201 protein-coding genes, 1 pseudogene and 2 riboswitches are annotated in these 230,102 nt (G+C 60.3%); of the genes and pseudogenes, 114 read left to right on the top strand and 88 right to left on the bottom strand.

Annotation, left to right across the window (positions count from 1 at the left end; translation table 11 throughout):
• Positions 1-123 precede the first annotated feature (123 nt).
• The 4 genes from ACIQY3_RS04205 (at position 124) to ACIQY3_RS04190 (ending at position 5,307) form a co-directional block, all read left to right on the top strand.
• On the top strand, positions 124-303 hold the full coding sequence (locus ACIQY3_RS04205; protein WP_054614859.1) for a DUF6026 family protein: 180 nt from the start codon (positions 124-126) through the stop codon (positions 301-303).
• 294 nt (positions 304-597) lie between these two features.
• Positions 598-2,346 carry a phosphoethanolamine transferase CptA gene (locus ACIQY3_RS04200; RefSeq protein ID WP_403017544.1) on the top strand — a complete coding sequence of 583 codons (1,749 nt, stop codon included), beginning with the start codon at positions 598-600 and terminating at the stop codon, positions 2,344-2,346.
• A gap of 228 nt (positions 2,347-2,574) precedes the next feature.
• Positions 2,575-4,815 (top strand): TonB-dependent siderophore receptor, encoded by a 2,241-nt coding sequence (locus ACIQY3_RS04195; protein WP_403017542.1) that lies wholly within the window; start codon positions 2,575-2,577, stop codon positions 4,813-4,815.
• 285 nt (positions 4,816-5,100) lie between these two features.
• Positions 5,101-5,307 carry a hypothetical protein gene (locus ACIQY3_RS04190; protein ID WP_403017539.1) on the top strand — a complete coding sequence of 69 codons (207 nt, stop codon included), beginning with the start codon at positions 5,101-5,103 and terminating at the stop codon, positions 5,305-5,307.
• An 86-nt stretch (positions 5,308-5,393) separates the two neighbouring features.
• Here the strand turns inward: ACIQY3_RS04190 and ACIQY3_RS04185 are convergent, their stop codons facing one another.
• From ACIQY3_RS04185 to cobW, 7 genes are all read right to left on the bottom strand, one after another.
• Positions 5,394-5,885, bottom strand: coding sequence for a GNAT family N-acetyltransferase (locus ACIQY3_RS04185; protein WP_403017537.1), 492 nt, complete (start codon positions 5,883-5,885; stop codon positions 5,394-5,396).
• Positions 5,886-6,029: 144 nt separating this feature from the next.
• Positions 6,030-6,611: a DinB family protein gene (locus ACIQY3_RS04180; RefSeq protein ID WP_403017534.1), complete on the bottom strand. Its 582-nt coding sequence runs from the start codon at positions 6,609-6,611 to the stop codon at positions 6,030-6,032.
• Positions 6,612-6,629: 18 nt separating this feature from the next.
• The gene (gene zapE / locus ACIQY3_RS04175; RefSeq protein ID WP_403017532.1) at positions 6,630-7,748 is read right to left on the bottom strand and encodes a cell division protein ZapE; all 1,119 of its coding nucleotides are present in this window, start codon (positions 7,746-7,748) and stop codon (positions 6,630-6,632) included.
• 121 nt (positions 7,749-7,869) lie between these two features.
• Complete coding sequence (locus ACIQY3_RS04170) at positions 7,870-8,481, bottom strand: VWA domain-containing protein (RefSeq protein ID WP_403017658.1); 612 nt, start codon at positions 8,479-8,481, stop codon at positions 7,870-7,872.
• A gap of 53 nt (positions 8,482-8,534) precedes the next feature.
• Positions 8,535-9,536 (bottom strand): ATP-binding protein, encoded by a 1,002-nt coding sequence (locus tag ACIQY3_RS04165; RefSeq protein WP_403017530.1) that lies wholly within the window; start codon positions 9,534-9,536, stop codon positions 8,535-8,537.
• A 261-nt stretch (positions 9,537-9,797) separates the two neighbouring features.
• Complete coding sequence (cobN, locus tag ACIQY3_RS04160) at positions 9,798-13,652, bottom strand: cobaltochelatase subunit CobN (RefSeq protein WP_403017528.1); 3,855 nt, start codon at positions 13,650-13,652, stop codon at positions 9,798-9,800.
• 3 nt (positions 13,653-13,655) lie between these two features.
• Positions 13,656-14,717: a cobalamin biosynthesis protein CobW gene (gene cobW, locus ACIQY3_RS04155; RefSeq protein ID WP_403017524.1), complete on the bottom strand. Its 1,062-nt coding sequence runs from the start codon at positions 14,715-14,717 to the stop codon at positions 13,656-13,658.
• Positions 14,718-14,812: 95 nt separating this feature from the next.
• Positions 14,813-15,027: riboswitch (cobalamin riboswitch) on the bottom strand.
• 202 nt (positions 15,028-15,229) lie between these two features.
• Positions 15,230-15,458: riboswitch (cobalamin riboswitch) on the top strand.
• A gap of 117 nt (positions 15,459-15,575) precedes the next feature.
• Here cobW and ACIQY3_RS04150 point away from each other — a divergent pair.
• The 4 genes from ACIQY3_RS04150 to cobM all read left to right on the top strand — a co-directional run bounded on the left by ACIQY3_RS04150 (position 15,576) and on the right by cobM (position 17,725).
• Positions 15,576-15,767 carry a CbtB domain-containing protein gene (locus ACIQY3_RS04150; RefSeq protein ID WP_403017521.1) on the top strand — a complete coding sequence of 64 codons (192 nt, stop codon included), beginning with the start codon at positions 15,576-15,578 and terminating at the stop codon, positions 15,765-15,767.
• Positions 15,768-15,778: 11 nt separating this feature from the next.
• The gene (locus ACIQY3_RS04145; protein ID WP_403017519.1) at positions 15,779-16,486 is read left to right on the top strand and encodes a CbtA family protein; all 708 of its coding nucleotides are present in this window, start codon (positions 15,779-15,781) and stop codon (positions 16,484-16,486) included.
• Positions 16,483-16,896 carry a cobalamin biosynthesis protein gene (locus tag ACIQY3_RS04140; RefSeq protein WP_403017517.1) on the top strand — a complete coding sequence of 138 codons (414 nt, stop codon included), beginning with the start codon at positions 16,483-16,485 and terminating at the stop codon, positions 16,894-16,896. Before ACIQY3_RS04145 ends, ACIQY3_RS04140 begins: the two co-directional genes overlap by 4 nt.
• 82 nt (positions 16,897-16,978) lie before the next feature.
• The gene (gene cobM, locus ACIQY3_RS04135; RefSeq protein WP_403017515.1) at positions 16,979-17,725 is read left to right on the top strand and encodes a precorrin-4 C(11)-methyltransferase; all 747 of its coding nucleotides are present in this window, start codon (positions 16,979-16,981) and stop codon (positions 17,723-17,725) included.
• A 170-nt stretch (positions 17,726-17,895) separates the two neighbouring features.
• Here cobM and nfuA read toward each other — a convergent pair whose 3' ends face one another.
• The 3 genes from nfuA to ACIQY3_RS04120 form a co-directional block, all read right to left on the bottom strand.
• Complete coding sequence (gene nfuA, locus ACIQY3_RS04130) at positions 17,896-18,480, bottom strand: Fe-S biogenesis protein NfuA (protein ID WP_054050953.1); 585 nt, start codon at positions 18,478-18,480, stop codon at positions 17,896-17,898.
• 57 nt (positions 18,481-18,537) lie between these two features.
• Positions 18,538-19,572 (bottom strand): acyltransferase family protein, encoded by a 1,035-nt coding sequence (locus tag ACIQY3_RS04125; RefSeq protein ID WP_403017513.1) that lies wholly within the window; start codon positions 19,570-19,572, stop codon positions 18,538-18,540.
• A 188-nt stretch (positions 19,573-19,760) separates the two neighbouring features.
• Positions 19,761-22,043, bottom strand: coding sequence for a fatty acid cis/trans isomerase (locus tag ACIQY3_RS04120; RefSeq protein ID WP_403017511.1), 2,283 nt, complete (start codon positions 22,041-22,043; stop codon positions 19,761-19,763).
• A 155-nt stretch (positions 22,044-22,198) separates the two neighbouring features.
• Between ACIQY3_RS04120 and metH the strand changes: the two genes are divergently transcribed.
• Positions 22,199-25,909: a methionine synthase gene (metH, locus tag ACIQY3_RS04115; protein ID WP_403017509.1), complete on the top strand. Its 3,711-nt coding sequence runs from the start codon at positions 22,199-22,201 to the stop codon at positions 25,907-25,909.
• 288 nt (positions 25,910-26,197) lie between these two features.
• Positions 26,198-26,416, top strand: coding sequence for a DUF2970 domain-containing protein (locus tag ACIQY3_RS04110; RefSeq protein WP_403017507.1), 219 nt, complete (start codon positions 26,198-26,200; stop codon positions 26,414-26,416).
• 7 nt (positions 26,417-26,423) lie between these two features.
• Here ACIQY3_RS04110 and ACIQY3_RS04105 read toward each other — a convergent pair whose 3' ends face one another.
• Positions 26,424-27,497 (bottom strand): ABC transporter substrate-binding protein, encoded by a 1,074-nt coding sequence (locus tag ACIQY3_RS04105; protein ID WP_403017505.1) that lies wholly within the window; start codon positions 27,495-27,497, stop codon positions 26,424-26,426.
• 521 nt (positions 27,498-28,018) lie between these two features.
• Between ACIQY3_RS04105 and ACIQY3_RS04100 the strand changes: the two genes are divergently transcribed.
• Positions 28,019-29,677 (top strand): nitrite/sulfite reductase, encoded by a 1,659-nt coding sequence (locus ACIQY3_RS04100; RefSeq protein WP_403017503.1) that lies wholly within the window; start codon positions 28,019-28,021, stop codon positions 29,675-29,677.
• The gene (locus tag ACIQY3_RS04095; RefSeq protein ID WP_403017501.1) at positions 29,661-30,155 is read left to right on the top strand and encodes a DUF934 domain-containing protein; all 495 of its coding nucleotides are present in this window, start codon (positions 29,661-29,663) and stop codon (positions 30,153-30,155) included. The genes ACIQY3_RS04100 and ACIQY3_RS04095 overlap by 17 nt, the downstream gene beginning before the upstream one ends.
• A 66-nt stretch (positions 30,156-30,221) precedes the next feature.
• Here ACIQY3_RS04095 and ACIQY3_RS04090 read toward each other — a convergent pair whose 3' ends face one another.
• The 4 genes from ACIQY3_RS04090 to sohB form a co-directional block, all read right to left on the bottom strand.
• Positions 30,222-33,971 (bottom strand): dermonecrotic toxin domain-containing protein, encoded by a 3,750-nt coding sequence (locus tag ACIQY3_RS04090; protein ID WP_403017499.1) that lies wholly within the window; start codon positions 33,969-33,971, stop codon positions 30,222-30,224.
• A 48-nt stretch (positions 33,972-34,019) separates the two neighbouring features.
• A complete protein-coding gene (locus ACIQY3_RS04085) occupies positions 34,020-37,226 on the bottom strand; it encodes an NEL-type E3 ubiquitin ligase domain-containing protein (RefSeq protein ID WP_403017497.1) in 3,207 nt (1,068 codons plus the stop codon).
• Positions 37,227-37,304: 78 nt separating this feature from the next.
• Positions 37,305-38,699, bottom strand: a complete 1,395-nt coding sequence (locus tag ACIQY3_RS04080) for a dermonecrotic toxin domain-containing protein (protein WP_403017656.1) — start codon at positions 38,697-38,699, stop codon at positions 37,305-37,307.
• Between the two features lie 397 nt (positions 38,700-39,096).
• On the bottom strand, positions 39,097-40,119 hold the full coding sequence (sohB, locus tag ACIQY3_RS04075) for a protease SohB (RefSeq protein WP_403017495.1): 1,023 nt from the start codon (positions 40,117-40,119) through the stop codon (positions 39,097-39,099).
• A 207-nt stretch (positions 40,120-40,326) separates the two neighbouring features.
• Here sohB and ACIQY3_RS04070 point away from each other — a divergent pair, with 207 nt between their 5' ends.
• Complete coding sequence (locus ACIQY3_RS04070; protein ID WP_054055118.1) at positions 40,327-41,037, top strand: histidine phosphatase family protein; 711 nt, start codon at positions 40,327-40,329, stop codon at positions 41,035-41,037.
• A 92-nt stretch (positions 41,038-41,129) separates the two neighbouring features.
• Positions 41,130-41,444, top strand: coding sequence for an SCP2 sterol-binding domain-containing protein (locus ACIQY3_RS04065; protein WP_019690779.1), 315 nt, complete (start codon positions 41,130-41,132; stop codon positions 41,442-41,444).
• 80 nt (positions 41,445-41,524) lie between these two features.
• Here the strand turns inward: ACIQY3_RS04065 and ACIQY3_RS04060 are convergent, their stop codons facing one another.
• Entirely contained in the window at positions 41,525-42,121 is a 597-nt protein-coding gene (locus ACIQY3_RS04060; RefSeq protein ID WP_403017492.1) for a hypothetical protein, read from the bottom strand.
• Positions 42,122-42,384: 263 nt separating this feature from the next.
• Between ACIQY3_RS04060 and ACIQY3_RS04055 the strand changes: the two genes are divergently transcribed.
• On the top strand, positions 42,385-44,232 hold the full coding sequence (locus ACIQY3_RS04055) for an amidohydrolase (protein WP_403017654.1): 1,848 nt from the start codon (positions 42,385-42,387) through the stop codon (positions 44,230-44,232).
• Positions 44,233-44,499: 267 nt separating this feature from the next.
• Positions 44,500-46,218 (top strand): hydrogenase maturation protein, encoded by a 1,719-nt coding sequence (locus tag ACIQY3_RS04050; RefSeq protein ID WP_403017490.1) that lies wholly within the window; start codon positions 44,500-44,502, stop codon positions 46,216-46,218.
• A 114-nt stretch (positions 46,219-46,332) separates the two neighbouring features.
• On the opposite strand, the gene ACIQY3_RS04045 is transcribed toward ACIQY3_RS04050, so the two are convergent.
• The gene (locus ACIQY3_RS04045) at positions 46,333-48,963 is read right to left on the bottom strand and encodes an MGH1-like glycoside hydrolase domain-containing protein (protein ID WP_403017488.1); all 2,631 of its coding nucleotides are present in this window, start codon (positions 48,961-48,963) and stop codon (positions 46,333-46,335) included.
• 303 nt (positions 48,964-49,266) lie between these two features.
• Between ACIQY3_RS04045 and ACIQY3_RS04040 the strand changes: the two genes are divergently transcribed.
• The 3 genes from ACIQY3_RS04040 (at position 49,267) to ACIQY3_RS04030 (ending at position 52,469) form a co-directional block, all read left to right on the top strand.
• Positions 49,267-50,130 (top strand): LysR family transcriptional regulator, encoded by an 864-nt coding sequence (locus ACIQY3_RS04040; RefSeq protein ID WP_403017486.1) that lies wholly within the window; start codon positions 49,267-49,269, stop codon positions 50,128-50,130.
• 117 nt (positions 50,131-50,247) lie between these two features.
• Complete coding sequence (locus ACIQY3_RS04035) at positions 50,248-51,393, top strand: SRPBCC family protein (protein ID WP_403017484.1); 1,146 nt, start codon at positions 50,248-50,250, stop codon at positions 51,391-51,393.
• A gap of 59 nt (positions 51,394-51,452) precedes the next feature.
• A complete protein-coding gene (locus ACIQY3_RS04030) occupies positions 51,453-52,469 on the top strand; it encodes an SMP-30/gluconolactonase/LRE family protein (RefSeq protein WP_403017652.1) in 1,017 nt (338 codons plus the stop codon).
• 30 nt (positions 52,470-52,499) lie between these two features.
• Here ACIQY3_RS04030 and ACIQY3_RS04025 read toward each other — a convergent pair whose 3' ends face one another.
• Both ACIQY3_RS04025 and ACIQY3_RS04020 read right to left on the bottom strand, forming a co-directional pair.
• Positions 52,500-52,673: a hypothetical protein gene (locus ACIQY3_RS04025; RefSeq protein WP_403017482.1), complete on the bottom strand. Its 174-nt coding sequence runs from the start codon at positions 52,671-52,673 to the stop codon at positions 52,500-52,502.
• A 102-nt stretch (positions 52,674-52,775) separates the two neighbouring features.
• A complete protein-coding gene (locus ACIQY3_RS04020) occupies positions 52,776-53,018 on the bottom strand; it encodes a DUF465 domain-containing protein (protein WP_213938125.1) in 243 nt (80 codons plus the stop codon).
• 217 nt (positions 53,019-53,235) lie between these two features.
• On the opposite strand from ACIQY3_RS04020, the gene ACIQY3_RS04015 reads away from it, so the two are divergent.
• Positions 53,236-53,757 carry a DUF4142 domain-containing protein gene (locus ACIQY3_RS04015; protein WP_403017480.1) on the top strand — a complete coding sequence of 174 codons (522 nt, stop codon included), beginning with the start codon at positions 53,236-53,238 and terminating at the stop codon, positions 53,755-53,757.
• Positions 53,758-53,877: 120 nt separating this feature from the next.
• On the opposite strand, the gene ACIQY3_RS04010 is transcribed toward ACIQY3_RS04015, so the two are convergent.
• Positions 53,878-54,126, bottom strand: coding sequence for a hypothetical protein (locus ACIQY3_RS04010; protein ID WP_403017478.1), 249 nt, complete (start codon positions 54,124-54,126; stop codon positions 53,878-53,880).
• A 324-nt stretch (positions 54,127-54,450) separates the two neighbouring features.
• On the opposite strand from ACIQY3_RS04010, the gene ACIQY3_RS04005 reads away from it, so the two are divergent.
• Genes ACIQY3_RS04005 through ACIQY3_RS03980 form a run of 6 tightly spaced genes read left to right on the top strand, consistent with a single transcriptional unit; the run spans position 54,451 to position 59,872 of the window.
• The gene (locus ACIQY3_RS04005) at positions 54,451-55,302 is read left to right on the top strand and encodes an STAS domain-containing protein (RefSeq protein WP_403017476.1); all 852 of its coding nucleotides are present in this window, start codon (positions 54,451-54,453) and stop codon (positions 55,300-55,302) included.
• A 4-nt stretch (positions 55,303-55,306) separates the two neighbouring features.
• Entirely contained in the window at positions 55,307-55,669 is a 363-nt protein-coding gene (locus tag ACIQY3_RS04000) for an STAS domain-containing protein (RefSeq protein ID WP_054055098.1), read from the top strand.
• Positions 55,666-56,070: an anti-sigma regulatory factor gene (locus ACIQY3_RS03995; protein ID WP_403017473.1), complete on the top strand. Its 405-nt coding sequence runs from the start codon at positions 55,666-55,668 to the stop codon at positions 56,068-56,070. Before ACIQY3_RS04000 ends, ACIQY3_RS03995 begins: the two co-directional genes overlap by 4 nt.
• A complete protein-coding gene (locus tag ACIQY3_RS03990; protein ID WP_403017650.1) occupies positions 56,067-57,071 on the top strand; it encodes an ATP-binding protein in 1,005 nt (334 codons plus the stop codon). Before ACIQY3_RS03995 ends, ACIQY3_RS03990 begins: the two co-directional genes overlap by 4 nt.
• On the top strand, positions 57,064-57,939 hold the full coding sequence (locus ACIQY3_RS03985) for a sensor histidine kinase (RefSeq protein ID WP_403017471.1): 876 nt from the start codon (positions 57,064-57,066) through the stop codon (positions 57,937-57,939). The genes ACIQY3_RS03990 and ACIQY3_RS03985 overlap by 8 nt, the downstream gene beginning before the upstream one ends.
• Positions 57,929-59,872 carry a response regulator gene (locus tag ACIQY3_RS03980; RefSeq protein ID WP_403017469.1) on the top strand — a complete coding sequence of 648 codons (1,944 nt, stop codon included), beginning with the start codon at positions 57,929-57,931 and terminating at the stop codon, positions 59,870-59,872. Before ACIQY3_RS03985 ends, ACIQY3_RS03980 begins: the two co-directional genes overlap by 11 nt.
• A gap of 231 nt (positions 59,873-60,103) precedes the next feature.
• On the opposite strand, the gene ACIQY3_RS03975 is transcribed toward ACIQY3_RS03980, so the two are convergent.
• The 7 genes from ACIQY3_RS03975 to ACIQY3_RS03945 form a co-directional block, all read right to left on the bottom strand.
• The gene (locus ACIQY3_RS03975) at positions 60,104-62,734 is read right to left on the bottom strand and encodes an excinuclease ABC subunit A (RefSeq protein ID WP_403017467.1); all 2,631 of its coding nucleotides are present in this window, start codon (positions 62,732-62,734) and stop codon (positions 60,104-60,106) included.
• Between the two features lie 144 nt (positions 62,735-62,878).
• Entirely contained in the window at positions 62,879-64,990 is a 2,112-nt protein-coding gene (locus tag ACIQY3_RS03970) for an ATP-binding protein (RefSeq protein WP_403017465.1), read from the bottom strand.
• 185 nt (positions 64,991-65,175) lie between these two features.
• Complete coding sequence (locus ACIQY3_RS03965) at positions 65,176-68,253, bottom strand: error-prone DNA polymerase (protein WP_403017463.1); 3,078 nt, start codon at positions 68,251-68,253, stop codon at positions 65,176-65,178.
• Positions 68,250-69,665 carry a Y-family DNA polymerase gene (locus ACIQY3_RS03960; RefSeq protein ID WP_403017461.1) on the bottom strand — a complete coding sequence of 472 codons (1,416 nt, stop codon included), beginning with the start codon at positions 69,663-69,665 and terminating at the stop codon, positions 68,250-68,252. Before ACIQY3_RS03960 ends, ACIQY3_RS03965 begins: the two co-directional genes overlap by 4 nt.
• A gap of 7 nt (positions 69,666-69,672) precedes the next feature.
• Positions 69,673-70,290 (bottom strand): translesion DNA synthesis-associated protein ImuA, encoded by a 618-nt coding sequence (gene imuA / locus ACIQY3_RS03955; RefSeq protein WP_403017459.1) that lies wholly within the window; start codon positions 70,288-70,290, stop codon positions 69,673-69,675.
• Positions 70,290-70,907: a transcriptional repressor LexA gene (gene lexA / locus ACIQY3_RS03950; protein WP_403017457.1), complete on the bottom strand. Its 618-nt coding sequence runs from the start codon at positions 70,905-70,907 to the stop codon at positions 70,290-70,292. Before lexA ends, imuA begins: the two co-directional genes overlap by 1 nt.
• Before the next feature lie 100 nt (positions 70,908-71,007).
• On the bottom strand, positions 71,008-71,943 hold the full coding sequence (locus ACIQY3_RS03945; protein ID WP_403017454.1) for a LysR substrate-binding domain-containing protein: 936 nt from the start codon (positions 71,941-71,943) through the stop codon (positions 71,008-71,010).
• Positions 71,944-72,046: 103 nt separating this feature from the next.
• Between ACIQY3_RS03945 and ACIQY3_RS03940 the strand changes: the two genes are divergently transcribed.
• The 3 genes from ACIQY3_RS03940 (at position 72,047) to ACIQY3_RS03930 (ending at position 76,500) form a co-directional block, all read left to right on the top strand.
• Entirely contained in the window at positions 72,047-73,789 is a 1,743-nt protein-coding gene (locus ACIQY3_RS03940; protein ID WP_403017452.1) for an amidohydrolase, read from the top strand.
• A 97-nt stretch (positions 73,790-73,886) separates the two neighbouring features.
• Positions 73,887-74,624 carry a TorF family putative porin gene (locus ACIQY3_RS03935; protein ID WP_403017450.1) on the top strand — a complete coding sequence of 246 codons (738 nt, stop codon included), beginning with the start codon at positions 73,887-73,889 and terminating at the stop codon, positions 74,622-74,624.
• A gap of 217 nt (positions 74,625-74,841) precedes the next feature.
• Complete coding sequence (locus ACIQY3_RS03930) at positions 74,842-76,500, top strand: phosphoethanolamine transferase (protein ID WP_403017448.1); 1,659 nt, start codon at positions 74,842-74,844, stop codon at positions 76,498-76,500.
• A gap of 207 nt (positions 76,501-76,707) precedes the next feature.
• On the opposite strand, the gene ACIQY3_RS03925 is transcribed toward ACIQY3_RS03930, so the two are convergent.
• From ACIQY3_RS03925 to ACIQY3_RS03875, 11 genes are all read right to left on the bottom strand, one after another.
• Positions 76,708-76,992, bottom strand: a complete 285-nt coding sequence (locus ACIQY3_RS03925) for a DUF971 domain-containing protein (RefSeq protein ID WP_403017446.1) — start codon at positions 76,990-76,992, stop codon at positions 76,708-76,710.
• Positions 76,989-77,951, bottom strand: a complete 963-nt coding sequence (locus ACIQY3_RS03920) for a HEAT repeat domain-containing protein (protein WP_403017444.1) — start codon at positions 77,949-77,951, stop codon at positions 76,989-76,991. Before ACIQY3_RS03920 ends, ACIQY3_RS03925 begins: the two co-directional genes overlap by 4 nt.
• Complete coding sequence (locus ACIQY3_RS03915; protein ID WP_403017442.1) at positions 77,948-78,796, bottom strand: ABC transporter ATP-binding protein; 849 nt, start codon at positions 78,794-78,796, stop codon at positions 77,948-77,950. Before ACIQY3_RS03915 ends, ACIQY3_RS03920 begins: the two co-directional genes overlap by 4 nt.
• Positions 78,796-79,569: an ABC transporter permease gene (locus ACIQY3_RS03910; protein ID WP_403017440.1), complete on the bottom strand. Its 774-nt coding sequence runs from the start codon at positions 79,567-79,569 to the stop codon at positions 78,796-78,798. The genes ACIQY3_RS03915 and ACIQY3_RS03910 overlap by 1 nt, the downstream gene beginning before the upstream one ends.
• Before the next feature lie 194 nt (positions 79,570-79,763).
• The gene (locus ACIQY3_RS03905; RefSeq protein WP_403017437.1) at positions 79,764-81,170 is read right to left on the bottom strand and encodes an ABC transporter substrate-binding protein; all 1,407 of its coding nucleotides are present in this window, start codon (positions 81,168-81,170) and stop codon (positions 79,764-79,766) included.
• 168 nt (positions 81,171-81,338) lie between these two features.
• The gene (locus ACIQY3_RS03900; protein ID WP_007946457.1) at positions 81,339-81,584 is read right to left on the bottom strand and encodes a ferredoxin family protein; all 246 of its coding nucleotides are present in this window, start codon (positions 81,582-81,584) and stop codon (positions 81,339-81,341) included.
• Between the two features lie 24 nt (positions 81,585-81,608).
• Complete coding sequence (locus ACIQY3_RS03895) at positions 81,609-83,339, bottom strand: fumarate reductase/succinate dehydrogenase flavoprotein subunit (protein WP_403017434.1); 1,731 nt, start codon at positions 83,337-83,339, stop codon at positions 81,609-81,611.
• A complete protein-coding gene (locus ACIQY3_RS03890; RefSeq protein ID WP_403017432.1) occupies positions 83,336-84,088 on the bottom strand; it encodes a GntR family transcriptional regulator in 753 nt (250 codons plus the stop codon). Before ACIQY3_RS03890 ends, ACIQY3_RS03895 begins: the two co-directional genes overlap by 4 nt.
• A gap of 255 nt (positions 84,089-84,343) precedes the next feature.
• Positions 84,344-85,312 carry a Gfo/Idh/MocA family protein gene (locus ACIQY3_RS03885; protein ID WP_403017430.1) on the bottom strand — a complete coding sequence of 323 codons (969 nt, stop codon included), beginning with the start codon at positions 85,310-85,312 and terminating at the stop codon, positions 84,344-84,346.
• A gap of 16 nt (positions 85,313-85,328) precedes the next feature.
• The gene (locus ACIQY3_RS03880) at positions 85,329-86,216 is read right to left on the bottom strand and encodes a Dyp-type peroxidase (protein WP_403017427.1); all 888 of its coding nucleotides are present in this window, start codon (positions 86,214-86,216) and stop codon (positions 85,329-85,331) included.
• A 187-nt stretch (positions 86,217-86,403) separates the two neighbouring features.
• Positions 86,404-87,432, bottom strand: a complete 1,029-nt coding sequence (locus tag ACIQY3_RS03875; protein WP_403017424.1) for an AraC family transcriptional regulator — start codon at positions 87,430-87,432, stop codon at positions 86,404-86,406.
• A 196-nt stretch (positions 87,433-87,628) separates the two neighbouring features.
• Between ACIQY3_RS03875 and ACIQY3_RS03870 the strand changes: the two genes are divergently transcribed.
• On the top strand, positions 87,629-88,579 hold the full coding sequence (locus ACIQY3_RS03870; RefSeq protein WP_403017422.1) for a transporter: 951 nt from the start codon (positions 87,629-87,631) through the stop codon (positions 88,577-88,579).
• A 293-nt stretch (positions 88,580-88,872) separates the two neighbouring features.
• Here the strand turns inward: ACIQY3_RS03870 and ACIQY3_RS03865 are convergent, their stop codons facing one another.
• A complete protein-coding gene (locus tag ACIQY3_RS03865) occupies positions 88,873-89,313 on the bottom strand; it encodes a carboxymuconolactone decarboxylase family protein (RefSeq protein ID WP_403017420.1) in 441 nt (146 codons plus the stop codon).
• Between the two features lie 206 nt (positions 89,314-89,519).
• Here ACIQY3_RS03865 and ACIQY3_RS03860 point away from each other — a divergent pair, with 206 nt between their 5' ends.
• From ACIQY3_RS03860 to ACIQY3_RS03845, 4 genes are all read left to right on the top strand, one after another.
• Positions 89,520-90,953 carry a PLP-dependent aminotransferase family protein gene (locus ACIQY3_RS03860; RefSeq protein ID WP_403017417.1) on the top strand — a complete coding sequence of 478 codons (1,434 nt, stop codon included), beginning with the start codon at positions 89,520-89,522 and terminating at the stop codon, positions 90,951-90,953.
• Between the two features lie 122 nt (positions 90,954-91,075).
• The gene (locus ACIQY3_RS03855; RefSeq protein ID WP_403017415.1) at positions 91,076-91,369 is read left to right on the top strand and encodes a putative quinol monooxygenase; all 294 of its coding nucleotides are present in this window, start codon (positions 91,076-91,078) and stop codon (positions 91,367-91,369) included.
• Positions 91,370-91,692: 323 nt separating this feature from the next.
• Entirely contained in the window at positions 91,693-92,091 is a 399-nt protein-coding gene (locus ACIQY3_RS03850) for a cupin domain-containing protein (protein WP_403017413.1), read from the top strand.
• 230 nt (positions 92,092-92,321) lie between these two features.
• On the top strand, positions 92,322-93,029 hold the full coding sequence (locus ACIQY3_RS03845) for an ATPase (RefSeq protein ID WP_403017411.1): 708 nt from the start codon (positions 92,322-92,324) through the stop codon (positions 93,027-93,029).
• Between the two features lie 170 nt (positions 93,030-93,199).
• Here the strand turns inward: ACIQY3_RS03845 and ACIQY3_RS03840 are convergent, their stop codons facing one another.
• Positions 93,200-98,095: an NAD-glutamate dehydrogenase gene (locus tag ACIQY3_RS03840; RefSeq protein ID WP_403017409.1), complete on the bottom strand. Its 4,896-nt coding sequence runs from the start codon at positions 98,093-98,095 to the stop codon at positions 93,200-93,202.
• A 504-nt stretch (positions 98,096-98,599) separates the two neighbouring features.
• On the opposite strand from ACIQY3_RS03840, the gene ACIQY3_RS03835 reads away from it, so the two are divergent.
• From ACIQY3_RS03835 to ACIQY3_RS03760, 16 genes are all read left to right on the top strand, one after another.
• The gene (locus ACIQY3_RS03835) at positions 98,600-98,953 is read left to right on the top strand and encodes a hypothetical protein (RefSeq protein ID WP_403017407.1); all 354 of its coding nucleotides are present in this window, start codon (positions 98,600-98,602) and stop codon (positions 98,951-98,953) included.
• A gap of 296 nt (positions 98,954-99,249) precedes the next feature.
• Positions 99,250-100,209 (top strand): MoxR family ATPase, encoded by a 960-nt coding sequence (locus ACIQY3_RS03830; protein ID WP_003218556.1) that lies wholly within the window; start codon positions 99,250-99,252, stop codon positions 100,207-100,209.
• A gap of 5 nt (positions 100,210-100,214) precedes the next feature.
• The gene (locus ACIQY3_RS03825; protein WP_403017405.1) at positions 100,215-101,159 is read left to right on the top strand and encodes a DUF58 domain-containing protein; all 945 of its coding nucleotides are present in this window, start codon (positions 100,215-100,217) and stop codon (positions 101,157-101,159) included.
• Positions 101,156-101,650: a DUF4381 domain-containing protein gene (locus tag ACIQY3_RS03820; RefSeq protein ID WP_123514395.1), complete on the top strand. Its 495-nt coding sequence runs from the start codon at positions 101,156-101,158 to the stop codon at positions 101,648-101,650. The genes ACIQY3_RS03825 and ACIQY3_RS03820 overlap by 4 nt, the downstream gene beginning before the upstream one ends.
• Positions 101,643-102,722, top strand: coding sequence for a vWA domain-containing protein (locus tag ACIQY3_RS03815; protein WP_403017402.1), 1,080 nt, complete (start codon positions 101,643-101,645; stop codon positions 102,720-102,722). The genes ACIQY3_RS03820 and ACIQY3_RS03815 overlap by 8 nt, the downstream gene beginning before the upstream one ends.
• On the top strand, positions 102,719-104,458 hold the full coding sequence (locus ACIQY3_RS03810; protein ID WP_403017400.1) for a tetratricopeptide repeat protein: 1,740 nt from the start codon (positions 102,719-102,721) through the stop codon (positions 104,456-104,458). Before ACIQY3_RS03815 ends, ACIQY3_RS03810 begins: the two co-directional genes overlap by 4 nt.
• On the top strand, positions 104,455-106,095 hold the full coding sequence (locus tag ACIQY3_RS03805) for a BatD family protein (RefSeq protein WP_403017397.1): 1,641 nt from the start codon (positions 104,455-104,457) through the stop codon (positions 106,093-106,095). The genes ACIQY3_RS03810 and ACIQY3_RS03805 overlap by 4 nt, the downstream gene beginning before the upstream one ends.
• Positions 106,096-106,232: 137 nt before the next feature.
• Entirely contained in the window at positions 106,233-108,236 is a 2,004-nt protein-coding gene (locus ACIQY3_RS03800) for a type VI secretion system tip protein VgrG (protein ID WP_403017395.1), read from the top strand.
• Positions 108,233-109,099, top strand: a complete 867-nt coding sequence (locus ACIQY3_RS03795) for a DUF4123 domain-containing protein (RefSeq protein ID WP_403017393.1) — start codon at positions 108,233-108,235, stop codon at positions 109,097-109,099. Before ACIQY3_RS03800 ends, ACIQY3_RS03795 begins: the two co-directional genes overlap by 4 nt.
• Positions 109,096-112,728 (top strand): toxin VasX, encoded by a 3,633-nt coding sequence (locus tag ACIQY3_RS03790; protein WP_403017391.1) that lies wholly within the window; start codon positions 109,096-109,098, stop codon positions 112,726-112,728. Before ACIQY3_RS03795 ends, ACIQY3_RS03790 begins: the two co-directional genes overlap by 4 nt.
• A complete protein-coding gene (locus ACIQY3_RS03785; protein WP_403017389.1) occupies positions 112,712-113,842 on the top strand; it encodes a hypothetical protein in 1,131 nt (376 codons plus the stop codon). Before ACIQY3_RS03790 ends, ACIQY3_RS03785 begins: the two co-directional genes overlap by 17 nt.
• A 117-nt stretch (positions 113,843-113,959) precedes the next feature.
• The gene (locus ACIQY3_RS03780) at positions 113,960-114,271 is read left to right on the top strand and encodes a hypothetical protein (protein ID WP_403017387.1); all 312 of its coding nucleotides are present in this window, start codon (positions 113,960-113,962) and stop codon (positions 114,269-114,271) included.
• On the top strand, positions 114,252-115,382 hold the full coding sequence (locus ACIQY3_RS03775) for a hypothetical protein (protein WP_403017385.1): 1,131 nt from the start codon (positions 114,252-114,254) through the stop codon (positions 115,380-115,382). Before ACIQY3_RS03780 ends, ACIQY3_RS03775 begins: the two co-directional genes overlap by 20 nt.
• 265 nt (positions 115,383-115,647) lie before the next feature.
• The gene (locus ACIQY3_RS03770; RefSeq protein WP_403017383.1) at positions 115,648-116,892 is read left to right on the top strand and encodes an exonuclease SbcCD subunit D C-terminal domain-containing protein; all 1,245 of its coding nucleotides are present in this window, start codon (positions 115,648-115,650) and stop codon (positions 116,890-116,892) included.
• Entirely contained in the window at positions 116,889-120,530 is a 3,642-nt protein-coding gene (locus ACIQY3_RS03765) for an AAA family ATPase (protein ID WP_403017381.1), read from the top strand. Before ACIQY3_RS03770 ends, ACIQY3_RS03765 begins: the two co-directional genes overlap by 4 nt.
• Positions 120,527-121,123, top strand: coding sequence for a glutathione S-transferase (locus tag ACIQY3_RS03760; protein WP_403017379.1), 597 nt, complete (start codon positions 120,527-120,529; stop codon positions 121,121-121,123). The genes ACIQY3_RS03765 and ACIQY3_RS03760 overlap by 4 nt, the downstream gene beginning before the upstream one ends.
• A gap of 118 nt (positions 121,124-121,241) precedes the next feature.
• Here ACIQY3_RS03760 and ACIQY3_RS03755 read toward each other — a convergent pair whose 3' ends face one another.
• The 8 genes from ACIQY3_RS03755 to ACIQY3_RS03720 all read right to left on the bottom strand — a co-directional run bounded on the left by ACIQY3_RS03755 (position 121,242) and on the right by ACIQY3_RS03720 (position 128,148).
• Positions 121,242-121,499, bottom strand: a complete 258-nt coding sequence (locus ACIQY3_RS03755; protein WP_403017377.1) for a hypothetical protein — start codon at positions 121,497-121,499, stop codon at positions 121,242-121,244.
• Entirely contained in the window at positions 121,496-121,708 is a 213-nt protein-coding gene (locus tag ACIQY3_RS03750) for a hypothetical protein (RefSeq protein WP_054047591.1), read from the bottom strand. Before ACIQY3_RS03750 ends, ACIQY3_RS03755 begins: the two co-directional genes overlap by 4 nt.
• Positions 121,709-121,961: 253 nt before the next feature.
• Positions 121,962-122,141 (bottom strand): hypothetical protein, encoded by a 180-nt coding sequence (locus ACIQY3_RS03745; RefSeq protein ID WP_054047590.1) that lies wholly within the window; start codon positions 122,139-122,141, stop codon positions 121,962-121,964.
• Between the two features lie 167 nt (positions 122,142-122,308).
• The gene (locus tag ACIQY3_RS03740) at positions 122,309-123,484 is read right to left on the bottom strand and encodes a lactonase family protein (protein WP_403017374.1); all 1,176 of its coding nucleotides are present in this window, start codon (positions 123,482-123,484) and stop codon (positions 122,309-122,311) included.
• Positions 123,471-123,770, bottom strand: a complete 300-nt coding sequence (locus tag ACIQY3_RS03735) for a DUF5629 family protein (protein ID WP_403017372.1) — start codon at positions 123,768-123,770, stop codon at positions 123,471-123,473. The genes ACIQY3_RS03740 and ACIQY3_RS03735 overlap by 14 nt, the downstream gene beginning before the upstream one ends.
• Before the next feature lie 321 nt (positions 123,771-124,091).
• Positions 124,092-125,672: an aldehyde dehydrogenase (NADP(+)) gene (locus ACIQY3_RS03730; protein ID WP_403017370.1), complete on the bottom strand. Its 1,581-nt coding sequence runs from the start codon at positions 125,670-125,672 to the stop codon at positions 124,092-124,094.
• 10 nt (positions 125,673-125,682) lie between these two features.
• Positions 125,683-126,675: an AraD1 family protein gene (gene araD1 / locus ACIQY3_RS03725; RefSeq protein WP_403017369.1), complete on the bottom strand. Its 993-nt coding sequence runs from the start codon at positions 126,673-126,675 to the stop codon at positions 125,683-125,685.
• A gap of 150 nt (positions 126,676-126,825) precedes the next feature.
• On the bottom strand, positions 126,826-128,148 hold the full coding sequence (locus ACIQY3_RS03720) for an MFS transporter (protein ID WP_403017367.1): 1,323 nt from the start codon (positions 128,146-128,148) through the stop codon (positions 126,826-126,828).
• A gap of 194 nt (positions 128,149-128,342) precedes the next feature.
• On the opposite strand from ACIQY3_RS03720, the gene ACIQY3_RS03715 reads away from it, so the two are divergent.
• From ACIQY3_RS03715 to ACIQY3_RS03705, 3 genes are all read left to right on the top strand, one after another.
• Positions 128,343-130,079 (top strand): IlvD/Edd family dehydratase, encoded by a 1,737-nt coding sequence (locus ACIQY3_RS03715; RefSeq protein WP_403017364.1) that lies wholly within the window; start codon positions 128,343-128,345, stop codon positions 130,077-130,079.
• Positions 130,080-130,267: 188 nt separating this feature from the next.
• Positions 130,268-130,996 (top strand): FadR/GntR family transcriptional regulator, encoded by a 729-nt coding sequence (locus ACIQY3_RS03710; RefSeq protein ID WP_403017362.1) that lies wholly within the window; start codon positions 130,268-130,270, stop codon positions 130,994-130,996.
• 265 nt (positions 130,997-131,261) lie between these two features.
• A complete protein-coding gene (locus tag ACIQY3_RS03705; protein WP_403017359.1) occupies positions 131,262-135,995 on the top strand; it encodes a dermonecrotic toxin domain-containing protein in 4,734 nt (1,577 codons plus the stop codon).
• Between the two features lie 166 nt (positions 135,996-136,161).
• On the opposite strand, the gene ACIQY3_RS03700 is transcribed toward ACIQY3_RS03705, so the two are convergent.
• From ACIQY3_RS03700 to ACIQY3_RS03665, 8 genes are all read right to left on the bottom strand, one after another.
• Positions 136,162-138,546 carry an RND family transporter gene (locus ACIQY3_RS03700; RefSeq protein ID WP_403017357.1) on the bottom strand — a complete coding sequence of 795 codons (2,385 nt, stop codon included), beginning with the start codon at positions 138,544-138,546 and terminating at the stop codon, positions 136,162-136,164.
• A 29-nt stretch (positions 138,547-138,575) separates the two neighbouring features.
• Positions 138,576-139,628, bottom strand: a complete 1,053-nt coding sequence (locus ACIQY3_RS03695; protein WP_403017355.1) for a WD40/YVTN/BNR-like repeat-containing protein — start codon at positions 139,626-139,628, stop codon at positions 138,576-138,578.
• 1,290 nt (positions 139,629-140,918) lie between these two features.
• Entirely contained in the window at positions 140,919-143,576 is a 2,658-nt protein-coding gene (gene pepN, locus ACIQY3_RS03690) for an aminopeptidase N (protein ID WP_403017354.1), read from the bottom strand.
• Positions 143,577-143,586: 10 nt separating this feature from the next.
• Complete coding sequence (locus ACIQY3_RS03685; protein WP_403017352.1) at positions 143,587-144,417, bottom strand: DUF2797 domain-containing protein; 831 nt, start codon at positions 144,415-144,417, stop codon at positions 143,587-143,589.
• Positions 144,414-144,674, bottom strand: coding sequence for a YeaC family protein (locus tag ACIQY3_RS03680; protein ID WP_133836178.1), 261 nt, complete (start codon positions 144,672-144,674; stop codon positions 144,414-144,416). Before ACIQY3_RS03680 ends, ACIQY3_RS03685 begins: the two co-directional genes overlap by 4 nt.
• 33 nt (positions 144,675-144,707) lie before the next feature.
• A complete protein-coding gene (locus tag ACIQY3_RS03675) occupies positions 144,708-145,577 on the bottom strand; it encodes a rhomboid family intramembrane serine protease (protein ID WP_403017349.1) in 870 nt (289 codons plus the stop codon).
• On the bottom strand, positions 145,574-146,548 hold the full coding sequence (locus ACIQY3_RS03670) for a metallophosphoesterase (protein WP_403017648.1): 975 nt from the start codon (positions 146,546-146,548) through the stop codon (positions 145,574-145,576). Before ACIQY3_RS03670 ends, ACIQY3_RS03675 begins: the two co-directional genes overlap by 4 nt.
• Positions 146,545-147,435, bottom strand: a complete 891-nt coding sequence (locus ACIQY3_RS03665) for an NAD(+) kinase (RefSeq protein ID WP_010459816.1) — start codon at positions 147,433-147,435, stop codon at positions 146,545-146,547. Before ACIQY3_RS03665 ends, ACIQY3_RS03670 begins: the two co-directional genes overlap by 4 nt.
• Positions 147,436-147,531: 96 nt before the next feature.
• On the opposite strand from ACIQY3_RS03665, the gene ACIQY3_RS03660 reads away from it, so the two are divergent.
• Positions 147,532-148,482, top strand: coding sequence for a DUF1853 family protein (locus ACIQY3_RS03660; RefSeq protein ID WP_403017345.1), 951 nt, complete (start codon positions 147,532-147,534; stop codon positions 148,480-148,482).
• A gap of 105 nt (positions 148,483-148,587) precedes the next feature.
• Here ACIQY3_RS03660 and ACIQY3_RS03655 read toward each other — a convergent pair whose 3' ends face one another.
• Together ACIQY3_RS03655 and ACIQY3_RS03650 are read right to left on the bottom strand one after the other, a co-directional pair.
• The gene (locus tag ACIQY3_RS03655) at positions 148,588-149,871 is read right to left on the bottom strand and encodes an arsenic transporter (RefSeq protein WP_403017343.1); all 1,284 of its coding nucleotides are present in this window, start codon (positions 149,869-149,871) and stop codon (positions 148,588-148,590) included.
• A 216-nt stretch (positions 149,872-150,087) separates the two neighbouring features.
• Complete coding sequence (locus ACIQY3_RS03650) at positions 150,088-150,648, bottom strand: NADPH-dependent FMN reductase (RefSeq protein ID WP_403017341.1); 561 nt, start codon at positions 150,646-150,648, stop codon at positions 150,088-150,090.
• Between the two features lie 176 nt (positions 150,649-150,824).
• Between ACIQY3_RS03650 and ACIQY3_RS03645 the strand changes: the two genes are divergently transcribed.
• Positions 150,825-151,085: a hypothetical protein gene (locus ACIQY3_RS03645; protein ID WP_123408897.1), complete on the top strand. Its 261-nt coding sequence runs from the start codon at positions 150,825-150,827 to the stop codon at positions 151,083-151,085.
• A gap of 88 nt (positions 151,086-151,173) precedes the next feature.
• Positions 151,174-152,067, top strand: a complete 894-nt coding sequence (locus tag ACIQY3_RS03640; protein WP_403017338.1) for a LysR substrate-binding domain-containing protein — start codon at positions 151,174-151,176, stop codon at positions 152,065-152,067.
• On the opposite strand, the gene ACIQY3_RS03635 is transcribed toward ACIQY3_RS03640, so the two are convergent.
• From ACIQY3_RS03635 to ACIQY3_RS03615, 5 genes are all read right to left on the bottom strand, one after another.
• The gene (locus ACIQY3_RS03635) at positions 152,033-152,647 is read right to left on the bottom strand and encodes a GNAT family N-acetyltransferase (protein ID WP_403017336.1); all 615 of its coding nucleotides are present in this window, start codon (positions 152,645-152,647) and stop codon (positions 152,033-152,035) included. The genes ACIQY3_RS03640 and ACIQY3_RS03635 overlap by 35 nt on opposite strands.
• 14 nt (positions 152,648-152,661) lie before the next feature.
• On the bottom strand, positions 152,662-154,917 hold the full coding sequence (locus tag ACIQY3_RS03630; protein WP_403017334.1) for an Orn/Lys/Arg decarboxylase N-terminal domain-containing protein: 2,256 nt from the start codon (positions 154,915-154,917) through the stop codon (positions 152,662-152,664).
• A 322-nt stretch (positions 154,918-155,239) separates the two neighbouring features.
• Positions 155,240-155,998: a DNA polymerase III subunit epsilon gene (gene dnaQ / locus ACIQY3_RS03625; protein WP_403017332.1), complete on the bottom strand. Its 759-nt coding sequence runs from the start codon at positions 155,996-155,998 to the stop codon at positions 155,240-155,242.
• 200 nt (positions 155,999-156,198) lie between these two features.
• On the bottom strand, positions 156,199-156,651 hold the full coding sequence (gene rnhA, locus ACIQY3_RS03620) for a ribonuclease HI (protein WP_054047533.1): 453 nt from the start codon (positions 156,649-156,651) through the stop codon (positions 156,199-156,201).
• A 90-nt stretch (positions 156,652-156,741) separates the two neighbouring features.
• A complete protein-coding gene (locus ACIQY3_RS03615) occupies positions 156,742-157,500 on the bottom strand; it encodes a class I SAM-dependent methyltransferase (RefSeq protein WP_403017329.1) in 759 nt (252 codons plus the stop codon).
• A 65-nt stretch (positions 157,501-157,565) separates the two neighbouring features.
• Here ACIQY3_RS03615 and gloB point away from each other — a divergent pair, with 65 nt between their 5' ends.
• From gloB to fabI, 8 genes are all read left to right on the top strand, one after another.
• Positions 157,566-158,333 (top strand): hydroxyacylglutathione hydrolase, encoded by a 768-nt coding sequence (gene gloB / locus ACIQY3_RS03610; RefSeq protein WP_403017326.1) that lies wholly within the window; start codon positions 157,566-157,568, stop codon positions 158,331-158,333.
• Positions 158,334-158,432: 99 nt separating this feature from the next.
• Positions 158,433-159,896 (top strand): transglycosylase SLT domain-containing protein, encoded by a 1,464-nt coding sequence (locus ACIQY3_RS03605; protein ID WP_403017324.1) that lies wholly within the window; start codon positions 158,433-158,435, stop codon positions 159,894-159,896.
• Between the two features lie 306 nt (positions 159,897-160,202).
• Entirely contained in the window at positions 160,203-162,011 is a 1,809-nt protein-coding gene (locus ACIQY3_RS03600; RefSeq protein ID WP_403017645.1) for an extracellular solute-binding protein, read from the top strand.
• Entirely contained in the window at positions 162,008-163,849 is a 1,842-nt protein-coding gene (locus ACIQY3_RS03595) for an extracellular solute-binding protein (RefSeq protein ID WP_403017322.1), read from the top strand. Before ACIQY3_RS03600 ends, ACIQY3_RS03595 begins: the two co-directional genes overlap by 4 nt.
• 3 nt (positions 163,850-163,852) lie before the next feature.
• On the top strand, positions 163,853-164,926 hold the full coding sequence (locus tag ACIQY3_RS03590; RefSeq protein ID WP_054047527.1) for a microcin C ABC transporter permease YejB: 1,074 nt from the start codon (positions 163,853-163,855) through the stop codon (positions 164,924-164,926).
• Between the two features lies 1 nt (position 164,927).
• Positions 164,928-165,947: an ABC transporter permease gene (locus ACIQY3_RS03585; protein ID WP_123514451.1), complete on the top strand. Its 1,020-nt coding sequence runs from the start codon at positions 164,928-164,930 to the stop codon at positions 165,945-165,947.
• Position 165,948: 1 nt separating this feature from the next.
• Positions 165,949-167,559 carry an ABC transporter ATP-binding protein gene (locus ACIQY3_RS03580; RefSeq protein ID WP_403017319.1) on the top strand — a complete coding sequence of 537 codons (1,611 nt, stop codon included), beginning with the start codon at positions 165,949-165,951 and terminating at the stop codon, positions 167,557-167,559.
• A gap of 21 nt (positions 167,560-167,580) precedes the next feature.
• Positions 167,581-168,375 carry an enoyl-ACP reductase FabI gene (gene fabI / locus ACIQY3_RS03575; RefSeq protein WP_169369080.1) on the top strand — a complete coding sequence of 265 codons (795 nt, stop codon included), beginning with the start codon at positions 167,581-167,583 and terminating at the stop codon, positions 168,373-168,375.
• Between the two features lie 175 nt (positions 168,376-168,550).
• On the opposite strand, the gene ACIQY3_RS03570 is transcribed toward fabI, so the two are convergent.
• Positions 168,551-169,414, bottom strand: coding sequence for a LysR family transcriptional regulator (locus ACIQY3_RS03570; RefSeq protein WP_403017315.1), 864 nt, complete (start codon positions 169,412-169,414; stop codon positions 168,551-168,553).
• Between the two features lie 112 nt (positions 169,415-169,526).
• On the opposite strand from ACIQY3_RS03570, the gene ACIQY3_RS03565 reads away from it, so the two are divergent.
• Together ACIQY3_RS03565 and ACIQY3_RS03560 are read left to right on the top strand one after the other, a co-directional pair.
• Positions 169,527-169,952, top strand: coding sequence for a VOC family protein (locus ACIQY3_RS03565; protein WP_403017313.1), 426 nt, complete (start codon positions 169,527-169,529; stop codon positions 169,950-169,952).
• Positions 169,949-171,235, top strand: a complete 1,287-nt coding sequence (locus tag ACIQY3_RS03560; RefSeq protein ID WP_403017311.1) for an amidase — start codon at positions 169,949-169,951, stop codon at positions 171,233-171,235. Before ACIQY3_RS03565 ends, ACIQY3_RS03560 begins: the two co-directional genes overlap by 4 nt.
• Here ACIQY3_RS03560 and ACIQY3_RS03555 read toward each other — a convergent pair.
• The 5 genes from ACIQY3_RS03555 to ACIQY3_RS03535 all read right to left on the bottom strand — a co-directional run bounded on the left by ACIQY3_RS03555 (position 171,182) and on the right by ACIQY3_RS03535 (position 176,195).
• Positions 171,182-171,790, bottom strand: coding sequence for a GGDEF domain-containing protein (locus tag ACIQY3_RS03555; RefSeq protein WP_403017309.1), 609 nt, complete (start codon positions 171,788-171,790; stop codon positions 171,182-171,184). The two genes, ACIQY3_RS03560 and ACIQY3_RS03555, sit on opposite strands and share 54 nt — an antisense overlap.
• A gap of 74 nt (positions 171,791-171,864) precedes the next feature.
• The gene (locus tag ACIQY3_RS03550; protein ID WP_403017307.1) at positions 171,865-172,446 is read right to left on the bottom strand and encodes a hypothetical protein; all 582 of its coding nucleotides are present in this window, start codon (positions 172,444-172,446) and stop codon (positions 171,865-171,867) included.
• A 1-nt stretch (position 172,447) separates the two neighbouring features.
• Positions 172,448-174,619 (bottom strand): molybdopterin cofactor-binding domain-containing protein, encoded by a 2,172-nt coding sequence (locus ACIQY3_RS03545; RefSeq protein WP_403017305.1) that lies wholly within the window; start codon positions 174,617-174,619, stop codon positions 172,448-172,450.
• A gap of 10 nt (positions 174,620-174,629) precedes the next feature.
• A complete protein-coding gene (locus ACIQY3_RS03540) occupies positions 174,630-175,085 on the bottom strand; it encodes a (2Fe-2S)-binding protein (protein WP_027923374.1) in 456 nt (151 codons plus the stop codon).
• Between the two features lie 264 nt (positions 175,086-175,349).
• Positions 175,350-176,195 (bottom strand): oxidoreductase, encoded by an 846-nt coding sequence (locus ACIQY3_RS03535; RefSeq protein WP_403017302.1) that lies wholly within the window; start codon positions 176,193-176,195, stop codon positions 175,350-175,352.
• 112 nt (positions 176,196-176,307) lie between these two features.
• On the opposite strand from ACIQY3_RS03535, the gene ACIQY3_RS03530 reads away from it, so the two are divergent.
• Positions 176,308-177,237 carry a LysR family transcriptional regulator gene (locus tag ACIQY3_RS03530; RefSeq protein ID WP_403017300.1) on the top strand — a complete coding sequence of 310 codons (930 nt, stop codon included), beginning with the start codon at positions 176,308-176,310 and terminating at the stop codon, positions 177,235-177,237.
• On the opposite strand, the gene ACIQY3_RS03525 is transcribed toward ACIQY3_RS03530, so the two are convergent.
• Both ACIQY3_RS03525 and ACIQY3_RS03520 read right to left on the bottom strand, forming a co-directional pair.
• A complete protein-coding gene (locus ACIQY3_RS03525; RefSeq protein ID WP_403017643.1) occupies positions 177,221-178,384 on the bottom strand; it encodes an NnrS family protein in 1,164 nt (387 codons plus the stop codon). The two genes, ACIQY3_RS03530 and ACIQY3_RS03525, sit on opposite strands and share 17 nt — an antisense overlap.
• 86 nt (positions 178,385-178,470) lie before the next feature.
• Positions 178,471-178,719, bottom strand: coding sequence for a transmembrane sensor/regulator PpyR (locus ACIQY3_RS03520; RefSeq protein ID WP_403017298.1), 249 nt, complete (start codon positions 178,717-178,719; stop codon positions 178,471-178,473).
• Positions 178,720-179,012: 293 nt separating this feature from the next.
• On the opposite strand from ACIQY3_RS03520, the gene ACIQY3_RS03515 reads away from it, so the two are divergent.
• The 6 genes from ACIQY3_RS03515 to ACIQY3_RS03490 all read left to right on the top strand — a co-directional run bounded on the left by ACIQY3_RS03515 (position 179,013) and on the right by ACIQY3_RS03490 (position 188,253).
• Positions 179,013-179,537 carry a sigma-70 family RNA polymerase sigma factor gene (locus tag ACIQY3_RS03515; protein WP_403017296.1) on the top strand — a complete coding sequence of 175 codons (525 nt, stop codon included), beginning with the start codon at positions 179,013-179,015 and terminating at the stop codon, positions 179,535-179,537.
• Positions 179,538-179,540: 3 nt separating this feature from the next.
• Complete coding sequence (locus tag ACIQY3_RS03510) at positions 179,541-180,524, top strand: FecR domain-containing protein (RefSeq protein ID WP_403017294.1); 984 nt, start codon at positions 179,541-179,543, stop codon at positions 180,522-180,524.
• A gap of 35 nt (positions 180,525-180,559) precedes the next feature.
• Positions 180,560-182,947: a TonB-dependent siderophore receptor gene (locus tag ACIQY3_RS03505; protein WP_403017292.1), complete on the top strand. Its 2,388-nt coding sequence runs from the start codon at positions 180,560-180,562 to the stop codon at positions 182,945-182,947.
• Positions 182,948-183,037: 90 nt separating this feature from the next.
• Complete coding sequence (locus tag ACIQY3_RS03500) at positions 183,038-183,535, top strand: VOC family protein (protein WP_403017290.1); 498 nt, start codon at positions 183,038-183,040, stop codon at positions 183,533-183,535.
• Between the two features lie 34 nt (positions 183,536-183,569).
• Entirely contained in the window at positions 183,570-184,403 is an 834-nt protein-coding gene (locus tag ACIQY3_RS03495; RefSeq protein ID WP_403017288.1) for a helix-turn-helix domain-containing protein, read from the top strand.
• A 208-nt stretch (positions 184,404-184,611) separates the two neighbouring features.
• A complete protein-coding gene (locus ACIQY3_RS03490; protein ID WP_403017285.1) occupies positions 184,612-188,253 on the top strand; it encodes a hypothetical protein in 3,642 nt (1,213 codons plus the stop codon).
• A gap of 10 nt (positions 188,254-188,263) precedes the next feature.
• Here the strand turns inward: ACIQY3_RS03490 and ACIQY3_RS03485 are convergent, their stop codons facing one another.
• The 4 genes from ACIQY3_RS03485 to ACIQY3_RS03470 all read right to left on the bottom strand — a co-directional run bounded on the left by ACIQY3_RS03485 (position 188,264) and on the right by ACIQY3_RS03470 (position 191,919).
• Positions 188,264-188,851 carry a LysE family translocator gene (locus ACIQY3_RS03485; RefSeq protein ID WP_403017283.1) on the bottom strand — a complete coding sequence of 196 codons (588 nt, stop codon included), beginning with the start codon at positions 188,849-188,851 and terminating at the stop codon, positions 188,264-188,266.
• An 82-nt stretch (positions 188,852-188,933) separates the two neighbouring features.
• Complete coding sequence (locus ACIQY3_RS03480) at positions 188,934-190,442, bottom strand: tripartite tricarboxylate transporter permease (protein ID WP_403017281.1); 1,509 nt, start codon at positions 190,440-190,442, stop codon at positions 188,934-188,936.
• Between the two features lie 24 nt (positions 190,443-190,466).
• Complete coding sequence (locus tag ACIQY3_RS03475; RefSeq protein ID WP_403017279.1) at positions 190,467-190,961, bottom strand: tripartite tricarboxylate transporter TctB family protein; 495 nt, start codon at positions 190,959-190,961, stop codon at positions 190,467-190,469.
• Between the two features lies 1 nt (position 190,962).
• Entirely contained in the window at positions 190,963-191,919 is a 957-nt protein-coding gene (locus ACIQY3_RS03470; protein WP_403017277.1) for a Bug family tripartite tricarboxylate transporter substrate binding protein, read from the bottom strand.
• 464 nt (positions 191,920-192,383) lie between these two features.
• On the opposite strand from ACIQY3_RS03470, the gene ACIQY3_RS03465 reads away from it, so the two are divergent.
• The 3 genes and pseudogenes from ACIQY3_RS03465 to ACIQY3_RS03455 all read left to right on the top strand — a co-directional run.
• On the top strand, positions 192,384-193,007 hold the full coding sequence (locus tag ACIQY3_RS03465; protein WP_403017275.1) for a TetR/AcrR family transcriptional regulator: 624 nt from the start codon (positions 192,384-192,386) through the stop codon (positions 193,005-193,007).
• Positions 193,008-193,182: 175 nt separating this feature from the next.
• On the top strand, positions 193,183-193,776 hold the full coding sequence (locus ACIQY3_RS03460; protein ID WP_403017273.1) for an SRPBCC family protein: 594 nt from the start codon (positions 193,183-193,185) through the stop codon (positions 193,774-193,776).
• 15 nt (positions 193,777-193,791) lie between these two features.
• A pseudogene (locus tag ACIQY3_RS03455) lies at positions 193,792-193,932 on the top strand (hypothetical protein); the annotation flags it as partial.
• Between the two features lie 376 nt (positions 193,933-194,308).
• Here the strand turns inward: ACIQY3_RS03455 and ACIQY3_RS03450 are convergent.
• Genes ACIQY3_RS03450 through ACIQY3_RS03400 form a run of 11 tightly spaced genes read right to left on the bottom strand, consistent with a single transcriptional unit; the run spans position 194,309 to position 201,791 of the window.
• The gene (locus tag ACIQY3_RS03450; RefSeq protein ID WP_403017271.1) at positions 194,309-194,671 is read right to left on the bottom strand and encodes a Mor transcription activator family protein; all 363 of its coding nucleotides are present in this window, start codon (positions 194,669-194,671) and stop codon (positions 194,309-194,311) included.
• Entirely contained in the window at positions 194,668-195,123 is a 456-nt protein-coding gene (locus ACIQY3_RS03445; RefSeq protein ID WP_403017269.1) for a gp16 family protein, read from the bottom strand. The genes ACIQY3_RS03450 and ACIQY3_RS03445 overlap by 4 nt, the downstream gene beginning before the upstream one ends.
• 1 nt (position 195,124) lies before the next feature.
• The gene (locus ACIQY3_RS03440) at positions 195,125-195,820 is read right to left on the bottom strand and encodes a DUF2786 domain-containing protein (RefSeq protein WP_403017267.1); all 696 of its coding nucleotides are present in this window, start codon (positions 195,818-195,820) and stop codon (positions 195,125-195,127) included.
• Between the two features lies 1 nt (position 195,821).
• Positions 195,822-196,448, bottom strand: a complete 627-nt coding sequence (locus ACIQY3_RS03435; protein ID WP_403017265.1) for a DUF3164 family protein — start codon at positions 196,446-196,448, stop codon at positions 195,822-195,824.
• The gene (locus ACIQY3_RS03430) at positions 196,441-196,794 is read right to left on the bottom strand and encodes a hypothetical protein (RefSeq protein WP_403017263.1); all 354 of its coding nucleotides are present in this window, start codon (positions 196,792-196,794) and stop codon (positions 196,441-196,443) included. The genes ACIQY3_RS03435 and ACIQY3_RS03430 overlap by 8 nt, the downstream gene beginning before the upstream one ends.
• Entirely contained in the window at positions 196,791-197,108 is a 318-nt protein-coding gene (locus tag ACIQY3_RS03425) for a hypothetical protein (RefSeq protein ID WP_403017261.1), read from the bottom strand. Before ACIQY3_RS03425 ends, ACIQY3_RS03430 begins: the two co-directional genes overlap by 4 nt.
• Position 197,109: 1 nt before the next feature.
• Positions 197,110-198,291, bottom strand: coding sequence for an ExeA family protein (locus ACIQY3_RS03420; protein ID WP_403017258.1), 1,182 nt, complete (start codon positions 198,289-198,291; stop codon positions 197,110-197,112).
• Entirely contained in the window at positions 198,291-200,066 is a 1,776-nt protein-coding gene (locus ACIQY3_RS03415; RefSeq protein WP_403017256.1) for an integrase, read from the bottom strand. The genes ACIQY3_RS03420 and ACIQY3_RS03415 overlap by 1 nt, the downstream gene beginning before the upstream one ends.
• Positions 200,067-200,069: 3 nt before the next feature.
• Positions 200,070-201,002 (bottom strand): hypothetical protein, encoded by a 933-nt coding sequence (locus ACIQY3_RS03410; protein WP_403017254.1) that lies wholly within the window; start codon positions 201,000-201,002, stop codon positions 200,070-200,072.
• A 10-nt stretch (positions 201,003-201,012) separates the two neighbouring features.
• Positions 201,013-201,315 (bottom strand): helix-turn-helix domain-containing protein, encoded by a 303-nt coding sequence (locus tag ACIQY3_RS03405; RefSeq protein ID WP_403017252.1) that lies wholly within the window; start codon positions 201,313-201,315, stop codon positions 201,013-201,015.
• The gene (locus ACIQY3_RS03400) at positions 201,312-201,791 is read right to left on the bottom strand and encodes a hypothetical protein (protein ID WP_403017250.1); all 480 of its coding nucleotides are present in this window, start codon (positions 201,789-201,791) and stop codon (positions 201,312-201,314) included. The genes ACIQY3_RS03405 and ACIQY3_RS03400 overlap by 4 nt, the downstream gene beginning before the upstream one ends.
• 111 nt (positions 201,792-201,902) lie before the next feature.
• On the opposite strand from ACIQY3_RS03400, the gene ACIQY3_RS03395 reads away from it, so the two are divergent.
• Positions 201,903-202,145, top strand: coding sequence for a hypothetical protein (locus tag ACIQY3_RS03395; protein ID WP_403017248.1), 243 nt, complete (start codon positions 201,903-201,905; stop codon positions 202,143-202,145).
• A 36-nt stretch (positions 202,146-202,181) separates the two neighbouring features.
• On the opposite strand, the gene ACIQY3_RS03390 is transcribed toward ACIQY3_RS03395, so the two are convergent.
• Positions 202,182-202,394: a DNA-binding protein gene (locus ACIQY3_RS03390; protein WP_403017246.1), complete on the bottom strand. Its 213-nt coding sequence runs from the start codon at positions 202,392-202,394 to the stop codon at positions 202,182-202,184.
• Between the two features lie 93 nt (positions 202,395-202,487).
• Here ACIQY3_RS03390 and ACIQY3_RS03385 point away from each other — a divergent pair, with 93 nt between their 5' ends.
• The 29 genes from ACIQY3_RS03385 to ACIQY3_RS03245 all read left to right on the top strand — a co-directional run bounded on the left by ACIQY3_RS03385 (position 202,488) and on the right by ACIQY3_RS03245 (position 223,708).
• On the top strand, positions 202,488-202,910 hold the full coding sequence (locus tag ACIQY3_RS03385; RefSeq protein WP_403017244.1) for a helix-turn-helix domain-containing protein: 423 nt from the start codon (positions 202,488-202,490) through the stop codon (positions 202,908-202,910).
• A 3-nt stretch (positions 202,911-202,913) separates the two neighbouring features.
• Positions 202,914-203,504 (top strand): hypothetical protein, encoded by a 591-nt coding sequence (locus ACIQY3_RS03380; protein WP_403017241.1) that lies wholly within the window; start codon positions 202,914-202,916, stop codon positions 203,502-203,504.
• Between the two features lie 66 nt (positions 203,505-203,570).
• Positions 203,571-203,987 carry a hypothetical protein gene (locus tag ACIQY3_RS03375; RefSeq protein ID WP_403017239.1) on the top strand — a complete coding sequence of 139 codons (417 nt, stop codon included), beginning with the start codon at positions 203,571-203,573 and terminating at the stop codon, positions 203,985-203,987.
• Between the two features lie 134 nt (positions 203,988-204,121).
• Complete coding sequence (locus tag ACIQY3_RS03370) at positions 204,122-204,616, top strand: structural protein (RefSeq protein WP_403017237.1); 495 nt, start codon at positions 204,122-204,124, stop codon at positions 204,614-204,616.
• A complete protein-coding gene (locus tag ACIQY3_RS03365) occupies positions 204,613-204,831 on the top strand; it encodes a hypothetical protein (RefSeq protein WP_403017234.1) in 219 nt (72 codons plus the stop codon). The genes ACIQY3_RS03370 and ACIQY3_RS03365 overlap by 4 nt, the downstream gene beginning before the upstream one ends.
• Before the next feature lie 159 nt (positions 204,832-204,990).
• Positions 204,991-205,629, top strand: a complete 639-nt coding sequence (locus ACIQY3_RS03360) for a lysis protein (RefSeq protein WP_403017231.1) — start codon at positions 204,991-204,993, stop codon at positions 205,627-205,629.
• A 6-nt stretch (positions 205,630-205,635) separates the two neighbouring features.
• Entirely contained in the window at positions 205,636-205,857 is a 222-nt protein-coding gene (locus ACIQY3_RS03355) for a TraR/DksA C4-type zinc finger protein (protein ID WP_403017229.1), read from the top strand.
• Positions 205,854-206,159, top strand: a complete 306-nt coding sequence (locus ACIQY3_RS03350) for a DUF2730 domain-containing protein (protein WP_403017227.1) — start codon at positions 205,854-205,856, stop codon at positions 206,157-206,159. The genes ACIQY3_RS03355 and ACIQY3_RS03350 overlap by 4 nt, the downstream gene beginning before the upstream one ends.
• Complete coding sequence (locus ACIQY3_RS03345) at positions 206,156-206,449, top strand: ArsR family transcriptional regulator (protein WP_403017225.1); 294 nt, start codon at positions 206,156-206,158, stop codon at positions 206,447-206,449. Before ACIQY3_RS03350 ends, ACIQY3_RS03345 begins: the two co-directional genes overlap by 4 nt.
• A gap of 2 nt (positions 206,450-206,451) precedes the next feature.
• Positions 206,452-207,003 carry a phage protein Gp27 family protein gene (locus ACIQY3_RS03340; protein WP_403017223.1) on the top strand — a complete coding sequence of 184 codons (552 nt, stop codon included), beginning with the start codon at positions 206,452-206,454 and terminating at the stop codon, positions 207,001-207,003.
• Entirely contained in the window at positions 207,000-208,604 is a 1,605-nt protein-coding gene (locus ACIQY3_RS03335) for a hypothetical protein (RefSeq protein WP_403017221.1), read from the top strand. The genes ACIQY3_RS03340 and ACIQY3_RS03335 overlap by 4 nt, the downstream gene beginning before the upstream one ends.
• A complete protein-coding gene (locus ACIQY3_RS03330; protein WP_403017219.1) occupies positions 208,601-210,094 on the top strand; it encodes a DUF935 family protein in 1,494 nt (497 codons plus the stop codon). The genes ACIQY3_RS03335 and ACIQY3_RS03330 overlap by 4 nt, the downstream gene beginning before the upstream one ends.
• Positions 210,094-210,924, top strand: a complete 831-nt coding sequence (locus tag ACIQY3_RS03325; protein ID WP_403017217.1) for a phage minor head protein — start codon at positions 210,094-210,096, stop codon at positions 210,922-210,924. The genes ACIQY3_RS03330 and ACIQY3_RS03325 overlap by 1 nt, the downstream gene beginning before the upstream one ends.
• Before the next feature lie 10 nt (positions 210,925-210,934).
• Complete coding sequence (locus ACIQY3_RS03320) at positions 210,935-211,411, top strand: phage virion morphogenesis protein (RefSeq protein WP_403017215.1); 477 nt, start codon at positions 210,935-210,937, stop codon at positions 211,409-211,411.
• A 202-nt stretch (positions 211,412-211,613) separates the two neighbouring features.
• Positions 211,614-212,753, top strand: coding sequence for a peptidase (locus tag ACIQY3_RS03315; RefSeq protein ID WP_403017213.1), 1,140 nt, complete (start codon positions 211,614-211,616; stop codon positions 212,751-212,753).
• A gap of 12 nt (positions 212,754-212,765) precedes the next feature.
• Positions 212,766-213,689 carry a hypothetical protein gene (locus ACIQY3_RS03310; RefSeq protein ID WP_403017211.1) on the top strand — a complete coding sequence of 308 codons (924 nt, stop codon included), beginning with the start codon at positions 212,766-212,768 and terminating at the stop codon, positions 213,687-213,689.
• Positions 213,690-213,696: 7 nt separating this feature from the next.
• Positions 213,697-214,089, top strand: a complete 393-nt coding sequence (locus ACIQY3_RS03305) for a hypothetical protein (protein WP_403017209.1) — start codon at positions 213,697-213,699, stop codon at positions 214,087-214,089.
• Positions 214,086-214,418, top strand: coding sequence for a capsid cement protein (locus tag ACIQY3_RS03300; RefSeq protein ID WP_403017207.1), 333 nt, complete (start codon positions 214,086-214,088; stop codon positions 214,416-214,418). The genes ACIQY3_RS03305 and ACIQY3_RS03300 overlap by 4 nt, the downstream gene beginning before the upstream one ends.
• A gap of 8 nt (positions 214,419-214,426) precedes the next feature.
• Positions 214,427-214,858: a gp436 family protein gene (locus tag ACIQY3_RS03295; RefSeq protein ID WP_403017205.1), complete on the top strand. Its 432-nt coding sequence runs from the start codon at positions 214,427-214,429 to the stop codon at positions 214,856-214,858.
• Positions 214,858-215,346, top strand: coding sequence for a Gp37 family protein (locus tag ACIQY3_RS03290; RefSeq protein ID WP_403017203.1), 489 nt, complete (start codon positions 214,858-214,860; stop codon positions 215,344-215,346). The genes ACIQY3_RS03295 and ACIQY3_RS03290 overlap by 1 nt, the downstream gene beginning before the upstream one ends.
• The gene (locus ACIQY3_RS03285) at positions 215,343-215,576 is read left to right on the top strand and encodes a hypothetical protein (RefSeq protein ID WP_403017200.1); all 234 of its coding nucleotides are present in this window, start codon (positions 215,343-215,345) and stop codon (positions 215,574-215,576) included. The genes ACIQY3_RS03290 and ACIQY3_RS03285 overlap by 4 nt, the downstream gene beginning before the upstream one ends.
• Before the next feature lie 6 nt (positions 215,577-215,582).
• Positions 215,583-217,007 (top strand): phage tail sheath subtilisin-like domain-containing protein, encoded by a 1,425-nt coding sequence (locus tag ACIQY3_RS03280; protein WP_403017197.1) that lies wholly within the window; start codon positions 215,583-215,585, stop codon positions 217,005-217,007.
• Positions 217,008-217,532, top strand: a complete 525-nt coding sequence (locus tag ACIQY3_RS03275) for a phage major tail tube protein (protein WP_403017195.1) — start codon at positions 217,008-217,010, stop codon at positions 217,530-217,532.
• Between the two features lie 192 nt (positions 217,533-217,724).
• The gene (locus tag ACIQY3_RS03270; protein WP_403017193.1) at positions 217,725-218,039 is read left to right on the top strand and encodes a phage tail assembly protein; all 315 of its coding nucleotides are present in this window, start codon (positions 217,725-217,727) and stop codon (positions 218,037-218,039) included.
• A gap of 181 nt (positions 218,040-218,220) precedes the next feature.
• Positions 218,221-220,956: a phage tail tape measure protein gene (locus ACIQY3_RS03265; protein WP_403017191.1), complete on the top strand. Its 2,736-nt coding sequence runs from the start codon at positions 218,221-218,223 to the stop codon at positions 220,954-220,956.
• Complete coding sequence (locus tag ACIQY3_RS03260; RefSeq protein WP_403017189.1) at positions 220,956-221,837, top strand: phage tail protein; 882 nt, start codon at positions 220,956-220,958, stop codon at positions 221,835-221,837. Before ACIQY3_RS03265 ends, ACIQY3_RS03260 begins: the two co-directional genes overlap by 1 nt.
• On the top strand, positions 221,837-222,043 hold the full coding sequence (locus ACIQY3_RS03255) for a tail protein X (RefSeq protein WP_403017187.1): 207 nt from the start codon (positions 221,837-221,839) through the stop codon (positions 222,041-222,043). Before ACIQY3_RS03260 ends, ACIQY3_RS03255 begins: the two co-directional genes overlap by 1 nt.
• Positions 222,031-223,140 carry a phage late control D family protein gene (locus ACIQY3_RS03250; protein ID WP_403017185.1) on the top strand — a complete coding sequence of 370 codons (1,110 nt, stop codon included), beginning with the start codon at positions 222,031-222,033 and terminating at the stop codon, positions 223,138-223,140. The genes ACIQY3_RS03255 and ACIQY3_RS03250 overlap by 13 nt, the downstream gene beginning before the upstream one ends.
• 16 nt (positions 223,141-223,156) lie before the next feature.
• Entirely contained in the window at positions 223,157-223,708 is a 552-nt protein-coding gene (locus ACIQY3_RS03245; RefSeq protein WP_403017183.1) for a phage baseplate assembly protein V, read from the top strand.
• Here ACIQY3_RS03245 and ACIQY3_RS03240 read toward each other — a convergent pair.
• Positions 223,705-224,016: a hypothetical protein gene (locus tag ACIQY3_RS03240; RefSeq protein ID WP_403017181.1), complete on the bottom strand. Its 312-nt coding sequence runs from the start codon at positions 224,014-224,016 to the stop codon at positions 223,705-223,707. The two genes, ACIQY3_RS03245 and ACIQY3_RS03240, sit on opposite strands and share 4 nt — an antisense overlap.
• 74 nt (positions 224,017-224,090) lie before the next feature.
• Here ACIQY3_RS03240 and ACIQY3_RS03235 point away from each other — a divergent pair, with 74 nt between their 5' ends.
• The 8 genes from ACIQY3_RS03235 to ACIQY3_RS03200 all read left to right on the top strand — a co-directional run bounded on the left by ACIQY3_RS03235 (position 224,091) and on the right by ACIQY3_RS03200 (position 230,064).
• The gene (locus ACIQY3_RS03235) at positions 224,091-224,468 is read left to right on the top strand and encodes a GPW/gp25 family protein (protein WP_403017179.1); all 378 of its coding nucleotides are present in this window, start codon (positions 224,091-224,093) and stop codon (positions 224,466-224,468) included.
• The gene (locus ACIQY3_RS03230; protein ID WP_403017177.1) at positions 224,452-225,573 is read left to right on the top strand and encodes a baseplate J/gp47 family protein; all 1,122 of its coding nucleotides are present in this window, start codon (positions 224,452-224,454) and stop codon (positions 225,571-225,573) included. The genes ACIQY3_RS03235 and ACIQY3_RS03230 overlap by 17 nt, the downstream gene beginning before the upstream one ends.
• On the top strand, positions 225,566-226,147 hold the full coding sequence (locus tag ACIQY3_RS03225; protein WP_403017175.1) for a phage tail protein: 582 nt from the start codon (positions 225,566-225,568) through the stop codon (positions 226,145-226,147). Before ACIQY3_RS03230 ends, ACIQY3_RS03225 begins: the two co-directional genes overlap by 8 nt.
• Entirely contained in the window at positions 226,147-226,905 is a 759-nt protein-coding gene (locus ACIQY3_RS03220) for a hypothetical protein (RefSeq protein ID WP_403017173.1), read from the top strand. Before ACIQY3_RS03225 ends, ACIQY3_RS03220 begins: the two co-directional genes overlap by 1 nt.
• Before the next feature lie 2 nt (positions 226,906-226,907).
• Positions 226,908-227,363 (top strand): tail fiber assembly protein, encoded by a 456-nt coding sequence (locus ACIQY3_RS03215; protein WP_403017171.1) that lies wholly within the window; start codon positions 226,908-226,910, stop codon positions 227,361-227,363.
• Between the two features lie 128 nt (positions 227,364-227,491).
• A complete protein-coding gene (locus ACIQY3_RS03210) occupies positions 227,492-228,574 on the top strand; it encodes a bifunctional transcriptional activator/DNA repair enzyme AdaA (RefSeq protein WP_403017169.1) in 1,083 nt (360 codons plus the stop codon).
• Between the two features lie 24 nt (positions 228,575-228,598).
• Positions 228,599-229,402: an isocitrate lyase/phosphoenolpyruvate mutase family protein gene (locus tag ACIQY3_RS03205; RefSeq protein ID WP_403017167.1), complete on the top strand. Its 804-nt coding sequence runs from the start codon at positions 228,599-228,601 to the stop codon at positions 229,400-229,402.
• Positions 229,403-229,407: 5 nt separating this feature from the next.
• A complete protein-coding gene (locus tag ACIQY3_RS03200) occupies positions 229,408-230,064 on the top strand; it encodes a DNA-3-methyladenine glycosylase family protein (protein WP_403017165.1) in 657 nt (218 codons plus the stop codon).
• The last annotated feature ends 38 nt before the right edge of the window (positions 230,065-230,102 follow it).

Raw genomic sequence — 230,102 nt, 5'->3', positions numbered from 1 at the left:
ACCATGAAAAATAAAAAAGTTCCATTCATGGGCAAAAGAAATCAAAATCGGTGCCGATAGTGTTTATGTCGCTCGCAAGAACGACACAATCACAGTTGATGCAGGCCATTTGCGAGGTGAGCAATGGACACAATCGTTACCGCACGTCCCCCACAAACTCTCTACGTCACGATCCGTCGTGATGAACTGCGCCAATTGAAAGACGAGCGTGACACCTTGAAGACCCAGGTGGCCCAGCTCAGGCAATTGTTGCAGCAACAGGCTCAATTGTCCGGGCAGCCGATGCCCTCGCTGAGCGCCTGATCCCCCTTTCAGTACCCCACCATCCCCTGTGGGAGCGGGCTTGCTCGCGAAGGCGTCCTGTCAGTCAGCCTCTGTGTAACTGACACACCGCTTTCGCGAGCAAGCCCGCTCCCACATGAAAAGCCATTGGCGCTGCCCCTTCCTGTCGCATTCCTGAACGAAACTCACAAAGTTTTCACATTCGTCTAGCGATACTCCCGATCCTTGTGGCTGTCCGGTTCTCGTGCAGCGGTTTCTCGTAGGTTCGTTTTATGACGCCGGCGACTCCATGACGCCGGTGGGAGTACGTACTTAATGGCATTGCTCAAACGCAGCAAAACGTCTGCGACAGGTTTCGATTGGGCCGGGTTCATCTGGCTGTTTGTCTTCTTCTGGTACTTCTCCGGCATTACCCAACTGCTGATCCAGCTGACCGGCACGTCCGGTTTCACCGGGTTTCGCCAGGCGTTTGTGATGAGTGCCGTGTGGCTGGCGCCGATGCTGCTGTTCCCCAAGCGCACCCGCCTGATGGCCGCGCTGATCGGCGTGGTGCTATGGGCTTGCTCGATGGCCAGCCTGGGCTACTTCTTCATCTATCAGCAGGAGTTTTCCCAGAGCGTCATCTTCATCATGTTCGAGTCGAACATCTCTGAAGCCGGCGAGTACATGACCCAGTACTTTGCCTGGTGGATGGTGCTGGCGTTCCTCGCGCACACCGCGTTCGCCTATTTCCTGTGGACCCGCTTGCGCCCGGTGTACATGCCCCGTGGACGCGCGCTGGTGGCGGCGACTGCGATCCTGGTGGCGGTGGTCGGTTATCCGCTGATCAAGCAAACCGCGCGCACCGGCAGCCTGGCCGGCGGTTTCGAGAAGTTCGAAACCCGCATCGAGCCGGCGGTGCCATGGCAGATGGCCGTGGCGTATCACCGTTACCTCGACACCCTGGCCGGCATGCAAGACATGCTCGACAGTGCGAGCAAGATCGCACCGCTGAAAAACCTCAAGAACACCATGGCCGACCAACCTTCGACCCTGGTGCTGGTGATTGGCGAGTCTACCAACCGCCAGCGCATGAGCCTGTACGGATACAACCGCGAAACCACGCCGGAACTGGACAAGCTCAAGGATCAATTGGCGATCTTCAATAACGTCATCACCCCGCGCCCCTACACCATCGAGGCGCTGCAACAGGTACTGACCTTCGCCGACGAAGAGAACCCGGACCTGTACCTGACGACGCCGTCGCTGGTCAGCATGATGAAACAGGCAGGCTACAAGACCTTCTGGATCACCAACCAGCAGACCATGACCAAGCGCAACACCATGCTCACCACGTTCTCCGAACAGGCCGACGAGCAGGTGTACCTGAACAACAACCGCAACCAGAACGCCGCCCAGTACGATGGCGACGTGATCGAGCCGTTCAACAAGGCCCTGAGTGACCCGGCGGCGCACAAGTTGATCGTCGTCCACCTGCTCGGTACGCACATGAGCTACCAGTACCGTTACCCGCCGACGTTCGACAAGTTCAAGGACCGCACCGGGGTTCCGGCCGGCGTAAAAGACGCCGAAGTGCCGACTTACAACAGCTACGACAACGCGGTGCTGTACAACGATTTCGTGGTGTCGAGCCTGATCAAGGATTACGCCAAGGTCGATCCCAACGGCTTCCTGCTGTACCTCTCCGACCACGGCGAAGACGTCTTCGACTCCCCGGGCCACAACACCCTGGGGCGAAACGAGAACAAACCGACGGCACCGATGTACACGATTCCATTCATGGCCTGGGCTTCGCCGAAATGGCGTGACACCCACGACTGGAACTTTGCCGCCGACCTGAGCCGCCCTTACAGCAGCTCGCAGTTGATCCACACCTGGGCCGACCTGGCCGGCCTGAGTTTCGATGAACTGGACCGCAGCAAGAGCCTGGTCAGCGACAGCTTCAAGCCGCGACCGTTGATGATCGGCAACCCGTACGAACGCCAGCAACGTCCGCTGATCGACTTCAGCCTGATGAAACCCAAGGCTGCAGTGACGGAAGTCCCATCGGTGGTCAAGCAGTAACACCGCAATACCCCCATGTGGGAGCGGGCTTGCTCGCGAAGGCGTCGTATCAGTCGATATCAATATTGACTGACCCACTGCTTTCGCGAGCAAGCCCGCTCCCACATTTTTTTTGCGCGTTGAAACATCCAGAGATGACAATTATTCTCGTTTAACGCTAAATCCCTCCGCTCCCCTTCGTCTTTGAGCAAACGGAATTTTTCCCTCGAAGACAAGGAGTCGGCTGCGATGTTTGCGCCTATCACCCGTTCCATGACCTTGACCCTTGGGCTGTGCAGTGCAGCCCTGAGCCCGGATTTGCTGGCCGAAACCGATCCTGACAAGACCCCGGCCGCCAGCGCCCTGGAACTCGCCAGCACCAATGTCACCGCCGAAGGATTGGGCAGCACCACCGAACACACCGAGTCCTACACCACCGGCGCCATGAGCACCGCCACGCGGCTGAACCTGTCGATCAAGGAAACGCCACAATCGGTGTCCGTGGTCACTCGCCAGCAAATGGACGACTTCAAGCTCGGCACCCTCTCCGAAGCCATGAGCCAGACCACCGGCGTGGTGGTCCAGCACAACGACTCTGACCGGGTGAGCTATTCGTCTCGCGGCTACGAGATCAACAACTTCCAGATTGACGGGATGCTCAATACCTTCGGGCGCATGAAGTCCGACTCCGACACCATCATCTACGGCTGCATCGAAGTGGTTCGCGGCGCCACCGGGTTGACCACCGGTGCCGGCGACCCGTCGGCCACCATCAACATGGTGCGCAAGCGACCGACCGCGCAATGGCAGGCCCAGACCGGTGTCAGCGGCGGCAGTTATGACGATTACTACAGCTACGTGGATGTCGGCGGCCCGCTGGCGTTCGACGGGCGTTTGCGCGGGCGCAGCGTGCTGGCCTATCGCGACAGCCAGTCGTTTCGCGATCATTACAAGATGCAGCGGGAAGTCGGTTATGGCGTGCTGGAAGCCGATCTCACCGACGACACGCTGCTGGCGGTGGGTTATGACTATCAGGACAAACAGGTCCAGGGCACGTCCTGGGGCACGGTGCCTTATTGGAATTCGTCCGGCGGCAAGGCCAACCTCGGGCGCTCCACCCACATGGCGACGTCGTGGAGTTCCTGGCCGCTGAAGGACAAGACCGCCTTCGCCAACCTCGACCAGCAATTGGGCGGCGGTTGGCACCTGAAGGCGGCCTATACCCACCGGGATAGCGATACGGATGGCAAGGTCTACTACGGCGGCGGTGGTTTCCCGAATGACGATCGCAGCGGCATGAGCGCCTACCGTGGCCACATGCTCGGCACGCAGAAAATGAATACCTATGACATCAACGTCGCCGGTCCTTATGCGTTGTTCGGGCGCGAGCATGAACTGATGTTTGGTTATGGCGAAGCCGAACGCAGCTCGGAATCGCCCTACACCGTGGGCGGCGCCGTTCCTGCGGGCTACGGCAACATTCCCGACTGGAAATACATGGGCGACATCGCCAAGTTTCCCGACACCGTCACCGGCCTCACCGGCGACTCGGACAGCACCCGCCAGAAGGCCGGCTACCTGGCCACGCGCCTGAGCCTGACCGACCGCTTTCATGCGGTACTCGGCAGCCGCTATGGCAGCTGGAAAACCTCGAAAAAGAACTACAGCTACGATAAAAGCCTGCAACTGACCGGCGTCGAAACCACTCCCCAGCAACAAAGCGATATCTGGACGCCGTACGCCGGATTGCTCTACGACCTCACGCACGAGTACACCGTCTACGTCAGCTACACCGACATCTTCAAACCCCAGAATAATCGCGACGCCAACCACAAATACCTGGAACCGGTGGTCGGCAGCAACTATGAACTGGGCCTCAAGGGCAGCTTGCTGGAAGAGCGCCTGAACGTCGCAACAGCGGTGTTCTGGAGCAAGCAGGATAACGTCGCCGAGCTGGACGACTCGGTGCCGCAAGACCCGCTGACCGGTGAGCAGTTCTATAAGTCCGGGGGCAAGGGACAAAAGGTCCAGGGCTTCGAAGTCGAAGTCTCCGGCGAAGTCATGACCGACTGGAACATGACCGCCGGTTACACCTACACCCACGCGGCCAACGGCGATAAGCAGCGTGCGAACACCAGTGAACCGCTGAACATGTTGCGGCTGTCCACGGCCTATCGCCTGCCCGGCGACTGGCATGCGCTGACCGTGGGCGGCGCGGTGAACTGGCAGAGTGATATCTGGGGCAATTCCAATCGCCCGATCGGACGGGACGCCCAGGGTGATCTGATCACCGAAAACGCGAAGATCCGCCAAGGGGCCTACACCGTGGTCAAGTTGATGTCGCGTTATGCGTTCGACAAGCACCTGTCCGCCTCGCTGAACGTGGATAACCTGTTCGACAAGAAGTATTACGACAACGTTGGCTTCTACAACGGTGTGTTCTGGGGTGACCCACGCACGGTGACGTTGAGCCTTGACTGGAAACTCTGAGCCACAGCCGCGATCTACCAAGGGAGTGAGCTTGCTCACTCTCACAGGGATCTGCGCCGAACGCAGTACTGACTTACAACAAAGATCCCCTGTGGGAGCGGGCTTGCTCGCGAAAGCGATAGAACATTCAACATTGATGTTGCCTGACACTCCGCCTTCGCGAGCAAGCCCGCTCCCACAGGTTGATCCCGGTTAACCCCGGCTTAATGAGCTCTGCCGATACTGCGCCCACGCCCTTGAATCACGGATGAAAGGCACCCCGTCATTCTTAGTGGGAGATACATCATGAAACGAGTCAACTTGGTCTTCGCCGGCCTGCTGCTTGTCGGTTCCGCCAGCGCGTTTGCCGAAGGCGGCGCGGAGCGGATGAAGTATCACTGGGACAACTTTCCGGTCCACACGGCGCAAAGCCAGACCGACCAGCGTCCAAGCGGTGAACTCCGGGTTCCGGACGATCAAACCGCGCAAGTGACTGAATCCTACAGACCCTGAACCCATGGACCTCTGGCGGCCCCTGCTCCGTCGTCAGAGCTGACACTTCGGGCGTCCTGATGGACGCCCTTTTTTATGCCCGGGATTTACAGCGCCTTGGTCCAGAACAGCATGCGCCCATGGGCGGGATCAAACCTGCCGGCGGCAAAACCGAACTTGGCATAGGACGCCTGGGCGACATCGTTGCCTTCCAGGACTTCGAGGGTGATCTTGCAGCAACCGCGCTGGCGGGCAATGTCTTCGACCTTTTGCAGCATCTTCTGGCTCAGCCCCAGGCCGCGAAACGTTGGCACCACCGAGACATCGTGCACGTTGACCAGCGTTCGGCAGGCGAAGGTCGAAAAGCCTTCAAAGCAATTGACCAGCCCCGCCGGTTCGCCGCCGACGAAAGCCAACACGCTGAACGCAAAGGAGCGCTTGGCCAGTTCCGCCGGCAGTTGCCGCAACACCTCGGCATCCAGCGGTTCGCCGCCACCCATCGGGTCTTCGGCGTACTGGTTCAGCACCAGGCAAATGGCCTCTGCATGCACCGGGTTGGTGTAGCTGGCTTGAAGCACAAGTATTTCCGCGGATTCCATTTCCACCCTCGATCACACATCAAATTGGCCACGGACATTAGCGTGATGGTGATGTGGGGACAACTGGGGCAAGATCAAAAGATCGCAGCCTTCGGTAGCTCCTACGCGCCTGTGGACGTCGCCGAAGGCTGCGATCCTTTGATCTTAATGCCCCCACACCAACTCTTCAGTCCAGCCCAACTCGGCAAAATCCGTCGCCCGCAAACCCGCCTCCCCGGCGCAGAAAAACTCGTCCAGCTGCGGCGGTTTGACCGAAGTGCCACTGAGCATGCCGTGAACCTGGCCGCGGTGATGGATCTGGTGTTCGAACAGATGGGAGAGCATGCGCAACCGGCTGTCGTGTTGCGGCGTGTCCCGGGCGATGGTCACGATCTGCCCGAGGTCGGCGTCACGCAATTGTTCGCAATAGGCGATCAGCCGCCGGTCCACGCTGGCCTGCTCGTGCTTGAGGGCATCGGCATCAGTGAAGGGTTGTTCATCCTTGAAAAACACGTAGCAATCGGGATGCGCCACATCACCGCGCAACTCCCGCTCCAGGGCGTCCACGTAGAACCAGTCACAGGTCAGAATGTGGTTGAGGGTCGCACAGATGCTCGGGAAAAAACTGACCCGCAGCGCCGTCAGTTCCGACGCGCTCAATTGACCCCAGGCCTTGGCCAGTCGGTGGTTGGCCCAGGCATTCTGGTAGGCCATGGTCAGCAAATGGTGAGACAGAGGCTGATTCATCGTCGCTCCTCCTGGTGCTCAAGCGTCGGCAAAGCGTTGCAATTGCATTTCCTGCAAACGACTGAGGGTGCGGCGGAACGGGAATTCCAGGTAACCCTCGGTGTACAAGGCGTCCATTGGCACACGGGCTTCGAGGTACAGCGGCACCTTGCGGTCGTAGCACTCGTCCACCAGCGCAATGAAGCGCCGCACGCCATCGTCATGCACCGACAACTGCGGCAGCTCGCGGTCGCCGGCCACCACCCGTTCCACCCCGTCTTCCGTGCCCCGGGCAATCCGCCCGTCGCGTTTTTGCGCGCTGAGGTTGGGCACTTCACTCATCAGGATAGCGCTGAAGGTGTCGCACAGGGCCATGAAGTCCATGGCGGCGAAAGGTTGTTCGCACAGGTCGGCGTAGCGACACCAGAGCACCGTGGCGCTGGCCTGCACCACGTGGACGCTGCGGTAGCCGACCTGGATCGGGTCAGCGGACACCGACTGGCCAGCGGTCAGGGCCTTGAACGCTTCGGCCAGGCCGCTGGGCTGATCGAGTGCTTCCACCCAATACCGTTGCAACGCCGTGCCGGGATGCAGGCGATGATCCTCCCCGCCATCCACCGCGATCACCTGCATATGCTGCTCGATCGCCTCAATGGCCGGCGTAAACCGGTCGCGGTTGAAGCCATCGGCATACAGCTGATCCGGCGGCTGGTTGGAGGTGCTGACCACCACCACGCCTTCCTCGAACATCACCTGGAACAGCCGGCCGAGAATGATCGCATCGCCAATGTCGTTGACGAACAGTTCGTCGAAACACAACACCCGGACTTCCTGGCTCAATTCGCGGGCCAGGGCTTTCAACGGGTCGGCGGTACCGGTCAGTTGAAACGAACGCTGATGCACCCAGCCCATGAAATGGTGGAAATGCTGACGCCGGGCCGGCACCCGCAGGCTTTCGTAGAATTGATCCATCAACCACGTCTTGCCGCGACCCACCGGGCCCCAAAGGTAAACGCCCGTGATCGACTGGTGCCCTTCGTGCAAGGCTTCGTGGCACTTTTGCAGGGCCCAGACGGCATGTTCCTGGGCTTCGTCCTGGACGAAACCCTTCTGTTCAACGGCATATTGCCAAGCGCTTAACGGGGAATCGAAAGTCATAGGGGCTGCGCTTCAGGTCTGAAGCCATGCAGTATGCCAGCCGCCCAATTATTTGAAACACCGCAAATCCCTTGTGGGAGTGGGCTTGCTCGCGAAGAGGCCAGCCCGGCCAACACAACCCTCAGCCTGAAATCAGATCGTCGATATGCCGATACTCTGCCTGCAACTCACCCGCCAACACCCTGGCCCGTCCAAGCCGAATCGGCCCGCGCTCGATATCAATCAACACACCCGGACATCCCAACACCGGCAACCCCGGCCATGCCTTCAACCGCCCATCGGTCACCAGTAACAAACGCTGCTGTTCCGCCGGAAAACGCTTCTGCCGAGCGGACAGCCACTGCCCCGCCTCATGCAGCGCCGCCAACATCGGCGTACCGCCCCCAGCGCCCAGGCCATCCAGCCAGGCGCGCAAACCGCTGGACGCCTTCAAGCCTTGCACCTGCCACTTTGGCGCATTGCCGCTGGCGGTCAACAAGGCCAGGCGCGCCCGTTGCCGATAAGCATCATCGAACAATTGTGCCAATAAACCCTTGGCATCGCTCAACGCCTGATGCCGTCGGGTCGAGGCCGAAGCGTCGACGATCACCAGCCACAGCTCGTGGGCTGAACGGGTGCGCAGATGAAACAGCAGGTCTTCATGCAATCGCGGACGCCCGCTGAGCAAAGTGCCGGGCCAGTTGATCGAGCCTTGCGGGGCCGCACGGCGTTTGCCTTGCCGACCATGGTCCAGCTGTCCGGCCCGGGGCCTGGCATTCGCCCCCGCGTCAGATCGAGGGCGAATGCCTAGGGCTTTTTTGGCCAGCTCGGCACTTCACGTCGGGCGCCGACCGGCAGGGCCTGGGCGGGCATTTCGCCCCACTGACCCTGGCCTTCGCTCGGGTTGGAATTATCGGTGGTCGGTGACTGTGGCGTTTGTTGCGGTGGCGCGTGAGGATGTTCGCGACGCCGATGGCGCAAGGCAAACTCGGCGACCGCATCGATATCTTCCTCGCCAATCGCGCTTGCCCCGCGCCAGGCCGCATGGGCACGGGCGGCGCGCAGCCAGACCAGGTCGGCACGCAAACCATCGACCCCGGCGGCAAAACAGCGCTCGGTGATGTGCGCGAGTGCGGCGTCATCCAGGGGAATACTCGCCAACGTACTGCGTGCCTGCTGGCAACGCTCGCGCAAGGCGTGTTGCTGGCTTTCCCATTCGGCGCAGAAGCCGTGGGGATCGCTGTCGAAATCCAGTCGGCGCCGAATGATCTGACCACGCTCGACGGGTGCGGTGTGGCCGCTGAGGGCGACGTTCAGGCCGAAGCGGTCGAGCAGTTGTGGGCGCAGTTCGCCCTCTTCCGGGTTCATGGTGCCGATCAGCACGAACTTCGCCGAATGCCGGTGGGAAATACCGTCGCGCTCGATCAGGTTGGTGCCGCTGGCGGCCACGTCGAGCAACAGGTCAACGAGGTGATCGGGCAGCAAGTTGACCTCATCGACATACAGCACGCCGCCGTCCGCCTTGGCCAGCACGCCGGGGGAAAACTGCGCGCGACCGTCGCTCAGGGCGGCGTCGAGGTCGAGGGTGCCGACCAGGCGTTCTTCGGTGGCGCCCAAGGGCAAGGTGACGAACTGGCCGCTGGCGAGCAGGTCCGCCAAGCCACGGGCCAGGGTCGATTTGGCCATGCCGCGCGGGCCTTCGATCAGCACGCCGCCGATTTTCGGGTCGATGGCGGTGAGGTACAGAGCAAGCTTCAAGTCATCGGCGCCGACCACGGCGGAGAGCGGGAAATGGGGGGTGTCGGTCATCGGGATTGTCTCGGTTCGTGGTCTTGGGGTTTTCGGTGTTATTGATGATTGTGGCGTGTCAGGTCGAATCACCCCTCACCCTAACCCTTTCCCCAGAGGGTAGAGGGGACTGACCGAGGTGTTTTGCGAGCTACATCGACCTGAAACATCGAGTCGAACTCCGGATTTTAAAAGCATGAAGATCGGCTCCCTTTCCCCCTCTCCCCCTTGGGGCGGTCCGACGATTCGGGAGGGCTGGGGTGAGGGGTGGCTCTTAAGCGCTCAACTGTTTTCTTCTATATCCAGCAACAGGTTTTCCAGCGCCTCGCGATACTCACCGGGCTCCTTCCACATCCCCCGCTGCTGCGCTTCAAGCATCCGCTCAGTCATATCGCGCAAGGCATGGGGATTGTGCTCCCGGACAAACTCCCGGGTCGCCGGGTCGAGCAAATACGCGTCCGCCAACAACGCATACTGGTGATCGTCAATCAACTGCGTGGTCGCATCAAACGCAAACAGGTTATCAACCGTCGCCGCCAGCTCAAACGCGCCTTTATAGCCGTGGCGCTTCACGCCGTCGATCCACTTCGGATTGGCTGCCCGGGAACGAATCACCCGGTTCAGTTCTTCCTTCAACGTGCGGATCTTCGGCAAGTCCGGCTGGCTGTGATCGCCGTGATAACTCGCCGCCGCTTCGCCGCTGAGGCTTTCCACGGCAGCCAGCATACCGCCCTGGAATTGGTAGTAGTCGTTGGAATCGAGCAAGTCATGCTCGCGGTTGTCCTGATTCTGCAGCACCGCTTGCACCTGGCTCAGGCGTTGGGCGAATTGTTCCCTCGCCGCCGTTCCTTCATCGGAGCCGCCATAAGCGTAACCACCCCAGTTCAGATACACCTCGGCCAAGTCCTCGCGGCTTTGCCACAAACGTCCGTCGATGGCGCCCTGCACGCCGGCACCGTAAGCACCGGGCTTGGCCCCGAAAATCCGCCAACCGGCCTGACGTCGTGCGGCGTCTTCATCCAGACCGCTGGCTAGCAAGGCTGCACGCTCGGCACGCACCTTGGCTGCCAGTGGATTGAGATCGTCCGGTTCGTCCAGTTCGGCGACCGCTTGTACCGCCGCATCAAACAGACGAATCAGATTGGCAAACGCATCGCGGAAGAACCCGGACACGCGCAAGGTCACGTCCACGCGCGGACGGTCGAGCAAGCTGATCGGCAGGATTTCGAAATCATCGACCCGCTGACTGCCGGTGGCCCACACCGGGCGCACGCCCATCAACGCCATGGCCTGGGCGATGTCGTCGCCGCCGGTGCGCATGGTCGCCGTGCCCCAGACCGACAGGCCGAGCTGGCGCAAGTGGTCGCCGTGGTCCTGCAAGTGCCGCTCGAGAATCAGGTTGGCGGACTGGAAACCGATGCGCCACGCGGTGGTGGTCGGCAGGTTACGCACGTCCACCGAATAGAAATTGCGCCCGGTGGGCAGCACATCGAGGCGACCACGACTGGGTGCGCCGCTCGGGCCGGCCGGGACGAAACGGCCGCTGAGGGCGTCGAGCAAGCCACGCATTTCTGCCGGGCCGCAGGCGTCGAGTCTTGGAGCGACCACCTCACACAGATTGTCGAGGATCGCATTCACTTCCGCCCAGCCGGGATCCTGTGGGAGCGGGCTTGCTCGCGAAAGCGGTGGGTCAGTCAGCATTGATGTTGAGTGATCGATCGATTCGCGAGCAGGCTCGCTCCCACAGGGATCGGGGTTGCCTAAGGCCCGCGTGATCAGTTGTGTGGCAAACAACTCCAGGCGTTCGCGGGTATCGCCTGCGGTGCGCCACGCTTCTTCGCTGATCGCTTGCAATTCATCAGGACGCGCACCGGCCCACGGCTCGGCCAACTCACAATCCAGCGGATCAAACCCCAACGCGAACGCCTTGGCCAACGCCCGCAGCAAACTCGATTGAGCGCCCCGCCCGTCCCCACGCGGAATCCGCAGCAACGCCAGTAACGTATCAATGCGCAAGCGCCCGGTCGGCGATTCGCCAAAGATGTGCAGGCCATCGCGAATCTGCGATTCCTTCAAATCACACAGGTACGTGTCCAGGCGCGGCAGCCAGATCGCCGCATCCGCATCGCTGTCGAGTTTCTCGTCCAGTTGCAATTCGCGGTCGATGTGGGTGTCGCGCACCAGTTGCAGGATGTCGCGCTGCAACTCCCGGGCGCGGCGCGGATCGAGCAGTTGTGCTTCGTAATACTCGTCCGCCAGCAACTCAAGATTACGCAGCGGGCCGTAGGTTTCGGCACGGGTCAGCGGCGGCATCAGGTGATCGATGATCACCGCTTGGGTGCGGCGCTTGGCCTGGGCGCCCTCGCCCGGATCGTTGACGATAAACGGATAGATGTTCGGCAGCGGTCCGAGCAGTGCGTCCGGCCAGCAGTTTTCCGACAACCCCACGCCTTTGCCCGGCAGCCATTCTAGGTTGCCGTGCTTGCCGACGTGGATCAAGCCGTGGGCGCGGTAGGTGTTGCGCAGCCAGAAGTAGAACGCCAGGTAGCCATGGGGCGGCACCAGATCGGGATCGTGATACACCGCGCTCGGATCGACCTGATAACCCCGGGCCGGCTGAATGCCGACGAAGGTCAGGCCGAAACGCAGCCCCGCAATCATCATCCGACCGCCGCGGAACATCGGATCGTTTTGCGGCGGGCCCCAGCGTTCCTGCACCGCTTGGCGATTGGCTTCGGGTAGCGCGTCGAACATCAGCAAATAGTCGTCCAGCGCCAGGCTTTGCATGCACGGACGCTGGTCAAGGGTGTCGAGGTCATTGCTGACGCCGCCGAGCAACTGCTGGATCAACGCGGTGCCGCTCTCCGGCAATTCGGCGGGCAGCGGATAACCTTCTTGATACAACGCACGCAGGATGTTCAGCGCCGCTGCCGGGGTGTCTAGGCCGACACCGTTGCCGATGCGACCATCCCGCGTTGGGTAGTTGGCGAGGATCAGCGCGATGCGTTTTTCGCCATTGGGCACCCGCGCCAATTCGATCCAGCGCCGCGCCAGTTCGGCGACGAAGTCCATGCGTTCCGGTTGTGGCCGGTAACAGACAACGTCGGACTGACTGCGCTCACTGCGCCAGGCCAGATCCTTGAAGCTGATCGGTCGGCTGATGATCCGCCCGTCGAGTTCCGGCAACGCGATGTGCATCGCCAAGTCGCGAGGGCCGAGGCCCTGTTCGCTGGCGCGCCAGCCGGGCTCGTTGTCCTGGGCGCAAATCGCCTGGATCACCGGGATATTGCGGCGAAACGGTCGCAGGTGCGGCGCTTCGGGGCTGGATTGGGCGAAACCGGTGGTGTTGAGAATCACCGCCGCTTCGACCCCATCCAGCAAATCCTCGACCACCGTCAGGCAGTCGGGTTCTTTCAAACTGGCCAACGCAATCGGTAACGGGTTGAGCCCCGCCGCCTGCAAACGCTGGCAGAAAACATCAATGAAAGCGGTGTTCGCCGCCTGCAAATGCGAGCGGTAAAACAGCACCGCCGCCACCGGTTGATCGGCCTGCCAATCGGCTTGCCAATCGCTCAGTTCAGCGGGGCTTTTGTGCGGGTGATAGATCGCAGTGCGTGGCAGGGTTTGCGGCTCGGCCCAGGCGTAGTCGCGATCCAGCCACTGACTGGCCAGACAGCGGAAGAAATCCAGGGCATTGCCCATGCCGCCCTGACGCAAAAACTGCCAGAGCCGGTCGCGGTCTTCCGCGCCCACGGTACTGAGATCGCTGAGTTCCGGGTCCGGGCGGTCATCGCCGGGCACCAGAATCAATTGCACACCGCGCTCGGACAGTTCGACCAAGCGCTCGACGCCGTAACGCCAATAGGCGATGCCGCCGTGCAGCGAAATCAGAATCACCTTGGCGTGGCGCAGCACTTCGTCGACGTACAAGTCCACCGAGGCGTGGTTTTGCACCTGCATCGGGTTTGCCAGACGCACGCTAGGGTAGTCGTCGGGCAGTTGCTGTGCGGCTTCGGCGAGCAGCGCCAGGCTGGAATCGCCGCTGCACAGGATCACCAGTTCGGCGGGGGTTTGTCCAAGGTCGGCAATGTTGTCATCCGACACGAAACCGCCGGGCTGGGTCCTGAGCAGGTGCATGGCTTAAACGCTGAGCGCGGCGCGCAATTGCGCTTCGAGTTGAGCGGCGTCGAGTTCCTGGCCGATCAGCACCAGGCGCGTGGTGCGCGCCTCATCGGCGCCCCACTGACGGTCGAAATGCTTGTCGAAGCGCGTGCCCACGCCCTGGATCAGCAGGCGCATCGGCTTGTTCGGGATCGCCGCGAAACCCTTGACCCGCAGGATGCCGTGCTTGACCACCAGTTGGGTCAGCGCGTCCATCAGCAGGCTTTCGTCGGCTTGTGGCAGTTCGATGGAGATCGAATCGAAAGCGTCGTGATCGTGATCGTCTTCACCTTCGTGGTGATGATCGTGATGGCTGTGACGGCTGTCGATGTGTTCTTCGGAACCGGCGCCGAGGCCGATTAGCACGTCCAGTGGCACGCGACCGCTGCTGGCTTCAATGACTTTTACCGCGGGCGGCAGTTCTTCGGCGACTTCCAGACGCACGCGGGCCAGGTCTTCAGGGCTGATCAGGTCGGCCTTGTTGAGGATGACGAGGTCGGCGCTGGCCAGTTGGTCGGCGAACAATTCGTGCAGTGGCGATTCGTGGTCCAGGTTCGGGTCGAGTTTGCGCTGGGCGTCGACTTGATCCGGGAACGCGGCGAAGGTGCCGGCGGCCACGGCCGGGCTGTCGACTACGGTGATGACCGCGTCAACCGTGCAGGCGCTGCGGATTTCCGGCCACTGGAAGGCTTGAACCAAAGGTTTTGGCAGGGCCAGGCCCGAGGTTTCAATCAGGATGTGGTCGAGGTCGCCGCGACGGGCCACCAGTTCGCGCATCACCGGGAAGAACTCTTCCTGGACCGTGCAGCACAGGCAGCCGTTGGCCAGTTCGTAGACGCGGCCGTTGGCTTCTTCTTCGGTGCAGCCGATGGAGCACTGCTTGAGGATTTCGCCGTCAATGCCCAGCTCGCCGAATTCGTTGACGATCACCGCGATGCGGCGCCCCTGGGAGTTATCGAGCATGTGCCGCAGCAAGGTGGTTTTGCCCGAGCCGAGGAAGCCGGTAACGATGGTGACGGGGAGTTTGGCCAGTGTTTTCATCGGATGCCCTTTGGCAAGGTGGCGGGCATACGGGACGACGACCGCAACGCCATGCGCGCGGAAGATTTCGCCACCGGATCACCCCGCCCGGTTGTAGTGAGAATTCGTTTCGAGGCAGGTCTCCTGGCTTTCAGTGCGCCGGCCTTGCGGGCCTGGCGTTCGCTGCGCCTTCCCGCGAACCCTTTGGAGGGGCTTGCAGTGGCGTGGCAGCGAACATCACCGTTCACAGTTGCGGGGGCAGCCGCGGCATCGACCGCGTTCCCTTCTTAGCTTCGGCAAACGCCGAAGAACCTCGAAAGCGCAAGGCTACGCATGGTGTGGGGGCGGGTCAATGTTCTGCTTGGATCAGTGGTGACTGTGAGGGCGCCTTCGCGAGCAAGCCCGCTCCCACACAAGCCTGCTCCCACATGGGAATGCGGTCACCTGTGGGAGCGGGCTTGCTCGCGAAGGGCGCGACTCGGTTTCCAACTGAGAACCCATGCCAATTGACTCCCCAGCCCCGCCCATGCTCTCCTACACGCCTTGTTACGGGTGCCCTTCACAGGGTGAAACGGGAAACCGGTGAATCATGTGCTTTACTCTAAAGTCATGTCAGTCCGGTGCTGCCCCCGCAACGGTAAGCGAGCGAAGAATCAGATCCACTGTGCCAGCAACCCGGCATGGGAAGGTGATTCTTGCTGGTCCGGCGCAAGCCTTGACCCCTCGCGAGCCCGGAGACCGGCCCGCAACACAAAGTGACCAGTACGATCACTGAATAACAAACCCGCGGTGGGCGGGCGCTGTTTGAACCTCTGCGCGCACGCTCGCAGGGGTTTGCATGCGCTCGATTCACCCGCTGACAGACCAGAGGGAAGCGCCATGTCGATCATCAGCAGCACCGACCACAGCAACGCCAGCACCACGACCACCCTGAGCCAACGCCTGACCGCCGCCGTTTGTGCGTCGATCCTGGGCGCATGCCTGGTGTACTTCGCCGGTTTCTCGCACATCGAAGCGGTGCACAACGCCGCCCACGATACCCGTCACAGCTCCGCGTTCCCGTGCCATTGAGACCTGCCGACATGATCAAGCGTATCGCGCAAACTGCAGGTTTCACCGGGCTGCTGGCCGCCCTGTTGCTGACTCTGCTGCAAAGTTTCTGGGTCGCCCCGCTGATTCTCCAGGCGGAAACCTATGAAAAATCCGAGCCTGCTACAGTAGTGGCTCACGAGCACGCCGATGGCGCCATGGCCGCTCACACCCACGACGCCGAAGCCTGGGAACCGGAAGACGGCTGGCAGCGCGTGCTGTCCACCACGGGCGGTAACCTGGTGGTCGCCGTCGGTTTTGCACTGATGCTCGCCGGTCTCTATACCTTGCGCGCACCGACCAAAACCGCTCAGGGCCTGCTTTGGGGCCTGGCGGGTTACGCAACCTTCGTGCTGGCGCCGACCCTCGGCCTGCCGCCTGAATTGCCGGGCACCGCCGCTGCGGATCTGGCGCAACGGCAGATCTGGTGGATCGGCACTGCGGCGTCCACCGCTGTCGGCATCGCGCTGATCGTGTTCAGCCGTCACTGGCTGATGAAGATCCTCGGCGTGGCGATTCTGGCGGTGCCGCACGTGATTGGCGCCCCACAACCGGAAGTCCACTCGATGTTGGCGCCGGAAGCCCTGGAATCCCAGTTCAAAATCGCTTCGCAGTTGACCAACGTGGTGTTCTGGCTGGCCCTGGGCCTGATCAGCGCCTGGTTGTTCCGCCGCAAAAGCGATGGTCAATACCACGCATGACCGACACAGGCACAGCGCCGACTTTAGTGGTCGGCCTGGGCTGCCAACGCGGCTGCCCCGCCAGCACGTTGCGGGCGCTGCTTGATCAGGCACTGCAAGCGCATCACATCGAACTTCGCCAGATAAAGGCCTTGGCCAGCATCGACCAGAAGCGCGATGAGCCGGGCCTGATCGAATTGGCCGCGCAGTTGGGGCTGGAGCTGATGTATTTCAGCAGTGAGCAATTGGCCGGCTATCAACCGCAACTCAGCCACCAGTCGCAGATCGCGTTTGAACGCACCGGCTGCTACGGCGTCGCGGAAAGTGCCGCCCTGGCCCTGGCCGAGCATCTGGCTCAGGCACCGGCGAAGCTGCTGATTTCCCGACAAAAATACGCCCAGGCTACTCTCGCATTGGCCAGCGCTGCGTAAAAACCCCGATAATCCCCGCCTCGATCATGAGCAATCTTCATCTGAAGCCTTGCCCAAGCCTCTTTTCACACAGGAATTGACGATGACCGTCTACTTCATTGGCGCAGGTCCCGGCGACCCGGAACTGATCACCGTCAAGGGCCAGCGCCTGATCCGCAGTTGCCCGGTGATTATCTACGCCGGCTCCCTGGTGCCGGCTGCCGTGCTGGAAGGCCATCAGGCGGAAACGGTGGTCAATAGCGCCGAGTTGCACTTGGAACAGATCATCGAACTGATCAAGAACGCCCACGCCAATGGGCAAGATGTGGCGCGGGTGCACTCGGGCGATCCGGGTTTGTACGGCGCGATTGGCGAGCAGATTCGCTATCTGCGTGAGTTGGGTATTCCTTTTGAAATCGTGCCTGGCGTCACGGCGACGGCGGCCTGCGCAGCGCTGCTGGGAGCAGAACTGACGTTACCGGATATCTCGCAAAGCGTGATTCTGACCCGCTATGCCGACAAGACCGCGATGCCGGCGGGCGAAGAACTGGGCAGCCTGGCGCAGCATGGGGCGACCATGGCGATTCATCTGGGGGTCAATCATCTGGAGAAGATCCTGGCGGAGTTGCTGCCGCATTACGGCGCGGATTGTCCGATTGCGGTGATTCACCGGGCGACGTGGCCGGATCAGGATTGGGTGGTCGGGACGCTGGAGGACATTGCCGCGAAGGTTGAAGCCAAGGGGTTTCGGCGCACGGCGTTGATTCTGGTGGGCAGGGTGTTGGGGAGCGATCACTTTAGTGAGTCGTCGCTATACCGTGCCGGGCATGCGCATTTGTATCGTCCCTGAAATGATCGTTCCCACGCTCTGCGTGGGAATGCCTCAATGGACGCTCTGCGTCCGCTGTTGGGACGCAGAGCGTCCCGGGCTGCATTCCCACGCGGAGCGTGGGAACGATCACACATAAAAAAACGGCGCTCACGGGGCGCCGTTTTTTATGTTTGCAGCGAACACCTTACTCAGTAGTAGGCGTTTTCTTTCTGCGTGTGGTCGGTCACGTCGCGCACGCCCTTGAGCTCGGGAACGCGCTCGAGCAAGGTGCGCTCGATGCCTTCGCGCAAGGTCACGTCTGCCTGGCCACAGCCTTGGCAACCGCCGCCGAACTTGAGCACGGCGATGCCGTCTTCGACCACATCGATCAGGCTGACCTGACCGCCGTGGCTCGCGAGCCCCGGGTTGATCTCGGTTTGCAGGTAGTAGTTGATGCGCTCGTTGACCGGGCTGTCGGCGTTGACCATCGGGACTTTGGCGTTTGGCGCCTTGATGGTCAGCTGGCCGCCCATGCGGTCGGTGGCGTAGTCGACGACCGCGTCGTCCAGGAAAGCTTCGCTGAACGAATCGATGTACGCGGTGAAGCTTTTGAGCCCCAACGCGGTGTCTTCAGGTTTTTCTTCGCCCGGCTTGCAGTAGGCAATGCAGGTTTCGGCGTACTGGGTGCCAGGCTGGGTGATGAAGACGCGGATGCCGATGCCTGGGGTGTTCTGCTTGGAGAGCAGATCAGCCAGATAATCGTGGGCGGCGTCAGTGATGGTAATAGCGGTCATGGAAACTCCTCGCAGGCTTGGGCGCAGTTTACGCCAATCATCGCGCCGTACAAAGTCCTAGTATTTTTGTCGGGAAAGCGCCAGTGCTGGCTGAGCAACCATTTCGCCGTCAATCCTGGCTTTAAGCCACCGATAGCTGCGTTTTTCCACCCATTCATAGCTTGCCCAGGACGCCAGACCGATAGTCGCCGCGCAAACACCGAACATCACGTAGGGATTCACGCCATACCGCTGTGCGACAAATCCCCCGGCAGACAGCACCAGCACATGCATCAGGTACACCGAGTAGGAACAATTACCGAGCAGTTCGAACACCCGGTTGTTCTCGAAATAACGCTCCAGCGCGATGCACGCTATCACCAGCACCGCGCTCGGCAAGCCCCAAGTCAGGAAACGCGGCGCCGGCGCCCAGTGATAAATCGCCAGCAATGCACCGACAATCCCCAGCAACGGCAGCCACAACCCCGGTTTGATCCAGCCCCGTCGGTACAGCATGCCGATGGCGATCCCCAGCAAGAACTCATAAACGATGTCCGAACGGTAGAACTCGCTGACCCAGCCATACCCGGTCCAGGTCTGACACACCGCGAACAGCAACGCCGCGACGATCACCAGCCTGAAGTGCAAACGGAACAGCAGCGCCCAGCCGAACAGCAGGTAGAAGAGCATTTCGTAGTTGAGGGTCCAGCCGACGTTGAGGGTCGGATAAATCCCATAGCCGCCGGGATTTTCCGTAGGAATAAACAACAGCGACAGCAGGAAATGCGACCAGTCGACGCTTTGATCCGGCAATACCGGCCGGGCAAACACCACCACCAGCGCCATCAGTGCCGTGTACAACCAGTACGCCGGGACGATGCGAAACAGCCGATACAACAGGAATCGCGCGGGCGGCAGGGATTTGCCTTGGGTCGAGAGGAAAATCACCAGGCCACTGATGACGAAGAAGATATCGACGCCCACGGCACCCTTGTCGATGAACGCCTGCCCTACCGGGCCACGGGCCTGGAAGTCGAAGAAAATCTGCATGAAATGGTGGCAGACCACCGCCCAGGCGGCGATGGCGCGCAGGGCTTGTACTGAAATCAACATCAATCGCCCTCCCGAACACAAATCCACCAATCACCACAGATCCCTGTGGGAGCGAGCCTGCTCGCGAATGCAGTGTGTCAGGCAATATTTATGTCGATTGACACACCGCCTTCGCGAGCAGGCTCGCTCCCACAATTGGAATCTGTGGGGTCTCTGGATTGGGACAGCAACTGCGATTCAAAAGTCGATCAAAGATTCTCGTACCGATTCATGTCCAGCACGCCCTCTTCCACCGGGTCGGTTTCGTGGACGTAGGTGCTCAGGTCATGGAAGTAAAACCAGAACTGCGGATGGCTACGGCGAATCCCCCAGCGCTCGACGATTTTCTCGAAGCGATGGGCGTCCTTGGCGTTTTCCATGGCGTCCACAAACGCCGGCACCTCCTGCGCCGGGATGTTGAACATGAAGTTCGGATAGCTGCTGAGCACACCCGGATAAATGGTCAGCGTGTCGAGCCCTGGCTGGTAGCGTAGGGACTCACCGAGCAGGAACGCCACGTTGCTGTGGGCGCGGTTGCGCAGCAGGCTGTAGATCTCGCGTTTGCCGCTGGCAGTTTCGATGCGCAGCATGGTCGCTTCGGGCAACTGGTCGATCACCTTCAAACCCGCCGCCGGCCGCGATGTCAGGCGACTCAAAGCCTGTTCGGCATTCTGCAACGCCGGATCGATGTTCGGCCGCGAGCAATAGGCGCCGTCGCAACGGTTGATCGGGTCAGGCTTGGCGTTGAGGTCGCCGTAACGGGCCAGCAACTGCATGGCGAAATCCCGTTTCGGGTCTTTTTCGTCGAGTTTCAGCGCGGTTGGCTTGTCGTTGTCGATGGCTTCGTAATCCAGCCACATCTTGAACTTGCCGCTGCTCTGGTACCAATCGTCGAGGTAATCGTCCCGGGAATCGGCAGGCATCAGGCGCAGGAAGTTCTGCTCGGCGCCGTTGCGGATCAGGTCGAAATACAGGCGCGTCTGGGCCTGATGAGAGACGTTGCCGAACACGTCGAAATTGACCGCCAACTGGTAATAAGTGCGCTCCAGCAACGGGAAATCGAACAGCCACATGGTTTGTGGCACGTCGCCGATCAGGCCTTTGTTGACCGAGGCGCTGTCGAAGTGACGGAAGATCGAAAGCAGCGCGTTGTCATTTCCGGCCCACAAGGTCGACCAACTTGGCGCCGGCGCATCGGCATAGCTGTCCCGGCGCAGGGCTTCGTATTCATTGCGCTTGTCGCGGTAGTTGTGCCATAGGCTCAGCACGCTGCCGACATCGTCGTTCTGCCCCGGCATCGCCAGCAGCGGCGTGGCCTGGCCGCGATAGTTCGGGTCGGTGATGTACAGGTCATGTTCCGGGGCCTGGAACAGCGCCCAGAAGTTGTCGCGAATCACGTCAGTGGCGATCTGCCCGCGACACACCGGGCCGCGAATAAAGGTGCGCACGAAGTACTCGGCGTTATCGAGCATGAACTGATAGCGCGCCTGGGCCGGGATCGCTTCGAAGGTGGTGAACGGATTGGCCCGGCGCTCCGGGCCGTAACCTGGCAACGCGTTGACCTGCCAGTTGCCACTGAAAAACAGGCTTTTGACCCGCGCCAGTTTCGCCGCGCTGAGCGGATAGGTGATGTGGGTCTTCTGCACGATCACGCCCTGCACCGGCCACAGCCGGTAATAAACCTGGGTGCCCGGATCGTCGTTTGGCCGGCGCGTGTTGATCAGGTCGATTGGCTGGCCGGTCGGCGTGCGCGATCGTACCCACTGGAAGAAATGCCCCGGCTCGCCATCCTTGAAGTAGATGTGCGCGAGGAACCAGTGTTCAAACAACCAACGCCCTACAAGGCTGCCGCGAGAACCGTTGGTGTTGAGCAAGTTTTCCCATTGCACCACCTCCAACGCTTCCTTCGCGGAAGGCACCAGACCTTGTTCATCAATCGGCGCCCCGGACGCCAGCCAGCGCTGCAACGTCTGGTATTGCTGATCGGTCAGCCCGGTGACCGCCAGCGGCATGCCTTCTTTCGGGTGGGCACCGGCGTAACCGTCGAACTCCGCCGGAATGGCGCACATGTTTTCCCGGTTCAGGCCCAGCACGATGTCTTCCGGCAGCTTGGCGTTGGGGGTCAGCGGGGTTTTGTGGCCGAGTTCCAGCATCCGCGCCATCAGCGCGGCCTGGCTGCCCTGGGCATCGAGCACCGAATAGAAGTCCTTGTGTTGCCAGGCGCGTTTGCCGAAGGCGTCATAGAACAGTCGAGTCGGCGCGGCGGCCACGCTGCGTTCGCCGTCGTAGACTGGCGTTTTGGTCGCGCCACGGGCCGCGCCTTCGCCACTGCCCAGATTAAGCTGACAAGCGGAGTCGTAGCAGGCGTGGCAGGCGACGCACTTTTCGGTGAAGATCGGTTGAATGTCACGGGTATAGGAAATGGCCGGTTCCTGCGCAACGGCGCCCCAGCTTAGAAACAGCAAAATAATGCTGACGACGCGATACGACATGTCCCTGGTCCCGATCATGAAAAAACGCGGCGATTCTACCGGTCCGCCATCGCCACCAACATGAGCGATATTCATGCAAAACCTTGGCATGCTCTAAAAGCGCACAGGTTTGCTATTATCCCGGCCCTTCGTCATGGTCTTTCCGAGTAGTCCAAATGTCCGATCGCAGTGTTCGCCTTCAAGCTCTCAAGCACGCCCTCAAAGAGCGCATCCTGATTCTCGACGGCGGCATGGGCACGATGATCCAGAGCTACAAGCTCGAAGAGCAGGATTACCGTGGCAAACGCTTCGCCGACTGGCCGAGCGATGTGAAAGGCAACAACGACCTGCTGATACTGACCCGTCCGGACGTGATTGGCGGCATCGAGAAAGCCTACCTGGATGCCGGCGCCGACATTCTGGAAACCAACACCTTCAACGCCACCCGGATTTCCATGGCCGACTACGGCATGGAAGAACTGGCCTACGAACTGAACGTAGAAGGCGCTCGCCTGGCGCGCAAGGTTGCCGATGCGAAAACCCTCGAGAACCCGGACAAGCCGCGCTTCGTCGCCGGCGTGCTCGGCCCGACCAGCCGCACCTGCTCGCTGTCGCCGGACGTAAACAACCCCGGCTACCGCAACGTGACCTTCGATGAACTGGTGGAAAACTACACCGAGGCCACCAAAGGCCTGATCGAGGGCGGCGCCGACCTGATCCTGATCGAAACCATCTTCGACACTTTGAACGCCAAAGCCGCGATCTTCGCCGTGCAAGGGGTGTTCGAGGAATTGGGCGTCGAGTTGCCGATCATGATCTCCGGCACTATCACCGACGCCTCCGGCCGTACCCTGTCGGGCCAGACTACCGAAGCGTTCTGGAACTCCGTGGCCCACGCCAAGCCGATCTCGGTCGGCCTGAACTGCGCCCTCGGCGCCAGCGAGTTGCGTCCGTACCTGGAAGAGCTGTCGAACAAGGCCAGCACCCACGTTTCCGCGCACCCGAACGCCGGCCTGCCGAACGAATTCGGCGAATACGACGAACTGCCGGCGGAAACTGCCAAGGTCATCGAAGAATTCGCCCAGAGCGGTTTCCTCAACATCGTCGGCGGTTGCTGCGGCACCACGCCGGGGCACATCGAAGCCATCGCCAAAGCCGTGGCCGGTTATGCGCCGCGTGAGATTCCGGAAATTCCGAAGGCGTGCCGCCTGTCTGGCCTGGAACCGTTCACCATTGATCGCAGTTCGTTGTTCGTCAACGTCGGCGAGCGCACCAACATCACCGGTTCGGCCAAGTTCGCCCGTCTGATTCGCGAAGACAACTACACCGAAGCCCTGGAAGTCGCCCTGCAGCAAGTTGAAGCCGGCGCCCAGATCATCGACATCAACATGGACGAGGGGATGCTCGATTCGAAGAAGGCCATGGTGACCTTCCTCAATCTGATTGCCGGTGAACCGGACATCTCCCGCGTACCGATCATGATCGACTCCTCTAAGTGGGAAGTGATCGAAGCCGGCCTGAAGTGCATCCAGGGCAAGGGCATCGTCAACTCGATCAGCATGAAAGAAGGCGTCGAGCAGTTCATTCACCACGCCAAACTGTGCAAGCGCTACGGCGCCGCCGTCGTGGTGATGGCGTTCGACGAAGCCGGCCAGGCCGACACCGAAGCGCGCAAGAAAGAAATCTGCCAACGCTCCCACGACATTCTGGTCAGCGGGGTCGGCTTCCCGCCGGACGACCTCATCTTCGACCCGAACATCTTCGCCGTGGCCACCGGTATCGAAGAACACAACAACTATGCTGTGGACTTCATCAATGCCTGTGCCTACATCCGCGACGAGCTGCCGTATGCCCTGACCTCCGGCGGCGTGTCCAACGTGTCGTTCTCGTTCCGTGGCAACAACCCGGTGCGTGAGGCGATTCACTCGGTGTTCCTGCTGTATGCGATCCGCAACGGCCTGACCATGGGCATCGTCAACGCCGGTCAACTGGAGATCTACGACCAGATCCCGGCCGAGTTGCGTGACGCCGTGGAAGACGTGGTGCTCAACCGCACTCCGGAAGGCACCGACGCCCTCCTCGCCATCGCCGACAAATACAAGGGCGACGGCAGTGTCAAGGAAGCCGAGACCGAAGAGTGGCGCGGCTGGCCGGTCAACAAGCGTCTGGAGCATGCGCTGGTCAAGGGCATCACCACGCACATTGTCGAAGATACCGAGGAGTCCCGTCAGTCCTTTGCTCGCCCGATCGAGGTGATCGAAGGCCCGCTGATGTCCGGGATGAACATCGTTGGCGACCTGTTCGGCGCCGGCAAAATGTTCCTGCCCCAGGTGGTGAAATCCGCCCGCGTGATGAAGCAGGCCGTGGCCCACTTGATCCCGTTCATCGAACTGGAAAAAGGCGACAAGCCAGAAGCCAAGGGCAAGATCCTGATGGCCACCGTGAAAGGCGACGTGCACGACATCGGCAAGAACATCGTCGGCGTGGTACTGGGCTGTAACGGCTATGACATCGTCGATCTCGGCGTGATGGTACCGGCGGAGAAAATCCTGCAAGTGGCCAAGGAGCAGAAGTGCGACATCATCGGCCTGTCCGGTTTGATCACGCCTTCGCTGGATGAAATGGTCCACGTCGCTCGCGAGATGCAGCGCCAGGACTTCCACCTGCCGTTGATGATCGGTGGCGCAACCACCTCGAAAGCCCACACAGCGGTGAAGATCGAGCCGAAATACAGCAATGATGCGGTGATCTACGTCACCGACGCCTCCCGCGCCGTGGGCGTGGCGACGCAGTTGCTGTCCAAGGAATTGAAGCCGGCGTTCATCGAGAAGACGCGCCTGGAGTACATCGAAGTCCGCGAGCGCACCGCCAACCGCAGCGCCCGCACCGAACGCCTGAGCTACCCGGCGTCCATCGCCAAGAAGCCGCAGTTTGACTGGAGCACGTATGAGCCGGTCAAGCCGACGTTCACCGGTTCTCGCGTGCTGGATAACATCGATCTGAAGGTGCTGGCCGAATACATCGACTGGACGCCGTTCTTTATCTCCTGGGACCTGGCTGGCAAGTTCCCGCGCATCCTCGAAGATGAAGTGGTCGGTGAAGCGGCTACTGCTTTGTACGCCGATGCCAAGGAAATGCTCGCCAAGCTGATCGACGAGAAACTGATCAGCGCCCGTGCGGTGTTCGGCTTCTGGCCGGCCAATCAGGTGCGCGAGGACGACATCGAAGTCTATGGCGACGACGGCAAGCCGATTGCCAAGTTGCATCACTTGCGCCAGCAGATCATCAAGACCGACGGCAAGCCGAACTTCTCCCTCGCCGACTTCGTCGCGCCGAAGGACAGCGAAATCACCGACTACGTGGGTGGCTTCATCACCACCGCCGGCATCGGCGCCGAAGAAGTGGCCAAGGCTTATCAAGACGCGGGCGACGATTACAACTCGATCATGGTCAAGGCCCTGGCCGACCGTCTGGCCGAGGCTTGCGCCGAATGGCTGCACCAGCAGGTGCGTAAAGAGCACTGGGGTTATGCCAAGGACGAGACGCTGGATAACGAGGCGCTGATCAAAGAGCAATACACCGGCATCCGCCCTGCCCCCGGCTACCCGGCCTGCCCGGACCACACCGAGAAAGGCACGCTGTTCGCCCTGCTCGACCCGGAAGCTAGCGAAATGAAGGCCGGCCGCAGCGGCGTGTTCCTCACCGAACACTATGCGATGTTCCCGGCGGCAGCGGTCAGCGGCTGGTACTTCGCCCACCCGCAGGCGCAATACTTCGCCGTGGGCAAGATCGACAAGGACCAGGTGCAGAGCTACACCTCGCGTAAGGGCCAGGAACTGAGCGTCACCGAACGCTGGCTGGCGCCGAACCTGGGTTACGACAACTAAGACCCACCCAAGATCGTTCCCACGCTCTGCGTGGGAATGCAGCCCGGGACGCTCTGCGTCCCAAGAGCGGACGCGGAGCGTCCATTGAGGCATTCCCACGCAGAGCGTGGGAACGATCAATACCCGATACAACCCTGATCCATTGTGGGAGCGAGCCTGCTCGCGAAAGCGGCGTGACAGTCAACGATGATGTTGAATGTGACAGCCCATTCGCGAGCAGGCTCGCTCCCACAGGAACCCCGTGGATTGTCTATGCTTGCCTGACACACAAACATGACGAGGGGATTTATGGACGATCCAGTCGACAACAAGCCACCGACTTTGTGGCAGATGCTGCACAGCGTGGTCGCGGCGGCGTTCGGGGTGCAGAGCGGGAAGAATCGCGCTCGCGACTTCACCCACGGCAAGCCGAGTCATTTCGTGATTTTGGGGGTTTTGTTCACGGCGGTTTTTGCGCTGTCGCTGTTCGGTATCGTGAAGCTTGTACTTCTCTTGGCAGGGGTTTGAAGCGAATTCAGTGCATCAACGTTTGCAGACTGAATGGATAGCGATAGGACGTTGGTCGCCCCTTGGCCGACAAGTGCCGGAAGTTCACGCCGAAGTCCGGCGAATCGCCCATGGCCAGCATCCGCTTGGCCTGGGCCTTGTCGATCAGCTGCAATAACGGAATCTGCCGGTCACGGCCACCGTACTGGTTCAGCTCCACACCCTGATCGATGTCATGTAACTCCACCAGTGCCCAGCCACCCAAGGTGAAATGCCCGCCCAACAACACGCTCAAGCGTCCGTCAACGATGGCCTTCAGCGCAGCGGGCGAGGTATTGAAAGCGCTGAACAACGCATCCACTCCAGGCTTGCCGCCGGCTTCGGTAAACGCCTGCATGGCACCAAAAGCCATCTCGTCATTGGCTGACCACACCAGCGACACCTCCGGGTAACGCCGGAACAGCATTCTCGCCTGCTCGTAAGCGCGATCACGGGTCCAGCCGCTGTAGACCAGTTGCCGCAAGCGCACTTCCGGGTGTTCAGCCAGGGCGCGCAACATGCCTTTTTCACGCAGTTGCGCCGATGGGGTGATCTTCAGGCCGGAAAACGCCAGTAAGTCGATGGATTGGCCTGGCGCCACCGGTGGATGCTGGCGGATCAGTTCCTTGAGCATCAGGTAGCCGCCCTCCTCGTCGTTGGGCACCAGGCTGCCCAAGCGGTCCGGGCGATCCCCCAGCAGGCTCAATTGATTGTCGGTCAGGGACGCGTTGACCATGAACAGTTTGACGCCGCTGCCCTGGGCCAGGCGCAGGATCTGCGGGGCGACGTATTGTTCGTTGGCGAACACCAGATAGTCCGGGCGATCAGGCCCCTGCAACGCCGTGCGGGCCTGGGCAATGGTCAGTTCGGGCATGCGCTGGGAATAGAGAATCCGCAGGTCCATGCCCAGATCCTTGGCCGCGGCCTGCATGAATTGCCCATAGCTGACCCAGAACGCTTCCGTGTTACTTCCCGGACTCAGGAACAGCACCGATGCCGCCTGGGCGCAGGGTCCAAGGACCGAGCCAAGCGTCAGCAATACACCACACAGAAACTTCAACATTAATGTCCGAGCCCCGGAAATTCGCCGCGCATTATAGCCAGCGAACGCCCGAAAAACGGGGTTTATTCCGGTTTTTGTCTGACAATCCGTCGGAACCGGGCCCGGACGGGTCGCTATTGGTGACTGACCCAGAAAACGGCGGTTCCTACGACCAGGATAATCAGGAACAAAATCGCCCAAGCGTCAACGGTACTGTCGCTCTTCCTTGCTTTAGTCGGGTTGCTCATTGCATCGCCTCTTGTCGGTTTTATCGGTGATTGCATAAAGACTCGACCACAGTAAAGACGACGATTGCCCGCACCACAAATGTGGGTTTAGTAATAACGGTTCTCGTTAGGCGTTTTGGTTCTTTACATATACTCAAACATCACTTTTGCGCATAACTGCAAACTGGTATCTTGCCCCGGCTCCGTAGGGAGTGCGCGGCCGTGCGCGCAGAATTGCCGAGGCAGTATCGGAGACTTCAGCAAGCGAAAAACGCAACTGGAACCGACCGGCCCAAGCCTGAGAACAGGACTTATATGTACGTATACGACGAGTACGATCAGCGGATCATCGAGGACCGCGTCAAGCAGTTCCGTGATCAGACCCGACGCTATCTGGCAGGCGAGCTGAGCGAAGAAGAATTCCGCCCCCTGCGCCTGCAAAATGGCCTTTATATCCAGCGTTTCGCCCCGATGTTGCGGGTGGCAGTGCCTTACGGCCAACTGACTTCGCGCCAGACGCGAATGATGGCCAGGATTGCCCGTGACTACGACAAGGGCTATGCCCACATCAGTACCCGGCAGAACGTGCAGTTCAACTGGCCGGCACTGGAAGACATTCCGGACATTCTCGCCGAACTGGCCACCGTGCAGATGCACGCGATCCAGACCAGCGGCAACTGCCTGCGCAACGTCACCACCGACCAGTTCGCCGGTGTTGCTGCCGACGAGTTGATCGACCCGCGACCATGGTGCGAAATCGTCCGTCAGTGGACCACCTTCCACCCGGAATTCGCCTACCTGCCGCGCAAATTCAAGATTGCCATCAACGGTTCGACTTCCGACCGTGCGGCCATCGAAGTCCACGACATCGGCCTAGAGCCGGTGCACAACGCCGCCGGCGAACTGGGTTTCCGTGTGCTGGTCGGTGGCGGCCTGGGCCGTACGCCTGTTGTTGGCGCGTTCATCAATGAGTTCCTGCCGTGGCAGGACCTGTTGAGCTACCTCGACGCCATCCTGCGGGTCTACAACCGCTATGGCCGTCGCGACAACAAGTACAAAGCGCGGATCAAGATCCTGGTCAAAGCCTTGACCCCTGAAGTCTTCGCGCAAAAAGTCGACGCGGAAATGGAACACCTTCGCGGTGGCCAGACCACGCTGACCGAAGCCGAAGTGCATCGCGTCGCCAAACACTTCGTCGATCCGGACTACAAGGCCCTGGACAACCAGGCCGCCGCCCTGGCCGATCTCGACAAGGAACACCCGGGTTTCGCCCGCTGGCGCACCCGCAACACCCTGGCCCACAAGAAGCCGGGTTATGTGGCCGTGACCCTGTCCCTGAAGCCGACCGGTGTTGCACCGGGCGACATCACCGACAAGCAGCTCGACGCCGTGGCCGACCTGGCCGAGCGTTACAGCTTCGGTCAACTGCGCACCTCCCACGAGCAGAACATCATCCTGGCCGACGTTGAACAGTCCCAACTGTTCGCGATGTGGGGCGAATTGCGCGAGCAAGGTTTCGCCACGCCGAACATCGGCTTGCTGACCGACATCATCTGCTGCCCGGGTGGTGACTTCTGCTCCCTGGCTAACGCCAAGTCGATCCCGATCGCCGAATCGATCCAGCGTCGTTTCGACAACCTGGACTACCTGTTCGACATCGGCGAACTGGACCTGAACATCTCCGGTTGCATGAACGCTTGCGGTCACCACCACGTCGGCCATATCGGCATCCTCGGGGTGGACAAGAAAGGCGAAGAGTTCTACCAGGTGTCCCTGGGTGGCAGCGCCAGTCGTGACGCCAGCCTGGGCAAGATCCTCGGCCCGTCCTTCGCCCAGGAAGCCATGCCTGATGTGATCGAGAAGCTGATCAACGTGTACATCGAACAACGTCACGAAGACGAGCGCTTCATCGACACCTATCAGCGTATTGGTATCGACCTCTTCAAGGAGCGCGTCTATGCAGCGAATCATTAAGAACAACGCAGTCGTCGACGAAACCTGGCACCTGTTGCCCAAGGATTTCAACATCGACGAGATCAGCAACTGCGACGACCTGATCGTCCCGCTGTCGCTGTGGCGCGAACACGGCCGTATGCTCAAGGCCCGCGACGGCGGCCTGGGTGTATGGCTGGACGCCGATGAAGAAGCCGAAGAAATCGGTGACGACGTGGAAAACTTCCAGGTCATCGCCCTGAACTTCCCGGCCTTCACCGATGGCCGCAACTACTCCAACGCCCGCCTGCTGCGTGACCGCTATGGTTTCAAAGGCGAGCTGCGGGCGATTGGCGATGTACTGCGCGACCAGTTGTTCTACATGCACCGCTGCGGGTTCGACGCCTTTGCGATTCGCGCCGATAAAGACCCGTACGAAGCCCTCGAAGGCCTCAAGGACTTCTCGGTGACGTACCAGGCTGCCACCGACGAACCGCTGCCGCTGTTCCGTCGCCGCTGATGGCTAAAAAGCCTTGGGCCCTGGCATTGCGCCGGGGCCCAAGGTTTTTTTTCGCCTGTCAGAAAGTTATTGGCCAGACGCCTGGTAAGTCGTGACGCGTTCTTCGAGCCCGATCAGCCCGGCAAATGGGTTGTTGGCGTTGATCGCCGGCCACCGCACCTCACGGAACAGATGCTGGCAAAGCGACGGTGACGCCTCCACCGCCTCGACCACCTGCCATACCCGTTGTTGCAAAGGCGCGTAATCCACCTGGAAATCCGCCGTGCGCCGCAGCACCTCCAGGGTTTCAAAAAACCGCGCGCTCCCCGCCTCCTCCACCAGCCGTTGCCAGCGCTGAGCCTGCAAGGCTGCTTGTTCCGGCGAGAGCCCGACCAGCCAGGCCTCGGGCCGGAGCACGTCCGCGTTCGGCAGTCCCATCCACACGTTGATACCGGTTTGCTGACGATGGGTCACGACCCAGCGCAGGGTGTCTTCATCGGATAGCGGGTTGCCCGTCAGCAGCAGATTATCCGTACTCACGGACTGCATCCTGACCGCTTCAGGAATCCGCGTGATCAGGTTGGCGCGCAGATCCAGACGTTGCAGATACGGGCGATCAAGCACACCCACCGGGCACAGGCTGATACCCGTGGCGCGCAGGTTCAAGCGCCGTAGAGCCGTCATCTGCAACACCACCGGCGGCACACCCAACGGGTTGTCGCTCAGGTCGAGTGCTTCCAGGCGGGTCAGTCCGCTCAGTTTGCCGGCGGTTTGCTCCGTCAGCATCAACCCGGTACCCTTGAGATTGAGGCGGGTGAGCTGCGTCAATTGGCTGATCGCCTCAGGCAGGCTCGCACGAAACCCGACGCCAGCCACCGCGATACGCAGGTCCGTGCTCCCCAGATCCAGCGTGCGCAGATTGGGCAGGCTCTCCAGAAACCCTGACAGGCTCTCGGTCTGTGTCAGCGTGAGATTCGAGGCCGACAGCATCACCACATCCGGCAACTTGACGTTCAGGCGCGGCAAGCAGTGCAGCTGTTCGAAGTCCAGATCCAGCTGAAAGCCCACGAACTGACCATCGAAATACACCTGACTGGCCGCATCGCCGCGCCGCTGCCACAGGGCTTCCAATTCGCTGGCCAGTTCAATTCGGGTGCGGCGTTCATACTCGATGGCCTCGTTGATGCGCTCGTCATTTTCTTCTTCAACCTCCTCGGGGCTCAGTCCCTGGGCGTCCTCATCACCCGCTTCGAGCAACTCGATGTCCATGTCTTCGGCATCGGCTTCGACCTGCTCGATCCAGTCCACTAGATCGACGCGCAGCTGCTGCAACTGATCAGTCAGGTTCGCCAGCTGCGCCTGGACACTGAGGCCCGCGTCATCAATCCATGCCTCCATCTCTTGCGCCGACATCTGCGGATAAATTTCCCGGACCTGTAATTTCACGATATTCCTGGACAGCACCTCACCTTGCGCAGTCGTCGGGAAACCGCCGCCCCACAGACCGAGGCTATCGAACGGCAGGCCCGCGTCCATTCGGCGCAACCCGAGTTCCAGTTCCGCCCGGGGTAACGCAGCCTCCCGCAGTTTTATCGTCAAGTCCTGCAAGGCGCTGTCCGGGCTCAACCCCAATGCCGCGCGTTGTTCAGCGGGTAGCGTCGCCAGCAGCGCGGTAGGGAAATCGACGGTCTGGCCCGTGACGGGAGGGTTGGCTTGATAGCGCGAACCTTGCTTGATCAGTTGCCGATATTGGCCGCCGCCCCGAGGGCCGATGCTGTCCAGCACTCGGGCATTCGCCGAAGCTCCGTCGATGATCTCGATGCGGGTCTGCGGTGACCATCCCGGCAGACGCCGCAGGGAATGCAGGGCCAGCACGTCGCTGTCGGCCTGCTCGACCGAACGCAAGTACAGGCCTTCATAGGCGCGGGTCAGCCGCACATGAAACGCATACTGCTGGGCCTTGGCGCTCAGCTGACTTGATACGCGTATGGCGTCAGCCGGGGTATGCGGTGCCGTGATGTCCACGCCAGAGCGGTCGAGTATCTGTTCGATGGCGTTTTTCGGCAGACCGGGATAACGCTGCTGAAACAGATTCACCCAGGCATGTTCCGAGTGTTGCAGCGCGGCGTAACGTTGCTTGAATAGCTCGGCTGCGTTTGATTCCTGCTGCACTTCCTGGTCAATGCGAAACCGCGCGAGGGTGTCCGCGACGATGGGTGTCGGCGGGCGAAGACCAGCCTGCATCCGGGCCAGCAGATCATCGTCGATATCGCAGACATGGCCAATCTGGCTCAACACTTCATCGCTGAAGGACTCGGTGCCTTCGGTGGCGATGGCGGGCATTGGTGCATCGATCACCTCCGGTTCGCGGAGCATGCCCGCCACCGCGTGCTCTTCGGTCCTCGCCACCACGCCGGCCATGGCTACCGGCAAGGCATTGAGCAAACCAAATACCGTGCGAGTGACCCCGGTCGAACGTTCATCCGCTGTCTGGCCATCCACCGCTTGCGCCAGTCCATAACCGGCATCGATCAACCCGGCCAGGGCCAGCAAGCCCTCGGCGCCGGGCACGAACAAGGCCAGCGGACCGAACTTTTCGACCCATTGCGCGACCGGTTCGACCACCGCGCTCAGGTTGTCCCGATTGACCTGGGCATCGTCACGAATGCTTTCGATGCTGGCCTGGGCCGCTTGCTTCATGCCCAGCACCCACTGGGCGAAAGGGTCAGTGGTTGCATCGGGTACTTGCAGATGAATGTAATCCGCCGCCGGCCAGTAACCATCGTTGTTGAAAAAGCCATGGCCCTTTTTCAACTGGTATTGGCGCGGGTACGTGGCCATGCCTTCCAGGGCCGTGAACACGCCGGCATGAAAGGTGCCGTCCTCTCGATCATCCTCGGCAAAATGTGCCGCCAACGCCTGGCGTTTGCTGGCATCGCGACCCATTTCGACTAACCATTCGCGCAAGGACTGGAGGTCGGCAAACTCGTGGAACGGTGAAGAGTTTCCCGGCACGTACAGCACAATCCGCCCACTGGCCCGGTCCTTGAAACTCCAGATATCGCGGGAGGTGTAGCGATAGATCACCAGGCGTGCCGCTTCGACTGACGGCGGAATCGGCGCTTGAGCCTGCATCTGCTCGACCGTCAGTTGCGCCCATGGTTGCCGAGGGTCAAGTCCGGCAGCGCGAAGTGCCAGGCTGAGCCCCGCCCCGCTCAAGCTGTTTTCCTGATGTTGAAGCCAGGCTGCCATGACAAAAGCGGTCTTGACCCCGGTGCGCAACGGATAGCCCCCCGGGGCCAGGATCGTCTTGTCTTCCGGCCAGGCATCGCGGACATAAGCGGCGTACAAATCCTTGAATTCGAGCTGCCATACCCACGCCTTGAACTCGGCCGGTTGCAAGGCCAATTGAGTGTCCGGACCGTAGCGTTGCGGCGTGGTTTGTCGATAGATGCCTTCGTAATCGCGAAAGCCGCCGCCAGGATTGATCGATTCGTCAATATCGACGATGCGCACCTGCGGCCCCACCACCGGCGGCGTGTAAAGGCCAAAAGCCGTCTCGCCAAACCGGCCGGCGCCCACGGTCTGGTAGTTGTTCAGCAGAACCTGAACCAGACTTTGCGAGGTCCGGGCCTTGCCCAAATGAGTGTCGCCAACGGCCGGGTAGCCGTAAAAATCGTAATTGAGGTCCACCAGCAGCGCCTCCGAGGGCGCTTCGCCCCAGCGTTGCCGGATCAGTTTTGCCGCGTATTGCGCGGCAGTCAGAGGCAGGACTGCCTCCAGCCCGAGGCTGGATATCGCCCCGGCAGTCTTGCCTGGTTGTTCGAAAGCGTTCATGTGCAATCCTTGCAGTGATCAGGTCCCGTGTGTTTGTTCGCGACGGTCTCAGCCCGCCGCCATGACCGGCAGCTCAAGTTCGGGATGGCGCGCCAGGGCTTGCGACGTCAACTGCCTGAACAGCGTCGTGCGTTGATTGGCGTAGTTGTTGACGATGCCATCCATGCTCTGATTGAACTGCTCCCGGGTGTAATGGTGTTGGCCATCGAGTCGGGCGAAGGCCGTCGCGGTGTTGATGACGAGCTCGTCAAATTGCTCGATATGGATACTTTCCAGGTATTCGGTCCAGAATTCCTGGGACGAGATCCAGTCCACCAACTGCGTCGAGTGCTCTGCCTCGACCACTTTGCTGTAGACCCAATCGAGGGTGGGCGGAATCACGTCGACACTCAGGCGATTGTTGATCTCCCGGGGCTGGGCGGGCAGGTTCAGGCGATCCGCCAGGCCCACTCGAAACGCCAGGCTGATTTCCATGGCCTGTTCGTCAGTCAACGGACCGGTGCTGCGGCGCGAGAGGATGTTGTTGAGGGCCAGCCGCTCGACTTCCTGCAACCGGAACAAACCACGCAACAGCAAGGCCAGTTGACCTTCCAGGGCGTTGACCCCGGTTCTGGCGGCGCTCATGGCCCGGTAACACAACACCCGGACGTGCAGGTCGCTGAACAACAGGGAAATCCCGTCGGCACTGCTGCGGCCGGTGCTGGCCATGCGAAACAGCACGCGCCTCAGGGCATCGTCTTCAGCCGCCGCCGAAACCACGTCCCAGACCCGCAGCCTCAACGAGCGATAGACCATCCGAAAATCAGCGGTATAGCGCAATCGCATCAACAGCGAAAAAAACGCCTGCCCGTCCGGATAGGCCAACAGCGAGCCCCACGTGATGCGTTTTTGTACGGCCTCCTGGCTGGCGATGCCTGTCAGCCATGTCGCGCTCATGCTCATGTCCGCCACGGCCTCAGCCAACCCTTGCCAATGCCCTGACAACACCAGCCCCAGGCTGATTTCAGCGGTGAGCTGGTAAGCCGCGACTCGCCGTTGCGTCTCGGGAGTCAAGGGATTCCCGCTGATATCAGTGCCCCGGTTCAACCGGCCAGAAGCCGCAAAGACGTCCTCGGGAATATGACTGATGCGGTTGTTACGCAGGTCCAGCACTTGCAATCCCGCCAACCCCGTGGAGCCCGCCGGCCACTCGTTGATGCCTGTGTTGCCTAGCTCCAGCCGCTCGAGCCGGGTCAGCCGCGCGACATTGGGGCTCAGGTTCAGGGTCGGGTTATTACTCAGGTTCAGGGTCTTGAGATCAGTCAATCCCCCCAGCACTTCGACTGTGGCGCTCGTCAGCCGAACCTGGTTTTCGCTCAGGTTCAGGGTTTCAAGCCGAGACATGTCACCGACGGCCAGGGCCACCCTTGTCAGCTCATTGCCGACCATGGACAAGTGGCGCAGCTGCTTGAAGTTGTACAAAAAACTGTTCAACCCGATGCTGGCACCGATGCGATCCATGACCAGACTGCCGACATGGCTGAAGTCGCCGGTAATGATCGGCAGATCCCCCACCTGCAACGGCGGTAACGTCAGCTCATAGAGCCTTCCGTCGAGAGTGAGCCGGCTGGGGGTTTCCTTGCGCCAGCAACGGATGATTTCCCGGGAGACCCTGGATTTGGCCAGCGTTGACACTTTGAGCCGCGGCCCGTCCGGCAGTTGGTACCAGGTATCGCGACGGATCCAGCCCTGCAACACCTCGACGATCTTCAGGTATTCGAGCCTGAGACTTTCCAGCTTCCTGGCGACCAGCACCTCGACCGAGCCCAACCCCGTCAGAAATAGATTGATCTGCTCCGGAGAATGGCTGGGATACAGCTCTTTGGCGCGATGGATCAATGCGGAAGACTTGACCGATGACGTCAGTGGTTCAGACAGGTGCACTTCGGGGGCCGCCCCCAGCAACGGATCGGCCAGGCGCATGGGTGACACATACCCCGCGCGGCGGAAGGCTATGCCCAACGTCTGACCGGCCATCCCGTGGCGCTCCAGTGCCAGCGCGGTGATCTTTTCCCTCAGCCTCAATGCGCCATCAGCTCCGGCCACGCCCAATGCTTCGCGACGGGACGGCGTCAGCCCTTCCCACAGGGCCTGGAAGTAATGTGCACGGGTGCGGCCCGGCAGATTGCTGCGCAGCGCGTAATTCTCGTCCAGTGCGTCATATCGATCAGGATGAGCGCTGATCAACACTTTCTGCGAGGCGTTTTCGGAGCCCAGGCTGGCGTACTCGTCGGTGTAGAACGACCACTCCAATACGCGAAGATAGATGTCACCTTTCCAGCCCGGCAGATTTTTCAGGGTGTTGAACACCAATCGGTCAGTGTCGATCCCGCCGGCCGCGTTCAGGTATAGCCCTTCGTAAGCACGACTGATGCGCACCACCTGTTGAAAACGCCGAGCCTCTTCGGCGAGCCGCAACGGGACGTTGCCCTCATCCAGTTGAGCCCATTCATTATCCTCGGCGTAATGCACCAATTCATCGAGCACGCTGATCGGCAGGTCGGGGAATTTGTTGCGCAAGGGGTTGGTGCGGCTTTCCTGGACAGGGCCATCCCGCCGGTAAATCCAGGTAAACAGTTCCAGGCGCTTGCGATCCGCGTGTTCCGCCAACACGTTCACCAGCGCCGCAATCTGTTCGGCGGGCACCTTGGTTGACGAGCCCAGCAGACTTTCCTTTTCCGTGGTGCCGAGGCCGGCCAGCAGGCTGGTGTAGAACTGTCCCGCCTTGACCTGCGCCTGGGTCAGACTGATGGTTTTCGCCGGTACCTTGGCATCAGGATGGGCGAATTCCTCAAGCGCATGACCTTCAACATCGACGACCTTGAGCCGCGTCTGTACGGGCCATTTCTTCAGCGTCACCACTAACCGCAACTGCAGATCGGCATCGGCCAGGGGTTCAGCGGTGGCACCCTGCATCTGCTCGATAAACTGGCTGACGGATTGGTCGGTGGCGAAACGTCGAACGGTATCGATCAACAACGCTGGCGGGTTCATGCGGTCAATCAGCGCCCGGCGCAAAATGCCTTCATCAACGGAACTGACCGCCAGGATCTGCAGCGCCCTGGCGTTCGGAATGTCCTCCTCCGAATAGCCCAGTCGCCGGAACAGTCGCAGCCGATCCCATTCCTGGGGCAACTCGGAATCGTGGCGCCAGGCCCCTGCGTCGTTGGTTTCGAGTCGCGGATGATAGGTTTCCCGGATCGCCGGCTTCTGCACCTCCCACACCCCGCTGTCCGCCCGCTGGCGAACGGCATAGACCTGTTTTTCGACGGTCAGGTAGGCCTGATCGTTAATTCAGCGCAGCCCTCGTTCATCGGGCTTGAGCCAGGCCGGCAGCGCCATGTCTTGGCGGTAAGGCACCAAGCTCGGCTTCCACAGGCGTTCCTCGTCGCCGGACAACCTGACCTGACGCAGACTTTCGACAAAGCTCGAACCCCTGACTTTCAGGAAAGTGGCTTTCACCGCCGCTCCGCCGGCGGCCAGCGCCGCCATGATGATGAGGTTCTCCAAGGTGTCGAAGAAATAATCCGTGGCTTGCTCCTGCTCCCCGGCAGCCCAACTCTCGACACCGTGGTACACCCCCAGCAACAGTTGGGCTGCGGCCACCGCCATCAAGACCTCGCCCACCACCGGAATGAATGAAGCCGCGAGCAACGCAATATCGAGCCCCAGCTCCTTGTAGCCTTCCAACCGGGCCACGCGGGTTTTCTCGTCTTCGTCGCCGGTCGGCACCACCAGTTGCCGCGCATCGGCCATCACCCGCACCACACGCTGACGATAAAGCTCGGCGAAAAAATCGCCGCTGACCCCGATCGCCGTGACCGGTATAAAAGCCGTATGGGAGGGCAGCATCCAGCCTGCTGTCGCCCCGAGCAGACGCAGCTTGAGCATCTCTTCAAAGCCAACCCGATCCGCAAGCGTCACCAGCCCCTTGGCAAAAGGCACGAAATCCTCGCTCCGCAATCGCGCACTCAAGTCGAGTTCAAATCGCCGGAAGGTCGAGTACTCCTTTAAAGGTTGGGTCGGGTCACCGGGTAAATACAGCACGCAAGGGTTATCAGAATACGCACCGTCACTGACGGCAACGAACAGCATGGCGCCGTGCAGTGCATGGTCCATCAACTCCAGGCGTTGGAAAGCGATGGTGTGCTGGTCGAGTTTGATCGGCGACTGGTTGCCCAGGAGTTGCCCGAGCATCTGAAAAACCTTGTCGCCAATGTGTTTCTGCATGAGCGCCGTGTGCCGATCAACGTCGAGTTGGCGCCGGGCGTGGGCCGAGCATTTTTTCTGCACCTCGCTGGTGCTGCCATAAGGCTGGAGAACACGGTCGAGGTGCGTTTGGTATTGCTTGCCCAGGTCCAGCGTGCGACACAGTTGCGCGAACTCGTGGGGCTGGATATCCAGTACTTTATTAGCTCTTCCGTTGATACGTTCCGGCTGATAGATCACGGATTTTTCATGATAATGACTGGACAGTGTTTCACTCTCTTCAAAGTTCTCACAGGCGGCAGCTAACAAGTCCCTGTCGATGGGCAGTATCAGTTTCTTATTAAGCCCCAGAAAACTTGAAGTGGAACGAACATGTTGGAAAACAATACCGGTTACATCCAGAGGCTCGCCCAACTTGTCGGACATGGCCTTGGCCAGTAACGGGGCGCAGAATTTTTCCGGGCTTTTCAACCCGGCCATCACCGTGATGGTTTCAGCCCGGGAGTAATGACTGGCGACGAGAGCAGCGTGCAGGGCTTTGCGCCTTTGGGGGGTGGCTTCCAATAGCCATGAAGGGAGTGCTTTACGCTTGAAGAAATCGAAGAAAACACCCTGTTCTTCAGGCGTCATGCCTTGGGGTGTTTTGTTAATGGGCGTTGAAGACATATCCGGCGATCCTTGCGACTGATAAGAGTCATCAGTCTATCGCCCGGCATTTCGATTAAAAGCGCGAATAGCCGATTAGAACTTGCGCGAACAAATCAACAACTCGAATTTAAACAATACATATATACCACCTGCCCTCTTTTTATTTATGCGGTAAAACCATCGCCCATAAAAAAGCCCGGCCACCGAAGTGGCCGGGCTCATATACGTGTTACCAGAAGCGTTGTTGGGTCAGGCGACTCCACCAGCTCAGCAATACGCGATCGATGGAACCGCTGGCGGCGAGGCCGACGCGTTCCTGCAGGCTTTTGCGTTCGGCGTAGTGCAGGTGGTACAGCTCGGCACCCTTGGCACGCTCGGAGAGGTATTCGTCACTGGTCTTGAGTTCGTCCACCAGTTGTTTGTCCAGCGCCGCCACACCAAGCCAGACTTCGCCGGTGGCCACTTCATTGATCGCCAGTTGCGGGCGATAGCGGGCGACGAAGTTCTTGAACAGCGCGTGGGTGATGTCCAGGTCTTCCTGGAATTTCTCGCGGCCCTTCTCGGTGTTTTCGCCAAACACGGTCAGGGTGCGTTTGTACTCGCCGGCGGTCAGCACTTCGAAGTCGATGTCATGCTTTTTCAGCAGGCGGTTGACGTTCGGCAACTGCGCCACCACGCCAATGGAACCGAGGATGGCGAACGGCGCGCTGATAATCTTCTCGCCGATGCACGCCATCATGTAGCCGCCGCTGGCGGCGACCTTGTCGATGCACACAGTCAGCGGCACGCCGGCGTCACGGATGCGCGCCAGTTGCGACGACGCCAGGCCATAGCTGTGGACCATGCCGCCGCCGCTTTCCAGGCGCAGGACCACTTCGTCCTTGGGCGTGGCGAGGGTCAGCAGCGCGGTGATCTCGTGGCGCAGGCTTTCAGTGGCCGACGCCTTGATGTCACCATCGAAATCCAGCACGAACACCCGGGCCTTGGCTTCGGGTTTCTTCTTCTGTTTCTTATCGGTTTTAGCCTGGGACTTGCGCAGGGCCTTGAGCTGATCCTTGTCGAGCAGGGATTGCTCCAGGCGTTCGCGCAGCCCTTTGTAGAAATCATTGAGTTTGCTGACCTGCAACTGACCGGCCGACTTGCGCCGACCTTTGCTGCGCAATGCCGCGAAACTGGCCAGGACCACCAGAATGGCGATCACCAGTGTCACGGTCTTGGCCAGGAAACTGGCGTACTCGGCAAAAAACTCCACACAGGACTCCTCTAATACTGATGCGCCGCTGAAACACTCGCGCGGGATGGCTCCAGCATACCCATGCCCCGCCTTTGGGGCCAGCCATGAAACCTTTGGCAACAGGCCTGTAACGGGCATTTCAAACAAGCGTATGTTTTTTCATTGACAGCTCACGGTCATCCTCATAACCTCGCCAAACCTTCAACGTACCGGGATGACGCGGACGTGGGCAGCATCTACTTGATTCGACATGGCCAGGCCTCCTTTGGTGCAGACGACTACGACGTCCTGTCGCCGACCGGTGTACGCCAGGCAGAAATCCTCGGCCAGCACCTGGCCGGGCTGGGTGTCAGCTTCGATCGCTGCCTGTCGGGAGACTTGCGCCGCCAGCAACATACGGCCAACAGCGCGCTGGAACAGTACGCCGCCGTGGGCCTGCCGGTGCCGACCCTGGAAATCGATTCCGCCTTCAACGAATTCGATGCCGACGCGGTGATCCGCGCCCTGCTCCCGGCCATGCTGGAAGACGAGCCGGAAGCCCTCGACATCCTGCGCAACGCTGCGCAAAACCGCGCCGAATTCCAGCGCATCTTCGCCCTGATCATCGAGCGCTGGCTGGCCGGCACCTACGACACGCCGGGGCTGGAAAGCTGGCTGGGCTTTGTCGAACGTGTTCAGGCCGGTCTGCATCGCATCCTGGAACAGGCCGACAACACTCAGAAAATCGCCGTGTTCACCTCCGGCGGCACCATCACCGCCCTGCTCCACCTCATTACGCAAATGCCTGCGCGGCAGGCCTTTGAGCTCAACTGGCAAATCGTCAACACCTCGCTCAACCAACTGAAGTTCCGTGGTCGCGAGGTGGCTCTGGCTTCCTTCAACAGTCATGCACACCTGCAACTGCTGAAGGCCCCGGAACTCATTACGTTTCGCTGAGTCCGGACTATTGTGACCCTGGCTGTAATCACCCAGCTGTATTACCCAGCTGTAATTCCCCAGCTCTTATTTAACCAAGAAAGGATCGAACCATGACCTCCGTAGCTGATGCCGTACAAGCAATGAAAGCCAAGTTCAACCCAGCCGCCGCTGCCGGTCTGGACCTGGTATTCGGTTTCCGCATCGACGACACCAAGAACTTCTCGCTGATCGTCAAAGACAGCACCTGCGAGCTGAAAGAAGGCGAAAACCCGGACGCCCAGGTCACTCTGGTGATGGACGGCGAAACCCTGGAAGGCATCGTTGACGGTTCGACCGACGGCATGCAAGCGTTCATGGGCGGCAAACTGCGCGCTGAAGGCGACATGATGCTGGCGATGAAACTGTCCGAGCTGTTCCCTTCGTAAGATGACGGCTCCCTGCTTCGGGGAGCCTCTCTGGTAGCACACGAATCCAGCCACTTTGGCGGGATTCGTCGTTTCTGGCCTCAACGCGTTCCGGCGTCATCCATTTCTTCGAAGATCGTGGTGTGTTCTTCTTCCAGCGCATCGACGCTGTTGACCTCGGTCACGTCATCGTCAAAGTGCAGTTCCCCTTCATCGCCTTCGAGCCTGAGGCTGATGACAAACCGGCGATAACTCACTTGCAGATACAGGTTGTAAAGATCCGCCGGCTTATCCGGGGCCAGGAAAACGCTGGACTCGTAACGCACGCGCCGGGTCAGCACCGGCCATGTATCCCAGATGAGTTGAGTATTCACTTCGGGCTGAACATCTTTCAGCGCCTCAAGGGCTTCCTGAACCAGGAATACGTTGTCCTTGGCCTTGAAAACAAACGGCTCGCGGCGCGTCATGATGTAGGGATTGATCCCGCCGTCGAGTTCCTGCGTCACGTACATGCCACTTCGAAACCATTTCGTGGCATCGAACCTCGGCCCGACAGGGCCGGTCGCGCGCGAGGTCATCATCACCGTGTCGGGAACAGGGGGGCTGTTGCTCTGCCCGGCATACAGGTAAGTCCCGGCCAGACCGACGGCGATCAGCGCCGCGATCAAGATACCTTTCGGCTGACTGAGTTTAATCATCGTCTACATCCTTGTTTGGCGGGCGGGGAATCTAACCGATCTGCCGGGCAGTTAAAACAGGCCGCCCAGGGTTTTGCGGTCTATATTCCTTCTGGCCGCATGCGTCAGACATCGGCTGTTCTTTGATGCGCCACCGAGCGGAGAACATTGCCATGAGCCCACCTGACGACCACGACGGATTCAACCGCCGTCGTGTACTGCAAGGCCTTTCGGCAGGCGCCGTCGGTGCCTGGGTCAGCCCACTTTTCGCAGGGAGTAAAACCATGCTCGATGCCCCGGCCGATCTGATTCTGTACAACGGACGCTTGCACACCGTTGACCGCAAGAAGCCCCAGGCCAGTGCGGTGGCGATCAAGGATGGCCGCTTCGTGGTGGTCGGCAGCGATGCCCAGGCCATGGCGTTGCAAGGCCCCGGCACGCAGATCATCGACCTGCACGGCCGCACGGTGATCCCCGGCCTCAACGACTCGCACCTGCACCTGATTCGCGGCGGCCTGAATTACAACCTCGAACTGCGCTGGGAAGGCGTGCCGTCACTGGTCGATGCCTTGCGCATGCTCAAGGATCAGGCTGACCGCACGCCCACGCCACAATGGGTCCGGGTAGTAGGTGGCTGGAACGAATTCCAGTTCGCCGAAAAACGTCTGCCCACGATTGAAGAATTGAACAAAGCGGCACCGGATACACCGGTATTTGTCCTGCACCTCTACGACCGTGCCCTGCTCAACCGCGCCGCGCTGAAAGTGGTTGGCTACACCCGCGATACGCCGAACCCGCCGGGTGGCGAGATCGTTCGCGACGCGAATGGCGACCCGACCGGCATGCTGATTGCGCGCCCGAACGCGATGATTCTCTACTCGACGTTGGCCAAAGGGCCGAAGTTGCCGCTGGAATATCAGGTCAACTCGACCCGCCAATTCATGCGCGAACTCAATCGCCTCGGCCTGACCAGCGCCATCGATGCCGGCGGCGGCTATCAGAATTACCCGGACGACTACCAAGTCATCCAGCAACTGGCCAAAGACCAGCAACTCACGGTGCGCATCGCCTACAACCTGTTCACCCAAAAACCGAAGGAAGAGCTGACCGATTTCAAGAACTGGACCAACACCTCCCACTACGGCCAGGGCGACGACTTCCTGCGGCATAACGGTGCCGGGGAAATGCTGGTGTTTTCGGCGGCGGACTTCGAAGACTTCCTCGAACCACGCCCGGACTTGCCGCAAACCATGGAGCAGGAACTGGAACCGGTGGTGCGTCACCTCGTCGAACAACGTTGGCCGTTCCGTTTGCACGCGACCTACAACGAATCCATCAGCCGCATGCTCGACGTGTTCGAGAAGGTCAATCGCGACATTCCATTCGATGGCCTGCCGTGGTTTTTCGACCACGCCGAAACCATCACCCCGCAGAACATCGAACGGGTCAAAGCCTTGGGCGGCGGCATTGCGATTCAGGATCGCATGGCGTTCCAGGGTGAATACTTCGTCGATCGCTACGGCGCCAAAGCCGCCGAACATACGCCACCGATCGCGCGCATGCTGGCCGAAGGCATCCCGGTCGGTGCCGGCACCGATGCCACGCGGGTGTCCAGTTATAACCCGTGGACCTCGATGTACTGGCTGGTCAGCGGCCGCACCGTTGGCGGCCTGGAGCTGTACCCGCAAGGCCTGAGTCGCGACACGGCGCTGGAACTGTTCACCCACGGCAGCGCCTGGTTCTCGTCAGAGCAAGGCAAGAAAGGCCAGATCAAGGTCGGGCAACTGGCGGATTTGATTGCGCTGTCGGCGGATTACTTTCACATCGAGGACGAAGCGATCAAGTGGATCGAATCGGTGCTGACCATCGTCGATGGCAAGATTGTCTATGGCAGCGTCGAGTTCGAAAAACTCTCACCGCCGCCGATCCCGGTCGTACCTGAATGGTCGCCCGTGACCAAGGTGCCGGGGCACTGGCAACCGTTGGCGCCGCTGACGGCGCAGGTTCACCAGTGTGTCGGGGCGTGTGCGGTGCATGCCCACAGCCACCAACGGGCGCGAATGTCCTCGGCGCCGGTCAGTGACTTCCAGGGATTCTGGGGCGCGTTTGGCTGCTCCTGTTTCGCGTTCTAACCAACACAGACAATCCCCCCCTGTGGGAGCGGGCTTGCTCGCGAAAGCGGTGTATCAGTCGACATTGACGTTGACTGACACGACGCCTTCGCGAGCAAGCCCGCGCCCACACAAGCCCGCTCCCACATTGGGGTCGTGGTGTTTGCCACAAGCTTGATCCCCGTCACTAGCCCACCTTTCCGTAGTGACTACCATCGCGCTTCCATCGAAAGCCAGGGACGGCTCATTGGGAGCCCGCGGCTGACCATTCTCAAGGAAGAGGCACTCATGCGTTCACTCAAGATCATTCTGCTGTCATCCGCCTTCAACGGCCTGACCCAACGGGCCTGGCTGGCATTGCGCGAGGCCGGGCACTCACCCAGCGTGGTGCTGTTTACCGACGAAGACGCCGTGCGCGAACAGATCGAACACTCCGGCGCCGACCTGGTGATTTGCCCGTTCCTCAAGGACCGGGTGCCGCAACAACTGTGGAGCAATCCCCGGCTACCAGTGGTGATCATCCATCCGGGCATCGTCGGCGATCGCGGCGCCAGCGCCCTGGACTGGGCGATCACCCATGAGCGGGAGCGTTGGGGCGTCACCGCGTTGCAAGCGGTGGAGGAAATGGACGCCGGTCCGGTCTGGGCCACCTGCGAATTCAACCTGCCCCAGGGCCTGCGCAAATCCGAGCTGTACAACGGGCGGGTCAGCGATGCGGCGATTCGTTGCATCCGCGAAGTGGTGGAAAAATTCATCGCCGGTTTCGTGCCGGTGCCGGTGGATTACCGCCAACATCAGGTGCTGGGACGCTTGCAGCCGAACATGAAACAGATCGACCGCGCGTTCAGCTGGCACGACTGCTCGCGCTTTATCAAACGCAGCATCGACGCGGCCGACGGTCAGCCGGGGGTGTTGGCCAGCCTGTCGGGCGGTCAGTACTACGTGTATGACGCCCATCTGGACGCGCGCAGCGGTACGCCGGGGGAGATTCTGGCGGTACACGACGACGCGGTGTTGGTGGCGACCGGGGATCACAGTGTGTGGATCGGTTCGCTGCGGCGCAAACCGTTGCCCGGCGAAGAAACCTTCAAGCGTCCGGCGCGACATGTGCTCGCCCAACAGTTGCGCGAAGTGCCGACCCTCGATTGGTCGATCGCCTCGAACCCGTTCAACACCGAAGCCTATCAACCCATCCGTTATCGCGAATCCGGGCAGGTCGGCGAGTTGACGTTCGAGTTCTACAACGGCGCCATGAGCACCGAGCAGTGCCAGCGACTGGTGGAAGCTCTGCGCTGGGCCAAGGCGCGGGACACGAAGGTGCTGTTGATCAAGGGCGGACGCGGCAGTTTTTCCAATGGCGTACACCTGAATGTGATTCAAGCCGCCGAGATGCCGGGGCTGGAAGCCTGGGCGAATATTCAAGCCATCGATGACGTCTGCGAAGAACTGCTCACTGCTCGACAACTGGTGATCAGCGGCTTGACCGGCAGCGCCGGGGCTGGCGGTGTGATGCTGGCGCTGGCCGCCGACATCGTCTTCGCCCGTGCCGAAATCGTCCTTAACCCACACTACAAAACCATGGGCCTGTACGGCTCCGAATACTGGACCTACAGCCTGCCCCGCGCGGTGGGCCAGGCCATGGCGGAAAAACTCACGGAAGAATGCCTGCCGGTCAGCGCGACCCAGGCGTTGCAACTGGGCATGGTCCAGGAGATTGGTCCGCGTTGCCCGGATGAGTTTGGTTTGTGGTTGTTGCAGCGGGCCAACGGCGCGTTGAGTGACCCGGCGTATGCGGCAATTCGGGAGCGCAAGGGGCGTTGCGATACGCAACTGATGCAGCATTGCCGGAATGCAGAATTGGAGGAGATGCATCTGGACATGGTGCAGAACCGCAAACAGTTTGCGCAGAAGTGCCGGAATTTTGTGTTGAAGCGCAAGGCGTGTGGGACGCCGGAGCGGTTGGTGGCGGTGTGGGCGCGGGTTCGGGAGGTTGATTTGGCGGGGTGATTTTCGCTGCCCTTTAGGGCCTCTTCGCGAGCAAGCCCGCTCCCACAGGGGACTGTTGAACGCCGCAGATCCAATGTGGGAGCGGGCTTGCTCGCGAAGAACGATAACGCGGTCTCAAGGCTGCAACAAAAGCGCTACTAAAGCCGTCCACCCGGTCTGATGACTCGCTCCCAACCCACGCCCGGTCTCGCCATGAAAGTACTCATGGAACAGCACCAGATCCCGACTCGCCGGGTCGGCCTGCAACTGCGCATAGCCCGCCATCGATGGCCGATTACCCTCTTCATCCCGCAAAAACAGCTTGGTCAGGCGCTGGCTCAAGCTGTCCGCGACCTCTTCCAGTGACGCCAGAAACCCCGAGCCCGTCGGGTATTCCACCGAGAAGTTCTGATCGTAATACCGGTGAAACTCGCGCAAGGATTCAATCAGCATGTAGTTGATCGGCATCCACACCGGCCCGCGCCAGTTGGAGTTGCCGCCGTACAGCCGCGACTCGGATTCCGCCGGTTCGTAATGGGCGCACAGGCTGTCGCCGTTGATGCGGATGCCGAAGGGTTGTTCGGCGAAGGCCTTGGACAAGGAGCGAATGCCGAAGGTTGACAGAAACTCGCTCTCATCGAGCATGCGCTTGAGCAAGTCCTTGGTGCGTTCGCCCCGCAACAACGCCAGCAACATGCGATTGCCTTCGCCGGGTTCGGTCCAGCGCGACACCAGGCTGGCCAGGTCCGGGCGATGGCGCATAAACCCGAGCAAACGCTCGCGCAAACCGGGCAGGCCTTCGTGCTCGTGCTGCTCCAACACCTGCACCGCAAACAGCGGCATCAGCCCGACAATCGAGCGCAAACGCAGGGGTTCGTTGACGCCGTCGGGACGGTGCAGCACGTCGTAGAAAAACTGATCCTGCTCGTCCCACAAGCCTTCGGCGTCGGAGTCGATTTTATTGATCGCCCCGGCGATGTAGAGGAAGTGTTCGAAGAACTTCACCGCGATATCGACATACACGCTGTTGCGTTTGGCCAGTTCCAGGGCGATGCGCATCAGGTCCAAGGCATACGCGGCGACCCACGCCGTGCCGTCGGCCTGATCCAGTTGATAGCCGGGCGGCAACAACGCCGAGCGGTCGAACAGGGCGATGTTGTCCAGCCCGAGAAAACCGCCCTGGAACAGGTTGCGGCCCTCGGCGTCCTTGCGGTTGACCCACCAGGAAAAGTTCAGCAGCAGTTTGTGGAAAATCCGTTCGAGGAAGTCCATGTCCCCTGCCCCGGTCAGCACCTTGTCCTGCTGATACACGCGCCAACAGGCCCAGGCATGCACCGGCGGGTTGGCATCGTCGAAACGCCATTCGTAGGCCGGCAACTGGCCGTTGGGGTGCATGAAGCGGTCTTTGACCAGCAGCAACAATTGGTGCTTGGCGAACCCCGGATCGATCAGCGCATACGCCACCGCTTGAAAGCCCAGATCCCACGAGGCGTACCACGGGTATTCCCAGGTGTCGGGCATGGAGACGATGTCGAAATTCGACAGGTGCCGCCAATGGGTATTGCGAATGTGCGTGCGCTCGGGGGGCGGCGCGGGTTGTGCCGGATCGCCGTCGAGCCACTGATTGACGTCGAAATAGTAGAGCTGTTTCGACCAGAGCAACCCGGCCAGGGCCTGGCGCTGAACATTGCGCGCATCGGCGTCTTTGATGTCGGCTTGCAGCGCTGCGTAGAAACCATCGGCTTCGGCCCGGCGACGTTCGAACAACGTCCGGGCGTTGACCTGCGGCGAACCGGCCGGGGCAAAGCGCAGGAACACGCTGCGGGTTTGGCCGGGGTCGAAGGTCAGTACGAACTGCGCGGCGACCTTGGTTCCGTGGTCGTGGCGTATCGCGTCGGTAGCGCCATTGACCACGTAATCATTGATCCCGTCCTTGAACGGCCCCTGCGTCGGCACACCGTCGAGCTTGGGGAAGTTGCTCTGATTTTCGCAGAACAGCCATTCGCAATCGGCTTCGCCCCACGCAGTGGCTTGTCGATCCGTCAGTTGCGGATGACGGGCCAGGACTTGATGGTCGTCGAGTGTCAGGCTTGGCTTTTCCGCGTCGGCGACCCAGCTCCAGGTGTTGCGCGCCCACAGGTGCGGCAACACGCGCAGGCGCGCGGGTTGATCGGCGCGGTTGTGCACGGTGACGCGCATGAAGATATCGTCAGCGGTGTGCTTGGCGTATTCCACCGTCACATCGAAATAGCGGTTGTCGTCGAACACGCCGGTGTCGAGGATTTCGTATTCGGTCTCCGCCAGGCCGCGGCGGGCATTTTCGCGCACCAGATCGGTGTAAGGGAATTCGCCCTGCGGGTATTTGTAGAGCATGCGCATATAGGCATGGCTCGGTACGCCATCGACGAAGAAATACAGTTCCTTGACGTCTTCGCCGTGATTGCCTTCGCTGTTGTTCAGGCCGAACAGGCGCTCCTTGAGAATCGGGTCGCGCTCGTTCCACAAACCCAGGCCCAGGCACCAGTGCTGGGCCTTGTCGGAAAACCCGGCGAGGCCATCCTCGCCCCAGCGATAGGCGCGGCTGCGCGCATGTTCATGGGGGAAATAGCGCCAGGCATCGCCGTCGCGGCTGTAATCCTCGCGCACCGTGCCCCACTGGCGCTCGCTCAAGTAAGGCCCCCACTCGCGCCAGTCCTGGGCCTCGCTGCCGACCAACCGCTGGCCTTCAGGGGTGTCGAGGATGTTGCCTGTGGGTTTTGCCGGCATGGGGTGGTCCGTTGGGGCGGGAGACGGTTGCAGTGTAGTGCGCACGGTCCGGGAAGAATGTGAAAACTCTGACACCTTGAACCGTGCGCGAGGACTTACTCTGACTGATTGACCACCACTGCCCCCCCCTGTGGGAGCGAGCCTGCTCGCGAAAGCAATTTCACATTCAACATTATTGCTGACTGACCCACCGCATTCGCGAGCAGGCTCGCTCCCACAGGGATTTGCAGTGCTGCATAAGCCCCTCTCGCCACAAGGGATAGCGGCTCTTACAATGCGGGCACCTCCAGCCTCGGCCACCCCATGGACATCGACCTCGCCCGCACCTTCCTGGAAATCGTCCGCCACGGCAGCCTCGCCGCCGCTGCGGAAAAACTCCACGTAACCCAAACCGCGATCACCGCCCGGGTGCAGAAACTCGAAAGCCAGTTGGGCAGCACGTTGTTCGTGCGCAACCGCGCCGGCGCGCGCCTGACGCCGAACGGCGAGGCCTTTGTGGTCTACGCCAATCAACTGGTGCAAACCTGGGAAGCCGCGCGCCGCGACTTGCCGCTGCCCGAAGGCTATCGCGACGTGTTGCACATCGGCGGCGAAGTCAGCCTGTGCAATCCACTGATGCTCAGTTGGGCCGCCGAGCTGCGGGAGAAGATCCCCAGCCACGCCCTGCGCATGGAAATCCGCGACGGCGAAAACCTGCTGCGCCAATTGGAGCTGGGCGTGCTCGACGCCGCGCTGGTCTACCAGCCCGAATACTGGCCGCGCCTGCAAGTCGAGCAAGTGCTGGAAGAAAAACTGATCCTCGTACGCCTGGCCGGCCAGCCCGACCCATACGTGTACATCGACTGGGGCCCGGACTTCCGCCGCCAGCACGACGCGGCCCTGCCGGAAAAAGCCAAGGCTGCCCTGAGTTTCAACCTCGGCCCACTAGCGTTGCAGTACCTGCTGGAGCACGGCGGCAGCGGTTACTTCCGCACGCGGGTGGTGCAGAGTTATCTCGAAAGCGGGGTGCTCGAAGCCGTGCCCAAAGCCCCGGAATTCAGCTACCCGACCTACCTGGTTTACTCCCGCGACCGTGATTCGGCGACCCTGCAACAGGCGTTCGACCTGCTGCGCGAAGTGATCAAGACCGACGATGACTGGTCCCAGCGCTGGAACCCGCTGGGCTGAGCGCATCGAAAGGCAACTTTTACACCGGAGCATGGCGTTTGTGCCCTCAAGCTTCGTCGAGCCTGATCGGCGGGATCGGCTAATCTGCTGTGATAACAATAATCACAGGTGATTGCAGTGAGGCAGACCACCCAGGCATTTCGCACCCGTTACCGTGCCGACATCCATCGGCTCTACAACCCGTGGCTGCACGGCGCGTTTGTGCTGCTGTTCGGCATTGTCGCCATCGGCGGCTTCTGGCGCACCGTGCAGCAAGTCCAGCCGCTGGAATGGCTGGCGGTGCCGCTGACGCTGTTGTTCTTCAACTTCGGCGTGTACGTAGTGCATCGGCATCTCGGGCATCACAAAAAGAGCTTCGCGCGGATGTTCTACGCCCGGCATGCCGGCGACCATCACAGCTTTTTTGCCCCCGGCCACATGACCTACGACAGCGCCCGGGACTGGCGGGTGATTCTGTTTCCGGCCTGGCTGATTGTGCTGCACACCGTGGTCATCACCCTGCCCCTCTGGTGGCTGTTTTCCCAGGTCAACGCCAACGTCGCCGGGCTGTTCGGTGGCTGCATGGTCCTGGGTTACCTGACCTATGAAGTGTTTCACGCCTGCGAGCACTTGCCGCCACGCAACCCGATTACCCGCTTGCCGTGGATCCGTCAGATGCGGCACCTGCATGAGCTGCATCACCGCCGCGAGCTGATGCAGGAGCGCAACTTCAACATCGTGTTTCCACTGATGGATTACCTGTTCGGCACCCTCTATTGGGAACCGGAGCAAGCCAACCCGCACCCGACGAGAACGCCCATGACCCGCATGCAACACCAGATCGAGATTGCCGGAAACCCGATTGCCGTGCTCGCGTACGCCAGCACCGTGACCCGTTGGCCGGAGTGGCATCCGTCGTCGCTCAAGGTCGATGGCCAGGCGGGCCCGTTGCATGCCGGGTCGCGTTTTGAGGAAGACATTCGCGCGGGCGGGCGTGAAGGTCATTTGAGCTGGGAGGTCGAGGAGTATTTGCCGGGGCGGCGCTGGAGCGCCCAGGCCCGAGGCGATCATGGTTTGTCGCTGGTGGTGACTTACGAATGCGAGGCATCCGGAGACGGCACGCGGTTTGTCCGCACCCTGGACTATCAGTTCAACGGCGTGGGCATGCGCATCGCCAATCTACTGTTGCTCAAACGACGGATCGAACACGAATCGGCGGCGTCGATGCTCGCATTGCGCGACATGGCGCAACAGCACCTCGCCCCCGCAGGAGTAAGCGCGTGAGAGCAGTCTTCAGGATTCTGTTGCTGCTGATCATCGTAATAGCTGCCTTTTTGCTGCTGATGCCGAACAAGGTGCAACCGGTGGCCTGGACACCCCCAGCGGCGCCGTCCCTGACCAGCGGCGTGTATGCCGAGAATCAACGGCTCAAGGACGTGGGGCGTATCGGTTCTTCGGACATCGACGGGCCCGAAGCGTTGCTGTTGGAAAACGATATGTTGATCACCGGCCTGCATGACGGTCGGGTGATTCGTAGCAGCCTCGACGGCAACGTCAGGACCGTGCTGACCGATACGGGTGGCCGGCCTTTGGGGATGGCCCGGCATCCCAACGGGTTGCTGGTGATCGCAGACGGGCTCAAGGGCTTGCTGTCCCTCGATGCCCAGGGTCGCGTCATTCCATTGACCACGGAGGCGAATGGCGTGCCGTTCGGGTTTACCGATGACGTGGTCATCGACAAGCCCGGGCACTATGCGTACTTCAGCGATGCATCGAGTCGCTGGGGCTACGGCAAGGATGGCGAGGCGATTATCGAGCACGGGGGCGACGGTCGTTTGCTGCGTTATGACTTCCAGACCGGCAAGACTGCCCTGTTGCTGGACAAACTGGAGTTCGCCAACGGTGTGACCCTGGGGCCGGACGACGCGTTTGTGCTGGTCAATGAAACCGGGGCCTACCGCATCAGCCGCTATTGGCTGACCGGGCCGAAAGCCGGGACCCACGACATCTTCATCGATAACTTGCCGGGGCTGCCGGACAACCTGGCGTTCAATGGCCGCGACCGATTCTGGGTGGCGCTGTACTCGCCGCGCAACGCATTGCTTGATGCCACGGCGCAGCATCCGTTCGTACGCAAAATGATCGTGCGGGCGCTGAGCGTACTGCCCAAACCCGTGGAGAAACGGGCGTTCGCGCTGGGCCTGGATCTGGACGGCAAGGTGATTGCCAACCTGCAGGATGCCAGCAGCGGAAATTACTCGCCCATCACCACCGTGCGCGAGTATGGGGACTGGTTGTATTTCGGCTCGCTGAAAGAGCAGCACATGGTGCGCCTGCCGCTCACCAAAGCCCTGCACTAAACCTGCACTAAGCCCGCTCCCACAGGGGATTTATGTGTTTTGGCTGTCGGGGTTTGCAGGTTTTACGTTGTCTTCCGGCAATTCATTGATACCCGGCTTGGTCTTCGGGCGCTCGGTAATGTGCTGCGGGCTCAAGGGCTCGGGACGCGTCGGGATCGGGTCATACCCGCCCTGCTCTTCGCTTGGAAATTTCGGATCTGTCATGGAAGGCACCTCTCAGCGAGTCATGGGTTGTTGAGACTCTGTACTTTCGAGGTGCCGGTCGTTGTCGCCGTTCCAATTAATCAGTCACCGGTCGTCGGTGACTCAGGAAGACGCCTGGAGTTGTTTGACGATCTTGTCCTTGACCAGCAGTCGCTGTTCCTTGAGCTTTTTCAGGGCGTCATCGCTGGGGGCATCCGTCTTGGCGGTTTCAGCCTTGACCACCTCGGCATCCGCTTGCGAATACTTGTTGATCAGTGAATCCAGTAATGGATCCTTGGTGCGTTTTTGCTGGATATCTTCCTTTGATACTTTCAGGTCCTGATAAAGGTCGTGTGGCACCGGCATGGAACACCTCCGTTTGTTGATCGGCAGCAAACGCGATCAATTGCGTTCACCAACTATCAGAATGGCCTCGGTTACCCGGTTCTGTCGACCTCCTGTCAGACCAGCGGTGTCCGTTCGTCGTCGTTTTGCATTTGCGATCAAACCTTTGGTCAAGCGCCGGCCTCCATTGAATAACGATCACCTCGATCGCTTATAAAACCCGTGTGGAGAATAACCAATGGACGGATTCACCCTGCGCCACCTCGCCCTCGCCGTAGCCTTGAGCACCAGCCTGGGCACCGCGTTTGCGGCCACTTCCAATGACTTTGTCGACAAAGCAGCCGCTGGCGGCATCGCTGAAGTCGAAACCAGCAAACTGGCCGTGGAAAAAAGCTCATCGGCGGACATTAAATCCTTCGCCAACATGATGATCACCGACCACACCAAGGCCAACGATGAACTGGCGGCACTGGCGAAAAAGCATGACATCGAGGTGCCGGACAGTACGAGCCTGGTAAATCAGGCCAAGGCGAAAATCCTCGACCTGCGCGATGAATCCTTCGATGCGGCCTATGCCAACAATCAGGTCAAGGCCCACGAAGACACCATCGCCCTGTTCAAAAAAGAAGCCGACACGGTGACCGACGACAAAAAACCCGGCGCCACCGAGCTGAAAGGCTTTGCACAGAAAATGCTGCCGGCGCTGCAAAAGCACCTGGAAGCGGCGAAAGAACTGCAAGCGAAGCACCCAAGCAAATAGCCTGCACCACCAATCCCCTGTGGGAGCGAGCCTGCTCGCGAAAGCGGTATGTCAGCCACATTCATGTCGAATGTGCCGCCGTATTCGCGAGCAGGCTCGCTCCCACAGTTGTTTTAGGTACTAGCCCCCATCTGTATCGATATCAGCGTCCGTTTCATCGCTGGGCGCGGGCCGGTCAGGGTGCGGTTTAAAACCGGGGCTGAACTCGTTGTCATTATCAGTGTGGACATTTTTCTGGTCGACAGCAGTATTGGCGCTGTCCGGTTCAGGAGTCTGACTGTCGCCTTCTCCCGGCGTCTGCGGGTCGATCGCCGGGTCATTGCGATTGACTGCCTGGTCCTGCTGCTGGCTCATTGAGTCGTCTTTCATAAACACCTCATTCGTCACTGTTCAAGCGCGGCTGAAACAGTCGGGCCTTGAAGATTCGAAGCCATCCCCGCCCCAACGTTCAATCCCATGAAACGTAGGCGCTGCCGAAGGCTGCGATCTTTTGATCTTCGGCGACGGATAAATCGTTGAGGATCAAGATCAAGGTCAAAAGATCGCAGCCTTCGGCAGCGCCTACTAGAGTTGTGCCCTAAGGATGAAAATATCCTGCCGTCAGCGAACAACTATTTCGCACGGCAAATGTCACTGATTTGCGCCGATCAATTTTCACGGTATCGGCCTATCACTTTCAGGGAGTCAAGGCACATGGCGGCACTGCAACGCAACACACTCGATGCGATCAAAAATAACCAGACGCAACTGCTCGCCGGATGGACGAACAGCCTCGAGGCCAGTGGTGCTACGCGTAACATCAAGGAACTCGACCTCAAGCAACAGACGTCGGATTTCCTTCACCTGATCATTTCCGGGCTGGAACAAGGCAACAGCCAGAACATCGCCGCACCGGGCTGGGACGAAATTCGCCAGTTCCTTGAAAAGCTGTCCCAAAGCCGTGCTCAACTGGGCCAGGACTCGCAGCAAACCGCCAGTTTCATCTTCGCCCTGAAAGGCCCGGTATTTACCCTGCTGCAGGCGCACTACCGCGACGATCCTGCGCAATTGGCCGAACAACTCTGGGAAATCTCCGAGCTGCTCGACGCCCTGGGCATGCACACCATCCGCACGTTCCAGAAGTCCCGCGAAGCGGTGATCAAGCGCCAGCAGGAAGAACTGCTGGAACTGTCGACCCCGGTGGTCAAGCTCTGGGATGGTGTGCTGGCGCTGCCGATGATCGGCACCCTCGACTCGCAACGCACCCAAGTGGTGATGGAATCGCTGCTGCAACGGATCGTCGACACTGGTTCCGAAATCGCCATTATCGACATCACCGGCGTGCCGACCGTCGATACCCTGGTGGCGCAACACTTGCTCAAAACCGTGACGGCGATTCGCCTGATGGGCGCCGATTGCATCATCAGCGGCGTGCGTCCGCAGATCGCCCAGACCATCGTGCACTTGGGCCTGGACCTGCAAGGCGTGGTCACCAAGGCCAACCTGGCCGATGCCCTGAAACTGGCCCTGACCCGCTTGGGAATCAGCGTCAACAAGGCGGTATAAGCCGATGGAGCGTATTCCGATTCTGAAAATGGGCGACTTCCTGCTGGTGACCATCCAGGTCGACATGCATGACCAGCTCGCCCTCACGCTGCAAGACGACCTGTCCGAGCGCATCAGCAACACCTCCGCCCGGGGTGTGCTGATCGATATCTCGGCGCTGGACATGGTCGACTCATTCATCGGCCGGATGATCGGGACCATCTCCGGCCTGTCGAGCATCATGGATGCCCAGACTGTATTGGTCGGCATGCAACCGGCCGTGGCGATTACCCTGGTGGAACTGGGCCTGACCCTGCCCGGCGTCAGCACGGCGTTGAACGTCGAGCGTGGGATGAAACTGCTGCAGGACCGAGTACGCGAACAATGACCGTGCTCAGCAGTGGCAGCCAACCGATTCAAATCGAACAGGACGTGGTACTGGCCCGCCAGACCGCGCGCAAACTCGCGCAGGAATGCGGCATGCGCCTGATCGACCTGACCAAACTGGTGACTGCCGTCAGCGAGCTGGCGCGCAACACCATGGTCTATGGCGGTGGCGGCGACATGGACTGGCAGATTCTCGACGAAAACGCGCGCACTGGCCTGCGCCTGACCTTTCGTGATGAGGGGCCGGGCATCCCCGACATCAAGTTGGCGATGACCGACGGCTGGACCTCCGGCAGCGGCTTGGGCCTGGGCCTGACCGGGGCCAAGCGCCTAGTCGAAGAATTCGAGCTTGAAACCGAGCCCGGCAAAGGCACTCGCATAACGATCACAAGATGGACATGAACATTGGCGGCACCCTGACGCTCGTCTTGCCGATCGAGGACAGCAGTCAGATCGGGCATGCCCGGCGCACCGCGCAACAACTGGCGGAGAAACACGGCTTCGACGCCACCGATGCCGGTCGCGTGGCACTGGTGGTCACGGAACTGGCGAGCAATGTGCTCAAGCATGCGAAACGCGGCGAATTGCATATCCGGAGCTTGCCTCGCCCGACAGGCTTCGGGATCGAAATTCTCGCGGTGGACCGTGCCGGCGGCTTTGATTTGCAGGCGTGCCTGGCGGATGGCTTTTCGACTCGCGGCACCCAGGGCATCGGGCTGGGCGCGGTGTCGCGCCAGACCGAAGTGTTCGACGTGTACGCCGATCACCGTGGCGCGGTGCTGCTGACCCGTTTGTACCCGCGCAGCGACAAGGCGCCGGATCGACGCATCGGCGTCAGCCAGCACTCGTTGCACCACGACCCGGCGTGCGGTGATGTCTGGCACCTGGCTTTCGACGGGGCCTGCATCAGCGCTCTGGTGATCGATGGCCTCGGCCATGGCGAAGACGCCGAGCGCGCCGCCCGTGCCGGGGAGAAAGTCTTTGCCCTGGCGCCGTTCGCTTCACCGACGCTGTTGCTCGAGGACATGCACCACGCCATGATCGGCACCCGGGGCGGCGCCGCAGCCTTCGCGCAATTCAACGGCGACGCCTTGAAGTTCGTCGGGATCGGCAACATTGGCGCCAGCCTGATCGGCCCGGATAAATCCCGTGGCCTGGCCTCCCACCCCGGCATCGTCGGCGGCCAATACCGGCGCGCGCAACCCTTTGACTATGCTCAAGTGAACGGACACCTATTGATCATGTACAGCGACGGCCTGCAGTCCCGTTGGAACCTGCAAGATTACCCCGGCCTGGTGCACCGTCATCCCGCCGTAATTGCCGCCGTCCTGCACCGCGATTTCTGTCGCGGGCGGGACGATTTAACGGTATTGGTCGTTGCCCTGGAGGCCGCCCATGGCTGAGTCACCTAACCTGACGCCCGACGAACAGTCGATGCTGATCGCGAAATTGCAGAGCGAAGCCACGGCGTTGCGCGACGAACTCGACGAAACCAACCAGGGTGTATTGGCGTTGTACGCCGAACTCGACGAGCAGGCCGAGCAACTGCGCCAGGCCTCGGACCTGAAAAGCCGTTTCCTGTCGTACATGAGCCATGAATTCCGCACGCCACTGGGCTCGATCCTGAGCATCACCGGCCTGCTGACCGATGAGCTCGACGGCCCCCTGAGCCCCGAGCAACACAAACAAGTGGCATTTGTCAGCGGTGCCGCCCGGGAATTGAGCGACATGGTCGACGATCTGCTGGACCTGGCGAAGATCGAGGCCGGGCGCATCAGCATTTCCCCGGCCTGGTTCGACATGCTCGACCTGTTCGCCGCCCTGCGCGGTATGTTCCGGCCGATAGTCGATGGCAGCGCCGTGGACCTGATCTTTGAAGAGCCCGTCGGCCTGCCACGGCTGTACACCGACGACAAGAAACTCGCACAGATCCTGCGCAACTTCATTTCCAACTCGCTGAAGTTCACTACTCGCGGTGAAGTGCGAGTTTCGGCGCGACTGGAAAACGCTGATCACGTGCGTTTCGCCGTCAGCGACACCGGAATAGGTATCGCCCCGGAGCTACATGGCGCATTGTTCGAGGACTTTTCACAGGTAGACTCGCCCTTGCAAAAACGCCTGCGCGGCACCGGCCTCGGTCTATCGTTGTGCAAACGCTTCGCCGAGTTGCTGGGGGGCGAAGTGGGGGTGCAGAGTACGCCGGGCGCCGGCTCGACCTTTTTCGTGATCATCCCGCTGGCCATCGCCGTGGAGCCTGCCGATGAAACGTGACATCCGTTTGTTGATCGTCGATGACAACGTCGCCACCCGCTACGCCCTGCGCCGGCGCCTGGAACGCCACGGCTACGAGATCCTCGAGGCCGGCACCGGCAGCGACGGCCTGGCGTTGATCGACAGTGAACTGATCGATGCACTGATCCTCGACGTCAACCTGCCGGACATGAGCGGCTTCGACATCGTGCGCAAACTGCGCGCCGAAGCGGCCACCGCCCTGCTCCCGGTGATTCATGTGTCGGCGGCCTCGATCCAGACCGGCGACATCATCACCGGCCTCGACGCGGGCGCCGACGCCTACCTGATTCACCCCGTGGACCCGGACGTGCTGCTGGCGACTTTGCGCACGCTGCTGCGGGTGCGCGACACTGAGAACGCCTTGCGCGAAAGCGAGGCACGCTTCCGCGAGATCTTCACCAACGTTTCGGCGCCCATCGCTGTAATGGACGCGACGTTGAAAGTCCACGAATGCAATCACGCTTTCGCCCAGTTGATTCAGGACAACCTCGACCCGGACAGCCTGCGCGAATGCTTTGCCGACGATCAGGGCGCGGTGATTGATGAGCTGCGCCTGCGCCTGGCCTACGGCGAGCGCTGGAAAGGCACGCTGAACATGCGGGTCGAAGGCCAGGTACGGGAAACCGAGTGGCAGATTTCGCCGTATCGCACCCCGGAATTGAGCCTGGTGTTCGTCGAGGATGTCACCGAACACCGCCATCGCGAACGCTCGCACCTGGCGCGGCTCGACGACGCCACCACGCAACTGGCCAAGGAAGTCGCCGAGCGGGTGCGCACCGAAGCGCAGTTGCTGCAAGTGCAGAAAATGGATGCCCTGGGCAAGCTCACCGGGGGCATCGCCCATGACTTCAATAACTTGCTGACCGGCATCATTACCAGCCTGGAGCTGATCCAGAAACGGGTCGCCGATGGGCGCACCGACAAGGTTCAGTTCTACGCCGAAGCGGCGCTGAACTCGGCCATGAGCGCCGCGTCCCTGACCCATCGCCTGCTGGCCTTCGCCCGCCAGCAACCGCTGGACACCCGGCCGGTGGACATCAACGAGAACATCCGCTCCCTTGAAGAACTGCTGGTGCGCACCATCGGCGAGCGCATCGCGCTGAAACTGGAGCTGACCACCAAACCCTCCATTGCCCTGGTCGATCCGATCCAGCTGGAAAGTGCCGTGCTCAATCTGGTGATCAACGCCCGGGATGCGCTGCCACAGGGCGGCAATATCTGGGTCAGCACTTACGCCGCTTATTCCCACGGCGACCCGAATCTCGCGGACGGCGCCTATATCGCACTGGCGGTGCGCGATGACGGCACCGGCATTGAACACAGCGTGATCGACAAGGTGTTCGACCCGTTTTTCACCACCAAACCCCTAGGCCAGGGCACCGGGTTGGGGCTGTCGACCATTTACGGCTTCGCCCGCCAGTCCGGCGGCGACGCGCATATTCGCAGCGTGGCCCGGCGCGGCACCGAAGTGACCATCATGTTGCCGGCCAGCACCGACCCTTTGACGGCCGAAGAGCAAACGGTGGTTTCCGACTCCCAGGGCTCGGGCGAACATGTACTGATTGTCGAAGACATGCCCTCGGTGCGCATGTTTGTCGCTGAGGTGCTGGTGGACGCCGGTTATCGCTGCACCCAGGTGGAAGACATCGAAACTGCCCTGGAACGGTTGCAGAACGATCCGTCGATTGACCTGATGCTGACCGACGTCGGCCTGCCACGCATGAGCGGGCGCGAGCTCGCGGATGTCGCCCGGGGCTGGCGCGAAGGGTTGCCGATCCTGTTCATGACCGGCTACGCGGAAAACGCCCTCAACCGCCAGGTATTCCTCGGCGAAGGCATGGACATGCTGGTCAAGCCGTTTCAGATCAGCGAACTGCTGGACAAGGTCAGGCGCTCACTCGACGGCGCCTGAAAACCCGTTTTCGCGAGCAGGCTCGCCCCCACATTTGGAATGCATTTCCCTGTGGGAGCGAGCTTGCTCGCGAAAGCGGTCTGTCTGAAACATTGATGTTGAGGCTGATGGCCCTTTCGCGAGCAAGCCCGCTCCCACAGGGGCTCTCTGTGAACACACTGGTTGTGTACACCCGGGATCCAGTGTGGGAGCGGGCTTGCTCGCGAAGAGGCCCGCACTGACACCGCTATCTCAAGCCAGCACCCTGGCCAAAAACGGCGCCGTCCGGCTCTTCTTGTTTTTGGCAACTTGCTGCGGCGTGCCCGCCACCACAATCCTCCCGCCCTGATCCCCGGCCCCCGGCCCGATGTCGATCACCCAGTCACTCTGGGCCACCACGCGCATTTCATGTTCGACCACAATCACCGTGTGCCCCGCCGTCACCAGGGTGTTCAACTGCTCCAGCAAGCGATCCACATCCCGCGGATGCAGCCCGGTGGTGGGCTCGTCGAGCACGTACAGGGTCGCGCCGCGCTGGTTGCGTTGCAGTTCGGTGGCGAGTTTGATCCGCTGGGCTTCGCCGCCGGACAGTTCGGTCGCCGGTTGACCCAGTCGCAGGTAACCCAGGCCAATATCCCGCAGCACTTCCAGCGAACGACGGATCCCCGGTTGCTCGGCAAACACCGCGACCGCGTCGTCCACCGTCAGCTGCAACACTTGGGCGATGCTCAGGCCCTGCCAGGTGATGGACAGGGTCTGCGGGTTGTAGCGCGCTCCGTGGCAGGTCGGGCACGGCGCGTAGACGCTGGGCATGAACAGCAATTCGACACTGACAAAGCCCTCGCCTTCGCAGGTCGGGCAACGGCCCTTGGCAACGTTGAAGGAAAACTGCCCCGCGTCGTAACCCTCGGCTTGTGCCTCAGGCGTGGCGGCGAACAGTTTGCGCACGTTGTCGAACAGCCCGGTGTAGGTCGCGAGGTTCGAGCGCGGCGTGCGGCCGATGGGTTTTTGATCGACTTGCACCAGGCGCTTGATTGACTCCAGCCCCGCCGTGACCTGACCGCCGCTGACTTGCGGCGCGTCATCTTCAAGGCTCAATTCTTCCGGCTCGGCGGCCGCCGTTGGTTTGCCCAAATGCGCGCCCACCAATTCCAACAACGCCTGGCTGACCAGACTCGACTTGCCGGAACCCGACACGCCAGTCACCGCCGTAAAACAGCCCAACGGAAACTCGGCGCTGAGGTTGTTCAGGTTATTGCGGGTGATGCCTTCCAGACGCAGCCAATCCTTCGCCTTGCGAACAGTGCGTTTGGCGCTGACCTGCTCGGCGAACAGGTAGGCGCGGGTCTGGGAGTCGGTGATGTGCTCCAGCCCTGAAGGATGTCCGCTGTAGAGAATGTGCCCGCCATGCTCACCGGCCGCCGGCCCCACATCGATCAACCAGTCGGCGCGGCGCATGGTTTCCAGATCGTGCTCGACCACAAACAAGGTATTGCCCGCCGCTTTCAGGCGTTGCAGGGCTTCGAACAATGCCTCGCCATCCGCCGGGTGCAGGCCCGCCGAAGGTTCATCCAACACATAGATCACACCAAACAGTTGCGAGCCCAATTGCGTCGCCAGGCGCAGGCGCTGCAATTCGCCGGAGGACAGGGTTGGCGTGCTGCGATCCAGAGCCAGGTAACCGAGGCCCAGATCGGTCAGGGTGCTGACCCGCTCCAGCAAATCCTGGGCGATGCGTTGCGCCGCCAGGCGTTTTTCCACCGAGAGGTTCGGCGTATGGCGTACATCCGGCGCGTTGGCGTGACCGCTGGCACCGTGGGCGACGCGCTGTTCGCGGGCCTCGCGGGTCTGCGCATGGGTCAGCACTTCGCCGGGTTGATCCGGTTGTTCAAGGTAACTGTGAGCCGCGACAGGCCGCAGCACTTCGGCCACTTGCAGCAACGGCATCTGCGACAACTCGCCGATGTCGTACCCGGCAAAGGTCACCGACAGCGCTTCACGCTTGAGCCGCTTGCCGTCGCACAACGGACACGGGCTACCGAGCATGAATTGCGAAACACGCTTCTTCATCAACGCGCTTTGGGATTGGCTGAAAGTGTGCAGGATGTAGCGCCGGGCGCCGGTGAAAGTGCCCTGGTAGCTCGGTTCCATTTTGCGCTGGAGGGCGACTCGGGTTTCTTCCGGGGTGAGCCCGGCGTACACCGGCACGGTGGGGGTTTCTTCGGTGAAGAGAATCCAGTCGCGCTGCTTTTTCGGCAGCTTTTTCCAGGGGATGTCCACGTCGATGCCCATGGTCACCAGGATGTCCCGCAGGTTCTGCCCCTGCCAGGCCAGCGGCCACGAAGCGACAGCACGTTGGCGGATGGTCAGGCTCGGGTCCGGGACCATCAGCGCTTCGGTGACTTCATAGACCCGTCCGAGGCCGTGGCACTCGGCGCACGCCCCTTGCGGCGTGTTCGGCGAAAAGTCCTCGGCATACAACATCGCCTGCCCCGGCGGATAACTCCCGGCGCGGGAATAGAGCATGCGGATCAGGCTCGACAGCGTGGTCACGCTGCCCACCGAAGAACGGGTACTCGGCGTGCCTCGCTGCTGTTGCAAAGCCACGGCAGGCGGCAGGCCTTCGATGGAATCCACATCCGGCACCCCGACCTGATCAATCAGGCGCCGCGCGTACGGCGCCACGGATTCGAAATAGCGTCGTTGTGCTTCGGCGTAAAGGGTTGAAAACGCCAGCGAAGACTTACCCGAACCGGACACGCCGGTGAACACCACCAGGGCATCCCGGGGAATGTCCACGTCAATGTTCTTGAGGTTGTGTTCCCGGGCGCCGCGCACCCTGACCATGCCGGAGGGAGGGTTGGAGGTGCGCTTTGAAGTCATGAAATAACCTTAAATAAATAACTGAAAAAACACCGAACCCCTGTAGGAGCGGGCTTGCTCGCGAAAGCGGTGTGTCAGACGACATCAATGTTGAATGTCAGACCGCATTCGCGAGCAAGCCCGCTCCCACATTTCTGATCGGGGTTAACCATTGAGGACCATGCGCACCATTTGGGTCAGCGCCTCTGGCCCATACGGTTTGCTGAGCAAATGCGTATCGGGGCTCAACTGGTGATTGCGCGAAATAATGTCCCGGGTGTGCCCCGAGGTAAACAGCACCGCCACCGGTGGGTTCTGCACTTTGGCCCAGGCCGCGAGGTCCGAGCTTTTGATCAGGCCGGGCATGACCACGTCGGTGAAAATCATGTCCACGGCCACGCCCTCCAGCAACATCTGCATCGCCGTGTCGCCATTGGCGGCGGTCAGCACTTGGTAGCCTTCTTCGCGCAGCAACTCCACCGCCGAGACGCGCACCGCTTCGTTATCCTCGACCACCAGAATGCTTTCATGCCCGCCCCGTTGCTGCGGCCCCGGCAGTGGTGTTTCGTTGGGCAACGGTCGCAGGCTGCGCGGAAAATACAGCTGCACCCGCGTGCCTTCGCCGACCACGCTGGACATCTCGATATGTCCGCCACTCTGCTTGACGAAGCCGAACACCATGCTCAAGCCCAGCCCGGTGCCATGGCCGTCGGCCTTGGTGGTAAAAAACGGTTCGAACGCCTGGGCCAGCACCTCCGGCGCCATGCCCACACCAGCGTCAGTCACCGTGACGCGAAGGTAGTCCCCGGCGACGATGTCCTTGCCGGCACAAAACCGCTGGTCCAGGACGATGTTCTCGGCGCTCAGGCCAATGGTGCCTTCGCCTTTCATGGCGTCGCGGGCATTGATCGCCAGGTTGAGAATGGCGTTTTCCAGTTGATTGCGATCCACATGAATCCGCCAGGCATCATCGGCCACAGCCACGTTGATCTGGATGGTTTCCCCCAGCGCCCGTTGCAGCAATTCCCCGAGGCCATCGAAGATCTGCCGGGGTTCGCAAACGTCCGGCGACAGTGGCTGACGCCGGGCGAACGCGAGCAGTTGCGATGACAGCTTGGCCCCGCGCTCGACGGCGGCAATCGAGGCGCTGACCCGGCGCTGCACATTGAGGTTGTCCGGTTCATGCCGCGCCAGCAAATGCAGATTGCCGGCGATCACTTGCAGCAGGTTGTTGAAGTCATGGGCCACGCCGCCAGTGAGGCCGCCGATGGCTTCGAGCTTCTGCGCCTGACGCAATTGCTCTTCCGCCGCCAGCCGTGCATCGACTTCATCGGCGACGCGCTGTTCCAGATTGCGGGTGAACTTGAGCAGGGATTCTTCGGCGATTTTGCGTTCGTGAATGTCGATCAACACGCCGGGAAAACGAAACGGCTTGCCCTGTTCATTGAACTCGCAACAACCGCTGGCCAGCACCCACAGGTACGTGCCGTCGGGTCGCAAGACTCGGTATTCGGCGTTGTAGAGCGCGCCGGTTTCAACCGATTGATTGACCTGTTCCTGGACCCAGGCGAAGTCGTCGGGATGAATCCGCGATTCAGCGATGTCGGTGGACAGGTCGGCCAGGTCCCGGTTCGCCGGATAGGAAAAGGTGCGGGCGAAACGCTCGTCCCCGGACAGCACATTGGACTCGATGTCCCAGACGAACGAGCCGAGCAACGCCCCGGCATTCAGCGCCAGGCGCACCCGTTCGTTGTCGGCGCGGTAGGCGTTCTCGGCTTCCTGGCGGCGACGTTCGGAAATGACGTGGTCGGTGGTTTCGACCACCATCGCCATGACCCCGGACGGGCGCCCGTCATCATCGGCGACCGGGCTGTAATAAAGGTCCAGCCAGACATCTTCCGGCACGCCATCGCGCAGCAGTACCAGTTCTTTATTGCGATAGGACAATGTGCCGCCGGCCAGGCAGGTATCGACCACATGGCGATTGAAGTCGGCGACTTCCGGCCAGCCCAGTTCCACCGGGGAACCCAGCAGATAAGGATGGCGTCCTCCGGCGAACACCGAGTAGGCGTCGTTGTAAATCATGTAGCCCGCCCGCCCCCAGAGCATCACCATCGGCAGCGGCGACGCGAGCATCAGCTGCACCGTACTGCTCAGGCTGCGGGGCCAGTCATCGATGTTGCCGAGCTCGGTCCCGCTCCAGTCGAACGCACGAATGCGCCCGGCCATTTCGCCAGTCCAGCCGGCACATCCGTGGCTATCTGATAGAAACTGCATTGACTGACTCTGTGTCCTGTAAGGGCGCCCGTTTGTTTCGAGCACCGCGGATGCCAATGGTTTCATAGAGGTATAGCTGATTCTAGCTTTCGTCTGTAGGAGCGGGCTTGCTTGCGAAGGCGCTGTGTCAGTCGACATCAATAGTGACTGACCGGGCAAGCCTGTTTCCACAAGGATGGCGGGGGTCAACGGAAGTCCCGGCTGCGTACGCTGATGCCGTCGAGCAGCGGGCTCAGATCGCTCAAGCGTCCGGCAATCAGGTGCCGCACCTCGCCCTCCCGTTCCCAGCGCCCGTCGACCTTGAGCAATTGCGAGCCGACCAAGACCTGACGCTGCCGTTCGGCCAGGTCGCGCCAGACCACCACGTTGACGTTGCCGAACTCGTCTTCGAGGGTGACGAAGGTCACGCCGCTGGCGGTGCCAGGGCGTTGGCGGCCAGTCACCAGCCCGGCGACACTGACGGGCCGCCCGTGCTCGACGTCGAGCAACTCCTTCGAACTGCGGCAACGCCGGGCCTTCAATTCGGCGCGCAGCAGCGCCAACGGATGCGGGCCGAGGGTGGTGCCGACGGTCGCGTAATCGGCTTGCAGATCTTCGCCCACGCTGGGTTTGGGCAAGGACACCTCAGGCTCTTCCTGACGCGGCAATCCGGCGAACAACCCGAGCTGTTTCTGCACCCCCGCCACTTCCCAGCGCGCCCGATGACGATCGCCGGCCAGACCGCGCAAGGCCCCGGCATCGGCCAGTTGCTCCTGGGCGCGAGCGTCGAGTTGCGCCCGCTCGCCAAGGTCGGCAATGTCGGCAAATGCGCCCCGCGAACGTGCGGCTTCGATGCGCCGGGCATCGTCCTCGCGAAAGCCCTTGATCATCCGCAGACCCATGCGAATCGCCGGTTGCGCCCCGGTGATCGGCTCCAGGCTGCAATCCCAGTCGCTGGCGCGCACATCCACCGGGCGAATCTGCAAATGATGCCGGCGCGCGTCCTGCAGAATCTGGTCCGGGCTGTAGAAGCCCATGGGCCAGCTGTTGATCAGCGCACAGGCGAAGGCCGCCGGCTCGTGGCATTTGAGCCAGCAACTGGCGTAGGTCAGCAAGGCGAAACTGGCGGCGTGGGACTCGGGGAAACCGTAGCTGCCGAAGCCTTTGATCTGTTCGAAGATTTGGGCGGCGAACTCTGCTGTGTAGCCGTTTTTCTTCATGCCGGCAGCAAGGCGATCCTTGTGCGGCTCAAGCCCGCCGTGGCGTTTCCAGGCGGCCATGGAACGGCGCAACTGATCGGCCTCGCCGGGGCTGTAATCGGCGGCGACAATGGCAATCTGCATCACCTGCTCCTGAAACAGCGGCACGCCCAGGGTGCGCTTGAGCACGGTTTCCAGTGCCGGGGACGGATAGACCTCGGGTTCTTGCTTGTTTCGCCGGCGCAGGTACGGATGCACCATGCCGCCCTGAATCGGCCCCGGACGGACAATCGCCACCTCGATCACCAGGTCGTAGAAGTTCACCGGTTTGAGCCGGGGCAGCATCGACATTTGCGCCCGGGATTCAATCTGGAACACGCCAATGGTGTCGGCACGACCAATCATTTCGTAAGTAGGTTTGTCTTCAGACGGGATCGTCGCCAGGCTCAAGTCCAGATTTCGGTGGCGGCGCAGCAGATCGAAACAGCGGCGAATCGCACTGAGCATGCCCAGCGCGAGGATATCGACCTTGAGCAACCCGACCGCGTCGAGGTCGTCCTTGTCCCACTGGATGATCGTGCGCTCGGCCATGGCCGCGTTTTCCACCGGAACGAGGGTGTCCAGCGGCTGCTCGGAAATCACAAAGCCACCGGGGTGCTGGGACAAATGCCGGGGAAAACCGATCAGTTGCCCGGTCAGGCTCAAGACCCGGTGCAACACCGGGCTCTCGGGGTCGAACCCACCTTCCAGCAGGCGCTCGACCGGCGGGGTCTTGTCGCTCCAGTGACCACAACAATCGGCCAGGGCATTGACCTGATCCGGCGGCAGGCCCAAGGCCTTGGCCACATCACGCACCGCGCCAGCCGCATGGTACGTGCTGACCACCGCCGTCAATGCGGCACGGGTGCGGCCATAACGCTGGAACACGTACTGCAAGACTTCTTCACGACGTTCGTGCTCGAAATCCACGTCGATGTCCGGCGGTTCGTTGCGTTCCTTGGAGAGGAAACGTTCGAACAGCAATGTGGTGCGATCCGGATCGATTTCGGTGATGCCCAAGGCATAACACACCGCCGAGTTGGCCGCCGAACCGCGCCCCTGACAGAGGATTTTTTGCTCGCGGGCGAAACGCACAATGTCGTGGACCGTGAGGAAATAGCTTTCGTAGCCCAGTTCGGCGATCAGCTCCAACTCTGCGGAAATTTGCGTCAGCACTTCAGGTTTCGGCGCTATTTTCCAGCGCCACCGGATGCCCTCTTCGGTCAAATGACGCAGCCAGGACGTGGCCGAATGACCTTCCGGCACCAACTCCCGAGGATACTGATAACGCAACTGCCCCAGATCGAAGGTGCAGCGCCGGGCAATGACCAACGTTTCATCAAGCAACGCTCGCGGATAGATTTCCCCCACCACATCGAGGCAACGCAAATGCCGCTCGCCGTTGGGATGCAAACGCAACCCGGCCGCAGCCACCGGCAGGTGATGGCGGATCGCGGTCATGGTGTCCTGCAAGGCACGCCGGCCACGGGCGTGCATGTGCACATCGCCGCTGGCCACTGCCGGGATTCGCAGTTCCCTGGTCAGCGTCAGCAATGCGTTTAATCGCCGGGTGTCGTCCTGCCCACGGTGCAACTGGACCGCCAGCCACAGGCGTTCGGCAAAGGCCTGCTTGAGCCAGTGGCCGTTGTGAAAATCATCGGCCGTGTCCGGCACCCACAACGCCAATAACCCCGGCAGCGGCTCGCTGAAATCCTCCCGCAACACTTGATACTGGCCTTTCTGTGCGCGCCGTCGAGCGCGGGTGATCAACCGGCACAGCGCCTGATAGCCCTCAAGGTTTTCCACCAGCAGCACCAGTTTCGGCCCGTCCTCGATGCGAATTTCACTGCCGATGATCAGCGGCAGCTCCACAGACTTGGCCGCTTGCCAGGCGCGGACAATCCCGGCCAGGGAGCATTCATCGGTAATCGCCAAGGCCTGATAACCCTGGTGTTTCGCCCGTTGAAACAGCTCCAGCGCACTGGAAGCCCCGCGCTGGAAACTGAAGTTCGACAGGCAATGCAGCTCGGCATATTCGACGCTCATGCGAACCAGCCTTGCAGCCACAACGGGCCATCTTCACCCACCGCCCGATAGGCCCAGCCCTGTTGGCCGGCGCGGGTCTGGATCAGGTAGTAATCCCGGCGCACATCGGCGCCATCCCACCAGCCGGATTCGATGCGCTCCGGCCCCATGAGAATCCGCGTGGACGCTTCGTGCACCGCCAGCGGTTCGGTCAGCAGCCAGCCCGGCCGTTGCACCCCCGGCAATCCGCTACAGAACTGGCTGTCAACACGGGTCTGCCAGGCACACTCGGGGCGGTGATCGGCCTGAAAACGCAGGCCCTGCACCGCCTCGTCCCCCAGTCGGGCGCGCAGGCGTTCGCGCAGTTGCTCCCAGGGCAACGACTGTTGCGGGCGGTCGTCGAACAGTTCCTGGCGTTGGGGCACGAAGCTCGGCAGGTCTTCGGCGCGCAGGCGAAAACCGCGCACCGGAGCCTCGACCTGCACCTGCTCCAGCCGCCCCCGGGCCAGTTCGAAGAGCATCGCCGAATCGCGCTCGGCGCTGAGCAGTCCGACCTTGATCACAGTGTCCGGCAACCCGGCGTGTTCCAAGTGCAGGTCGAAGCGCTGCACGCCGCTGTCCCGGCCACAGAGGAACGCCGACAGATCACCGGTCAATCGACGCAATGGAAACAGCAGCGCCTGATGGGATTGCACGTCGAAGTTGAGCTCGATGCGCACATCGAAGCGGTCCGGCGGCAGGTAGAACGCCAGGGCCAGGTGACGCAAACCGAGCAAGGCGTCCAGATGCTTGAGCACCTGGGCCTCGAAGCGCCGGGCCAGGGTATGCCGGGGCAGCGCCTGCACCTGGCTCAAGGTGCGCAGGCCCATGCGCGTCAGCGCCGTGGACACTGAGGTTTCGAGGGCGATACGGTCGATGGGTAACTGGCCCAGGTGATAGTGCAAAGCCTGATCGTCCGGCACCACCAGACCGTCATAAACATTGGCCAGCACCCGCGCCGCCACCGGGTTGGGCGCGGCGACGATCCGGTGGCGAAAACCCAGCCCGGTGAGTTCGCTGCGCAACCGCGCTTCGAACTGCGGCCAGGGGCCGAACAGGCCCAGGCTCGATTCGATTTCAAACACCACCGCGCGCGGGTAATGCACGCTGACCTGGGAGCTGAAGCCATAGGCCCAGGCCGCGAGAAACTGCTGCCAGTGCTCGATTTCGGCGGCGTCGTATTCAGCCGTGACAAAACCTTTGCTCAAGGCCTGGGCCGCGGTCATGGACTGGCCGGGCCGCAAGCCAAGCGCTCGCGCCGAACCGTTGACTGCTTGCAACACCCGGCGTTGGGCCGGGCCAGTCAGCAGCGCCAACGGCTCGTCGGGGTCGGGACGCTGACGCAGTACCGCGTCCAGCGCCAATTGCGGGAACAGAATGCATACCCAGCGCATGGCAACCTCAATGTCCCATGGCAAAGGCAATCGGCGCCGTACGCGCCAACCCGCCTCGGCACTTCAAGACCCGCAACTGTGCAGGCTTGGCATCGATGGCAATGCGCAGGGCCGCCGGCGAAGGGTTGACCGCTTCGGCCAGCGAGCGATAGGCAAACGCCAGGGTCGAGCCGGTTTCCGCCGCCACCTGCAAGCGCCGCAGCGCCCGGTCATCGGCCTTGTGCGGCCAACACAGCACCGCGCCACAACTGCCCGAACGCAGGCATTGTTCCGCCACCCACAAGGCATCGCGCTCGCTGGCCTGGATGATCGACAACTGGCGCAGATCAACCCCGGCGTTCTGCCAGGCCTGGGGATATGGCACGTACGGCGGCGCGATCAGCACGATGCGCTCGCCCGCCGCCGACAGCCGCGCCAGGGCCGGCCACACCAGTTGCAACTCACCGACGCCCTGCCCGGCCAGGAGGATTTCGGTCAGCGCCGCTTCCGGCCAGCCACCGCTGGGCAACGCCGCATCCAGCGCGGCATGCCCGGTGGGTTGCGGGCTGACGGTCGGTGGCGCAGGCCGGCCCTTCCAGACCTGGCCGCCATTGAACAGCGTATCCAACGCAACGACGGCGCCCATCACCCTTGCCTCACCAGACCGCAGAATACCCCTTCGATGGCCAGGTCCTGATCGGCCTCAACGACAATCGGCTTATAGGCCGGGTTGCGCGGCAGCAGCCGCACGGTGTCGCCGACCCGTTCGAAACGCTTGATGGTGACTTCGCCGTCGAGCCGCGCCACCACAATCTGGCCGTTGAGCGCTTCGGGGTTGCGGTGCACGCCCACCAGGTCGCCGTCGAGAATGCCGTCCTCGATCATCGAGTCACCCTGGACCCGCAGCAGGTAGTCCGGCACCCGGGAGAAGATCGACGGGTCGAACAGCAAACGGCTGTGCACCTCGGCATCGGCGCCAATCGGCGCACCGGCCGCGACCCGCCCCAGCACCGGGATGTCCAGCAACTCGGGCCGCGCCGGTTGCCCGAGCAAGCGAATGCCCCGGGCCTGATGCGGGTTGACCTCGATAAAACCGGCTTCGGTCAGCGCCAGCACATGCTTGCGCGCCACGCTACGGGAGGCGAAACCAAACGCCTCGCTGATTTCAGCGAGGCTCGGGGACTGACCGTGCTCCGCGATTCGATCACGGATAAAGGTCAGGATGGCGGTACGGCGGGGAGTGAGAGTCGTCATGGAGTACATTTGTACTCTTTTGGCATTTTCCTGGCAACAACCGTCAATCCGGTAGGAGCTGTGTAGCAGCTGCCTCGCGCTGCTCGACAGCTGCTACAGGGGAACCATGTCAGTGACGAGCGCAGTCATCACCCAAACCACGGGCCGCCAGAAACTCTGCGATGTAATCGATAAACGCCACCACCTTGGCCGTCGCCCGCCGATGGCTCGGGTACACCGCCAGAATGTGCGCGCCGAAGCTGTCCGGGTCGATGTCGTAGTCGGCCATCAGCCGCACCAGCCGCCCGTCGGCGATGTACGGCGCGGCGCTCCACAACGGTGTGTGCAGCAAACCGCGTCCGGCCAGGGCATTCGCCAGCAACAAATCGTAATTGTCGCTGCGCAGCCGTGGCGACCGGGGCTGCGGCAGGCTCAGGCGCTGGCCGTCGCGCTCGGCCCACCAGAATTCGCGGCTGAGCAACGGATGGCGATACAACAGCCATTCGTGCTCATCGAGGGTCTGCGGCGTCACCGGTACCCCCTTGCGCGCCAGATAGGCCGGGCTGCCGCACAGCGCCAGGCGATTGCTGCCGACCACCCGGGCGATCAGCCCCGGCAAGTCGTCATGCCCCTCGCGCAGGGCCAGGTCGTAGCCACTTTCCAGCAGGTTGACGAACTCGTCGCACAGGTCCACTTGCAGATTGATCTGCGGGTATTGCTCCAGAAAGCCACCGCACACCTGATCCAGAAACGCCTGCCCATACGCCAGCGGCGCGGTGATTTTCAGGCTGCCGCGCAGGCCATGCTGCATCTGCTCGACCTCCTCGCCTGCCTCCTCCAGCCGCTGCAACACCTGGCGCGCCGTTTCCAGATAAAGCCGCCCGACTTCCGTCAGCAGAATCCGCCGGGTGCTGCGCTCAAACAAGCGGGCGCCAAGCTCGGCTTCCAGGTGATTGACCGCTTTGGTCAGGGCCGACGGGGTCTTGCCCAGTTGCTCGGCGGCGCGACTGAAACTGCCCAGTTGCGCGGTGACCACGAACATTTTCAATGCACCCAACTTGTCCATGCTTTTTCCATTCAGGCAAAAACGTTTTTCGTGAGGCAGGCGTTCTGCTGAGCGCGGGCAGTCACTAATCTGGCCATCAGACGCAATAACAAGGAAACATTCAATGAAAAGATTCATCCCGAATCTATTGATGGCCGCTATCAGTTTTGCCTCGATGGAAGCCATGGCCGCCACCGATCTGGTGCTGCTCAATGGCAAGATTTTCACCGCCGACCGCGCCCAACCGAAGGTGCAGGCCCTGGCGGTAGAAAACGGCAAGGTGCTGAAAGTCGGCACGGATGCACAGATCAAAGCCTTGATCGACTCAAACACCAAAGTCGTCGACCTCGGCGGCAAAACCCTGATGCCCGGCCTGATCGACAGCCATTCCCACGCGATTTTCGGCGGTCTGGAAATGGTCTCGGCCAATATGGAAGACGAGGTGGTCAGCCTCGACGAACTGGAAAAACGCCTGCGCGGCTGGCGTGACGACGGCAAGGCGAAACATGGCGATGTGCTGAGCGTGGCCGGCATGAGTTCGGCGTATTGGGCGCAGGCCGAAGCCTTTGGCAAAACATTCAACAGCGGCGAATGGGCTCAGGTACCCGTGGTGTTTACCGGCAGCGACCACCACACCGCGTGGGCCAATAACGTGATGCTGGAACGCGCGGGCATTGATGCCGCGCTGCTGAAAAACCTGCCGGACGCGGAGAAAGACACAATCGGTAAACGCGCCGATGGCACGCCGAATGGTTTTCTGGTGGACGCCGGCTGGGACCGCGTTGCTTCGAAAATGCCGGCGCCGAGCGCCGCCGACATGCTCAAAGCCGCGCAATCCGCCGTGCGCTACAACAACAGCCTCGGCATCACAGCATGGATGGACCCCGCCGCCAACGCCGCGCCGGGAGAACCGGTGTTCGCGCTAACATCCACGGAGAAAACCGTCGGCGTGCTACCGGCCTATAAAGCCCTGTCCGAATCCGGCGGCATGAGCGTCCACGTCGCCGCGCTGCTGGTGGCCAACCCGAAAAGCGTGCCGGCCGATCTCGATGTGCTGGACAAAGTGCGCCGGCAATTCCAGGGTATTCCCAACCTGACGCTGCCCGGCATCAAGATCTTCGCCGACGGCGTGATCGAATACCCGGCCCAGAGCGCGGCGATGATCGATCCGTACAGCAACTCGCACAAACAGGGCGAATTGCTGATCGATCCGAAGCATTTCGGCGAACTGGTCAGCGCCATCGATAAGCGCGGCTGGCTAGTGCACATCCACGCCATCGGCGACCGCGCGGTGCGCGAATCCCTGAACGGCATCGAGCAGGCGCGCAAGGATCGCCAGAGCGGCGTAACCCACTCCATCACGCACTTGCAAATGGTCAATCCGAAGGAGTTTGCGCGGTTTAAACCGCTGAACGTGATCGCCTCGATGCAGTTGCTGTGGGCGACTGCCGACGATTACACGTTGGACATGATCAAGCCCTACGTCAGCGCCCTCGCCTTCCGTTATCAATACCCGGCGCACTCGTTGCTCAAACAAGGCGCGACCATTGCCGGCGCCAGCGACTGGCCGGTGTCTTCGCCAAACCCCTTCAATGCCATGGCCCAGGCCATCACCCGCGTCGGCCCGCTGGGCGTGCTGAATGGCGATGAACGCCTGGACCGGGAAACCATGTTCTACGCCTACACCGTCAACGCCGCGCGCACCATCGGGCTGGAGAAGCAGATCGGTTCGCTGACCGCTGGCAAACAAGCCGATTTCATCGTGCTGGATCGCGATGTGTTCACGGTCGATAACAAAGCCTTGCACGACACCCAAGTGCTGCAAACCTGGTTCGCCGGCCGCGAAGTCTACGCACCGACCCTCTAAGAAAACCTCTTGCTGCCCGCCCCTGCGCCTGTCGTCGGGGTATGGCGCAGCCTTGCCCGCTATCTGCCCAAAAACAATCAAAACAAAGGCACTGACCATGAAAGCTTTCACCCTGTTCGCCCTGGGATCCTTGAGCCTGCTGCCCCTGAGCAGCCAGGCCATTGCGTTGAATGACGACTTCAACGTGCTGGTGGATCTGACCCTGGCCAGCGATTACCGCACTCGTGGTATCTCGCAAACCCAGAACGACCCTGCCGTGCAGGCCGGCGTCACCTTGGCCCACAGCAGCGGCTTGTACGCGGGGGCCTGGAGTTCGAACGTTGATTTCGGCGGTGGCCTGAAAACCCGCCAGGAGATCGACTACTACGCCGGTTGGCTGTGGCAGGCGACCGATGCCGTGAGCCTGGACCTCGGCTACCTGAAATACGCCTACCCCAAGGAAGGTCAGTTCAATCAGAGCGAGACCTACGGGATTCTCAGCCTGTACGGAGTGAAACTCGCGGCCTATTACTCGGCGGATGCGCCGGGAATCGAGAGCAAGCAGAGTTCGCTCTACACCTACGTCGGTTACGAAACGGAATTGCCCTATGGGCTGGGCCTGAAACTGCGCTACGGCGAAATGGACTTCAAGGACCCGCACCTGTACGCGTCCAACGGCCACGCCGATGACGCGTACCACGAATGGGAAGTGAAACTGAGCCATGAACTGGCCGGGGTGATGCTGGGGTTGAGCTACATCGACACTGATCTTTCGCAAAGCCAATGCGAGAGCAATTGGGGTTTCAAGGATGTGTGCACGGCAACGGTAGTGGCCAGCATCAGCAAATCCTTCTGACCACCACAAATCTCCTTGTGGAAGCGGGCTTGCCCGCGGAGAGGCCTGCACATTCAATATCTTTGTTGAATGACACAACGCCTTCGCGAGCAAGCCCGCTCCCAAGTTAATCTGTGGTGAATCAGATCTATCTGTTACAGGATGTTTACGGAATTTTTACCAATGTTCTTCTACAGTTACGCGCGTCACCCCGTATTTGAGTAGAGGAATGTTTGAAATGGCTTTGGGCAAAGGACTGCGTTTACCGTCCATCACACCGACCCGACTGGTGCTGCTGTTTTCCCTGGCACTGGTGGCGCTGTACAACCTGGCGACCTGGAAGGCGCTGGGGACACTGATCACCCTGCAAGGTGCGCACAAGCTGGGGTTTTTCGCCTCTTTCGGGCTGTTTTTGTGGGCCGCCATCACCCTGCTTTTGACCCTGGTTTCGTTTCGCTGGACGTTGAAACCAGCGCTGACCCTCGTCGCCCTGCTCTCGTCCTGCGCCGCGTATTTCATGAACGAATACGGGATCACCATCGATACGGTGATGATCCAGAACGTGTTCGAAACCAATCCGGCGGAAGCCACCGCGTTGTTCAACGGCAAGCTGCTGGCTTATGTGTTGCTGCTCGGCGTGCTGCCGGCGGCGCTGGTCTGGCGCTGGCCGGTGAGCTATCGACCGTTCTTTCGCGGACTGTTGAACAAAGTCCTGGTGATCGTCGCCTGTGTGCTGGTGATCGGTGCCTCGGTGGGCACGTTTTATTCGACCTATGCGCCGATCTTTCGCGAGGAAGACAAGCTCACCCACTTCATCAACCCGACCAACTACATCTACGCGATCAGCAAATACGCCAAGCAGCGGTTGGGGATCAAAAAGCATTTCGTGGTGCAGGCCATCGGCGAAGATGCTGTGATGAGCGCCAAGGCCGCCAGCCGCGAGAAGAAATCGCTGATGGTGTTCGTGGTCGGCGAAACCGCCCGGGCCGACCATTTCTCGCTCAATGGGTATGAGCGCGAGACCAACCCCGAGTTGAGCCAGCTGGATATCTTGAACTTCACTCAGGTGCATTCCTGCGGCACCTCCACGGCGGTCTCGGTGCCGTGCATGTTCTCGATGTTTCCCCGCGAGGACTACAGCGACAAGAAAGGCAAAACCTACGAAGGCCTGCTGGATATCGTGCAACGGGCCGGCGTGCAGGTGCTGTGGCTGGACAACAACAGTGACTGCAAAGGCACTTGCCTGCGGGTGCCGCACCGGGACATCGCGAAGAACCAGCCGGGGCCGTTCTGCGACGGCAACAACTGCCTCGACGAAGCGCTGCTGGCGGACCTGCAAGGCTACATCGACAGCCTCAAGGGCAACGCGATCATCGTCCTGCACGCCGACGGCAGCCATGGCCCGGAGTACTACGAGCGCTACCCGAAAGAACTGGAGCGCTTCAAACCGATTTGTCACACCAATCAGCTGGGCAGTTGCAGCCGCGAAGAACTGGTCAACGTGTACGACAACACTATCCTCTACACCGACCACTTCCTCGCCAAAGTGATTGAATTGCTCAAGCGCAACCAGGACACCCTCGATACCTCGATGCTCTACGTGTCCGACCATGGCGAATCCCTGGGTGAAAACGGCCTGTATCTGCACGCTGCGCCTTATGCCCTGGCCCCGGAAGCGCAAACCCATGTGCCGATGGTCATGTGGTTCGGCAACAACACCCTGGCCCAACTGGGGATTGACCGTGGTTGCCTGCAAGGCAAGAGCGCCCAGCCGGACCTGAGCCATGACAACCTGTTCCACTCGATGCTCGGCTTGTTTGAGGTCCAGACCTCGCTGTATCAACCGGGGCTGGACATCTTCCGAGGCTGCCGACCGCCGATGACGGCCGGCAAATAACCCTGTAGGAGCGAGGCTTGCCCGCGAAGAGGCCGTCACATTCAACATCTTCGTTGGCTGACCCACCGCTTTCGCGAGCAGGCTCGCTCCCACATTGGGTCTCGGGTGGCCACAAATCCTGTGCCCGACGCAAATCCCCTGTGGGAGCGAGGCTTGCCCGCGAAGGCGGTGTGTCAGGTATGCCGCTTTCGCGGGCAAGCCTCGCTCCTACAGGGTTGGGGATAATCCGGAGAGGTAGGGCCAGGGGTAGATGCCGCGTTCGTGGCCGTCGCTGAACACCAGTTGCAGGCCATAACCCTGGGCATTGAGTTCGACCACGCGAATCCGCGCATCCACCTTCACCGTCAGCCCTTGCAGCCGAAACGCCCGGCATTGTGAGCAGGGGCATTGGCGGCGCAATTCGGCGTGATCAAGCAGTTGCTCGCGACCGTCCGGCCAGTTCAGCCGCAGTTGCTGTTTGCTCTGTGAATTTCCCACCGCCAGGGGGTTCATTGCAGTTGACTCAAGGCGATGCGCACGGCTTTGCGCACTTCCGGGTCGCCGTCGTCTTGCGCGGCTTGCAGGGCTGCAACCGCGCCTCGGTCGTTCAATTCGCCAAGGGCCAGGGCGGCTTCCTTGCGCAGGTTGCTGATGCGGTGGCCGAGGGTTTCGATCAGCGCTTCAAGCGCCGGGGCATAGCGCAGGCGGCCGAGGCTGCGGGTGGCGCGCAGGCGCACTTGCCAGTAATCGTCGCCCAGGGCTTCGATCAGCGCCGGGCCGGCATCGGTGTGACCGACCTTGCCCAGGGTGGTGGCGGCTTCTTCGCGTACTTGCCAGGCGTGGTCCTGCAAGGCCTGGCGCAGCGCCGGCAGCACTTGAATATCGGACGCCAAACCGAGGGCACCGGTGGCGGCGCGGCGCACTTCGGTGTCCGGGTCGTCGCTGGCCAATCGCGCTAAAGCAGGTAACGCATCGAGCTGCTTGAGCCAGCCGAGTACGCCGACGGCTTCGCGGCGCACGCTGGCGTCTTCATCCTTCAGCGCGACCAACGCAGCAGATGCGGCATCGGGGAAACGCAGCTCGCGCAAAGCCCTGAACGCCGCTACCCGCACACTGATATCGGCATGCCCGGTCCACGGCAGAATCACCCGGCCCGCCGCCTCGCTTTTCAACAGGCTCAAACTTTGCGCGGCCGCAGCCTGCACGGCAGGCGATGGATCGGTCAGCGCCTGGCACAACGCCTCGACCACCGGCTCATCCTCCCAGGCTTCCAGCAGTCGCGCGGCTTCGGCACGAACTTCTTCGGTCGGGTCTTCAGCCAGGCGATCGACCAGCCACAGCAGACCTTCCGGTTCTTCGAGGTCAGCCAGTTCGATCAGGGCAATGCGGCGTACGCCGGGGTCTTCGTCGGTCAGGCGCGGTTGCAGGGCCAGGATGTCGTCGTTATCGGTTGTTTCGAATAGAGAGGTCATAGGGCAAATCGCGGTAGTTTGTTTTCTGGGGGAAGTCCGAGGGGGTTCAGGCGCGGCAGTTGCCGACCGTCCTCGTGACGCAGCAACTCGAGGCAGTGACGCTTCAAGCGTGAAAATTCGTGGCTGGTGACCAACTCGGTGGTACGCGGCCGGGGGAAGTCCAGGCGCAGGTCTTCGATGATCCGACCGGGGCGCGAGCTCATCACCAACAAGCGATCAGCGAGGAACAGCGCTTCGTCGATGTCGTGAGTGACGAACACCACGGTGGTGCGAATCCGCGTCCAGATGTCCAGCAGCAGTTCCTGCATGTTCAATCGGGTCAGGGCGTCGAGGGCGCCGAACGGTTCGTCCATCAGCAACAGGCGTGGACGGTTGATCAGCACCCGGGCGATTTCCACCCGTTGTTGCATGCCGCCGGAGAGCTGGTCCGGCCAGCGCTCGGCGAAGCCTTCCAGCCCCACCAACGCAAGGATTTCATCGGCGGCTTTATGGCGTTCAGACTTGCCGATGCCGCGCATCTTCAGGCCGAACGCCACGTTGTCCCGCACCGTGCGCCAGGGGAACAGCGTGTGATGCTGGAACACCATGCCCCGTTGCGGCGACGGGCCGGAGATCGGCGCGCCATCGACGTTCAGGGTGCCGATGCGCGGTTGCAGATGCCCGGCCAAGGCCCCGAGCAAGGTGGATTTGCCGCAGCCGGACGGCCCGAGAATGCACACGAACTGCCCCGGTTCGATCTGGCAATCCAGGCCTTGGACGGCTTCAAACGCGGCGCTGCCCTCCCCCAGGCTGATGGACAAACCGCGAATATCGATGTGCCCTTCCGGGTGTTGAAAAACGCTCATCAGGCTTTTCCTTTAGGACGATGCCACGGCGTGAACAGCCCGCCCAGGCGTTTGATCAGCAGGCTGCTGCCCATCCCGAGGACACCGATCAGCAACATGCCGACGACGATGTCGGCGTAGTTCTGGATGGTGTAGGACTCCCAGGTGTAATAGCCGATGCCGAACTGGCCGGAGATCATTTCGGCGGTGACCAGACAGAACCACGACGTGCCCATGCCGATGGCCAGGCCGGTGATGATGCTCGGCGCGGCGCCGGGCAGGATCACTTCCAGCAGAATCGCCCGGCGTCCTGCGCCGAGGCTTCGGGCGGAGGCGATCAGGCGTGGGTCGACGCCTTCGACGCCGTGGATGGTGTTGAGCAGGATCGGGAACAGCGCGCCGGTGAAAGTGATGAAGACCATCGACAATTCCGAGGACGGGAACATCAGGATGGCCAACGGAATCCATGCCACCGCCGGGATGGGTCGCAGGACTTCCAGAGGCGGCAGCAACAAGTCTTCGGCCCATTTCGAACGGCCGATGGCCAGGCCCAACGCGATGCCGATGACCAGCGCCGCGAGGTAACCGGCGAAGACGCGGCTGAGGCTGCTGCTCAGGTGCTGGGCGAGCTTGCCGGAGTCGCCGAGGCCCAAGGCAGCCTGGATCACCGCCAGCGGGGTCGGGACGTTGGCGAAGGTCACCAGGCCGAGGTTCCAGTGACCACTCGCGGCGAGTTGCCAGAACAGGAGGCAGAGCAGCAGTGAGGCGGCTCTTGGGATCCAGCGTGAAAACATGTGTCCTCTCCAAAAACGGAACGCGGAGCGTCCCTGGCGGCATTCCCACGCAGAGCGTAGGAACGATCAATTGCAAAACTTGCAGACGACTCAGATCCCTGTGGGAGCGGGCTTGCTCGCGAAGGCATCGGCACATTCAACATTGATGTCGATTGACACACCGCTTTCGCGAGCAAGCCCGCTCCCACAGGGATTCAGCGAACAGCTACCGCCTGCGTGGTGGCATCGGTAAAGTCGAACACCTTGCCGCCCTGGGCCGTAGCAAACTGCTGGGCTTGGCCTTTGAGCAGAAACGCGCTGAGCCGCCCTTTCGCATCACTGGCAAACCACGCCTGATCCGCCAGCAACTTGATCCCGCTGTCGCTCGCCTGGGCATACACCGCGCGGATGTTTTTGCCTTCCGCCTTCAACCCGGCCAACGCCGTGAACGCTGCTTCCGCCGAGGCGTACTGGCGGACTTTCGGTTCGCCGCGCACCCAGATTTCCGCCACATGGCTGACATCGGTAATGGCTTTGCCGCTGACCGCATCCACCGCCTTGAGCGGCGTCTGCGCGTAGTTGGTCAGTTGCGCGGTGTAATCCAGGTTTGAGGCCTTGAACGCGGCGCGGATGTATTGGTCGTCGATGAAGGTATTGAGGTCGAGGCCACGATCAGCCTTTTTTAACAACTTCAGCGTATCGATGGCGGTGCCGACAGCCTGGCGGTATTCCGGTTTCCAGCTCAGGTCGCGGGTTTGCACGCCCAGCGGACCGTGGAACAGGTAATTCACCTCGGCATCGACGCCGGTGACTTTGGCGATCAGCTCGCTGTATTTCTCCGGTTCCGCCGCCAGCAGTTGATTGGCCTCGATGCTCGCCCGCAGGTAAGCCACAACGATTTCCGGGTACTTCTTCGCATAGGCCTGATCCACCAGCGCGCCATGGAAGGTCGGCGCGTTGGCCTGGGCGCCGTCATAGATCTTGCGAGCGAAACCCCGGCTCGGGAACAGTTCGGCGAACGGTACGAAGTCGGCATGGGCGTCGATCTTCCCTGCCTGCAACGCCGAACCGGCGACTTCCGGCGGCTGGGCGATGATGTTCACATCCTTGAGCGGGTCCCAACCTTGAGCCGCCACGGCGCGCAGCAACATGCCGTGGGCGGTGGAAGCGAATGGCACGGAAATGGTCTTGCCCTTGAGCTCCGCCAACGACTGCACGCCCGACGCGCTCGGCACCACGATGCCGTTGCCGCTGCCCTTGATGCTGCCCGAGAGCACGCTGATAAACAGGCTGTGCTTGCCGGCGGTTTCGAACGCCACGCCATTGAACGCGCCGGGGAAATCGGCCATGGCGCCGAAGTCGAGTTTGCCGGCGACCATCTCGTTGGTCAGGGGCGCGCCGCTGGTGAAGTTTTTCCACTCCACGTCATATTTGGCGTCTTTGTATTGCCCGTCGTGGGGCAGGTATTTGTCCAGCAGACCGAGTTCACGGATCAACAGGCCGCCGGCGGCGCAGTTGATGGTGGTGTCCTGGGTGCCGATGGCAATGCGGATGGTTTCGGCCGAGGCCGACAAGGTGAATGACGCCAGTACCAGACCGGCCAGTGTTGCGCGCAAGAACATGGTGAATCCCCTCGAATCATTTATTGGATATTCGTCTCCGCCACGATCAGGGCGTGGTGGGAAACGAGGGGTGTTTTAAATCAGGCGTCCGGTGGTTGCCGGATGGCTTTTTTGTTGTCTGGGCCGGCCTCTTCGCGAGCAAGCCCGCTCCCACATTGGGACGGTGTTTCAGCGCAACAGGTACGGGATTTCGACTTTCACCGCGCCAGTCGGGCAGTCCTTTTCACACGGCATGCAGTACCAGCATTCATCGAACGCCATGTAGGCCTTTTGTGTGGCCGGGTTGATCGCCAGCAGATCCATCGGGCAGACGTCGACGCACACGGTGCAGCCTTTGTGGGCGATGCAAAGGTCCTCGTCGACCGTGACCGGCGCGTTGGAGCGGAAGAAGATTTCCTGGGGTTGATAGGCCATTTCACGGTTCTCTCTTTTTAAGACTCAGGCTGCAAACACGCCGACCCGGAGCCGGTCGTAGGCCTGCATTTCTTCGGCATCGAGCGGGATGATGTAAGGCTCGACGGCTTTCTTGAAACTGGTCATCTGGCCGTCGTCGCCCTTCTTCAGGTGGCAGTGGCAGAACCAGTCGCTGTCGTTGCGTTGCGGGTGATCGACCCGATAGTGGTAAAGCCCCCAGCGACTTTCAGCGCGGAACAACGAAGCCCGGGCGGCCATTTCGGCGCAGTCGCGGATCATGCTGACTTCCATGGCGCGCATCAGTTCGTGAGGGTTGTGGGCCTTGATCTGATCCAAATCGCGCTGAATATCGCTGAAACGTTGCAGGCCGATTTGCATCTTCTTGGTCACTTTCGGCGGTTGCAGGTAGTCATTCACAAAACGTCGCAGCTTGTATTCGACTTGCGCCGGCGGCAGACCGTGTTCGCGATCCAGTGGCGCGTAGACCCGAGCCTTCTCGGTTTCGACTTGCTGGGCATTCACCGCCGAAAACTCGCGCCCGGCGACAAAATCCGCCGCGTTGGTGCCGGCAAACCAGCCATACGTGAACGCGCCGAGCATGTAGTTGTGCGGCACTGCGGCCATGTCGCCCGCCGAATACAAACCCTTCACGGATGTCTCGGCCCGTTCATTGACCCACACCCCTGACGCCGAATGCCCGCTGCAAAAACCGATTTCCGAGATGTGCATCTCGACCATTTGCGTGCGGTAGTCCGTGCCGCGATTGGCGTGGAACTGGCCGCGACTCGGGCGTTCGTTGCTGTGCAGGATCTCTTCGATGTTCTGGATGGTTTCCTCGGCCAGGTGATCGAGCTTGAGGAACACCGGCCCGTTGCCGCTTTCGAGTTCCTGGTGGAACTCCCACATCATCTGGCCGCTCCAGTAGTCGCACTCGATAAAGCGCTCGCCCTTGTTGTTGGCGGTGTAGCCGCCCAGCGGACCGGTGACGTAGGCGCACGCCGGGCCGTTGTAATCCTTGATCAGCGGGTTGATCTGGAAGCATTCGAGGTTCGCCAGTTCCGCCCCGGCGTGATACGCCATCGCATAACCGTCGCCCGCATTGGTCGGGTTTTCGTAGGTGCCCATCAGGTAACCCGAGGACGGCAGCCCCAGACGCCCGGCGGCGCCACAGGCGAGAATCACCGCCTTGGCCTTGATCACATGGAAATCGGCGGTGCGGCAGTCGAAGCCCATCAGGCCGTTGACCGCGCCCTCTTCGTCCGTCAGCAAACGCGTGCACACCACGCGATTGGTGATGCTGACCTGCGCACGCTTCAACTGGCGATACAGGACTTTCTTGATGTCGTGCCCTTCCGGCATCGGCAGCACGTAGGCGCCCATGTGGTGGACCTTTTTCACCGCGTAGTCGCCGGTTTCATCCTTCTCGAACTTCACGCCCCAGCGGTCGAGTTGCTCGATGGTTTCGAAACTGTGGGTGGCGTAGGCGTACACAGCTGCCTGGTTGACGATGCCGTCATTGGCGATGGTGATTTCCTTGGTGTACTGCTCTGGCGTCGAGTGGCCGGGAATGATCGCGTTGTTCAGGCCATCCATGCCCATGCTGATAGCGCCGCTGCGCTTGACGTTGGCCTTGTCGATCAGCAACACACGCAAATCGCGGTTGCGTTCCTTGGCCTTGATCGCCGCCATCGGGCCAGCGGTGCCGCCGCCGATCACGACGATGTCGTATTCCTGTTCGAGGGTGTTGCGACTCATACCTGCGCCCCTTTTTGCCGGTCGATCCGCAAGCGGTACTGGAAGGCATCGCCACGGTAGTAAAGGTGTTCGAAGTCCACGGGAACGCCGGTGGCATCGTGGGTCAGGCGCTCGATGCGCATGATCGGCGAGCCGGCTTCGACGTTCAGCGCCTGGGTCAGGTCGCTGTCGGCCAGCACTGCGTCGATGGCCAGGTCGGCGTGGCCGAGGGCCAGGCCACAGTCGTTTTCCAGGATCAGGAAGATGTCGCGAGTGACCAGGTCAGCCTTCTCCAACCGCTCGCCAATGGCTTTGGGCAGGTAGGTGATTTCCAGGGAGATTGGTTCGCGGTTGATCAGGCGGACGCGTTTAATCTGTGCAACGGTTTCGCCTTCGGCAACTTGCAAGCGCTCGGCGACCAATTTGTCGGCGGCGATGAATTTGAAGCTGCGCAGGCGGTTGATCACCTCATAGCCGCGACCGGTCATGGACTCGGCCAGGCCTTGCAGGGTGCTGACGTTCTGGAAGGTTTTCGGCTTGGCGACGAAGGTGCCCTTGCCGTGAATTTTGAAGATCAGCCCTTCTTTTTGCAGGTCACCCAACGCCTGACGCACGGTGATGCGGCTGACTTTGAACAGCGCGCCGAGTTCGCTTTCGGAAGGCATCTGGCTGTCTTGCGGGTATTCACCGTCGAGGATTCGCGCACGCAACACGTCGCGGAGCTGGGTGTGCAGGGGAACGCTGCTGAGGGATAGAACGTTATCGGTCATCTGAGATCACTTGTTATAACGAGTTATGACGTGATCTTAGAGAGGTGATGCGGGGGTTGAGAAATATTGTTTAAGCATAAGGTTAGATTCGTCGCTCCCACAGGGGATCTGGGTTGGGCGCAGTATTTGTGTCTGGCAGCGATCCAGTGTGGAAGCGGGCTTGCTCGCGAAGGCGGTGTATCAATCAACATTGATTTCGACTGACACAACGCCTTCGCGAGCAAGTCGAATCGTCGCACCGCCGCTCCCACAGGTTCAGGTGCGCTTGAGAACCTGGTCCATCACCCAATCGGTCTTCACCGCTTCCCCGGCCAGCGCCGGATGCTGCGCTTCACCACGGATATGCGCGTTCATCCTCAGCACATGGTGCCACTGGATGTGCTCGTGATGATCGATATGCAGGCTGAGGGTTTCTTCGGCTTCCAGCACCACCGGATGCTCATCGAACACCGAAAAACTGATCCGCCCTTTGCTGCCAATCACCTCGACCCGATCCTCGCGCCGGTCCGCCACGAAGTTCCAGCAGCCCATGCCCGTGGCGCCGGATGCAAAGCGCCAACTGGCGGTGACGGCATCTTCGGCGGCATACAACCCGGCCTGTCGTGCGGTGAAACCGGCGACTTCATTGATGTCGCCAAGCAGGTACTGGAACAGATCAAAACCATGGCTGGCCAGGTCGGCAAAGTAACCACCGCCCGCAATCGCCGGGTCAGTACGCCAGTTATCGGTGCCGCCCAGGTCCGCCGGTGAAGGCGCCTTGGTCAGGGTCCAGGTCAGGTGCCGGACGTCGCCGATCCGCCCTTGCGCCAGCCATTGCCGCACTTGTTGGAAGCGCGGCAGCGAACGTCGGTAGTAGGAAACGAACAGGTGCAGCCCGGCATCGGCGAAGACTTTTTGCATCTCTCGGCTTTGCCCGGCATTCAGCGACATCGGTTTTTCGACGCAACAATGTTTGCCGGCGGCGGCCACCAACAAGGCGTAAGCATGATGACTGTCGGGTGGCGTGGCGATGTACACCGCGTCCACCTCGGGATCGTTGATCAACGACTCGGCATCGGTGTAGACCCGGGCGATGCCGTGGCGCGCGGCGTAGTCGGTCACCGCTTCCAGCCGTCGTCCCATCACCGCCACCAGCGCCGAGCCCGGCGCCTTGTAGAAGGCCGGCCCGCTCTTGCGTTCAGCGACGCTGCCGCAACCAATCATGCCCCAACGCACCACGTTCATATTCACTCCTTGAGGTTTAACCAATGCGCAATGCGCGCAGGTCCAGATGACCGTCCTTGAGTGGCGGGCACCAGTAGTAGCCGCCGGTAATCGGCCGGCTCATGCGATACAAACCATCGGTGATGCCGTCTTCCAGGCCGCTCATGCGCCGCAATTGCGCTTCGAACGCATCGAGGGAAAACCCGAACGCGAGGAACATCAGACCGGCGCGGTGTCCTTCGATCCACGGCATCGAGCGGCGTACCACGAAGGCTTCGGGGGCGAAGCTTTCCTGGGCGGTGCGCTTGACGTGGGCGGAGATCGGCGCGTCGTCGAGCTCTTCGTTGTCGCTCAAGCGACGGCCCATGATGTTGTCCTTTTCATGGGACGGCATCGCGTTGAAGCCTTTCAAATCATGCTGCCATTGCTGGATCGCGGCGAAGCTGCCACCGACCGTGCCGTCAGCGCCGTTACTCACCAGCGCAGCGGCCACAGCGGCTTCGTCGTGGGGGTTTTCGGTGCCGTCTTCGTAGCCGGTCAGGTCGTGGCCGGTGAGGTGGCGGAAGGTTTCGTTCATCTGCACCAGGCGAAACGCCGGGGCCAGCGCGGCTTCGATGGCGGTGCTGCGGTTGAGTAGTTCACCGCGATCGACGCCATGCAACCAGCACCACAGCGCGTGTTGGGTCGACGGGTTATCGACGCCGACGCCGGCCATGGCCGGGAATGCGCGCAGGCCTTCGACTTGACCATGCAGGGCCTTCACCAGGGATTCACCGAAACCGACCACCGCCGATGCGCCGTCCACCAGTTGCATCAACTTGTCGAGCGCGGCCGGCAGTGCAGCGGCGGATTCGAGGGCGAAGAACATATGACGGGCTTGAGGCGGAACAGGGGTGGCGAGAATGCCCGGCTGGTAGTAACTCATATGAACTCCTTAGGAAAGAAGCGCGGAGTTTAACCGTTGAGGGGCCGTGAGCGGTAACGAAAGGCAGAACACCCCCCCTGTGGGAGCGGGCTTGCTCGCGAAGGCGGTGTATCAGTCGAAATCAATGTTGGATGACACACCGCCTTCGCGAGCAAGCCCGCTCCCACAAGGAGGGCTGGCGCTCACGCTAGGAGCTGACCCGAAACGCCGTCGGGCTCATCCCCGTCCAGCGCTTGAACGCCCGGCGAAAGCTGCGCACATCGCTGTAGCCGACTTCTTCGGTGATGCGCTCGATCGACATCTCGGGATTGGCCAGCAGGCTCAACGTCCGCGCCTGGCGCACTTGCTCCAGCAAGGTTTCGAAGGTCAGGGAATGTTCGGTCAGGCGCCGGCGTAAGGTACGGCTGCTCATGTTCAAATCGCCGGCAATCTTTTCGATATGACTGCCACGGGTCAAATCCCGTGCAATCGCCCGCTCCACCGCTTGAATCAGGTCAATTTTCTGGTGCACCTGCGCCGCTTCCAGCTCCAGCAACTTCACCGCCTGACGCAAGGCCAGCGAATGGTGATTCGGAAGGCGCACGTCCAGCCAATGCGCAGCGATGACCATGCGGTTTTGCAGGCAACCAAAACGCACATCCGGCCCCAGCAAACGCGCGTATTCGGCGACGTAATCCGGCGCGGCGTGGACGAATTCCACCGCCATCGGCTTGAAATCCGCCCCGACCAGCGCCCGGCCATACACCAACAGGCTGGCGAAAAACTCCTCTACCCCGAACAGCTGCACGTCGGCAAACGGCAGGCGACATTCGATATCGACAAACACCCGATCCCCCGCCTCCTCCACGCTCGACACCACGATGCCACCCGAGGTGTGCTGATGGCGGATGCCCAGCTCAAAGGCATCGCGCAGGGTCTTGCACAGCGACAGCACATGCCCGAGCAAACCGAGGGTACCGAGCACGTTCTGCGCGCCGACCCACAAACCGAGCCCGCGATTGGGCAAGACCTTGAGCGCGCGCTGAATCATTGCCACGGCTTGTCGATAGGAAATCCGCTGCGCCGGGTCCTGCAGATCTTCCAGGGTAAAGCCCAGGCCGCGGCAAAGACTTTCGGGGTTGACCCCGTTGAGTTCGGCGACTTCGGCCAGCGTTTGCAGGAGGAATGGCGAGACGAGCGCCAGTTCGTAGGTTGGATCGACGACTTTCATTTGCATGGGGCAGGACATCCCGGATCAAGCTGAATTCTTATTTTTGTTACCGGTTATGTCAAAAGAAGTTAGCACAGGGTTTGGCGGCTGTCCGCAGAAGTCCCCCTATGTGGCCGCCAATACCCTGCCCGGCCAGGCCCGAACCGCTTATTTCTATGCAACGGCCGGCGGTTGGCCCCTAACAATAATAATGAGCACACATATGAACCCGACCCGCACACAATTTTGCTTGCGACTGGCCGTCAGCCTGGCCGGCGTTTGCGCCATTCATTTACCGGCCCTGGCCACCGAAACCGGCGTGGACAATATCGGCACCGGCACCGATGGTTTCTTCATGCTGCCGCTGGAGGTCGACAGCCTTCCGGACAACATGGTGGCGTTCAACATTTACTACAACCATTACAAAGCCACCAAATTCAACATCAGCTCCCTCGGCGGCAAGGTGCCGAATGTCGAAATCGAATCCACCGCCGTGATCCCGCGCCTGGATTACCTGAGTCCCTTGCGCATTTTCGGCGGGCGGCTGGCCGGCTACATCGCGCAACCCTGGCTCAAGCAGGAAGTCTCGGTGTTCGGCTTGCAGGACACCCGCGAAGGCATGGGCGACACCACCATCGCGCCGATCATCCTGTGGGACATGGGCAAGAACCTGACCCTCGGCGCCGCCGTGGAAATCACCGTGCCCACCGGCGAATACAGCACCGATCGCCTGGCCAACACCAGCAACAATTTCTACACCTACAAGCCGCTGTTCTCCTTCACCTGGCTGCCGACAGAGCGCACCGAGGTGTCGATGAAAACCACGTACAGCTTCAACGAGAAAAACAAGGACACCGACTACAAGTCGGGGCAGATTTTCCACTTCGATTATTCCGCCAGCTACAAGATCACCGACGACCTGATGCTCGGCCTCAACGGCTACTACCTCAAGCAAACCACCGACGACAAACAGTTCGGCCGCACCGTGCAATTCGCCGGCGAAGACGTCAACGACGGCGTGCGCGGCCAAGTGTTCGCCATCGGCCCGGCGCTGCACTGGACCTTCCTCAAATACGCCAGCGCCGAAATCCGCTGGGCCAAGGAGTTTGATGTGGAAAACCGCCCGGAAGGCGAAATGCTCTGGGCGAAGGTCAGCATTCCGTATGCGTTTTGATGGCGGGTTTTAACTGGATAACTGTGGATCTACACAATATTCATGTGGGAGCGAGCCTGCTCGCGAACGCGGTGGGTCATTCAGTATTGATGTGACTGACAGTCCGTATTCGCGAGCAAGCTCGCTCCCACAAGGGATCTGCGGTGAACATACATTTGTGTCCCGCAGTGATCTCGGCCTCTTTGGGAGCGGGCTTGCTCGCGAAAGAGGCACGCCAGTCAATGATGATGGTGGCTGATCCACCGCCTTCGCGAGCAAGCCCGCTCCACAGGGTTTTCACCAGGCTCAAGGTTTCAATCGCTGGAGGTTTGGCGGAAGCTCACGGCCAGGCGATTCCAACTGTTGATAGTGGTGACGGCAATGGTCAAATCCACCAACTCACCTTCACTGAACTGCTCCCGCGCCAGCGCGTAGACGTCATCCGGCACATGGCTTTCGGAGAGCAATGTCACCGCTTCGGTCCAGGCCAGCGCGGCCCGTTCCCGAGGGTTGAAGAAGCCACTGTCGCGCCAGACCACGATGGAATACAGGCGTCGGTCGGTTTCGCCGAGGCGCCGGGCATCCACCGAGTGCATGTCGGTGCAGAACGCGCAGCCGTTGAGTTGCGAGGCGCGGATTTTGATCAGGTGCAGCAACGCCGCTTCGATGCTCAGGTTGCTGGTCAGCGCTTCCATGGCGATCATGGCTTTCATCGCTTTGGGCGAGGCGCTGTAGTAGTCCAGGCGGGGATTCATGGCGGGACCTCGAAGCGCGAAATATGTATTTCCAAGGTAGGCGCTGATGCAGCCGCGTTACAGATCCAATTCCACGAAAAACCCGTGGACCATCCGGAAGCAGACCAATATGGCGCTTTTTACCCACGCAACTTCTATGCAGCAGCGCAATAGGGGTAATCTGGCGCGACCCACAGTCGCCTCACTGCCCCAGGAGCCCCGCCGGTATGGAACTTCATGTTGTCATCAACGGCCGCAAGGACCTGGCAGGCCAGTTGTATCAGCAACTGCGCAGTGCCATCGAAACCGGTCGCCTGGCAGCCGGCACGCAACTGCCGCCCAGCCGTTTGCTGGCGGAACAGTTGGGCATTTCCCGCAAGACCATTTCCGACACCTACTCGCAACTGACCTACGAAAACTTCCTCACCGGGGTCACCGGCAAAGGCACCTACGTCAATGCGCGGCCAGCGAAAATCCAGCGCAAACAGAGCCATTCGGAGCTGGCCAGCGGCGAGGTCATTGAGTCGTGGCGCAACCTGCCGGTGTTCCTGCGCCACCCGACGCTTGAGGGGTCGCTGCGCTACGACTTTATCGGCGGTGCCACCAGCAAAGGGCAATTTCCTCAGGACGATTGGCGGCGTTGCACCTCCCACGCGTTGCGGCAGATTGCCGCCTCAAAGGGGTTCTATAGCTTGCCCGAAGGCTTGCCGGCGCTGCGCAATGCGATTGCCCGGCACATCGCGTTTTCCCGTGGGGTCAATTGCCAGGACGAGGACGTGGTGGTGTGCAATGGCGCCCAACAAGCCCTGGACCTGATTGGCCGGGTGCTGCTGCGGCCCGGCAGCCTGGTGGCGATGGAAGATCCTGGTTATCCGCCGGCACGCCTGTTGTTCGGCAGCCACGGGGCCACGGTGGTCGGGGTTCCGGTAGACGCCGAAGGCATTCAGGTCGAGTTGATTCCCGATGGCACGCGGCTGATTTATGTCACGCCATCGCACCAATTCCCGCTGGGCATGCCGATGAGTCAAGCACGCCGTGAAGCCCTGCTGGCGCGGGCCCACGAGCTGGGCGCGATCATTATCGAGGACGATTACGACAGCGAATTCCGCTACGAAGGCCGGCCTACCGATTCGCTGCAAAGCATGGACGAGCGCGGCATCGTCGCCTACGTCGGCACTTTCTCGAAAACCCTGCTGCCGGAGCTGCGGCTGGGCTACACCATCCTGCCGCCGGCGATCCTCGAAGCGGTGATCCGCGCCAAGCAGCTCACTGACCTGCACACCTCCACAATGCCGCAATGGGCGCTGGCCAAGTTCATCGCCGAAGGCTGCCTGCTCAAGCACATTCGCCGCTGCCACACCATTTACGCCGGGCGTCGTGAGCGGATCCTGGCGCGCATGGCCGGTGACCTTTCACCGTGGCTGGAAGCCGTGCCGACCACCGCCGGGTTTCACATGGTGGTGCTGTGCAAGGTGCCGATCGACATCCCGTTGGTGATCGAACTGGCGAAAAAGGTCGAAGTCGGGCTGTATGCCATCGACAGCTTTTTCTATCAGCAAGCTCCACGGGCCGGGCTTTTCCTGGGTTTTGGCGCGATTGAAACCCTGGACATCGACACCGCGCTGGACCGCGTGCGGGACATTTTGCAGCAGGTGGCCTGACGATTGGCCTGTGGGTTTATCCGGCGATTGGCTATTGGCGGTCCCACAATGCAGGACTATTGTGCAGGGGCGTTATCCCTCAATGAGCAGGATTCGTCCGGCCTGATTCAGGAGTGTGAGTAATGTCCAACGAAGTGATCAATACCGTCAGGGTGCAGGCCGCCGCCGGCCGCTCGGAAGAACTGGGCAAGCAACTGCAAAAGATTGTCGACACCCTGCGCGAACTTCCGGGCTGCGATTCCTACATGGTCGACCGTTGCCCCGAGGACAGCAACCGCTGGAACGTCAGCGCCCGCTGGCAATCGGAAGCGGCCATGCAATCGCATTTCAACCGCCCGGAAGTGCAGGGTTTTATTGGCTTGATTGATAGCCGATTGGCTAATGCCGTGGACTTCAATAGCTTTCCTATCGTGTAAATCGTTCCGACGCCTTCGCGAGCAAGCCCCCTCCCACATTTGATCGCATTCCTCAGTAGGAACTCGGTCACCTGTGGGAGCGGGCTTGCTCGCGAAGGCGTCAGTATTGATCGTTCCCACGCTCCGCGTGGGAATGCAGCCCGGGACGCTCCGCGTCCCACAAGCGGACGCAGAGCGTCCATTGAGGCATTCCCACGCAGAGCATGGGAACGATCGGCGCGAAGAGATTGGTCCCCTCACCTTCCCGAATATTGGCCGTTTTATTGCTCCAACCCGAGGCTTACTGTGGTCCCTGACGACTAACAACCCCCAGGTGATCAACCATGAAAGCTTTGCGTTTACTGGCCGCCCTGGCCCTGACCGTTTCTGCCTCGGCCTTCGCCCACGACCCGTCGGAAAAGGTCACGGTGCTGCAAGATGAACTGCTGCAAAACGTGCCCGGCAAAAAAGCCATGATGATCGAGGTCGACTACAAACCCGGCCAATCCTCCATCGCCCACAAACATGACGGCACGGCCATGGCTTACGTGCTGCAAGGCCAGGTCACTTCCCAGGTCAAGGGCCAGAAGGCGATCACCTACAAGACCGGGGAATTCTGGTACGAGCCGGCCGGGTCCGAGCATCTGGTGTCGAAAAACGCCAGCGCCACCAAACCCGCCAAGTTGCTGGTGTTCATGGTGTTGTCGCCGGACGAGAAAGTATTGATCCCCTTGAAAAACTGATCGCTAGTGCATCAGCCATAAATAAAAAGGCTCGAATCGATGATTTGGGCCTTTTTATTACCCGGCGCACTTAGATGAAAACTTTTACATCAAACAAAACTATGGATCAGTCTATAAGTGTATTTATGGACGATTTCATCCGACCCATAGAGGTTTAGTCTGGAGCCACTGCCGGACACTACCGGCAACTATCAACTTTTCGACTCAAGTTGTTTCACTGGAGAAACACCATGAAACTTGCGCTTGTCAGTACGTTGACGATTGCCGCGCTGTTAGCCGGTTGCTCGGTCCCCACCGCCCCCAAAGCCGTGTCGTCCCTGGACACGATGTTCAGCGCACCGGTCGGCCGATCCGGCGCCACCCGCGTTGCCAATGGAGGCAATGTCTCTCTGGGCATCGTCTACAGCCCGACCACCCAGGCTAACCGCGAATACCTGCGCCACTACCAGGCCAACGCCGGCACCGGTTTCGGCCAGAGCCTGCTGGTACAACCGATCCACGATGCCTACGTGGCAACGTCCAACCCGGACTTTGCCGTGGACGGGGTCAAGGCGTCGCTACAACGTCAGTTCGGTTCGGTGACGGTCTACCCAGACCTGCAAAGCCTGCGCGCCGCCCGGCCGGATGTGGTGGCCATCGTCGACACCCACAGCCAGTTAATGACCTCGCGCAGTTCGGATATCAAGACCGATATCAGTGCGGACTTCTATGATTCCAAGTTCAACTACATCGGCACTGCGCAAGGGCATGATGCCAAGGCCCTGAGTCCTGTTTGGGCCGACTTTAAACGCAGTGAAGAGATTGTCGCGGATATTAATCAGCAACAGGATGTGCAAGTTCGGGCACTGCAAAAGTTTGACCAGTCGCTCAGTAATTTATTGACCAGACCGGCAAGTAATGTGTCGATGATCGATAATAAAACGGATAAGAAGTTGTAGTGAGGCGGATGGCCCTTTCGCGAGCAAGCTCGCTCCCACAGTTGGAATGCATTCCAAATGTGGGAGCGGGCTTGCTCGCGAAGAGGCCGGATCAGCCACCGCAAAACCCACAGGCATAAAAAAAACCCCGCATCTCTCGATACAGGGGTTTTTTCATTCAGCGCCTAAAATCAGGCCGCCGGTTCCAGCTCCAGCGCAGGAGCAGCAGGCACGACTGCCTGACCACTCAACGCCAGGTCCAGCAGTTCACGGTTGGCTACTGCGTACATGGCGTAGTCCGTGCCGCTGGCGGCACGGATTTCCACCAGCATGGCGCGCCAGCGTTCGATCATGCCTTCGTGCTCTTCCATCCACAGCGCCAGGCGGGTTTCCACGTCCTGGGTGCCGTCGCCCTGTTGCAGGACGGAGATGGTGATCGCACGTTGCTGCCAGTCCACATCATCGCGGAACGCTTCACGGGCCAGGGCCTGCCAGTTGTTTTCAACCGGCAGAGCGCTGATCTGTTGCAGGTACCAGGTGATGTCCAGCGCGCTGCCCACGGCGAAGTACGCCTTGGCCACGTCTGCCGGGTTTTGACCGGTTACATCGGCGGCTTCGATGATCGGCAGCAAGGTGTACAGGTGAGTCGTGCCTGCGACCATGCGCGCCAGCAACTCAGGCACGCCAGCAGCGACGTAAGCCTGGTAGCGGGTCTGCCAGCCTTCGCGAGTCGGGCCTTCCAGCAGTTCGTCGAGCTTGAGGCCCAGCGCTGCCAGGTGTGGACCGAAATGCGCGACGTCACGGGCAGCGTTCTGCTCGTTACGACGGCTGCGCAGGAACCAGCGGGTAGCGCGGCGGCCCAGACGCATCAGCTCGTCCATCAGCTCCAGTTGCACGTCGGCGGAAACCTGGTAATCCAGGGCTTCGATCTGACGGAACCAGTGCGGGAGATGGAAAATGTCACGCACGATCACGTAGGCGCCAGCCACGTTCGCCGGGCTCATGCCGGTCGACTCTTTGAGTCGCTGAACGAAGGTGATGCCCATGTGGTTCACCAGATCGTTGGCGATCTGGGTGCTGACGATTTCGCGCTTCAGACGGTGACGGCGCATGGCTTCGGAGAACTTGCTCACCAGCGATGGCGGGAAAGCGGTTTCCATGTCGCGGGTCAGGTAATCGTCGTCCGGCACCAGGGAATTGAGCAGCGCTTCCTTGAGGTCGATCTTGCTGTACGAGATCAGCACCGACAGCTCGGCACGGGTCAGGCCATGGCCCGCCGCGACACGTTCAGCCAGCACTTCTTCGTTCGGCAGGAACTCGATGGCGCGATCCAGCTTGCCGCGGCCTTCCAGATCGTTCATCAGGCGCTTGTATTCGGCAATCCGCACGAAAGCACGGCGGGCCGCCAGGGACAGGGCCTGAGTCTGCTTGTAGTTGTTGCCCAAAACCAGGTTGCCGACTTCGTCGGTCATGCTCGCCAGCAACTGGTTGCGTTGCTTGTCGGTCATGTCACCGGCCTGAACCACTTCGTTCAGCAGGATCTTGATGTTCACTTCGTGGTCGGAGCAGTCCACGCCACCGGCGTTGTCGATGAAGTCGGTGTTGGAACCGCCGCCATTGAAACCGAATTCGACACGACCCAGTTGGGTCATCCCGAGGTTACCGCCCTCGCCCACGACTTTGCAGCGCAGTTCGTTGCCGTTCACGCGCAGCGCATCGTTGGCCTTGTCGCCGACATCGGCGTGGCTTTCGGTGCTGGCCTTGACGTACGTGCCGATACCGCCGTTCCACAACAGGTCTACCGGTGCCTTGAGCAAGGCATTCAGCAGTTCGGTCGGGGTCAGCTTGTCAGCCTGGATGTCGAAGCGCTCTTTCATCTGCGGGGAAATCGCGATGCTTTTCGCGCTGCGGGAGAAGATCCCGCCGCCTTCGGACATGATGCTGGTGTCGTAATCCGTCCAGGCCGAACGTGGCAGGTCGAACAAACGCTGACGCTCGACGAAGCTGTTGGCCGGTTGTGGATTCGGATCGATGAAGATGTGCAGGTGGTTGAAGGCTGCTACCAGTTGCAGCTTGTCGGACATCAACAAACCGTTACCGAACACGTCACCGGCCATGTCGCCGACGCCGACTACCGTGATGCTGTCTTCCTGGACATTGATGCCGCGCTCGCGGAAGTGACGTTGTACGCCAACCCACGCGCCTTTGGCGGTGATGCCCATTTTCTTGTGGTCGTAACCGGCGGAACCACCGGAAGCGAACGCGTCACCCAGCCAGAAACCGTAGTCGATGGCGATGCCGTTGGCGATGTCGGAGAAGGTCGCAGTGCCCTTGTCCGCGGCAACGACGAGGTACGGGTCATCGTCGTCATGACGCACGACGTTGGCCGGCGGCACCAGCGCGCCGTCTTTCAGGTTGTCGGTGATGTCCAACAGGCCCGAGATGAAGATGCGGTAGCAGGCGATGCCTTCTGCCGCGATCTCGTCGCGACCGCCGCCCAATGGCAAGCGACGCGGCAGGAAGCCGCCCTTCGCGCCCACCGGCACGATCACCGAGTTCTTCACTTGCTGGGCTTTTACCAGGCCCAGCACTTCGGTGCGGTAGTCTTCTTCACGGTCGGACCAGCGCAGACCGCCACGAGCAACGTTGCCAAAGCGCAGGTGCACGCCTTCGACGCGAGGCGAGTAAACGAAGATTTCGAACTTCGGTACAGGCTTCGGCAGCTCAGGGATCTGGTGCGGATTGAACTTGAAGCTGAAGTAGGACTTGTTATGGCCGTGCGCATCGGTCTGGTAGAAGTTGGTGCGCAGGGTGGCCTTGATCAGGTCCAGATAGCGACGCAGGATGCGGTCTTCGTTCAGCACCTGGACGTCGTCCAGTGCGGTAACGATGGCTTGTTCCAAGCGTTGCTGCTTGTCTTCCAGATCATCGCTGGACAGCTTGCGCGCCAGGTAGAAACGGGTCTTGAACAACCGGGTCAACTCGCGTGCGATGTCGGTGTGGTTGGTCAGGGTGGTGGCGATGTAGCCCAGGTCGAAGCCCAGACGAATCTGCTTCATGTAGCGCGCGTAGGCACGCAGCAGCGCCACGTCGCGCCAAGGCAGGCCGGCGGTCAGCACCAGACGGTTGAACGCATCGTTCTCGGCATCGCCACGCACGATGTGGACGAAAGCGTCCTGCAGCGTGTCGTTGAGTTGCTGGATGTCGAGTTCCAGGCCTTCGGCGGCGGTGAACGCAAAGTCGTGAATCCAGAACTCGCGACCGTTGTTGTGACGCAGGCGATACGGGAACTCACCCAGCACGCGCAGGCCGAGGTTTTCCAGGATCGGCAACACGTCGGACAAGGCCAGCGGGGTATCGGCGTGATACAGCTTGCAATGCAGTTCGCGTTGACCGGAGACCTGGCCCAGCGGCTGATAGAAGCTCATCACCAGCGGATTTTTTTCGGTCAGGCTCAGCAGGTGCTGCATGTCGACCACGGCCGAATGCGCCGCGAAACGCTCGCGGTAACCAGCCGGGAAGCCTTTCGGGAAGTCAGCCAGCACGTTGGTGCCGTGGGCTTCGCCGAAGGTTTCGACGGTCAGGGCCGAGTAGTCGTCCTGCCAGCTGCGGCAGGCCTGGATTACTTCGTTTTCCAGCTGCTGCGGGTCGATGTCCAGGCGATTCTTCGGATCGACGCGCAGAATCAGTTGCACGCGAGCCAGCACGGACTCGGAGAAGAAGGTCCAGAACTCGCAATCCGAGGCTTTCAGGCGATCCATCAGCACTTGCTGGATCTTCTGGCGCACTTCGGTGGAGTAGATGTCACGCGGCACGTAGGCCAGGCAGTAGCAGAAACGGCCGTATGGGTCTTTGCGCAGGAACACGCGGATCTTGTTGCGTTCCTGGATCTGCACGATCGACATCACGGTGCTGAACAGCTCGTCCACCGGGGTCTGGAACAGATCGTCGCGAGGCAGCACTTCGACCACCTGCGCCAGTTCCTTGCCCAGGTGAGCCTTGGCCTGGAAGCCGGAGCGGCGTTCGATTTCTTCGACCTTGCGGCGGATGTACGGAATAACCCGCACGCTCTCGCCATACACCGACGAGGTGTACAGGCCCATGAAGCGGCATTCCTTGATGACCTTGCCGTCGGCGTCGATTTCACGGATCGACACGTAGTCAGGGTAAGCCGGACGGTGCACACGGCTTGGGTGCGCAGCCTTGGCGAACGACAGCAGGGTCGGTTCGCGCAGGTAGTTCACGGCGTAGTCTTCGATGCGCAGGTCTTCGTAGGTCAGGCCGGTGCGCAGCAGTTTGGTCAAGCCCAGGAAGGAACTCTGGTCGTACTCGATGTGGCCGCCATCGGCCTGGTCGCTGACCACGAATTCTTCGTAGCCCAGGAACGTGAAGTGGTTGCCCACCAGCCATTCCAGGAAGCTTTTGATTTCGGCTTTTTCTTCTGGATCGACCTTGAACTGGCTATTGTCCAGACCGGTCAGGATTTCCTGGACCTTGTCTTTCATCGGCTCGAAATCGGCGACCGCGACGCGGACTTCACCGAGAACCTGCTCCAGTTCCTTGCTCAGTACATTCAATTCGGCCGCGTTGGCGCAACGGTCGATTTCCAGGTACATCAGCGATTCTTGCAGGATGCCTTCGCCCTGGGTGCCTTTGGGCAGGATTTCCAGCAGCTCGCCCTTGCTGCCGCGACGCACGCTCAGCACAGTGGTTTGCAAGGTGTGGATGCTGTAGCCGCGACGGTTCAGCTCGGTACGTACCGAGTCCACGAGGAATGGCAGGTCGTGGTGCAGCACTTCGACTGCGGTATGGGTCGACTGCCAGCCGTGGCGTTCGTAATCAGGGTTGTAGACGCGCACTTGCGGTTGCGCGTGATCGAAGCGCTCAAGCAGGCGCCACGCAGAAAGGGTACAGCCAGCGAGGTCTGACAGCCGACGCTGGGTCAGCTCGTCGAGGGAAATGATGCCGAAAAATTGTTCAGCAAACAGCGCCACTTGTGGCAGTGCCTGTTCACTGATGTGCTGCGCCAGTGCCGCTTGCAGTTGGTGCTGGAAGTCGGCTTTGCTGGCTGCGGTGAAGAACGCCATCTGTGGTACTCCGCTTGGGCTTGTTATTGATGGAAGCGTCGCGTGCAAAACCCCTTTCGGGGCGATCCGTCACCCTGTTCCTGATTCTCGGGCAGAGGAAACAGGATGACAGGTGGGTGAAGCTGGACGAGACACTCGGGTCACATTCACCTTCCAAGAATGGGTATCGGCAAAAGCGACTGTACGATGAATTGCACAATGCTTTTACGGGTATCCATTCGATGCGCAGCTTAACGAGTGCGACAACGTGCCTGCTTGCGGCGCTGCGACATATTCGGTCATCGGCACGCAGCTTGCGCCTTGTGCATCGAACAACACTAGCAGCCGCACGGCGAAACGGCAGGTTTCAGCCCGGTTTTGCGGCACATCCGTACCAGAAATGACCAGTAACACCCCGGATGTTCACGACACATCCTCTGACACTCAGGCGAGCAGAAATTCCCGCCGACTGGCAGAATCGCCCTTTGTTTGTCTTCACGATGCTCGTCGAGCCAGGAATTACCCATGCAAATCACCACTGAACTGCTGATCGTCAACCCGTGCGATGACGAAGAAGACAACCTGGCCATGCTCTGCTGCACCAGCGACGATGGCGAACTGTTCCTGATGAGCCGTTTCCCGGACGAAGACGAGCTGGAAATCATCTTCCAGGACAAGCCTTCGGCACTGGACGGCGTGAAAGTCACCCTCAGCCCTACCCGCCTGCTGATCGAAATCGCGGCAACCGACGCTGATGCGCTGAATGGCGAAGATTCCCTGGAAATCATCCACAGCACCGATGCCAGTGACTTGCCGGAAGTGGAAGAAACATTGCAGAACATTCTTGACGGGATCGGGACGTATATCAGCGAGCTGTGATTTTCGCTGCCTGTGCCGACGCATTCGCGAGCAGGCTCGCTCCCACAGTGGAATGGTGCTGGATGCAAAATTTGTGTCCGCTGGAGATCCCTTGTGGGAGCGAGCCTGCTCGCGAAGGGGCCCTAGAATTCACCACCCTACCCCCGCCCTACAAATTTCCAACAATTTCACCAACCATTTACCAGCCTTTAAGCAAAATGCCGTTAGTCGCCACCCCCCGCGATGCATTAAAGTAACGCCCCCAGCCCTGGCGTTATTCGAACGTCTTCGGTCACCCTTTCCAGGAACAGTCATCGATGGAACATCGTGAAGCGCTGCTAGCGCTGCGAACCTTTCTTTCAACGCAGATTCTCGGCCAGGAAAAACTCATCGAGCGCTTGCTCATCGCCTTGCTCGCCGACGGCCACATGCTGGTCGAGGGCGCCCCGGGGCTGGCCAAGACCAAGGCTATCAAAGAGCTCGCCGAAGGCATCGAAGCGCAGTTCCATCGCATCCAGTTCACCCCCGACCTGTTGCCTGCCGACATCACCGGCACCGAGATCTATCGCCCGGAAACCGGCAGTTTCGTGTTCCAGCAAGGCCCGATCTTCCACAACCTGGTGCTGGCGGACGAAATCAACCGTGCCCCGGCCAAGGTGCAATCGGCGCTGCTCGAAGCCATGGCCGAACGTCAGGTCAGTGTCGGGCGCAGCACTTACGAGTTGTCGCCGCTGTTTCTGGTGATGGCCACGCAAAACCCGATCGAGCAGGAAGGCACCTATCCGCTGCCCGAAGCCCAGCTCGACCGCTTCCTGATGCACGTAAAAATCGGTTTCCCGGACGCCGCCGTCGAACGGCGGATCCTGCAACAGGCTCGCGGCGAAGCACTCAACGGTGAAACCAAGCCTGAGCGCCGGGTCAGCCAGCAGGCGATCTTCGCCGCGCGCAAGGAAATCCTCGGGTTGTACATGGCCGATGCCGTGGAGGAATACCTGGTGCAACTGGTCATGGCCACCCGCACGCCGGCCAAGTTCGACCCGGAAATGGCCGAGTGGATTGCCTACGGCGCCAGCCCGCGCGGTTCGATTGCCCTGGACCGTTGCGCCCGGGCTCACGCCTGGCTCGCCGGTCGCGACTTCGTCAGCCCGGAAGACATCCAGGCCGTGCTGTTCGACGTATTGCGTCACCGCATCATCCTGTCCTTTGAAGCCGAAGCTGCTGGCATCGACCAGGACCGGGTGGTCCAGCGGATTCTCGACGTCGTAGCCGTCGCTTGACCCCGATGAACGCCATCCTGCCGCCCGAGCCGGGCATCCGTGTCAGCCTCGCCGAGCTGATCGAGATGCGCCATCGGGTGCGCGAAGTGCAATTGTTCTCCACACCGAGCCAGCGCAGCCCGCTGATCGGCCTGCACCACTCCAAGCTGCGTGGCCGTGGCGTCGATTTCGATCAGGTGCGGGTCTATCAGGCCGGCGACGACGTGCGCACCATCGACTGGCGCGTGACCGCCCGCACCCAGGAGCCGCACACCAAGCTCTTTCACGAAGAACGCGAGCGACCGATTTTCATTATGGTCGAGCAAAGCCGTCGGCTGTTTTTTGGTTCGGGGCTGATGTTCAAGTCAGTGCTGGCCGCCCAAGCCGCGAGCCTGATCGGTTGGGCAGCGCTCGGACATAACGATCGGGTTGGCGGACTGGTGTTCGGCGACAACGAGCACTACGAAATAAAACCCCGGCGCAGCAAACAAAGCCTGTTGCAATTGCTCAACCGCTTGGTGCGGGTCAACCAGTCGCTGCACACCGAAAGCGAGCAGAACCGCGATTCACTGAACCTGGCCCTGCGCCGCGCCCGGGAAGTATTGCGGCCTGGCAGTCTGGTGATTGTGATCTGTGATGAGCGCGCCTTGACCGAAGGTTCCGAGCAACAACTGAGCCTGTTGTCGCGCCATTGCGACCTGTTGCTGCTGCCGCTGTCCGATCCGCTGGACCACGCCCTGCCCGCCGCCGGTCTTCTGCGCTTTGCCGAGCGTGGCGCGCAACTGGAACTCGACACGCTGAATTTCGACCTGCGCCAGACCTACCGCGCCCAGGCCGAAGAACGCATCGCGCGCTGGGAATTGCTCGCGCAGAAACTGCGGGTCCTGTTGATGCCCCTGAGCACCCAGAGCGAGATGGTCGAGCAACTGCGCGAATACCTGAACCCCCAGAAACCGGGGAAAGGTCGATGAGTAGCCTCGAACAATTGCAACCGCTGATGACCCCGCCCCCCATCGGTTTCTGGCCGCCGGCGCCGGGTTGGTGGCTTTTGCTTTTATTACTGCCGCTGATCGGTTTCGGTCTGTGGCAGTTGCGCCGTTTCATTCCAAACAAACGTCCCATCGTGCGCGCCGAACAACCGCTGGACCCGGTGCGTCTCGCCGCCCTGGCCGAACTGGCGCAAATGCCCAAACCCTACGACGGCGCGCCGGCGGGTGCCTGGTTGCAGCAGCTCAACGGCTTGCTCAAACGCCTGTGCCGCAACCATTACCCCTACAGCCAGAGCCACACGTTGAATGGCCGCAAATGGCTGGCGTTCCTCGACAACCGCTGCCCGGCCGCCGGCCTGACACGCTGGATGGTGCTGGTGGAAGGCGCCTACAAACCCGAATGCAAACTCGACGACAAGGCCATCGCCGGCCTGACCCAAGCCGTCGACACGTGGATTCGCAAACATGTTTGAGTTCGCCTGGCCGTGGATTTTCGCCCTGCTGCCGCTGCCGTGGCTGATGCGCCTGGTGCTGCCGGTGGCGGACAGTGGCGAACCGGCGCTCAAAGTCAGTTTTCTCAGCGACCTCGAAGGCCTGACCCGCCGCCGTGCCCGCGCCAACCTGCCGGCCTGGCGCCAGCAGGCCCCATTCATTCTGTTGTGGCTGTTGCTGCTGATGGCCGCCGCACGTCCGCAATGGCTCGGCGAGCCGCTGCCGATTGCCGCCAGTGGCCGCGATTTGCTGGTGGCGGTGGACGTGTCCGGCTCGATGGATTTCCCAGACATGCAGTGGCAGGACGAAGACGTCAGCCGCTTGTCGCTGGTCCAGCATTTGCTCGGGGACTTTCTGGAAAGCCGCGAAGGCGACCGGGTCGGCCTGATCCTGTTCGGCAGCCAGGCGTATCTGCAAGCGCCGCTGACCTTCGACCGCCGCACCGTACGGGTCTGGCTCGATGAAGCGCGAATCGGCATCGCCGGCAAGAACACCGCCATCGGTGACGCCATCGGCCTGGCCCTCAAGCGCCTCCGGATGCGCCCGGCGCAAAGCCGTGTGCTGATTCTGGTCACTGACGGCGCTAACAACGGTGGCGAAATCGACCCGCTGACCGCCGCGCGTCTGGCCGCCAGCGAAGGCGTGAAAATCTACCCGATCGGCATCGGCGCCGACCCGGAGCAAAGCGGTACCCTGGGTTTTCTCGGCGTCAATCCAAGCCTGGACCTCGATGAACCGGCGCTGAAGGCCATCGCCCAAGCCACCGGCGGCCAGTACTTCCGCGCCCACGACGGCAAAGAGTTGCAGGCGATCAAGGACACCCTCGACAAACTCGAGCCGGTGACCCAGCAACCGACCCAGGCCCGCCCCGCCCAGGCGTTGTATCACTGGCCACTGGCGATGGCGCTGGTGTTGAGCATGCTGTTGGTGGCGCGCGAGCGCTGGCCGGACAATCCGCTGCAACGTTTCCTGAGCAAGGACCTGTTTCTGCAAAGCCAACTGCCGGACTGGCGCCAACGGCTGAAACGCCTGCGCCTGCGGAGGCGCCGATGAGCGCGCTCTGGCCGTTCTGGTTCCGCCCGTGGTGGCTGCTGCTGTTGCCGGCGCTCGGCTGGTTGCTCTGGCAACTCTGGCATCGACAGAAACGCGCCGGGCGCTGGCAGATGATTCTGCCGCCCGCCTTCCACGCCGCGCTGCTCAGCGGCGGCAAAGGCAGTGACAGCAAATTGCCGTGGGTGGTGCTGGGCCTGGCCTGGGTGCTGACCATTGGCGCGCTGCTCGGGCCGAGTTGGCAACGGGTCGAACAGACCAGCCAGAAACCCGCCGATCCGCTGGTGGTGTTGCTGGAGCTGACCCCGGAGATGCTCGCCACCGACAGCCCGCCGACCCGACTGGAACAGGCACGGCGCAAGCTGTTCGACCTGCTGCAAAGCCGCAGCGATGCGCAGACCGCGATCGTCGTCTACGCCGGCAGCGCCCACACGCTGGTGCCGCTGTCGGATGACCTGTCCACCAGCCGCAATCTGCTGGACGCGCTCAAGCCGTCGCTGATGCCCGAGGCCGGCCATCGCGCCGATCTGGCGGTGGTCAAGGCCCTGAACCTGCTGGATCAGGGCGCCCTCGGCCAGGGGCGGATCCTGCTGATCGGTTCGTCCCTGACCGAACAGGAACGCTTCGGCATCGAGCGCGCGCTGAACGGCAAATCCACGGAGTTCCTGATGCTCGGCGTCGGCACGCCCGAGGGTGCGCCGGTGGCTCAGGAGGATGGCAGTTTCCTCAAGGACGCCCAGGGCGCGATTCTGGTGCCGCACCTGGACAATCCGGGCCTCAAAGCCTTCGCCAGCGACTTGGGTGGCCGCTATCACGCGGCACGCCTGGACGATGCCGACCTGGGCGCCCTCGGCCTGCTCGACGGTCCGCGCAACCTGCGCAACGACGGCCAGACCCTGCGCCTCGACACCTGGGCCGATCAGGGTTATTGGCTGTTATTGCCGCTGTTGCTGCTGGCCTCCTTTGCCGGACGCCGGGGCTGGTTGTTCTGCCTGCCGCTGTTGTTCCTGCTGCCGCAACCGAGTTACGCCTTCGACTTCGAAGACCTGTGGCTGCGTCCCGATCAACGGGGCCTGCACTTGCTCAATCAAGAGCATCCGGCCGAGGCCGCGCAACATTTCGAAGACCCGCAATGGCAAGGCGTGGCGCTGTATGAGGCCGGCGACTACAGCGGCGCCGCCCAGCGCTTCGCCCAAGGCAACGATGCGCGGGCGCACTACAATCGGGGGAACGCCCTGGCCAAGAGCGGTGAGCTGGAAGCGGCACTCGATGCCTACGATCAAGCCCTGGAACGGCAGCCGGATTTGCGTCCGGCGCTGACCAACAAGGCGCTGGTGGAAAGCCTGATCAAGCAGAAAGCCACACCGCCGGCGGTTGAGCCGGACAAGTCCGAAGGTGATGAACCGGGAACCGCCAGCGACAGCCCGGCCCCCGGCGCCGCGACCCAGCCGTCGAACAGCGGCGAGGCGAAAACCGATGCCCAGCCGAACACGCCGGACACCGATCAAACGACCACCACGCCGCCGCAACCCGGGGCCAACGAGGTGCCGGGCAGCGAACTCGGGGACGAACAAAGCACCACGCCACCGCGGCGCCCGACCAACGACAGCCTGGAAGGCGAGCAGGCCCAGGCGCTGGAGCAATGGCTGCGCAAGATCCCGGATGATCCGGGGGAATTGCTGCGACGCAAATTCTGGTACGAACAGCAACAACATCAGGATCAGGGAAAAACTCGATGACCCGCTTCACCGCTTTCTTGCTCGCCATGCTTTTCTGGACCTTTCAAGTTCAGGCTGCGGACCTGGTCGCCAGTGTCGATCGCAGTCGCCTGAGTTCCGGCGAAACGGTCGAACTGACCCTGGAATCCAACGACGTGACGCTGTTCGGCAAACCCGACCTCACGCCGCTTGAGCCAGCATTCGAAGTGCGCGGTACCCGCCAGGTCAACCAGTTGACCACGATCAACGGCGACAACCGTGCGACCACGCGCTGGATCATCACCCTGCTGCCCAAGCAAAACGGCAGCGTGGAAATCCCGTCGCTGCAACTGGGCGAAGTGCGCAGTCAGCCGATCACTATCCAGGTCGTCGAAAGCGAAACCCAGGACACTAAAAACACCCTGGCGCCGGTGTTTATCGAGGTCAGCCTCGACCAGAGCAGCGTGTATGTGCAGGCCCAGGCGATCCTGACCCTGCGCATCTATCATTCGGTGTCGCTGTACGACGACAGCAGTCTGACGCCGTTGCAGATTCCCGATGCGCGCATCGAGCAACTCGGCGATTCGCGCACCTATGAGAAGGACATCAACGGCTTACGCCACGGCGTGATCGAAATGCGCTATGCGATTTTTCCCCAGCACAGCGGCGTGTTGAACATTCCGACGCAGACGTTCAGCGCAACCCTGGTAGACGTGCAACCGTCGCCCGACGTGGCCTCCCAAGGGCCGAAGCCGGGCAAATTGCTGCGGGTCAGCTCCGCCGAGATTCCGCTGACGGTCAAGGCCAAACCCGCCACCTACCCGCCCGACGCGCCGTGGCTGCCGGCGCGCAGCCTGAGCCTGAGCGAAAGCTGGAGCCCGGAACCGGATCACACCCAGGTCGGCGATTCCCTGACCCGCAGCCTGACCCTGAAAGCCGAAGGCCTGGCCAGTTCGCAGTTGCCGCCGCTGCCCGCCACCGACATCAACGGTTTGCGCCGCTACCCGGATCAACCGGTGCTGGGCAATCAGAACAGCGAACGCGGGTTGATCGGCAGTCGCGAAGACCGTGAAGCGCTGGTGCCGGCCCACAGTGGCGCCATCGAATTGCCGACGGTGGACGTGGTGTGGTGGAACACCTTCGAAGATCACCTGGAACACAGCAGCCTGCCGGCCCGGACCCTGCAAGTGACGAACAATCCGAGCCTGATGGTCGACACCCCGGCGGGCACTGCTCAAACCAATTACGCCGCCGACAGCGAAGCGCTGTGGTGGTGGAAACTCAGCACCCTGATCCTGGCCTGCACCACCCTGCTCGGCTTCGGTTTGTGGTGGCGGGCGCGCTGGCAACCGGCGATCCTGCGTGCCGCGCAAGCCGGCCCGAGCCCGCGCACCGTGCTCGACGAACTCAAGCGCGCCTGCCAGGCCAACGACCCCCACGCCACCCGCCAGGCCCTCGACGCCTGGGCCCGGCAACAACCGGAAACCCTGGCCGACATGGCGGCGCGGTTTGTACCGCTGTCCGATGCCCTCGATGGCTTGAACGGCGCGCTGTACAGCGAAACCGGCCAGCACTGGCAGGGCGAAGACCTGTGGCGCGCGACCCGGGCAATTCCAATCGCCGAACGGGTGCAGGATCCGGTGGGTGATAGCGGGTTGCCGCCGCTTTATCCGAAGTAGCTGTCAGAAAAGGTCGAAATTCCCACCGCGATTCCGATTCGCGGACAAGTCCTACACCAGATATCGAATCGACTGACTTCGCCAATTCGTAGACTCCCGCAGAGTCCCGTGCCTTTAAAAGACACAGGGATGCGGGGATGCTCAGCACGGCGAAGGACGTTGTTTTCACACTCGACATTGCAGGTTTTTCCTACGAGCTCCAGGTGCTCGAGTTTCGGGCCAGGGAAACGCTGAACCGGCCCTATGAGGTCGAGCTCGAACTGGTCAGCGAACGCCCGGATCTGGACCTCGAGTCGCTGCTGCATCGCCCGGCCTTTCTCACGTTCGGACCCGACAATGGTGGTCTTCACGGCCAGGTCTATCGAGTCGCGCAAGGCGATTCGGGCAAACGCCTGACTCACTACCAGATCACCCTGGTTCCCCACCTCGCTTACCTTGCCCACCGCAACAACCAGCGTATTTTCCAGCACCTGAGCGTGCCGAAAATCATCGAGCGGGTGTTGATCGACCACGGCATGCACGCTGACACATGGCGCTTCCAACTCAGCGCAGAGTACCGGCCACGGCTGTACTGCGTGCAATACAACGAGTCGGACCTGTTCTTCATTCAACGACTGTGTGAGGAAGAAGGCCTGCACTTTCATTTCCAGCACAGTGCCTCTGGGCATGTGTTGGTGTTCGGCGATGATCAGACGGTCTTCCCGAAACCCCAGAGCCCAACGGCGTATGCCCAGGGCAGCGGCATGGTCGCCGAAGCCTCAGTCATTGATCGCTTCCAGGTCAGCCTGGAAACCCGCGTCACCCATGTCAGCCGCCGGGATTACAACTTCGAAAAACCTCGCCTGCCACTCGACAGCGAGAGCAAGACCTCGCAACAGCCCCATCTGGAGGACTACGCCTTCCCCGGGCAATTCACCGACCGTGAGCGCGGCAAGTACCTGGCCAGAAGAACGCTGGAGCGCCATCGCGCAGATTACCGGCAAGCCCGTGGGCGAAGTGATCAAAGTGTCATGCGCAGCGGACACTTTGTTGACCTGATCGAACACCCGCGTCGCGACTGGAATGGTTTGTGGCTGCTGACCGAGGTCAAACATGTCGGCAGACAACCTCAAGTGCTGGAAGAGCTGATTACCGACAGCAATCCTGAGGACGGCTTCAGCCAGGGCTACCGCAACCAGTTCGTCGCAACGCCATGGGACGTGATATTCCGACCGCCCCTTGAACACCCCAAGCCGCGAATGACCGGCAGCCAGCATGCAGTGGTCACCGGACCGCCCGGTGAAGAGATCTACTGCGATGAGTACGGCCGCGTCAAAGTCCACATGGCGTGGGACCGTGACGGCCAACACAACGAACACTCAAGTTGCTGGCTACGCGTTGCCACGGGTTGGGCGAATGACCGCTATGGCAGTGTGCTGATCCCGCGAGTCGGCATGGAAGTGCTGGTGGGCTTCAGCGAAGGCGACCCCGACAAACCGTTGATCGTTGGCTGTTTGCCGAATGCGGCGACGCCCGTGCCACTGGATCTGCCCGCTCAGCATACGCAAAGCATTTTGCGCAGCCAGAGCAGCCCTGGCGGTGGCGGTTACAACGAGTTGCGCATCGAGGACAGAAAAGGCTCGGAAGAAATCGCCCTGCGGGCCCAGCGTGACTTCGTTCAGTTGGTGCTGAACGACGAACGCATTCAGGTCGACAACCAACGCACCGTCGTGGTCGGCGGCACCGCCAGCCATGACCTGCGCGGCGAAGAACACCACCTCACCCACGGCAAGCGCCTGACTGAACTCAGGCAGGACGATCACCTGCTGGTGCTGGGCGACCAACACATTCGCGTCACCAGTCAGCGACTCAACGCCACCCAACAGATTCATCTCAGCGCCGGACAGCAAGTCGTCATTGATGGTGGATTGCACCTGACGGTCAAGGCTGGCGGGCAATGGCTGACGCTGGGGCCGGACGGCATTTTCAGCAGCGTACCGATTACGCAGGGCGGAGCTCCGGCCGACAGTTTGCCGGCTGAACCGTTGATGCCAGGCGCATTACCGCTGCTGAAGGTCACTTTCGACGCAGCACAACAACGCCGTGCGCTGGTTTCAACGCGCGGCTCTCGCTGCCTGATTTGTGAGGCCGCCCTCGCATGACACTCTCAATCGCTTTACCAGCCGACCTGCCGTGGAACGAGCAACAGGCTTTTGTGTTGCTCGATGGCGCGACCCTGAGCAATTTGCCGGAACGCTTGAAGCAATTGAGCCCTGGCGCCAACGCTGTCGCGCTGTATGACTGCCCTTCTTTTACCGCTCTGCGGGATATCTCACCGCTGTTGGTGGCCGCTCAACAGCCTGACGAGCCGCTTGTTCAGTTTTATCTGGAGCACGCGCACGAGGAATGGGGCGTGCTGTTGTTCAGCCGGGATTCGGCGCACGCCGTCGCCCAGCACTTGCGCAAGCTGTTGACGGTTGAGTTGCCAGAGGGGGTGCCGGTGTTCCTGCGACTGGCCGATGCCGCCGTGGCGCGAATCTTGTTCAGCAGCGGCGATCAGCGTTTGTTTGGGCCGTTGTCCTGTGTGGTGACGGCTGATGGCGTCGAGGGTGATTGGCAACGTCATCAACCTCTGCTGGCCGAATGCCCGGATTTGCCGACGCCCTATCGCCTGAGCGCTGAACAGAATTCGGCGCTGGAGCAGGTTGACCGACGTCGCGTACTGCTCGAACTCGACGCTCATCTGCTCCGGTTTTTTCCCGAAAGCCAACGCGGCGCAACCGTGTCGCAGCGATGGCCAATGCTTGAGCAATTAGAGGCGCAGGCCAACACGCTGGGCTTAAGCAGCCAATCCGAGCTGTTTTATTACGCCAACGTCATGGCCTCTCTGGACGGCTCATCGCTCGAACAGCATCCGCCTATCAACCGATTGCTGCATACGCCGTCGCTGCAACCCATCGGCGAGCGTATCGCGCTGGCCGCAGACATGGCCCTCCAATGGGCAAGTGAACGAGGCCGCTCATGAGCCATCCTGCCAACCTAGCCGCAGCGGCGGCCCCCAAAACCGCCATCGGCTCGCCCGGTGCCTGCCCTTTGCGCCAAACCCACGTGCAGCTTCTACCGGTGCGTTATGGCTTGGTGGAGAAAACCTTCGACCCCAGCGCCACGCTGAAATTGCCCTACACCCTCCAAACCCGGCCACTGGGCATTCGCCTGCTGCGCGATGGCTGGCTGTACGTGATCGACAGCGGCACCGGCCACTTGCACGAATACCGTGTGCTCAATGGTGTGGTCAGCGCCTTGCTGCACAAGGGGGCCAAGGTCGATGGCGATCAACGCATGGCCATTGAAGAACGCCCGGCCCTGGTGTTTTCCCGGCGCAGCACGTTGCAGGTGTGCTTCGCCGAGGTGCAGTGGACCGCCGCCAAATGTGCTCAGGTGCTCGACAGTCATGAAGAACGCGAGCATTTCATGCAGGCCGTTGACCTCGGCCCGGTGCATTGCGACACCGGTGGCGAACACTTGCTGACAGTCGAGCAAGCCAGGCAGTGGCTGGCGGAAATTGCGACAGCGCCCGCCCAGCAGGCCCAAGCCGGAAAAGACTCTGCCGAACAGGAAGAAGCGTCGCCACCGGATGCCGTTCTGTTGCCCACGGTGCAAGTCAGCAACGTTCCCGCTCACGAACTCGAACCTTATCTGTGGGAAACCCCCCGGCGCTTTCGCGAGGCGCACATCGGTGAATTTCTCGGGCGGGTGCGCCCGGCTTACCAGGACGACACACTATTCCTCGTGGTGCAGGACGACCTCGGCGTGCTGCGTGACCTCGCCGACTATCAAGACACCGTGGTCGGCTGGGTCGATGCCTGGAGCAATGCCGAGCACAACGAACGTAACTATTTGCTGGCCTGCTACATCGAATCCTTGAGCCAGCTCAGCCCGGCGGATGTTGAAAAACTGGGCGAGGTCAGCGACGACCCGGCAGTCAATGCCCTGCTTGGCGATCTGCAACAGTTGCCAGAACCCACTCGGGAACGCACGCGCAAAGCCTTGTTGGATTACCTGAACAAGGGCGGTAAGGTCGAGCCTGTCGACGTACCGCCGCCTCCGGAACTGCTGCAGTTGCGCAAGCAAGCCGAAGCCGACGTCAAAGAGATGCTCAAACATCAGGGCGGCACGCCAGACTTCACGGCACATAGGCGCGCCATTGATGAAGCGGACCGCAGTTATTACACCCGCCAGCACTTTGCGATGGCCCCCGACGAGTTTGTTGAGCGGCACCTCAAATCCCTGATCAAACTCGGCAAGGAGCAAAACAAACGCATCGAGGACGTGCTCGAGGGTTCCAACTTCACCGGCAAACGCGGGATCAACGACTTCATCGACCGCGAGGCCATGGACAACGAGCTGTTTCAGTACCGCGCCGACCTTGGCCGCTGGAACCGACTGCTTGAGCGCATCACCGCTGACCGCACGGACCTGGTGTGTGCCGGACGCTACCACCGCTCGGCCTGGTACTACGACGCGCACGAGCCAACCCAACTCGGCCAGACCTTTAGCGCCGAATACGCCTGCCTAAAGGACATCTGCCGCAGCGACCACGCCAGCGAAAAGATGCTCGGCTATCTGGAACAACATCCGGAACTGACCCGGCCGTTGTTCTACACCTTGCCGCTGCGCCTGCAACTGGAACAGGCCGGGCAATACAGCACGCTGTCCAACGCCGGCATGGCCCTGTTCAACAACCTGCCGCACTGGCTGGCCGAGTTGAAGAAAATCGAACAACCACAGCTGCCGGCCCTCGACGACCTGCCCGAACACACCCGTGCCGTCGCCGACGCAGCCCGGCACAGCCTCGGTCCGGCGCTGAACCTGGGCTTGAGCCAGGCGCTGGAAGGCTTCGACCTGACGGCAGAAAAAATCCCCGACCTCGACGAACTGTTTCAGCGCCTGCCCAAAGCGCTGCACATGCGCCTGCTGGATGCGGCGAAAACCACCGGCGTGACGTTTACCGTCGCCACCCCGGCGGAACATGCGGCGCTGCAAACCAACCTCAAGGAAATACTCAGGGAGCGCGACTACCTCAAAGCCCTGACCCGTGAACGCAATCAGATCACCCACAACAAAAACCGCCAGGGGCATAAGACGCCACGGGCGATTGAGTTGCAGGGAGAAATCGTGCGCGTGCGCGGGCAGTTGACGCAACTTGAGGGACGGCTGGCGGGGGCGCTGAGCCCGATTGCGGAACTGCCGGATCAGTCGGCCCGGCTCTACGGTGCAACGCCGGCGCGAGCGGGGGTAACGGTGGTGTTTCCGCCGGCGCAGCAGCAGGAGGTGCGGGGGTTGTTGAGGAATATTCGGTTGGGGGTGGCGGCGGCGCCGAATACGGGGTTGATTAGAAGTGAGGGGATGGGATTGTTGGTGTTTATGGTGCAGGGAGTGAATTTGGTTTCGGTCATAAGGGAGACGTTTAGCCAGGCGCGGGATAAGCGTAAGTTGGCGCCGTTGCTGAGTGCGGCGGCTGCCACTGGGGCGGCAGGATTCACTGCTGCCCAAAGTCTCACCGACACTGCCCTGAAGGCACGAAGCGCGGAGCTTGTCGCAGGTCTGCAGCGACACGCCTTGCAGAGTGTTCATGTGCAGATGGGGAAAATGCATATTGGGTTGGGTGGCTTTACCTACTTTTTTGGAGTTATTGCTTCGGCATTCAGCTTGAATACCCAGTACCAGAATTGGCAGCAGGCTACACGCAGCGGAAATGGCTCGACACAGAACAGTGCAGCGCTTGCCACATTGGGTGCAGGAGGCATGACAGCCGTTAATGCCTACGGTCTGAGCCATACCGTCCACGCTACGGCTAAAGTCCTGACAGCTCGAAGCGCCGAAGCACGAACAGCGGCCTGGGCCGCTGCGGGTACACGTCTGTCGACCGTGTTCTTCCGGTTCAATTTGGCAGGGGCGTTATTCACCGTACTGGAACTGGGTGGTACCTGGCTCTTCAACCGCTACAACATCAGCGCCCACGACAGGTGGCTGAAAACCACGCCGTGGAGCCTGGATGCGGAGGCGCACGGCGACCATACGCTGGATGAATATAAAAATTATCTGGTCTTTTTACTTCATGCGCCTTATGTCCAATTGGGTCCAAACGAGCATGACTCGTGGCTGAAAAAACTGCTCTTAAAGGCCAAACCAAAGGACATCCATCTGGTGCTGCCAGGCCTCAAGCTCAATGATTTTCAGCCGCCCTTGAACGGTCAACCTGCCCGTCGCTTGGGGATCGGCGCTCACCGTATCTCTATTCCTCTTCACAATCGCGGCACACCGAGAGAGCGCAAGGACGTCATCAGTACTGAAGTGGCGAACAGCCTGCGTATTGTCGAAACAGGCCCCGATCGATTGGTGCTGTGCCTGCAATACCCACTGGATATTGATGCGGAATTTACGCCAGCTTCCGAAACACTGGAACTGACGGTCTGCCTACAAATCTTGGCCAACAACGGCGAATGGATTTCTCGCAATCGCGTCATTCGCTTTAACCCCCGCGGCGAAGGCCATTTCCCTGTGTCGCCCTCTCAAACTGTTACCGAGCGTCCACCGATGTTGCTGGTAGAAACCCATTTGCTGGAGATGGCCGATCATGCCCACCAAGATTGATAGCGCCGTGCCCGCTCCACACTTCGAACAACAGCGAAAGGCTGGAGATGTCGAGCCGTTTCCAAGCGGAAAAATCACCTATCTGGCACCGTTACCGTTGCCGACACCAATGCCGCCGAACGGTCCTCACATTGGAGAGCTAAATGATGTGTATATGGACTTCGGGCTGGGGTGGCCCCAGATATTTTCATGGCAAGTCATCTTAGGCCTGCCATTCAGTGGCACCTGTATGTTCATCTTCCTTTTTCCGCTGTTTTGTTTTTGTTTTGGTCTCATATCGGGGTACGAGTGGCTGTACTCATGGGAGTTTGCGGTAGATGTTTTTTATGCTGCTTTAGAACCTGGACTTTTAGCTGCTTTTTTTTCATTACTCATCGGCCTCTTCACTTGGCACCACAACCACAAAAAACGCCTCCAGATCATCCCCACCCGCTTCAACCGCCAACGCCGCGAAGTCTGCTTCGTGCCCGAAGACGCCACCGAACCCGTCTTCATCCCCTGGGAATCCCTTTCCGCCTGGGTCATCGAAGCCCAAGGCGCGACTCAATACGGCATCCAGCGCCAATACGGCATGGGCATCGGTTTCCAGCACGGCGAAACCCTGACCAGCGTCGAATTTCCCTGCGCTGGCCTGCCCATCGCCATCAGCTACTGGGAAGCGATTCGCGGCTACATGGAATACGAAGTCAACGACCTCAAATCCATCCAGGACCCGCTAGACCTGCAAGGCCCCGACGACCCGCCCCACGAAGGCCTGCATACGTTCCGCAACGCCCGAGCACGCATGCACCAGCAAATACGCGATGGTTCCCGCAGTCGAATTTCGGGTTTTTTCTGGTACCTGTACCACGTGATGACGCTATGGACGATCCCCAACCACCTCACCGAATGGGAAATCCGCCGCATCAAAGCCATGGGCCAAAAGATCTTGCCCGAAGTCATGCAGCGATGGTCGGAGCCATTGCCGAAGGCGCAATGGGCGAAACCAAGTGATGACTTGCTCAGAATGAGCGAACAAGTCCGCCGACTGCATAAACGTCAACCGGGACGAGCCATTACCGATATTTTTGCCGAAGTGCAGCGATTGAACGCTCGCAGCAAAATCAGCGGGTGAAACAGCGTTGTGGCGAGGGGGCTTGCCCCCGTTCGGCTGCGCAGCAGTCGCAGAATCAAACAACTCGGTTTCTCAGGATCATCGCAGGGCCGCGGTACCGCCCGGGAGCGCAAGGATGTGATCAGCAATGAAGTGTCGGACAGCCTGCAAGTCGTGCAAGCAGACCCGCTGATTTTATGCCTGCAATATCCCCTGAACCGTAATAACCCGATGGCGCCCGTGGTCGAGACACTGGAACTGGCGGTGTGCGTGCAAGTACTGAATGCCAAAGGACAGTGGATTTCCCGCACCCACATGATTCATCTCAACCCGCGTGGTGAAGGCCATTTTCCTTCGCTGCCGCCCAACACGGTCACCGAGCATCCTCCCGTTTTGTTGGTTGAAACCCATTTGCTGGAGTCGGTCGACCATGCCCAAAAACCTGGATAACCCCGTGCCGAAACCGCAACTTGAGCATTCTCGCAAAGCCGGCGATATCGAGCCCTTTCCAAGCGGGAAGATCACCTATCTCGCCCCGTTGCCGCTGCCTACGCCGATACCGCCTAGTGGTCCTCATATCGGGGAGTTAAATGAGGTGTATATGGACTTTGGGTTGGGGTCTCCACAGGTATTCTCATGGCAGGTCATATTAGGTTTGCCTTTCAGCGGCGCATTTATGGTCGCTTTCTTATGCCCGCTTATTGGCGGATTTATGTTTTTTTTGTTCGGGATGGGTTGGGACGATATTTCTCATGCCATAGAAGGGATCTTCCATGAGGCCTACGGGCTCGCTATACAAACGAGCTTGTTCGCTCTATTCATCTGCCTCTGCGTCTGGCTCCACAACCACAACAAACGCGTCGAGATCATCCCCACCCGCTTCAACCGTCAACGCCGCGAAGTTTGCTTCATGCCCGAAGACGCCACCGAACCGCTCTTCGTCCCCTGGGAATCCCTCAGCGCCTGGGTCATCGAAGCCCAAGGCGTCACCCAATATGGCGTGCGCCGCCAATACGGCATGGGCATCGGTTTCCAGCACGGTGAAACCCTGACCAGCGTCGAGTTCCCCTGCGCCGGCCTGCCCATCGCCATCAGCTACTGGGAAGCGATTCGCGGCTACATGGAGTCCGAGGTCAACGACCTCAAATCCATCCAGGACCCGCTAGACCTGCAAGGCCCCGACGACCCGCCCCACGAAGGCCTGCATACGTTCCGCAACGCCCGAGCACGCATGCATCAGCAAATCCGCGACGGTTCCCGCAATCGAATTTCGGGATTTTTCTGGTACCTGTACCACGTAATGACGCTATGGACGATTCCCAATTACCTGACCGAATGGGAAATCCGCCGCATCAAAGCCATGGGCCAAAAAATGTTGCCCGACGTCATGCAGCGATGGTCGGAGCCATTGCCGAAGGCGCAATGGGCGAAACCAAGTGATGACTTGCTCAGAATGAGCGAACAAGTCCGCCGACTGCATAAACGTCAACCGGGAAGAGCCATTACTCAGATTTTTGCCGAAGTGCAGCGCTTGAACGCTCGCAGCAAAATCAGCGGGTGAAACAGCGTTGTGGCGAGGGGGCTTGCCCCCGTTCGGCTGCGCAGCAGTCGCAAAACCAGACAACTCGTTTTATCAGGTCAATCGCTGGGGCCGCTTCGCGCCCCAATGGGGGCAAGCCCCCTCGCCACAGGTAAGCATCCTGGTCACAAGTCCGCCGTTCGACCAGATCCATCGCGCCATCCATCCTGTTTGCCAGTAAACTCCCTCCCCTTTAGCCGCCTTCATTTCCCACGCGGCCATCACCTTATTTCCTACGGAGTTCGCCTTGCGTCTGTTCCACACCTCCGACTGGCACCTTGGGCAGAACCTGCACGGCCAGGACCGCGATTTCGAGCACGGTTGTTTCCTCGATTGGCTGTTGCGCCAGCTGAAGCTGGACCAGCCCGACGTGCTGCTGATCGCCGGCGATATCTTCGATACGGTCAACCCGCCGGTCAAAGCCCAGGAACGCCTTTACGATTTCATCGTCAGCGCCCACGAGCAGCAGCCGTTGCTGACCATCGTGATGATCGCCGGCAACCACGACTCCGGCTCGCGGATCGAACTGCCGGCGCCGTTGATGCGGCGCCTGCGCACCCACGCATTGGGTCGGGTGCTGTGGCTCGATGACGGGCAATTGGACGCCGAACGCCTGTTGCTGCCGCTGCCCGACGCCAGCGGCGAGATTGCCGGTTGGTGCCTGGCGCTGCCGTTCCTGCGCCCTGCGGAGGTGACCGGCGCGCAGTTGGGCGACAACTATTTGCGCGGTATCGGCCAGGTGCATGAATGGCTGATCGAAGCGGCCAACGCCAAGCGCAAGCCCGGTCAGGCGTTGATCGCGCTCAGTCATGCGCACATGGCCGGCGGTTCGGTGTCGGAAGATTCCGAACGCAGCCTGATCATCGGCAACGCCGAAGCCCTGCCCGCCAGCCTGTTTGGGCCGAGCATCAGCTACGTGGCCCTTGGGCATTTGCATAAGCCGCAGAAGGTCAACGGTGAAGAACGCATCCGCTACAGCGGTTCGCCGATTCCGTTGTCGTTCTCCGAGATCAATTATCCGCATCAGATTCTCGCCATCACCCTCGAGGGCGAAACCCTGGTCAGCGTCGAACCGAAACTGATCCCGCGCGCGGTCAACCTCCAACGCATCGGCCCGGCCCCGCTGGCCGAAATCCTGCTGCAACTGGCGGATCTGCCGAACACCGACTTGCTGGAAGATCTCCAGCGCCAGCCGTGGCTGGAAGTCCGGGTGCGCCTCGACGAACCGCAACCGGACCTGCGTTATCAAGTGGAAACCGCTCTGCAAGGCAAAGCCGTGCGCCTGGTGCGAATCGCCGCCGAATACGCGGGCAACGGCAGCAAGGACGGGACCGATGACGGCGCGACCTTGATTGAACTGGATCAGCTTTCGCCCCAGGAACTGTTCAGCCGCGCCTGGCAGGACAACTACGGCAGCGAGGTCGATGAGCAAACCCTCAAGGACTTTGCCGAGCTGCTGCAAGACGTGCAGATGGAGAGCGAACAGCCATGAAGATCCTCGCGATCCGCCTGAAAAACCTCGCGTCCCTGGCCGGGCCGTTTGAAATCGACTTCACCGCCGAGCCGCTGGCCAGCGCTGGACTGTTCGCCATCACCGGGCCGACCGGCGCCGGTAAAAGTACTTTGCTCGATGCGTTGTGCCTGGCCCTGTTCGGCGCCGTGCCGCGCCTCAACAACACCGGCCGCGATGCCAAAGTCCCGGACGCCGATGGCGAAATCGGCACCGGCGACCCCCGCACCCTGCTGCGTCGCGGCACCGGTGAAGGTTTTGCCGAAGTGGATTTCGTCGGCATCGATGGCCGCCGCTATCGCGCCCGTTGGGAAGCCAATCGCGCCCGGGAAAAGGCTGGCGGCAAGTTGCAAGCCAGTCGCCAGAGCCTGCGGGATATCGATCAGGATCAACTGCTGGCCAGTCAGAAAGGCGAATACAAAGCGCAGCTCGAAGCCGCGCTGGGCCTGAACTTTGAACAATTCACCCGCGCCGTGCTGCTGGCCCAGAGTGAGTTCAGCGCGTTCCTCAAGGCGGACGACAACGACCGCAGCGAGTTGCTGGAAAAACTCACCGACACAGCGCTCTACACCCGTTTGGGCCGTCGTGCTTTCGACAAGACCAAAGAGGCCCGCGAAGCCCACAAACTACTGCAGGATCAGGCCACCGGTGTCACGCCGCTGTCCCCCGAAGCCCGCGTCGAGCTGGATGAACGCTTCAACGAAGCCCAGCAGCAACTCAAGACTCAGCAAGCACAACTCAAGCAATTAGAGTTGCAGCACACGTGGCTCAAAGATTTGCGCCAATTGCAGGACGAGCAACACAGCGCCACCGAGCAACTGCAAGCCGCCCAGCAACACTGGGAAAGCCTGGCCGGTGAACGGCTGAAGCTGACACGCCTGGAGCAACTGGCGCCGCAGCGACATCAGTTCGCGCGCAAAACCGAACTCACCGCCCAACTCATGCCGCTGGCGACGCAGATTCAGCAGCACACGCAACAGCAACAGGCACTGACCGAGCGCCAGACCCAACTCGAACAGAGCCTGAGCAGCGCCCACACCGCGCTGACCGAGGCGCAAAACCGGCACAGCGCCGGTGCGCCGCTGCTGCGTCAGGCCTTTGAAGAGCAAAGCACCCTCGCCCGTTTGGCGAAGGATGCCAGCCTCAGTGCCGACGCCAAGCAACAAGCGGAACTGGCCAGCACCCAAGGCCAGACCACGATTCAAGGTTTGCTCGACCAGCAAAAACAAGTCGCCGAACGTTTGCAGCGCATCGCCGGGGAGCTTGAACAAAGCGCTCATTTGGCGCCGCTGAGCGATGCCTGGAACGCCTACCGCGATCGCCTGCAACAGCTGATGCTGATCGGCAATCGCCTGAACAAAGGCCAGGATGAACTGGCCGATCTGCAACAACGCGCCACCCGCGCCGCCGAAGAACTGGCCGCGCAAAAGCAGAACCTGGAAGTGCTGTACAAAGAGGCCGGCGCCGAACCGGAAGCCGTGGCCGAGCAGATCCAGTTGCTCAGCACGTTGTTGCAGGACAACCGCAAGCAACTGCGCGCCTTCGAAGAGCTGACACGACTGTGGGGCAGTCAGCAGGAACTGGACAAGCGCGGCGCCGAGCTTCAACAGCGTCAACTCGCCGCCCAGCAAGAACGTGAACGCCTGACCCAGGACGGCGTAAAAACCAAAGCCGAACTGACCGTCGCCGAACAAACGTTGACCGTCACCCGGGAACTGTTGGAACGCCAACGCCTGGCTCGCAGCGAAAGCGTCGAGGAACTGCGCGGGCAATTACAGGACGACCAACCGTGCCCGGTCTGCGGCAGTCCCGATCATCCTTATCATCAGCCCGAAGCCTTGCTGCAAAGCCTCGGCCGGCACGATGAAAGCGAGCTGACCAACGCGCAGAAAGCCGTCGATCTGCTTAAGGAAAAACTCACCGATCTGCGCGCCGAAGTCGGTGGTTTGATTGCGCAGCAAAAGGAGTTGCTGCAGCAGCAGGAACACCTCGCCACGCAACAACAAAGCCTGGCGCCTAGCCTCGAAGCCCATCCGCTGTCCGCGCAGTTGCTGAATCAGGACGCGGCTAAACGCGATGCCTGGCTGGCGCAGCAAAACAGTCAGTTGAACCAGAGCATCACCCAAGACGAACAACGCCAGACTGCCCTGCTCACCCTGCAACAGGACGCCGCGCGCCTGGCCCAGCAACTGCACAGCGCCGAAACCGCGAGCCAGCAAGCGACCCAGCACCTGAGCACTCAGCAACAGGCCTTGAGCGGCGATCGCCAGCGTCTGGACGAAGAACTCACGGCGTTCAGCTCCCTGCTTCCAGCCGATACGCTGGAAGCCTTGCGCAACGAACCGGCCGCAACGTTCATGCAGCTCGACCGGCAAATCGCCCAGCGCCTTGAACAACTCGAGCAGCAGCGCGATGAACTCGGCGAGCAGCAACAGCGTCAGCAAACGTTGGAGAAAGAGCAGGATCGTCAACTGACCCGCGTCCAACAACTGGAAACGGCGCAACAGCAGTTCACGGTGCTGGCTGAGCAGCAACAGGCTTGCCAGCAGAAACTCGCGCAATTGCTTGGCGATCATGCGAGTGCCGAGCAGTGGCAGCAGCAACTCGATCAAGCGGTCGAACAGGCGCGGCATGCCGAAGCGGCGGCCAATCAAGAACTGCAAACCGTGCGCACGGGCCTGGTGCAATTGGCGGCTGAACTCAAGGCCCAGCAACAACGTTCAGAGGCGTTGGAGCAGGAAGACCGCGAGTTGAGCGGCAAGATTGCCGACTGGCGTGCGCGGCATCCAGAACTGGATGACGGTGGGCTGGAGGATTTGTTGAGCGTCGACGACCAACAGGTCAGCGATCTGCGCCAGCAATTGCAGCACAGCGAAAAAGCCATCGAACAGGCCAAGGTGTTGTTGCAGGAGCGCGATCAGCGCTTGGTCAATCATCAGGCCCAACACAATGGCAATCTCGACGCCGAACAACTGGCCAGCGCGCTGACGGAATTGCAAAACCTGTTTGCCGCCAGCGAACACCGCTGCGCCGAACTGCGTGCAGAACAGGCCGAGGATCAACGTCGGCAAAACGCCAATCAGGCTTTGGCCCAACAAATCGCCAACGCCTACACCGAGTACCAGCGCTGGGCGCGCTTGAGTGCCTTGATCGGCTCGGCCACTGGCGACACCTTCCGCAAGATCGCCCAGGCCTACAACCTCGATTTGCTGGTGCATCATGCCAACGTGCAGTTGCGCCAATTGGTCCGTCGTTATCGCCTGAAGCGCGGCGGCAGCATGCTTGGTTTGCTGGTGATGGACACGGAGATGGGCGACGAACTGCGCTCGGTGCATTCGTTGTCCGGCGGCGAGACGTTCCTGGTGTCGCTGGCACTGGCCCTGGGTTTGGCGTCGATGGCGTCGAGCACGTTGAAGATCGAATCGCTGTTTATCGACGAGGGCTTCGGCAGCCTCGATCCGGAATCCCTTCAACTGGCCATGGACGCCCTCGACGGCTTGCAGGCCCAGGGTCGCAAAGTCGCGGTGATTTCCCACGTGCAGGAAATGCATGAGCGGATCCCGGTGCAGATTCAGGTCCGTCGCCAGGGCAATGGCCTGAGCACCCTGGAGGTGAAATGACCACGCTCTACTCCTTCCGCCGCTGCCCCTACGCCATGCGTGCGCGCATGGCCCTGCGTTATTCAGGGGTGGAAGTGCAGATTGTCGAAGTCAGCCTGAAAGCCAAGCCTGCGGAAATGCTCGCGCTGTCGAGCAAAGGCACGGTGCCGGTGCTGGAGGTTGAGGGTCGGGTGATTGATGAAAGTCTGGCGATCATGCACTGGGCCCTGGCGCAGCACGATCCTGAGGATTGGTTGCTCAAGGACGATCCTGCGGGGCAGTTGCGCATTGCGGAACTGATCGAAGAAAACGATCAGGTGTTCAAGGTGCATCTGAATCGCTACAAATACGCCGAGCGCTACCCCGAGCAGCCGATGGAACATTATCGGGCCGAGGGTGAGGTGTTTTTGCGCAAGCTGGATGAGTTGCTCGAGGGGCGGAATTATTTGCTCGCCGGGCACCTGAGCCTGGCGGACGTGGCATTGATGCCGTTCGTTCGGCAGTTTGCGCATGTGGATCGGGAGTGGTTTGGGCAGACACCTTATGTGCGGTTGCAGGTGTGGCTTCAGCGGTTGCTGGAGTCCGATCTTTTTACCGGCGTCATGCAAAAGTAAGAACACGCGCTACTGTGGCGAGGGAGCTTGCTCCCGTTGGACTGCGCAGCAGTCCCATCTTTTGGGGCCGCTTTGCAGCCCAGCGGGAGCAAGCTCCCTCGCCACAGTGACCGCGTTTTTACGCCAGCACCGAGCACATCCCCAACACCGAGCAATCCACTTGGAACGGTCCGAGGAACTCGGCCCGAACCTTCGATGGCGGATTACCCACCAACAACCCCAACGCCTTGGCCGTCTGAATGCCGTGGGCGATGCTGTGGTTGCATTCGATGGACCGTGCCACCGAGCCCGCCGAGCCCTGCCCGATCCCCAACAGTGAAGCGCCATTGGTCATGAACGCCAAGAAGGCGATGACCCAGAGTCTGTGTCCTTTCATGCTCCGACCGCTCCCAACAAATCCTCGTGATCAGCCACGACGCTTTGCGCGCGGTGTTCGAACTGGATAGCGGGATAAGCGACCTGAATCGGCGCTTGAATGTCGTGTTGCGATTGAGCCGAAAGGCTCACCACGAGCACCATGGCCACGTAGATTCCGATGGCCAGGTAGGCGCCGTGTTTGGCAGAAGTGAGGATTGCGCTGGCCATGGTGTTCTCCGTGGGCATGTTTCAGTGCCCACAGAATCGATCAAAAAAACCGAAGCAACCACTCAGCGTTTTCCATAGTCACCATCAGCTTGGTTGATCATTAAACCCGTCTATGTCAGCGCTAAAAAAAACCTATGACCCTTGGAAACACACGCGCGTAGGAGCTGCCGAAGGCTGCGATCTTTTGACTTTTCAAGAGCAAAAGATCGCAGCCTTCGGCAGCTCCTACAGGGAGCGACAATGTTCGCAGATTTCAGGCTTGGGTTTTGTGATCCAGCGCGGCGTAGAAGTTGGCGCTTTGTTGCAGGTATTTTTGGGTGTAGCTCTGGGTGTGGGATTTTTTGCTGTTGATTTCAACGTTGGCGCTGGCTGGCAGGGCAACGGTGGCAGAGATAGCGGAGGCAGCGATGATGGAGAAGATATTGAAGTTCATGGCGGTGTTCCTCGGAGTCAGTTGGCTTGCTTGCCCGGTTGGGCCGTGGAGCAAACTTAACGTCCGAGGTCCGCGCCTTGAAATGCTTTGTAGCATTAGCGGATATCAGTCTCATTAATAGAAGGTCGCAGGCCTTATCAACCGGGGCCTGCGGCCTATTGCCGCACCTATTGACGCACTAGAAACTTGAGGTCGCTCGGGGCATCCATCGGCAATTTCTGCACGGTTTTGCCCAACAGGCCGGTCTTGGCATCGCGCTCGACGACGACAATCTCGTTGCTCTTCTGGTTGGCGATCAACAGGAACTTGCCACTCGGATCGAGGCTGAATTCCCGCGGGTGATCACCCTCGACGGAGCGACGCTGGAGTTCCTTGAGCTGAGCGGTGGCCGGATCGATGGCGAACACCAGCAACTGATTGGCGGTGCCACGGTTGCTGACATATAGAAATTTGCCATCAGCCGAGGCGTGAAGTGCAGCGCCGGCCTTATCGGAGGTGGGCTGCCCCGCCGCCAGATCGACTATTTGCGTTTGCTTGAGCGTGCCGTCCTGGTAGTCGAACACCGCGACCTGGGCGCTCATTTCCATGGTCAGCCAGGCGTGCTTGCCATCGGCGCTGAACAGCAGATGACGCGGCCCGCTACCGGCTGGCAATTGCACCGAGGCCGGCGTCGCAGGCGTCAGCGGCAACAGCGGGTTGGCCTTGGGGTTGAAGCGATAGACAAAGATCTTGTCCGCGCCCAAATCATTGGAGAACACGTACTTGCCATCCGGCGAGGAGATCGTCGAATGCACGTGCGCCGAGGCTTGCCGTTCCGGGTTGACCCGGCTCGACGGGTGGCTGCTCATCTGCACCACCGACTTGAGCTTGCCGTCCGCGCCCACCGGCAACACCGCGAGGGTGCCGCCCGGATCCTCGACCACCGAGTAGTTGCTGACGAACAAATGGCTGCCGTCAACACTGAGGCTCGAATGGGTCGGCTCGTTGCCCAGGCTCTGGACCTGACTGATCAGGCTCAGTTCATGGGTCTTGGGGTTGATCGAATAACTGCTGACCTTGCCCACCGGATCAGTCTGGCCCGGGCCGTTTTCGTTGACCACGAACAGGTGCTGCTGATCCTTGGAAATCGTCAGCCAGGACGGGTTTTCGCTCTTGACCACTTGCAGCGGCTTGGCGGCAATCTGCCCGGTGGCGCTGTCGAAGTTCAGGCGATAAATCCCCTGGCTCTGACCTGCGGTGTAGGAACCGACCAGCAATTGATAATCGTCGACGGTCGCGGCCTGAACGCCCATGGCGCCGACGCTGCCCGCCATCAACAGTGGCCAGAAATTACGCATCTTCATGCTCTTCTTCCTCGTCGTCATGCCCGCCGATGGCGGCCATGCACACCAGCCGGTGCTCGCCGGAATCACCGGTAATGAGCCAGCTCTGCAGGGTTGGATCGAAAGTCGCTGCCTGGATCTGGGCCATGCTGAATTCCCAATGCTTGAGCGCCCGACCGTCCATGCATTCGATGTTCAGACTGTCGTCCTCTTCACCGAGGTAGAAATCAGAGGCGTGCAAGCCATCGATTTCCAGCATGTCGCAGTTTTCGAGGGCGTTGAGCAAGGTGTCGGTTACGGCAGTCATGGCAATCAATCATTCAATTGGAAAGACGCAATGATAGCTCATCACTCCCCCTGGACCGGTGCCGAACACAAAACTCATGCACAACACCGAACCAATGTGGGAGCGGGCTTGCTCGCGAATGCGGTGGGTCAGTCGAAATCAATAGCGCCTGACACTCCGCTTTCGCGAGCAAGCCCGCTCCCACAGGGGGATGGTGTGTGGCCGTTCCGATCGTTCCCACGCTCCGCGTGGGAATGCCTCATCGGACGCTCCGCGTTCGGCTTTAGAAGGGACGCAGAGCGTCCCGGGCTGCATTCCCACGCAGAGCGTGGGAACGATCACTTACAACGCGTCGCGGGATGGCTTGCCATCCACCAAACGCTGAATCCGCAGCGGGTTGCCGTTTTTCAGCGGTTCCGGCAGCAAGTTGTCGGGGTAGTTCTGGAAGCACACCGGGCGCAGGAAGCGGTCGATGGCCAGGGTGCCCACCGACGTGCCGCGCGCGTCGGAGGTCGCCGGGTACGGCCCGCCATGAACCATCGAATCGCAGACTTCCACACCGGTCGGATAACCGTTGAGCAAGATCCGCCCGACCTTCTGTTCAAGTAACGCCGTGAGCTCGCCGAACTGTTCAAAGTCCGCCTGTTCGCCAATGATCGTCGCCGTCAGTTGGCCGTGCAGGCCATTCAACGCTGCGCTGAGCTGCGCCTGATTCGCGACCTCGACGAACACCGTGGTCGGGCCGAACACTTCTTCCTGCAACACTTCATCGCCGTTGATCAACAGGCTGACATCAGCCTTGAACAACTGCGGTTGCGCCTGATTGCCTTGCTGCTCCCGGCCGGCCAGATGCTCGACTCCCGGATGCGCCAGCAACTTCTGCAAGCTTTTGCCGTAACTGCCCAACGTCCCGGCATTGAGCATGGTTTGCGCCGGTTGATCGCCGATCAACCACGCGACCTGCTGCACAAACGCGCTGAACTGCGGCGAACGAATCCCGATCACCAGCCCCGGATTGGTACAGAACTGACCACAGCCCTGCACCACCGACGCCGTCAGGTCGCGGGCAACGGTTTCAGCCCGAGCCTCAAGGGCTTGAGGCAACACGATCACCGGGTTGATGCTCGACATCTCGGCGAACACCGGAATCGGCTGCGGACGCGCAGCCGCCATGTCACACAAGGCACGACCACCCTTGAGCGAACCGGTAAAACCCACGGCCTGGATCGCCGGATGCTTGACCAGCGCTTCGCCGACCCCGCCGCCGTAGATCATGTTGAACACACCGACCGGCATCGCGGTTTTTTCAGCGGCGCGAATGATCGCGTCAGCGACCAGTTCAGCGGTGGCCATATGGCCGCTGTGGGCCTTGAACACCACCGGGCAACCGGCGGCCAGGGCCGATGCGGTGTCGCCGCCGGCCGTGGAGAACGCCAATGGAAAGTTGCTTGCGCCAAACACGGCAACCGGGCCGAGACCGATGCGGTACTGACGCAAATCCGGGCGTGGCAACGGTTGACGCTCGGGCAAGGCCAGATCGATCCGTGCACCGTAGAAATCACCGCGACGCAGGACTTTGGCGAACAAGCGCATCTGGCCGCTGGTGCGACCGCGTTCGCCTTGAATGCGACCGGCGGGCAACGCGGTTTCGCGGCAGACCACGGCCACGAAGTCATCGCCTAACCCGTCCAGTTCATCCGCAATGGCGTCGAGAAACTGTGCACGACGCTCGGCACTCAGGCTGCGATAAGCCGGATAAGCGCTTGCGGCAGCCTTGGCGGCGGCGTCGACTTCTTCCGGCGTGGCTTGATAAAAATCGTGGGACAAGGCTTCGCCGGTGCTGGCGTCGACGCTGTGCAATTTGAGGCTACCGGCCGCGCTGCGCTGGCCGCCAATGTAGTTGTGACCAAGAATCTGGGTCATGCGGTTCTCCTTAAAGGGTGCCGACGGTGCCGGGTTCGAACGCCGCTGCTGCCGGCGCGATACCGTTGATCAACGGCGCGCCGAATTCAGCCTGGCTGATTTCGAACACATCACCCGGTTGGGTGCGGATGCCATCGGCAAAGGACAGGGTCGCGGTGCCGAAGAAGTGAATGTGCACATCCCCCGGTCGCAGGAACTGGCTGTACTTGAAATGGTGATACTCGAGGTTCGCGAGGCTGTGGCACATATTGGCCTCGCCGCTGAGGAACTCGTTCTGCCACAGCACCTCGCCGTCACGCAGGATGCGACTGGTGCCTGCCAAGTGTTGGGGTAGCTCACCGACGCGAAGTTCCGGGCCATAACTGCAACTGCGCAATTTGGAGTGGGCGAGGTAGAGATAATTCTTGCGTTCCATGACGTGGTCGGAGAACTCGTTGCCCACCGCATAACCGAGGCGATACGGCTTGCCGTCGTGGCCGATGACGTAGAGACCGCTGAGCTCCGGCTCTTCTCCGGCGTCTTCGGCAAAGGGCGGCAACGGAAACGGCTGGCCCGGTCGCACGACAATGCTGCCGTCGCCCTTGTAGAACCATTCCGGTTGCACGCCAGCCTGGCCCGCCGCCGGTTTGCCGCCCTCCACGCCCCACTTGAAGATGCGCATGGTGTCGGTCATGGCGGCTTCGTCGCCGACTTGCTGGTGCATTTTGTCCCGGGCCGAGGCGCTGCCCAAATGCGTCAGGCCGGTGCCGCTGACCAGCATGTGCGCCGGATCCGGGTGGTCCAGCGGCGGCAGGATGCGCAGGTGAGTCAGCAATTGCGCATAGTCGTGGCTGATGCCCAGGCCGAGGGTTTTCACTTGCTGCTCAAGATTGACGCCTGCCTCGACGGCGGCCAGGGCCAGATCGCGGACCGTGCGCGCGTCCTGCACTTCGCGCACCAGACCGTCCTCGACCACGCCAACGCGGCGCTCGCCGTTAATCAATTCGAACTGAACTAAACGCATGATTTTCTCCTGTAACCATCTTGAAGTCGGCATTGCCCCCCCTGTGGGAGCGGGCTTGCTCGCGAATGCGGGTTCTCATCCAACATCTGTGCTGACTGACACTCCGCTTTCGCGAGCAAGCCCGCTCCCACAGGGGATTTTTGTGATCTTTCAGGTACGGGTTGCACCCCGGGCACTGGCGGCGAATTGATCGGCCGGCAACACATGCTTGCGCTCCAGCAACCGATACACCACCCCCGTCAGCACCAATCCAAACACCATCACCCCGGACAGGAAGTACAACCCCGACGCCAGGTTGCCGGTGTATTCCTTCAGCGCGCCGATCACGAACGGCCCGATGTAGCCGCCGAGGTTGCCCACCGAGTTGATCAAGGCAATCCCCGCCGCCGCGCTGGCCCCGGCAAAGAAGCGGCCCGGCAGCGTCCAGAACACCGCCGTGCAGGAAAACAGCGCGAACGCCACCAGGCACAACGCCGCCAGTTGCGCCACCGGCAGCGTCAGCCAGGCGCTGAGGAACAGGCCGATGGCGCCCAGCACGTAAAGCACCGCCAAATGGCCGTAGCGATCATTCAAGCGATCGGAACTGCGCGGCACGATCAGCAAACCGATGATCCCGAAGATGTACGGCACCGAGGACACGAAACCGGTCACCAGGTCGGTGCCGCCGAACTGTTTGATCAAGGTCGGCAACCACAAACCCAAGCCATAAATGCTCAACGTCACCGGCAGATAGAACAGCGCCAGCAGCAAAACCCTTTTGTCTTTCAACGCGTGCAGCGGATTGCCGTGACGGGTCTGGCCATATTCTTCGAGGTCTTTTTTCAGTTCGCCGGTGAGCCAGTCTTTCTCGGCCTGGTCCATCCATTTAACTTGTTGTGGACCGTCGGGCAGCCAGCGCAGCACCGGCCAGGTCAGCAGGATCGCCGGGGTGCCGATGACGATGAACAGCCACTGCCAGCCGTGCAGGCCGAGGGTGCCGTCCATGCCGAGCAAACCGCCGGACACCGGGCCGGTGATCATCATCGCGATGGGTTGGGAAAGAATGAACAGCCCGAGGATCTTGCCCCGATGGCGCACCGGAAACCATTGGGTGATGTAGTACAGAACGCCCGGGAAGAACCCGGCTTCGGCGGCGCCGAGCAGGAAGCGCATCACATAGAAACTGTGCGGACCCTGGACGAACGCCATGCCGATGGTGATCGCGCCCCAGGTGATCATGATCCGCGCAAACCAGCGCCGGGCGCCGAAGCGTTCGAGCATCAGGTTGCTGGGGATTTCCAGCAGGAAGTAACCAATGAAGAACAGCCCGGCGCCGAGGCCGTAAGCCGCATCACCGATGCCGATGTCCGCGCCCATGTGCAGCTTGGCGAAGCCCACGGCGGAGCGATCCACATAGGCGATCAGGTACAGCAGGATCAGGAAGGGAATCAGTTTCAACGTGATGCGACGGATAAGCCGCAGTTCCTGGCTCATGAGATCGGTCTCCGATTGTTGTTGTTATAGAACCTCGGGGGACGCCTCTCGCGGAAAACCGCCAGGGCCAATCCCTCCGTTGAAACCGACTATATAGTAATACTAATTAAGCAACAACGCTTCCAAACCGGCGAATTTGCGCTTATGTTATTCATCAGATTGAACAATATAGTCATACAATAAGAGAATCGATCATGTCTGATAAGAAGCCCACCCTGCGCTCCGCCCAATGGTTTGGCACCGCCGACAAGAACGGCTTCATGTACCGCAGCTGGATGAAGAATCAGGGCATCGCCGACCACCAGTTCCACGGCAAACCGATCATCGGCATCTGCAACACTTGGTCGGAACTGACCCCGTGCAACGCGCATTTCCGCCAGATTGCCGAGCACGTCAAACGCGGTGTGATCGAGGCCGGCGGCTTTCCGGTGGAGTTTCCGGTGTTCTCCAACGGCGAATCGAACCTGCGCCCCACCGCCATGCTCACCCGCAACCTGGCGAGCATGGACGTGGAAGAAGCCATTCGCGGCAACCCGATTGACGGTGTGGTGCTGCTGACCGGGTGCGACAAAACCACTCCGGCGTTGTTGATGGGCGCGGCCAGTTGCGACGTGCCGGCGATCGTCGTCACCGGCGGGCCGATGCTCAACGGTAAGCACAAGGGCCAAGACATCGGCTCGGGCACCGTGGTCTGGCAGCTCAGTGAACAGGTCAAGGCTGGCACCATCACCATCGACGATTTCCTCGCGGCCGAGGGCGGCATGTCCCGCTCGGCCGGCACTTGCAACACCATGGGCACCGCATCGACCATGGCCTGCATGGCCGAAGCCCTCGGCACCTCCCTGCCCCACAACGCAGCGATTCCGGCGGTGGATGCGCGACGTTATGTGTTGGCGCACATGTCCGGCATGCGCGCAGTGGAGATGGTGCGCGAAGACTTGCGGCTGTCGAAGATCCTCACTAAAGAAGCCTTTGAAAACGCCATCCGAGTGAACGCGGCGATTGGCGGTTCGACCAACGCGGTGATTCACTTGAAAGCCATCGCCGGGCGCATTGGCGTCGAACTCGATCTGGACGACTGGACCCGCATCGGTCGTGGCATGCCGACCATCGTCGACCTGCAACCGTCCGGGCGTTTCCTGATGGAAGAGTTCTACTACGCCGGTGGTTTGCCGGCGGTGTTGCGTCGCCTCGGCGAAGCCAATCTGATTCCGCATCCGAACGCCTTGACCGTCAATGGCAAGAGCCTCGGCGAGAACACCAAGGACGCGCCGATCTATGGCCAGGACGAAGTGATCCGTACCCTCGACAACCCGATCCGCGCCGACGGCGGCATTTGCGTATTGCGCGGCAACCTCGCGCCACTCGGTGCCGTGCTCAAGCCCTCCGCTGCCAGTGCCGAACTGATGCAGCACCGTGGCCGCGCCGTGGTGTTCGAGAACTTCGACATGTACAAGGCGCGGATCAACGACCCGGAACTGGACGTGGACGCGAACTCGATCCTGGTGATGAAAAACTGCGGGCCGAAGGGTTATCCGGGCATGGCAGAAGTCGGCAACATGGGTTTGCCGGCCAAGCTGCTGGCTCAGGGCGTTACGGACATGGTGCGGATTTCCGATGCGCGCATGAGCGGCACGGCGTACGGCACGGTGGTCTTGCACGTAGCGCCGGAAGCCGCAGCCGGCGGGCCGTTGGCGGTGGTGCAGGAAGGTGACTTCATTGAGCTCGATTGCGCCAGCGGACGTCTGCACCTGGATATCCCGGACGCCGAACTGGCGGCGCGGATGGCGGATCTGGTACCGCCGAAGCAACTGATCGTGGGCGGCTATCGCCAGCTGTACATCGACCATGTGCTGCAAGCGGACCAGGGCTGCGACTTTGACTTCCTCGTCGGCTGCCGCGGCTCCGAAGTACCTCGCCATTCCCACTGATCCCACCATCCCCCTGTGGGAGCGGGCTTGCTCGCGAAAGCGGCTTAACATCCAACACATTAGTTGGCTGACAAACCGCTTTCGCGAGCAAGCCCGCTCCCACATTGGTTCTTCATCTGATTCAGGAGCCTGTCCGCGCCTGCTATCATGCGCCACACCCCCACCCGCCCAGGATCGCGCCGTTCCCCATGGATTACCGCAAACCCTCCGACCGCAAAAGCATGCACTCGCGCATTGTCCAGGAACTGGGCATGCAGATCGTCTCCGGACGCTTCAAGCCCGACGACAAACTGCCCGCCGAAGCCCTGTTGTGCGAAGAGTACGCGGTGAGTCGGCCGGTGCTGCGCGAAGCCACGCGCGTGCTGGTTGCCAAGGGGTTGGTGTATTCCCGGCCACGGGTCGGCACGGTGGTCAAGGCGCGCAAGGAATGGCACATGCTCGACCCGGACGTGTTGCATTGGTTGATGCAAAGCAGTCCGCAGAATGAATTCTTCAGCCTGCTGACCAGCGTGCGCAGCATCATCGAACCGGCCGCCGCCGCCCTCGCCGCGCAATACGCCACCAATGCCGACATCGCCTCCATCGGCGAAGCCTACCAACGGATGGAAGCCGCACCGACCCCGGAAGCGCTGCTGCAACCGGACCTGGACTTCCACAGCCGCATCGCCGACGCAACCCACAACGACCTGCTGGCCAACCTGTGCAACATGCTCTCGGTGGCGATCGCCGAGGCGTTGAAGCATTCCAACCAGCGGCCGAACTTGCATGAACTGGCGCTGCCACGGCACAAGGCGATCCTCACGGCCATCGAAAATCGCGATGCGCTCGGGGCGCGGCATGCGACGCTGGTGCAACTGGATGATGCGCGCAGTGCGCTCAACGTCGTGCTCGGCGCCGATCCCACCAACAACCACTAACCCCCTGTGGGAGCGGGCTTGCTCGCGAAGGCGGTAAAACATTCAACATTGATGTTGGCTGACCCACCGCCTTCGCGAGCAAGCCCGCTCCCACATTTGAATTGTGTGAACCACAAGAAAGCCGCCACCCTCAGGTCGCGGCTTTTTTGTTTCTGCGCCCGCGCGTCTACCCCATTCCATCAATGCCTGTGCGGTAACCGGATACCGCACACTTCACTCCCCGACGCTTTATGTTCAAGGCCTCAACCATGCAAAGGATTGCATCATGCCCACCGCTTCATCACCGACCGCAGAGGCCGGATACTCAAACCTCATTGCCCGAACGATCAGCACCCAATTCAGCACCCGCCCGACCCTGCGCTCGGTAACCGCCAGTCTGCTCAAGGAAGACCTGCTGGAAAAATACCCGCCACTGGATTTCGATCCCGAGCGAACCCGCCTCGCACAACCGCTCCCCGAGGGTGGCTGGCGCCTGACGCTGTTGCTGGATGTGGTGCTCGAGTACCTGGCGAACGGCACGCCACCGCTGCTCAGCGCACAGTATGGCCGCGCCTGCTTCCTGACCAACAAGGCCCCGACACACCTGACATACGACAACACCACCCAGCGCGAACCGGACATGCAAGTCATCGCCGGCATCATTCGAGAGCTGCCAGTCATGGTGTGCATCGCGTTTCAGGAAGCGTTGAGTGATTACTGGAATGAGCCCGTCGAGGGCGGGGTCAGTCGCTGGCAATGGCTGGGGGATCTGCTGAACGGGGTGCTGAAAACCACGGCGGTTCGGCATGCGCAAATCAACGCGCTGCAAGCAGGGATCCTCACCGAACTGACCCGCCATTCCGACAAACATGAACGCCTCCAGGCACCTTGGGCAAAAGGTGTTATCCATGCCTACGTCCTTGAAACCACCCTGATTCAAGATCAGCAATCAATCAGCCTGCAAAGCCCCGACTTACTGGTCACCTGCGGTGAAACCCTGCTGCTGTGCGGTGTGACCGGCACTGTCGAAGCCTTTCCGTCCATGGAAGCGTTTGGCCAAGCTTGGGGCATGCGGTCTCAACAAACCTTCATGGCCGTCAGCATCACCTGGAAACGCTTTGAGCCGGACGGCAATCTCTTCGACACCCAGGCCGCCCTCCTACTGAACCGACAACTGGACGATCTGGCTGCGTTCAAGTTGCCGTCACGCCTGCGCGTGGATGAGCTGGAAAAACGCTTCGCCGCAATCACCGATGTGGCGGCGCAGTTCGTTATTCAGCCGAGCACCCAAAGCGCAAACCCGATGCTGTTCCAACACATCGATTCCAGCCTGCCCAAGTGGTTGCAAACCGCAAGCGCAGTGGATCGCATGGCTTACCGCAAACATGTGCTGGAACTGGCCAGCATCAAGCAACAGAACCTGGGCCGCACATTTCGCGCGGGCATCGATGACCTCCCGACTTTCGCCAGAAAAGCGCTGCACAAACAGATGCTGCTGGATCAACCGCAAGCCCCCGGTTACAACCCCGACGAACTGGAACTGACCTTTCATGTGCCTGTCGGCGACCTCGGCAGTGGCTACATCGAGCCGGTCAAAATGTCGTTGACCGAACTGTCCATCAAGAACCTTGCAGCCAAACCCAAAGGCCGGATGACGATTCGTCACACGGGCGACCAATTGATTCAGGACTGGACCACCGAGGCCTATCTGCTGGAACTGGTCAGCCGGGTCGACATCGGCCAGCACTATCCCGAATACATCCGTACCGAACTGTTGGCTGACACGCCCGAAGCGCGGGAGCGCCAGCGACTGTTCAGCCTGGAACTGGCCGTCAGCTTGCCAATACTTGCACTCGAACTCTCGATCAAGGCTGAACAAGGTTTCTCCCGCCAGGGTTACCGATACGTCGCCGCGCTGATGCACAAGACAACCGCCGAGCGCTTCGTCGATGACCAGGAGATCGTCCTGCGGCCGCTGGCCTTCCAGAGAAAAGCCGATGCCGAATGCGACGTGGCCGGCAACCTGTTCATCATCGAACCCCGGAACCTCAACGCCGATGGCCCGCACATTCTCTACCGGCCGCTGTACTCACCGGCGCTGCAGCAATACCCGACTCGCCAAGCCCTGCTGAGTGCCATCGCACAACCAGGCCCCTTGCAGACCAGCGTGCTGACCTGGCTGTCGGATCGCGCCCGCCCGATCTACGACAACAACGGTTTCAACGAACCGCACATTGTGCATTTCCATGTCGATGATGAATTCACGCCCCCGGAAAAACCCAAACCGGCGATTCTAGTGGGCGACGAAGCCGCCGACTGGCTCACGGCGCCGCAACACGGTGAATTGCTGGCCCGGCTATTTGAAAGCAACGCCAATGCGCTGGCAGAACAGGCTGATCGGCAATCAGTGTCCAACGCCGAGAGTCGCTGGGCGATCATCCTTGAAGGCGGCTGGCTGGTGTTCAACAACCTGATCCTGCCGCTGCTGCGCGGCCCGGCGATGCTGGTGGGCTGGATGCTGCAAATTACCCACAGTCTGGTCCAGGACCTGCCTGCCCTGGATAGCGATGATGTCACCGCTCGGGAACAGGCCTGGGTCGACGTGCTGCTAAACCTTGGGCTCGTGTTACTGCATGTGGCGCAGAATAGAGACGCAATCGACGGCCCGATGGCTTCCCAAAAACCACCTGTTGCACTCGATTCACTGCGGCGGCCCCTGCCCCATGTTGTTGCCGAAAGCAGGGTCACCCAAGCGGCGCCGGGATTGCCATCCGAACCACCGGGCAGCGGCCACACCTTGTTGGACTTCAACCTGTCGACGGCGCGGGATTCGGCCACGGCTCGATTGGTCGAACAATTGAAATCCGTGCGGGTGCCATGGCCGGATTCTCTACCGGAACCCATTGCCATCGGCCCTTTCCACGGCCTGTACCGAATCGACAACAAATGGCACGCCACCCTCGCCGGCCTGCTGTTTCGCGTGCGGATCGTGCCGGGCTTCGGCGAGGTTTTCCTGGTGCCCCCGGATCACCCTGACCACCCGGGAATCAAGCTCAAATCCAATGGCCGTGGCAAATGGACATTGGACCAGGGCCTGCAACTGGTCGGCGGTGGTCGCAAAAGCCGCATTGCCGATGCACGGGAAACCAGGCGTCAGCGCATCGAAGAGCTGGCCTTATGGCGCCAGGAGTTCTTTGCACAACAGGACCGGGTGCAAAAACGTGTCGATATCGCAGAAAACCTGATGGACCTCAAAGACAACAACCCCAGCAGCACGGACCAAGAACGCACGACATTCATGCAGCGCTATGTTGCCGAGCTCGACAAGCAGACCGACAACTACATCACCCTGCTTGACGGGCTGAGGGAAACCAGCGAGCTGACGGACTTTCCCCTGGATCATTCGCTGATTTGCGATGTGCTGGGCAACATCATCAAGAATATTCGCAAACGGATCGTGAAAGCCGACGATGCTCGAACCGCCGCCAACATCAGGTACAACGAATTCGCCAGCAATGTGCAGCAACTCTATGAAGCCTTGGCTAACGAAGGTGAGGCCGTGGTGAGGCGATACTTCGAATTCATCCGCGAAACCAGTGAAATCAATGAAACCATGATCCGGTCCTATGAGGAGATCGACCGACGGATCGAAGAGCTTGAACAAATCCCGCTGCTGGGCGCCGAAACACTGAATGGACTGAATCAGGACCGCCCGGAAAATGAACTGACGGCCCTGAGGGTCAAGTCCTACCAATTGGTGATCTTGCGCATCCTCAGCGTCAAAACCCTGGGAACCGAGACCACCGATGCGCTGGAAATAGCCGTCGAACCGTTGCTGATGCTGGCCAGGTCCCATGCCGAGCTACAAACCGACCACGTGTATGAGCGCAGTGATCGCATCGCCGTGCTCGACAGTCTGGTCCGCCACTACAGCGCCGCCCAGGATGCCTTGGGCAGTATCGCTATCTTCAGGGCCGAAGAATTGGTCATGCCGGCGTTCAACCGCCTGCGGATCCTCATTCACCAATTGCGCCTCGACGCCGAGCAGCGCATGGCTGCCGAGATTCAACAGCTGGCATCGGAACAGGGACAATCGCCTGACGAGTCCGGACAAACAGCCGCCGGGAGCTCCAAAGATGTGAGCTCAGGCAAGAAAAAAAGCAAAACCCCGCCTCCTGCGGTCAGCCGAAAAAAAGTCATCAAAACCGCCAAAGGCACCCTGATCGGGGATCTTCGTCCGCGTATTGCCAATCAGGACGGCGACATTGTCGACATCAATGGTCCGCTGGACGACAAGCCCCTGCTCTCGTTCCATCAACACGACAATGACTGGGTGGAGATCGTCGAAGCCAGGGCGCCGGCCCCCAAGGCCCCTTCAATCCCCTACCCGTTGCTCAAGGGCAATGCCCGAAAGGCCTTGGCACAGGTCGATGAGCAAGTCCTCAAGATCGACGGCTACGCCAAAGGTGCAAGTTCGCCCAAGGAAATCGAGGAGCAATTGCAACGGGAAGCGCAGAAGCTCACCGGGTATGCCGATAAGCTGGAAAAACACGAGGACGCCCCGACGGGCAATGAAAAAGACACCGCCCTGATCACTGCGCTACGGGACAAGGCACACATCCTCGAACGCAAGGGAACGGAGCTGCGCACCCGCATGACCCAGGATCAGGCGCCGACCAGCGAAGGAGTGGAATATCTGCTGCAACACAACGTGATTCACGTCGAGCCCATCGGCCGTCGCGTCCGGCTGAAAACCGGACGCCGGGACTTCATGCAGGAATACGCCCTGCTGGACGCCGACGATTCTCCACTGTGGTACGCGCACTTTCACTACGTCGGCGTACGGGACGGTAAAGCCACATACACGACGGCTCATCTGAAAACCGGGGAGCAACGATTCGAAAGTTATGAATCGATCATGGCCAGGGCCAAAGATCCGAAGCAGAAAATCGAGATCTACCATGGCGCTATTAGCGAAACACTGGCCCGGGAGTATTTCCTGCCATTGGAACCGAACTGAGCACACATGAAAAAGCCGCAACACAAGGTTGCGGCGTTTGTTGAAGATCCAATGTGGGAGCGGGCTTGCTCGCGAAGGCGGTTTATCATTCAACATCTCTGTTGGCTGACACTCCGCCTTCGCGAGCAAGCCCGCTCCCACAGGGGGGAACTGCGGTGTTTGTAGATTAGTGAGCAAACAACGAATTGCCCTTCTGCCCCGCCAGCTTCTCCGGTTTGATCAGGAACCGCGCCAGCGCTGGCAGCAGCCACAGTGCGCCGAACATGTTCCACAGCAGCATGAAGGTCAGCATCAGGCCCATGTCGGCCTGGAATTTGATCGCCGAGAAGATCCAGGTGCACACGCCGATGGCCAGACACAGACCGGTGAACAGCACGGCTTTACCGGTGGACTTCAGCGTCTGATAGTAGGCCTCTTGCAACGGCAGGCCCGCACGCAGGAAGCTTTCGAGACGGCTGTAGATGTAGATGCCGTAGTCCACGCCAATCCCCACACCCAGTGCCACCACCGGCAGGGTCGCGACTTTCACGCCGATGCCCATGAAAGCCATCAGCGCGTTGCCGAGCACCGAGGTCAGCACCAGCGGCAGCACGATGCACAAGGTCGCCGCCCAGGAGCGGAAGGTGATCATGCACATGGTCGCGACGCAGATGTACACCAGGATCAGGATCGTCAGCTCCGATTCCTTGATCACTTCGTTGGTCGCGGCTTCGATCCCAGCGTTACCGGCGGCAAGAATGAATTCCAGGCCGTCCTTGTTATTGTCCTTGGCGAAGTCCTGTACCGCATGCACGGCACGGTCCAGGGTCGCAGCCTTGTGGTCGTTGAGGAACACCAGCACCGGCGCCAGGGAACAGCTGTTGTTGTACAGGCCGTCAGCCCGGGCGATGGAGTTGTTCAGCACGTCCGGATTGCGCGACAGGGTTTCCCATTTCAGGTTGCCCTCGTTCATGCCCTTGATCATCTGCTTGGACACGGTCACCAGGGAGATAGCCGACTGCACGCCCTCGGTGTTCTGCATCTTCCACATCAGCTCGTCGATCGGCGCCATGGCTTCATAGCGCGAGCAACCTTCGGGCTTGGTCTTGACCATCACCACCAACACGTCGGAACTGGTGGAGTAGTTGCTGATGATGAAGTTGTTGTCCTTGTTGTAGCGCGAGTCCGGACGCAACTCCGGCGCGCCCTGGTCGAGGTCGCCGATTTTCAGGTTCTGGCTGTACCAGAGGCCGCCGCCGAAGGCCAACAACGCCAGGATGATCGACACCGGTGCGACTTTCGGGCTGGCGAAATTCGACAGCAGGCGCCAGAACGGGTGTTCGCGGTGCGCGTCTTTCTTGCTGCGCTCGACCGCACGCTTGCTGATACCGACGTAGGAAATTGCCACCGGTAGCAGGATCAGGTTGGTGAACACGATCACCGCCACGCCGATGGACGCGCCGATGGCCAGTTCGCGAATCACACCAATGTCGATGATCAGCAGCGTAATGAAGCCCACCGCATCCGCGAGAATCGCGATCATCCCCGGCAGGAACAGTTGCCGGAAGGTGCGCCGTGCAGCGGTCAAGGCATTGTCGGCCTCGCTGGACTGCAAGGCGATGCCGTTGATTTTCTGTACGCCGTGGGAAATACCGATGGCGAAGATCAGGAACGGCACCAGCATCGAATAGGGATCGAGCCCGAAACCGAAGAAGTGCATCAAGCCGAGTTGCCAGACCACCGCCACCAGCGTCGTACTCAACACTGCCACGGTGCTGCGCATGCAGTTGGTGAACCAGTACAGCAGGATCAGGGTAATGACGAAGGCGACGCCGAAGAACATCACCACCATGACCAAGCCATCGATCAGGTCGCCGACTTTCTTGGCGAAACCGACGATGTGGATCTGCACGTTAGGGTTCTGTTTTTCAAACTTGTCGCGGATCTTGTCTTCGAGTTCGTGGGAGAACTTGCGGTAGTCCAGGGCCAGCAACTTGCCCTGGTCCTGCGGGTCCGGATAGGACTCCAGCAGCGGGATATCGACGATGCTCGACTTGAAGTCGTTGGACACCAGGCGCCCGACCTGGCCGGACTTGAGCACGTTGTTGCGCAGCAGGTCGAGACTTTGCTGGGAGCCGTTATAGCTCTGTGGGATCACCTCGCCGCCGGCGAAGCCCTCCTCCGTCACCTCGGTCCAGCGCACGCTCGGGCTCCACAGCGACTTCAGGCCGGAACGGTCGACGCCGGAGATGTAGAACACTTCGTCGTTGATCTGGCGCAGGGTCTCCATGTACTCCTTGGAGAAGATGTCGCCGTCAGTGGCTTCCACGGAAATCCGCACGGTGTTGCCGAGGTTCGCCAGATCGTTGCGGTGCTCCATCATCTTCTGAATGAAGGGATGCTCGAGCGGGATCATTTTTTCGAAGCTGGTGGACGGCCGGATCAGCGTCGCTTGCCAGAACAGGAAGATACTCACCAGCAGGCAGATAACGATCACTGCCGGGCGATTGTTGAAAATCAGGCGCTCTAAAAACGTCGCCTTGTCTTGGTGATGACTGGTCAATGATGTCATAGCTTCGCCCTTCTTATTATTTGCCCGGTTCACTTGCCAAGCTCAGCGCCGGTTGGCGAAGTGGCGCGAACGCCGCCCTGTCCTGCGAGAATCAGATTGCCGTTGCCTGCGGCGGTGACCGACGACACGGAAATCCGGTCCGGACGATTGAACACCGTGAAGGTTTCGCCGTTGTCACTGCTGCTGATCACCGAACCACCATTGCCGACGATCACGATGGAGCCGTCATCGAGCAAGGTGGCGCCGGACAGGCCGAACTCCAGCGTGCCACGTGCGGCCTGGAGTTGAACTTGTTCCCAGGTGCTGCCGAAATCCGTGGAGCGGTAGAGATTGCCGCGCAACCCGTAGGCAAGCAGCGTATTAGGCTGTGCGGTGCCGATCACGCCAAACAGCGAGCCTTCGTACGGGCCTTCGAGTTTTTCCCAGGTCTGGCCCCAATCGGCGGAGCGGAACATGCTGCCCTGCTCCCCAACGATGAACAGCCCGGCATCCTTGACCGCCGCAATGGCGTTGAGGTGAAACTGGTCTTCGTTGTCGAGGCGATCGCTGGCGTCTTCCCAGTGCTTGCCGCCGTCGGTGGTTTCCAGCAACGCGCCATACGCGCCCACGGCAAAGCCGCTGTTGACGTCCTTGAACCAGACGTCGAGCAGCGGCGATTCACGTTTCAGGTCTTCGAATTGTTTGGTCCAGGTGACGCCGCCGTCTTCGCTGGCGAGAATTTGCGCGTCATGCCCGACGGCCCAGCCGTGTTTGTCATCGACAAAAAATACGGCCGTGAGCAATTGCCGGGTCGGCACCTTGGCCTGGGTCCAGGTTGAGCCCTGGTCATCGGAATACAGAATGTGCCCACGATCCCCGACCGCCACCAGGCGCTTGCCGGCGTGGACGACATCGAGCATCAGGCTTTTGGCAGCCTTGGCGGATTCAACGGAATAGACCGCATCGGCGGCCGGCGCGTCGGCGGCGACCACCGGGGCCGACAGCACGGCACAACCCAACAGCGAGAGCGCTGTAGCCAGCAACGCGAATTTGCGTAATGCCGGCGGGCGGCAGATACCCACACCCATGACAGGCTCACTCATAGACCTTCCCCCATTATTATTGTTAGGTCGTTCAACCTTTCAGGGCGCCGTAAGGGTGCTCGTGGTGATTGACTGGTTGGAGCATAGTCCTGAAACCTGCAATCTAGAGCCCCTTCGGAAGCTGGCTTATCCTATCGGGCTTTGGAAAGGTCTGACAATCGACGCCACGTTATGTTTTGTTAACCTGGGGGGTGTTGGGGTTTGGGTGAATGATTGGGTATTAGGTGGGGTGATTGGGGTTTCTGGGGTTTCTGGGGTTTGTGTGTATATCCGTTGCTGCGGTCGCGGCGGATATTGGTTCCGCTCTTACAGCGGGTCACTTTGGAAGAGCGCCAAAGTAACCAAAACGCTTTTGCCCCTTTCGTTCGGTGCCTCGCTGAGGCTCGGCATGCCCTCGCTCCGGTCCTGCTTCGTGGGCCCGCCGCCATCGGCCATCCATGGCCGGGGGCGGCTAACCCGGCATCCATGCCGGGTTGCCCACTGCGCAGAACCTCCACTCGGCCTCTCGAGGGGGCGTACACCGCACCGCGAGGCGGCCTGCCGGCCGGCCTGTCTCAGACTCGCGTTCACCCTGTGGGAGCGAGGCACTGATCGTTCCCACGCTCCGCGTGGTAACGCCTCAATGGACGCTCCGCGTCCGCTTTTGGGACACAGAGCGTCCCGGGCTGCATTCCCACGCAGAGCGTGGGAACGATCAATTCCCCCTGTAGGAGCGAGGCTTGCCCGCGAAGCTGTTGATCTTGCCGTTGCCGTTGCCGTTGCTTTGGCTTTGGCTTTGGCTTTGGCTTTGGCTTTTGATCTGCCCCGTCGGAAGGCCGAGCGCAGGTTCTGCGCAGTGGGCACCGCGGCAGGGATGCCGCGGTAGCCGCCCCCGGCCATGGATGGCCGATGGCGGCGGGCCCACGAAGCAGGACCGGAGCGAGGGCATGCCGAGCCTAGGCGAGGCACCGTACGTCAGGGGCGAAAGCGTTTGGTTACTTTGCGCTTTTCAAAGTGACCCGCTGTAAGAGCGGAACCGTCAGCCGCCGTAACCGCAGGAATGGATATGTACACCATCAAAAATCTAGACAGCCGCGAAACAGCCTTCGCGAGCAAGCCCGCTCCCACAATTTGATTGGTGTACATCAGCAAGAGATGGGTCGGCTATAAGGCCGCCATCACAGGCAAGCCAGCTCCCACAATTTTGACCGGTGTACATGTGCGAGAGATGGGCCGGCTATCAGGCCGTCTTCGCGGGCAAGCCTTGCTCCTACAGGGATTTGCGTAAACCCCTGAAGGAGCGAGTCAGACTCAGGCCAGGCTTTTGCTGACCACTTCAAACACATCACTGGACAGTTGACCCGAAGCGCGAATCCGCTCCAGCTCCCCTTTCATCAACGCCTGACGAGCGTCGTCATATTTGCGCCAGCGAGTCAGCGGCGCCAACTGCCGGGACGCAATCTGCGGATTAAACCCGTTCAACTCAATCACCAGATCCGCCAGGAACCGATACCCGGAACCATCCGCCGCATGGAAGTTGATCAGGTTCTGCCCGGCAAACGCGCCGACCAACGCCCGCACCTTGTTCGGGTTCTTCATATTGAACGCCGGATGCTCCATCAACGCCTTCACCCGCGCCAAACCACCCGGCAACGTGCTGCCCGCCTGAACACTGAACCACTGATCCATAACCAGCGGATTGTCCTTGAAGTGCTCGGCGAAACTGGCCAGCGCCTTGGCCTTCTCGTCTTCGAACGACGAATTGACCAACACCGCCAACGCCGTCAGGCGCTCGGTCATGTTGTCGCTGGTTTCGAACTGCTCCAGCGTCGCCGCCAACACTTCCGGCTTGCCGCTGAGCATCAAGTAAGAAAGCGCGATGTTCTGCAAGGCGCGACGGGCGAAGTGTTCAGCCTCGGCCACGTACGGGGTTTGCTTCGACAGGTCGCGGTTGGCCTGGTAACGCAGCCACAGCGCTTCGAACAAGTTGTCGGCCAACTGCTTGCGCACAAACTCGCGAGCGATGTGGATTGCATCGACGTCAGCCACTTCACTGATTTCAGTCAGGTACGCCTCACCTGGCAGCGAAAGCATTTCCGCCACCATGGCCTGGTCCAGCGTCTCATCGGACAGTACGGTGCGCAACGCCGAAATCAGTCGCTGATCCAGCACCAGTGCCTCGCCCTTCTGCTGCTGGGCGATCAGTTCTTGCAGCACTTGCACCGACAGTTGCTGACCGGCATCCCAACGGTTGAAGCCGTCGCTGTCGTGCTGCATCAGGAACATCAGTTGATCGCGGTTGTACGGGAAGCTCAGCTTCACTGGCGCCGAGAACCCGCGCAGCAGCGAAGGCAAAGGCTGTTCGGCGATGTCGACGAAGGTGAAGGTCTGCTCCGCTTCAGTCACCGAGATGACCCGCGAAGTGCCTTGTGCCGATGCTTCACCAGACAGACGCAGCGCAATCGCCGCACCTTTGGAATCCAGCAGACCCAACTCCACAGGGATCACGAACGGCAGTTTCTCAACCTTGTCCGGGGTGGCCGGGCAGCTCTGGCGGAAGGTCAGGCTGTAGGTTTTGGCGGCGGCATCGTAGGACTCGCTCACCGCCAAACGCGGTGTACCGGCCTGGCTGTACCAGCGTTTGAACTGGGTCAGGTCGACACCGTTGGCGTCTTCCATGGCCTTGATGAAGTCGTCGCAGGTCACGGCCTGGCCGTCGTGGCGATCGAAGTACAGGTCGCTGCCCTTACGGAAACCTTCGGCGCCGAGCAAGGTGTGGATCATGCCGACCACTTCCGAGCCCTTTTCGTACACGGTCAGGGTGTAGAAGTTGGAAATCTCGATAAAGCTGTCCGGGCGCACGGCGTGGGCCATCGGGCCGGCGTCTTCGGCGAACTGATGGGTGCGCAGGTATGCCACGTCCTGGATACGCTTGACCGTGGCCGAGTTCATGTCGGCGGAGAAGCCGGAATCGCGGAACACGGTGAAGCCTTCCTTCAGCGACAACTGGAACCAGTCGCGGCAGGTCACACGGTTGCCCGACCAGTTGTGGAAGTATTCGTGGGCGACGATCGCCTCGACCCGCTGGTGCGCGGCGTCAGTGGCGGTTTCGGCCCGGGCCAGCACGGCGCTGGAGTTGAAGATGTTGAGGCCCTTGTTCTCCAGGGCGCGCATGTTGAAGTCGTTGACGGCGACGATCATGAAGATGTCCAGGTCGTACTCGCGACCATAGACCTCTTCGTCCCAGCGCATCGACTTCTTCAGGCTGTTCATGGCGTGCTGGCATTTGTCGATGTTTTCCGGCTCGACGTAGATGCGCAGCGCTACGGAACGCTCGGTCATGGTGGTGAAGGTGTCTTCGACGCACCACAAGTCACCGGCCACCAGCGCGAACAGGTAAGCCGGTTTCATGAACGGGTCTTCCCAGGTCGCCCAGTGCCGGCCGTCTTCGCCAGGCCCCGAGGCAATCGGGTTGCCGTTGGACAGCAGCACCGGATAGCTGTGCTGCTCGGCGACCACGGTGGTGGTGAACTTGCTCATCACGTCCGGGCGGTCGAGGTAATAGGTGATCTTGCGGAAGCCTTCGGCCTCGCACTGGGTGCAGAACATGCCGCTGGATTTGTACAAACCTTCCAGCGCGGTGTTGGTTTCCGGGTGGATGCGCACGCTGGTGTCGACCGTAAAGCGTTCGCTTTGCGGGTGCAACGTCAGGTGGTTCTCGGTCAACACGTAGTCGTCGGCGCTCAGCTCGCGGTCGGCCAGGTTCACGGTCAACAGCTCAAGCTGCTGGCCATCCAGCACCAATGGCGGCAGGCCCGGGCCACGTTCAGGATTGCGGCGCATCACCAGTTGCGCATGGACCAGGCTGTGGTCCTCGAACAACTCGAAGGTCAGGTGCGTCTCGTCGATCAGGTACTCAGGCGCCTGATAGTCCTTCAAATAGATCATCTTCGGTTGTTCGGTGCGCATGCTGGAGTCCTTACTGATGCACGGCGAGCTGATAGGCCGTGTACTTACGAATATTGATTACGCCGGTGTCGAAAATCAGGTATTGACCCTTGATCCCCAACAGCGTGCCTTCGGCAATCGGGTTCTTGTCCAGATTGAAGCTGACGATCTTGGCCGGGTATTGCTCGATCGGATAGCGGATTTCGAGGACGTCTACATCGGCAATAGTCTGGATTGCTTGTAGTCCGAATCGTTCCTGCAAACCTTGCAAACCTTCGGCGCAGCTATCAAATAACTGATCGCGAACCTCGGCCAGATCCACCGACACCGCGTCGCCCTTGAGTAAAGCACGCCAATTGGTCTTGTCCGCCACCTGGCTGCGGAACAGGTCTTCGACGAAGCCCGACTGCTGGCGGGTCGAGGCGCGCATGATCGGCAATGCCTGACGGGCACCCTGGTCGATCCAGCGGGTCGGCAACTGGGTGGCACGGGTAATCCCGACTTTCACACCCGACGAGTTGGACAGGTAGACGATGTGATCGGTCATGCAGAATTTCTGGCCCCACTCCGGCTCACGGCACGTACCGGCGTCGAAGTGGCAACGCTCCGGGCTCATGATGCAGATGTCGCACTGGGCCAGTTTAGTCATGCACGGGTAGCAATAACCCTGGCTGAAACTGGTTTTGGTCTTGCGTCCGCAATGGGAACAGAAGATCGCCCCCAGGTATTCCAGGCGCACTGTGGTGCCGATCAATGGATTGACCGGCACCTCGGTGTCGCCCAGACGAAAAGCGTACTGCACGTTCGGCCCGTCCAGGCGCGCCGACATTTTACTGATTGCACCGCGGCCAATCTCGATCAATGGATGGCATCCGACTTGAACAGGATGTTCGGCACGCTGATCGACTTGGAGCTGCACTCCTGCGGGCCCATGTAGCCGGTCCGCTCTTCTTCGGGCAGGTTCTGGATTTCCCAGGCGATCATCGCTTGCAACGACAGTTCGCGCTGTTCGGCGGTGAGTTTGCCACCGTCGGACCATTTGCCGATTTCCACCGCCAGCTTCAGGCTCTGGTAGATATCGGGGGTGATGTTTTTGATCATTTCGTTAAAAGAGGACATCAGGGTCTCCGCGCTCTTTATTCAGTAACTGTTTTAGACGGCGAGTTTACGACGGTTGTACAAACCGCCCAACAAACCGGTGAAGCATCCGATGAGCAACCCGCCGACGTGGGCCGCGTTGGCAATTTCGCCGAAGCCGATCATCGAGATCAGCCCGGACAGGCACAGCACCAGCCAGACCAGCATCATCACCAACACGCCGCGTGGCAGGCGATAGGCCGGGTTCGGCGACAGCACCTGGAAGATCCAGCAATGCCCGAGCAGGCCGTAGAGCACGCCGGACAACCCGCCAAACAGGGTCGCGCCGCTGAACCAATACTGGGCGTAGTTGGAAACCAGGCTGAACAGCAAGGTCAGGCCGATCAGGTTGATGCTGCCCTGGCGCGCCTCGATGCGCCGCCCCAGTTCCCAGTACCACATGCCGTTCATGGCCAGGTGCAGGAAGCCAAAGTGGATCAGCATCGGCGTCACCAGACGCCACCACTGCCCCGCCGCCAGGCCTTCATCCAGGGGAGTGAACTCGATGTAGTCACCGATCACGCGGAAATCGAGGAAGGTGAACCAGTGCATGGTGTTGAGGTTTTCGCCCAGCACCGTCACGGCGCCGACGATCAGGCACAGCAGCAGAATGCCGGCGGTCGCCTTGCTGTAGCGCAACTGTTCGACGAAACCCGGACGCCGTGGGGCCTGCGCCACCGGGATATCCAGTTGTTGATCGGGATCACCGGCCGGGAAGCGTTCATACAACGAGCGCACGTCCTCACAGATGTTGTCCGGCACCCACAGCACCTGCTCGCCCGCCTCTTCGCTGACGCGATGGGGCACTTGCATGCGTTGCAGCAACTTGACGAACCCGCTCAAATCCACCGCCAACGGCAGACGCAATACCGCCACAACACTCATTGCAAGGCCTCCGGCCGTTCGACGTCGACCCAAACGAATTTATGCGGGTCGAGACGGGTTTCCTGGTCCAGGCGATAGGCAACCAGTTTGCCGTACAGCACGGCGCTGTAATCCAGGCACGCGAGGTTCGGCCGGATTGGCGCCGGTTTGCCGCTGCGCCAATAGTGACCGACGAACAACAAAGGCTCGTCGATGCCGTAGCGCAGCAAGGTATTTTTCTCGGTGGACGACAGTGGCGTACGGGCCACCGGTTCCGGCAAGGCGTCGGGCTGGAACACGATGTCTCCGTAGGTTTGCGGGTCGTCTTCCCAGAATTTGGTGCGGAAGAACGAACGCGTCAGGCCATCGCCGCTGGTCATGGTCTGGCCATCGGGCAGGCGCATGTCGGTGCCGCGCAGCAGGCGATCGAACACGGTGCAGGCGAAACTGCCGGGCACGGCCGAGGCCTGGAGGAAGTGTTCATCGACACAACCGTCGGGAAACAGCGCGCGCAATGGCTCGATCAGGCCGGCGTCCCAGCAGGCGTGCACCACGCGGAAACGTCCGGCATCGACGAACAGCGGCAGTTCGTAGAACCATTGCTGAAAGTCATGCCAGTCGCCGGGATGCTCTTCGAATTGGGTCAGGGTTTCCCCCAGCAGCCGGGCGTGGCGTGGCGTGTGTTCGCGCACGAACTGCTTGCCACTGCCGGGCGGCGCCGGGGTGCTCCAGCCGAGGGCGTTGAATTCATGGTTGCCCATGATGCACAGCGCCTGGCCGGCCTCGACCATGTCGTGGACGATGTGCAGCGCCTCGCGAATACGCGGGCCGCGGTCGATGATGTCACCGACGAACACCGCCATGCGCGACGGATGCCGCCAGACACCGCCCTGTTTGTGGTAACCGAGCCGGTCGAGCAAGTGCTCAAGGGTCAGAGCGCAACCGTGCACGTCACCGATCAGGTCGTAGCTACGCGCGGGATCGAGCATCAGTCGCCTCCACCACCCAACCGACTGCCCCAGCCGAGCTTGGTCCGGCACACTTCGTAGTAGTTGTGGTCGAGGGGGTGGATCAGCCGCAACTTCTGGGCTTTTTTGCTAATGGTGATGGTGTCACCCGGCGCGCAGGTGAAATGGTTCTGCCCATCACAAGAGACTTGCGGGTAGATCTGCATATCCTTGGACACGACGATTTTCAGCTCACTGTTGCCATCGACCACAATTGGCCGGCCTGACAAGGTATGGGGGTACATCGGCACAATCACAATAGCGTCGAGCTTGGGATGCATGATCGGCCCGCCGGCGGACAGCGCATACGCGGTCGAACCGGTCGGCGTGGCGACGATCAGGCCGTCGGCCTTCTGGCTGCACACGAACTGGCCGTCGATGTACAGCTCGAATTCGATCATGCGCGTGGATTTGCCGGGGTGCAGCACCACGTCGTTCAGCGCATCGCCCTGGCCGATGGCCTCGGCATGGCGGCGGACTTCGGCCTGCAACAGGAAGCGATTTTCCACCAGATAATGGCCGTCGAGCACTTCGGCGACTTTGACTTCCAGCTCATCGGGGCGAATATCGGTGAGGAACCCCAGGCTGCCACGGTTGATCCCGAGCACCGGAATATTGTGTCGGGCCAGAGCCCGTGCGGCGCCGAGCAGGCTGCCGTCGCCGCCGACCACAATCACCATGTCACACACTTCGCCGAGCATCTTGCGCGACGAGGTTTGCAGGCCATGCCCCGGCAGGACTTCGGCGATGGTGTCTTCGAGGATCACGTGCAGGTGACGATCGAGCAGAAACCGTTTCAGTCGGCGGACGGTATCCAGCACCTGCGAACTGCCCAGGCGACCGATGATGCCGATATTACGAAATTGCTCCATGAGGTTCCTGCGCGACGGTGAAAAACCCGATTATGGGCGAAAGCGCGGCGTAGACAAAACCCTTTCAGCCGCGACTTAAGAGGCTATGCTCGCAGAATGATCTTATTCCCGGACTTGCTCCAGTTACCCCACCAGTTGCGCCACCCGGAAGTGCGCGACCTGGCGTGGGTCATCCTTGCGCCGCCGATGCTTGGCGAACCGCCGTGGCCGCAGCGTCATCCGCTGGCCGGCAGCGACTGGGTGCAGGCGCCGGAAGGCCTGGAACGCTGGTTGCGGGAACTGGATCGCGACAGCTATGACTTGCTGCACTGGCTCGCGCAGTCGCGCACTCGGCGCCTGGGCCTGTATTACGAACGCCTGTGGCAATACGCGGTGAAGCATGCGCCGGGTATCGAGTTGATCGCCGCCAACCTGCCGATCCGGCGCGAAGGCCACACGTTGGGCGAGCTGGATATGCTGCTGCGGGATCGCGACGGCGTGCATCACCTGGAACTGGCGATCAAGCTCTACCTCGGCCCGCAAAACGGCGATGGGCATGACACGGCGACCTGGCTGGGTCCGGGTTGTCACGATCGACTGGACCGTAAACTGGCGCACCTGAGCCAGCATCAACTACCGATTTCCGCCCGCCCGGAAAGCCGTGAAGCGTTGGCGGCGCTGGATATCCAGCAGTTCAGTGCGCATTTGTGGTTGGGCGGGTATTTGTTGTATCCGTGGCCGGGGCAATCGGCGTCGCCGAATGGCGCTCACCCGCAGCATCTGCGTGGTAGCTGGTTGCATCAGAAGGATTGGGCGGACTTTGTCGTGCAACGGCCATTCGGTCGCTGGCAACCCCTGCCCCGGCATGCGTGGCTGGCCCCGGCGCACTATCCGGCGGAGCAGACCTGGAACACGGAACAGTTGAATGCCTGGCTCAATGAGCTGGAGCCGTTGGCCCCGGCGCAGTTGATGGTGCGACTGACCGAAAATACCAGTGGCGAATGGGAAGAAGCCGAGCGGTTGTTTCTGGTGGCGGATCTTTGGCCGAATGTGCCGGGTAATGGTTGAGATTTACAGCGCCCGGGCTGGCCCCTTCGCGAGCAGGCTCGCTCCCACAGGGGAATGCATTCCAAATGTGGGAGCGAGCCTGCTCGCGAATGGGGCCGACGCGGTCTAAACGGACAACCGCAAAGCCAACGCCGCCAACGTCACCAACAACACCGGCACCGTCAGCACAATCCCGACCTTGAAGTAATACCCCCAGCCGATCTTGATGCTCTTGCGCTCCAGCACATGCAACCACAACAGCGTCGCCAGACTTCCGATCGGGGTGATTTTCGGCCCCAGGTCGCTACCGATGACGTTGGCGTAGATCATCGCTTCCTTGACCACACCCGTCGCCTGGCTCGCATCAATTGAGAGCAGGCCAATCAGCACCGTCGGCAAGTTGTTCATGATCGACGACAGCAGCGCTGTCAATACGCCGGTGCCCATGGCCGCGCCCCAGACGCCGTAACCGGCAAAGCCGTTCAGCCAACCGGCAAGGTAGTCGGTGAGCCCGGCGTTGCGCAGGCCGTAGACCACCAGGTACATGCCCAGGGAGAAAATCACGATTTGCCACGGCGCTTCTTTCATCACCTTGCGCGTGGAAATCTTGTGGCCACGGGCGGCAATGGCCAGCAGCAATGCCGCGCACACCGCGGAAATCGCGCTGATCGGAATGCCCAGCGGTTCCAGCGCAAAGCACCCGACCAGCAGGATCACCAACACCGCCCAACCAGCATAAAACGTGGCTTTGTCGTGGATCGCCGTGGCCGGGTCTTCCAATTGTTCGGGGTCGTAGGCCTTGGGGATGTCCTTGCGGAAGAACCACATCAGCATGCCCAGCGTCGCGGCGACGCTGACGAAGTTGACCGGAATCATCACCGCCGCATAGCGGTTGAAGCCGATGTGGAAGAAGTCGGCGGAGACGATGTTCACCAGGTTCGACACCACCAACGGTAGGCTCGCGGTGTCGGCGATGAAACCCGCGCCCATCACGAAGGCCAGGGTCGCGGCGGGGGAAAAGCGCAGGGCCAGCAGCATGGAAATCACGATCGGCGTGAGGATCAACGCCGCGCCGTCATTGGCAAACAACGCCGACACCAGCGCCCCGAGCAACACCATAAAGGCAAACAGCTTGCGCCCGCTGCCCTTGCCCCAACGCGCGACGTGCAACGCCGCCCAGGCAAAGAACCCCGCCTCGTCCAGCAGCAGACTGATGATGATCAGCGCGACGAAGGTGCCGGTAGCGTTCCAGATAATCTGCCACACCAGCGGAATATCGCTCAGGTGAACCACCCCGAACAGCAGTGCCAGCACCGCGCCGAATACCGCGCTCCAGCCGACGCCGAGGCCTTTGGGTTGCCAGATCACCAGGGTAATGGTCAGCAGGAAAATCAACGACGCAATGAGCATGCACAGCAGCCTTGAAAGACAATCGGGTTGGGGGGACATGCAACAGAGTGAAGGGTCGGGGCGATAATTCCGTGATGCGAGACAAAAATCCCCGTTACACCACAAATCCCCTTGGTGGGAGCGGGCTTGCTCGCGAAAGCGGTGGGTCAGTCAGTATTAATGTTGACTGACCCTACGCCTTCGCGAGCAAGCCCGCTCCCACAGGGGATTGGGGTATCAGACTTTTTTGTGTTGTTCGACCCACTGGCCGTACGCATTGATGAAGCTCTGCAAGAACGGCTTCACTGATTCACTCAACTTGCCCGACTCATCAAACGCCGAACCCGCCCCACCCAAGTAAGCTTCCGGCTGCTGCATGCACGGCACATTGAGAAACACCATCGACTGGCGCAAATGATGGTTGGCCCCGAAACCGCCGACCGCCCCCGGGGAAACGCTGATCACGCCTCCCGGCTTACCACTCCAGGCGCTCTTGCCATAGGGGCGCGACCCGACGTCAATCGCATTCTTCAGCGGTGCGGGCACGGAACGGTTGTATTCCGGGGTCACAAACAGCACTGCGTCGGATGAGCTCACTTGTTGGCGGAAAGTGCTGTAGGCTGCCGGCGGTGAAGCGCCATCGATGTCTTCGTTGTAGAGTGGCAGGTCGCCAATTTCAACGATGTTCAATTTCAGATTGGCAGGCGCCAGATCAGCCAGGGCCAATGCGACCTTGCGGTTGATCGATTCTTTTCTCAAGCTGCCGACCACGACGGCGATCGTATAGACGTTGCTCATGGAAGATTCTCGACTGTCCGATGGAAAGAGCCTGTAGTTATAGATGACGTTTCAACCAGCGGGCGAGCGAAAATCGCCGCCCCGGACTATTTTTTTCTTGTAGGAAAACTTACTTCGCCCAAGCACGGTCTACAGAACCGCAAATTGAGTGATTTATCTCCAGAGGTTCTAAGCAGATGGCAGCAGTACTCGTCGGTCAGTTCCATGCAAGAGACGCGGAAGGCCGCGTTTATTCCGTGCATGAGTTCCAGGAATCCAACCCGTCGGCAGACGGTGTCGAAGGCACGGAGCCTGTCACCACTTACAAACTGGCCATTGGCGATCGCATGAAGAAGCTCGATGACAATCGCTTCCAGTTGATCCAGTCGGATATCACTCTGACTCGCGAACCGGACACTTACATCGGTAGCCTGCCGGAAACCACCGTCGCCTCATAACCCCGTGTTATGAGCAGAAGTCATATGCGCGCACTTGAGTTAGGATTCAGCCACTGACTCCCTCACCTGCTGAACATGGACTTCACGCATGCGTTTACGTCATATCGAAGTGATCCAGGCGCTCTTGCAGACCGGTCACCTGGGCACCGCCGCCGAATGGCTGCAGTTGCCGGTGGCCGAGGTCGAAGGGGTATTGCGCGACGCCGAGGGTCAGTTGGGCTTCATGCTGTTTTCCAGCGTGCGCGGCCGCTTGCAGGCCACGCGCGAGGCGCGGGAGTTGCAGGTCGAGATCGCCCACGTTTATGAAGCCCTCGAGCCGGTCCAGCGACTGGCCAACAGTCTCAAGCAATACCTCGCGCCACCGCTGCGCGTCATCGGCACCCCGCCGCTGGCCCAACAATTATTGCCCCACAGCATCGCAGCCCTGCGCCGACGCTTTCCCGATGCGCCCTGCACCCTCCTCAGCCAACCCACCCGCGAGATCGTCCGTAGCCTGTTGCTGCGCGAAAGCGATCTGGGCCTGAGCCTGCACGATCCCGACCACGCCGATATCGATTGCCAAGTGATTGCCCAAGGCAAGCTCCAATTGCTGGCACCCCATGGCTGGCTGCAACCCAAGCAGAAGTATGTGTCGGTGCAGGATTTGGCCGGGCAATCGATGGTCGGCCTCGACGGCCACGACCCATTGAGCCCGGCGCTGGAAACCAAATTGCAGGCACTGCGCCCTGCCCTGGTGATCCAGACGCGTGTGCAGACTCACCAAATGATGCGCAGCATGGTCGAGGCCGGTGAAGGCCTGGCCATCGTCGACCCCTTCACCGCCCTCGGCGCCAAGTCCTCCGGGCTGGATGCTTGCCCCTTGGCGCCGGCGGTGCCGATCAGCCTCTACGCCCTGACCTTGAAGAACGCCGAGCCCTCACCGGCGGTCCAGGCGTTGCTGGCGATCATCACGGAACAAGCCTTGGCGATGTTGGCGAGCTGACCGGATTTTCCAGCGGGTTATCGAATAATCGATACCAGAACAACGCCACTTCGGCGGTGTTCGGGTCGATGCCGCGATAGCGCAGATGATCGATCCCGCCAATCACATAACCACAACGCTCATAGAGCCGACAGGCGCCGAGGTTGTTGTTCTGGGTTTCTAGCATGATGCCTGGCAGTTTTTTCTTGCGACTCCAGAACTGCGCTACATCCAGCAGCGACTTGGCCACGCCATGTCGCCGGGCCGGCGCATGCACCGCCAGTTCGTCGATATGCGCAAAGCCGTTCCAGTTGGTGCTGATCACCAGGTGGCCCACCGGTTCGTCATCCAGATAAGCCATGAAAATCGCACTGTCGGCGGCATCGCGGAAACTGCTGAACTCTTCCGGATCGATGCCGTAGCATTTTCGATAAGGGGTGATCGGCGTCACCGGCCACTGCGCCACCGGTTTGCCAATTTGCGCGGCACCGTAGGCGGCGACTTCAAAACTGAAATCGCTGCCCCAGATGTAGGCGGCAAAACCATCGTCGGCAACCCGCACCGACAGCCCTGGGTATTTCGGATTCATGACCGGTTGCATACTGGGATAGGTCCTCATTCCTTGATGCAATCGACGGTGTACAACCGCCCATTGCCCTCATCTTCGTGTTGCAATCCGTGCACATCGGCGACAAATCCCGGGAAGCTGCTGTCGAAGGTACGGGCGAATGCCAGGTAATCGATGATCGATCGAGTCGATTCGGTGAAGCGTTCGCCGGGCATGATCAACGGGATCCCCGGCGGGTACGGCACCAGCATCACGGCGGCGATTCGCCCATCCAGGGCATCGATCGACACCGCCTCAACCTCACCGCGTACCAATTGATCATAGGCGTCGGCGGGCTTCATGGCGATTTCCGGCAGCACGGTGTACATGCGTTTAAGATGTTTGGCCGTGGCATTGCTGCGGTAGCAGGCATGCAGCTGATCGCACAGATCCCGCAAGCCCATGCCTTGATAACGCACCAGATTTTCCTGGGCCACGCACGGCAGGCAACTGGCCAGGCTGGTGTTGGCGTCGTAACTGCGCTTGAACTCCAGCAACTCGGTCAACAGCGTGCTCCACTTGCCCTTGGTGATGCCCATGGAGAACAGCACCAGGAACGAATACAGCCCGGTCTTCTCGACCACCAACCCGCGCTCCCAGAGGAATTTGCTGACCACTGCCGCCGGAATCCCACGCTCACTCAAGGCGCCGCCCGCGGTCAGGCCCGGCATGACCAGGGTGACTTTGATCGGATCGAGCAGCACATAGTCATCGGTCACGCCGCCAAAGCCGTGCCAGTCGTCATCGGGTTGCAGCAACCAGTCCTCGGTGACCACCTGATTGATGCCTTCCACCGATGGCGGCTGCCAGATGGAAAACCACCAGTCATCCGCCGCAATGTGCTGGCGCAGATTGGCCAGGGCCCGGCGGAAACTCAGGGCTTCGTCGAACATTTCCTGCAACAGCGAACGCCCGGCCGGGCCTTCCATCATCGCCGAGGCCACGTCCAGCGAGGCGATGATGCTGTATTGCGGCGAGGTGGAGATGTGCATCATGAACGCTTCGTTGAAACGGTCGCGATCCAGTTGCCGCGCGCCGCCGTCCTGCACATGGATCATCGACGCCTGACTGAACGCCGCGAGTAATTTGTGGGTGGAATGGGTGGTGAACACCAGCGGGCTGTCTTCACTGCGGGTCGTGCCCATGCCATAGCGCCCGGCGAAGAACTCGTGAAACGCCGCGTAGGCGTACCAGGCCTCGTCGAAGTGCAAGACCTCGACGCTGTTGCCGAGGTTCTGCTTGATCAGCTCGGCGTTGTAGCAGAGGCCGTCATAGGTCGAGTTGGTGACCACCGCCAGTTTGACCTTGGGCTCGCGGCCCTTGGTCAGCGGACTGGCGTCGATCTTGGCCTGAATCGATTCGCGGCTGAATTCGCTCAACGGAATCGGACCGATGATCCCCAGCTCATTGCGCTCCGGACACAGGTACAGCGGGATAGCGCCGGTCATGATGATCGAGTGCAGGACTGACTTGTGGCAGTTGCGGTCCACCAGCACCAGGTCATCCCGGGCGACCATGGAATGCCAGACGATTTTGTTGGCGGTAGAGGTGCCATTGATCACGAAAAACGTGTGATCGGCACCGAAATTGCGCGCGGCCCTCGCCTCGGCTTCCGCCAAAGGACCGGTGTGATCGAGCAGTGAACCGAGTTCGGGCACTGACACCGACAAATCCGAACGCAGGGTGTTTTCGCCGAAGAACTGATGAAACGCCTGCCCCACCGGGCTCTTGTGATACGCCACGCCACCGCCATGCCCGGGGGTGTGCCAGGAATAGTTGGAATCGGCGGTGTGCTGCACCAAGGCCTTGAAGAACGGAGGCAGCAAACCATCCAAGTACTTGCGCGCCGCCCGGGCGACCTGACGGGCGAGGAATGGCACGGTGTCTTCAAACAGATAAAGAATGCCGCGTAATTGATTCAGCTCGGCCATGGCATCAGCCGGGGCGTTCTCCAAAGTGACTTGCTCGCCGAGGGCGAAGATCGGCAAATCCGGCGCACGCACCCGCGCCAGGCCGATCAATTCGGCCATATTGTGTAACAAATGCGAATGGACGCTGGCGTCTTCGGCGGCAATCAACATGCACGAGAGGCCGTGATGGGTCGAGGCGACCAGCCGCCCTTCGGTGTAATCCACCGCACTGAGAATGCTGAAACCTTCTTGCTCCAGCTCCCGGGCGATGCCACGCACGCGATCGCCGGCAACCGTGTCGGCCTTGATGTCGCGGTGGACGATCAGGACCGGAAATTTCAAATCTTTATACATGGGGCTCAGTGTCCTGAGGCGGCAGACCGTGGCCTGCCAATACCCTCAGGGTAGAGGGTTGAGGCGGATGTGGCGAGTGCGGATGCCCTGAGGTGGGTCAATGAATGCACCATCATGTGGCCATCAATTGCAATCTGAAATGATGATCAAAGGTTGATGCGGGACATTGTGGCGAGGGGGTTTACCCCCGTTCGGCTGCGCAGCAGTCGTAAATACTGCGAATGCGGTTTATCTGAAAGAAATGCAGGGGCCGCTTCGCGCCCCAACGGGGGCAAGCCCCCTCGCCACAGGCAAGCCCCCTCGCCACAAAAGCCCTTCAGCCTCAGGCCTGAGCCTTGGCTTCGATCAACTGTTGCCACAACGACGGCGCACCGGCGGATTTGGCCACTGCCTCAAGACGCACGAGGTGCTGCGCCAGGTCATCTTCGCTGGCGCGGATGATCCGGGTCGGTTGGCGATCGGCTGGCAGGCGACGAATTTCGGTGGCGGAGTTGTCCGCGCCCTCACCCGAGCCGTTGCCGTCAGACGCGTTACCCGCCAGGGACAGGCTGGTCTGGCCGCCGGTCATGGTCAGGTAAACGTCGGCGAGGATCTCGGAGTCGAGCAAGGCGCCGTGGAGTTCACGGCCGGAGTTGTCGACGCCGTAGCGTTTGCACAAGGCATCAAGGCTGTTGCGCTGCCCCGGGTGACGTTCCCGGGCCATCATCAGGGTGTCGAGGATTGAGCAGTGCTGCGTGATGTCGGCGCGGTCGTGCTGGCCCATCAGCGCGAATTCGTTGTTGATGAAGCCAACGTCGAACGCCGCGTTATGGATGATCAGCTGTGCGCCCTTGATGAATTCGAAAAATTCATCGGCCACTTCGGTGAAGCGCGGCTTGCCCACCAGGAATTCGTTGGTGATGCCGTGAACGCCGATGGCGCCCTCATCACTCTCGCGATCCGGTTGCAGATAAACGTGGAAATGCCGGCCCGTGAGGCGCCGACCGATCAACTCGACACAACCGATTTCGATAATCCGGTGGCCGTCGGTCACCGGCATGCCGGTGGTTTCGGTATCGAGTACAACGGATCTGGTGGCCATCAGTGTTCAGCTCTCAACGGGTCAATCGTGCAAAAGCGGCGATCTTAACATGCTCGCCGTGAGAGCAAAGCTTGCTCGCGAAGCAGACCATGCGGTGTTGCTGTTACACCGCGTTATCGTTCTTCGCGAGCAGGCTCGCTCCCACAGGGGAATGCATTTCAAATGTGGGAGCGAGCCTGCTCGCGAAGGCCGCGCCGCAATTAGTCCTGCTTGTAACCGCGCACTTCATCCACGCCGCGATTGGCCAACTGATCAGCCCGTTCGTTGCCATGGTGGCCGATGTGCCCGCGCACCCATTTCCAGGTCACGGTGTGGCGGTTGACCTGTTCGTCCAGCAGCTTCCACAGGTCGGCATTCTTGACCGGTTCTTTCGCCGCAGTTTTCCAGCCGCGTTTCTTCCAGTTGGCCATCCACTCGTTGATGCCTTTCATCACGTACTGGGAGTCGGTCACCAGCAGCACGTCGCAGGAACGCTTGAGTTCTTCCAGGCCCTTGATCGCGCCCATCAGCTCCATGCGGTTGTTGGTGGTGTTGGCTTCGCCGCCCCACAGTTCCTTCTCGACGCCCTTGCACACCAGCAGTGCGCCCCAGCCGCCGGGGCCTGGGTTGCCTTTGCAGGCGCCATCAGTGAACAGTTCTACGCTATCGCTCATGCCAATCTATCCAGAAAATGCGGTGGCTCGCCGATCCAGGATCGACGATGCCCGAGGCCGGGCTAACCCGGCCGGGAAAATAAAGAATGTTTACGGCTCGATATGGCGACGATTGACCTTGGCCATCGGCAACGGAATCAGCTTGCCCATCGGCTCGCGTCGTTCCTGACGCACGGGGCGCAGGCCAACCACGATCTTGCGTGCCACCAATAAATAGAAGCCGCCGCCCGACAGTTGCCAGTCACCGGCCTTGCGTTCCCACCCCGCCAGACGGCTCTGCCATTTAGGCGACGCAAGCGGCGGACGATAGCACCCGAAGCGACGTTTCTCCAGCGCGAAGCCCAGCAGGTTCAGCCAGTCACCGACCCGCGACGGTGAAATGCAACGGGCCTTGCGCAGGCCGTCGTGGGCGAACACATGCCGCAGGCCCCAAGTGCTCCAGGGATTGATGCCGATAATCAGCAAATGCCCGCCGGGCCGCACGCTGCTTGCCGCTTCACGCAGCAAACCATGGGGCGACAGGCAGAAATCCAGCCCATGCTGCAACACCACCACATCGGCGGCGTGCTCGCTCAAGGGCCACGCCTGTTCTTCACAGACGATCTCGACCCCGGGCAGTGGCGCCCCGAGCCGTACGTTGCGCTGTACTTGCGGCGCCGACGGCGGTGTTTCGGCCGATGGACCGTAGTGCACGAGGTAGCCGCCGAAGAACCGGCCCAACTCGTCTTCGAGCATGCGCCGTTCTTCGTCCAGCAGAAATTGTCCGATCGGGCCGGACAACCATTCACGGGCGGCGCTGATCAATGTCAGCCACTCAGGATCGGCCTGAGCGAACGCTTTATCGGTCATTGCATTCTCCAAAGCGCCAGGAAGTTCTAAGATGCGCCATTGTTTTCCGCTTGGCGAATCCGACGATGATACAGATCAGTGCCCTGCCCGCCTTCACCGACAACTACATCTGGTTGTTACAGGACCACCGCACCCAACGCTGCGCCGTGGTCGATCCGGGCGACGCCGCGCCGGTCCAGGCCTGGCTGGCGGCGCATCCAGGCTGGGTGCTCAGCGATATTCTGATCACTCACCATCATCATGACCACGTCGGCGGCGTCGAGCAGCTGAAAAAAGCGACAGACGCGAAAGTCTACGGCCCGGCCAGCGAAACCATCCCGACGCGGGACGTCGCGCTCAAGGACAACGACCGCATCAGCGTGCTGGGCTGGGACTTCGACGTCTACGCCGTCCCCGGTCACACCCTGGGGCATATCGCCTTTTATCACCATGGCCTGTTGTTCTGCGGCGATACGTTGTTTGCCGCCGGTTGCGGTCGCTTGTTCGAAGGCACCCCGGAGCAGATGCACACCTCGCTGGCACGCCTGGCGTCATTGCCGGAGGACACGCTGGTGTATTGCACCCACGAATACACCTTGAGCAACCTGAAGTTTGCCGCAGCGGTGGAACCGGGCAATCCGGACACTGCCGCACGTCTGGAAAAAGTGGCCGCGCAACGTGAAGCCGGAATCATGACGCTGCCCTCTACGCTGGCGCTTGAAAAGCTGACCAACCCGTTTTTGCGTGTCGATGAAACATCCGTTAAAGAAAAAGTGGACGAACGGAATGGAACCCAAAACCGGGGTCCGAGTGCGGTCTTTGCTGCCTTGCGGGCTTGGAAAGATAAGTTCTAAGCTGGCTACCTATTGGTACAAAAATTCTGAATGGTTGACCGCGGGGGGTACGCTTTCTAGAATCCCCCGACATTTTTGCCCGGAACTTACTTCCAGCCAATGTCGTCACCTATTCGTAAAGCCATCAATTCAGACGCATTGACCCGCTTGGCTCAAGCCATCGCGGTGGCTGTGTCCGCCACTTTGGCGGGCTGTTCAAGCCATGTCCCGCAAACCGAAGCAACACATACCCCGAATATTGCCGCCCGAGCCAAGCAGAAACCCATCTGGCTCAGCGAGAAACCAACACCGCAAGTACCGCAGGACGTCTGGGAGCGCATGCGCCAGGGCTTCCAGCTGCAGGACAACCTGGGCGTCAACCCGCGTATCGAGCAACAACGACTGTGGTTCGCCAGTAACCCGTCCTTCCTCGAAAACGCCGGCGAACGCGGCAGCCTGTACATCCACTACATCATCGAACGCCTTGAAGAACGCAACATGCCGCTGGAGCTGGCGCTACTGCCAGTGATTGAAAGCGCCTACAACCCGATGGCCTATTCCCGGGCCGACGCGGTGGGTCTTTGGCAATTCATTCCTTCCACCGGGCGTTACTACAACCTGCGTCAAACCCGTTTCTATGATGGCCGTCGCGATATCACCGCCTCGACCACCGCAGCCATGGACTACCTGACCCGCCTGCACGACATGTTCAACGGTGACTGGTTGCTGGCCCTCGCCGCCTACAACGCCGGTGAAGGCACGGTCAGTCGCGCCATCGAGCGTAACGAGAAGCTCGGCCTGCCGACCGACTACTGGAATCTGCCGCTGCCGGCCGAAACCCAGGCCTACGTACCGAAGTTGCTGGCCCTGTCGCAAGTGGTGCTGGCGCCGGAAGCCTACGGCGTGAACCTCAACCCGATCGCCAACGAACCGTACTTCCAGGTCGTCGAAATCAACCAGCGCATGGACCTGTCCAAGGTTGCCGCGGTGGCCAACATCGACGAAGACGAACTGTTCCAGCTCAACCCGGCCTTCAAGCAGCGCACCACCATCGACGGCCCCCAGCATTTGCTGGTGCCGACGTCCAAGGCGCAACTGCTGACCGCCAGCCTGTCGACCATGCGTCCTGAAGAGCTGATCAGCTCGCGACCACTGAAACCGGTGTTCGAAGGCGCCGACGACAACGAAATCGCCCAGCTCAAGCGCGCCTACCGGGTGAAACGTGGCGACAACCTCGCCGCCATCGCCAAGGCCAACAAGGTCGATGTCAAGGATCTGCAGCGCTGGAACAAGATGACCGGCAAGAACCTCAAGGTCGGCCAGACCCTGGTCATGCAGGACAACACCAAGCGCAGCGCCGGCCGGATCAACACCGTCGTCGCCGCGAGTGGCAAGTCGAAGGGCAAGGACACCGGCAAGACTGTCGCCAAGACCCAGCAGACTTACAAGGTCCAGCAAGGTGACTCGCTGTATATGGTTGCCAAACGTTTCAACGTTGAGATGCAACACCTCAAGCGCTGGAATCCGCGGGTTGGCCAGGCACTGAAGCCGGGTCAGATGCTGACGGTGTCGTCGCCACGCTAATAAACAGCCCCTGAAAATCAGGGGCTTTTTTTTGCCCGGAATTTAAGGGCTGTCACAGATCCCCTGTGGGAGCGGGTTTGCTCGCGAAAGCGGTGTATCAGGCAACCTATCCGGTGACTGGAAAGCCGCATTCGCGAGCAAGTCCGCTCCCACAGGTTCTGCAGCATGCAGGGCCACCGCCCCCGCAATTAACAGCGCATTAACCCCCTGTCTTTTTCCTGTCGATACAAGCTGTTACTGTACGGCCCACAAAGCCCAAGCCGCCTGGATCGGATCTCTGACTTGAAGCGTCCCCTCCTCCTTCTCCTGATCAGCCTGGCCTTGAGCTCTTCCGCAAGCGCGACGATCAGCGAAAGCCATGGTTATGCGCAGTTCGGCACGCTCAAGTACCCGGCCAGATTTACCCACTTCGACTGGGTCAACCCGCAAGCGCCCAAGGGCGGTACCTTGCGGGTGATGGCGTTTGGCACCTTCGATACGCTAAACCCTTACACGTTCAAGGGCTCGAGCCCGGTTTCCACGCCGAATTTCCTGCAATACGGCATCAACGAGCTCAACGAGCCGCTGATGGTCGGCACGGGCCAGTACGCGCCGTCCGGCGACGAGCCGACCTCCAGCTATGGCTTGATCGCCCAAACGGTGGAATACAGCGAGGATCGCAGCTGGGTGGTGTTCAACCTGCGCCCCGAAGCGCGGTTCCACGACGGCACGCCGATCACCGCCTACGACGTGGCGTTTTCCTACCGTTTGCTGCTCAAGGAAGGTCATCCGCAGTACCGCACTGCCCTCCAGGAAGTGCTGCGGGTCGACATTCTTAACCCGCAACGCATCCGTTTCGTGTTCAAGCGCGCCGGCAATCCGCTGCTGATCCTGCGCCTGGGCGAGATGCCGGTGCTGCCTCAGCATTACTGGAAAGGTCGCGACTTCAAGGCCACCACCTTCGAACCGCCACTGGGCAGCGGGCCGTACCGCATCACCTCGGTGCAACCGGGGCGGCAACTGGTCTTCGAACGGGTCAAGGATTACTGGGGCAAGGACCTGGCGGTCAATCGCGGCAAATACAACTTCGATCGCATGGAAGTCGAGTTCTATCGCGACAGCGACGTGGCCTTCGAAGCCTTCAAGGCCGGCGAGTTCGACATCTACATCGAGCACCAGGCGAAGAACTGGGACAACGGCTACAACTTCCCGGCGGTGCGACGTGGCGACGTGATCAAGGCGCAGATTCCGCACCAGATCCCGACCCAGAGCCAGGGCCTGTTCATGAACACCCGGCGCCCGACCTTTTCCGAGGTCAAGGTGCGCGAAGCGCTGGGGCTGATGTTCGACTTCGAGTGGACCAACCGCACGCTGTTCAGCGGCGCCTACAAGCGCGCCATGAGTTACTACCCCAACAGCGAATTCGAAGCCAGCGGCCTGCCGGTCGGTCACGAGTGGCTGATGCTCAAGCCGTATCGCGAGCAGTTGCCCGCCAAGCTCTTTACCGAGCCCTTCAGCCTGCCGCAGACCGAAGGGCGCGGCATTCCACGGGAAACCTTGCGCAAGGCCCTGGCCCTGCTCAGCGAGGCCGGCTGGAAGCTCAATGGCCAGCGCGTGCAGAACGCCAACGGCCAGCCGTTGCGTTTCGAGATTCTGCTGGTCAACCCGAACCTGGAACGCATCCTCCAGCCCTACGTCGAGAACCTCGCCAGCATCGGCATCGACGCACGGCTGCGCACGGTGGATCGCGCCCAGTACAAACAACGCCTGGATCAGTTCGATTTCGACATGATCCTGATGACCCTCAACCAGACCCTCAGTCCGGGCCTGGAGCAATGGCAGTACTTCCATTCCAGCCAGGTCGGGGTCAAGGGCAGCAAGAACTACGCCGGCATCGCCAACCCGGTGGTCGATCATTTGCTCGAACAATTGCTTGCCGCCCAGACCCGGGATGAACAGGTCGCCGCCGGCAAGGCCCTCGACCGGGTGCTGCTGTGGCAGCACTACATCATTCCCAACTGGTACCTCAATTACCATCGCCTGGCCTACCGCAACCGGTTCGCCTTTGTCACCACGCCGCCCTACACCCTGGGCCTTTCCGCGTGGCGGCTGAAGTCTTCGGAGAAAGATCAATGAAACCCGTACGCGCCCTGCTCCTGCAGGCCAGCGGTCTGTTGTTCGCCGGGCTGGCCTGCGCCGCCCCGCAACATGCCTTGACCCTGTACAACGAGCCGCCGAAATACCCGGCCGACTTCAAGCACTTCGACTACGTCAACCCGGACGCGCCCAAGGGCGGGATCTTCCGCCAGGCCGGTTTCGGCGGCTTCGACAGCCTCAACCCGTTTATCAGCAAAGGCGTGCCGGCCGACGATGTCGGGATGATCTACGACACCCTGGCCAAACAGGGCCTGGATGAACCGTTCACCGAATACGGGTTGATCGCCGGCAAGATCGAGAAAGCCCCGGACAACAGCTGGGTGCGCTTCTACCTGCGTCCCGAAGCCCGTTTCCACGACGGCCACCCGGTGCGCGCCGAAGACGTGGTGTTCAGCTTCCAGACCCTGATCAAGGACGGCGCCCCGCTCTATCGCGGCTACTACAGCGATGTCGATGACGTGGTCGCCGAAGACCCGCTGACGGTGCTGTTCAAGTTCAAGCACAGCAACAACCGCGAACTGCCGCTGATCCTCGGCCAGTTGCCGGTGCTGCCGAAACACTGGTGGGCCACCCGAGACTTCAACAAGGGCAACCTGGAAATCCCGCTGGGCAGCGGCCCTTACAAGGTCAGCGAAGTGAAGGCCGGGCGTTCGGTGCGTTATGAACGGGTCAAGGATTACTGGGGCAAGGACCTGCCGGCCAACCGTGGCTTCTACAACTTTGATGTGATGACCACCGATTATTACCGCGACAACACCGTGGCCCTGGAAGCGCTCAAGGCCGGGCAGTTCGATTACTGGCTGGAGATGACCGCGAAGAACTGGGCCAACGCCTACAACATTCCGGCGGTGACCGAGGGCCGGTTGATCAAGGAACAGATCCCCAACGGCAACCCGACCGGCATGCAAGGCTTCGTCTTCAACCTGCGTCGCCCAGTGTTCCAGGACATCCGCGTGCGCCAGGCCCTGACGTTGCTGCTGGACTTCGAGTGGACCAACAAGCAACTGTTCAACGGCGCCTATGCGCGCACCCGCAGTTATTTCGAAAACTCGGAAATGGCCGCCACCGGCCTGCCGGACGCCGATCAACTGGCGATCCTCGACCCGTTCCGCAGCAAACTCCCGGCCGAAGTGTTCAGCGAGGCGTTCCAGAACCCGACGACCGACGCCAGCGGCATGATCCGCACCCAGCAGCGCAAGGCCTATCAGTTGCTGCAAGAGGCCGGCTGGCGGATCGTCGACGACAAAATGGTCGACGCCACCGGCAAACCGGTGACCATCGAGTTCCTGCTGGCCCAGACCGAATTCGAACGCGTGCTGTTGCCGTTCAAGCGTAACCTCAGCGACCTCGGCATCGACCTGGTGATTCGCCGGGTCGACGTCTCGCAGTACATCAACCGCGTGCGTTCCCGGGACTTCGACATGATCGTCGGCAGCTTCCCGCAGTCCAACTCGCCGGGTAACGAACAGCGCGAGTTCTGGATGTCCGCCGCCGCCGACAAACCCGGCAGCCGCAATTCCATGGGCCTGAAAGACCCGGTGGTGGACCAATTGGTCGAGGGCCTGATCAACGCCGAGTCACGCAAAAGCCTGGTGGCCCACGCCCGTGCGCTGGACCGCGTGCTGCAATGGGGTTATTACGTGATCCCCAATTGGCACATCAAGACCTGGCGCGTGGCGTACTGGAATCACATCGGCCATCCAAAAATCTCACCCAAGTACGACGTCGGCATTGCCACCTGGTGGGTCAAGCCTGACGCGAAACCGGCGGTAGAAGTCGAAACCAAACTGCAAGCCGACCCTGCGGGCACGGAGTAATCAATGCTGGCGTATATTTTTCGGCGACTGCTGCTGATCATCCCGACCTTGTTCGGCATTTTGCTGATCAACTTCGTGATCATCCAGGCTGCCCCCGGCGGCCCGGTGGAGCAGATGATCGCCAAGCTCGAAGGCTTCGAAGGCGCCACCAGTCGTATCGCCGGTGGCGGTGCCGAAGTGTCGGTGGCCGGCTCGGCCTATCGCGGCGCCCAGGGCCTGGACCCGGCGCTGGTCAAGGAAATCGAGCACATGTACGGCTTCGACAAATCGGCGCCGGAACGCTTGTGGATCATGGTCAAGAACTACGCGACCCTGGATTTCGGCGACAGCTTCTTCCGCGACGCCAAGGTCATCGACCTGATCAAGGAAAAGATGCCGGTGTCGATCTCCCTCGGGTTGTGGAGCACGCTGATCATGTACCTGGTGTCGATCCCGCTGGGGATCGCCAAGGCTACAAGGCACGGCAGCCACTTTGACGTCTGGACCAGTTCGCTGATCATCGTCGGCTACGCGATCCCGGCGTTCCTGTTTGCGATCCTGCTGATCGTGCTGTTTGCCGGCGGCAGTTATTTCGACTGGTTCCCGCTGCGGGGCCTGACCTCGAACAACTTCGCCGAGCTGAGCATGGGCGGCAAGGTCCTCGATTACTTCTGGCACCTGGCCTTGCCGGTAACGGCGCTGGTGATCGGCAACTTCGCGACCATGACCCTGCTGACCAAGAACAGCTTCCTCGATGAAATCAACAAGCAGTACGTGGTTACCGCCAAAGCCAAGGGCCTGACCAACCATCGCGTGCTCTACGGCCATGTATTCCGCAACGCCATGCTGTTGGTGATCGCCGGGTTCCCGTCGGCGTTTATCGGGATCTTCTTTACCGGCTCGCTGCTGGTGGAAGTGATTTTCTCCCTCGACGGCCTCGGCCTGATGAGTTTTGAAGCGGCGATCAACCGTGACTATCCGGTAGTTTTCGGCACGCTGTTTATCTTCACGTTATTGGGGCTGGTGGTGAAACTGATCGGCGACCTCACCTACACCCTGGTCGATCCGCGCATCGACTTCGAACACCGGGAGCATTGAGATGAGCCTGTCCCCCCTCAATCGCCGCCGTTTCGAACTGTTCAAGGCCAACAAGCGTGGCTGGTGGTCGCTGTGGCTGTTCCTGATCCTGTTTGGCGCCAGCCTCGGCGCCGAATTGATCGCCAACGACAAACCGCTGGTGGTGCATTACGACAACGGCTGGTATTTCCCGGCGCTCAAGCGCTACCCGGAAACCACCTTCGGCGGCGAATTCCCGCTGGAAGCCAACTACAAGAGCCCGTACATCCGCGAACTGCTCAAGGCCAAGGACGCCTGGATTCTGTGGGCGCCGATCCCCTACAGCTACCAGAGCATCAACTACGACCTGAAAGTCCCGGCCCCGGCGCCGCCTTCGGCGGACAACCTGCTGGGCACCGACGATCAGGGCCGTGACGTGCTGGCGCGGGTGATCTACGGCTTCCGGATTTCCGTATTGTTTGCCCTGACGCTGACCATTCTCAGCTCGATCATCGGCGTGATTGCCGGGGCCTTGCAGGGGTTTTATGGCGGCTGGGTCGATCTGGCCGGGCAACGGTTCCTCGAAATCTGGTCCGGGCTGCCGGTGTTGTATCTGCTGATCATCCTCGCCAGTTTCGTGCAACCGAACTTCTGGTGGCTGCTGGGGATCATGCTGCTGTTCTCATGGATGAGCCTGGTGGACGTGGTGCGCGCCGAGTTCCTGCGCGGGCGTAACCTCGAATACGTGCGCGCGGCCCGGGCGCTGGGGATGCAGAATGGCGCAATCATGTTCCGCCACATCTTGCCCAACGCCATGGTCTCGACCATGACCTTCATGCCGTTCATCCTGACTGGCGCCATCGGCACACTGACCGCCCTGGATTTCCTCGGTTTTGGTCTGCCGGCGGGCAGCCCGTCACTGGGTGAGCTGGTGGCCCAGGGCAAATCCAACCTGCAAGCACCGTGGCTGGGCATGAGCGCGTTTGCCGTGCTGGCGCTGATGTTGAGTTTGCTGGTGTTTATCGGCGAGTCCGCTCGCGATGCCTTCGACCCGAGGAAGTGAAATGAATCAGGACAATCTGATCGAAGTGCGCGACCTCGCCGTCGAATTTGTCGTCGGCGAACGCGTGCAGCGGGTGGTCGAGGGCGTCAGCTTCGATATCAAGCGTGGCGAAACCCTGGCCCTGGTGGGTGAAAGCGGTTCCGGAAAATCGGTGACCGCCCACTCGATCCTGCGCCTGCTGCCCTACCCGCTGGCCCGGCACCCGTCCGGCACCATCGAATATTCCGGGCAAGACCTGCTGAGCCTGAAAGAGAAAACCATCCGCCACATCCGCGGTAACCGGATCGCGATGATTTTCCAGGAGCCGATGACCTCGCTCAATCCGCTGCACTCGATCGAGAAGCAGATCAACGAGATCCTCGGCATCCACAAGGGCCTGACCGGCAAAGTCGCGACCAAGCGCACTCTGGAATTGCTGGAGATGGTCGGCATTCCCGAACCGCACAAGCGCCTCAAGGCCCTGCCCCATGAATTGTCCGGCGGCCAGCGCCAGCGGGTGATGATTGCGATGGCCCTGGCCAACGAGCCGGAACTGCTGATTGCCGACGAACCGACCACCGCTCTGGACGTGACCGTTCAGCTGAAAATCCTCGAATTGCTCAAGGAATTACAGGCCCGTCTGGGCATGGCGTTGTTACTGATCAGTCACGATTTGAACCTTGTACGAAGAATTGCGCATCGCGTATGTGTCATGCAGCGCGGTTGCATCGTCGAACAGGCATCGTGCGAAGAGTTGTTCCGCGCGCCGCAGCATCCGTACACTCGGGAACTGCTGGCAGCGGAGCCCAGCGGCAAGCCGGCGACCAATGTTATTGGCCCGCCATTGCTGCAGGTCGAGGACCTGAAAGTCTGGTTCCCGATCAAGAAAGGCTTCCTGAAAACCACGGTGGATTACATCAAGGCTGTGGACGGCATCAATTTCAGCCTGCCCCAGGGCCAGACCCTGGGGATCGTGGGCGAAAGCGGTTCCGGCAAATCGACGCTCGGCCTCGCGATTTTGCGGCTGATCGGCAGCAAAGGAGGCATCCGTTTTGAAGGCAAGCAGCTAGACTGCCTGACGCAGAACGAAGTTCGACCGTTGCGTCGCGAGATGCAGGTGGTGTTCCAGGACCCGTTCGGCAGCCTGAGCCCGCGGATGTGCGTGAGCCAGATCGTCGGCGAAGGCCTGCGGATCCACAAGATGGGCACCGAGGCGGAACAGGAACAAGCGATTATTGCGGCATTGAAGGAGGTAGGCCTGGACCCGGAAAGCCGGAACCGCTACCCCCACGAATTTTCCGGCGGGCAACGGCAGAGAATCGCCATTGCCCGGGCATTAGTGCTAAAACCGGCGTTGATCCTGCTGGACGAGCCGACTTCGGCCCTCGACCGGACAGTGCAACGCCAAGTGGTGGAGCTGTTGCGGTCACTGCAAACCAAGTACAACCTGACGTATCTGTTTATCAGCCATGACCTGGCTGTCGTCAAAGCGCTGAGCCACCAGTTGATGGTGGTCAAGCATGGCCAAGTGGTCGAACAGGGAGACGCGCAAAGTATCTTTGCCGCCCCCCAACATCCGTATACACAGCAGTTGCTGGAAGCCGCTTTCCTGGCACCAGCCACTGCGCAATAACCTGAAAGAGAGGAGCAACACATGGGTTTTCTCGCCGGTAAGCGCGTACTGATCGTCGGTGTCGCCAGCAAGCTGTCCATCGCATCCGGCATCGCTGCCGCCATGCATCGCGAGGGCGCTGAGCTTGCCTTCACTTATCAGAACGACAAACTGAAAGGTCGTGTTGAAGAATTCGCACAAGGCTGGGGCTCGAGCCCTGAGCTGTGCTTCCCGTGCGACGTAGCCAGCGATGAAGAAATCGCCAAGGTCTTCGAAGCACTGAGCAAGAAGTGGGATGGCCTGGACGTGATCGTTCACTCCGTCGGCTTCGCCCCGGGCGACCAACTGGACGGCGACTTCACCGAAGCCACCACCCGTGAAGGTTTCCGCATTGCTCACGACATCAGCGCCTACAGCTTCGTGGCCCTGGCCAAGGCTGGCCGCGAAATGATGAAAGGCCGCAACGGCAGCCTGCTGACCCTGTCGTACCTGGGCGCCGAGCGCACCATGCCGAACTACAACGTGATGGGCATGGCCAAGGCTTCCCTGGAAGCGGGCGTACGTTACCTGGCTGGCTCCCTGGGCCCGGATGGCACCCGCGTCAACGCCGTATCGGCTGGCCCGATCCGCACCCTCGCCGCTTCCGGCATCAAGAACTTCCGCAAGATGCTGGCCGCCAACGAAGCGCAAACCCCGCTGCGTCGTAACGTCACCATCGACGAAGTCGGCAACGCCGGCGCCTTCCTGTGCTCGGACCTGGCGTCCGGCATCAGCGGCGAAATCATGTACGTAGACGGTGGTTTCAACACCACTGCGATGGGCAATATCGAAGAGTGATCTTCGGTTAGCGCATAAAAAACCCGCCGAGCCTGGCGGGTTTTTTTGTGCCTGGATTTCAGTGGTGGACACAGATCCCCTGTGGGAGCGGGCTTGCTCGCGAAAGCGGTGTGTCAGGCAACATAGATGTTGAATGTTAAGCCGCCTTCGCGAGCAAGCCCGCTCCCACAGGGGGTTATGTGTTGTGCGTGAGGCACCGCGCAAAAAGTTGTTGAATCGGCTGTGTCCGCTGGCTATAGCGCTGCAACAACACAATCTCCCGATAGAACGTCAATTCCCCCAGCGCAATCACCCGCACCTTCGCCCCGTGTTCCACCCACAACCCCGCCTCCGGCAGCAGCGATACGCCCAACCCGCACTCGACCATTTTCACAATCGCTTCCAGCTCATCCAGCTCCAGCGCTACCCGCACGTCTATCTGCTGTTCGCGCAGGAACCGCGTCACCAGGCGTCCGCCGAACGAATTGCGGTCGTAGCGCACGTGAGGATGCTCGGCGAGCAATTGCAGCGGATCATCGCCCTCCAAACCCGCCGGCACGATCAACACAAACGGTTCTTTGCGAATGACTTGCGCTGACAATTCCTTGGGCAGTTCAAACGGCGGCTTGATCAGGATTGCCAGATCCACTTCCCCGGTGTCGACCTGGCTCAGCAGATTCAGCGACACACCCGGCACCAGTTTCGGCTCCAGCAACGGCGCCTGCTGCCTCAACCGCAACAACGCCTGGGGCAACAACCCGGTCTGCACCGTGGCCACCGCACCGATCTTCAACTCGCCACGGTATTCGCTGACGTCATCACTGACCGCCATGCGCGCAAAGGTTTCCAGCATTTCCCGGGCCATCGGCAACGCTCGCTGGCCCGCCGCATTGAGCAGCGCCTGACGCCCAGTGCGGTCGAATAAACGAATGCCCAGCGCCTGTTCCAGATTGCGAATCTGCGCGCTGACTGCGGACTGTGTCAGGCCGATGTGCATGCCGGCGGCTGCGAACGTGCCGTAGCGGGTCACCGCGATAAAGGTTTTCAGTTCCCGTAGCATCAGCGCCACCATTGATCGAAATAATTTGAGCTCGACGCAAAAATTATCGTCTTTTAATCAAAAAGCACAGGACTAAACTCAGCTGCAACTTCCGACCGTTGAGGATCAACCGATGCAACTCTCCCCTTTTCACCTGGCGATTCCGGTGTATGACCTGGCGGCCGCGCGCAGTTTCTATGGCGAAGTGTTCGGCCTGGAAGAAGGCCGCTCCAGCGACCACTGGGTGGATTTCAACTTTTTCGGCCACCAACTGGTGATTCACGTGGCGCCGAAAAACGCTTCGCAAGAAGCCGCCCATACCAACGCCGTGGATGGCCACAACGTGCCGGTGCCGCACTTCGGCGTGGTGCTGGGGATGGCGGAATGGGAAACCCTGGCTGAGCGCCTGCAATCTCTTGGTACGCAGTTTGTGATTGAACCGGGGATTCGTTTTCAGGGTTTGGTCGGCGAGCAGGCGACGATGTTTCTGTTCGACCCGTGCGGCAATGCCCTGGAGTTCAAGGCGTTCAAGGACATCAGCCAGTTGTTCGCCAAATGAGCCGCCCTGCCCTGGACGCCACCGCCCTCAGTCAGTCGGTGCGCGATGGCGAGACGACGGTCGCGGCGATTGCCGAGGCGTTTCTTGAGCGCATCGAAACCCTGGAACCGGCCATCCACGCCTTCGCCTCGTTCAAACCGCAGCAGGTGCGCCTGCACGCCGCGCTGAACGATGGCCAAGGTCTGTTGGCCGGCGTACCGGTGGGCGTCAAGGACATCCTCGACAGCGCCGACCATCCCACACAGTTCTTTTCGCCGATCTACGCCGATCATCAACCGTCCCGGGACGCCCATGTGGTAACCCTGCTGCGCCAAGCCGGCGCGCTGATCATGGGCAAGACCCACACCACTGAATTTGCCTACATGCGTACCGGTCCGACCCGTAATCCGCATGACCTGGAGCGAACGCCAGGCAGTTCCAGCGCCGGTTCGGCGGCCGGGATGGCGGCGGATTTCTTTGCCTTGGCGCTGGGCACCCAGACTGCCGGATCGCTGCTGAAACCGGCGTCCTACTGCGGCCTTTTCGCGTTCAAGCCGTCGTTTGGGCTGGTGTCGCTGGAAGGGATAAAACCGCTGGCGCCGAGTTTCGACACGGTCGGCTGGTACGGGCGCTCGGTACGGGATCTGAGTCTAGTGGCGCGGGTGTTGATCCCGGGATTCAAAGTGCCTGACATCGAACAGCGTCCCCTGCGTTTAGGCTTCTATCGCACCGCACGCTGGGATCAAGTCGCCCCCGAAGTGGCCAACGCTCTGGAACAAGCGGTGGCACAGTTGCGCAGCGTCGGTCATCAGGTCAGTGAGGTGCAGTTGCCGGAGGAGTTCGCCGGGGTGTTCGACGATCACCTGTTGATCAACGATTGCGAAGGCGCCCGTTCGCTGGCGAAGGAGTTTCAGGAACATCGCAACCTGCTGAGCCCTTCGATACTGTCCATGTTCGACCGCGCGGCGGTCACCACCTGGGAACAGGAAACCGCTGCCAAGGCCCGATTGGCGGCCCTTGCGCCGATCCTGAATGAGATTTGCCAGCCTTTCGACGCAATGCTCGGCCCATGCTGCGGCACCGTCGCGCCGCTGCATCGGGACAGCGCCGAAAACACCGGCCCATCGGACTACATCAAGTTCTGGGGCGCGTTCGGCTGGCCGCAGGTGAATCTCCCGCTGCCACGCGCCGAAGGGCTGTTGCCGATCGGATTGCAAATAATTGGCCGGTTCAGGAATGACGCTGCGTTGTTACGAGTGGCCGAACGCGTGACCGTTGACCTGCTCACCAATCGCGGCCAATAGACCGTCTACGGTGTGGTGCAGCGCCGGATGAAACTCGATCTGGGCGATGCTGAAGCGTATGTCGTAACCGCGATGCACCGTGGCGTTGCGCTCGTCGAGCATTTCTTCGAGCCGCGCCCGAATCGACGGGATCTCCACAGCGTGGGCACCGGTCAGCAAAGCGGCGAACTCATCGCTGCCCATGCGCCCGATCACATCGCTTTCGCGAAAGGCGATCCGCAGCACGTCGGCGAAGGTTTTCAAGGCATCGTCGCCTTCGGCGCGGCCGTACAGATAGTTGATGTGCTTGAAGTTATCGAGGTCGAAAAACAGCAACGTCGCCGGTTTGCCCATTCGCAAGCATGCGTCCAGACCCATTTGTGCCAGGGCCTGGAAGCCGTGGCGATTAGGTAACAGGGTCAATTCGTCCATGCTCGCCACCTGCACCGCGGTCAGTTCCTGCTCGGCCTGTCGCGCCAGGTCACGCAGCAATTCGCGCTCCTGCAGTGCAGTGTCCGGGCCGTGCAAGGTGTCTGTGCAAGTGCCCGGTTTGATCGGTTTGCCTGGAAGCAGCATGTGTCACTCCTGCGATGGGTATGTACGTTAGAGCCGCACATCTCCGGTTTGACTCCTTTTTAAGCCGCCGTTGGTCAGATGCCCGCCACCGGACACGGGCCTCCGGCATCCGCCCAGAGCTTGAATTGCGTAACAAAGATGTCATGCGGCACCGGCACCGGCGCTCGATTGCCGCCCGGATTCCAGCCCCAGAGCACCAGTTTGTCGTCGCTGACATGCTTGATCAATGCAGCGAAATCCCGGTCACCATTGCTGGAGCGATCCTTGATCATCGCGCAGAGCTTGTCCGCCGGCAGGCCGATCCAGGCCATTTTGTGCGCGGCGGGTGGCAGGCTCCAGTGCGGCGCCCCCGGCGGTGCGTGGGGGCCGTAACTGGCTGGCGGGTTGTTTTCGGCGTGGCAGGTGGCACAGGGCAAACCGGCGGCGCCCTTGCCGTCCATGCCGCGCACCACATTCATCGCGTGCGGAATGCCGGCATCGAATTGCAACGGCGAATCGCCGGGGATGTGGCAGTTCTGGCAACGCGGGCTCTGAAAGACCTTTTGCACGGTGTCGAAGGCTTTCAACGCCGCTGGATTGTCCGCCGCGAACAGGTCCGACGCGTAGCCTGTCAGGCCGACCAACACCACCGCGCCCAGGATCAAATGTCGTCTCATGTCACACCCCCGACAGTTGCAGCGGCAGCTCCCGCAGGCGTTGCCCGGTCAGGGCGAACACTGCGTTGGCCACCGCTGGCGCCACGGGCGGCACACCGGCCTCGCCGATACCGCCGGGTTTGTCGGTGCTGGGCACGATGTGCACCTCCACCACCGGCATTTCATTGAGTCGCAGCACCTGATAATCGTGGTAATTGGACTGCACCACCTGGCCGTCCTTGAACGTCAGTTTGCTGCGCAAGGCAAATCCAAGTCCGAAGGTGACGCAGGATTCCATCTGCGCCGCGATGCTCTGCGGGTTGACCGCAATGCCGCAATCCACCGCGCACACCACCCGGTGCACGCGAATCTTCAGGTTGTCCTCGGACACTTCGGCGACATGGGCGACGTAGCTGCCGAACGATTCATGCACCGCCACGCCCAAGGCATGACCGTCCGGCAGCGGCGCGCTCCAGTTGGCTTTTTCCACTGCCAGGTTGAGCACGCCGAGATGCCGTGGATGGTCCTTGAGCAAGGTTCGTCGGTATTCCACCGGGTCCTTGCCGGCCGCATCGGCCAGTTCATCGATCAGCGATTCCATGACAAACGCGTTGTGACTGTGCCCCACGGAGCGCAGCCACAGCACGCTGATGCCGGTTTTCGGTGAATGCAGCTCCACCTGATGATTGGCCAGGCCCTCGATGTAAGGACTGTCGGCCACGCCCTCGACCGAAGTCTTGTCGACGCCGTCCTTGACCATGGTCGCGGCAAACGCGGTGCCGTCCATGATCGACTGCCCGACCATCACATGCTTCCAGGCCAGCGGCAGGCCGTCGGCATCCAGGCCTATGTTCGCTTGATGGAGGAACATCGAACGGTAGTAGCCGCCGCGAATGTCGTCCTCACGGGACCATACGGTTTTCACCGGCATGCCCGCCGCTTTTGCCACTTCGACCGCTTCGGCGACAAAGTCCGAGGTCGGATTGGCCCGGCGCCCAAAGCCACCGCCGAGGAATTCAGTGTGGATTTCCACCTGTTCGGGTTTGAGCCCGGTGATCTTGCCCGCGACCATTTGATCGAGGGTCTGGAACTGGGTGCCGGTCCAGATTTCGCATTTGTCCGCCGTGATTTTCACCGTGCAGTTGAGCGGCTCCATCGGTGCGTGGGCCAGATACGGCACGCTGTATTCGACGTCGATGGATTTCACGGCTTTCTTCAATGTGGCGGCGGTATCCCCGGCCTGACTGGCCGGCATGCCGGCGGTGGTGGCGAGTTGGCGGAAGCTTTCCAGCAGTTTGACGCTGTCGAGCCCGCTGTTCGGCCCCAGGTCCCAGTCGATTTTCAGCGCATCGCGACCCAGTTTCGCCGCCCAGTAATGATCGGCAATCACCGCCACGCCCGTGGGCACCTGCACCACTTTGTGCACGCCAGGCACCGCCAGCGCTTCGGCGCCTTCGAAGGATTTGACGCTGCCGCCGAACACTGGCGGACGCACGGCCATGGCGGTCATCAAGCCGTCAAACTGCACGTCCATGCCGAACTTGGCCCGACCGGTGATTTTCTCCGGGGTGTCGAGGCGCGGGGTCGGTTTCCCGATGATCTTCCAGTCCTTGGCCTCCTTGAACTTGATCGAGGCCGGGTCCGGCACTGGCAGCTTGCCGGCGTCATCTGCCAGTTCACCGTAGGTGGCGCGTTTGTCGCCGGCGATCACCACGCCCGACTCGGTATGAATCTCCGACGGGGCGACGTTGAAGCGTTTGGCGGCGGCGTCGATCAGCATCAAACGCGCAGCGGCGCCGGCCTGCCGATAGCGGTCGAACTCCATCCAGGTCGAGGTCGAGCCGCCGGTAATCTGCATGCCGCCGAACCCGGCCAAGCCGTAATCCTTGGCCGAGGCTGGGGAATGTTCGACGCGGATTTTCGACCAGTCGGCGTCCAGTTCTTCGGCGATCAACATGGTCAGGCCGGTCCAGATGCCCTGGCCCATTTCCGAGTGGCCGAGCAGCATGGTGACGCTGTTGTCGCTGGCGATCCGCAGGAACGCATTGGGCGCGAAGACATTGCCTTGGTTCTCGGCGCCCATGGCAAAGCGATGACCGCCGGGGATGACAAACGCCACCACCAGCCCACCGCCGAGCACGGCGCTGCCCTTAAGAAAACCGCGACGTGAAACCGGTTTGATGATGCTGTTCATGGACATGACCTCAACCGATCTCGGCGGCGCGTTTGACGGCTGCGCGAATCCTTGGGTAGGTGCCGCAGCGGCAGATATTGCCGGACAGCGCCTGATCGATATCGCTATCGGTGGGCTTGGGAATCTTCGCCAGCAACGCGGCGGCGGACATGATCTGCCCCGACTGGCAGTAACCGCACTGCACCACGTCGAGTTCGGCCCAGGCTTGTTGCACCGGGTGCGAACCGTCGGTGGACAGGCCTTCGATGGTGAGGATTTTTTGCCCGTTGGCCACGGCAGTGGCCGGGGTGATGCAGGAGCGCAGCGGTGCGCCGTCGACATGCACGGTGCAAGCACCGCACTGGGCCATGCCGCAACCGAACTTGGTGCCGGTGAGGTGCGCGACATCGCGCAGGACCCACAGCAGCGGCATGTCCGCGGGGACATCCAGCGCCTGGTCCTTGCCATTGATATTCAGGGTCAGCATTGCCAATTTCCTCAGACTCACGGTGTTCTGAAGGGGCGCCGCTGTGGTGATTCAAGACCTACGCGCGCCTCGGGTTATCCATACAGCTAAGCGCAGATTGACCTGGTGGCCAGCTTCTGCGACCGCCGGTCACATCTCCTGGCCTGGTGAATACCCCTGTGGGAGCGAGCCTGCTCGCGAAGGCGGTGTGTCAGTCGACATGTGTATCAACTGGAAGTCCGCTTTCGCGAGCAGGCTCGCTCCCACAGGGGTTATCGGTGGGGGTTAGAAATCAGTGGACTGTGACAGTGCGCGCCAGGTGTTCAGTTCATCGGCGACGAACGCATTCTTGGCCTCGATGTATTGCACCGAATCCGTGCCCAGCGGCAGGCGCAGCGGCGGGTTTTCGGCTTCGACCAGGGTGATCATCGCCTGGGCCAGTTTCTCCGGGTCCCCGGGTTGTTGCTGGTTGACGGCCTTGGCCAGTTTGCGTACTTCGCCGGCAGTCGGGGCGTAGTCGGCGATGGTTTCAGGGGATTCGACCAGGGAATTGGTGTCGAGGAAATCGGGGCGGAAGTAGCCCGGCTCGACCACGGTCACTTTCACACCCAGCGGCGCCAGTTCGCCGTGCAGCGCTTCGCTCAGGGCTTCGACGGCAAACTTGGTCGAGCAATACACGCCGTAGCCCGGCGCCGACTGATAGCCGCCCACTGAAGAAATGTTGATCACATGACCGCTGCGGGCGGCACGCATGTACGGCAGCACGCCGCGAGTGACATTCAGCAAGCCGAAGACGTTGGTTTCGTAGAGCCGTTTGATCTCGTCACTGCTCGCCTCTTCCACCGCGCCGAGCAAACCGAAACCGGCGTTGTTGACCAGCACGTCGATACGACCGAAATGTTCGATGGCAGCCTTGGCCACTGCGGCCCCCTGGGCTTCGTTGGTGACGTCGAGGGTGGCGGCCAGCAGGCCCGGTTGGTCGCCGAAGCGCTGGACAATGGTGCTGGCATCGCGGGCGGTAGCGACGACGGCATCACCGTTGGCCAGGACAGCGGCGACAATTTTTGCGCCGATGCCACGGGATGCGCCGGTGACGAGCCAGACACGTTTGAAAGCGTTGGAAGTGCTCATGATCGATACCTTGTGTGGGTTGGGGATGTGGCCAAGGTACGCCGCAAGATTGGTCGGAAAAATGCCCTCGTGTTACAAGCACTATGAACCGCTGTTTCATAATAGGCCGACCATGAACCACGACCCTTTCGACGGCTTGACCGAGTTCCTGGCGGTGGCCGAGCACAAAAGCTTCACCCTCGCCGCTACCCGCCTGGCCGTCACGCCCACGGCGGTCAGCCATGCGATCAAGTTGCTCGAGCGGCGCACCGGCGTGCTGCTGTTTCAGCGCACGACGCGCCGCGTGGCATTGACCGAGGCCGGCGCCAGCCTGTTCGCGCGTCTGCGCCCAGCGGCCAGTGAAATTGATGAAGCGCTGGCGGTGCTCAGCGGTTTTCGCGATCAACCCATGGGCACCTTGCGCATCACCGCGCCACGCTTGTCCGGGGCGTTGCTGATCGAACCGTTGATCCCGCTGTTCCGCCAGGCGCACCCGCAAGTCACCCTGGATATTTCCCTGGACGACGCCACCGTGGATTTGATGGCGGGCGGTTTCGATGCCGGGATCCGGTTGGGCGAATCCATCGAGAAGGACATGGTCGCCGTACGCCTGACGCCTGACTTGCAATGGTCGGTGGTGGGCTCCCCGGCGTATTTCGCCAGGACCGGGCAACCCGTCACGCCTGAAGCGCTGACCGGGCACGAATGCATCGGCTTCCGCTTTTCGACCTCGGGCAATGCCCATCGCTGGGAGTTTCGCCGCGACGGTCGCGACTTCACCGTGGGCGTCGCCGGTGGCGTGATCGTCAATGACCGTAAATTGCTGGTGGCCGCAGCCCGGGATGGCCTGGGCCTGGCATATGCCTGCGACCTGGAGATTGCCGACGAGTTGGCCGATGGACGCCTGCAACGGGTCTTGCAACCGTTTGTGCCGCTGAGTTCGGGGCTGTACCTGTACTTCCCCAGCCGCACCCAGACGCAGCCGAAACTGCGGGCGTTTATCGACATGACGACCCGCTGGATCGCCGAACGCGGCGGCCTCGGCGCTAAACCCTCGGCTTGAGAAGAATCCCGGTATAGCACATCAGAAATAACCCGAACGCCGCACACCAGAGCAGCGCCGACAATCCCAATCCAGCGGCAGAAAACGGCACCAGCAACACCCGGCACACTCCGGCGAGCAGCAGCAAGGCAAAGCCCAACACCACGGCTTTCGAAGGCTGCAGCAATCGGCCGGTATGCCCCAGGCTGACCCGGGCAATCATCGTCAGGATCAGTCCGCCAATCCCGCCGACCGCCAGCGAATGAGTGGCCAGGCTCTGTTGCGGCATCAGCCCCGCATGCCACAGCGCCATGGCCAGCGTCGCCACCACCAGCCAGGCGTAAGCCAGGTACAGCGACCACAGCAGCGGTACGCGCCAGATGCCCCGGTCGTGCCAGCGCCACAACCGCAGCAGATGCACCGCGCCGAGCATCAGGAACACTGCAGCCAGCCACAGTCTGGGCGTGTCGTTCAAACCGGCGGCAAAAGACACAGCAGCCAGCAATCCTCCCACTAGCGATACTTTGGTGGGCAGCGAATGAGACGGTGCCGCAGCGGGCCGATTCAAACCACGCTGAATAAAGAATGGAATCACCCGCCCGCCAATCACGCTCATCAGCGCCGCCACCAGCCACAACGCGGCCAGCACGCCATGCCGTTGCAGTCCGGCGTCATCGGTCACGAAACCCCGCAGCGTCAACACCTGACAACCCGCCAGCAGCGTGATCATCAGCAGGATCGGATAGTTGTCGCGCTTGCCCGCCGCCACCAGATCCCGCCCCAGGCACCAGGCAAGCAAGGGCAGAAACGGTAGTTGCAGGGCGATCAGCAGCGTCGGATTGATCGGCAGTAGCCAAGCCAGTCGCGCCAGCAGCCACACCACTACCAGACCGATCAAGGGCCAGCCGTTGAGGCCCGGACGCCCGGTCCAGTTCGGCACGGCGGTCAGCAGAAAACCGGCGATGATCGCCGTGGCGAAACCGAAGGGCATTTCATGCCGATGCCAGGCCAGCATTCCACCGATTGGCTGCGCACCGGGTAGTCGGCCGTACAGCCACAATGCCCAGATCGCTACCGCCAGCACGGCAAACCCGGCACCTGCGAGGAAAAAAGGTCGGAACCCAAGACTGAAAACAGCCGCCCTTGTGGGAGCGAGCTTGTTCGCGATGAAGGTTGTGGCCTCAACACTTTTGCTGCCTGCCCGTCCGCTATCGCGAGCAAGCTCGCTCCCACCGGTTGTGCTGGGCTTATGCATCAGGCCACCGCACCGACGTGGTGAGTAGCCAACCGATGCTGGGCCAGCAGCCGCATCACGTAGCCGATTTTGAGCAGGGTCGGGCCGATGATGGTCATGGCGTGCATCGACACCAGTGCCACGATGGGCAAGTGACCGCTGTAGAGGTAAGCGCCGTAGATGCCGATCAAAAGCAGTGCCAGGCCCAGGCCCAATACTTTGCTCGACAGGTGCAGTACGTTCTGGGGATTGCTGAAGAAATCGAACATTTTTCCGTACTCCCGAAGCTGTTCAGTTGTACGTGGGTTAATCCAAAACCCGTGCCAGGATTTATAGGCCTGCAAATCAACAGGTTGGCCACCATGCAGTCAATATGACTCAACCCGGAATTGGTCTTAATGACTCATATCGAAGTCATAGCGACTACATCGCAGGCAATCTCTCTACTCAACCGCCTAAAAGCAAACCAATATCATTTGCGCACACACAGGCCATTTGGTTTAATCGCGACCAATTCTTATTTGCACCGAAGGCGCCGGTCGCCCATGGACAAATGCTCACGATGACGGTCGCCGATCTCTCCAGCGTTCAGAACCTCTACCTCTCGCACCACCGCTGGTTGCATGAGCTGCTGCGCCGACGCCTGAATAACGCCTTCGATGCCGCGGACCTGGCCCATGACACCTTTATCCGGGTGCTCAAGCGTCCGCCGGCGTTCGACTGCGAAACCCGCGAGCGTTCCTACTTGGCGACCATCGCCCGGGGTTTGTGCATCGATCACTGGCGCCGCCGTCAACTGGAACAAGCCTGGCTCGACACCCTCGCCGCGCGGCCCCAGGCGGTTCATCCATCGCCGGAGCAACGGGCGATCATCGTCGAGACCCTGTATGAAGTGGACGCGATGTTGCAACGGCTGCCGCAACGGGTGCGCGATGCGTTTATCCTCGCCCAGTTGCATGGCCTGCCCTACCGCGCCATCGCCGAGAAAATCGGTGTTTGCGAACGCATGGTCAAGAAGTACCTGGCCCAGGCGTTGATGCATTGCGCGATGCTCGAGGCCGAACTCGACGGCCTGCTGATCGAGTAACCCATGTCCCGCACGTCCCCGAACAGCATCAGCCACGCCAGCCTCGAACAGGCGGCCCAATGGTATGTGCAATTGCACGATCAGCAGGCCGGCGAACCGGAACGCGAGCGCTGGCAAGCCTGGCTGGCGCAAAGCGGCGACCACCAGCAAGCCTGGCGTTATGTCGAGCGCGTCGGCCAACGCTTCGCCGCCCTGCAGGATGATCAGCCGCAAGCCGCCAGCCATGTGCTGCGCCACACCGCTCGCTCGCCGGTCAGTCGCCGGCAAACCATCAAGAGCCTGTTTATTTTGGCGTCGGGCAGTCTGTTGGGCTGGGGTGCGTGGCGACAAACCTCGCTGCCGGACACCCTCGGTCGCTGGACCGCCGACCTGTCCACCGGCACCGGCGAAACCCGGGAAAACCTGCTCAGCGATGGCAGCCGGATCTGGCTCAATGCCCTGAGTGCGCTGAACGTGCGCTTCGATGGCGCGCAGCGGCTGTTGCTGCTGCGTTGCGGTGAAGTGTTGATCGACACCGCCAAGGACAGCCGCCGGCCATTCCTGGTGCACACCGCCCAGGGCCAGATGCGTGCGCTGGGCACGCGTTTCAGCGTGCGCCAGGAAGAACAGCGCACGCTGCTGAACGTCTACGAAGGCGCGGTCGAAGTCCGCACCTTGGGCGGTCAGGTGCAGATTGTCGAAGCCGGTAAGCAACTGGCGTTCAGTGAAGACCTGACACTGGCGGCCTCGCCCGCCGCTGCCGGACGCGAAGCCTGGCGTCGTGGCGTATTGCTGGCGGACAACCTGCCGCTGGGGCAATTGATTGAGGAATTGAGTCGCTATCGGCCAGGGCATCTGGCCTGCGATCCGGCGATTGCCGGGCTGCCGGTGATGGGTTCGTTCCCGCTCAACGACACCGATCAGGCCTTGCGTCTGCTGGAAGCGGCGTTGCCGATCCGTGTGCAAAAGCCCCTGCCTTGGTGGGTCAGCGTCGGCCCGAAAGTGTGATTCGTCCGATGGCCTTTGCGCTGGCGGCGGGGCTGATGAGTCTTGCGCCAGGCATCGCTCCAGCCGCCAGTGAGCAGTCCGCCAGCCAGAAGCGTCATTACGCGATTGCCGCCGGCTCGTTGGTCAGCGTGCTCAACCGTTTCGCCGAGCAGGCGGGGATTTTCCTCGCCGGGCACAACGATCTGGCCAGGGGCAAACTCAGTCCGGGCCTGAGCGGCGACTTCACCGAACAACAAGCCTTGCAACGTCTGTTACAGGGCAGCGGCTTACAAGCGCAACCCCAGAGCGGCGGCGGTTACGTGCTGCAATCCGCCAGTGGTCCACTCGAACTCGACGCCACGACTATCGCGGGCCTGAACCTCGGCGCAATCACCGAAGCCACTCACGCCTACACCACCGGCTCAACCTCGACCGCCACCGGCCTGCCGCTGTCTTTGCGTGAAACCCCGCAATCGGTCACGGTCATCACCCGCCAGCAAATGGACGATCAGGGCGGCACCAGCATCGCCGACGTCCTGCGCCGCGCCCCCGGTATCAGCGTGCAGAACTACGACAGCGAACGCTGGGAGTTTTCCAGCCGTGGCCTGCCGATCACCAATTTTCAGTACGACGGGGTCAATACCGACTACGACGGCGTCTACGATTACGGCACCACCAGCACTGACATGGCGACCTTCGACCGCGTCGAGATCATCAAGGGCGCCACCGGCCTGATGACCGGTTCGGGCGATCCGTCGGCCACCGTCAACCTGATCCGCAAACGCCCGACCCAGGCGTTCAAGGCTTCGGTCAGCGGCAGCGTCGGCTCCTGGGACAGCTATCGCAGCGAAGGCGATATCTCCGGCGCGTTGACCGACAGCGGTAACATGCGCGGGCGTTTCGTCGGGGTCTATCAGGACCGCAGCGCCCACGCCGATCATTATCAAAACACCAAGGACATCGCCTACGGCATCCTCGAAGCCGACCTGACTCCCGACACCTTGCTGACCTTCGGTATCGACCAGCAAAACACCCGCTCCCGTGGCGCCAGTTGGACCGGTTTCCCGATGTTCAACAGCGACGGTTCACGCACGAACTTCTCACGTTCGTTCAACCCGGCCACCGACTGGAGCCGCCGGGATTTCAACAACCAGACACTGTTTGCCGCACTGGAACAGCATCTGGCCAACGACTGGACCCTGAAAGTCAGCTACGACCGCAAACACCGCCAACACGACACCTTTCTTGGCTCTGCCAGCGGCGGCAACCCGGACCCGGTCACGGGTGCCGGCATGTTTATGTACATGGGTAAATTCAAGGGCGATGAGGTGCAGGACAACCTCGACGTCAACCTCAGCGGCCCCTTCAAGCTGTTCGGTCGCGAGCACGAGTTGATCGCCGGTTTCATGTCGATGAACACCCGCCAGGACATCCCGGTGCACGGTTCGGTCTACCCGGCGCTGGACGGCAGCATCTTCGACTGGCGCGGCGAATTCCCGAAACCGGACATCCCCAGGATCGGCAGTGACGACATCGTCCAGCGCCAGACCGGCGCCTACCTCGCTACACGCCTGAAGCCGACCGACAACCTGTCGCTGATCCTCGGCGGCCGGGTCAGCGATTTCAAGGGCAGCGACCACCTCGACTACCTCGACGCCAACACCCCGGACGTGCGCGACGGCTACCGGCAAACCGGCATAGTCACGCCCTACGCCGGGCTGGTCTACGACCTCGACGACACCTACTCGGTGTACACCAGCTACACCAACATTTATCAGCCGCAAATGAGCAAAGACGCCAATCGACGATTACTCGATCCGGTGGAAGGTGATGCCTATGAAGCCGGCATCAAGGCTGAATACTTGGGTGGTTGTCTTAACGCCCGTGCAGCCGTGTTCCGCATCGAACAGGACAACCTCGCCGAATACGTCAGCGGCGTCGACACCGAGTCGATCTACCGCCCGGTGCAAGGCGCGACCACCAAAGGCTTCGAACTGGAACTGGCCGGCGAAGTGCAAGAAGGCTGGAAACTCTCGGCAGGCTACACCTACAACCACACCCGCGACGCCAAGGGCGATTACGTCTACGGCTCAGTGCTGCAAACCACCGCACCGACGCAAGTGGTTCGGGTGTTCAGCACCTATCGCCTATCCGGCGCGCTGGAAAACCTTACGGTCGGCGGTGGGGTGAATTGGCAGAGTGAATTTTTCGGCAATGTGTTCCAGCCGAATCCCAACGATGGCGGCCAATACGCGCGCATCACCCAGCAGAGTTATTACCTGGTGGACGTGATGGCGCGCTACCGCTTCAACGAGCATCTGAGCACCGCGTTGAATGTGAAGAACCTGTTCGACAAGACCTACTACACCGGCCTCGGGAATTTCGGCACCGGGTTTTATGGGGAGCCGCGGAGTGTGCAGCTCACCACCCAGTGGGCGTTCTAGCGGCGACTTGTCGATCTACGGCACCGCCAACCGACTACAGACTGACTACGCTGATAATCCAGCGTGATTAACCCGTAGAGGAGAACCGCCATGCAACGCGTGCAAAAACTCACTCCCTGCCTGTGGTTCGACGATCAGGCCGAAGCCGCTGCCAAATTCTATTGCTCGATCTTCGATCACTCGAAAATCACCGCCATCACCCATTACGGCAAGGCCGGTTTCGAGTTCCATGGCCGCCCGGAAGGCTCGGTGTTGACCGTGAGTTTCGAACTCGATGGCCAGAGCTTCACCGGGCTCAACGGTGGTCCGGTGTTCACCTTCAACGAAGCGGTGTCGTTCCAGGTCAATTGCCATACCCAAGATGAGGTCGACCATTTCTGGGGCGCGCTGTCCGTCGTCCCCGAGGCCGAGCAATGTGGCTGGGTGAAGGACAAGTTCGGGGTGTCCTGGCAGATCGTGCCGGTGGCGCTGATGGAGATGCTCAAGGACCCCGACACGGTCAAATCCCAACGGGCGATGCAGGCGATGATGCAGATGAAAAAACGCGACATCGCCGAACTGCAACGGGCCTTTCATGGCGAGAGCTAATACACTCGTGCGCTGACCTGCCAGGACGCCGACGATGAAGCACACCGTGGCCAAAGATGCCGACAAAGCCCCGCGCTTCTGGCGCGACGACGCCCTACCCTTCATCGAGGCCCGGGCCATCGCCGACGGGCGTGAGGTTTGCTATGCCCGGCATTCCCACGCGCATTTTTCCATCGGCGCGATCACCGCTGGATGCAGCACTTACGTGCATGAGCAATCGCAATTCGAGGTCAGCACCGGCACCGTGGTGCTGATGAATCCCGGCGATGTCCACGCCTGCAATCCCATCGACGACCAGCCTTGGTCGTACCTGATGCTCTACGTCGAAACGCCGTGGCTGACTGACTTGCAGCATCAACTGGGGTTCAGCCAGGACCAGGCGTTCCGGCGGTTTTCCATCACTCATCTGCGCGACGCCAGCCTGTTTGCCAGCCTGAAGGATTTGTACGTGGTGCTGATCGACGCTGAGCACGACGTGCTCCGCAAACACAGCGCGGCGGTGGAGTTTTTCACCGACGTGCAACAACGCCTCAACCCCATCGATCAGCCGTTGCGCGAGCCCAATTTCAAACTGGAACGGGCCGCCGATTACATTCGCGAGCACTGCACGCAACTGCTCAAACTGGAAGATATTTGCGCGGCGGCGCAGCTGTCGCCGTCCTACCTGATCCGCGCGTTCAAGCAGCACTTCGGCATGACGCCCCATGCGTTCCTGGTCAACCGGCGCATCCAGTTTGCCCGGGAGCGCTTGCGCAGCGGCCAGTTGATCGCCGATGTGGCACTGGAAGCAGGGTTTTCCGATCAGGCGCACTTTCAGCGGGCGTTTAAACAACATTTGGCGGCGACGCCGGGGCAGTATCGGGGGTGACGGAAAATCTTTTAAAACATAAATAGCAACATACGTAACATCCAACTTACTTTCACGACTAAATGTCCGCAGTGCCGCGTTATCACCTACTTAGCCGTACTATCCCAGCCTATAAAAAACATACTGTCATACACCGACAACTACAAAGTTGTGGGCGTTTCATTAATCTAAATCCCATCGCAACAACACTAGAAGATGGAACTTCAGAATGTATAACGCCAGCAACGAACTTCAGCGACACGTCATAACACAAGCACTTGCCAATATTATCGGCGACGAGCTCGTCCAGAAAACCCTCGAATGGTCATGGGAACGTCTGGCCGTTAACAGCGTGGCAGGCTCAACGTTTGACCAGGCCCATCGCCCGGCGTCGGTTTATCTCGCGAGGATGACCCGTCATCCCGAGTTCTTGAAGTTGCGGGCTAAACACGCCATCCCGGAAAACGCCCACTTTCATATCGATGGCAACGGTCGTGTTTACCAAGTCCATGAAAACTCAAGTTCCGGTGGACGTCCGGGCAACCCGCCGACTTACGTCACCAACCACTACTTTTCGCGCAAAGACATTACGCGCCATGTCGCCAGCATTGCCGCGCTCAATGAAGACTTGCAACTGCTGACAAAAATGGCCAGCACCACTGCTGGATTTATTACGTCCAATGGCCGTATATCCTTGGGCCAATGGTTGCAATTCCACCATCTGGTACTTCCCACCAGCGAAGAAGAGACCAAAGCGCTGATTGACTTGCTCAACTTCGCAACGCTGCCAGCGAGTCCGCCATTCGAAAACTACTGGCAGTTACTGGTTGCGCCGGACGACTCACCTTTCAGACTGACGAAGCAGAACCGCTCGACTATTCGTCGCGTAACCGAAGCATTGAAAGACGACTCAACCCCGCTGGTCGAGCAATTCGGTGCCTGGTTGATGCTGGAAAGCGCCGGTTCGGAAAAACTGCCTACCAGCCAGGATTACCGGCTGAATAGGCTAATCGAAATCGCCCGGCAGTTTACCGATCAGGGGCTGCCGTACCTGGATGCACTAGACTGGTTCAACGAAAAAACGGGCGCCAAACCCACTCAAGCCTTCATCGAACAACTGCTGATCGCCGCCCTGCTGCTGGATCTCGACCCCGAGGCCGACAGTGCGAACACCACATTTGCCGGCTTCGATATTTACGCCTCCAGCTACCTGCAACACACACCGTCCCAGGTGCGCGACTTGCTGGAAAAGCATCTGACACGACAGCTGAAACTCAGCCCATTGATTGCGCCGTTGGTGGCAGAAATCATCCTGGCGGGCATGGCACCGGAATACCTGGTGCGTGAACTTCCTCCCGAGCTGCGACTCGGCACGCCGGGCTGGGTGGTGCTCAGCCAAGCGGTGAATCTGGTGGAAGCCCTGATTCCCGGCGTTTCCCGAACGATGACCTATCAGCACCTGATCGGCTTCAGTCCAGTCGCGGGCTTCACCCCACAACTGGAATCGCTGCATGCGATGAACGGCGTCGACCCGGTACTGACCTGGGCCTTGATGAATGGCGTTATTTCCCGGGACGAAAACGGTCAATTGCCCCCGAAAGTGCTGGACCATGGGATCGAAACCTACAACAACTACGTGGACACGCTGGCGGGTGCCCTGAACGCCATCAACGCCCCTGTGCCACGACGCAGGGCACTGGCGCTCAAGGAATTGAAGCACCAACTACCGGACTGTGACCCTCACGAACGGTTGATCAAGGTTCGCGGCGATGGAGGCGGTGTCGGAAGAAAGGTATCGGTCCTGGACCTGTACATGGGTGATGAACTTCACACTCAGGATTGGAACCGACGCAGGGGCGCGGATATTTACCAGACGTTCCCCGGTCTGACCCGGTTATATCCCGCTAACCATTTGTACGAAGAAGCCATCAATCGCAATTACAACCAACTAAAAACCGGTCTGTCGGCCAACATCAGATTTGCCATTACCCAACTGGAAGCTTCTAACAGGAAGTTTTTTGAACACGGGCGACTGGCGATCTTTCGCGTACAGGAATACATCACCAGCTATGCGCACAATGACCGGCCCATTCCGGGACGCAAATCCATCGGTCGTTATGGCGTGATTATCTGTGCGGTGTATGGCCCGCTGATTCGTTGTTATGAACTGTTCCCGCTGCGCTCCGAATGCCGACTTAACCAAGCGCTCAAAGATCAGGTTTCCCCTGCCATGTTCTCGTATTGGAAAGACAGCGGTCGCCGAGCGGACTTCGTGGACGACAACGGCCTGCTAAACGCCCCACTCGACCTGGACGCTTACTTTAAAAACGCTGAACCCCGCAGCGACGTGAAGTCCAGGTTCTTTATCCGCAAGCTCGGCGAATTCGACGAACCGTCGCATTCCATCTCTTCCAAAACCGCCATCAGCTATTTCTTCTCCGAACGCTTGATGGCCATCAGCGAGTTGATAGCCGAAGAAAATCCATTCATCACGAAAGACGAACTGATGCACATCGGCTTCGACAAAACCGAGCGGGAACTGGCGATCGACAAAGTCGATGACGTATTCAATGCCATTCTCAACCTGATCATTCCATTCAAGGAGTGCATCGAGGGGCTGTCCTCGGGCGTTCCGTCGCGACGGGGGGATGCCATCTCCAGTTGCGTCATGGATGCAACCCAGATCGCGGTGGCCTTCGCCAATGTGCCCGCGAAGATAGCCAGCACGGTTGGAAGAACCGCATCCCTGGCCACCAGACTGCTTACCTGCTCCCGAATCGTTGCGCGCACCACCGTTGGGCTGTTCAACCCCCTGGATGGCGTACCGCACTTGCTCAAGGGCGGAGCGAAGTTGGTCGGCCGTGCATTAAAGGCTGGCCACTTCGCCACTTCCACCGTTGGTATTGCGAGAGCACAACTGCGCCATCTGACCGGAGCTGACAGTTATGACCTGATCAGGGCGGTCAACCATACCGGTGCGGCGTCTGAGATTCGTATGCGCCTGGATACCGTGGCGCACGCCCGGACGCTGTTTAAGAGCGACAGTATTGAAACCGCCGAACAGGTCATCAAACACCTGCACGCCAACGATGCGAAGCTGCTCAAGCAGGTCCCCGAACAGGAACTTCAACACCTGTTGGAGAACTCCTTGGCCGAGATCGCGCGCCAGTCTGACGATGCCCGATCACTGGCCAGAATTTTGGAGGTCAACGTCGTGGATTCGCTGATACGTCGGCAAGCGCAAAAGTACTCGCTGGCCAACCTTCATCAGTTCAAGGATCCCACGGTGTTGCCGGAAATTTTCAACGATACGCTGAAGGTGGAAAACAGAAACCTGGCGGCGATGAATCAACACCAAGCTATCGTGCGGGCTTCGGACCTTGGCAAGGCGCCTTACGGCGGCGTCCTCGCCGAGATGTCCTTTAACTCGGGCGGGTTGACCGACAACGTCGAGCGGGCCACGGCCTGGATCCTCAAGGCGTCGAATTCGCGAAACGACGCGGACACCATCAGCGCCCTGCTCCGGGAGTTCAGCCGTAACGGCCAGCCCCTGACGGATCCTGCGGTTTACCAAGCGCTGCATCGACGCCTGGTGCCCGAGCCGACGAACGCCTTGCGCAGCCCCACCGCCGAGGCGCGTTACCCGTCCAATGTGTCGGGCGCGGCGATGCTGGAAAAACACTTGGCTACCCTGGACCCGGCCCACGAACATTTCGGCAAACAGATGCTCGGTTCCTTCCTCGGTTACCACAGTTTCGTCGACGGTAATGGCCGGACTGCCCGGGCTATTTATGCCATCACCGAACTGCGCGCCAACCGCTTCAACGCCCTGCCCATCTCGGCGGAAAACGCCTTGAGCGGTCTGGCGTAAAGCCGCAAATCTAGGCCCAGAGCAGATACCCGGCACACACCACCAACAGCAACGCCATGGTCCGGTTGAACAACCGCAGGCCCTTGGCGTTGCTCAAGTACCCGCGCAAGAACGTGCCGGCGTAGGCCCAGCAGCCCACCGACAGGTAACAGATCACCAGATAAATCGCTGCGAATTGCCAGACCAGCCGCGCATCGCCGTCCGCGACAAACGCGCCCATTCCCGCGACACAGGCGAGCCAGGCCTTGGGGTTGAGCCATTGCATCAACGCGCCGTAGAACATCGACGGGGCCTTGCCCGATTGGCCGGCGTTCAACCGGCCGTCATCGATCGCCAGTTTCCAGGCCATGAACAATAGAAACGCCACCCCGGCCAATTGCACTATCCGGGTCAACACCGGCCATAACCGCAGCAATTCATGCAACCCCAGGCCCATCAACACCAGCAGCAACACAAACCCGAGGGTCGCCCCCGCCACGTGCCGTTGACTGGCGCGAAAGCCGAACTGCGCGCCGGAACTTGACGCCACGATATTCACCGGGCCCGGCGTTATCGAAGCGGCCAGGGCAAACGCCGCCATGGAAATCATCAGACTCATCACAGACCTTCTTCAATTCAGTGGGAACGCTGCTCAAGGTAAAGAGCACCCGACCCCACGTATTGAAGAAAACTGCCCTGACTCAATCGTCCTCATGCAGCTTAATGCCCCGGGCATGCAGCAAGTGCGGCACCACCAACACCAGCAACGTCAGCGCCAGGAACGCGGCCGAGATTGGCTGGGTAAGGAAAATCGTCCAGTCGCCCTCGCTGATGGACAGTGCATTGCGCAGCTGCTTTTCGGCCATCGGCCCCAGCAACATCCCGACGATTACCGGTGCCACGGGGAAATCGAACCGCCGCATCAACACCCCGCCCCAACCGATGGCCAGCATCAAAAACAAGTCGAAGGACGAGTGGCGCATGCCGTACACGCCGATGGTGGCAAACACCAGAATGCCCGCATTCAGGTAAGGCCGGGGGATTTGCAGCAGCTTCACCCACAGGCCCACCAGCGGCAGGTTCAGCACCAGCAGGATGACGTTGCCGATGTACAGCGACGCTACGAGGGTCCAGACCAGTTCGCCCGAGGTCTGGAACAGCATCGGCCCAGGTTGCAGGTTGTAATTCTGAAACGCGGCCAGCAAGATCGCCGCCGTCGCCGAGGTGGGAATGCCGAGCGTCAGCAGCGGCACCAGCGAACCGGTCGCGCTCGCGTTGTTGGCCGCTTCGGGACCAGCGACGCCTTCGATTGCGCCCTCGCCTTTGCTGCCGGCGAATTCTTTCGGAAACTTGCTCAGTTTGCGTTCGGCCGAATACGACAGAAACGTCGGAATTTCCGCGCCACCCGCCGGAATCGACCCAAAAGGAAAACCGATCAGCGTGCCCCGCAACCAGGCCGGGATCGAGCGCTTCCAGTCGGCGCGGGTCATCCACAGCGAGGTCAAGCGGTGCCGACCCGAGGCTTCTTCCTTTTGATACAACAGGCTGTACAACGCCTCGCCCACCGCAAACAAACCGACCGCCACCAGCACCACTTCAATGCCATCCACCAACTCCGGCACGCCCAAGGTGTAGCGGGCGATGCCCGAAGTCGCGTCCAGGCCGATCAAGCCAATCATCAGGCCAATCCCCAGCGAGGCAAAACCTCGCAGCATGGACGCGCCAAGCACCGCCGACACCGTGGTGAAGGACAACACCAGAATCGCGAAATACTCCGCAGGCCCAAACTTCAGCGCCATAGTGGCGACGAGGGGTGCAAACAGAGTCAGCAAGATCGTCGCGATGGTGCCGGCCACGAATGAGCCGATCGCTGCCGTCGCCAAGGCAGGCCCGGCCCGGCCATTGCGGGCCATGAGGTTGCCTTCCAGCGCGGTGACCATCGACGACGATTCCCCCGGCGTGTTCAGCAGAATCGACGTCGTCGAACCGCCAAACTGCGCGCCGTAGTAGATCCCGGCGAACATGATCAGCGCCCCGGTCGGATCGACCTTGGCGGTGATCGGCAGCAGCAACGCCACGGTCAGCGCCGGCCCGATACCCGGCAGAACACCAATGGCGGTGCCCAGTAGACAGCCGATAAAGCCCCACATCAAATTGATCGGTGTCAGCGCCGCAGAAAAACCAATGGCCAGGCTTGAGAGAATGTCCACCGTGTTGACCTCCTTCGGCCCGAGTCAGATCCAGGCGTTGATAAGGGGCGGGAGGGAGACCCCAAGCCCGGCGTTGAACAGCCAGTAGATCGGTAGCGTCAGGGCAATGCCGATGGCGAGGTCGCGCACCGGGCGGCGACTGCCAAACCCCCGAGCCGAACAGGCAAACAGCAGCCCGGCCGCCAGGACGAAGCCGAGAAGGTCAATCAGCAAGGCCACCGCCACCAAACCGCCGGTGACCCACGCCGCACCGAGTTTGCCGCCGGGCAACGCCTTGGCACTTTCATCCTCGTGGTCAGCCAGTTCGCGGAAACCACCGGTGATTGCCTGGTAACTCAGCACCAGACCGACGACGCCGAGGAACACCGCCAAGGCGTAGGGATAAACATGGGCGCCGAGGATCACGAAACCCATCTCCGCCGGAAAGCGGAACGCGCCGACCGCCAACACGGCGCTGATGGCCATCACACCGACGCCTATCGCCAGTTGTACCGGAACTATCTTGCGCGGCGCGGCCATCTCAAAGCAGCCCGACCTTGACCAGCATTCCGTGCAACCGGACGTGCTCTTCGTCGACAAACTTGCCGAACTCATCCCCGGTCAAAATGCTTGGCGACCACGCGTTGGTTTTGACGTTGTCTTGCCAGACCTTGCTCTTGGCGGCGGCCACCACGGCGTCGGTCACTTCCTTGCGCTGTTCTGGCGTGAGATTGGCGGCACCGTAGACACCGCGCCAATTGCCGATGATCACGTCGTAGCCTTTCTCCTTGAGCGTCGGCGCATCGATGCCTTCAACGCGCTCCGGCGCACCGATCGCGAGTACGCGGAACTGGCCGTTCTTGATGTACTGGCCCAATTCGGCATAACCGCCGGTGATCACTTTGATCTGGCCACCCAGAACCTGAGCCACCACTTCCCCGCCACCGGCGAAGGCCACGTAATTGACCTTGTTCACCGGAATATCCATTTTCCCGGCCAGATCCGCGATGCCGATATGATCCACCGAACCCTTGGAACCTCCGCCCCAGGTGATGCTGGACGGTTTGTCCTTGAAGGCCTTGAGCAAATCTTCCAGGGTCTTGAACTCGGACTCCTTGCGCACGGCAATCACGTTGTATTCGGTAAACAGCCGGGCAATCGGCGTGACGTCCTTCAAAGTGATTTGCGGCTTGTTCTGTTCAATGCCCGCGACCATGATCGCGCCGACCACCAACAGCGCATTCGGATCACCCTTGGTGCTGTTGGCGAACTGCGCCAGCCCCAACGTCCCGCCCGCCCCGCCCTTGTTCTCGAAGGTGACGGATTTGGCGGTTTTCGCCTCGATCAGGGCCTTGCCCAAATCACGGGCAGTCTGGTCATAGCCTCCTCCGACTGAGCCGGGGGCCATGAACTTGACGGTGTCGAGGGCAAAGGCCGGAGTGGATGCGGCAACGGCCAAGGCAATCGCGCAGGTGAGTCGACGGAATAACGGCTGCATGGGTTGTCTCCCGATATTGTTGTTTTAGGGATGGCGGTTTTATCTCGCTCAGGAGTAGGCGTGCTCACTGAACATGGGTTTGTGAACAAGCGTAGGTCATGGATCGGTTTTTTGGCGGCGAACATGGGCGAGTGTATGGCGAGTTGTGTCCATGGCTGTATAGGTCAAATCCCCCGCTATCCGTGATAAAACAAGGCTCTCGAATCAGGAGACCCCATCATGGACCTCGCCACCCTCACCTGTTTGTCCCGGCCTGTTTTGCCTTGAACATGCCCCCCGGGCCGAACAGCCCACTTCGGTTCCGGTGAAGCTCGCGCCAGAAACCCAGCCCGATCTGCAAATCCCCGTCAGCATCGAGATTGCTTCCGGCTAGCAAAACCTCACGGTGAAATGGCCATCCCTGGATGACACCGCCGAAACTTACGAACATTCCTTGTTTAGGCGAGATAGAGGTAAATCAGGATATGAATTTGATCAGTGCCCCCGATCTACCTCGTAAACGTCCGGCCCAAGCGCGTTCCGTGGCGACGCTTGAGATCATTTACGAGGCCACCCTGCAAGTGTTGGTCAAGGAGGGACCTGCGCGCTGCAACACCACCCGTGTGGCCGAGCGTGCAGGCGTCTCGGTCGGCACCATCTATCAGTACTACCCCAATCGTCGGGCTCTGCTGGCGGGGGTGTTGGAGCGGCATCTCGAGTCTGTGGCGCAGGCAATCGAACAAGCTTGTGCGACCGGCCACGGTGCGACCACAGGCGAGATGGGCGCCGCGATAGCTAATGCGTTTCTAGATGCAAAACTATTACGCGCAGAGGCGTCCCGTGCGCTCTACACCATCAGCGAAAGCCATGGCGGGGTTGCCTTGGTCGCCATCGCACGTGAACGCATGTTGCGCGCAGTCTGCAGCGTACTCAGCAGCGCCAGCGATAGACGGTTTGCAAAAGTGGAGACGGTCGCTTTGGTGCTGTTGGGGGCAGTGGCCGGACCGGTGAGAGAACTGCTCGAACAGGATTACGATGATGTCGCCGTCGCCTCGATACGCGAGCAACTGGTGAACCTCGCGAGCGGCTATTTGCAATCCTTCGCCTAGTGAGCGCGACGGCATGCTTTGGGCGAAATTGGGAATCTGAAAAAAATACCCTCTGCGGGGCGTCGAATTGGCCCGAAGTGCCGCAGATAGGGCATTCCATCACTTCCGGGAAACGCGAATGTTCGAGTGAGCCTGGCTGCCAGATAATGGCGTCTCAGTATCGATGGGGTCCAACATGCGCCGTTTACGCACTGCGTCACTATCCCTTTACCTTACCCTTCTCGTTACCGCAGCCCTGGCGCTGAACGGTTGCGTGCACTCCCAAGCAACCACCCAAGAGAGCGTTGATATGCACCCCGTCTCGGTCACATTGGAAGAAACCTTCAGCTTGCCTCGGCAACAAATTTTCGACTTCATCGTCGCCGAAGACGTACTGCCCAAAATCCTTACCGGCTACGGTCCGTTACCCGCAGTAGTGACTACCCGCGATGTCAGCGGCCCATGGGACCAGCCGGGGTCCTGGCGGCACGTAGTGCTGGCTGACGGTAATTCGGCGCGCGAAGAGGTCACCGAATTCAAGCCTGGAATCTATTTCGCCTACCGCATCAATGAGTTCACGTTTGCAGTGAAATATTTGGCGACCCATGCCCAAGGCCAGTGGTGGTTCACTGACGCCGGGGCAGGCGAAACCAAGGTTCGCTGGACATACACGTTCTACGCAAAAAATGCGCTAGCCGCGCTTCCACTCAAGGCTTTTGCGGGGCTCATGTGGCGCGGGTATATGCAGGTCTGTCTGAACCAAACGCGCAAGCTGACGAAAGCAAACTGAGCCGATGCCTCGCCCATCGCGCCGGCCTCGTTCACGGTGATGCCAGACAATCCGAAGGCGATCCTGATCTTCACCGCGTTTCTCCCGCAATTCGTCGACTGCGCGGGATTGTTGTCGGCGGCGGCATCGGTGTTGTTGATGGCGCGGCGAGCCTGAGCCTGACTGACCCATGTGGGAGCGGGCTTGCTCGCGAAAGCGGGCTTGCTCGCGAAAGCGGTTTAACATTCAACAAAGATGTTGCCTGACACACCGCCTTCGCGAGCAAGCCCAATCCCACAGGGGTCGGCGGCGTCCGAAATTCACTGTCGATTTTCCGGTGGAGTCGCCCCGCAAGCGGACTTATGCTCACTGTTTAGGACTGAGATAAATACCAGGGTAGCTGTGAGGTAAACCCGAGACATTCCGGGATTCGATGGTCCATGGTGGTATGGGGTTTGGAATTGAGTTGCAGCCAGTGCAATTAGGGATGACCCCGGTCTGTTGCTGGTGACCGGGGTTCAGTGTAGGCAGGCGGGACTATTTTGTTAAGGGGTTACTCATCCAAGTGCGCGGTGAACAGGTCGCCTTGGTCACGGGCGATTACTGCTTGTCGCATCCTTTTAACCACCTTGTAAACGAACGCCAACGAGATGTTGTGTTTCATGGCGATCTCACGATGATTGCGACCTTTCCACTCATCAAAAATCTGTTGATGCAGCTTCGAAGCCTGTATGTGAATACCCTTCGGCATGTACAGCTGTTGGCCACCCCAAACGGTAGCCATTTGCATGGCCACTTCAATACCGTGTGCCTCGGCAAGTTCGTCACTGACGTGAAGCGTTTCTTTTGCTGACTGGGTGACGTGGTCCGCCAAGGTCTGGAGCAGCTCGCCTGCCGTGCTGCTGGGTTCTTTCATACACCCTCCTTAATAGTCACGCGGTTCTGCCACTGTTTCAGGTTCTCGATTACTCGACTGGCCTGGACGGCGGTGAGCCATTGCAGTGCGGACACCTTGGTCATGCTCAGCACAAATTTGGCCAGAGCTTCCTCGGAAGGATCGCGGACGGCGCCCAGATCATGGAGGGTCAGCCACAACGAACGGATTTTCTTAGACTGCTCGTCGTTGGCCTTCGGCCGCTTCCCTGCCGCGTTTGGACGAACCTTAAAGCCCCGCTGCTTGAGCTGTTCCAAAACCTTCAGCAGATTTGGAACGCTCAAGTCAGCGGTGGATGTGGCGCCGCCCAACCCTTTCATTCCAGCCAGCATCATTCGATAGGTGTCGTCATCCATGCGCAGCTCGCGCCGTGCAACATGTATCAGTTTGATGTAACGCAGTCGGTCTGGATTGGTAGACGTCATGGTGTTCATGTCATCCCCCCATTGTCAGCAGTGCGCGTGGCTGATGGTTTACAGCTTTATGCAACTGGGCCGACTTGCCGGCCTGGTAGCCGGCAGTAGAGGCACCCTCATCACGAGCCTTGACCTTGCGGCGCTTGAGATTCGCCTTTTCTAGATCTGGATGATGCTTGGCCATATAGGCCTCGATGGCCTCTGCGACATTGTCTTCAACGCCGGCAAACTCATCGACCTTGTGGTACACCGCATCGATCCAACCATTGGCGAAGTGATCACCGCGTGCCACTTTGGTTGAGCGCTTGCAACGCTTGTTCTTCGGCGATGACAGGAACTCGCGACGGGCTTTTTGCAACTGCCGCTCCAAGACCTCGTAGGCATACCCGGTCAGCTCCGGCGCCGCTGCACATCCGACAAAGATGAAGCCGCCTCCGGTCAACCAGCTGTGTGAAATGATCATTCGTGTACCAAACGCGTGGGCGCACACCTGGGCCAGACGCACACGCCACGTCGGTGGCACTCCGTCTGAGCCAGCCGCGATACTGGCTTCACACGCCATGCTGGCCAGCACGTCACCCATCTCCAGGTTGTACAGTTCCATCAACTTGTGAGCCTGACGCAGAGCGATCTCCGCCTCATGTGGATTGCTGGTTTTGGACTTGGCCATCTCCAGACATTTTTTGATTTTGTCGAGGGTGCGATTCTCGTCCATCTCACACCCCCGCGATATCGAGGCTAATGGCGCGGTACTGATCCGAGTCACCGATCCGCTCATACACGCGGATGTAGGACTTGGAGCCAACCACCTGGCACGCTTCGCCGATTGCCTGCATGGCGCGCTGCCAACGCTCGTCCTTGATATCCAGGCGGCGCAAAGCAAGTACCCGTGCGGTACGGATCTCGCCCTGGGAGTCGGTTCGGAACGCGTCATTGGCAAGAGTGGCCACCTCTGGCCGAGCCCCCTGGGTCCAATCACGCAGACATTCGTCGATCAGCGCACGTGCAGCCTGCAGACGTTCGTCGAAAGCAATCGACTCCTGCACAGAACGCTGGATTTTGAATCGGCCATCGAAGCTATAAAGAGTGACATTGCCTTTCTTACCACCGAGTTTAATGTCGTACTGTTCGGCGCTCAGTTCGATAAAGGCCTCGATGTCACCAAACGCAACTGCTTTGAAGTCGACCAGCTCGGTGTTGAGTTCACTGGCGCGATCCACAAGGTGACGGACCAACCGATCACGCTCGATGTCGATTGGCTTGATCAGACTCTCGGGCACCATTCGGCCTTGTGCGTCCAGCCAAAAACCTGCGGGTACTAAAGGTTGTGGGGCGTTACTCATGATTTTCTTCCTTAATAGTGGTGACGCAGCTGCTGCATGGGCTCATCGCGCTTTGCGCGGGCGTCGCGCCCACGCAATCGCATGTCGCCAGATCCATCGCGCAGCCCTCGCAACTGTTAGCTGAGTCCTGGCGCACCGGGCCAGACAGTGCTTTTTGAAGTACTTCGATGATGTCTCGCATGCCGACTGCATGACTCTCGGGCTTGTTTTGCGTTGCGGCTGTCAACTTGGTGATCGCGTCGGCTGCTCCTTTCGGTGTGTAAAGCTGTTCACCGAGCGACTCAACGAGATCAAGGGCGAACTGCCGACCTTGTAAACGCAGGTACTGGTTAATCGGCGCGGTCATTGATCCTGCTCCTTCACCAGGGAAAACCATGACACGTGGATGCCACGGATCTGCACCGAGTGGCGAGTCATGCCGTCCTGCGTCTTACTGCTTTGACTGCGAATCTCGTGAGCAAACCTCCGTGCGATCAAGTCCACATCGTCGACGGAGACAACAATGCGATTTTCGAGGAAGTTCAGCTCCAGGACAGCAACGCCTGCTGCGCGGATATCGCGGGTCAGGTCGTTGAACGTCGACAACAATGGCTGAAACTCTGGTGCCATGAGGCTCAGCGCTGGTTTTGGCTTCGGCGGTACGAGCGAAAGATTCGGCATGTCACACCCCCTTCACGATGTCGGCGTTGACCACGGGCACGCCCAACTCAGCGGCAAGGTTCATCGCAGCAATCACCAGATTGCCGATGGCCAGCGGATACAGAAGCGAGATCGACTCATCGCGTCCGCCACGTCGGCCTGTCTGAGACAGTCGAGCGGCGACAGCTTGAATGCCGCTATCGTCCATGACTTCGCGCAGGTCTTTACCTGCACGTTCAAAGCGGAACCGCAAAAACTCATCGAGACGACCGCCCTCGATTGGCGGCAGTATCACGCGCTCACAGCGCTGCACGACTTCACGCACATCGGCGTTGCGTTCACTCAGTTTTACGCCCAGCTCAGGTTGGCCAATCATGATGATGCTGACCAATTTGGTGAAACCGATCTCCAGTTCCAGAATGCGCTTGAGGTGCTTGAGGGTCGGAATCGGCAGGCTATGCGCTTCTTCGATGACCAGGCAGTGGCGAAAGCCGGCCGCATGCGACTCCTTCAGGACACGATGCAGTTGGGCAAAGCGCGCCTCCGGGCTGCTCTTGGCTTTCTCCAACGGCGCGACGGCAGCCATCATCGACTCGGCAATGTGAGTGCTTTTCAGCGACTTGCCCTTGGTATCGTTGTCTTCGGACGCCAGCACATAGGGTTCGATGATGAGTACCGGGTCATTGTTTTCCAGCAGGCGGTTCACCAGGTCACGGCGTAGCGTACTTTTGCCTGCTCCCGATTCGCCTTCGATTGCCAGGAAGCCGCCGTGGCGGGCGACCTGGTACATAGCCTCTCGGACATAGCGGATATCAGGGCTGATCCACATATCCTTGCCGCTCTGCAGCTCGTCAAAGGGGTCACGAAAAAGGCTGAACACCTTTCGGGTTGCTGCCTTCAATGTTTGTTTTGGTAGTAGCATGGGTTCGTCCTCCCCGGACGGCTCTTCATTTAGGGCCGGATCTGTCGTGTTGGCGCACGGCAGGTCCACTTTTTCAAAAGCATTGGCGATGTCGGCATCATTGGCCCCTGACTCGACCAGGAACGCTCGGATGCGTCCCTGCAAGTCCGCACTGTCCAAGCTGCGCGGCCATTGACCATGGTTAATCAATTGGGCGACGGCGGCCGCGCTCAGCTTCAGCGATTCCGCCAGGGCCGATTGAGGTCGGCCCACTCCCTGCAACACCTGCTTCAACTTCAACATCACTCACCTCCAGCTGCGGACCGCACCAAGCTGAGCGGCTGGCGCATCACCTCTGCAGGTCGGTTCAACTCAGCCTCAATGGCATCGAGCTGGTCATGGGGAACACCTTCAGTAAACCGCTGCTGCAACCAGGCAAAGGTTTCGCCCGACCACACAGAGCCCAATCGGGCACGAAGAAGCTTCGCCGCCTCCACAAGCGTGAGCGGGGTTTGCTCAACCGTGGGCACATTCACATCCAGCGAAGTCCCACGGCGTGGCATGTAGGCCGGCAGCAAGGTGTCGGTGACGTGTTTGTGTGGATCAATCAGGCCGCCGAAGGGCAGGGTTTTGGCCTTGCGTGCAGCCTTCGCGTCCTCTTCGTTGGTTGTGCCGGTGGCCAGTTGCTCCAACACCTTGCGAGAGAGCTGGGCCGGTGTCTGAGCGTGGCTTTTGAAGGTTTCGCCGATCTTCGCTGAGCCTTCGAGAAACCCGAATTCATTCACGTCGAGGCGCTCGATAACGTGATAATGCTCACGCCCGTCATCACCGATCAGCAGCGCCAAGGCCGCGTCCTTGTCTCGCCAGCAGTTGCGTGTCACCAGCAATTTCTGACCGACCATGACGCCCGGCACGTTGCTCACATCAAACTGAGCACCACGGAAAGAGATCCGCAGCATGGTCGTGACCTTACGCTCTTCAGGGGTGCTGACTGCCAGTTCACGGCAGACCTCAACGCTCGGCGCCAGACGAAGCTGCTCAGCTTTGATGAGCTGCCAAACGCCGTAGCGAGTGCGCTTAGTACGAGTGTGAATCGCGGTTGCGTTGTAAAAGCGCATCCACTGTCCAGCCCAGTCGTTGATTTGCTCCAGGCTTTTAGCCGCCTGGAATTTCAAGGCGCTTTCGAATTCCCGCTCTACTAGGTTATGTGCTTGCTCGACCTGACCCTTGGCTCGTGCGTTACCCACCTGGTTGATGATCAGTTCGATGGACATGGCGCGACACAGGTTGCGGAAGATGCCGCTGGTCATGGCCGCGCCTGGGTCGGTCATGAGTATCCAGGGCACGCCGTGGAACGGATCTGATTCATGCCGCTTCTGCATGGCATTGATCAGCACGTTGCACAGGTTTTCCGAAGACTCGGCACCCAGGACGTATTCCAGGTAAAGCGTACCGCTGGTGTGGTCGGTGATCACATAACGCCAGAGACGCTGACGCTCGATCTTCTTGAGGTTGGTGGGTTTGCCGTCATAAAACTCGGCAGGGTTCATCACTCGTGCGCCGTCATCTGCCAAGTAATACTGAGTCGAGATAGACGCATCGACCTGCCAGACATGGTTGGGGTGCTTACTGGCCAGCGATACCGATGGTGCGTCGTGCAGCAGTTGCTCCGGGTGAAGCTTGTAAGCCCGCAATGCTCGACTAATTGCTCCCGTTGAGAGTGGCTTGAACGCTCCGGTTTTTTCATCCAGCCGGCCAGCTATAATCATGTTGTTGCTGCGCAGACGTTCAACCGCACGCTCCACGGTGGACAACTGTTTATTGTTGGCTCGGATCGATTCCAGAAGAACCGCCGAGATTAATTGCGCCTCGTGCAGAGGCAGCGCGCTGCAGCCCGCATCGCTTCGGCACTTACGTGGTTTGGTCATGTAGGTGTCCTTCAACTTGCGTTGTAAGGTCTGGATCGATACGCCCAGCTCGACCGCACCGGCCTTGTAGATGGCAGTGCGCTGGCCATGCAGGGCATTGGCTGCCTGTTGGGCAATACGAGCCAAGAGCTGGGTTTGTACCGGCGTCATAAATTAGCCCTTAGCCGAGTTAAACCAGACGGGTTCGCTATCCAACGCGTCAGTCAAATAGAATTCGCTGCGCACGGCGGCAAGGGTGAGTTCAAGGTTTTTAATCAATCCTGCCTTGAAGATGCGGTGGTCTTCGCCGGTCTCCTCGGCGTGTTTCGACAGCTCGGTAAAGGCTTCGCGTAACCCGCCAAGGATGTTCGTTTCGGCGACGTAAGCTTGCTTTCCAGCTTCTTGGCGAATTTTTACTGTGACCTCGCTAGGCGGGAGCGTCTGAATGTGGCCACGCACTTTTTCAAGCTCTATTTTGGCCTTGTCAAGGTCGCTGGATTTCGTCGCCATGAGTTTCCCCTGGGAATCGTAGGTCGCATTCAGCTCATCTAGGCGACCGTTCAGAGCCTCTTTTTCCTTGGCGTGCTTGGCAATGATCTCTTCGGCGAGATCAATGAATGCATCCTTGTCGCCGGTCTTGGCGATCTCGATCAGTGCTGCCTGGTGGTCTTCCGGCAGGCGGCGATACTGGCGCATTTCGCGGTAACCGATACCCATGCGGGACATCGACTCGAGGGCTTCTTCGCCAAATGCGCGGAGATTGGCGATATCTCTATCCGTGTGTTCGACTGAGCGTCCAAGCTGATTGCAGAACTCTTCCCACGAACCGCTCAAAATTCCGTCACCGTGTGGACTTTTCTTTCCCTTAAGAGCCCGATACAGCTTGTTTTCCTTAACATAGGCGAGCTTGGAAGCCGTCACCGTGACGGAAAACTTCGCGAATGCGTCGGACATTTGTGCTTGCCCCATCAGTTGATTGAGCAGGTCACGCTCGTCGCTATGGGAAGCAAGCATTGTCGCCATCAGGTTCTGATTAGCCGTCAGCGTTTCGCCGTCCAATGCAGGCAGTTCGATAGTCGGTGTTACATCCAGTTTTGTACGCGCCATGGTGTTCTCCTTAATTCGTCGAACCAGCAGCAATGCGCTGGTTAATTTCCTGCATGCGGTTGCTCAGGCGGGCCATATGCTCGGCATGTGCTTGGGCGATCTGCAGCATTCCAACTGAGTGAGCGAATCGGCCGTTGTCCAATTTCACCACCAGACCCTCCTCAACCAGGGTCTGCATGGCGCGGCTGATATTGCTCGGGCTGTCCTGAGTGAGGTGCGCCAGTTCCGTGTTGCTGAGGCCTGTCACGGTGTGGCCTTTCAAGGCCTTGAGTGCACGCAATACACGTGCTGCTGCTGAGACGGTGCGGCTCATTGCTGACCCTCCAGTTCAAGTTGTGGCTGTTGGGTTTGACTGACATTGCCTCGGTGCCAGGCGAGTCCTTCCATCGCTGCCTGAATGGCTGCCAGGGTTTCCTCGGCTTCGCAGTTGTTGGCATAAAAGGCCAACAGCTTTCCGGTCGCGGTGGTCAGCATTTCCTGTAGGGCTTGAGTGTCCTGTGCTGTGCACTTGCGGCCAGTTGGCATGGCAATGGTCAGTCGCCCCGAGCTAGCGGCGATCCAGCGAGTGACGTAATCGCAGCCACAAGCCTGCTCATAAGGAAGGATCAAATTGGCCGGCATGCGTCCGGTCTGCAGCCACTTGTAAACCGACCAGTGATCGGTCACCCCCATCTCATCGGCGATACGCTCGACACCTTTGTTGTGAGCCTCCTTTGCGAAGTCCTTACACAACTCCATTGCGTTACGCAGCGAGGTTGGTTGCGCGTTCTTCCAGCGACGGCGGTTCATTGGAAAGCCCCCTCTAGAGCGTCTTCCAAACAAACAGAACGTTTGCACCTATGCAAAAGGATTACTCCGGGCGCAATGTTTTCGGGTACATTCGCTAACAGGAACATGGCTATGACCGACCGTATTGATAGGCTTGAAGCGCAAGTGAATGCCCTGGCGCAGGGTTGGTTGCGTCTCGCTGCTGCTCTTGAAGTAGGAGGAGTCGTTGCCGCTGGTCAAATTGATCAGGCTCTGCGGACTGCTCGCTGGCCTGGACAGCCGTTTGAACTTGAAGCAGTGAAGACGGCTGAATGGTTGTGCGATCAATTGGCTCATGCGCGAGACGTTCGCCAATCGCTGGAACTGCATGATTGAAACCAAAGCAGTCGGTGCGTAGCTGTATGGCTTTCATCATGCTGCCATCGCAACGGAAGGCTTAAGACCAAGCTTCACCGCAATATCATGAGCTTTGCCGTAATGGGCTTTGGCTTGGCCATTGAGGACGCGGTACACCTCGTTGCGGGTGTAGTGGTTTTCGATAGCCCATTGAGTAATCGTTTTGCCGGCGCGACGAAAGTTTTCTTTCACCTGATCGGCCGTTAGGGCTTTGGCATGGGTGGCCATGGTGGTGGCTCCTGTGATGCAAAGATATGAGTAGTTTGTGGTAATCATGATTGCTCAAAATAATGAGCAATACAAGCGGAGACGCTCATTTAAATGAGTAATTTTAGAGAGCGCTTTGAGACTGAGGTCGAGCGGATCGGTGGTGTGACAGCCATTTCAAATAATCTCGGGGTAGCTCGGAACACGATCTATAACTGGATGGCAAAGGGAAACGCTCCTCTCAACAGCCTTATGGCGTTGCAGGGAGTACTAGGCATGGACGTGATGTACGTCGTGACTGGCGAGCGTGGGGCAAGCGCCTTGAGTGGCGATGAAGCAGCCATGCTGGAAAGATTCAGAACTGCACCAAAAGCGGTTCAAAAGGCGGTAACAGCCGCTCTAAATGCGGAAGAAGCTCCCAAACCAAAAAAGTCTAAACAGACATTCAATGGTCCAGTTGGCCAAGCCGTGGGGGGAGATATAACGAATCACAAACCTGTGGTTTTCAACGTAGGAAGGGACACTGCTAAGGAGTAGCCAATGAGCCAAGATTTTCATAGCGGTGTAGGCCAGGCGGCTGCGGGCGATATCAATAACTATGGGGTCAACATCCATGTCGTCGACAAGACAGAAACTCGGGGCTTGGTGTCTGCTCAACGTAAAGAGCTCCATGTATTGCGTGTCAAGTGCGAGGAGCTAGGTGATGATCCCCGTGATGTCTGGCGTACGGTCCATGCACAGCTGGCAGTGACCTCCATCTCTGAAATCACGGCAGAGCAGTTCATTGATGCACGCAATGTGATGCAAACAAGGCTGGAGCGCTTGCAGGAAGAAGCTGATAAGCGTCGGCTGGTCGGAAAAGTCCTGCGTGCAGTGACTGAAAAAGATGCCAGGACCGAGTTGAATAATTTTTGTGAGTTGAACTTTGGTCGTACTCAGCTCAACAACCTACAAAAACCTCAGCTCCAAAAGACACTAGAGTTTGTTATGAGCTTTAGGCCGAATATACAAACCGAACCTCAAGCCCCTGAAATCAGACCGGTGACGCTCCGAATGTTTGTGATGCAGAATCGGCAGAATGCTGCAGGGTTATTTTGCCTGGGCCTGCTTATTGGTGGGATTCTGTTCTAGTTGAAAGCATGAAACGCGTACTACGCCAGCTTGTCCTCTTCGGACTGTTAAATAGGGAGATTACCTTTGAAAGTTTTATTTTTTATTCTGGCTTCACTTTGCTCCATGGCAGCAAGTGCGGAGACCGTTGCCGAAAAGCTCACTACACTGAGCCTAGATAGAACGGTTAAAAGTAGCTCTCCAGAGGTGGCGCGCACACAAGCTGCACTCACAAGAGGCCTAACCGTATGCAGTGTCGAAAATGAGGAAAAGCTCGCCAACATCGCATGGTTCATCACCAAGAAAATTCGCGCTGAAGGTCACTATGCTGAGGCTACGGATGTAATCGAAGGAGCCAATGCTGTGCTTCTTGGCGCCAAAACCAAACAGGATTGTGCCGAGCTGCTGTCTTTGTATGCGGTGAATCGTATTCAAGGAAGCACGCACTCGGATGCGGTCGCTGGTGGCCGTGGACTCTACCGAGCAACTGGAGTGATTAATTGAGCAAGTAGAGAAGTTTTTATAAGCAGCGATCTCTTTAAACTCGATTAAAAGCCCTCCTGTACCACGCCGCCCATGATGGCGGCGTGTGTATTTCTGGCGTCCGAAACTGGCGGCGCCATTACAGGAGGCGTCCCATGCGACCCGAAACCCCTCGCGGTATCCGCAACTTCAATCCCGGCAACATTCGTCATGCCAAAGGTGTGCGCTGGCAAGGTATGGCTGCTGCGCAGTCCGATACCAACTTCGTCCAGTTCAATGGTCCGCGCTGGGGCATTCGGGCTATTGCTCGTGTACTGATCACCTACCAGGACAAGCGTCTGGCCGCTGATGGCAGCCGGATCGACAGCGTGCGCGAAATCATTGAGCGCTGGGCCCCGGCCTCCGAAAACGATACTAAGGCCTACACCCTGCAAGTCGCCCGCGCCATGGGGCTCGACCCAGACTTTGCAGGCGTCGACGTGTATCAATACGACGCCATGCGCGCCCTGGTGCTGGCGATCATTCGTCACGAAAACGGCTCGGGTCCATTGCCAGGCGGTCAGTGGTACGGCGAATCGGTGATCGCGGACGGGCTGGCCCTAGCTGGCATCGAGCGTGGCGTGCAGCACGGTGCGGGAGTTCCCGCATGAAACTGATCTGCGATTGGCGGTGCTGCTACAAACTCTACAGCGTCCAACTCGGCGTGCTGATCGCCTTGTTTGGCTTCGCTCAACTTGAGCTGCTGCCGTTGTGGCAGGCACAGCTTTCGCCAAGGGCCTACGCCGCGTTTAACAGTGGTTTGGGCTTGCTGCTGTTCGTCGCTCGCCTGATCAAACAAGGTCCTGATCAGGAGATTCAGCCATGAAATTGAACCTATTTGGTCGAACCTTCGGCGCACTGATGGCGGGCTTGATTGGGGCTTGGCGCTGGACCATCCCGAGTACGGCCGCTGGCACGTGGATCAGATCCAGCGTCATGCCTCCTAGTACCCATGGCAAAACCGGCATCGCTGCAGCAAAGCGTCGTGCGCGTAAATCCCGTAACCGTGCGAGGCATCAACATGGACGTGCTTGATCGGTTGCCGTCAGGGCTGACAACCGTCGCCCTGGCCTGCGTGCTCAGTGCCTCGGCGGTCGGTTCAATCGCGTATGGCTTCGGCTTTCGGTATGCCCAGGCCTTGGGCGACTCCGAGCTGCAGTCACTCAAAACCACTCACGCGGAACAGGCGCTCGCCACCGAGACCGCCAACCGCGTGCAGTTGCTGCAGCAAGTCACCCGTGCCACCGAAACCGAGGCCTTGCTGTATGCCACGGTCGCCCGCTTCACAGAAGAAAAACGCCAGCTCCAGGAGCGCATTCCCCATGTCACGACCCAATACATTGCCGCGCCTGGCGCTGCTGCTGTGCCTATCCCTCGTTGCGTATTCACTGCTGGCTGGTTGCGCGACTACAACGCCGCCCTCGGTGTGCCCGCCTCAGGATCAGGCACCGCTACCACCACTTCTGAAAAAGCGACCTGGCCCGCCGCCGGCACTGACGCCGAGCTACTGGAAAGCGGCGTCACTGCCGCCGACATTCTTGCCCACGCCCAGGACTACGGCGTGTGGGCCCGATCCAACCTGGCCCAACTCAATGCCCTGCTTGATCTCAACGAAAAGGACTGACGCCCTATGGATGTAGCTGAAGACGCTACAGAAGAAGACGACATCGATGAGGCCGTACTTCGCGTTCGACGCAGCGGCTTGCAGAGGCGCTCGGGTCGCTCGGCCTACCGCTGCGAGGAATGCGGTGACGCCATTCCCGAAGATCGTCGCCAGGCGGAGCCTGGTACCGAACATTGTTTTGATTGCATAGACGCCTTGGAACACTTGGCCACTCGGGGGTTTGAATGAACTTGAACGAACTCAACTTCGGCTTCCAGACAGTGCAGTGGCTGGTCCTGACGGTACTCGGCATCTACACCTGGATGACCAAACGCGACGCCGCAAGTGCCCAGGAATTGCTGGAACTGCGCACCCGCATCGTCGCCATTGAAGAGCACGTTCGCCATCTTCCAGACCAGACGGCCGTGACCGATCTGCTGGGGGATATGAAAGCCGTACGTGCCGAACTGTCGGGGGTCAAGGATGCGCTTGGCCCTTTAGCCCGTTCGCTGGATCGGATCAATGATTACTTGTTGCGAGAAAAAGCATGAGCCAATACGCCGACTTTATCCGCCAGGACGTTCGCCTGGTGATCCTGCGCCTGCTGGTCGAGATGACGGCCTATCGCGCCAACAGCTCAGTTCTGACCATGGCACTGGATAGTTACGGTCACACCCTCAGCCGTGACCAGGTGAAAACCGAAATGCATTGGCTGGCCGAGCAAGGCGCGTTGACTGTTGCCGAGGTTGGTCCGGTGCTGGTGGCCACGCTCAATGAGCGCGGCCAGGACATTGCTGCAGGGCGCGCTCGCGTCCACGGCATCAAGCGGCCGGGGGCGTAACCATGGCGGGCAAGTCATCCATTAATCGCCTGCCGCCGATGGTCAAGGCGTACATCCAGAGGCTGCTGCGCGAAGATCGCATGACGCTGGATGACATGCTCGCCGATATCCAGGCGCGCTTCCCCAACGAGAAAGCCCCCAGTCGAAGCGCGCTCGGTCGTTTCAAAATGGGCTTTGATCTGCTGACCGAGAAGGCCCGCCAGCATCGTGAACAGGCAGAAGCCTTTGTTGGCGCTTTCGGTGAGGACGCCACCGACAAGACTGGCGCCTTACTCGTTGAGGCCATCTCGACCCTGGCATATCAGGCTGCCATGGGTGCCCACGAAAAGGATGATGTCACGACCAAGGAAGTGGCCGAGCTGGCGCGTGCTGCCAAGAACACCATGCAGGCTCGTACGTTGAGCATGAAAGAGCGTCAGGCCGCCGAACAAGCAGGCCGTGAACGGCTGCTTCGGGAGCAGTCAGCGGAGCTGGACAGTGCCGTCAAGGCCAAAGGTATGACGGAAGAACAGGCCATGTTCTGGCGTAAGCAGTTCCTGGGCGTGAAGCAATGAAACCGTCATCCAGCACGCTGCGTGTCGTCGAGTGGGACGAGCTACCGCCGAGCGTCCGGGAAATTCCTGAGGGCTACAACCCGCTCGACGAAGGAATTCTGATGGCCCACCAGTCGCAATGGTTGAGCATCGACGCGCAGATTAAACTCTGTGAGAAAGGCCGCCGTACCGGCATAACCTTCGCAGAGGCATTGGATTCGGTCATTACCGCCGCCTCGCAAAAAGTCGCAGGCGGCATGGACTGTTTCTACATCGGCGATACCAAGGAAAAAGGTCTGGAGTTCATTGGCTACTGCGCCAAGTTCAGCCGGGTGATGGCTGAGGCGCAGGCTTCGGGTGTCAGCGAGATCGAGGAGTTTCTCTTCGACGACCAGGACGAAGCGGGCAACACCCGGCAGATCAATGCCTACCGTATCCGCTACGCATCGGGCTTCAAGATCGTCGCGTTGTCCAGTAACCCGGCCGGCGTGCGTGGCTTGCAGGGTAAGGTCATTATCGATGAGGCCGCGTTTCACCGAGACGTGTCGGCTGTACTCGATGCCGCAACTGCCTTGCTGATCTGGGGCGGACGTATCGTCATCATCAGCACCCACAATGGCAAGGGTAACCCCTTCAACCAGATGGTCAACGACATCCGGGACCAGCGCTACGGCGACAGTGCCCAGGTCTATCGCGCCACCTTTGACGACGCCGTGGCCAATGGATTGTTCGAGCGTGTGTGCTTCATGAGCGGCAAGGTTGCAACCGCCGAAGACAAGGAAGCCTGGTACAAGAAAATCCGTAACGCCTATGGCCCACGCAAGGCGCAAATGCGCGAGGAGCTGGATGCGGTCCCCCGTGACGGCAACGGCGTGTGCATTCCAGGTGTATGGATTGAGGACGCCATGCGCCCAGATCGGACAGTGCTACGTCTGGCACTGGACGATGATTTTACCCTGCAGTCACTTGCCCGCCGTGAAGCGTATGTCGATGACTGGATCGAGCGTTACCTCGCGCCGCTGTTGCTGCAGCTGACGCCCGAGCTGCGGCACTACCTGGGCATGGACTACGCCCGCCACCGGGACTTCTCGATCATCTGTCCCATGTCTGTCGACCAGGCGCGGCACCGTGATGTGCCCTTCGTGGTGGAGATGCACAAGGTGCCGACCCGTCAACAGCAGCAGATCCTGTTCTACATCCTGCGCCGTCTGCCACGTTTTGTTGGTGCTGCGTTGGACGCCACCGGCAACGGCGAGACCTTGGCCGAAGACACTGCAGATGAGTTTGGTCGTGATCGCATTCAGCAGGTCAAACTCAGCCGAGCCTGGTACGGCGCCTGGATGCCGAAGTTCATTCAACTCTTTGAAGACGGCACGATCACTCTGCCCAGGGACGACTCGCTGCAACAGGACGTGCGCTCCATCGAAACGGTGGACGGCATTCCAATGGTCATGAAGGCCCGCTCACAAGATCTCAAAGATCCTGAATTGCATCGCCACGGAGACTTCGCGGGGGCCGGTATGTTGGCTAACTTCGCGACCCTGGAGATGGTGTCAGGTCCGGTCTCCGTTAAATCCCGCCGCCCACGTCAGGGCGCCCGCATGACTCAGGGGTACGCATGAAAAGTAAAGGTGTGTGGGTTACCCCCACCGAGTTCGTCAGCTTCGCCGAGCCGAAGCGCGACAAGGGGTTAACCGACCATATTGCCAGCCGAGCCCGTAGCTTCGATGCACAGGCGCTGGGTATGTACCTCCCGAACCCCGACCCAATCCTCAAAGCCCAGGGCAAGGACATCACGGTCTATCGTGACCTGCGCAGCTCTGCTCTGGTCGGTGGCAACATCCGTCGCCGCAAGTCGTCGGTGCTCGCCCTGGAGCGGGATTTGAAGCGCGGCGATTCGCCTGTTCGGGTTGAGCGTTTTATTCGTGATTGGCTGACCGACCTTGATCTTGATCGAATCATTCGCGAGATGCTGGATGCGCCGTTATTTGGGTTTCAGCCCATCGAACTGATGTGGCGTCCAGTTGGGCTGAACCTTGTTCCTGAGGATCTGCTGGGCAAGCCTGCTGAGTGGTTCCTGTATGACCAGGACAACAACCTGCGCTTTCGTGCCCGCGATGCGGGGTTGACCGGTGAGCTGTGCAATCCGCAACGCTTTGTCGTGGCCCGCCAGGACGCGACCTATAACAACCCGTATGGCTTCGCTGATCTGTCGATGTGCTTCTGGCCAGTGATCTTCATGAAGGGCGGGCTGAAGTTCTGGGTCCAGTTCACCGAGAAGTACGGTTCGCCCTGGGTGATTGGCAAGCACCCACGCGGTGCCACTTCAGGTGAAACCGATCTGCTGCTCGACAGCCTGGAGGCGATGGTCCAGGACGCTGTAGCCGCGATCCCAAATGACTCCAGCGTCGAGATTGTTGAGGCCGCTGGCAAGGCCGGTAGCGCCGAGGTCTACCGCGAACTGCTGGTCTACTGCCGCAGTGAGATCAACGTCGGCCTGCTGGGACAGAACCAAACCACCGAGGCCAGCAGCAACAAGGCGAGCGCGACGGCAGGTTTGGAAGTCGTCCGCGAGATCCGTGATGGTGACAAGGGCATTGTTGCCGCGACCATGAACGCGATCATTCGTCGGATCGTCGATCTGAACTTTGGCGAAAACGTCGCGGCCCCAGTGTACGAGCTGTGGGAACAGGAAGAGATCGACAAGACTCAGGCCGACCGCGACAAATCGCTGGCCGAATCGGGCGTGAAGTTCACGTCGCAGTACTGGATGCGCACCTACAACCTCAAGGAAGGCGACTTGGATGAGACTCTGCCACCAGCGTCCTCGGAGTTTGCCGAGTCGACTCTGAAACCCATCCTCGACCAGGTGGCGCTCGACCAGGTCATCAACAGTCTGCCCGCCGAACTGCTCCAGGATCAGAGCGAGCAGATCATTGCCCCAGTGATCGAGGCGCTGTTGCGCGCACGCACCGATACCGAAGCCCTCGGCCTGTTGGCCGAAGCCTTCCCGCAGATGGATGACCAGGCGCTTCAGGAAAATCTCACGCGTCTGTTGTTCGTGGCCAACGTCTGGGGCCGCTTGAATGCCAGCGCGGATCGGGAAGACTGATGGCGACCACCACGAAAGCCCCGAGCCCGGCTGACCTCAAAGCCATCTTCGGCCTTGAGCCGGAAAACGCCATGGCCTACTTGAAATCCAAAGGCTATGCGATCACCTGGAACTGGCAGGAAATGCTCGACCAGGCGCATGACCAATCTTTCACCGTGGCCAAGGCCATGCGCCTTGACCTGCTGTCGGACATTCGCGGCGCTCTGGAAACCGCGCTACAGGATGGCCAAACCCTCAAGCAATTCATCACCGCTTTGCAGCCCACCCTGGAGTCCCAGGGCTGGTGGGGGCAACAGGTCATTGTCGACAGTGAAGGCGTCGGTGAACTGGTCCAGTTGGGCAGTCCGCGCCGCCTCAAGACGATCTACCAAACCAACCTGCAGAGCGCCTACATGGCCGGTCGCAAGGCCAGCATGGAGGAAACCACCGATACCCATCCGTACTGGATGTACATCGCCATCCTGGATGGCAAGACTCGGCCGAGTCACCGGGCGCTGCACGGGCAGGTGTTCCGTCATGATGACCCCATCTGGTCGGCGATCTTCCCGCCCAACGGATTCAACTGTCGCTGCCGTGTGGTCGCCTTGAGCGAAGCCGCAGTGAAACGCCGGGGTTTGAAGGTCGTGTCGAGCGAGGGGCGTATGTTCACCGAGACCGTGGAAACCGGCACCGACAAGCGTACCGGAGAGATCAGAACCGCGACGGTCACTGGGCTCCGTACAACCGACGCGGCAGGCAAAGCCGTAACATTCCGCACTGATCCTGGCTTCAACCATGCACCAGGTACTGGCCTTGCCGACATGCTCAAACGCAAACAGGCGGCCGCTTAGGAGGTTTCAAATGTTCACCGTCGAATTGGACCATCAACGTTTGCAGACCGCCCTGCGTAAGGTTGAGTGGGCCGTGGGTGATCTCGCGCCACTGATGCGCGGTATTGCTGCTGAGCTGGGCAGCCAGACTGAAGAGAACTTCGAAAACGAAGGTCGCCCCGATTGGGCCGATCTGTCCGATGTCACCACCACCCGCCGTGAAAAAAACGGTAACTGGCCTGGCCAGATGCTGCAGGTCAGTGCGGCTGGTCTGGCTGCCTCAATCACCACTCACGCGACCGATAGCTCAGCCCTGGTCGGTAGCAACAAACCCTACGCTGCGATGATGCAGTTCGGTGGTGACAAATCGGACTTTCCACATCTGTGGGGCGACATTCCAGGTCGCCCATACTTGCCGATGAACGCCGAGGGCGAGCTGCAGCCCGAGACTGAAGACGCCATCCTGGAACTGGCCATGCATCACCTGGAAAAAGCCGCTCGCCTGTAAGCCCCTTAGAAGCGCCTGAGCGCGTATGTGGCTGTGGTTCATCGAACCTTACGGGTCAAGATCGTTGTAAAAGCTTTATAAAGCCTTGCCGCCTTACTCCAACCACACCACGCGGGTGCTCGTTACACCTCGACCGCAACAAGCCCTGCGCAACACTCTTTAAACTCGATTAAAAGTCCTAGGCCTTCCATTGGCCCAGGCTGTGCGTATCACCTTCAACCGAAGCGCACAGCCCATGAAGCCACTCCACATTTTCAAGCCTGGTACGCACGTCGCCATGAACGGCGTCAGTATCACTTTCGGCGAGTCTGATCTGGCCGCGACAGTGCGTGCCTATGACCCGGCGCTGCACGAAGCCCCTCTGGTCATTGGCCACCCAAAACACGACGCGCCGGCCGCTGGCTGGGTCAAAACCCTGTCGGCAGCCGCACAGGGTCTGATGGCCGAAACGCAACAGGTCGATGTGGCGTTCGCGGAACAGGTGGCAAACGGCAGCTACAAGAAAATCTCCGCTTCGTTCTATCACCCCGACGCCGCGAACAATCCCGTACCGGGTGTGTATTACCTGCGCCATGTCGGCTTCCTCGGTGCGCAACCTCCCTCGGTGAAAGGTCTGCGGCCTATCGAGCTGGCAGAAGATGAGGAAGGCGTCATCGAGTTTGGCGACTTCGGCGACAGCATCACGGCCGGCGTCTTCCGTCGCTTACGTGAATGGCTCATTGGTCAGTTCGGCCAGGAAGCGGCTGACCAGGTCGTACCAGGTTGGGACGTGGACAACCTGGCCGCAGAGGCACTCCGCGAAGATGCCCGCCCCTCATTCGCCGAACCCACCCAACCCCGCAAAACCATCCCCGAGGAAAAGACCGTGACCCCAACGGAACAGGCCGCCCTGACGGCGGAAAACAAGCGACTCCAAACCGCGCTGGATACACACCTGGCTCAGCAGCGAAAGGATCAGACCGATCAACGCCATACCAAGAATCTGGCGTTCGCTGAAGAACTGGTCGGTGCGGGCAAGCTGTTGCCTAAACACACTGCCGCGCTAATTGCTGCCCTGGACTTCGCCGAAGCCGGCGATGAACCGCTGGAGTTCGGCGAAGGCAAAGAGCGCAAGCCGGTGATCGAGGGCCTCAAGGCGATCTTCGACGACCTGCCCGCACAGATCGACTTTGCCGAGCAAGCGAGCAAAGTCCGTCAAGGCGACAGCAATGTCAGCGTTGATCTGGAGTTCGCCGAGAAGAACACCGACCCGGATCGCCTGAGCTTGCATAACCGAGCAAGTGCTTTGGCAGCGGACAAAAACATTCCCTACGAGTCGGCTGTTCGCCAGCTCATCAAGTAACTAGGAGTCATCATGGCTGACCGTTTGAGCAAACTGCGGATCGTTGACCCGGTCCTCACCAATCTGGCGCGGGGCTATCGCAATGCCCAGTACATCGGCGAGGGGTTGTTTCCCATCGCACTGATGGACAAGGAAGCTGGCGTCATCCCGCTGTTCGGTAAAGAGGCTTTCGAGCTTTACGATACCGAGCGGGCCATCCGTGCCCAGTCCAACATCATGACGCCAGATGATGTCGACGGTCTGGATGTAGTGCTGCGCGAACATGACATCGCCTATCCCGTCGATTACCGCGAGCAGAACGAGTCCATGTTCGACGCTGAATCTCGGGCGTCTAAGCGCGTGGTCAATGTCATCGATCTGCGCCGTGAGGTGACCTGCGCCAAGCTCGCACAGAATCCGAGCACCTTTGCGGTAGGCGCCAAAGTCACTCTGGCCGGCTCCAGCCAATGGAGCAACGGCGGCGGTGACCCCATCGGTGTGGTGGAAAACGGCAAGGAAGTGATCCGTAGCCGTATTGGCATTCGCCCCAACACCATGACCATGGGTGCCTCGGTATACCAGTCGTTGAAGTTTCACCCCAAGCTGTGGGCTGCCCTCGGTGCCGATGAGCGCAAGCTGATTACCGTCGAGCACCTCAAGGCGTTGTTCGGTATCGAGAACATCCTGATTGGCGAAGCCCTTTCTGGTGCCTCCAACACCTCCGATATCTGGGGCGACAACCTCACCCTGGCCTATGTCGCCAAGCCAGCGGGTGGTTCACAAGCGGATTACGAAGAGCCGAGCTTCGGTTACACGCTGCGTCGTAAGGGTATGCCTGAAATCGATACCTTCGACACGGCTGGCGGCAAGGTTCGCTACGTGCGCAACACCGACATCTATAAGCCTGTGGTCGTGGGGTCGGACGCCGGCTACCTGATCTCCGACATCAACGGCTGAGGTTTCCATGGCTGCTAAGAAGACAGAGCAAGGTCAGGACAGCACTTCGGAAAAGGCCGCTGGTGCGGCTCAGGGTGATGTCAACCAATCCACTGCAGGTGCACCAGCTACTGCAGCACCTGCGCAGACAGGCCCAGCAGCAACGGGCGAACAGCCTAGCGATCCGGCTGTACCAGCGGCTCCGGCAATCCCCTCACCAAGCGCGCCGGCTGCTGATGCAGCTGCTCTTGGTGATGTCACGGGCACGCCGGAACTGGCTGGCTACCTGGTGACCGACGTGTCGTCCGTGCTGCATAACGACGCCTGGTATCACGAGGGCGACGAAATTTTCTTGAGCAATAAGGAGGCGAATCAGTTGTTGCATCGCCGAATTATCGAACCGTCTCGGAGCGAAAAATGAAGACTCAACAACCTGTTCTTACTACGTCGCTCGTCGCTGTGGTCGATCTGCCTCGCTTCCGCTTTGCAAGCTTTGCAGGGGCATTGTGCGCGGCGGGGGCCAAGTCGCTTGGAACGGTCGCGGCCGACACTGAGGCGGACAGCGTGGCACCGATTAATGTCCTGGGCATCTGCCTGATTACCAGCGGCGCCGCATTGGCTGCTGGTGACCAGGTGGAATCGGACGCCTCTGGCCGTGCGGTGAAACTCGCAGCTGGAGCCTCCAACGGCATTGCCATGGATGCCGCTACTGCGGCCGGTGACATTATCCGCATCGTTCGGGGCATCTGAGGTCGACCATGCGCTACTGCACTCGCGCCGACGTCGGCAACGCCATCCCTGAGATGACGCTGATTCAGCTCTCCAACGATGATCCTGCTGCGATGGCGCCGAATGAGGGCGTCATCGAGGACAGCGTCCGGCAGGCTGAAGAGCTGGTCGATGGCTATCTTCGTGGTCGCTACGACTTGCCACTCGATCCGGTTCCAACTGTCTTGCGCGATGCCGTGGTGTACCTGGCGCGGCACTGGCTGTATCAGCGCCGCCCCGAGGGCGCCTTGCCCGATGCAGTGAAGGACAATCGTAAAGACACCATCAAGCTCCTGGAAAGTATCCGCGATGGTGTAGTCACCTTGGGCATGCCCAGCGGTCAAGCAACACCAGAACCGGGCGAGATTCGGACTCGCGCCCGTCGTCAGCAGTTTGGTGGCGATCTATGGGAGCGCTATTAATGAGCACAGCCCAGCCCAAAACCCAAACAGAGCAGCTACTCGATGCGATGCGTGTCCGACTGCAGGAACAGTTCGGGCAGTCGTTGATGGTCGAGCTGTTCCCCGAGAACCCAGCGGGTTACCGCCTCAACCACCCACGTGGGGCGATCTTGCTGGCTTACGGCAAATCGACCTTCGGCGGATCTGAAGCTGGCGACGCGATGTTCCAGGCACGCAACGTCGTTATCCGATTGACCCTGGTGTTTCGCCAGCTCAATGGCAAGGACGGTGTGATCAGTTTCCTTGACCAGATACGCACTTGCCTGACGGGCTGGTTTGCGCCGCATTGCGATCAGGCGTGTCGCCCCGTTGCCGAGCAGTTCATCGGACAGATTACCGGGCTTTGGCAGTACGGTCAGGACTTCTCCGTGCGTGCCACTCAAGTACAGGCCCCGTACCCAGCAGGGCCGGCGCTCCCACCCAACCTTCAATATGAAGAACCACTATGAACCTTACCCGCTACACCTACACCGGGCCGCCAAGCGCGGCTTCCCTGCGGGTAGGCGATACCCGCGAATTGCTTGAAGTGCAACTGCTCCCTGGAAAGGTCGTCGAGCTGCCGGCCGATCACGAGTACACCCAGGTGTTGTTGGAACTCAAGCACCTGGTGCTGCTGCCGTCTGCAGAGAAATCTGCTGGCAAGAAAACAGTCGCATCCAAGACAACTGAACAGGAGTGACGCTCGATGTCAGCTAACTATTTGCACGGCATTGAAACCACCGAGGTCGAGCGCGGCCCTCGGGCCATTCGGGTGGTCAAGTCGGCGGTGATCGCCCTGATCGGCACGGCGCCCATCGGTCCGGTCAATGAACTGACCCTGTCCTTGAACGATAAGGACGCGGCTCAGTTCGGTTCACACCTGACTGGCTTCAGCATTCCTGAAGCGCTGGAGGGCATCTATGACTTCGGCGCCGGTACGGTGCTGGTGATCAACGTGCTCGATCCGGCGGTTCACCGCACCAGTGTGGTCGACCAGGTGAAACAGTTCGGGGATAACGACCTGCTGCAGCTGGAGCACGGTGCGTTGCAACTGCTGCAACTGAAGTCCGCGGATGCGGTAACCACGTATGTGCTCGACGTTGACTACACGGTGACCCTGCTCACCGGCCGGGTGAAGCGTCTGGCGACAGGAGCCATTCCTGCCAATGCCCAGGTAAAAGCCAGCTACACCCACGCCGACCCGAGCAAGGTCACGCCTGCCGATATCATCGGGGCTGTCACTATCGCCGGCCGTCGCACCGGCCTGAAGGCGTTCCAGGACAGCTACAACCTGATGGGCTTTTTCGCGAAGATTTTCATTGCGCCAGGCTTCAGCACTTTGAATTCGGTGAGCGTTGACTTGATCGCTGCCGCTGGCCAGGTCGGTGCGGTCACTTACATTGACGCTCCTATCGGCACCACGGTGCAGCAGGTGATCGCTGGGCGAGGCCCGGCAGGTGCCATCAACTTCAACTCCAGCAGCGACCGTGTCCGCCTGTGTTATCCGCACGTGAAAGTGTATGACGCCGTCACTGACGGCGAGCGCCTGCAGCCGCTGTCAATCCGCGCCGCTGGCTTGCGGGCCAAAATCGACAACGACAAAGGCTACTGGTGGAGCAGCTCCAACCAGGAGCTGGTGGGCGTAATCGGTCTGGAGCGACCTTTGACCGCACGCGTGGACGACGCGAGCAGCGAGGTCAACCTGCTCAATGAAAACGGCATCACCACGGTGTTCAACTCGTTCGGCACCGGCCTGCGTCTGTGGGGCAACCGCACTGCTGCCTGGCCGACCGTGACGCACATGCGTAACTTCGAAAACGTGCGGCGCACCAAGGACGTGATAGACGAGTCGATTCGCTACAGCTCGCTGCAGTTCGTTGACCAGCCGATCACCAGCTCGCTGATCACCAGCATCACGGAAAGCGTCAACCTGTTCATGCGCAAGCTGATCGGCGACGGCGCACTGATCGGTGGCGAGTGCTGGTATGACCCTGCACGCAACCCACAGACCGAGCTGGAACTGGGCCATGCCCTGTTCAACTACAAGCTGACGGTGCCGCTGCCATTTGAGCGCGGAACCTTTGAAACTGAAATTACCGGGGAATACCTGGTCAACCTGGGAGCCGCATAAATGGCAGGTTTTAGCGCACACCGCGTTTCGAACGCAGCCATCTATCTTGATGGCGCAAGTTTCTTCGGCCGCGCCGAAGAGATCGATCTGGGCTCGATCAAGACTGTGACCAGCGACTTTCAGGGGCTGGGCATGGTTGGTCTGATCGAGCTGCCTGACGGGATCGACAAGCTGGAAGGCAAGATCACCTGGAACAGCATGTACTACGACGCCGCAGTCAAACTGGTCACGCCATTCAAGAGCGTCCAGTTGCAGTGCCGTTCCAACGTCCAGGTTTTCAACAACGGCGGCCTGATCGACGAGATCGCGCTGGTCACGATGATGACCATCACCGGCAAGGAGTTTCAGCTGGGCAGTCACAAGCCGCGAGACCCGACCAAGTACGAGACGCCATTTTCGGCGACGTACGTCCGACAAGTACTCGATGGTCGGGAGGTGGTTCTGTTGGATTACCTGGCCAACATCTTCCGTGTGGGTGGCGAAGATCAGTTGGCCAAGTACCGGCAGAACATCGGGCAGGCGTGATTTAGCCAGGTAAATGTTGATGCATGACCAGGACTACTCCAACGGATTGGAGTCGCCAGGACGGCAACCCGAAGCCCCGCCATCGTGCGGGGCTTCTCTTTAAACTCGATTAAAAGTCAGCGCCACGACCAGGTGCGATGCTCAGGGCTCGTTCATAGCAGTCGATCAGACCGACAACCTGGAGCAACAAAGATGGCCGAAGCAATCAGCTTTACCCTCAAATTTCCTTTCCAAAGTGCCAGCGGCGAGACGATCTCGAAGCTGCCTATCAAGCGTCTCAAACGCAAGGACATCAGCGCCGCGCAGGCCGTCGTCAAAGACGAAGCCGGTTTGGAAGACATGCTTGTTTCGAAGATGCTGGGCATCACGCTGGAGGACCTCGGTGAATTCGATATCGCTGACTCTAAGTCAGCCACCGAGGTGTTCCGGGAAATGGCCAACGGAAGAGACCTTGCTGCAGTCCTGGGACGAGGCGCTGTTGTTGGTGCTGAGGATGCAGCCGTCTGAGACTGCCCGACTGGACATGGTGGACTACTGGCGTTGGGTCGAGACATGTAGGCGCGAGATCAATCGCCGGATCGAACAGATGAACAAATAATAGCGCCCCCGCCATGTTACTCCCTCGCAATGTCGTGTCGCCCTCTTGCAGGGCGATGCACCTACCATCCTATCTATAGCTGGGCACTCCATGGCCAATGAAGTTCTTGTTGGGTTAAAGATCGGCGGCGCTGTTTCCAGCAGTTTGAGCGCCGCGTTTGGCTCGGCAAAGTCAACGGTCCAACAACTGGGCCGAGCCACCGACGGGTTAACAGCCAAGCAAAAACTCATCGGTACTGAACTGTCAGCCTCGCTGGCGCGCGGTGGTAATGGGGTCGAGCATCTACGTAGGCAATACGACCAGGTCGGTCGTAGTATTGAACAGCTCAAAATCAAGCAGGAACGCCTCAACACCAGCATCGCTCGTGGCGAAACGCTAAAAAACAAGCGTGGCGAGCTGCGTGGCCAAGCCATGGAGACGGCGGGTACAGCCGCAGTTATCGGTGCGCCAGTTGTTCAGTCGCTGCGTACAGCCATCGACTTCAAAGATCAGACCAATGACATCGCGATAACTGGCGGCTTTGATGCTGGCGAAGAAGCTCGGCTCAGCGAGGTAATGCGGGGCTCGGCTCTGAAATGGAATCAGACCCAAACCGACGTGGCCAAAGGCACTGCGGTGCTTATAGCGGGCGGGATCTCCAGTGCCCAGGAGTTGGCTGCCTATGCTCCCGTGATGGCCAAAACAGCTACGGCTACTCGTGCCAGCATGGACGATTTAGGGTCGGTGGCCATCGCACTGAATGACAACCTCGGTATCGGTGCGGCGGGACTTGAACGTTCAATGAACATGCTGGCCTTTGCGGGCAAAAAAGGTCAGTTCGAATTGGCGGATATGGCCAAATGGCTGCCGCAGCTCACACCGCAGTTTGCCGCACTGGGTATCACTGGGGAGCGCGCAGTGGCCGAGATTGGCGCTTCGTTGCAAATCGCTCGCCGGGGTGCTGGCAGCAACGATGAAGCGGCCAACAACTTTAAAAACTTCCTGTCAAAACTCACCGCCGCAGATACCCTCAAGTCCTTTGCAGGTGCAGGTATAGACTTGACGACCTCAATGAAGAACTTTGTTGGGGATGGGCTTACTCCTGTTCAGGCCATGTTGAAGGTCATTACTCAATACGTCGGAACTAAGGGGCCAGAAGCTGCCGGCAAATTTCAAAACGCCATGACTATTAAAGACGACGAAGAGCGCCAGATCGCCCTTAATCGTTTGAATGAGGCCTACAAACTAGGTGAGTTATTCGCCGACCAGCAAGTACTGTCATTTATCCGTCCGGCAATGGCAAATCAACAAGACCTTACGAGTATCCAGCAAGGCAGTGTTGATGCTGCCGACAAAGGCGGGCTCGATGTCGACTTCAAAAAGCGAATGGAGAGTCCTAAAGAGCAGCTAAAAGCGCTGACAATTGGACTTGCCGATGCCGGAATCACGCTGGGTAATATCATGCTTCCAGCGTTGCTGGACATTACCAACGCAGCCGTTCCACTCATTCGCTCATTTGCTACCTGGACGGAACAGAACGCAGGGCTAGTCAGTGGTGTGATCAAAGCGGTTGCTGGAGTCGCTGCACTCAAACTGGGCTTTATCGCATTGCAGTATGGCGTCAACCTCGGTGCTTCCGCCCTCAACGGTGTAGGCACCACCATGTCGGTGCTGTCGGGCAAGACCACTTTGCTCAAGAGTGCTCTGATCTCCACTCGACTTGCGCCCTTCACCTCCGGTGTCACGGCACTCACTGCCGTGCTTCCCGGATTGTCGGGTGCCATGGCTTTTTTGAATGCGGTGATGATTGCCAATCCGATTGGGCTGATTGTTGGGGCGATTGTCCTCGGGGCTGTCTTGATCGCTGCAGTGGGGTTAGCGATCTACAAAAACTGGGAGCCCCTCAAGGCCTGGATGATCGGTTTTTTCACCGGTTTAAAGGATGGACTCAAACCCATCGGCGATGCCTTCTCAACGGCCTTTGCTCCACTGGGGCCGCTGTTCGCGAAACTGGGAACGTACATTGGCCCGGTGATCAATTGGTTTCGCGAGCTGTTCAGCCCCGTTCAGGTCACAGGTGATGCCCTGGGCAAGGCGACTTGGTCAGGGATAGAGTTCGGTCGGGCTGTTGGCACCGCCTTATCTGGGTTGATGGCCCCGGCGCGCTGGCTCCTGGAGGGAATCAGCGAGATCCCGAAAGCGTTTGAAGGTGGGCTTGTAGGGGTGGCGAGTTTGATCGTCAACTTTTCCCCAGTCGGCCTTTTCTACAGGGCCTTTGCCGGAGTGATGAGTTACTTCGGAATTGAGCTGCCGGGTAAGTTCACCGAGTTCGGCGGCATGATCATTGATGGTTTGGTCAATGGCATTCGCAATGCTCTGGGCGCGGCCCAAGAAGCCGTGGTCGGTGTCGGGACTTCGGTCAAAGGCTGGTTTACCGAGACGCTCGGCATCCAGTCTCCAAGCCGGGTGTTCATGGGCTACGGCGCCAATATCAGTGAAGGTGCCGCCATCGGTATCAGTGCGCAGTCTGACCTGGTGCGAAAAGCGGCACTCGGCATGGCCGAACAATCGGGCGTCGACCTCGCGCCGCCGAACCCGGCTGATGTCTCCAGGGCCAGCACGATGGGGAATGCTGGAGGCGCAGCGGCGGGAATGGGCTCAGGTATGGGCGGCGGTGCGAGCTTCACGTTTTCACCGCAGATCACCGTACCTGGTGGAGCCGATACGCAGCAGCAGGTTCAACAAGGGCTGCAGGCCGGCTATAGCGAGTTCGTGCGGATGATGGATCGCTACATGCACGACCAGCGCCGCCGTAGCTACGGTCCGTCTGATGAGGGGATCGCCTGATGTTTGCCATCCTGGGTGATATTGAATTCACCGTAGCCGGTGGGATCAGCAGCATGGAGCAAAGCGGATCGGCCGACTGGGCAGAGCACGCCCGTATCCAGGGAAAACCTTTGCTGGAATGGATCGGTGAAGGTCTGGATGAGTGCAACCTGACCATCGAACTGCACCCTGTCCTGGGTGACCCCGAGGAGCGGTTAAGGACGCTGCGCCTGGCCAAGAGCAAACATGAGCCTCTGGCCTTTGTCATGGGGAGTGGCGAATACCTGGGCGCCTACGTCATCACCAACCTCTCCAATGCAATCCGTCGCTCGACGGCCATGGGCCAGATCAAGGCGGCCACGGTTCAATTGAGCCTCAAGGAGTACACCGGGGCGTTCACTCGCAAGGTTGCCCGGCCGGGGTTGCTCGATCCAGCCTTGAGCGGAACGTCTGCAGCCACCGCCGATAAGCCCGGACTTATCTCGCGACTGATGCCGTCCCCCAGTACCGTCCAGTCCGTGATTGGTTATGCGAAAACTGCCGGGAATATCTTGAAGTCGGGGCAAAACCTGTATGAGACGGTCAAGAGCGGCAACGCCTCAATGATCCTCGGCCAAGTCCCACAATTGCTGGGTGTTACAGCCAGGGCCATTGCTCCATTGGAAGGACTGAAATCAGTGGCCGGACTGCTTGAAGACGGCTCCGATCTGTCGCGAATGAGCGAGAACGTATTGGGCAGTGTGATGGGTGCTCGGTCAGCCCTCAATCCGGTCGACCTGGGCAACATCGTTGATCGATTCTCCGCGTCCCAAGAGTCGCTTGGTCAAGCGCTTAGCACCATGGACGGCGCCCGGACCCGGTTGGCCGGCCTGGCGGCACAAGTCCTTACGAGGAAGTCCTGATGTTTATCACGCATGTCACAACGGATGGTGAGCGTTGGGATCAGTTGGCCTGGCAGTACTACGGCGATGCTCATCGGTATTTGCCGATCGTTGAGGCCAACACCCATGTGCCAATTACTGCTGCCTTGCCAGCGGGGTTGACGCTGGCCATTCCCATTCTTGCGCCCGTTGCCACCACTGAGGATCTACCACCATGGATGCGATGATCCCCAAACAGGTGCCGCAAGCACGCTTCTTGCTGGCCTATCAGCAGAGCAACATCACCCGGAACGTCAGTAAGCATCTGATCTCTTTGTCCTACACCGACTATCTCACTGGCCAGGCTGACAGTCTGGAGGTCGAGCTGGAGGACACAGAGGGTAAATGGCGCGATGCCTGGTATCCGGGGCATGGCGACAGCTTGACCCTGTCGATTGGCTGGGAAGGCGAACCGCTGCGCACCCTTGGCCGGTTTGAGATCGATGAGGTTGAGCTGAATTGCCCGCCCTCGACCATCACCATTCATGGCCTGGCTACCGGAATAAAAGCGGCATTGCGCACCACCGAACACCACGCCTATGAAAGCACCACGCTGGATGCCGTGGCCAATCAGATCGCGGCCCGTCAGGGGCTGGAGCTGATCGGCAGTATTGAGCCGATCAAGCTCGACCGGCTGACGCAGCAGGAGTCCGATCTGACCTTCCTGCGCAACCTGGCAGCCGAATATGACTATGCCTTCAAGGTGGCCGGCAACCGTATGGTCTTTCATGCCATCAGTGAGCTGGCCAAGGGCGCCCCGGTGGCAACGCTGGTACTCCAGGACTTAAGCAGTGTGAACTTGCGCGATCAGATCAAGAGCATCCCTCAAGCCATCGAGGTGAAGCACAAAGAGCCCGCGAAGAAGCAACTGATTGCCTACAAAGTCGTAAATGGTGAAACCGTCGCGGTGCCGAGCAGCATAAGCAAGGCGACCACCAGCGGTGACACCAAGAAGAGCCGCAAGCGCAGTGCCTCGGCCGAAGAGTCCAAGGCGAAAGCCAAAGCCGAACTGGCCAAGGCCAACCGCGAACGCACTACCGGCCGTTGGAGCGCGATGGGACGGCCCAACCTGCTCAGCGGCAACGTGGTGACCTTGGTTGCGGCCGGTATGCTCGGCGGTAATTACCTGATCACCTCTTCACAACACCGGATGACTCGCAGCGGTTACACCGTAGAAAAGTCAGTCTGCCGCATTTCAGCGCCCTCGATCACAATGACTCAAGAGAGCCTCAAGCCGGACCTGGCGTTAGCAACCTACGGCATTCAGAACGACGCAGTCGCCTGATAATGGAGAACATCTGATGGGGGTTGAACTGGAGTACGGTGAAGTCAGTGCCGTGGATTATCTGACCTGTCGCATCCGGGTGCGCCTGGATGATCGCGATGGGGTTGAGAGCTATTGGCTCAACGTGCCGCAGCGCAACACTCAAGGCACGCAGCGCCGGCCTTTGATGCCTGAACTGAACGAACAGGTCGCGGTGTTGCTGGACTCTGATGGTGTGGGTGGTATTTACCTGGGAGGGATCTACTCATCGGCCGAACCGCCGCCTGTTGTCGATGAGGACACGGACTACGTGCGCTTCAGCGATGGGACTGTCTCAACATACGACCGTGCTGCGGGGGTGATGACGTTGGACTGCGTCGGGGCTTTGCTTTTGAAATGTGGCCGGACCATCACAGTTGAGGCGAGTGAGCCGGTGGTGGTGAAGGCACCTTCAGCCACATTGGATGTGCCGCAGGTCACCTTGAATGGAAACCTGCAGTTGAACGGCAACCTGAAGGTGGATGGCAACGTCGATGCAACGGGAACAATTATGGACGTCGGAGGTAACTCGAACCACCACAATCATTAATCACCAGGTGCATCCTCTATTTCTGCGTTCGCGGCACTGTCCGCGATTTTATTCACTTTTTTCACTATCGCTTCGCATAGCCCTTCCAACTGGGGGTATTCCTTCGCTAGCCAGTCTGTAGAAACGAAAACATGGTTGAGGTAGCTCACCAATGTAATCCCGTCGTACCCGGCGCAAAGCATCACTGCTTGTTCATTACCACCCATGGCTGCCGGGGCATACACAGTGCCGTCATCTCCCAAGCCAGCTGAACGTTGCCAGCGTGGCATCTTCTTTCCCGGAACACTTTCAAGTTCAATCCACCTCATAAATATTCCTCCCTTTGTGGTCTCTTTAAACTCGATTAAAAGCCTAGTGTAGTTGTCATATTCACTATGTGCGCATGACGACGCCCACTCCCTACACCAGGATCACCGCCGCCCACTGGCAGCCCGCCCTCGGAACATCCGGTGAGGTGGTCGAGGGCCTGCGCGATATTGACCAGGCCATCCGCATCATCCTGACCACACCCAAAGGCAGTGACGCCCATCGGCCGGAATTTGGCAGTGACCTTCATCTATATATCGATTGGCCCGTCAACCGTGTGACCCCGCACCTGGTGCGCGAGGCGGTCGACGCCATTCGCCGTTGGGAAACCCGAGTCTCGGTCGTCCAGGTGCTGGTGCTCATTGAAGACTCGCGCATCATTTTGCGTGTGCAGTGGCGTGTTGCGAACGGTGTTGATCAGTTGAGCGAGGTGCCCTATGCGCGAGCTGCCTAAGCCGGTATTTATCCAGATTGATCCGGCTGCCACTGAGGCTGATCTGATTGCGCGGTACGAGTCAAAGGCCAACAAAATTCTTTATCCCGCCCAAGTTGAGCGGCTGTATATCGACCAGATTGCCTACGCGGTGACGCGTCTGCAGATGGGTATTCAAAACGCGGGGGAGCAGCTGCTGGTTCGGTTCGCCAAAGGGCCGATCCTCGACTATCTCGGTGAGCTGGTGGCCACCCCCAGGCTGCTGGCAGTGCCAGCGCGTTGCACTCTTCGGTTCAGCATACCGGCAGCGATACAGCAATCTTTGCTCATTCGGGCCGGAACTCGGGTCAGCACCCAGGACGCTAAGCTCGCTTTTCTCACTGACCAGGACGTCATCATCCCAGCTGGCCAGACCCAAGTCAGCGTGACAGCAACCTGTCTGACCGCTGGTGAGCTTGGCAATGGCTGGGCTGTTGGCCAAATCAGCAGCATTGGCAATCCACCTACATCTGGTCTGACTGCGACCAACACCAGTGTCACTGCCGATGGGGCCGAGGACGAAGAAGACGACCGTTATCGTGAGCGGATCATTCTGGCACCTGAAGCCTTCAGCAATGCCGGTAGCCGTGGGGCATATCGCTATCACGCCCTGGCTGTGCATCAGTCGATTATTGATGTTGCCGTTCATGGACCGGACGAAGGGCAACCGGACGGCCATGTTGCGCTGTTTCCTCTGACTGATACGGGCTTACCGTCGGCGGACCTGCTGCAACGGGTAAAGAACCAGGTCAGTGGCGAAAAATTACGTCCGCTGTGCGACACCGTTCATGCTTACGCGCCAACCGAGGTGAGCTACGTGATCAAGGCGCGCATCACCTTTTACGACACGGCAGACCGTGCGGCCGCGATGAAGGCCGCAAAAGCGGCGGCCGAGGCCTATGCCCTTGAGCGACGGGCGGGACTCGGTCGGGATCTTGTCCAGGAACAACTGACTGCGCTGCTGCAGGTAAATGGCGTGTATCGGGCGGATCTTGAGTTGCCAAACACCCTGCGCGAGCTGATAGGAAGTGAATGGGCGAACTGCACCTCGATACAACTTGAAGATGCCGGTGTGGCTTATGGCTGAGCAGCAGCTACCACCAGCTCTAGCAGGAGACGAGCGTTTTGCAACGCTTTGTGAGCTGCTCAACGAAACATTGGATGGTCTCGATATCAACTCCATGTTGGTGTACCTGGTCGATCTGGTAAAGCCACAACTGCTGCCGATCCTGGCCGATCAGTTCTCCCTTCTTGATGAGGCAGCGTGGCTACTTGCTGAGTCCGAAGACGCCCGGCGCAACCTGATCAAGAGCGCAGCTGAGTTACACCGCTACAAGGGGACACCCTGGGCAATACGTGAAGTCATTCGCCTGCTGGGCTTCGGCGAAGTGACGCTCCAAGAGGGACTGAACAATCAGGTACGCGACGGTTCCATCAGCAGGGATGGGAATTACGTCCATGGCGATCACGGCGCCTGGCCCCTTTACAGGGTCTTTCTTAAGCGAGTTATTACCAACGACCAAGCTGCGCTTTTGCGCCGCCTCTTACTTTCCGTCGCTCCTGCTCGCTGTCGCCTGGTATCACTGGACTACCAGTCGGTAGCTATCAGGCATAACGGCTTTGCGCGTCGCGACGGCCAATACAACCATGGGAGCAGCTAATGGCCGACCTACCTGAATTAAATGAATGGACAGAAGGCATCTACCAGCTTGAGACCTCCGACCCTGTACTGGGTGGTCCGGACGGTATCGACAACTTGCAAGGTAAACAGCTGGCCAATCGTACTCGCTGGCTCAAGGGCAAAATCGACTCGTTAATTGAAGGGACACTGTCAGTCGCCAAATCCGTAAAGCTCGCGACTGCGCGAACGATATCGATCTCAGGCGCGGCAACGGGCAATGCTTCGTTTGATGGCAGCGCAAACGCCGACATCACAATGACGCTCGCGGACAGCGGCGTAGCCGCAGGTTCATACGCAAAGGTTTCAGTAAACGCGAAAGGCCTGGTCACTGGTGGCGGCGCTTTAGCCATTGCCGATATCCCTGTCGCGACCTCAGCGCAGATGGCCACCGGAACAAGCCTTTCACTCGTTCCCACGGTTCTGGCGGTAATGAGTCTGTTCGCTAAACGCTCATTCGGAAAGAACGACTACATCAGAATTCCGGATGTTCCTGGTGGCCTGATCATCAATTGGGGATCGGCGCTGGTCAACGCGAGTGGTGACATCAACGTCAACTACCCGCTCGGGTATTCAGCCATGGAATTCATCACTCTCGCCGTTTCCGGACAGAATACCGATGCAGCTTACCTTTCGACCGGAGTCGTGTTGGGCGGCTTCACGATGCCTTTCTATAAAACCACCACTGGAGTGAAGTCTGCAGGCGGCTTCAATGCTCAGTGGATTTCAATAGGTCGCTAGTCATGTCAAACAGTCAGGTGTTTTTCTCTGTCTCATCCGGTGGTTTTTATCTCGGCGCCGACCAGGAGTATTACGAGTCTTTGGACAGTTGGCCGAATGACGCCATCAAGCTTACGGAGGAGGAGCAATCGCTGTACTGGAAGCAATCAGCACCTTTCAACAAAGTTCTAGGCTTGATCAATGGGCGACCTGCCTGGGTGGACTTGCCGCCACCTACGACAGAAGAAGTGATCGCGAGAGTCGAAGCACAACGAGATGGCTTGCTGCGCGAAGCAACGCTTCGAATAGATCCACTGCAGGATGCGGTAGATGTTGAGGATGCAACCGCTCAGGACATCGCCATCCTCAAGAAATGGAAACAGTACCGGGTCGCGTTAAATCGTATTCAGGATCAGTCTGGCTATCCAGACGCAATTACATGGCCGGTTGAGCCGGGCGGAACACCAACTTCAACATGAATGGTGGAGCGCCCACGTACTCGACAACCGCCATTTTGAATATTCCATTGCACTGGATGCAAAAAATCTCGAAGCTATTTATCTCACCTCAGCGCGCGATTTTTTCGCGCGCGGCATCAGCTCACCCCATGAACCTACCAAACGCTGTGCTGCCCCCCCACGCCGAGATGGTCCGCGCCATGCTCGAACGAGACACCGCCTACGAGGGGGTGTTCTTCACTGCGGTCAAGACCACCGGGATCTTCTGCCGCCCCAGTTGCACGGCGCGCAAACCCAAGCCCGAGAACGTCGAGTTTTTCGCCCATGCCGACGAGTGCATGTCCGCCGGTTACCGCGCCTGTCTGCGCTGCAAACCGCTGGATGCGGCGGCCATTGCACCGGACTGGGTGCAGCGCTTGCTCACCTTGGTGGACACCGATCCGGAGCAGCGCTGGACCGATACCCAGCTGCAAGCCGAAGGCATCGAGCCGCTGAAATTGCGCCGCTGGTTCAAGCAGCATTTCGGCATGACCTTCCACGCCTGGCTGCGCACCCGGCGCCTGGGCATGGCGTTGGGCGGAATCAAGCAGGGCGAATCCATCGACAACGTGGCGTTCGATTCCGGTTACGAATCCCTGAGCGGTTTCCGCGATGCCTTTCAGAAGTCTTTCCACATCACGCCGGGCCGCGCCGCCAACAGCGAGCCATTGCTGTTCACCCGGCTGACCACGCCGCTGGGGCCGATGATCGCCATGGCCGAACGCCGTGGACTGGTGCTGCTGGAGTTTCTCGATCGCCCGGCACTGACCCGGGAAGTCGAAGAATTGCAGAACCGTTATGGCTACGTCGTGGCGCCTGGACACAACGGCCACTTGAAGCAGATTGAAACCGAACTGGCGCAGTATTTCGCCGGGCAACTGACCGAATTCACGGTGCCGTTGCACCTGCCGGGCAGCGAGTTCGCCCGGCAGGTCTGGGCCGAACTGGCGCAGATTCCCTACGGCCACACCAGCACCTACGGCGCCATCGCCGCGCTGCTGGGCAAACCCGGCGCCAGCCGCGCCGTGGGCCTGGCCAACGGGCATAACCGTTTGGCGATTGTGCTGCCCTGTCACCGGGTGATCGGTGCGGACGGTTCGCTGACCGGCTATGGTGGTGGGCAACCGCGCAAGGCGTTTCTACTCAGGCTGGAAAAGGCTGCGGTGCAGATCACTCAGCAACTGGCATTTTGATCATTTCATAGGGAAGGAAACTCGATGGAAGCGTTCGACCAACAGTTCCACAGGCTGCATCAGGACGGCCTGCTGATCCTCACCAACGTCGCCGATGCCGCCGGGGCGCGGCTGGTGGAACAACTGGGCAGCAAAGCCGTGGCCACCAGCAGTGCGGCGGTGGCCTGGGCGCACGGTTACCCCGATGGCAACGCCCTGCCCCTCGAACGTTTGGTGGCGACGGTGGAGTCCATCGTCCGGGTGATCAATGTGCCGCTGACCGTGGACATCGAGGCCGGTTATTCCGATGACCTGACGCGGGTCGGCGAAGTGATCGACGCGGTGATCGCCGCCGGTGCCGTCGGGATCAATATCGAGGACGGCGCCTCCCCGCCGGAATTGCTGGCGCGCAAGATCGAAGTCGCCCGCCAAGTTGCGGAGCGCCGGGGCGTGAAGTTGTTTATCAACGCGCGCACCGACGTGTACCTCAAGGGCCTGGTGCCCGCTGAAGATCGCGTCGCCGAAACGCTCAGGCGCGCGGCGTTGTATCAAGCCGCCGGGGCTGACGGGTTGTTCGCCGCAGGGGTAACGGCAGAGTACGAAATCGCCGCGATCTGCCGTGGCACGCCATTGCCGGTGAACGTGCTGGGCTGGGCCTCGCTGCCGTCCCCCGACGAACTGAAAACCCTTGGTGTGCGGCGCTTGAGCGCCGGGTCGGGCATTGCTGAATTTCTATATGGCGCCATGGCGACCGTGGCGAAAAGCTTTCTGGAAACCGGCAAGCTCGATACCCACGATCTCAAGGCGCTCACCTACGGCGAAGTAAACTCGCTGCTAAAGAAAACTTGAGTTCCATGCCCGATATCTACCAGCCCGCCAGTGAATTCCTGGCCGCCCTCGATGACGACTGGCGGCGCCACATCACCGCCATCGGTCCGTGCCTGCATCAGCCGCATCCGGCGCGCGATCCGTATGAATCCCTGGTGCGGGCGATTGCCTATCAGCAACTGCATGCCAAGGCTGGGGATGCGATTGTCGGGCGGCTGATTGCGCTGTTTCCTTCGGGCGCGTTCCCGAGGCCGGAGCAGATCCTGGCGACAAGCTTTGAGCAGATGCGCAGTTGCGGGTTTTCCGCCGGCAAGATTGCGACCATCCAGGGGATTGCCCAGGCGACGCTGGACGGAGTGGTTCCGGATTACGTCACGGCGCTGGCGATGGATGACGAAGCGCTGATCGAGCGGCTGATTACCCTGCGCGGGGTTGGGCGCTGGACGGTGGAGATGCTGCTGATCTACAGCCTGGAGCGGCCGGATATCTTGCCGGCGGATGACTTTGGGGTGCGCGAGGGGTATCGGCGGATGAAGGGGCTGGAGGTGCAGCCTACGCGTAAGCAGATGATTGAGATTGGGTTGGGGTGGAGTCCGTTTAGGACGGTGGCGGCCTGGTATTTGTGGCGGGTGCCGAAACCACCCCTCACCCCAACCCTCTCCCCAGAGGGTAGAGGGGGCTGACCGAGGTGCTTTGGCGAGATACTTCGACCTGTAAGTCC

It is taken from the genome of Pseudomonas sp. NPDC096950, from assembly GCF_044762525.1.
Lineage (GTDB): Bacteria > Pseudomonadota > Gammaproteobacteria > Pseudomonadales > Pseudomonadaceae > Aquipseudomonas.
Note: the sequence above shows the minus strand (reverse complement) of the source record. Positions and strands in the feature narration are given on the sequence as shown.

What these genes read in the sequence shown, in the direction of transcription:
- ACIQY3_RS04205 (WP_054614859.1), top strand. Translation starts at nt 124, where the DNA reads ATGGACACAATCGTTACCGCACGTCCCCCACAAACTCTCTACGTCACG.
- ACIQY3_RS04200 (WP_403017544.1), top strand. Translation starts at nt 598, where the DNA reads ATGGCATTGCTCAAACGCAGCAAAACGTCTGCGACAGGTTTCGATTGG.
- ACIQY3_RS04195 (WP_403017542.1), top strand. Translation starts at nt 2,575, where the DNA reads ATGTTTGCGCCTATCACCCGTTCCATGACCTTGACCCTTGGGCTGTGC.
- ACIQY3_RS04190 (WP_403017539.1), top strand. Translation starts at nt 5,101, where the DNA reads ATGAAACGAGTCAACTTGGTCTTCGCCGGCCTGCTGCTTGTCGGTTCC.
- ACIQY3_RS04185 (WP_403017537.1), bottom strand. Translation starts at nt 5,885, where the DNA reads ATGGAATCCGCGGAAATACTTGTGCTTCAAGCCAGCTACACCAACCCG.
- ACIQY3_RS04180 (WP_403017534.1), bottom strand. Translation starts at nt 6,611, where the DNA reads ATGAATCAGCCTCTGTCTCACCATTTGCTGACCATGGCCTACCAGAAT.
- zapE (WP_403017532.1), bottom strand. Translation starts at nt 7,748, where the DNA reads ATGACTTTCGATTCCCCGTTAAGCGCTTGGCAATATGCCGTTGAACAG.
- ACIQY3_RS04165 (WP_403017530.1), bottom strand. Translation starts at nt 9,536, where the DNA reads ATGACCGACACCCCCCATTTCCCGCTCTCCGCCGTGGTCGGCGCCGAT.
- cobN (WP_403017528.1), bottom strand. Translation starts at nt 13,652, where the DNA reads ATGCACCTGCTCAGGACCCAGCCCGGCGGTTTCGTGTCGGATGACAAC.
- cobW (WP_403017524.1), bottom strand. Translation starts at nt 14,717, where the DNA reads ATGAAAACACTGGCCAAACTCCCCGTCACCATCGTTACCGGCTTCCTC.
- ACIQY3_RS04150 (WP_403017521.1), top strand. Translation starts at nt 15,576, where the DNA reads ATGTCGATCATCAGCAGCACCGACCACAGCAACGCCAGCACCACGACC.
- ACIQY3_RS04145 (WP_403017519.1), top strand. Translation starts at nt 15,779, where the DNA reads ATGATCAAGCGTATCGCGCAAACTGCAGGTTTCACCGGGCTGCTGGCC.
- ACIQY3_RS04140 (WP_403017517.1), top strand. Translation starts at nt 16,483, where the DNA reads ATGACCGACACAGGCACAGCGCCGACTTTAGTGGTCGGCCTGGGCTGC.
- cobM (WP_403017515.1), top strand. Translation starts at nt 16,979, where the DNA reads ATGACCGTCTACTTCATTGGCGCAGGTCCCGGCGACCCGGAACTGATC.
- nfuA (WP_054050953.1), bottom strand. Translation starts at nt 18,480, where the DNA reads ATGACCGCTATTACCATCACTGACGCCGCCCACGATTATCTGGCTGAT.
- ACIQY3_RS04125 (WP_403017513.1), bottom strand. Translation starts at nt 19,572, where the DNA reads ATGTTGATTTCAGTACAAGCCCTGCGCGCCATCGCCGCCTGGGCGGTG.
- ACIQY3_RS04120 (WP_403017511.1), bottom strand. Translation starts at nt 22,043, where the DNA reads ATGTCGTATCGCGTCGTCAGCATTATTTTGCTGTTTCTAAGCTGGGGC.
- metH (WP_403017509.1), top strand. Translation starts at nt 22,199, where the DNA reads ATGTCCGATCGCAGTGTTCGCCTTCAAGCTCTCAAGCACGCCCTCAAA.
- ACIQY3_RS04110 (WP_403017507.1), top strand. Translation starts at nt 26,198, where the DNA reads ATGGACGATCCAGTCGACAACAAGCCACCGACTTTGTGGCAGATGCTG.
- ACIQY3_RS04105 (WP_403017505.1), bottom strand. Translation starts at nt 27,497, where the DNA reads ATGTTGAAGTTTCTGTGTGGTGTATTGCTGACGCTTGGCTCGGTCCTT.
- ACIQY3_RS04100 (WP_403017503.1), top strand. Translation starts at nt 28,019, where the DNA reads ATGTACGTATACGACGAGTACGATCAGCGGATCATCGAGGACCGCGTC.
- ACIQY3_RS04095 (WP_403017501.1), top strand. Translation starts at nt 29,661, where the DNA reads ATGCAGCGAATCATTAAGAACAACGCAGTCGTCGACGAAACCTGGCAC.
- ACIQY3_RS04090 (WP_403017499.1), bottom strand. Translation starts at nt 33,971, where the DNA reads ATGAACGCTTTCGAACAACCAGGCAAGACTGCCGGGGCGATATCCAGC.
- ACIQY3_RS04080 (WP_403017656.1), bottom strand. Translation starts at nt 38,699, where the DNA reads ATGGCCGGGTTGAAAAGCCCGGAAAAATTCTGCGCCCCGTTACTGGCC.
- ACIQY3_RS04065 (WP_019690779.1), top strand. Translation starts at nt 41,130, where the DNA reads ATGACCTCCGTAGCTGATGCCGTACAAGCAATGAAAGCCAAGTTCAAC.
- ACIQY3_RS04060 (WP_403017492.1), bottom strand. Translation starts at nt 42,121, where the DNA reads ATGATTAAACTCAGTCAGCCGAAAGGTATCTTGATCGCGGCGCTGATC.
- ACIQY3_RS04055 (WP_403017654.1), top strand. Translation starts at nt 42,385, where the DNA reads ATGCTCGATGCCCCGGCCGATCTGATTCTGTACAACGGACGCTTGCAC.
- ACIQY3_RS04050 (WP_403017490.1), top strand. Translation starts at nt 44,500, where the DNA reads ATGCGTTCACTCAAGATCATTCTGCTGTCATCCGCCTTCAACGGCCTG.
- ACIQY3_RS04045 (WP_403017488.1), bottom strand. Translation starts at nt 48,963, where the DNA reads ATGCCGGCAAAACCCACAGGCAACATCCTCGACACCCCTGAAGGCCAG.
- ACIQY3_RS04040 (WP_403017486.1), top strand. Translation starts at nt 49,267, where the DNA reads ATGGACATCGACCTCGCCCGCACCTTCCTGGAAATCGTCCGCCACGGC.
- ACIQY3_RS04030 (WP_403017652.1), top strand. Translation starts at nt 51,453, where the DNA reads ATGCCGAACAAGGTGCAACCGGTGGCCTGGACACCCCCAGCGGCGCCG.
- ACIQY3_RS04025 (WP_403017482.1), bottom strand. Translation starts at nt 52,673, where the DNA reads ATGACAGATCCGAAATTTCCAAGCGAAGAGCAGGGCGGGTATGACCCG.
- ACIQY3_RS04020 (WP_213938125.1), bottom strand. Translation starts at nt 53,018, where the DNA reads ATGCCGGTGCCACACGACCTTTATCAGGACCTGAAAGTATCAAAGGAA.
- ACIQY3_RS04015 (WP_403017480.1), top strand. Translation starts at nt 53,236, where the DNA reads ATGGACGGATTCACCCTGCGCCACCTCGCCCTCGCCGTAGCCTTGAGC.
- ACIQY3_RS04010 (WP_403017478.1), bottom strand. Translation starts at nt 54,126, where the DNA reads ATGAAAGACGACTCAATGAGCCAGCAGCAGGACCAGGCAGTCAATCGC.
- ACIQY3_RS04005 (WP_403017476.1), top strand. Translation starts at nt 54,451, where the DNA reads ATGGCGGCACTGCAACGCAACACACTCGATGCGATCAAAAATAACCAG.
- ACIQY3_RS04000 (WP_054055098.1), top strand. Translation starts at nt 55,307, where the DNA reads ATGGAGCGTATTCCGATTCTGAAAATGGGCGACTTCCTGCTGGTGACC.
- ACIQY3_RS03995 (WP_403017473.1), top strand. Translation starts at nt 55,666, where the DNA reads ATGACCGTGCTCAGCAGTGGCAGCCAACCGATTCAAATCGAACAGGAC.
- ACIQY3_RS03990 (WP_403017650.1), top strand. Translation starts at nt 56,067, where the DNA reads ATGAACATTGGCGGCACCCTGACGCTCGTCTTGCCGATCGAGGACAGC.
- ACIQY3_RS03985 (WP_403017471.1), top strand. Translation starts at nt 57,064, where the DNA reads ATGGCTGAGTCACCTAACCTGACGCCCGACGAACAGTCGATGCTGATC.
- ACIQY3_RS03980 (WP_403017469.1), top strand. Translation starts at nt 57,929, where the DNA reads ATGAAACGTGACATCCGTTTGTTGATCGTCGATGACAACGTCGCCACC.
- ACIQY3_RS03975 (WP_403017467.1), bottom strand. Translation starts at nt 62,734, where the DNA reads ATGACTTCAAAGCGCACCTCCAACCCTCCCTCCGGCATGGTCAGGGTG.
- ACIQY3_RS03970 (WP_403017465.1), bottom strand. Translation starts at nt 64,990, where the DNA reads ATGCAGTTTCTATCAGATAGCCACGGATGTGCCGGCTGGACTGGCGAA.
- ACIQY3_RS03965 (WP_403017463.1), bottom strand. Translation starts at nt 68,253, where the DNA reads ATGAGCGTCGAATATGCCGAGCTGCATTGCCTGTCGAACTTCAGTTTC.
- ACIQY3_RS03960 (WP_403017461.1), bottom strand. Translation starts at nt 69,665, where the DNA reads ATGCGCTGGGTATGCATTCTGTTCCCGCAATTGGCGCTGGACGCGGTA.
- imuA (WP_403017459.1), bottom strand. Translation starts at nt 70,290, where the DNA reads ATGGGCGCCGTCGTTGCGTTGGATACGCTGTTCAATGGCGGCCAGGTC.
- lexA (WP_403017457.1), bottom strand. Translation starts at nt 70,907, where the DNA reads ATGTACTCCATGACGACTCTCACTCCCCGCCGTACCGCCATCCTGACC.
- ACIQY3_RS03945 (WP_403017454.1), bottom strand. Translation starts at nt 71,943, where the DNA reads ATGGACAAGTTGGGTGCATTGAAAATGTTCGTGGTCACCGCGCAACTG.
- ACIQY3_RS03940 (WP_403017452.1), top strand. Translation starts at nt 72,047, where the DNA reads ATGAAAAGATTCATCCCGAATCTATTGATGGCCGCTATCAGTTTTGCC.
- ACIQY3_RS03935 (WP_403017450.1), top strand. Translation starts at nt 73,887, where the DNA reads ATGAAAGCTTTCACCCTGTTCGCCCTGGGATCCTTGAGCCTGCTGCCC.
- ACIQY3_RS03930 (WP_403017448.1), top strand. Translation starts at nt 74,842, where the DNA reads ATGGCTTTGGGCAAAGGACTGCGTTTACCGTCCATCACACCGACCCGA.
- ACIQY3_RS03925 (WP_403017446.1), bottom strand. Translation starts at nt 76,992, where the DNA reads ATGAACCCCCTGGCGGTGGGAAATTCACAGAGCAAACAGCAACTGCGG.
- ACIQY3_RS03920 (WP_403017444.1), bottom strand. Translation starts at nt 77,951, where the DNA reads ATGACCTCTCTATTCGAAACAACCGATAACGACGACATCCTGGCCCTG.
- ACIQY3_RS03915 (WP_403017442.1), bottom strand. Translation starts at nt 78,796, where the DNA reads ATGAGCGTTTTTCAACACCCGGAAGGGCACATCGATATTCGCGGTTTG.
- ACIQY3_RS03910 (WP_403017440.1), bottom strand. Translation starts at nt 79,569, where the DNA reads ATGTTTTCACGCTGGATCCCAAGAGCCGCCTCACTGCTGCTCTGCCTC.
- ACIQY3_RS03905 (WP_403017437.1), bottom strand. Translation starts at nt 81,170, where the DNA reads ATGTTCTTGCGCGCAACACTGGCCGGTCTGGTACTGGCGTCATTCACC.
- ACIQY3_RS03900 (WP_007946457.1), bottom strand. Translation starts at nt 81,584, where the DNA reads ATGGCCTATCAACCCCAGGAAATCTTCTTCCGCTCCAACGCGCCGGTC.
- ACIQY3_RS03895 (WP_403017434.1), bottom strand. Translation starts at nt 83,339, where the DNA reads ATGAGTCGCAACACCCTCGAACAGGAATACGACATCGTCGTGATCGGC.
- ACIQY3_RS03890 (WP_403017432.1), bottom strand. Translation starts at nt 84,088, where the DNA reads ATGACCGATAACGTTCTATCCCTCAGCAGCGTTCCCCTGCACACCCAG.
- ACIQY3_RS03885 (WP_403017430.1), bottom strand. Translation starts at nt 85,312, where the DNA reads ATGAACGTGGTGCGTTGGGGCATGATTGGTTGCGGCAGCGTCGCTGAA.
- ACIQY3_RS03880 (WP_403017427.1), bottom strand. Translation starts at nt 86,216, where the DNA reads ATGAGTTACTACCAGCCGGGCATTCTCGCCACCCCTGTTCCGCCTCAA.
- ACIQY3_RS03875 (WP_403017424.1), bottom strand. Translation starts at nt 87,432, where the DNA reads ATGCAAATGAAAGTCGTCGATCCAACCTACGAACTGGCGCTCGTCTCG.
- ACIQY3_RS03870 (WP_403017422.1), top strand. Translation starts at nt 87,629, where the DNA reads ATGAACCCGACCCGCACACAATTTTGCTTGCGACTGGCCGTCAGCCTG.
- ACIQY3_RS03865 (WP_403017420.1), bottom strand. Translation starts at nt 89,313, where the DNA reads ATGAATCCCCGCCTGGACTACTACAGCGCCTCGCCCAAAGCGATGAAA.
- ACIQY3_RS03860 (WP_403017417.1), top strand. Translation starts at nt 89,520, where the DNA reads ATGGAACTTCATGTTGTCATCAACGGCCGCAAGGACCTGGCAGGCCAG.
- ACIQY3_RS03855 (WP_403017415.1), top strand. Translation starts at nt 91,076, where the DNA reads ATGTCCAACGAAGTGATCAATACCGTCAGGGTGCAGGCCGCCGCCGGC.
- ACIQY3_RS03850 (WP_403017413.1), top strand. Translation starts at nt 91,693, where the DNA reads ATGAAAGCTTTGCGTTTACTGGCCGCCCTGGCCCTGACCGTTTCTGCC.
- ACIQY3_RS03845 (WP_403017411.1), top strand. Translation starts at nt 92,322, where the DNA reads ATGAAACTTGCGCTTGTCAGTACGTTGACGATTGCCGCGCTGTTAGCC.
- ACIQY3_RS03840 (WP_403017409.1), bottom strand. Translation starts at nt 98,095, where the DNA reads ATGGCGTTCTTCACCGCAGCCAGCAAAGCCGACTTCCAGCACCAACTG.
- ACIQY3_RS03835 (WP_403017407.1), top strand. Translation starts at nt 98,600, where the DNA reads ATGCAAATCACCACTGAACTGCTGATCGTCAACCCGTGCGATGACGAA.
- ACIQY3_RS03830 (WP_003218556.1), top strand. Translation starts at nt 99,250, where the DNA reads ATGGAACATCGTGAAGCGCTGCTAGCGCTGCGAACCTTTCTTTCAACG.
- ACIQY3_RS03825 (WP_403017405.1), top strand. Translation starts at nt 100,215, where the DNA reads ATGAACGCCATCCTGCCGCCCGAGCCGGGCATCCGTGTCAGCCTCGCC.
- ACIQY3_RS03820 (WP_123514395.1), top strand. Translation starts at nt 101,156, where the DNA reads ATGAGTAGCCTCGAACAATTGCAACCGCTGATGACCCCGCCCCCCATC.
- ACIQY3_RS03815 (WP_403017402.1), top strand. Translation starts at nt 101,643, where the DNA reads ATGTTTGAGTTCGCCTGGCCGTGGATTTTCGCCCTGCTGCCGCTGCCG.
- ACIQY3_RS03810 (WP_403017400.1), top strand. Translation starts at nt 102,719, where the DNA reads ATGAGCGCGCTCTGGCCGTTCTGGTTCCGCCCGTGGTGGCTGCTGCTG.
- ACIQY3_RS03805 (WP_403017397.1), top strand. Translation starts at nt 104,455, where the DNA reads ATGACCCGCTTCACCGCTTTCTTGCTCGCCATGCTTTTCTGGACCTTT.
- ACIQY3_RS03800 (WP_403017395.1), top strand. Translation starts at nt 106,233, where the DNA reads ATGCTCAGCACGGCGAAGGACGTTGTTTTCACACTCGACATTGCAGGT.
- ACIQY3_RS03795 (WP_403017393.1), top strand. Translation starts at nt 108,233, where the DNA reads ATGACACTCTCAATCGCTTTACCAGCCGACCTGCCGTGGAACGAGCAA.
- ACIQY3_RS03790 (WP_403017391.1), top strand. Translation starts at nt 109,096, where the DNA reads ATGAGCCATCCTGCCAACCTAGCCGCAGCGGCGGCCCCCAAAACCGCC.
- ACIQY3_RS03785 (WP_403017389.1), top strand. Translation starts at nt 112,712, where the DNA reads ATGCCCACCAAGATTGATAGCGCCGTGCCCGCTCCACACTTCGAACAA.
- ACIQY3_RS03775 (WP_403017385.1), top strand. Translation starts at nt 114,252, where the DNA reads ATGCCCAAAAACCTGGATAACCCCGTGCCGAAACCGCAACTTGAGCAT.
- ACIQY3_RS03765 (WP_403017381.1), top strand. Translation starts at nt 116,889, where the DNA reads ATGAAGATCCTCGCGATCCGCCTGAAAAACCTCGCGTCCCTGGCCGGG.
- ACIQY3_RS03760 (WP_403017379.1), top strand. Translation starts at nt 120,527, where the DNA reads ATGACCACGCTCTACTCCTTCCGCCGCTGCCCCTACGCCATGCGTGCG.
- ACIQY3_RS03755 (WP_403017377.1), bottom strand. Translation starts at nt 121,499, where the DNA reads ATGAAAGGACACAGACTCTGGGTCATCGCCTTCTTGGCGTTCATGACC.
- ACIQY3_RS03750 (WP_054047591.1), bottom strand. Translation starts at nt 121,708, where the DNA reads ATGGCCAGCGCAATCCTCACTTCTGCCAAACACGGCGCCTACCTGGCC.
- ACIQY3_RS03745 (WP_054047590.1), bottom strand. Translation starts at nt 122,141, where the DNA reads ATGAACTTCAATATCTTCTCCATCATCGCTGCCTCCGCTATCTCTGCC.
- ACIQY3_RS03740 (WP_403017374.1), bottom strand. Translation starts at nt 123,484, where the DNA reads ATGAAGATGCGTAATTTCTGGCCACTGTTGATGGCGGGCAGCGTCGGC.
- ACIQY3_RS03735 (WP_403017372.1), bottom strand. Translation starts at nt 123,770, where the DNA reads ATGACTGCCGTAACCGACACCTTGCTCAACGCCCTCGAAAACTGCGAC.
- ACIQY3_RS03730 (WP_403017370.1), bottom strand. Translation starts at nt 125,672, where the DNA reads ATGACCCAGATTCTTGGTCACAACTACATTGGCGGCCAGCGCAGCGCG.
- araD1 (WP_403017369.1), bottom strand. Translation starts at nt 126,675, where the DNA reads ATGCGTTTAGTTCAGTTCGAATTGATTAACGGCGAGCGCCGCGTTGGC.
- ACIQY3_RS03720 (WP_403017367.1), bottom strand. Translation starts at nt 128,148, where the DNA reads ATGAGCCAGGAACTGCGGCTTATCCGTCGCATCACGTTGAAACTGATT.
- ACIQY3_RS03715 (WP_403017364.1), top strand. Translation starts at nt 128,343, where the DNA reads ATGTCTGATAAGAAGCCCACCCTGCGCTCCGCCCAATGGTTTGGCACC.
- ACIQY3_RS03710 (WP_403017362.1), top strand. Translation starts at nt 130,268, where the DNA reads ATGGATTACCGCAAACCCTCCGACCGCAAAAGCATGCACTCGCGCATT.
- ACIQY3_RS03705 (WP_403017359.1), top strand. Translation starts at nt 131,262, where the DNA reads ATGCCCACCGCTTCATCACCGACCGCAGAGGCCGGATACTCAAACCTC.
- ACIQY3_RS03700 (WP_403017357.1), bottom strand. Translation starts at nt 138,546, where the DNA reads ATGACATCATTGACCAGTCATCACCAAGACAAGGCGACGTTTTTAGAG.
- ACIQY3_RS03695 (WP_403017355.1), bottom strand. Translation starts at nt 139,628, where the DNA reads ATGAGTGAGCCTGTCATGGGTGTGGGTATCTGCCGCCCGCCGGCATTA.
- pepN (WP_403017354.1), bottom strand. Translation starts at nt 143,576, where the DNA reads ATGCGCACCGAACAACCGAAGATGATCTATTTGAAGGACTATCAGGCG.
- ACIQY3_RS03680 (WP_133836178.1), bottom strand. Translation starts at nt 144,674, where the DNA reads ATGTCCTCTTTTAACGAAATGATCAAAAACATCACCCCCGATATCTAC.
- ACIQY3_RS03675 (WP_403017349.1), bottom strand. Translation starts at nt 145,577, where the DNA reads ATGAGTGTTGTGGCGGTATTGCGTCTGCCGTTGGCGGTGGATTTGAGC.
- ACIQY3_RS03665 (WP_010459816.1), bottom strand. Translation starts at nt 147,435, where the DNA reads ATGGAGCAATTTCGTAATATCGGCATCATCGGTCGCCTGGGCAGTTCG.
- ACIQY3_RS03660 (WP_403017345.1), top strand. Translation starts at nt 147,532, where the DNA reads ATGATCTTATTCCCGGACTTGCTCCAGTTACCCCACCAGTTGCGCCAC.
- ACIQY3_RS03655 (WP_403017343.1), bottom strand. Translation starts at nt 149,871, where the DNA reads ATGCTCATTGCGTCGTTGATTTTCCTGCTGACCATTACCCTGGTGATC.
- ACIQY3_RS03650 (WP_403017341.1), bottom strand. Translation starts at nt 150,648, where the DNA reads ATGAGCAACGTCTATACGATCGCCGTCGTGGTCGGCAGCTTGAGAAAA.
- ACIQY3_RS03645 (WP_123408897.1), top strand. Translation starts at nt 150,825, where the DNA reads ATGGCAGCAGTACTCGTCGGTCAGTTCCATGCAAGAGACGCGGAAGGC.
- ACIQY3_RS03640 (WP_403017338.1), top strand. Translation starts at nt 151,174, where the DNA reads ATGCGTTTACGTCATATCGAAGTGATCCAGGCGCTCTTGCAGACCGGT.
- ACIQY3_RS03635 (WP_403017336.1), bottom strand. Translation starts at nt 152,647, where the DNA reads ATGCAACCGGTCATGAATCCGAAATACCCAGGGCTGTCGGTGCGGGTT.
- ACIQY3_RS03630 (WP_403017334.1), bottom strand. Translation starts at nt 154,917, where the DNA reads ATGTATAAAGATTTGAAATTTCCGGTCCTGATCGTCCACCGCGACATC.
- dnaQ (WP_403017332.1), bottom strand. Translation starts at nt 155,998, where the DNA reads ATGGCCACCAGATCCGTTGTACTCGATACCGAAACCACCGGCATGCCG.
- rnhA (WP_054047533.1), bottom strand. Translation starts at nt 156,651, where the DNA reads ATGAGCGATAGCGTAGAACTGTTCACTGATGGCGCCTGCAAAGGCAAC.
- ACIQY3_RS03615 (WP_403017329.1), bottom strand. Translation starts at nt 157,500, where the DNA reads ATGACCGATAAAGCGTTCGCTCAGGCCGATCCTGAGTGGCTGACATTG.
- gloB (WP_403017326.1), top strand. Translation starts at nt 157,566, where the DNA reads ATGATACAGATCAGTGCCCTGCCCGCCTTCACCGACAACTACATCTGG.
- ACIQY3_RS03605 (WP_403017324.1), top strand. Translation starts at nt 158,433, where the DNA reads ATGTCGTCACCTATTCGTAAAGCCATCAATTCAGACGCATTGACCCGC.
- ACIQY3_RS03595 (WP_403017322.1), top strand. Translation starts at nt 162,008, where the DNA reads ATGAAACCCGTACGCGCCCTGCTCCTGCAGGCCAGCGGTCTGTTGTTC.
- ACIQY3_RS03590 (WP_054047527.1), top strand. Translation starts at nt 163,853, where the DNA reads ATGCTGGCGTATATTTTTCGGCGACTGCTGCTGATCATCCCGACCTTG.
- ACIQY3_RS03585 (WP_123514451.1), top strand. Translation starts at nt 164,928, where the DNA reads ATGAGCCTGTCCCCCCTCAATCGCCGCCGTTTCGAACTGTTCAAGGCC.
- ACIQY3_RS03580 (WP_403017319.1), top strand. Translation starts at nt 165,949, where the DNA reads ATGAATCAGGACAATCTGATCGAAGTGCGCGACCTCGCCGTCGAATTT.
- fabI (WP_169369080.1), top strand. Translation starts at nt 167,581, where the DNA reads ATGGGTTTTCTCGCCGGTAAGCGCGTACTGATCGTCGGTGTCGCCAGC.
- ACIQY3_RS03570 (WP_403017315.1), bottom strand. Translation starts at nt 169,414, where the DNA reads ATGCTACGGGAACTGAAAACCTTTATCGCGGTGACCCGCTACGGCACG.
- ACIQY3_RS03565 (WP_403017313.1), top strand. Translation starts at nt 169,527, where the DNA reads ATGCAACTCTCCCCTTTTCACCTGGCGATTCCGGTGTATGACCTGGCG.
- ACIQY3_RS03560 (WP_403017311.1), top strand. Translation starts at nt 169,949, where the DNA reads ATGAGCCGCCCTGCCCTGGACGCCACCGCCCTCAGTCAGTCGGTGCGC.
- ACIQY3_RS03555 (WP_403017309.1), bottom strand. Translation starts at nt 171,790, where the DNA reads ATGCTGCTTCCAGGCAAACCGATCAAACCGGGCACTTGCACAGACACC.
- ACIQY3_RS03550 (WP_403017307.1), bottom strand. Translation starts at nt 172,446, where the DNA reads ATGAGACGACATTTGATCCTGGGCGCGGTGGTGTTGGTCGGCCTGACA.
- ACIQY3_RS03545 (WP_403017305.1), bottom strand. Translation starts at nt 174,619, where the DNA reads ATGAACAGCATCATCAAACCGGTTTCACGTCGCGGTTTTCTTAAGGGC.
- ACIQY3_RS03540 (WP_027923374.1), bottom strand. Translation starts at nt 175,085, where the DNA reads ATGCTGACCCTGAATATCAATGGCAAGGACCAGGCGCTGGATGTCCCC.
- ACIQY3_RS03535 (WP_403017302.1), bottom strand. Translation starts at nt 176,195, where the DNA reads ATGAGCACTTCCAACGCTTTCAAACGTGTCTGGCTCGTCACCGGCGCA.
- ACIQY3_RS03530 (WP_403017300.1), top strand. Translation starts at nt 176,308, where the DNA reads ATGAACCACGACCCTTTCGACGGCTTGACCGAGTTCCTGGCGGTGGCC.
- ACIQY3_RS03520 (WP_403017298.1), bottom strand. Translation starts at nt 178,719, where the DNA reads ATGTTCGATTTCTTCAGCAATCCCCAGAACGTACTGCACCTGTCGAGC.
- ACIQY3_RS03515 (WP_403017296.1), top strand. Translation starts at nt 179,013, where the DNA reads ATGACGGTCGCCGATCTCTCCAGCGTTCAGAACCTCTACCTCTCGCAC.
- ACIQY3_RS03510 (WP_403017294.1), top strand. Translation starts at nt 179,541, where the DNA reads ATGTCCCGCACGTCCCCGAACAGCATCAGCCACGCCAGCCTCGAACAG.
- ACIQY3_RS03505 (WP_403017292.1), top strand. Translation starts at nt 180,560, where the DNA reads ATGAGTCTTGCGCCAGGCATCGCTCCAGCCGCCAGTGAGCAGTCCGCC.
- ACIQY3_RS03500 (WP_403017290.1), top strand. Translation starts at nt 183,038, where the DNA reads ATGCAACGCGTGCAAAAACTCACTCCCTGCCTGTGGTTCGACGATCAG.
- ACIQY3_RS03495 (WP_403017288.1), top strand. Translation starts at nt 183,570, where the DNA reads ATGAAGCACACCGTGGCCAAAGATGCCGACAAAGCCCCGCGCTTCTGG.
- ACIQY3_RS03490 (WP_403017285.1), top strand. Translation starts at nt 184,612, where the DNA reads ATGTATAACGCCAGCAACGAACTTCAGCGACACGTCATAACACAAGCA.
- ACIQY3_RS03485 (WP_403017283.1), bottom strand. Translation starts at nt 188,851, where the DNA reads ATGAGTCTGATGATTTCCATGGCGGCGTTTGCCCTGGCCGCTTCGATA.
- ACIQY3_RS03475 (WP_403017279.1), bottom strand. Translation starts at nt 190,961, where the DNA reads ATGGCCGCGCCGCGCAAGATAGTTCCGGTACAACTGGCGATAGGCGTC.
- ACIQY3_RS03470 (WP_403017277.1), bottom strand. Translation starts at nt 191,919, where the DNA reads ATGCAGCCGTTATTCCGTCGACTCACCTGCGCGATTGCCTTGGCCGTT.
- ACIQY3_RS03465 (WP_403017275.1), top strand. Translation starts at nt 192,384, where the DNA reads ATGAATTTGATCAGTGCCCCCGATCTACCTCGTAAACGTCCGGCCCAA.
- ACIQY3_RS03460 (WP_403017273.1), top strand. Translation starts at nt 193,183, where the DNA reads ATGCGCCGTTTACGCACTGCGTCACTATCCCTTTACCTTACCCTTCTC.
- ACIQY3_RS03450 (WP_403017271.1), bottom strand. Translation starts at nt 194,671, where the DNA reads ATGAAAGAACCCAGCAGCACGGCAGGCGAGCTGCTCCAGACCTTGGCG.
- ACIQY3_RS03445 (WP_403017269.1), bottom strand. Translation starts at nt 195,123, where the DNA reads ATGAACACCATGACGTCTACCAATCCAGACCGACTGCGTTACATCAAA.
- ACIQY3_RS03440 (WP_403017267.1), bottom strand. Translation starts at nt 195,820, where the DNA reads ATGGACGAGAATCGCACCCTCGACAAAATCAAAAAATGTCTGGAGATG.
- ACIQY3_RS03435 (WP_403017265.1), bottom strand. Translation starts at nt 196,448, where the DNA reads ATGAGTAACGCCCCACAACCTTTAGTACCCGCAGGTTTTTGGCTGGAC.
- ACIQY3_RS03430 (WP_403017263.1), bottom strand. Translation starts at nt 196,794, where the DNA reads ATGACCGCGCCGATTAACCAGTACCTGCGTTTACAAGGTCGGCAGTTC.
- ACIQY3_RS03425 (WP_403017261.1), bottom strand. Translation starts at nt 197,108, where the DNA reads ATGCCGAATCTTTCGCTCGTACCGCCGAAGCCAAAACCAGCGCTGAGC.
- ACIQY3_RS03420 (WP_403017258.1), bottom strand. Translation starts at nt 198,291, where the DNA reads ATGTTGAAGTTGAAGCAGGTGTTGCAGGGAGTGGGCCGACCTCAATCG.
- ACIQY3_RS03415 (WP_403017256.1), bottom strand. Translation starts at nt 200,066, where the DNA reads ATGACGCCGGTACAAACCCAGCTCTTGGCTCGTATTGCCCAACAGGCA.
- ACIQY3_RS03410 (WP_403017254.1), bottom strand. Translation starts at nt 201,002, where the DNA reads ATGGCGCGTACAAAACTGGATGTAACACCGACTATCGAACTGCCTGCA.
- ACIQY3_RS03405 (WP_403017252.1), bottom strand. Translation starts at nt 201,315, where the DNA reads ATGAGCCGCACCGTCTCAGCAGCAGCACGTGTATTGCGTGCACTCAAG.
- ACIQY3_RS03400 (WP_403017250.1), bottom strand. Translation starts at nt 201,791, where the DNA reads ATGAACCGCCGTCGCTGGAAGAACGCGCAACCAACCTCGCTGCGTAAC.
- ACIQY3_RS03395 (WP_403017248.1), top strand. Translation starts at nt 201,903, where the DNA reads ATGACCGACCGTATTGATAGGCTTGAAGCGCAAGTGAATGCCCTGGCG.
- ACIQY3_RS03390 (WP_403017246.1), bottom strand. Translation starts at nt 202,394, where the DNA reads ATGGCCACCCATGCCAAAGCCCTAACGGCCGATCAGGTGAAAGAAAAC.
- ACIQY3_RS03385 (WP_403017244.1), top strand. Translation starts at nt 202,488, where the DNA reads ATGAGTAATTTTAGAGAGCGCTTTGAGACTGAGGTCGAGCGGATCGGT.
- ACIQY3_RS03380 (WP_403017241.1), top strand. Translation starts at nt 202,914, where the DNA reads ATGAGCCAAGATTTTCATAGCGGTGTAGGCCAGGCGGCTGCGGGCGAT.
- ACIQY3_RS03370 (WP_403017237.1), top strand. Translation starts at nt 204,122, where the DNA reads ATGCGACCCGAAACCCCTCGCGGTATCCGCAACTTCAATCCCGGCAAC.
- ACIQY3_RS03365 (WP_403017234.1), top strand. Translation starts at nt 204,613, where the DNA reads ATGAAACTGATCTGCGATTGGCGGTGCTGCTACAAACTCTACAGCGTC.
- ACIQY3_RS03355 (WP_403017229.1), top strand. Translation starts at nt 205,636, where the DNA reads ATGGATGTAGCTGAAGACGCTACAGAAGAAGACGACATCGATGAGGCC.
- ACIQY3_RS03350 (WP_403017227.1), top strand. Translation starts at nt 205,854, where the DNA reads ATGAACTTGAACGAACTCAACTTCGGCTTCCAGACAGTGCAGTGGCTG.
- ACIQY3_RS03345 (WP_403017225.1), top strand. Translation starts at nt 206,156, where the DNA reads ATGAGCCAATACGCCGACTTTATCCGCCAGGACGTTCGCCTGGTGATC.
- ACIQY3_RS03340 (WP_403017223.1), top strand. Translation starts at nt 206,452, where the DNA reads ATGGCGGGCAAGTCATCCATTAATCGCCTGCCGCCGATGGTCAAGGCG.
- ACIQY3_RS03335 (WP_403017221.1), top strand. Translation starts at nt 207,000, where the DNA reads ATGAAACCGTCATCCAGCACGCTGCGTGTCGTCGAGTGGGACGAGCTA.
- ACIQY3_RS03330 (WP_403017219.1), top strand. Translation starts at nt 208,601, where the DNA reads ATGAAAAGTAAAGGTGTGTGGGTTACCCCCACCGAGTTCGTCAGCTTC.
- ACIQY3_RS03325 (WP_403017217.1), top strand. Translation starts at nt 210,094, where the DNA reads ATGGCGACCACCACGAAAGCCCCGAGCCCGGCTGACCTCAAAGCCATC.
- ACIQY3_RS03320 (WP_403017215.1), top strand. Translation starts at nt 210,935, where the DNA reads ATGTTCACCGTCGAATTGGACCATCAACGTTTGCAGACCGCCCTGCGT.
- ACIQY3_RS03310 (WP_403017211.1), top strand. Translation starts at nt 212,766, where the DNA reads ATGGCTGACCGTTTGAGCAAACTGCGGATCGTTGACCCGGTCCTCACC.
- ACIQY3_RS03305 (WP_403017209.1), top strand. Translation starts at nt 213,697, where the DNA reads ATGGCTGCTAAGAAGACAGAGCAAGGTCAGGACAGCACTTCGGAAAAG.
- ACIQY3_RS03300 (WP_403017207.1), top strand. Translation starts at nt 214,086, where the DNA reads ATGAAGACTCAACAACCTGTTCTTACTACGTCGCTCGTCGCTGTGGTC.
- ACIQY3_RS03295 (WP_403017205.1), top strand. Translation starts at nt 214,427, where the DNA reads ATGCGCTACTGCACTCGCGCCGACGTCGGCAACGCCATCCCTGAGATG.
- ACIQY3_RS03290 (WP_403017203.1), top strand. Translation starts at nt 214,858, where the DNA reads ATGAGCACAGCCCAGCCCAAAACCCAAACAGAGCAGCTACTCGATGCG.
- ACIQY3_RS03285 (WP_403017200.1), top strand. Translation starts at nt 215,343, where the DNA reads ATGAACCTTACCCGCTACACCTACACCGGGCCGCCAAGCGCGGCTTCC.
- ACIQY3_RS03280 (WP_403017197.1), top strand. Translation starts at nt 215,583, where the DNA reads ATGTCAGCTAACTATTTGCACGGCATTGAAACCACCGAGGTCGAGCGC.
- ACIQY3_RS03275 (WP_403017195.1), top strand. Translation starts at nt 217,008, where the DNA reads ATGGCAGGTTTTAGCGCACACCGCGTTTCGAACGCAGCCATCTATCTT.
- ACIQY3_RS03270 (WP_403017193.1), top strand. Translation starts at nt 217,725, where the DNA reads ATGGCCGAAGCAATCAGCTTTACCCTCAAATTTCCTTTCCAAAGTGCC.
- ACIQY3_RS03265 (WP_403017191.1), top strand. Translation starts at nt 218,221, where the DNA reads ATGGCCAATGAAGTTCTTGTTGGGTTAAAGATCGGCGGCGCTGTTTCC.
- ACIQY3_RS03260 (WP_403017189.1), top strand. Translation starts at nt 220,956, where the DNA reads ATGTTTGCCATCCTGGGTGATATTGAATTCACCGTAGCCGGTGGGATC.
- ACIQY3_RS03255 (WP_403017187.1), top strand. Translation starts at nt 221,837, where the DNA reads ATGTTTATCACGCATGTCACAACGGATGGTGAGCGTTGGGATCAGTTG.
- ACIQY3_RS03250 (WP_403017185.1), top strand. Translation starts at nt 222,031, where the DNA reads ATGGATGCGATGATCCCCAAACAGGTGCCGCAAGCACGCTTCTTGCTG.
- ACIQY3_RS03245 (WP_403017183.1), top strand. Translation starts at nt 223,157, where the DNA reads ATGGGGGTTGAACTGGAGTACGGTGAAGTCAGTGCCGTGGATTATCTG.
- ACIQY3_RS03240 (WP_403017181.1), bottom strand. Translation starts at nt 224,016, where the DNA reads ATGAGGTGGATTGAACTTGAAAGTGTTCCGGGAAAGAAGATGCCACGC.
- ACIQY3_RS03235 (WP_403017179.1), top strand. Translation starts at nt 224,091, where the DNA reads ATGACGACGCCCACTCCCTACACCAGGATCACCGCCGCCCACTGGCAG.
- ACIQY3_RS03230 (WP_403017177.1), top strand. Translation starts at nt 224,452, where the DNA reads ATGCGCGAGCTGCCTAAGCCGGTATTTATCCAGATTGATCCGGCTGCC.
- ACIQY3_RS03225 (WP_403017175.1), top strand. Translation starts at nt 225,566, where the DNA reads ATGGCTGAGCAGCAGCTACCACCAGCTCTAGCAGGAGACGAGCGTTTT.
- ACIQY3_RS03220 (WP_403017173.1), top strand. Translation starts at nt 226,147, where the DNA reads ATGGCCGACCTACCTGAATTAAATGAATGGACAGAAGGCATCTACCAG.
- ACIQY3_RS03215 (WP_403017171.1), top strand. Translation starts at nt 226,908, where the DNA reads ATGTCAAACAGTCAGGTGTTTTTCTCTGTCTCATCCGGTGGTTTTTAT.
- ACIQY3_RS03210 (WP_403017169.1), top strand. Translation starts at nt 227,492, where the DNA reads ATGAACCTACCAAACGCTGTGCTGCCCCCCCACGCCGAGATGGTCCGC.
- ACIQY3_RS03205 (WP_403017167.1), top strand. Translation starts at nt 228,599, where the DNA reads ATGGAAGCGTTCGACCAACAGTTCCACAGGCTGCATCAGGACGGCCTG.
- ACIQY3_RS03200 (WP_403017165.1), top strand. Translation starts at nt 229,408, where the DNA reads ATGCCCGATATCTACCAGCCCGCCAGTGAATTCCTGGCCGCCCTCGAT.